This is a genomic window from Neobacillus novalis NBRC 102450 (assembly GCF_001591805.1).
GTDB classification, from domain to species: Bacteria; Bacillota; Bacilli; order Bacillales; family Cytobacillaceae; genus Neobacillus; species Neobacillus novalis.
Genome location: NZ_BCVP01000015.1, coordinates 114,496 through 280,384 on the forward strand (window position 1 = coordinate 114,496; position 165,889 = coordinate 280,384).

165 protein-coding genes, 1 pseudogene and 1 riboswitch (1 of these 167 cut by a window edge) are annotated in these 165,889 nt (G+C 38.8%); of the genes and pseudogenes, 133 read left to right on the top strand and 33 right to left on the bottom strand.

What is annotated here, in order from left to right; all coding sequences use genetic code 11:
- The 11 genes from sufC to yunB all read left to right on the top strand — a co-directional run.
- Positions 1–584: the 3' portion of a Fe-S cluster assembly ATPase SufC gene (gene sufC / locus BANVL01_RS12665; protein ID WP_066091476.1), read on the top strand. 202 nt of this gene lie to the left of the window's left edge; 584 of the gene's 786 nt are visible here — the last part of the coding sequence; the start codon falls outside the window, past its left edge; the stop codon is at positions 582–584.
- Between the two features lie 21 nt (positions 585–605).
- Positions 606–1,916 carry a Fe-S cluster assembly protein SufD gene (sufD, locus tag BANVL01_RS12670; protein WP_066091474.1) on the top strand — a complete coding sequence of 437 codons (1,311 nt, stop codon included), beginning with the start codon at positions 606–608 and terminating at the stop codon, positions 1,914–1,916.
- Complete coding sequence (locus tag BANVL01_RS12675; protein ID WP_066091473.1) at positions 1,916–3,145, top strand: cysteine desulfurase; 1,230 nt, start codon at positions 1,916–1,918, stop codon at positions 3,143–3,145. Before sufD ends, BANVL01_RS12675 begins: the two co-directional genes overlap by 1 nt.
- Complete coding sequence (sufU, locus tag BANVL01_RS12680; protein WP_066091471.1) at positions 3,135–3,572, top strand: Fe-S cluster assembly sulfur transfer protein SufU; 438 nt, start codon at positions 3,135–3,137, stop codon at positions 3,570–3,572. Before BANVL01_RS12675 ends, sufU begins: the two co-directional genes overlap by 11 nt.
- Positions 3,573–3,627: 55 nt before the next feature.
- Positions 3,628–5,025 carry a Fe-S cluster assembly protein SufB gene (gene sufB / locus BANVL01_RS12685; RefSeq protein WP_066091469.1) on the top strand — a complete coding sequence of 466 codons (1,398 nt, stop codon included), beginning with the start codon at positions 3,628–3,630 and terminating at the stop codon, positions 5,023–5,025.
- Positions 5,026–5,103: 78 nt separating this feature from the next.
- Positions 5,104–5,268, top strand: coding sequence for a hypothetical protein (locus tag BANVL01_RS27250; protein ID WP_156482275.1), 165 nt, complete (start codon positions 5,104–5,106; stop codon positions 5,266–5,268).
- 140 nt (positions 5,269–5,408) lie between these two features.
- Entirely contained in the window at positions 5,409–6,254 is an 846-nt protein-coding gene (locus tag BANVL01_RS12690; RefSeq protein ID WP_066091467.1) for a DUF72 domain-containing protein, read from the top strand.
- A gap of 53 nt (positions 6,255–6,307) precedes the next feature.
- The gene (locus BANVL01_RS12695; protein WP_066091466.1) at positions 6,308–7,129 is read left to right on the top strand and encodes a sulfite exporter TauE/SafE family protein; all 822 of its coding nucleotides are present in this window, start codon (positions 6,308–6,310) and stop codon (positions 7,127–7,129) included.
- 3 nt (positions 7,130–7,132) lie between these two features.
- Positions 7,133–8,485, top strand: coding sequence for a bifunctional metallophosphatase/5'-nucleotidase (locus tag BANVL01_RS12700; protein ID WP_066091464.1), 1,353 nt, complete (start codon positions 7,133–7,135; stop codon positions 8,483–8,485).
- A 61-nt stretch (positions 8,486–8,546) separates the two neighbouring features.
- Positions 8,547–8,849 (top strand): YunC family protein, encoded by a 303-nt coding sequence (locus BANVL01_RS12705; RefSeq protein ID WP_066091462.1) that lies wholly within the window; start codon positions 8,547–8,549, stop codon positions 8,847–8,849.
- 79 nt (positions 8,850–8,928) lie between these two features.
- The gene (yunB, locus tag BANVL01_RS12710; protein ID WP_342342329.1) at positions 8,929–9,708 is read left to right on the top strand and encodes a sporulation protein YunB; all 780 of its coding nucleotides are present in this window, start codon (positions 8,929–8,931) and stop codon (positions 9,706–9,708) included.
- Between the two features lie 25 nt (positions 9,709–9,733).
- On the opposite strand, the gene BANVL01_RS12715 is transcribed toward yunB, so the two are convergent.
- Positions 9,734–10,729 (bottom strand): M23 family metallopeptidase, encoded by a 996-nt coding sequence (locus BANVL01_RS12715; protein WP_425311841.1) that lies wholly within the window; start codon positions 10,727–10,729, stop codon positions 9,734–9,736.
- A 174-nt stretch (positions 10,730–10,903) separates the two neighbouring features.
- Between BANVL01_RS12715 and lipA the strand changes: the two genes are divergently transcribed.
- A complete protein-coding gene (lipA, locus tag BANVL01_RS12720) occupies positions 10,904–11,821 on the top strand; it encodes a lipoyl synthase (RefSeq protein WP_066091457.1) in 918 nt (305 codons plus the stop codon).
- A 112-nt stretch (positions 11,822–11,933) separates the two neighbouring features.
- On the opposite strand, the gene BANVL01_RS12725 is transcribed toward lipA, so the two are convergent.
- Complete coding sequence (locus tag BANVL01_RS12725) at positions 11,934–12,584, bottom strand: YhcN/YlaJ family sporulation lipoprotein (protein WP_235845561.1); 651 nt, start codon at positions 12,582–12,584, stop codon at positions 11,934–11,936.
- Positions 12,585–12,693: 109 nt separating this feature from the next.
- Between BANVL01_RS12725 and BANVL01_RS12730 the strand changes: the two genes are divergently transcribed.
- On the top strand, positions 12,694–12,969 hold the full coding sequence (locus BANVL01_RS12730; protein ID WP_024026591.1) for a YutD family protein: 276 nt from the start codon (positions 12,694–12,696) through the stop codon (positions 12,967–12,969).
- A gap of 38 nt (positions 12,970–13,007) precedes the next feature.
- Here the strand turns inward: BANVL01_RS12730 and BANVL01_RS12735 are convergent, their stop codons facing one another.
- Together BANVL01_RS12735 and BANVL01_RS12740 are read right to left on the bottom strand one after the other, a co-directional pair.
- Positions 13,008–13,292, bottom strand: a complete 285-nt coding sequence (locus BANVL01_RS12735; protein WP_066091453.1) for a cytosolic protein — start codon at positions 13,290–13,292, stop codon at positions 13,008–13,010.
- Positions 13,293–13,353: 61 nt separating this feature from the next.
- Positions 13,354–13,620 (bottom strand): DUF3055 domain-containing protein, encoded by a 267-nt coding sequence (locus BANVL01_RS12740; RefSeq protein ID WP_066091451.1) that lies wholly within the window; start codon positions 13,618–13,620, stop codon positions 13,354–13,356.
- Positions 13,621–13,781: 161 nt separating this feature from the next.
- Here BANVL01_RS12740 and BANVL01_RS28265 point away from each other — a divergent pair, with 161 nt between their 5' ends.
- Genes BANVL01_RS28265 through nucF form a run of 4 tightly spaced genes read left to right on the top strand, consistent with a single transcriptional unit; the run spans position 13,782 to position 15,873 of the window.
- Positions 13,782–14,246 (top strand): hypothetical protein, encoded by a 465-nt coding sequence (locus tag BANVL01_RS28265; RefSeq protein ID WP_066091449.1) that lies wholly within the window; start codon positions 13,782–13,784, stop codon positions 14,244–14,246.
- Complete coding sequence (locus tag BANVL01_RS28270) at positions 14,246–14,617, top strand: EAL domain-containing protein (protein WP_066091447.1); 372 nt, start codon at positions 14,246–14,248, stop codon at positions 14,615–14,617. The genes BANVL01_RS28265 and BANVL01_RS28270 overlap by 1 nt, the downstream gene beginning before the upstream one ends.
- An 18-nt stretch (positions 14,618–14,635) precedes the next feature.
- Positions 14,636–15,073, top strand: coding sequence for a DUF86 domain-containing protein (locus tag BANVL01_RS12755; protein ID WP_066091445.1), 438 nt, complete (start codon positions 14,636–14,638; stop codon positions 15,071–15,073).
- Between the two features lie 35 nt (positions 15,074–15,108).
- Positions 15,109–15,873: a 5' nucleotidase NucF gene (nucF, locus tag BANVL01_RS12760; protein ID WP_066091443.1), complete on the top strand. Its 765-nt coding sequence runs from the start codon at positions 15,109–15,111 to the stop codon at positions 15,871–15,873.
- Between the two features lie 39 nt (positions 15,874–15,912).
- On the opposite strand, the gene BANVL01_RS12765 is transcribed toward nucF, so the two are convergent.
- Entirely contained in the window at positions 15,913–16,425 is a 513-nt protein-coding gene (locus BANVL01_RS12765) for a phosphatidylglycerophosphatase A family protein (RefSeq protein ID WP_066091441.1), read from the bottom strand.
- Positions 16,426–16,596: 171 nt separating this feature from the next.
- Here BANVL01_RS12765 and yutH point away from each other — a divergent pair, with 171 nt between their 5' ends.
- Complete coding sequence (gene yutH, locus BANVL01_RS12770) at positions 16,597–17,610, top strand: spore coat putative kinase YutH (protein ID WP_066091439.1); 1,014 nt, start codon at positions 16,597–16,599, stop codon at positions 17,608–17,610.
- A 93-nt stretch (positions 17,611–17,703) separates the two neighbouring features.
- Positions 17,704–18,693, top strand: coding sequence for a 2-hydroxyacid dehydrogenase (locus BANVL01_RS12775; RefSeq protein WP_066091437.1), 990 nt, complete (start codon positions 17,704–17,706; stop codon positions 18,691–18,693).
- A gap of 47 nt (positions 18,694–18,740) precedes the next feature.
- Here the strand turns inward: BANVL01_RS12775 and BANVL01_RS12780 are convergent, their stop codons facing one another.
- Entirely contained in the window at positions 18,741–18,977 is a 237-nt protein-coding gene (locus BANVL01_RS12780; RefSeq protein ID WP_024028418.1) for a NifU family protein, read from the bottom strand.
- Positions 18,978–19,126: 149 nt separating this feature from the next.
- On the opposite strand from BANVL01_RS12780, the gene BANVL01_RS12785 reads away from it, so the two are divergent.
- A complete protein-coding gene (locus tag BANVL01_RS12785; protein WP_066091435.1) occupies positions 19,127–19,453 on the top strand; it encodes a YuzD family protein in 327 nt (108 codons plus the stop codon).
- Positions 19,454–19,515: 62 nt separating this feature from the next.
- On the opposite strand, the gene BANVL01_RS12790 is transcribed toward BANVL01_RS12785, so the two are convergent.
- Positions 19,516–20,583 carry an NAD(P)/FAD-dependent oxidoreductase gene (locus BANVL01_RS12790; protein ID WP_066091433.1) on the bottom strand — a complete coding sequence of 356 codons (1,068 nt, stop codon included), beginning with the start codon at positions 20,581–20,583 and terminating at the stop codon, positions 19,516–19,518.
- Between the two features lie 207 nt (positions 20,584–20,790).
- On the opposite strand from BANVL01_RS12790, the gene BANVL01_RS12795 reads away from it, so the two are divergent.
- Both BANVL01_RS12795 and erpA read left to right on the top strand, forming a co-directional pair.
- Entirely contained in the window at positions 20,791–21,030 is a 240-nt protein-coding gene (locus tag BANVL01_RS12795) for a YuzB family protein (protein WP_066091432.1), read from the top strand.
- A 168-nt stretch (positions 21,031–21,198) separates the two neighbouring features.
- Positions 21,199–21,564, top strand: coding sequence for an iron-sulfur cluster insertion protein ErpA (gene erpA / locus BANVL01_RS12800; protein ID WP_066091430.1), 366 nt, complete (start codon positions 21,199–21,201; stop codon positions 21,562–21,564).
- Between the two features lie 210 nt (positions 21,565–21,774).
- Here erpA and BANVL01_RS12805 read toward each other — a convergent pair whose 3' ends face one another.
- Positions 21,775–22,776, bottom strand: a complete 1,002-nt coding sequence (locus tag BANVL01_RS12805) for an NAD(P)/FAD-dependent oxidoreductase (RefSeq protein WP_066091427.1) — start codon at positions 22,774–22,776, stop codon at positions 21,775–21,777.
- Positions 22,777–23,229: 453 nt separating this feature from the next.
- Here BANVL01_RS12805 and BANVL01_RS12810 point away from each other — a divergent pair, with 453 nt between their 5' ends.
- From BANVL01_RS12810 to kapD, 9 genes are all read left to right on the top strand, one after another.
- The gene (locus tag BANVL01_RS12810; RefSeq protein WP_066091424.1) at positions 23,230–24,447 is read left to right on the top strand and encodes an NAD(P)/FAD-dependent oxidoreductase; all 1,218 of its coding nucleotides are present in this window, start codon (positions 23,230–23,232) and stop codon (positions 24,445–24,447) included.
- Positions 24,448–24,668: 221 nt separating this feature from the next.
- Positions 24,669–24,794 (top strand): YuiA family protein, encoded by a 126-nt coding sequence (locus BANVL01_RS27790; RefSeq protein WP_169803177.1) that lies wholly within the window; start codon positions 24,669–24,671, stop codon positions 24,792–24,794.
- 130 nt (positions 24,795–24,924) lie between these two features.
- Positions 24,925–25,248, top strand: coding sequence for a YuiB family protein (locus tag BANVL01_RS12815; RefSeq protein ID WP_066091421.1), 324 nt, complete (start codon positions 24,925–24,927; stop codon positions 25,246–25,248).
- Positions 25,249–25,367: 119 nt separating this feature from the next.
- Positions 25,368–25,976 (top strand): stationary phase survival protein SpsC, encoded by a 609-nt coding sequence (spsC, locus tag BANVL01_RS12820; protein ID WP_066091419.1) that lies wholly within the window; start codon positions 25,368–25,370, stop codon positions 25,974–25,976.
- 99 nt (positions 25,977–26,075) lie between these two features.
- Positions 26,076–26,459: a DUF309 domain-containing protein gene (locus tag BANVL01_RS12825; protein ID WP_066091417.1), complete on the top strand. Its 384-nt coding sequence runs from the start codon at positions 26,076–26,078 to the stop codon at positions 26,457–26,459.
- Between the two features lie 63 nt (positions 26,460–26,522).
- Positions 26,523–28,031 (top strand): leucyl aminopeptidase, encoded by a 1,509-nt coding sequence (locus BANVL01_RS12830; protein WP_066091415.1) that lies wholly within the window; start codon positions 26,523–26,525, stop codon positions 28,029–28,031.
- Between the two features lie 127 nt (positions 28,032–28,158).
- Positions 28,159–28,374: a hypothetical protein gene (locus BANVL01_RS12835; RefSeq protein ID WP_066091412.1), complete on the top strand. Its 216-nt coding sequence runs from the start codon at positions 28,159–28,161 to the stop codon at positions 28,372–28,374.
- Between the two features lie 124 nt (positions 28,375–28,498).
- Positions 28,499–28,882, top strand: coding sequence for a hotdog fold thioesterase (locus tag BANVL01_RS12840; protein ID WP_425311840.1), 384 nt, complete (start codon positions 28,499–28,501; stop codon positions 28,880–28,882).
- A gap of 191 nt (positions 28,883–29,073) precedes the next feature.
- Positions 29,074–29,700, top strand: a complete 627-nt coding sequence (gene kapD / locus BANVL01_RS12845; protein ID WP_066091409.1) for a 3'-5' exonuclease KapD — start codon at positions 29,074–29,076, stop codon at positions 29,698–29,700.
- A gap of 36 nt (positions 29,701–29,736) precedes the next feature.
- On the opposite strand, the gene kapB is transcribed toward kapD, so the two are convergent.
- Positions 29,737–30,120 carry a kinase-associated lipoprotein KapB gene (gene kapB / locus BANVL01_RS12850; RefSeq protein ID WP_066091406.1) on the bottom strand — a complete coding sequence of 128 codons (384 nt, stop codon included), beginning with the start codon at positions 30,118–30,120 and terminating at the stop codon, positions 29,737–29,739.
- 123 nt (positions 30,121–30,243) lie between these two features.
- Here kapB and BANVL01_RS12855 point away from each other — a divergent pair, with 123 nt between their 5' ends.
- The 7 genes from BANVL01_RS12855 to BANVL01_RS12885 all read left to right on the top strand — a co-directional run bounded on the left by BANVL01_RS12855 (position 30,244) and on the right by BANVL01_RS12885 (position 35,751).
- Complete coding sequence (locus BANVL01_RS12855; RefSeq protein ID WP_066091404.1) at positions 30,244–30,984, top strand: peptidylprolyl isomerase; 741 nt, start codon at positions 30,244–30,246, stop codon at positions 30,982–30,984.
- Positions 30,985–31,074: 90 nt separating this feature from the next.
- A complete protein-coding gene (locus tag BANVL01_RS12860; RefSeq protein WP_066091403.1) occupies positions 31,075–31,284 on the top strand; it encodes a hypothetical protein in 210 nt (69 codons plus the stop codon).
- 96 nt (positions 31,285–31,380) lie between these two features.
- Positions 31,381–31,938: a superoxide dismutase family protein gene (locus BANVL01_RS12865; protein ID WP_066091401.1), complete on the top strand. Its 558-nt coding sequence runs from the start codon at positions 31,381–31,383 to the stop codon at positions 31,936–31,938.
- A gap of 193 nt (positions 31,939–32,131) precedes the next feature.
- Positions 32,132–32,446, top strand: a complete 315-nt coding sequence (locus BANVL01_RS28695) for a hypothetical protein (protein ID WP_066091399.1) — start codon at positions 32,132–32,134, stop codon at positions 32,444–32,446.
- 138 nt (positions 32,447–32,584) lie between these two features.
- Positions 32,585–33,790: an alanyl-tRNA editing protein gene (locus tag BANVL01_RS12875; RefSeq protein WP_066091397.1), complete on the top strand. Its 1,206-nt coding sequence runs from the start codon at positions 32,585–32,587 to the stop codon at positions 33,788–33,790.
- A gap of 127 nt (positions 33,791–33,917) precedes the next feature.
- Complete coding sequence (gene gnd, locus BANVL01_RS12880) at positions 33,918–35,330, top strand: NADP-dependent phosphogluconate dehydrogenase (protein WP_066091395.1); 1,413 nt, start codon at positions 33,918–33,920, stop codon at positions 35,328–35,330.
- Between the two features lie 157 nt (positions 35,331–35,487).
- Positions 35,488–35,751 (top strand): DUF1871 family protein, encoded by a 264-nt coding sequence (locus BANVL01_RS12885; RefSeq protein ID WP_066091393.1) that lies wholly within the window; start codon positions 35,488–35,490, stop codon positions 35,749–35,751.
- A gap of 160 nt (positions 35,752–35,911) precedes the next feature.
- Here the strand turns inward: BANVL01_RS12885 and BANVL01_RS12890 are convergent, their stop codons facing one another.
- Positions 35,912–36,148 carry a helix-turn-helix domain-containing protein gene (locus BANVL01_RS12890; RefSeq protein ID WP_066091391.1) on the bottom strand — a complete coding sequence of 79 codons (237 nt, stop codon included), beginning with the start codon at positions 36,146–36,148 and terminating at the stop codon, positions 35,912–35,914.
- A gap of 430 nt (positions 36,149–36,578) precedes the next feature.
- Here BANVL01_RS12890 and yugI point away from each other — a divergent pair, with 430 nt between their 5' ends.
- The 5 genes from yugI (at position 36,579) to BANVL01_RS12915 (ending at position 42,528) form a co-directional block, all read left to right on the top strand.
- Positions 36,579–36,980 (top strand): S1 domain-containing post-transcriptional regulator GSP13, encoded by a 402-nt coding sequence (gene yugI, locus BANVL01_RS12895; protein ID WP_066091389.1) that lies wholly within the window; start codon positions 36,579–36,581, stop codon positions 36,978–36,980.
- Positions 36,981–37,130: 150 nt separating this feature from the next.
- Positions 37,131–38,330: an ornithine--oxo-acid transaminase gene (locus tag BANVL01_RS12900; protein ID WP_066091387.1), complete on the top strand. Its 1,200-nt coding sequence runs from the start codon at positions 37,131–37,133 to the stop codon at positions 38,328–38,330.
- Positions 38,331–38,351: 21 nt separating this feature from the next.
- Entirely contained in the window at positions 38,352–39,623 is a 1,272-nt protein-coding gene (locus tag BANVL01_RS12905; protein WP_066091384.1) for a Glu/Leu/Phe/Val family dehydrogenase, read from the top strand.
- 118 nt (positions 39,624–39,741) lie between these two features.
- On the top strand, positions 39,742–40,905 hold the full coding sequence (locus BANVL01_RS12910; protein ID WP_066091383.1) for an iron-containing alcohol dehydrogenase: 1,164 nt from the start codon (positions 39,742–39,744) through the stop codon (positions 40,903–40,905).
- Positions 40,906–41,181: 276 nt separating this feature from the next.
- A complete protein-coding gene (locus BANVL01_RS12915) occupies positions 41,182–42,528 on the top strand; it encodes a glucose-6-phosphate isomerase (RefSeq protein WP_066091381.1) in 1,347 nt (448 codons plus the stop codon).
- Positions 42,529–42,572: 44 nt separating this feature from the next.
- On the opposite strand, the gene BANVL01_RS12920 is transcribed toward BANVL01_RS12915, so the two are convergent.
- Positions 42,573–43,559 carry a potassium channel family protein gene (locus BANVL01_RS12920; protein WP_066091379.1) on the bottom strand — a complete coding sequence of 329 codons (987 nt, stop codon included), beginning with the start codon at positions 43,557–43,559 and terminating at the stop codon, positions 42,573–42,575.
- A gap of 198 nt (positions 43,560–43,757) precedes the next feature.
- On the opposite strand from BANVL01_RS12920, the gene BANVL01_RS26765 reads away from it, so the two are divergent.
- Positions 43,758–43,928, top strand: coding sequence for an aspartyl-phosphate phosphatase Spo0E family protein (locus BANVL01_RS26765; RefSeq protein ID WP_082804972.1), 171 nt, complete (start codon positions 43,758–43,760; stop codon positions 43,926–43,928).
- A 36-nt stretch (positions 43,929–43,964) separates the two neighbouring features.
- On the opposite strand, the gene BANVL01_RS12925 is transcribed toward BANVL01_RS26765, so the two are convergent.
- Complete coding sequence (locus tag BANVL01_RS12925; protein WP_066091376.1) at positions 43,965–44,558, bottom strand: winged helix-turn-helix domain-containing protein; 594 nt, start codon at positions 44,556–44,558, stop codon at positions 43,965–43,967.
- Between the two features lie 6 nt (positions 44,559–44,564).
- Positions 44,565–45,842: an MFS transporter gene (locus tag BANVL01_RS12930; protein ID WP_066096894.1), complete on the bottom strand. Its 1,278-nt coding sequence runs from the start codon at positions 45,840–45,842 to the stop codon at positions 44,565–44,567.
- Positions 45,843–46,049: 207 nt separating this feature from the next.
- On the opposite strand from BANVL01_RS12930, the gene BANVL01_RS12935 reads away from it, so the two are divergent.
- The 4 genes from BANVL01_RS12935 (at position 46,050) to BANVL01_RS12950 (ending at position 50,460) form a co-directional block, all read left to right on the top strand.
- Complete coding sequence (locus BANVL01_RS12935; protein WP_066091374.1) at positions 46,050–47,726, top strand: DUF6044 family protein; 1,677 nt, start codon at positions 46,050–46,052, stop codon at positions 47,724–47,726.
- A 22-nt stretch (positions 47,727–47,748) separates the two neighbouring features.
- Positions 47,749–48,780, top strand: coding sequence for a glycosyltransferase (locus BANVL01_RS12940; RefSeq protein WP_066091371.1), 1,032 nt, complete (start codon positions 47,749–47,751; stop codon positions 48,778–48,780).
- Positions 48,781–48,886: 106 nt separating this feature from the next.
- Positions 48,887–49,513: a LysE family transporter gene (locus BANVL01_RS12945; protein WP_066091369.1), complete on the top strand. Its 627-nt coding sequence runs from the start codon at positions 48,887–48,889 to the stop codon at positions 49,511–49,513.
- A gap of 188 nt (positions 49,514–49,701) precedes the next feature.
- Positions 49,702–50,460: a TraR/DksA C4-type zinc finger protein gene (locus tag BANVL01_RS12950; protein ID WP_066091368.1), complete on the top strand. Its 759-nt coding sequence runs from the start codon at positions 49,702–49,704 to the stop codon at positions 50,458–50,460.
- Between the two features lie 47 nt (positions 50,461–50,507).
- Here BANVL01_RS12950 and BANVL01_RS26770 read toward each other — a convergent pair whose 3' ends face one another.
- Positions 50,508–50,681 carry a YozQ family protein gene (locus BANVL01_RS26770; RefSeq protein ID WP_082804973.1) on the bottom strand — a complete coding sequence of 58 codons (174 nt, stop codon included), beginning with the start codon at positions 50,679–50,681 and terminating at the stop codon, positions 50,508–50,510.
- A gap of 87 nt (positions 50,682–50,768) precedes the next feature.
- Between BANVL01_RS26770 and BANVL01_RS27255 the strand changes: the two genes are divergently transcribed.
- The 6 genes from BANVL01_RS27255 to BANVL01_RS12970 all read left to right on the top strand — a co-directional run bounded on the left by BANVL01_RS27255 (position 50,769) and on the right by BANVL01_RS12970 (position 55,246).
- A complete protein-coding gene (locus BANVL01_RS27255; protein ID WP_156482276.1) occupies positions 50,769–50,906 on the top strand; it encodes a hypothetical protein in 138 nt (45 codons plus the stop codon).
- Positions 50,907–51,024: 118 nt separating this feature from the next.
- Positions 51,025–51,933, top strand: a complete 909-nt coding sequence (locus tag BANVL01_RS12955; RefSeq protein WP_066091366.1) for a cation diffusion facilitator family transporter — start codon at positions 51,025–51,027, stop codon at positions 51,931–51,933.
- Positions 51,934–52,145: 212 nt separating this feature from the next.
- Complete coding sequence (locus BANVL01_RS12960) at positions 52,146–53,084, top strand: magnesium transporter CorA family protein (RefSeq protein WP_066091365.1); 939 nt, start codon at positions 52,146–52,148, stop codon at positions 53,082–53,084.
- A gap of 270 nt (positions 53,085–53,354) precedes the next feature.
- Positions 53,355–54,590, top strand: a complete 1,236-nt coding sequence (locus BANVL01_RS12965; protein ID WP_066091363.1) for a helix-turn-helix domain-containing protein — start codon at positions 53,355–53,357, stop codon at positions 54,588–54,590.
- Positions 54,587–54,730, top strand: coding sequence for a hypothetical protein (locus BANVL01_RS27260; protein ID WP_156482277.1), 144 nt, complete (start codon positions 54,587–54,589; stop codon positions 54,728–54,730). Before BANVL01_RS12965 ends, BANVL01_RS27260 begins: the two co-directional genes overlap by 4 nt.
- A 120-nt stretch (positions 54,731–54,850) precedes the next feature.
- On the top strand, positions 54,851–55,246 hold the full coding sequence (locus tag BANVL01_RS12970; RefSeq protein WP_066091361.1) for a cytosolic protein: 396 nt from the start codon (positions 54,851–54,853) through the stop codon (positions 55,244–55,246).
- A 243-nt stretch (positions 55,247–55,489) separates the two neighbouring features.
- Here the strand turns inward: BANVL01_RS12970 and BANVL01_RS12975 are convergent, their stop codons facing one another.
- Complete coding sequence (locus BANVL01_RS12975) at positions 55,490–56,464, bottom strand: nuclease-related domain-containing protein (protein ID WP_066091358.1); 975 nt, start codon at positions 56,462–56,464, stop codon at positions 55,490–55,492.
- 75 nt (positions 56,465–56,539) lie between these two features.
- Here BANVL01_RS12975 and BANVL01_RS28595 point away from each other — a divergent pair, with 75 nt between their 5' ends.
- A complete protein-coding gene (locus BANVL01_RS28595; protein ID WP_268874937.1) occupies positions 56,540–56,662 on the top strand; it encodes a hypothetical protein in 123 nt (40 codons plus the stop codon).
- Between the two features lie 64 nt (positions 56,663–56,726).
- On the opposite strand, the gene BANVL01_RS12980 is transcribed toward BANVL01_RS28595, so the two are convergent.
- The 5 genes from BANVL01_RS12980 to BANVL01_RS13000 form a co-directional block, all read right to left on the bottom strand.
- Positions 56,727–58,238, bottom strand: a complete 1,512-nt coding sequence (locus BANVL01_RS12980; RefSeq protein ID WP_066091356.1) for an MDR family MFS transporter — start codon at positions 58,236–58,238, stop codon at positions 56,727–56,729.
- A gap of 178 nt (positions 58,239–58,416) precedes the next feature.
- A complete protein-coding gene (locus BANVL01_RS12985; protein WP_066091354.1) occupies positions 58,417–58,980 on the bottom strand; it encodes an NAD(P)/FAD-dependent oxidoreductase in 564 nt (187 codons plus the stop codon).
- Between the two features lie 36 nt (positions 58,981–59,016).
- Positions 59,017–59,286, bottom strand: a complete 270-nt coding sequence (gene brfA / locus BANVL01_RS12990; RefSeq protein WP_066091352.1) for a ribosome rescue factor BrfA — start codon at positions 59,284–59,286, stop codon at positions 59,017–59,019.
- A gap of 66 nt (positions 59,287–59,352) precedes the next feature.
- Positions 59,353–60,567 carry an MFS transporter gene (locus tag BANVL01_RS12995; protein WP_066091350.1) on the bottom strand — a complete coding sequence of 405 codons (1,215 nt, stop codon included), beginning with the start codon at positions 60,565–60,567 and terminating at the stop codon, positions 59,353–59,355.
- 15 nt (positions 60,568–60,582) lie between these two features.
- On the bottom strand, positions 60,583–60,996 hold the full coding sequence (locus tag BANVL01_RS13000) for a MarR family winged helix-turn-helix transcriptional regulator (protein ID WP_066091348.1): 414 nt from the start codon (positions 60,994–60,996) through the stop codon (positions 60,583–60,585).
- 103 nt (positions 60,997–61,099) lie between these two features.
- Between BANVL01_RS13000 and BANVL01_RS27265 the strand changes: the two genes are divergently transcribed.
- On the top strand, positions 61,100–61,237 hold the full coding sequence (locus BANVL01_RS27265; RefSeq protein ID WP_156482278.1) for a hypothetical protein: 138 nt from the start codon (positions 61,100–61,102) through the stop codon (positions 61,235–61,237).
- Positions 61,238–61,280: 43 nt separating this feature from the next.
- Here BANVL01_RS27265 and metH read toward each other — a convergent pair whose 3' ends face one another.
- From metH to BANVL01_RS13020, 4 genes are read right to left on the bottom strand one after another with little or no spacing between them, the layout of a single operon-like run.
- The gene (gene metH, locus BANVL01_RS13005; protein WP_066091346.1) at positions 61,281–64,730 is read right to left on the bottom strand and encodes a methionine synthase; all 3,450 of its coding nucleotides are present in this window, start codon (positions 64,728–64,730) and stop codon (positions 61,281–61,283) included.
- Positions 64,711–66,570: a bifunctional homocysteine S-methyltransferase/methylenetetrahydrofolate reductase gene (locus BANVL01_RS13010; RefSeq protein ID WP_066091344.1), complete on the bottom strand. Its 1,860-nt coding sequence runs from the start codon at positions 66,568–66,570 to the stop codon at positions 64,711–64,713. The genes metH and BANVL01_RS13010 overlap by 20 nt, the downstream gene beginning before the upstream one ends.
- Positions 66,567–67,760 (bottom strand): cystathionine beta-lyase, encoded by a 1,194-nt coding sequence (metC, locus tag BANVL01_RS13015; RefSeq protein WP_066091343.1) that lies wholly within the window; start codon positions 67,758–67,760, stop codon positions 66,567–66,569. The genes BANVL01_RS13010 and metC overlap by 4 nt, the downstream gene beginning before the upstream one ends.
- On the bottom strand, positions 67,760–68,872 hold the full coding sequence (locus BANVL01_RS13020; RefSeq protein ID WP_066091341.1) for a methionine biosynthesis PLP-dependent protein: 1,113 nt from the start codon (positions 68,870–68,872) through the stop codon (positions 67,760–67,762). The genes metC and BANVL01_RS13020 overlap by 1 nt, the downstream gene beginning before the upstream one ends.
- A gap of 113 nt (positions 68,873–68,985) precedes the next feature.
- Positions 68,986–69,103, bottom strand: a riboswitch (SAM riboswitch).
- A 466-nt stretch (positions 69,104–69,569) separates the two neighbouring features.
- Between BANVL01_RS13020 and BANVL01_RS13025 the strand changes: the two genes are divergently transcribed.
- The 47 genes and pseudogenes from BANVL01_RS13025 to BANVL01_RS13235 all read left to right on the top strand — a co-directional run bounded on the left by BANVL01_RS13025 (position 69,570) and on the right by BANVL01_RS13235 (position 120,117).
- On the top strand, positions 69,570–71,510 hold the full coding sequence (locus BANVL01_RS13025) for a lasso peptide isopeptide bond-forming cyclase (protein ID WP_066091338.1): 1,941 nt from the start codon (positions 69,570–69,572) through the stop codon (positions 71,508–71,510).
- Positions 71,511–71,524: 14 nt separating this feature from the next.
- Complete coding sequence (locus tag BANVL01_RS27270; RefSeq protein ID WP_156482279.1) at positions 71,525–71,656, top strand: paeninodin family lasso peptide; 132 nt, start codon at positions 71,525–71,527, stop codon at positions 71,654–71,656.
- A 186-nt stretch (positions 71,657–71,842) separates the two neighbouring features.
- Positions 71,843–72,772 carry a phosphoenolpyruvate carboxykinase (ATP) gene (locus BANVL01_RS13030; protein ID WP_066091336.1) on the top strand — a complete coding sequence of 310 codons (930 nt, stop codon included), beginning with the start codon at positions 71,843–71,845 and terminating at the stop codon, positions 72,770–72,772.
- Positions 72,773–72,775: 3 nt separating this feature from the next.
- Positions 72,776–73,075: a lasso peptide biosynthesis PqqD family chaperone gene (locus BANVL01_RS13035; RefSeq protein WP_066091333.1), complete on the top strand. Its 300-nt coding sequence runs from the start codon at positions 72,776–72,778 to the stop codon at positions 73,073–73,075.
- A 38-nt stretch (positions 73,076–73,113) separates the two neighbouring features.
- Positions 73,114–73,569: a lasso peptide biosynthesis B2 protein gene (locus BANVL01_RS13040; protein WP_066091331.1), complete on the top strand. Its 456-nt coding sequence runs from the start codon at positions 73,114–73,116 to the stop codon at positions 73,567–73,569.
- Between the two features lie 18 nt (positions 73,570–73,587).
- Complete coding sequence (locus BANVL01_RS13045; protein WP_066091329.1) at positions 73,588–74,775, top strand: nucleotidyltransferase domain-containing protein; 1,188 nt, start codon at positions 73,588–73,590, stop codon at positions 74,773–74,775.
- Positions 74,776–74,787: 12 nt separating this feature from the next.
- Entirely contained in the window at positions 74,788–76,587 is a 1,800-nt protein-coding gene (locus BANVL01_RS13050) for an ABC transporter ATP-binding protein (protein WP_066091328.1), read from the top strand.
- 229 nt (positions 76,588–76,816) lie between these two features.
- The gene (locus BANVL01_RS13055; RefSeq protein WP_066091326.1) at positions 76,817–77,560 is read left to right on the top strand and encodes a YveK family protein; all 744 of its coding nucleotides are present in this window, start codon (positions 76,817–76,819) and stop codon (positions 77,558–77,560) included.
- The gene (locus BANVL01_RS13060; protein WP_066091323.1) at positions 77,547–78,203 is read left to right on the top strand and encodes a CpsD/CapB family tyrosine-protein kinase; all 657 of its coding nucleotides are present in this window, start codon (positions 77,547–77,549) and stop codon (positions 78,201–78,203) included. The genes BANVL01_RS13055 and BANVL01_RS13060 overlap by 14 nt, the downstream gene beginning before the upstream one ends.
- A 312-nt stretch (positions 78,204–78,515) precedes the next feature.
- Positions 78,516–80,342, top strand: a complete 1,827-nt coding sequence (locus BANVL01_RS13065) for a polysaccharide biosynthesis protein (protein ID WP_066091320.1) — start codon at positions 78,516–78,518, stop codon at positions 80,340–80,342.
- Positions 80,343–80,354: 12 nt separating this feature from the next.
- Positions 80,355–80,441 (top strand): annotated as a pseudogene (locus tag BANVL01_RS27275) (UTP--glucose-1-phosphate uridylyltransferase); the annotation flags it as partial.
- Positions 80,442–80,472: 31 nt separating this feature from the next.
- Positions 80,473–81,624 (top strand): glycosyltransferase family 4 protein, encoded by a 1,152-nt coding sequence (locus BANVL01_RS13070; protein WP_066091318.1) that lies wholly within the window; start codon positions 80,473–80,475, stop codon positions 81,622–81,624.
- The gene (locus tag BANVL01_RS13075) at positions 81,609–82,718 is read left to right on the top strand and encodes a glycosyltransferase family 1 protein (protein WP_066091316.1); all 1,110 of its coding nucleotides are present in this window, start codon (positions 81,609–81,611) and stop codon (positions 82,716–82,718) included. The genes BANVL01_RS13070 and BANVL01_RS13075 overlap by 16 nt, the downstream gene beginning before the upstream one ends.
- 7 nt (positions 82,719–82,725) lie before the next feature.
- A complete protein-coding gene (locus BANVL01_RS13080) occupies positions 82,726–83,619 on the top strand; it encodes a glycosyltransferase family 2 protein (RefSeq protein ID WP_066091315.1) in 894 nt (297 codons plus the stop codon).
- Between the two features lie 51 nt (positions 83,620–83,670).
- Positions 83,671–84,741 (top strand): EpsG family protein, encoded by a 1,071-nt coding sequence (locus BANVL01_RS13085; protein ID WP_066091314.1) that lies wholly within the window; start codon positions 83,671–83,673, stop codon positions 84,739–84,741.
- Positions 84,742–84,810: 69 nt separating this feature from the next.
- Positions 84,811–85,902 carry a glycosyltransferase family 1 protein gene (locus BANVL01_RS13090; protein ID WP_066096891.1) on the top strand — a complete coding sequence of 364 codons (1,092 nt, stop codon included), beginning with the start codon at positions 84,811–84,813 and terminating at the stop codon, positions 85,900–85,902.
- A 69-nt stretch (positions 85,903–85,971) separates the two neighbouring features.
- Positions 85,972–87,168, top strand: coding sequence for a glycosyltransferase (locus BANVL01_RS13095; RefSeq protein ID WP_066091312.1), 1,197 nt, complete (start codon positions 85,972–85,974; stop codon positions 87,166–87,168).
- A gap of 37 nt (positions 87,169–87,205) precedes the next feature.
- The gene (locus tag BANVL01_RS27280) at positions 87,206–87,355 is read left to right on the top strand and encodes a hypothetical protein (RefSeq protein ID WP_156482281.1); all 150 of its coding nucleotides are present in this window, start codon (positions 87,206–87,208) and stop codon (positions 87,353–87,355) included.
- A 27-nt stretch (positions 87,356–87,382) separates the two neighbouring features.
- Positions 87,383–87,997 carry a sugar transferase gene (locus BANVL01_RS13100; RefSeq protein ID WP_066091311.1) on the top strand — a complete coding sequence of 205 codons (615 nt, stop codon included), beginning with the start codon at positions 87,383–87,385 and terminating at the stop codon, positions 87,995–87,997.
- Entirely contained in the window at positions 87,994–88,644 is a 651-nt protein-coding gene (locus BANVL01_RS13105; protein ID WP_066091308.1) for an acetyltransferase, read from the top strand. Before BANVL01_RS13100 ends, BANVL01_RS13105 begins: the two co-directional genes overlap by 4 nt.
- Positions 88,645–88,692: 48 nt before the next feature.
- Complete coding sequence (locus tag BANVL01_RS13110) at positions 88,693–89,826, top strand: DegT/DnrJ/EryC1/StrS family aminotransferase (protein ID WP_156482292.1); 1,134 nt, start codon at positions 88,693–88,695, stop codon at positions 89,824–89,826.
- Between the two features lie 44 nt (positions 89,827–89,870).
- Complete coding sequence (locus BANVL01_RS13115; protein ID WP_066091304.1) at positions 89,871–90,221, top strand: helix-turn-helix domain-containing protein; 351 nt, start codon at positions 89,871–89,873, stop codon at positions 90,219–90,221.
- Positions 90,222–90,307: 86 nt separating this feature from the next.
- The gene (locus BANVL01_RS13120; RefSeq protein WP_066091301.1) at positions 90,308–91,336 is read left to right on the top strand and encodes a glycosyltransferase family 2 protein; all 1,029 of its coding nucleotides are present in this window, start codon (positions 90,308–90,310) and stop codon (positions 91,334–91,336) included.
- 24 nt (positions 91,337–91,360) lie between these two features.
- Positions 91,361–92,593 carry a CDP-glycerol glycerophosphotransferase family protein gene (locus tag BANVL01_RS13125; RefSeq protein ID WP_218010662.1) on the top strand — a complete coding sequence of 411 codons (1,233 nt, stop codon included), beginning with the start codon at positions 91,361–91,363 and terminating at the stop codon, positions 92,591–92,593.
- Complete coding sequence (locus tag BANVL01_RS13130; protein WP_066091300.1) at positions 92,574–92,996, top strand: FAD synthase family protein; 423 nt, start codon at positions 92,574–92,576, stop codon at positions 92,994–92,996. Before BANVL01_RS13125 ends, BANVL01_RS13130 begins: the two co-directional genes overlap by 20 nt.
- 19 nt (positions 92,997–93,015) lie before the next feature.
- On the top strand, positions 93,016–93,987 hold the full coding sequence (locus tag BANVL01_RS13135) for a glycosyltransferase (RefSeq protein ID WP_066091298.1): 972 nt from the start codon (positions 93,016–93,018) through the stop codon (positions 93,985–93,987).
- Positions 93,988–94,028: 41 nt separating this feature from the next.
- A complete protein-coding gene (locus BANVL01_RS13140; RefSeq protein ID WP_066091297.1) occupies positions 94,029–95,219 on the top strand; it encodes a glycosyltransferase in 1,191 nt (396 codons plus the stop codon).
- Positions 95,220–95,235: 16 nt separating this feature from the next.
- Complete coding sequence (locus tag BANVL01_RS13145; RefSeq protein WP_066091295.1) at positions 95,236–96,429, top strand: glycosyltransferase; 1,194 nt, start codon at positions 95,236–95,238, stop codon at positions 96,427–96,429.
- 91 nt (positions 96,430–96,520) lie between these two features.
- Positions 96,521–97,690, top strand: a complete 1,170-nt coding sequence (locus BANVL01_RS13150) for a glycosyltransferase (RefSeq protein ID WP_235845566.1) — start codon at positions 96,521–96,523, stop codon at positions 97,688–97,690.
- A 15-nt stretch (positions 97,691–97,705) separates the two neighbouring features.
- A complete protein-coding gene (locus BANVL01_RS13155; RefSeq protein WP_066091292.1) occupies positions 97,706–98,668 on the top strand; it encodes a glycosyltransferase in 963 nt (320 codons plus the stop codon).
- 2 nt (positions 98,669–98,670) lie between these two features.
- The gene (locus BANVL01_RS13160) at positions 98,671–100,224 is read left to right on the top strand and encodes a lipopolysaccharide biosynthesis protein (protein ID WP_066091291.1); all 1,554 of its coding nucleotides are present in this window, start codon (positions 98,671–98,673) and stop codon (positions 100,222–100,224) included.
- Positions 100,225–100,335: 111 nt separating this feature from the next.
- The gene (locus BANVL01_RS13165; protein WP_082804978.1) at positions 100,336–101,514 is read left to right on the top strand and encodes a polysaccharide deacetylase family protein; all 1,179 of its coding nucleotides are present in this window, start codon (positions 100,336–100,338) and stop codon (positions 101,512–101,514) included.
- A gap of 699 nt (positions 101,515–102,213) precedes the next feature.
- Positions 102,214–103,311, top strand: a complete 1,098-nt coding sequence (locus BANVL01_RS13170) for an acyltransferase family protein (RefSeq protein ID WP_066091288.1) — start codon at positions 102,214–102,216, stop codon at positions 103,309–103,311.
- An 87-nt stretch (positions 103,312–103,398) separates the two neighbouring features.
- Positions 103,399–104,475 (top strand): acyltransferase family protein, encoded by a 1,077-nt coding sequence (locus BANVL01_RS13175; RefSeq protein WP_066091286.1) that lies wholly within the window; start codon positions 103,399–103,401, stop codon positions 104,473–104,475.
- A gap of 395 nt (positions 104,476–104,870) precedes the next feature.
- Positions 104,871–107,546, top strand: a complete 2,676-nt coding sequence (locus tag BANVL01_RS13180; protein ID WP_066091284.1) for a hypothetical protein — start codon at positions 104,871–104,873, stop codon at positions 107,544–107,546.
- Between the two features lie 266 nt (positions 107,547–107,812).
- Positions 107,813–108,529, top strand: a complete 717-nt coding sequence (locus BANVL01_RS13185) for a metallophosphoesterase family protein (RefSeq protein WP_066091282.1) — start codon at positions 107,813–107,815, stop codon at positions 108,527–108,529.
- 230 nt (positions 108,530–108,759) lie between these two features.
- Positions 108,760–109,026 (top strand): hypothetical protein, encoded by a 267-nt coding sequence (locus BANVL01_RS13190; RefSeq protein ID WP_066091280.1) that lies wholly within the window; start codon positions 108,760–108,762, stop codon positions 109,024–109,026.
- 79 nt (positions 109,027–109,105) lie between these two features.
- Complete coding sequence (locus tag BANVL01_RS13195; protein ID WP_066091278.1) at positions 109,106–109,891, top strand: hypothetical protein; 786 nt, start codon at positions 109,106–109,108, stop codon at positions 109,889–109,891.
- Positions 109,888–110,163, top strand: coding sequence for a PqqD family protein (locus tag BANVL01_RS13200; protein ID WP_235845562.1), 276 nt, complete (start codon positions 109,888–109,890; stop codon positions 110,161–110,163). Before BANVL01_RS13195 ends, BANVL01_RS13200 begins: the two co-directional genes overlap by 4 nt.
- A complete protein-coding gene (locus tag BANVL01_RS13205; protein WP_066091276.1) occupies positions 110,153–110,608 on the top strand; it encodes a signal peptidase I in 456 nt (151 codons plus the stop codon). Before BANVL01_RS13200 ends, BANVL01_RS13205 begins: the two co-directional genes overlap by 11 nt.
- Before the next feature lie 22 nt (positions 110,609–110,630).
- Entirely contained in the window at positions 110,631–112,439 is a 1,809-nt protein-coding gene (locus BANVL01_RS13210) for an ABC transporter ATP-binding protein (protein ID WP_066096888.1), read from the top strand.
- Positions 112,440–112,460: 21 nt separating this feature from the next.
- Complete coding sequence (locus BANVL01_RS13215; protein WP_066091274.1) at positions 112,461–113,573, top strand: nucleotidyltransferase family protein; 1,113 nt, start codon at positions 112,461–112,463, stop codon at positions 113,571–113,573.
- Between the two features lie 276 nt (positions 113,574–113,849).
- Positions 113,850–115,802: an asparagine synthase-related protein gene (locus tag BANVL01_RS13220; protein ID WP_066091272.1), complete on the top strand. Its 1,953-nt coding sequence runs from the start codon at positions 113,850–113,852 to the stop codon at positions 115,800–115,802.
- Positions 115,803–115,816: 14 nt separating this feature from the next.
- A complete protein-coding gene (locus BANVL01_RS28600) occupies positions 115,817–115,990 on the top strand; it encodes a paeninodin family lasso peptide (protein WP_156482283.1) in 174 nt (57 codons plus the stop codon).
- Positions 115,991–116,076: 86 nt separating this feature from the next.
- Complete coding sequence (locus tag BANVL01_RS13225; RefSeq protein WP_066091269.1) at positions 116,077–117,003, top strand: phosphoenolpyruvate carboxykinase (ATP); 927 nt, start codon at positions 116,077–116,079, stop codon at positions 117,001–117,003.
- 121 nt (positions 117,004–117,124) lie between these two features.
- Entirely contained in the window at positions 117,125–118,321 is a 1,197-nt protein-coding gene (locus tag BANVL01_RS13230; protein ID WP_066091268.1) for a nucleotidyltransferase domain-containing protein, read from the top strand.
- Entirely contained in the window at positions 118,321–120,117 is a 1,797-nt protein-coding gene (locus BANVL01_RS13235) for an ABC transporter ATP-binding protein (protein WP_066091267.1), read from the top strand. The genes BANVL01_RS13230 and BANVL01_RS13235 overlap by 1 nt, the downstream gene beginning before the upstream one ends.
- Positions 120,118–120,184: 67 nt before the next feature.
- On the opposite strand, the gene BANVL01_RS13240 is transcribed toward BANVL01_RS13235, so the two are convergent.
- Positions 120,185–120,889 (bottom strand): DUF421 domain-containing protein, encoded by a 705-nt coding sequence (locus tag BANVL01_RS13240; RefSeq protein ID WP_066091265.1) that lies wholly within the window; start codon positions 120,887–120,889, stop codon positions 120,185–120,187.
- 97 nt (positions 120,890–120,986) lie between these two features.
- A complete protein-coding gene (locus tag BANVL01_RS13245) occupies positions 120,987–122,042 on the bottom strand; it encodes a lactonase family protein (protein ID WP_066091263.1) in 1,056 nt (351 codons plus the stop codon).
- A 178-nt stretch (positions 122,043–122,220) separates the two neighbouring features.
- On the opposite strand from BANVL01_RS13245, the gene BANVL01_RS13250 reads away from it, so the two are divergent.
- The 3 genes from BANVL01_RS13250 (at position 122,221) to BANVL01_RS13260 (ending at position 125,013) form a co-directional block, all read left to right on the top strand.
- Positions 122,221–122,934 carry a DsbA family protein gene (locus BANVL01_RS13250; protein WP_066091261.1) on the top strand — a complete coding sequence of 238 codons (714 nt, stop codon included), beginning with the start codon at positions 122,221–122,223 and terminating at the stop codon, positions 122,932–122,934.
- Positions 122,927–123,355: a disulfide oxidoreductase gene (locus BANVL01_RS13255; RefSeq protein ID WP_066091259.1), complete on the top strand. Its 429-nt coding sequence runs from the start codon at positions 122,927–122,929 to the stop codon at positions 123,353–123,355. Before BANVL01_RS13250 ends, BANVL01_RS13255 begins: the two co-directional genes overlap by 8 nt.
- Before the next feature lie 74 nt (positions 123,356–123,429).
- Positions 123,430–125,013 (top strand): acetolactate synthase large subunit, encoded by a 1,584-nt coding sequence (locus tag BANVL01_RS13260; RefSeq protein ID WP_066091257.1) that lies wholly within the window; start codon positions 123,430–123,432, stop codon positions 125,011–125,013.
- A gap of 104 nt (positions 125,014–125,117) precedes the next feature.
- Here the strand turns inward: BANVL01_RS13260 and BANVL01_RS26775 are convergent, their stop codons facing one another.
- The 3 genes from BANVL01_RS26775 to BANVL01_RS13270 all read right to left on the bottom strand — a co-directional run bounded on the left by BANVL01_RS26775 (position 125,118) and on the right by BANVL01_RS13270 (position 128,049).
- Positions 125,118–125,213 (bottom strand): YjcZ family sporulation protein, encoded by a 96-nt coding sequence (locus tag BANVL01_RS26775; protein WP_156482284.1) that lies wholly within the window; start codon positions 125,211–125,213, stop codon positions 125,118–125,120.
- Positions 125,214–125,376: 163 nt separating this feature from the next.
- Positions 125,377–126,237, bottom strand: coding sequence for an alpha/beta hydrolase (locus BANVL01_RS13265; RefSeq protein WP_066091255.1), 861 nt, complete (start codon positions 126,235–126,237; stop codon positions 125,377–125,379).
- A 153-nt stretch (positions 126,238–126,390) separates the two neighbouring features.
- Positions 126,391–128,049, bottom strand: coding sequence for a PucR family transcriptional regulator (locus tag BANVL01_RS13270; RefSeq protein ID WP_066091253.1), 1,659 nt, complete (start codon positions 128,047–128,049; stop codon positions 126,391–126,393).
- 251 nt (positions 128,050–128,300) lie between these two features.
- Between BANVL01_RS13270 and BANVL01_RS13275 the strand changes: the two genes are divergently transcribed.
- The 18 genes from BANVL01_RS13275 (at position 128,301) to BANVL01_RS13360 (ending at position 149,953) form a co-directional block, all read left to right on the top strand.
- Positions 128,301–129,623 (top strand): uracil/xanthine transporter, encoded by a 1,323-nt coding sequence (locus BANVL01_RS13275; RefSeq protein ID WP_066091252.1) that lies wholly within the window; start codon positions 128,301–128,303, stop codon positions 129,621–129,623.
- Between the two features lie 4 nt (positions 129,624–129,627).
- Complete coding sequence (locus tag BANVL01_RS27795) at positions 129,628–129,810, top strand: hypothetical protein (protein WP_066091250.1); 183 nt, start codon at positions 129,628–129,630, stop codon at positions 129,808–129,810.
- Positions 129,811–129,971: 161 nt separating this feature from the next.
- On the top strand, positions 129,972–131,369 hold the full coding sequence (locus tag BANVL01_RS13285; protein ID WP_066091248.1) for an NCS1 family transporter: 1,398 nt from the start codon (positions 129,972–129,974) through the stop codon (positions 131,367–131,369).
- 310 nt (positions 131,370–131,679) lie between these two features.
- A complete protein-coding gene (gene allW, locus BANVL01_RS13290; protein ID WP_066091246.1) occupies positions 131,680–133,149 on the top strand; it encodes an allantoin permease in 1,470 nt (489 codons plus the stop codon).
- Positions 133,150–133,231: 82 nt separating this feature from the next.
- Complete coding sequence (gene allB, locus BANVL01_RS13295; protein ID WP_066091244.1) at positions 133,232–134,590, top strand: allantoinase AllB; 1,359 nt, start codon at positions 133,232–133,234, stop codon at positions 134,588–134,590.
- 136 nt (positions 134,591–134,726) lie between these two features.
- Positions 134,727–136,070 carry an allantoinase gene (locus BANVL01_RS13300; protein WP_066091242.1) on the top strand — a complete coding sequence of 448 codons (1,344 nt, stop codon included), beginning with the start codon at positions 134,727–134,729 and terminating at the stop codon, positions 136,068–136,070.
- A gap of 82 nt (positions 136,071–136,152) precedes the next feature.
- On the top strand, positions 136,153–137,832 hold the full coding sequence (locus tag BANVL01_RS13305) for a PucR family transcriptional regulator (RefSeq protein ID WP_066096884.1): 1,680 nt from the start codon (positions 136,153–136,155) through the stop codon (positions 137,830–137,832).
- A gap of 62 nt (positions 137,833–137,894) precedes the next feature.
- The gene (locus BANVL01_RS13310; protein ID WP_066091241.1) at positions 137,895–138,278 is read left to right on the top strand and encodes a RidA family protein; all 384 of its coding nucleotides are present in this window, start codon (positions 137,895–137,897) and stop codon (positions 138,276–138,278) included.
- A 179-nt stretch (positions 138,279–138,457) separates the two neighbouring features.
- A complete protein-coding gene (allC, locus tag BANVL01_RS13315; RefSeq protein ID WP_066091238.1) occupies positions 138,458–139,684 on the top strand; it encodes an allantoate deiminase in 1,227 nt (408 codons plus the stop codon).
- A gap of 34 nt (positions 139,685–139,718) precedes the next feature.
- On the top strand, positions 139,719–140,483 hold the full coding sequence (gene allE, locus BANVL01_RS13320; protein ID WP_024029526.1) for a (S)-ureidoglycine aminohydrolase: 765 nt from the start codon (positions 139,719–139,721) through the stop codon (positions 140,481–140,483).
- Positions 140,484–140,520: 37 nt separating this feature from the next.
- On the top strand, positions 140,521–141,570 hold the full coding sequence (gene allD, locus BANVL01_RS13325) for an ureidoglycolate dehydrogenase (RefSeq protein WP_066091236.1): 1,050 nt from the start codon (positions 140,521–140,523) through the stop codon (positions 141,568–141,570).
- 186 nt (positions 141,571–141,756) lie between these two features.
- Positions 141,757–142,806: an ureidoglycolate dehydrogenase gene (gene allD / locus BANVL01_RS13330; RefSeq protein ID WP_066091234.1), complete on the top strand. Its 1,050-nt coding sequence runs from the start codon at positions 141,757–141,759 to the stop codon at positions 142,804–142,806.
- Positions 142,807–143,041: 235 nt separating this feature from the next.
- Positions 143,042–144,790: an acyl-CoA synthetase FdrA gene (gene fdrA, locus BANVL01_RS13335; protein WP_066091233.1), complete on the top strand. Its 1,749-nt coding sequence runs from the start codon at positions 143,042–143,044 to the stop codon at positions 144,788–144,790.
- A gap of 53 nt (positions 144,791–144,843) precedes the next feature.
- Positions 144,844–146,124 (top strand): YlbE family protein, encoded by a 1,281-nt coding sequence (locus tag BANVL01_RS13340; protein ID WP_066091231.1) that lies wholly within the window; start codon positions 144,844–144,846, stop codon positions 146,122–146,124.
- Positions 146,125–147,024 carry an oxamate carbamoyltransferase subunit AllH family protein gene (locus BANVL01_RS13345; RefSeq protein WP_066091229.1) on the top strand — a complete coding sequence of 300 codons (900 nt, stop codon included), beginning with the start codon at positions 146,125–146,127 and terminating at the stop codon, positions 147,022–147,024. It abuts the gene before it with no gap.
- Positions 147,025–147,054: 30 nt separating this feature from the next.
- Entirely contained in the window at positions 147,055–148,017 is a 963-nt protein-coding gene (arcC, locus tag BANVL01_RS13350) for a carbamate kinase (protein WP_066091227.1), read from the top strand.
- 99 nt (positions 148,018–148,116) lie between these two features.
- Positions 148,117–149,259 (top strand): sensor histidine kinase, encoded by a 1,143-nt coding sequence (locus BANVL01_RS13355; RefSeq protein ID WP_066091226.1) that lies wholly within the window; start codon positions 148,117–148,119, stop codon positions 149,257–149,259.
- A complete protein-coding gene (locus BANVL01_RS13360) occupies positions 149,249–149,953 on the top strand; it encodes a response regulator transcription factor (protein ID WP_066091224.1) in 705 nt (234 codons plus the stop codon). Before BANVL01_RS13355 ends, BANVL01_RS13360 begins: the two co-directional genes overlap by 11 nt.
- A 77-nt stretch (positions 149,954–150,030) precedes the next feature.
- Here BANVL01_RS13360 and BANVL01_RS13365 read toward each other — a convergent pair whose 3' ends face one another.
- A complete protein-coding gene (locus BANVL01_RS13365) occupies positions 150,031–150,477 on the bottom strand; it encodes a Dps family protein (protein ID WP_066091223.1) in 447 nt (148 codons plus the stop codon).
- A gap of 353 nt (positions 150,478–150,830) precedes the next feature.
- On the opposite strand from BANVL01_RS13365, the gene BANVL01_RS13370 reads away from it, so the two are divergent.
- The 3 genes from BANVL01_RS13370 to BANVL01_RS13380 all read left to right on the top strand — a co-directional run bounded on the left by BANVL01_RS13370 (position 150,831) and on the right by BANVL01_RS13380 (position 154,681).
- Entirely contained in the window at positions 150,831–151,433 is a 603-nt protein-coding gene (locus BANVL01_RS13370) for a cell wall hydrolase (protein WP_066091221.1), read from the top strand.
- Positions 151,434–151,722: 289 nt separating this feature from the next.
- The gene (locus BANVL01_RS13375; protein WP_156482293.1) at positions 151,723–153,144 is read left to right on the top strand and encodes an NAD-dependent succinate-semialdehyde dehydrogenase; all 1,422 of its coding nucleotides are present in this window, start codon (positions 151,723–151,725) and stop codon (positions 153,142–153,144) included.
- A 412-nt stretch (positions 153,145–153,556) separates the two neighbouring features.
- Positions 153,557–154,681 (top strand): HAD family hydrolase, encoded by a 1,125-nt coding sequence (locus BANVL01_RS13380; protein WP_066091217.1) that lies wholly within the window; start codon positions 153,557–153,559, stop codon positions 154,679–154,681.
- A gap of 44 nt (positions 154,682–154,725) precedes the next feature.
- Here BANVL01_RS13380 and BANVL01_RS27800 read toward each other — a convergent pair whose 3' ends face one another.
- The 3 genes from BANVL01_RS27800 to BANVL01_RS13395 all read right to left on the bottom strand — a co-directional run bounded on the left by BANVL01_RS27800 (position 154,726) and on the right by BANVL01_RS13395 (position 157,905).
- Positions 154,726–155,028, bottom strand: coding sequence for a hypothetical protein (locus BANVL01_RS27800; RefSeq protein ID WP_066091216.1), 303 nt, complete (start codon positions 155,026–155,028; stop codon positions 154,726–154,728).
- A gap of 77 nt (positions 155,029–155,105) precedes the next feature.
- Positions 155,106–156,755 (bottom strand): phosphoglycerate dehydrogenase, encoded by a 1,650-nt coding sequence (gene serA, locus BANVL01_RS13390; RefSeq protein WP_066091215.1) that lies wholly within the window; start codon positions 156,753–156,755, stop codon positions 155,106–155,108.
- Entirely contained in the window at positions 156,748–157,905 is a 1,158-nt protein-coding gene (locus BANVL01_RS13395; RefSeq protein ID WP_066091213.1) for a pyridoxal-phosphate-dependent aminotransferase family protein, read from the bottom strand. The genes serA and BANVL01_RS13395 overlap by 8 nt, the downstream gene beginning before the upstream one ends.
- A gap of 793 nt (positions 157,906–158,698) precedes the next feature.
- On the opposite strand from BANVL01_RS13395, the gene BANVL01_RS13400 reads away from it, so the two are divergent.
- The 6 genes from BANVL01_RS13400 to BANVL01_RS13420 form a co-directional block, all read left to right on the top strand.
- Positions 158,699–159,994, top strand: coding sequence for a homoserine dehydrogenase (locus BANVL01_RS13400; RefSeq protein ID WP_156482286.1), 1,296 nt, complete (start codon positions 158,699–158,701; stop codon positions 159,992–159,994).
- Positions 159,991–161,052, top strand: a complete 1,062-nt coding sequence (gene thrC / locus BANVL01_RS13405) for a threonine synthase (RefSeq protein ID WP_066091209.1) — start codon at positions 159,991–159,993, stop codon at positions 161,050–161,052. Before BANVL01_RS13400 ends, thrC begins: the two co-directional genes overlap by 4 nt.
- Positions 161,049–161,960 carry a homoserine kinase gene (gene thrB, locus BANVL01_RS13410; RefSeq protein WP_066091207.1) on the top strand — a complete coding sequence of 304 codons (912 nt, stop codon included), beginning with the start codon at positions 161,049–161,051 and terminating at the stop codon, positions 161,958–161,960. The genes thrC and thrB overlap by 4 nt, the downstream gene beginning before the upstream one ends.
- Before the next feature lie 172 nt (positions 161,961–162,132).
- The gene (locus tag BANVL01_RS13415) at positions 162,133–165,366 is read left to right on the top strand and encodes a winged helix-turn-helix domain-containing protein (RefSeq protein ID WP_066091206.1); all 3,234 of its coding nucleotides are present in this window, start codon (positions 162,133–162,135) and stop codon (positions 165,364–165,366) included.
- Complete coding sequence (locus BANVL01_RS27805) at positions 165,353–165,550, top strand: hypothetical protein (protein WP_156487452.1); 198 nt, start codon at positions 165,353–165,355, stop codon at positions 165,548–165,550. The genes BANVL01_RS13415 and BANVL01_RS27805 overlap by 14 nt, the downstream gene beginning before the upstream one ends.
- 5 nt (positions 165,551–165,555) lie before the next feature.
- Positions 165,556–165,889: hypothetical protein (locus BANVL01_RS13420; protein WP_218010663.1), on the top strand; the 334-nt coding region annotated here is incomplete at its 3' end.

The window sequence follows — 165,889 nt, forward strand, 5'->3', positions numbered from 1 at the left end:
GGGAAAATGTTCTTGAAATGGAAGTAGATGAGCGTGCACGTGCAGGTCTATTTCTAGCGATGCAATATCCAAGTGAAATTAACGGTGTAACAAATGCCGACTTTTTACGTTCAGCACTTAATAGCCGCCTTGGTGAAGGAAATGAAATTTCATTGATGAAATTCATCCGTAAAATGGATAAGCAAATGGAATTCCTTGAAATGGATCTTGATATGGCGCAGCGCTATTTAAATGAAGGCTTTTCTGGCGGTGAGAAGAAGCGTAATGAAATTTTACAACTAATGATGCTTCAGCCGAAAATTGCTATTTTAGATGAAATTGACTCCGGCCTTGATATCGATGCCCTGAAGGTTGTTTCAAAGGGAATTAATGAAATGCGCGGCGAAGATTTCGGTTGTTTAATTATTACTCACTATCAACGACTTTTAGACTATATCACTCCTGACCATGTGCATGTAATGATGCAAGGCCGTATTGTAAAATCGGGCGGACCAGAGCTGGCACAACGCTTAGAAGCAGAAGGATATGACTGGATCAAGCACGAGCTAGGAATTGAAGATGAAACAGTTGGGCATGAAGCGTAAGAGAGTGTTAGGAGGATTATAATGACAACAGAAATAAAATTACCATTTGATAAGGACAATGTCCGCTCCTTTTCAAAAGAAATGAGCGAGCCTGCTTGGTTTGAAGAGTTTCGTCTAAAGGCATTTGAAAGCTTCGAACAGCTGCCAATGCCAAGACCTGACAAAACAAGGATTGATAAGTGGAATTTCACACAATTCACTCAACATACTGTAAATAGTACTGCTTATGCATCGCTTGCTGAATTGCCAGAAGAAGTAAAGGCATTAGTAGATATCGATGCTGAACATAAAAACTTATATATTCAACATAATCAAACGCCTGCCTTTATATCTTTGTCTGAAGAGCTAAAGAGCAAAGGGGTTATCTTTACAGACATTTTTACAGCTGCAAGAGAACACAGCGATCAATTGAAAAAGTATTATATGACACAAGCAATCAATGCTGACGAACATCGCCTTACTGCCCTAAACGCAGCATTAGTAAATGGCGGAGTTTTCCTATACATTCCGAAGAATGTGGAAATCGCAGAACCGATTCAAGCCGTTTATATACACGATGATGCAGAGGCCAACCTGTTTAACCATGTTATTGTCGTTGCGGAAGACAATAGCTCCGTCACTTATGTTGAAAATTACATCTCAACAATGGAAGTTTCAACTACAGTTGCTAATATTTTGGCAGAAGTGATCGTTAATGCTAATGCAAAGGTAACATTTGGTGCAGTTGATACCCTTGCAAAAGGAATCACCACCTATGTAAACCGCCGCGGTGTTGTTGGCAGAGACGGACGCATTGAATGGGCATTAGGTTTAATGAATGAAGGCAACACGATTTCAGAAAACACCACTAATTTAATTGGCGATGGCTCTTATGGAGATACTAAAACAGTTGTTGTCGGACGCGGTGAGCAAACGCAAAACTTTACGACGAAGATTGTTCACTTTGGGAAAAATAGCGAAGGTTATATTTTAAAGCATGGTGTCATGAAGGACAGTGCAACTTCCATTTTTAACGGCATCGGTAAAATTGAACACGGTGCATCCAAATCAAATGCAGAACAAGAATCTCGCGTCCTGATGCTTAGCGAAAAGGCACGCGGGGATGCAAATCCAGCCTTGTTAATTGATGAAGATGATGTAACGGCAGGTCATGCCGCTTCAGTCGGCCGGGTTGACAATGTTCAACTTTACTATTTAATGAGCCGCGGAATTCCTAAAAAAGAAGCAGAGCGTTTAGTGATCCATGGTTTCCTTGCCCCTGTTGTCAATCAGCTTCCGATTGAAGGAGTAAAGAAACAGTTAACTGAAGTGATTGAAAGGAAAGTACGCTAATGAATATCCAGGATATTCGTAAACAGTTTCCGATTTTAGATCAAGAGGTTAACGGTAGACCATTAGTATACTTGGATAGCTCTGCTACGTCACAAAAGCCGCTCCAAGTAATTGAGGCAATTGAAAAATATTATCGCGAAATCAATTCCAATGTCCACCGCGGTGTGCATACACTAGGAACAAGAGCGACAGATGCGTACGAGGGTGCACGGGAAAAGGTTCGTAAGTTTATCAATGCTAAATCAATTCAGGAAGTTATTTTTACAAGAGGAACGACAACATCCCTTAATACAGTGGCAGCAAGTTATGCGGCTGCGACTGTAAAAGAAGGCGATGAAATCGTTATTACCTATATGGAGCACCATAGTAATATTATTCCCTGGCAGCAAGTGGCCAGAAAGACTGGTGCCCAGCTGAAGTACATTCCGCTTCAAGCGGATGGCACCATTTCACTGGATGATGCGCGCGCGACAATCACTGCTAACACGAAGGTCGTGTCTGTTATGCAGGTATCGAACGTCCTTGGTGTCATCAATCCGGTAAAAGAAATTGCTGAAATTGCCCATCAAAACGGAGCGATTATGGTTGTTGATGCCGCCCAAAGTGCGCCGCATATGAAGATTGATGTTCAAGATTTAGACTGTGATTTCCTTGCTTTTTCAGGCCACAAAATGTGCGGCCCTACCGGTATTGGTGTCCTTTATGGAAAAAAACAGCTGCTTGAAAAAATGGAGCCGATTGAATTCGGCGGCGAAATGATTGATTTTGTCGAATTGTACGAGTCAACTTGGAAAGAGCTGCCGTGGAAATTTGAAGCCGGCACACCGATTATTGCCGGAGCAATCGGTCTTGGAGCTGCGATCGATTTTTTAAATGAAATAGGCTTAGACAATATTGCAGAGCATGAACATCGCCTTGCCGCTTACGCATTAGAAAAAATGGCGGCAGTGGAAGGCATGACGATTTACGGCCCGCTGGATGCAGCCAAGCGAGCAGGCCTTGTTACCTTCAATTTAACAGATGTTCATCCGCACGATGTGGCAACTGTTTTGGATGCGGAAGGAATTGCTGTCCGTGCCGGACATCATTGCGCCCAGCCGCTGATGAGATGGCTTAAAGCTTCAGCGACTGCTCGTGCAAGCTTTTACCTATACAACTCAGAAGATGATATTGATAAACTTGTTGAAGGACTTGTCAAAACGAAGGAGTATTTCAGCGATGTCTTCTAATTTAGATGCACTTTACCGAAGAGTAATTATGGACCATTACAAAAAACCTCGTAATCGCGGAGTTTTGGAGGATGGCAGTCATACGATTAATATGAATAACCCAACTTGCGGCGACCGGATTCAATTGAGTCTGAAGGTGGAAGATGGAATCGTGGTTGACGCCAAGCAGGAAGGCGAAGGCTGTTCGATTTCGATGTCCTCAGCATCGATGATGACACAAGCCATTAAGGGTAAGAAAGTAGAAGATGCTTTGGTGTTATCAAAGGTCTTTTCAGATATGATGCAAGGAAAAGAGATTGAGGAAGATCTCGATTTAGGCGATATCGAAGCACTTCAGGGTGTTTCCAAATTTCCAGCGCGCATCAAATGTGCCACATTAGCGTGGAAGGCGATGGAAAAGGGATTGAAGGAAGAGGAGCAAGAATAGAATGAAATAGGGCATTTTTAGGCCTTATTCGTTTAAGAAATGGAGGAACACGAAAATGGCGAAAAAGATGCCTGAAATCGGTGATTATAAATATGGTTTTGCCGATAAAGACGTTTCCATATTCCGATCTAAGCGTGGGTTGACAGCTGATATTGTTAAAGAAATTTCCAAGTTAAAGAACGAACCACAATGGATGTTAGACTTCCGCCTTAAATCACTCGAAATTTTTTATAGCAAACCAATGCCGCAATGGGGCGGCGACATGTCTTCATTAAACTTTGATGAAATTACTTATTATGTAAAACCATCTGAGAAATCTGAGAAGTCATGGGATGAAGTACCTGAGGAAATCAAAGCAACCTTTGATAAGCTTGGGATTCCAGAAGCTGAGCAAAAATACCTTGCAGGTGTATCTGCACAATATGAATCAGAAGTCGTTTACCACAACATGAAGGAAGACCTTGAAGCATTAGGAATCGTTTTTAAAGATACGGATTCTGCTTTAAAGGAAAATGAAGATATTTTCCGTGAACACTTTGGAAAAACAATTCCGCCAACAGACAACAAGTTTTCTGCATTGAATTCTGCTGTTTGGTCAGGCGGCTCGTTCATTTATGTACCGCCAGGCATTAAAGTAGATACGCCATTACAAGCGTATTTCCGGATTAACTCCGAAAATATGGGTCAATTTGAGCGGACCTTAATCATTGTCGATGAAGGCGCATCTGTTCATTATGTGGAAGGGTGTACCGCACCAGTCTATACAACCAACTCATTGCATAGTGCTGTTGTTGAAATTGTGATTAAAAAGGATGCTTATTGCCGTTATACAACGATTCAAAACTGGGCAAATAATGTCTTTAACCTTGTTACGAAGCGTGCTGTCTGTGAAGCAAATGCAACAATGGAATGGATCGATGGCAACATCGGTTCGAAGCTGACGATGAAGTATCCTGCCGTTATTTTAAAAGGTGAAGGTGCACGCGGAATGACACTATCAATCGCGATTGCCGGTAAAGGCCAACACCAGGATGCCGGCGCCAAAATGATTCATTTAGCGCCAAATACTTCGTCAACAATTGTCTCTAAATCGATTTCGAAGCATGGAGGAAAGGTAACCTATCGCGGAATGGTTCAATTCGGACGTAAAGCAGATGGTGCCCGCTCCAATATCGAGTGTGATACATTAATTATGGATAATCAGTCGACATCTGATACGATTCCATACAATGAAATCCTAAATGATAACATCTCGCTCGAGCATGAAGCGAAGGTTTCGAAGGTTTCTGAAGAGCAGCTTTTCTACTTGATGAGCCGTGGAATTTCTCAGCAGGAAGCGACCGAAATGATCGTTATGGGCTTTATCGAGCCGTTTACAAAAGAATTGCCAATGGAATATGCCGTTGAGATGAACCGTCTTATCAAGTTCGAAATGGAAGGGTCAATCGGCTAATATTTTTGAAAAATTTACCCGCTTGCCTCGTTGGCAGGCGGGTTTTTGTGTTGGAAATGAGTTTACTGGCGGAAAAAGGTGTTTTACTGGAGGAAAAGGGCGGTTTACTGGCGGAAAGGCGGGTTTACTGGCGGAAAGCAAGAGCCAACTGTCGCAAAGCAAGAGCCAACTGTCGCAAAGCAAGAGCCAACTGTCGCAAAGCAAGTGCCAACTGTCGTAGAGCAAGAGCCAACTGTCAAATAGCACCAAATTACTGCTGATAACTGTAATTTACTTGCGAGAATAGCATAGCTTATACTTTTCGAAGAAACCTACGCAAACTTAATAATCGAGTCCTTATTAAAAATTGGTTATGCTATTATTAATAAATGGAGGTGAGTTACTTGATTTATATCGGTGTGACAGGCTGGGGCGACCATGACAGCTTATATCCAGGTCAAATTTCCTCGAGAGATAAATTAAAGGAATATGCGGGACATTTTCCGATTGTCGAAGTGGATTCCGCTTTTTATGCGATTCAACCTACCCGAAATGCCGAAAAGTGGGTTAATGAAACGCCGGCAAGCTTCCAATTTGTCGTCAAAGCCTACCAAGGGATGACTGGGCATATGCGTGGCGAAATCCCTTTTGAAACCAAACAAGCCATGTTCAACGCCTTTAAAGAGTCACTGGTCCCATACATAGAAACCAATAAATTAGCCATGACCCTTTTCCAATTCCCGCCATGGTTTGACTGTAAACGGGAAAATGTCGAATACTTAAGATGGTGTAAGAGTGAAATGGCTGACCTACCATCCGCTCTCGAGTTCAGGCACCAATCGTGGTTCGCGCCACAATACCGTCAAAAAACACTAGAATTTATGCAAACAGAAAAATGGATTCATAGCATTTGCGATGAACCCCAATCAGGAGAGGGTTCGATTCCAACGATCCTGAAGACTACTAATCCCGATAAAGTCCTGGTAAGGTTTCACGGCCGTAATGTACATGGCTGGCAAAAGCGGAATGCCGAGAACTGGCGCGAGGTTCGTTATCTTTATCGCTATAATCAGCAAGAGTTAAAAGAATGGACAGATTCCATCCAAACATTAGCCAAGGAGTCGGCAGATGTTTATCTCCTCTTTAACAACAATTCTGGTGGGGATGCTGCAGACAATGCGAAGGAAATGATGAATCTTTTACATATAGAATATGACGATCTTGCCCCAAGGCAGCTAGGGTTATTTTAAAAATTCCTTCAACCACAAGGCAGATTAAAACAGACACTAGAAGGTGAAAACAAATGGAATGGATTATTTTAGTTTTAGTAGGGCTGGTCGCGAGCTCACTGGGTTCGTTGATTGGCATGGGGGGAGGAATCATTGTTGTTCCCTCCTTGCTGTACTTAGCCACATTATCAACATTTAGTCATCTAACACCGCAGGTAGTCGTAGGGACCTCACTGTTTACGATGATATTTACAGGTCTATCCTCAACGTTAGCCTATATGAAGCATAAGACAGTTGATTATAAAAGCGGTTTTATCTTTCTTATTGGAAGCGGCCCTGGGAGTATTCTTGGCGCGTGGGCAACGGAAAAATTAGATTTGCATTCCTTTAATATCTATTTCGGTCTTTTTATTCTTTTTGTCTCGCTTGTATTGGTCGTAAAGGATAAATTAAAACCGATTCCTTATCGAAAGGAAAAGGGAGTGGTTCGCAGCTTTACCGATAATGGCGGCAAAACCTTCGAATACGGTTTTAGTCCAATCATCGCCATTCTAATTTCCTTTGCTGTTGGATTTTTATCAGGAATCTTTGGGATTGGCGGCGGTTCTCTAATGGTTCCCACAATGATTTTGTTATTCTTTTTTCCACCACATGTGGCAACCGCAACCTCCATGTTCATGATATTACCAACTTCTATTCTAAGCTCCATTACCCATGTTGCCCTAGGTAATGTCAATTGGCTGTATGCACTAGCCCTTATACCTGGAGCATGGATTGGCGCAAAGGTTGGAGTTTTTCTAAATACAAAGCTAAAGAGCAAAACGATTGTCTTAATTATCAGAACCATCCTTGTTATTGTTGGGATTCGTTTAATATATCAAGGGATAGTAGGATAAACGATGGAAACTATCCATATCTATCATACAAACGATGTTCACAGTCACTTAGAAAATTGGCCGCGAATTCAACAGTATCTTCGCGAAAAAAAAGAGCTGCATCTCCAAACGGAAGAGGAAGTCTTTCTGTTTGATATTGGTGATTTTATTGACCGCTGGCACCCGTATACGGAAGCAACCAAAGGAAAAGGAAATATTCCCCTCTTAAATGAGTGTCAATATACGGCCGTCACGATTGGCAACAATGAGGGGGTAAATCTTCCCTATGAAGATTTGAATCACCTCTATGACGAAGCGCAATTTGATGTTCTAGCAGCAAACTTTTATAAAAAAAATGAAAAATACCCTGATTGGGTGAAACCCTATAAGATTTATCATACGAAAAAAGGAACAAGGGTTGGAGTGATTGGGCTCACCGTCCAATTTGCTCACCTTTATGACTTGCTTGGCTGGGAATTGACTGAGCCAATTTCTGAGCTAAAAAAATGGCTGCATGTATTGAAGGAAGAGGCAGATTTCATTATCTTGCTGTCCCATCTGGGTATTCACGATGATGAACGAATCGCTTTAGTATTCCCGGAAATCGATGTCATCTTAGGCGCACATACCCATCATATTCTTGAACAGGGAAAGCAGGTGGGCAGCACGCTCCTTGGGGCAGCAGGGAAGTATGGTTATTTTGTCGGGCATGTTACCGTTATCTTAGATGAGAAAAAAACCATTGTGAACCAAAACGCGCTTCTTTATGCCACAAAGGAGCTTCCCATCGTTCAAAATGAACAGGAACAAGTTGTTGCTTTTTTAAATAAAGGAAAAGAACTGTTAAACCAGAAAGTTACTACGTTGACCAAACCAATGCCGAATAATCTTTTCCAGGAAACAGAGCTCTCCCTTTTTCTGTGCAAGGCATTACGGGAATGGTGCAATGCTGATTGTGCAATAATAAATGCTGGTTTGCTTTTAGGCCCGTTAGCAGGCGATGTGACCGAATATGACCTGCTGACAATTTGCCCCCATCCAATCAATCCTTGTATTATCGAACTGACAGGCAAAGAGTTACAGGAGGTTTTACTTGAGACGATGGATGAAAGCTTGCACCATAAACATATAAAAGGTCTAGGGTTTAGAGGAACGCTCTTGGGGATATTCGTCTATGACCGCCTTAGCCTTCAGGGAAACACGATATATGTGAATGGCAAAGAATTAAATCATGAACAAACCTACACATTAGCCCTGCCGGATATGTTTACTTTTGGTCATTTTTTCAAAGAAGTGCTTCCAAGCAAGCAGAAAAAATACTTTCTGCCAGAATTTTTGCGCGATTTATTAAAATGGAAGTTACAGTTGGATATCTAGCCCATCACGGATTTTCCTTAGTTGTCATAATGTGATAGTGAGGAAAGGAGTGTGGGACCCTTTGATTGATCTTTCACCAATTGAAATTAATGGCCATACGTTTTTGGCTGTTTCTGTGTTACTTCCTAAAACCACCTTGCTCGCGGTGACAAGCGACAAGGGTTATATTATGTGCGGTGCTTTGGACGTGGGTTTATTAAATGAAAAATTAAAGGATCGCAAAATTATTGCCGGCCGTGCTGTCGGTGTAAGAACGATTGATCAGCTGCTAAATGCCCCGTTAGAGTCAGTGACCTTCGAGGCAGAGGAATTAGGAATTCACCAAGGAATGCTTGGCAAGGATGCCTTATTGAAGATGATGTAAAAGCTTGCATTGATGGCAGGCTTTTTTTATACGCTTTAGGCTAGTTCCCCTTTTCTTAGCATACATATAGCAAGAAGGGGTGATTTCTTTGGCAAAGTTTCGCCGACGGCTCAGGAAGCGGGGACCGCTGCCTTTCCGCTATGTCCTGCTGTTATCTTTTGTTTTTTTCCTTTTATCCACAGCTACTGGTTTGTGGCTCGTCAATAAAGGTATCGAGCCAGCGCTCATGGGATACGCTGAATCACAAACCCGAAAGATAGCTTCAATGGTTATAAATAAAGCAATCAGTAAAAAAGCAGTTGACTTTGGAGATGTGAATAATGTAATTGAACTAACTCCAGGGCCTGATGGAAGTGCACCAAGTGCTAATTTAAAAACAGAGGTTGTCAATCAGAAGTTATCTGAAATTACGAGTCAGATACAGAAGAACTTAACAGCAGTTGAAAAAGGGGATCTTTCCTCTTTAGAGTATGTAACCGATGTGGAAATTGAAACAAACGCTACAAAAAACTCAGATGGGATTGTTTGGTATGTCCCAATTGGTCGAGCAACCAATATTGCCTTGTTCGGTAATTTAGGTCCTAAGGTTCCAGTAAAATTTAATGCAATTGGCGATGTGCGTCCAGATGTAAAAATAGATCCTAAACCAATTGGGATTAATAATACATGGATTGATGTTTCTATTCATTTAGAAGTATCTGTTCAAATAATTACCCCTTTTGCTACAAAAATAACCAAACTGGATCAAAGCATTTTTGTTGGTGGAATGTTAGTACAGGGCCTAGTTCCACAATATTATAATGGAGGAAACGGCACTCCACCTTCTCTTCCACTTCCTAAAGATAAGTCAGGAAATTAACAAGGACTATCCATCAAGGACAGTCCTATTTCTTCTTACCAGTATTCGCCCGCTCAAACCGCTTCCATTTTGCTAAATGCGGGTAAGGGTCAAACGACCATTCTGTAATCCCATTGTCTTTATACATGCCATAATGCAAATGGGGCGGGAATTTTCCGGAGGTTCCCGGCGGGCCATAGCCCGAGCTTCCGACACCGCCAATAACCATCCCCGGCTCAACAATTTGCCCAACCTTCAAATCCTTCGCAAACCCGCTGAGATGGGCGAAATAATGATAGGTATTATTAATATCACGGATGCCAATCCTCCAGCCGCCGAACTTGTTCCAGCCCTTCATTTCGATAACGCCATAGTTGGTAGCACGTACAGGAACCCCGTAACCAGCAAAAATATCGGTCCCTTCATGAATCCTTCTTCCGCCCCACCCCCGGGCATCCCCCCAGGTACTACGGTAGCTGTGATTGCTTCGAATCGGAACAGGAAACACTTGCTTATCTAAATCAAGCCGGCCAAAATGCCGGTATACTTTTGCTTTTCCCGTAATGATTCTGACAGTTTTATCGCGGTGATAGTAATTCCATAACCCAATTTGAAGATTTTCAGCATCGACCCCGTATGAAAGAAGATAATGAGCAATGGCATATAAGACATCCTCGTCGCTTTTTAAGCTCGCTTTTCCATCCCCATCCCCATCAACACCCATTCCATTAAAAAATTGGAGGACTGCCGGGTTTTCTGCGGATGGGTTAGGATTGGTCAGGCCTGCCCATTGTTCAGGCCGGAAATAAATAGCAATAGTGCTTTCCGGTTTGGGCAAGTCGCGGCGGACAAGACGGATGCTTCTTTCGTATTGATCAATGGCTGCTAAATAATACCAAGGAATCTGTGTAATGGTTTCGACCTTCTTGTAAAGCTTCATTCTCTCTTGGTAGGGATCAAGTTCTTTAGCATGAGCATCCCTGACAGCAACTGTAGAGGTGAAGAATAAAAGGAAAGTTCCAATTATTAGAAAAGCCCGCAACAGGAATCCTCCTTCCGATTAATGTACATGATTAGTTTATGACTTCTTCGCTATTTCATTAAGGTTAATAAATGGTAATCGAAACCCAAAAGGTAGTCTGCTTGTCGTTCTATTTGCAGTATGTTAAAGTGATTCAGAAGAACTCATTTATTTATACATATTAGGGGTGTAACAATGAGCAAGAATGAAGAAATTTTACGAAAGCCTGACTGGTTAAAAATAAAACTAAATACTAATGCTTCTTATACTGGCTTAAAGAAAATGATGCGGGAAAAGAATCTTCATACCGTTTGTGAGGAAGCCCGCTGTCCGAATATTCATGAATGCTGGGCGGAAAGAAGAACAGCAACATTTATGATTCTTGGGGATACATGTACTCGTGCCTGCCGCTTTTGTGCGGTAAAAACAGGGCTGCCAACAGAACTAGACTTACAAGAGCCGGAAAGAGTCGCTGACTCCGTTCAATTAATGAATCTAAAGCATGTGGTGATTACCGCCGTAGCGCGTGATGATTTAAAGGACGGCGGGGCAGCTGTTTTTGCGGAAACGGTTCGGGCAATTCGCCGCAAAAATCCATTTACCAGTATTGAAGTTCTTCCCTCCGATATGGGCGGGAAGGAAGAAAATTTGCAGCTGTTGATGGATGCTAAACCTGATATCTTAAATCATAATATCGAGACGGTAAGAAGCTTGACGCCAAGAGTAAGGGCGCGTGCTACATACGATCGGTCTCTCGAGTTTCTCCGCCGGGCGAAAGAAATGCAGCCAAGCATTCCAACAAAATCCAGTTTGATGATTGGGCTTGGAGAAACAAAAGAGGAAATTATCGATGTCATGGACGATCTACGCGCGAATCATGTCAATATTATGACCATTGGTCAATATCTGCAGCCGACAAAGAGTCATCTTAAGGTTGTAAAGTACTACAGTCCTGATGAATTTAAGGAATTACAGCAAATTGCGATGAGTAAAGGCTTTAGTCATTGTGAGGCAGGACCATTGGTTCGTTCCTCTTATCATGCTGATGAACAAGTAAATGCCGCTGCCAAACATAAGCAATTATTAGGAGAACAAGACGCAAAGGAAGCATAAGCAGAAAAACAGCAGAAGATTCCATTCATTCAAATTGTTAAAAGAGTTCAGCCGGATAAAGGACTGAACTCTTTTGAATATCAGGCTGTAAGGCTGTAAACCCCGAGATATTTTATCGATTTGGTCTACTCTTATTATAATCATCTTGAGTCAGTCCATTTTCGTCTTCACTTGGATTCATTCGTTGTCCTTGTGGTGATTTTTTCATTTGTGCCACAAGTCCGGTGACCAAATTACGGGAATTTCGGCTTGTTGAATCTAGATTAGCGAGATTTTCCACATCACGCATTAACACCTTATTGTCTGTGACATATACATGGTAAAACCGTGGTACAACCGACATTGCTGTCTTCTTTACTTGGTCAGCTGTCATATTGCGGTCTTTTGAATCGGTATCATATGCAATTAAAACCTCTTGATCCGTAACAAGGGTTGCAACATCATTGACATTTGGAATATTGGTACTGTACTTGCTGATAATATTGGCAACCTGTTCACGATCGAGCGCTGCATAGTGGTTATTCGTTTTATTATCATTCATCAGCGGACTCTTTTGGTGACGGACAAAGCCATAATTGTTGCTAACATTCCGGACTCCACGGCTTGCGCCTTCATTGTAGAGTTCATGCCTTTTATTATTAACGTTAATGGTATTGCCACTTTCTTCATATACATCACGATTGGCCATATCCTTAGAGCATCCAGTTAAGGCTGTCATCGTACATAGTCCCATGATGATGACTATTTTCTTCAACTTAAACACCTCCTTTTATTAGAATAGCCAAAGTAAGGATTTTTTTTCTTAGTAAAAGATGGGGAATCGGTTATAATGGGTATTAGGAATTCGCTGGCAAAATGAGGTGGAAAAAAGCATGATTATTATTAACAACACAATGTATGAATTAGTGCAGGAATATCGAAATGGGTTTAATGAGGAAGCACTAAAGGCTAGGTTTAGTGATATTTTATCGAGATATGATTATATCGTCGGAGATTGGGGTTATGGTCAGCTCCGGTTAAAGGGCTTTTTTGATGACCAAAACCAAAAGGCAACATTTGATTCGAAAATTAGCACCCTAAATGAGTATTTTTATGAATACTGCAATTTCGGTTGTGCAAACTTTGTTTTGAAAAAAGTAAAGAAATAAAACGAAGGGAATCGGCCCCTTCGTTTTTTTATTCCCTTTTAATTATCATACGGGACTTGTTCGTCTGTATCCGGGTCATCATGTGTTGGATGTGCACCATCCATCTGGCGTGGTAAACCTTGATGCAATGATTTGAATTCATAATTGTAAGCACTATAGCGGCGCTGCCCTTCCTTCCAGGGAGTGCTTTTATTTTGAACAGCATTGTTAACTCTAAAGGTTGAACCATAGGGGCCTTCCGGAAACTCTTGTGCCGTTAAGAAATTTTGCTGCTTCTCAACATTAGACAATTCAGTATATTTACTCGAATCCTTTTCCTCCATGTTTTTCACACTCCTATACGTGTTAGTATGTCGTTAAGGGGTGAAAAACATAAGCGGATCATTAAACGATTTCCGTTAAGAAAGAGCGCAGTTCCGCTGCATCTGCTTCATTCAGCTGAAAAGCAAACTCTAAATATCCCTCTTCTTCCAAGTCATCGGGACCAATAATCGCAAACCGGCTTCCTTGCATATCAAGAACTAGCAGCTTTCCATAGTGGCGATTACTTTGAACAATCGCTAAATCAAAGCGCTGGTTTTCACCAACAAAGCTGATAAATCTTGTTTTTGTATCTTCTGTATCATCGTATAAGAAAAAACGTTCATTCATCAAAAGATCTCCTTTGTTAAATTGACATCTTCTATATAGTAACAAATTAAACTGTACGATGGGACTTTTAACAAATTTTCTTACTGAAAAACACGAAAGATGTCAAATTATGTTACAATATATCTAAGCATTTAAGTTGACTTTTGAGAGGGGTGAAAACCATGGTCCGTCGTTCCATAGAAAAAATCAAAACCATCATCAAATGGGGAAAAATTATCTTACCTCTTTCGTCAATACGCTTTTATCCTCCTCAATTTATTTTGCGAAACCCTGTCATCCAAGGAGTAACTGCTGCTATTAACGATGGACATGAAGTAGCTGTTATTGTCTTTAATTTAAAGAATATGAATGAATTGTCAGAACAGCTAAGTCAATCTCAGTACGCACTTTTAATCAAACAGATTAAAAAATATTTCCGCTTTGCTGTAGAGACAGAAATCGCTAAGCAGGATGTCATTACACTAAATGATTTTTACGGGGACGGTTTGACACTTTACATAAAGGTTGATGAGGCACGGCTTTGCTTATCGGAAATCGATACGATCATGAAAAAAATAATCAATCATGTTGAGCGGAATTTGCAAAAATATAATCCCACAATCCAGACCATATTTGTAACGGGATAGTGACCGAAAATGATTCGATTGATGGCTTAAAGAATTTCATTTATAATCTCAAAATGTTAAGATTAATGGGGTTCCGGATTGCCATGGATGATACGGGGGCAGGCTATTCTAGTTTAAGTATTATTAGTGAAATCATGCCTGATATCATAAAAATTGACCGCTCTGTGATTCAAAATATTGTTAAGAATTCAATTAAAGAATCGATGTTAAAAGGATTATTGTTAATCGCCAGAGAGGCTGGATCCTTAGTAGTTGCCGAAGGGATAGAAAATGAGGACGAGGCGTCAGTATTAACACGAAATAATGTTGATCTAGCACAAGGTTATTTCTATGCACGGCCATCCGTACTGATAAATAGTATCGCAACATAGAATGGAGGAAGCGGCACAATGTATTTTGTTGACAGGGAAATGATTGAATCAGCCTTACATTATTTAGAAAGACAAATCTCTCTTTTTAGAAACCAGGCAGATTGGACAACACCACTCGAACAAGCAGCGTTAGAACGCTTGAGCCAAATGATGATTGAGTCTGTTTTAGATGTTGGAAATGCGATGATAGACGGTTTTATCATGCGCGATCCCGGGAGCTATGAGGACATTATCGACATCTTGATTGATGAAAAGGTTGTTTCAGCGCAAACAGGGGATAGTTTAAAGCATATCATCCAATATCGGAAGAAACTTGTTCACGATTACATACATATCGACCATGGCGAGCTGCAGGAGCTCTTTTCAAGATATCTTCATGAATTAGTGACCTTTGCTGATAATGTTCGTGATTATCTTGCAAATGAATTAGGACCCGTTTCGGCGTTTAAAAACTAATTTTCATACTGTGGCTGCTGATTGGAGTGAATTTTTTGAAAAAATATAAGGGTTATTTGATTGATTTAGATGGTACGATGTATAAAGGAACAGAGCGGATTGAAGCTGCCTCTGATTTTGTTAAACAGCTTCGCAATAAAGGGATTCCTTACTTATTTGTGACGAATAATTCATCACGGACACCGGCACAGGTTGCTGAAAAGCTAGTCCGCTTTGATATTCCGGCAGAGGAAAAGCTTGTGTTTACGACAAGCCAGGCAACCGCTAATTACATTTATGAACGTAAACATGACGCATCTGTCTATTGTATTGGTGAAGAGGGGATACGAACGGCTCTAGCGGAAAAAGGATTGCAATTTGCCGGGGAGCATGCAGACTACGTTGTTACAGGGATTGACCGCTCGATCAGCTATGAAAAATTAGCCGTTGCCTGCTTGGCAGTCCGCAACGGGGCGACCTTTATTTCCACCAATGGCGACATTGCCATCCCGACGGAAAGAGGACTGCTGCCGGGGAATGGATCACTAACATCGGTTATTACCGTATCCACACAGACCAACCCGATTTTTATTGGCAAGCCAGAGTCCATTATAATGGAACAGGCCTTAAAGGTTCTAGGGACGGCAAAAGAAGAGACACTGATGGTCGGCGATTATTATGATACCGATATATTAGCAGGGATGAATGCGGGAATGGACACATTACTCGTTCATACAGGTGTAACGACAAAAGAATTGCTTGCCGGCTACGAGCGGATGCCGACTTATACGGTAGATTCATTAGACCAGTGGGAAATATAAGAAAAGGATGGGTGCAAAGTTACCCATCCTTTTTGCTGCTTACTTTTTCTCCTTCTCAGCTCTTGCTGCCCTGTGTGCCAGTCTGCTCGAGGCAGCAGCGGCGATGGCGCCGACAATATCATCTAAAAAGGTATGACATTCGCCAGTGGATTTATCATTTAAATGTGCTAGAATCCCAGGCTTTAGTTTATCGATGTAACCGTAATTGGTAAAGCCGATAGAGCCGTAAACATTTACAATCGAAAAGGCCAGGATTTCATCCACCCCGTAAAGGCTTTCATCGCTGCCGATAATCGATTGGAGCGGTTCTTCTAACATCCCTTTTTCAGCAAGCATATCAAGCTGGATTCCGGTGATGATCGCATTTTGTACCTCTCGCTTGGAAAGGACCCGTTCCACATTCGCCAAACAGTCCTCCATTTTTAAGTTTTCGTGATACTTTTCCTGCAAAAAGAAAACTAAATCGGCCATGTCCTGAACTTCAACGCCTCTTTCTTTCAGCCATCTGCGTGCAGTTTCTTCGGTTAGATCCACTTTTTTGTCATCAGCCATTTCTTCGATCACCTTTTCCTTGTATTTACACTATATATATACGCTATTTCAATCTCATATGCAATTTCTTCACGGTTAATCTTTTTCTAAAAAAGACGCCAAGAAACAAGTTTTTAAAATCTAATACATATACTTGAGATAGAAAAGGAATGAAGAAGAGGTGGGACCCTGATGCTTCAGAAAATGCTTGAAAATCAATACGGAATTACGGTAGAGGAATATGTAAAATTAGATCGTTTTGATGCACTAAGGGGAAACGGCTGGCTGTATTTAATTGCTAATCCGGCTGGAAGGGAAGAAGAAGAAATCGCCGAGCTTGGGAAAATGGCTGAGCATTTAAGAAATTATGGGGATCAAAATGTCCCGATCTTTTTGCCAACCAAGGAGGGGAATTTAATTGCGGAGTGGGAAAAAAATAAATATTGCGTGTTAGCGAATCGACAGACCGAAGAACAGCGAAAAATAAAATTAGGGCGGAAGCTCGCCAAATTCCATGAGCGCGGCAGGAGGGTGCCTTTTCAAATCGAAAGGTCTAGCAGGATTGGCCAATGGAAGGCCTTGTGGGAAAAACGGCTGGAGCAAATGGAAAAGGTTTGGAGCGGTCTCCTTTTTCAAACACCTGAAGATGAGTTTGAACGGATGTTTATCGATTCCTTTCCGTATTACCTGGGATTAACAGAGAATGCGATTCAATATCTAGTTGATACAGAGCTGGATGAAGAACCGTTAGAAACGGATGGCGGTACCGTTTGTCATGAGCGTTTTACAAAAAAAATATGGGGACCGTACAGTCATTATCTGATTAAAAATCCGTTTGATTGGGTATTTGATCACCGCAGCCGTGATTTAGCGGAATGGACGAGGGAGAGGTATTTTCGCAATATCCAGACCTACGATGTTGAATTAAAGCAATTCTTTGCGGAGTACCAAAGTATTGCCCCCTTGTCTTCCTTTTCATGGCGTTTATTATATTCACGATTAATCTTTCCCCTGCATTACTTCGATTGTATCGAAAGTTATTATATTACGCGTTCGGAGCAGGAAAAGAAGGTATTAGAAGAGCGCTTAAGTAAAATCTTACGACAATCAAGCGACTACGAAGGGTTTTTGACGGGATTCTTTCAAATGTCCGGGGCACCGGTAAAACGGCTCCATATCCCGCAGTTAGAATGGCTTTTTCGATAAAATGAGACGATTCAAGCTTAATAGCAGGAGTCAAAAATAAACTTATGGTAAAATTAATAAGATAAAGATGAAGAAGAAGGAAGTGTACGCAGCATGAAGCCTTACGTTTATATAACACGGAAGCTTCCAGATGAAGTAATTAAACCACTACTGCAAAACTTTAATGTTAATATGTGGGATCATGACGATGTTCCAGTTCCAAGAGACATCTTACTTTCTGAAGCCAAAAAAGCAGATGCCCTGTTGACAATGTTGTCTGATACCATTGATGAAGCAATTTTAACCGCGGGGAAAAATTTAAAGGTTGTTGCAAACCTTGCTGTTGGTTTTGATAATATCGATGTAAAAGCCGCGAGCAGGGAAGGGATTGCGGTTTGTAATACGCCTGATGTATTAACCGATACAACCGCCGATTTAACGTTCGGCTTGCTGATGGCGACGGCCCGAAGGGTTGTCGAAGCGGCAGAATTCGTGAAGGAAGACAAGTGGAAAAGCTGGAGCCCGTTATTATTGGCAGGCCATGATATTCACCATAAAACCCTTGGCATTGTGGGCATGGGGAAAATCGGTGAAACGGTGGCGAAGCGGGCCACAGGTTTTGAGATGGACATCCTGTACCATAACCGGACGAGAAAACCAGCAGCCGAGCAACAGCTTGGGGCAGTTTACATGTCGTTTGAAGAGCTTGTGGAAAAGGCGGACTATATTGTCTGTCTGACGCCGCTTACACCGGAAACAAAAAATATGTTTACTCGTGAAGTTTTTCAAAAAATGAAACAATCGGCTATTTTCATCAATGCTTCAAGAGGCCCAGTTGTCGATGAACAGGCCTTATATGAGGCATTAGTAGCAGGCGAAATTGCCGGGGCAGGGCTTGATGTTTTTGACAAAGAACCAATTGATGCCAGTCATCCGTTATTAAAGCTTTCTAATGTCGTCGCCCTGCCGCATATCGGCAGCGCTAGTGTTGAAACGAGAACCACAATGATGGGGCTTTGTATCGATAATATCGCGGCGGTCTTAAAAGGAACAGAGCCGAAGACGCTTGTGAATAAAGATTGGATGCCCTTAGTTAGAGCTTGAAAAATAATAAAAGCGATTGCCGTCATGGCAATCGCTTTTCGAATTCATTAGAAAACTTGCTCTACTTCGACAACACCAGGAACTTCTTCTAGAAGAGCTCTCTCGATACCTGCTTTTAATGTGATTGTTGAACTTGGGCAGGTTCCGCACGCACCCAATAAGCGGAGCTTAACAATGCCATCCTCTACATCTACTAATTCGCAATCCCCGCCATCGCGAAGAAGAAATGGACGCAATTTATCTAATACTTCTTGAACTTGCTCAAACATTTCTTGTTCTACCATGTTAATCGACTCCTTTCCTATCTATATTATAATGTCAACGGCCGTAAAAATCCATTCTCAGAAATTAGGAAGCCGTCCAATTTAATCATTTTCTTAGTTTTTACGTTTGAAATAAGATAAAATAAAAGAAAAACGTTAGGAATGGTCTTATGAATGTTCAGGAAGTGGAAATTGTTCTTTACGGGGCAGAAATGCTATGCCCGAGCTGCGTGAATTTACCTTCATCCAAAGAAACATATGAATGGCTGGAGGCGGCCATTGCCAGAAAGTTTCCGAGCCAGCCTTTTAAAATGACCTATGTTGATATTCATCAGCCTGCTGGCGAGAGTGATAAGGTTGATTTTGCTAAAAAAGTAATGGAAGAGGACATGTTTTATCCTGTTGTCGTCATTAAAGAAAAAGTCGTCGGCGAAGGCAATCCGCGTCTTAAAACTATCTTTGCAGAACTTGAGAAATATGGCTATAAAGCAATATAAGGCAATATAAAGCAATATAAAACAAAAAGCATTCCATTATTAGTTGGAATGCTTTTTTAAAATTACCCTTTATGAAATTTGTACATCCATAAAATACCGGATTTTAGTAAGCGGGCGACCCGTCCTGTAATCGGACGCTCTGCCATCATCCCAAATCCATGCTTTTTCCCAAGGGAACCTAGGATTCCCTTTAATTTGATTTGCGGGAAGGAGGCAGGAGGCGCTTCGCCTTTCCAGCGCCTCTTAAGGACTTCCACAATTTGCTCAGCCTGTCCCTCAGCCAATTGAGCACTTGGCGCATGTGGAAGACTTGCGCAGTCCCCAAGAATAAAAATATGTTCGTCATTAGGCAAATGATGGAGAGGAGAGATAACCATCCGTCCTGAGCGATCCTTCTCCCCTTCCATATCGCGGACAATTTTACTGGCTTGAATCCCTGCTGTCCAAACAATCACATTACAATCTATCGGTTGATCATGATTATATAGTTTATTTTCTTCCACTTTGGTGATATTAGAATTGTTGATAATCTCGACATTATTTCTTACAAACCAATTTTCAACATATTTACTTAAACGTTCCGGGAAGGAAGAAAGGATATGGTTTCCCCGATCAAATAATTTGATATTTAGGTCTTCACGGCTTTCACTTAATTCACTCGCTAACTCGACACCGCTTAAACCAGCCCCGACAATGCCCACTACTGAACCAGGTCCAAGATTGTTTAAGACTGAATAGGTGAGCCGGGATTTTTCTATACTTTGGATACTGTAAGTGAATTGTTCGGCACCAGGAACATCATGATAATTGTCCTCACAGCCAAGACCAATAATCAGGTCATCAAAGGAAACAGGCTCAGCATCTTTTAGAATAACCTTTCGATCCTTTGTATCGATGCCGGTTACCTCTCCATAGATCACATCTAATCGAGAATGTTCCGGAAAAGCAACCCGTATTTCTTTGTCAGAAATTGTCCCAGCGGCTAAGGCATAGTATTCAGTTTTTAAGCAGTGATATGGGACGCGGTCAATAAGTGTAATGGTTACGTTCTCTGGTAAGTGGTTGGGAAGAAGTTCGTTCAATATCTTCATCCCGCCGTATCCACCACCAAGAATGACAAGATTTTTCATTTTAAATTCCCCTTTGTTTATCCGGCTTTCAATATGTCTAAATAGTAATAGTATAATACCCCGTTTCTTTACCACATAAGAGTATATCTAAAGTGTGTCCAAATAACAACATTTTTCCCGCTATTCTTGACAAAGCCGACCTAACCATGGTAATTGACGAAGCTGGATAATTGGGGTAGGATATTTAGTTGTGGAGAGGTGAAAGCAATGTTTAAGCCCATCATTGAATTTTGTATAAGCAACTTGGCAAATGGTGCACAAAGGGCACTTGAAAAATTACAAAAAGATCCTAACTTGGATATAATTGAATATGGATGTCTCGGATATTGCGGGAAATGTGCTGTCACACTTTACGCTCTTGTGAATGGTGAAGTAGTTACCGGAAAAACAGCAGATGAACTCGTAGACAACATTTATGAATATCTGGAAGAGAATCCGATGTTTTAATAATAGCTGAAGCTCCTGGGCGCTGTGGCTAGATAAGTTAAGAAAAGGGAGCATCGCCGCTCCCTTTTTATATAGAGTTATCATATGTTAATAATAAGAATCTAATCAGTTGAGTCCTGAATACCAAGTGTATATACTATATTAAAGGCCTAAAAAGGGGGAGTCATGATGAGTAAAGATGTTGTTATTTTAACGGAAGCCGCGTCACTCCAAATAAAAGATATGATGAAGCATAATGAAGAAGAGGGCGCTCTTTTACGTGTCAGTGTAAAAGGCGGCGGATGCAGCGGATTATCCTATGGAATGGGCTTTGATCATGAGGTAAACGAAGATGACCTTCATTTCGAGCAGTATGGAGTTCAAGTTTTAGTCGATAAAGAGAGTGCATCAATTTTACAAGGCACGAAAATTGACTATAAGGAATCGATGATGGGCGGAGGCTTTACCATCGAAAATCCGAATGCCATCGCTTCCTGCGGCTGTGGTTCATCCTTCAAGACTGCTACGGCAGCAGGTACACCAGAGGAATGCTAATCAGAAAAGCGCAAGCGCCCTGGTCAGCGGCGTATGGCCTGGAGCGCTCCAACTGAGATAAAGGAAACACGGAGAGCTTCGCTGCCCGATGTTGACTTATCGTAGGGCGGAGAGCGAAGGGACTAGCCGCTAGGGCGCTGAAGCTGGACAGTTCTCAAAGTCGAAATTTATACTTTAAATAAAGGCGCCCAATTTGGACGCCTTTTACTATTATTTATCAAACATAGAGGAGCTGTGCAATGGTTGAACTTTTGCTTTTGGATCGATAAAGGATTTCGCGTTATTGACTGCTGTTGGCGCTTCACCAAAGCCGCAGGCAATTAATTTCACTTTACCATCATAGGTGCAAATATCTCCTGCTGCATAAATTCCCGGAGTATTCGTTTCCATTTTCGAATTCACGACAATCGAGTTCTTCTCGATTTCCAGACCCCATTCCTTGATTGGTCCAAGCGACGAAACAAAGCCGTAGTTACAAATAACAGCGTCGACATCAATCGTTTCTTGGCTTTCTCCGTTAACACTTCCAAGCACGACTTGTTTAATGCTGCCATTTCCATCACCAATCAATTCAGCAGGAACAAATGGAGTTTTTACATCCACTTTTGAATTATACAAGTTTTCAACACTATGTTCATGTGCACGGAATTTTTCTCTGCGGTGAACAATTGTTACCTTTTCGGCAATTGGCTCAAGCATTAAGGCCCAGTCAACCGCAGAATCCCCACCGCCAAAAACAACCACTTTTTGGCCGGCAAACTGATTTAAATCTTCAATAAAGTAGTAAAGATTTTTCTTCTCATATTGAACGGCACTTTCAAGCTCTAAGCGGCGCGGTTGGAAAGCTCCATTCCCAGCCGTAATAATAATTGTTTTTGAATAATGTACTTCTGAATTTGTCGTTAATTTAAAGGTTCCATCCTCTTGTTTTTCTAACTTTTCAACAGACTGCTCAAGAGCAATAGCTGGATCAAACTTAGCCATTTGTTCTTTTAAATTATTTATCAATTCTTGTGCGCGGATTTTTGGAAAGCCGGCAACATCATAAATGTATTTTTCCGGATAAAGCGCTGACAATTGACCGCCTAGCTGTGGCAAGCTTTCAATGATTTTCACTGAGGCTTGTCTCATTCCCCCGTAAAAGGCAGTAAATAGACCGGTAGGACCGCCACCGATGATGGTGATATCATAAACTTTTTGATTCTCTTGCACTCCGTATCCCCCCAATAGTAGTAACAAACTCCACTCACTATAATATCACAAAATAAAAAAATCCTCACATCTTTATAGGCAAATATTCATATTGGAAAAATATTTCACATAATGCCCCGGAACGTTACAAAATGTCAATGTTGGCAATATTCTTAAGTTAAATAATTTATATATATCACTTGAAAATAGCGGCAAAGTAGCATATGATGTAATGTGGATATATTGTTAACATTCTGTGACAAAAATAGAACATTTTCTTGAACGATATACGTATAATTCAATGACATCTCAGTCGTTCTCTGGATGTTTTACTATTTAGTAATTTTCTCTGAACCCATTCGTGAATTATCTCACATACAATTTTTTGCAGAGCAAAATAAAAATGGTCGTAGCAGTGGATGATAAGAAAAAGAGAATTTACTAAAAATAATAAAAAAGGTGGATGTGATCACTTTGAGAAAGCCAAAAATTGTTATTATCGGTGCTGGTTATGGCGGGCTTATGACCACAGTGCGATTGCAAAAGTTAATCGGTGTAAATGAAGCGGATATTGTGTTAATTAATAAAAATGATTATCATTACGAAACCACTTGGTTACATGAGGCATCAGCTGGTACTCTCCATCACGACAAGGTTCGCTATGATATTCGTGATGTGATTGACCGCAGTAAGGTTGATTTTGTTCAAGATACCGTGGTTGAGATTAATAAAGAAGCAAAAAAAGTCATTCTAGAAAAAGGTGAAGTCGAGTATGACTACCTTGTGATTGCCCTTGGCGGCGAATCGGAAACATTCGGTATCAAAGGGTTAAAGGAATACGCATTTGGAATCACGAACGTGAATTCTTCCCGTCAATTGCGTGAGCATATTGAATATCAATTTGCTACCTATAATATGGAAGAAGAGAAGAACGATAATCGTTTGGTCCTTGTTGTCGGCGGCGCCGGCTTTACAGGAATTGAATTCCTTGGCGAATTAACAAATAGAATCCCTGAATTATGTCATGAGTATGATGTCGATTATCATAAAGTGAAAATTATATGTGTTGAAGCAGCACCAACCGTCCTTCCTGGTTTCGATCCGGAATTAGTGAATTATGCGGTTTCCCAGCTTGAGCGTAAAGGCGTGGAATTCTTAATCGGAACAGCGATTAAAGAGGCTACTCCAGACAGTATCATTGTTGGAAAAGGTGAGGAAGAACCACGTGAAATTAAAGCTGGCACAGTTGTATGGGCAGCAGGGGTACGTGGTAACTCGATTATTGAAAAATCAGGATTTGAAGCAATGAGAGGCCGTGTTAAAGTACAGCTAGACCTCCGCGTTCCTGGATTTGACGATGTTTTCATTATTGGTGACAGTTCGCTTGTTATTAATGAAGAAATCAATCGCCCCTATCCTCCGACCGCTCAAATTGCGATGCAGCAAGGCGAGGTTGTTGCCCGCAATATCGCTGCGTTAATTCGTAATAAAACAGAGTTAGAGACGTTTACGTTTGATAATAAAGGTACGGTTTGCTCACTTGGAGAAGACGATGCTATCGGTGTTGTTTTTGGTAAAAAAATTACTGGAGCAAAAGCAGCATTCATGAAAAAGGTAGTCGATAATCGCTCACTATTCATGATTGGCGGCGCAGGTTTGGTATTGAAAAAAGGGAAATTTAAGATTTTTTAAGCTATGATTTTTGCAAAAAGGACGGGAGATTCCTAGTCCTTTTTGTTTATCTTAAAATGTTTTTTAAATTTTTCGAAAATTAGAGTAACACTTCGATATTGCAAGAAAACTTACTATGTATCCGCTTTCCTTCGTAAATTTGCGGATATTTAGCCCTTTTCTTTTTTCAAAATCCTTGGTATATTATCAGAATATTAAGATAAAACGAGGGGATGATGGAAATGAAAGTGCAGGGTTTAGATACAAAAAATTGTGATTACTGTTCGGGAACGGGCTATTTTCAATTGGTGCTTGGGGGATCAGAAACTTGTTCCTGCTGCGGGGGGACAGGAAAGAAGAAGGATTAATAAAAAAGCTATAAATGCTCCTTCGAAACGAATTCGAGGGGCTATTTTTTTGAAGACAAAAAGCAGTTAATATTGACTCCCCTTTCGACATTAAGTACACTATTTGTTGATGGATAAAGGGGGAATCTCAATGCAAATGAGCATTGTTGTCTTAATTATATCGATTGTCTTATTTTTTGTACTGTTTTTTGGAATTGGCTTTATCTTGAATATGCTGCTAAGAATGTCATGGGTTATGGCGATAGTTTATCCTATTGTTGCAATATTAATCGTAGATAAAGTAAGTTTTAGTGAATATTTTACAAACAGTAAAGCATCTTTTATTGAACTGGGGCAGCGGTTCAGCTCTTTAGGAACGGCCGATATTCTCATATTAGCTAGCGGATTTGCCGGAGCAATTGCAGCAGGCTTAACGATCAAGCTGTTACGAAAAAATGGCTATCAAATGTTTTAAGACTTTTTACCTTATTGGTAAGGAGTCTTTTTTTAACCCTGGGAAAAATTTCTTTCCTCCTTTTTTGAATAATTCCCTGCAGCTTGGGAATGAATATTTTGGGAGGAGTGAAAATTTCAATGAATCATTTTAAAAATTGGACAAAGCGGTTTGCGATGGCCTGCCTATTTATGATGGCATTATTCGCAACCTTCCAATCCATTTCTGGAGTCAATGCACAATTGCTCATTAGCCAAATAACAGCTCTTGTCTCGTCGACCAAAACGGTTTCCGGAACACAACCCTCATTGGAGGATTCGATTGATTGGTCTAAGTATCCTAAACATACGGTTACAGCTACGGGCTATACGGCGGGAATAGAATCTACTGGAAAAACCAAAGGTCATCCGGAATATGGGATCACCTATTCTGGTGTAAAAGTGAAGCGTGATTTATTTTCGACAGTAGCTGCAGATTTAACTGTTTTCCCGATCGGTACGATCCTCTTTATCCCCGGATACGGCTATGGAGTGGTTGCCGATAAAGGGGGGGCAATTAAGGGTGACAGGCTTGATCTTTATTATGAAACCGTTGCAGATGTATATAAAAAATGGGGTAAAAAACAGCTTGCCGTTTATGTTGTCGAAAAAGGTAACGGAAAACTATCAGAAGAAACTCTTAAAGCGTTAAATGAAGATAAAGCGATGCAGGTATTTCGTCAACAGTATATTAGCTCGGAAAAAAGATAAAAAACAGGTCGCTGGCCTGTTTTTTATTTGCCGATAGGAGCAATGAGGTCCAGTTTCCCTTAAAATAGAATGGAATCAGTGTGAGGGGAAGGGATGATCATGGATGAACAGTACCCAATCGAATACTATGAGTTTTTTGTCAGCTTTAATGAAGGGGACTACTATACGTGCCACGATTTATTGGAAGAAATGTGGATGACCGATAAAGATAATTTATTTTTAAAGGGACTTCTGCAAATGAGTGTGGCAATTTACCATTATGAGTATGGTAATGTCAAAGGGGCGAGATTGATGATGCAAACTGCCCATGACTATCTGCAGGCCTACCGCCCGAAGTTTTGGGGATTAGATTTAGAAAAGATCTATCCTTTTATTGAACAATGCCTAATCCTTTTTCCAAAACATATTGATCGTGTTGCATTTGAAGAGGTGGGAGACTTGCCAACGCTCCCTCATTTGCTGTTGTATATGGAAAATGATTAGAGAGTCGAAATAAATGGAACTTTTCGATATAATAAAACTTGAATATCACGGAGGTGAAGGGAAATGTTTGCTGTTAAAAAAGAATTTGAATTAGCAAATGTACATGAGGGATTGGTTATCGGTCTATTAGATAAACAGGAGAAATTTGCCGGAAACTTGGCAAAACTGGATGCCGAGTTTAACGGGCAGCTTACAGAGCTGGTGAAATCAGGGGATATTTCGGCAAAATTAAAAAGTATTAGCAAGGTACATAGCTTTGGTAAAATCGGTTCGAAACGCGTTTGGTTTGTCGGCCTTGGAAAAGAAAAGGAATTGACCTTTGAGAAGCTGAAAGAAGCGTTTGGTAAGGTGTTTAAGAACGTTACAGCCAATAAACTTGAGGAAACAGCCATTTATTTAGACTCCTTTATAACGGAAGAACTCGATGGTTTGGATGCCGCCCATGCCCTAAGTGAGGCTTTGGCGCTTGCGACCTATCAATTTGAAGGCTATAAGCAGAAATCGAATGAACCGGAGAAAAGGATTGAGCAACTCAACGTATATAGTGAATTGTTTGCCGAAGAGGATGTACAAGTGTCTCTTTCGGTTGGATATGCCTTTGGGAAGGCAGCGAATTCAGCTAGAACGCTTGTTAACACCCCAGGAAATTTGCTGACAGCGACAGATATGGCCAACTATGCAATGGAGCTGGGTGCTAAATATGATTTTGAGGTTGAAATTTTAGAGAAAGCTGAAATTGAAAAGCTTGGAATGGGTGCGTTCCTTGCAGTAAACCAAGGTTCCACCGAGCCCCCTAAGATGATTGTCCTGAAATATCAGGGAAAAGATGAATGGAAAGATGTCATCGGCTTAGTCGGAAAAGGAATCACCTTTGATACAGGCGGTTACTCGATTAAAACAAAAGCGGGAATTGTCGGGATGAAAACGGATATGGGCGGGGCTGCAGCCGTTCTTGGAGCGATGGAAATTATCGGTGAGACTCGACCTGAGCAAAATGTCGTTGCCGTTATTCCGTCTACCGACAATATGATCAGCGGGGGAGCATTTAAACCCGATGATGTCATCACATCGATGAGCGGGAAAACGATTGAAGTATTAAATACCGATGCCGAAGGGCGGCTTGTGTTAGCGGATGCGGTTACCTATGCGAAGCATCACGGGGCGGAATATTTAGTCGATGTGGCAACCTTAACAGGCGGCGTCATTACCGCACTCGGTCTGCATACAACTGGGGCGATGACCAACCATGAATCATTGTATGAACAGGTTTTGGAGGCTTCGATGGAAGCTGGCGAACAAATGTGGCTATTGCCCTTATTTGAAAGTGAAAAGGAGCGGGTTAGAAACAGCAAGGTGGCTGATTTAAATAACTCTCCTGGAAGCGAAGGCCATGCGCTTGTCGCTGGCGCATTTATTGGCGAATTTGCCGAGGGTACCCCGTGGGTTCATTTAGATATCGCCGGGACAGCTGTCACTTCAAAGGCCTATGATCTTGGTCCGGCGGGTGCGACAGGCGTCATGACCCGTACACTTGCCCTCTTTGTAGAGCGATTCGAACCAATTGAAAAATAATATCAAGACCTCTGGATAATTCCGGGGGTTTTTCATGTTCTTTTCTAAATGAATGCCCACTCAAACCTCCTTGCTCTCGCATATGAAATAGTGTAGGCAAGTTTCTTAGTTAAAGGAGGTAGGCTGCATGTATTATTATCGAAGCCCTTACCCGATGCAGGATCAGAGATTGTGGGCTTGGCCGCTTGCAGTTGGTGGACTTGGCTTTTTAGGCGGATTAATTGGCGGCGGATTAGCAGGCGGATTTGTAGCGAGCCGCCCATTTTATGGAGGCTATGGCTACCCTGGAATGGGGTATCCTGGTATGGGCTACCCGGGAATGGGTTACCCAGGATATTATTAATAACAAAGTTAAAAACAGCCCTTGTGGCTGTTTTTTTCTAATTTAGGGGGGAGTTAAAGGGAAAATCCAGTAAAAAGGAGAATAGATTATAAGTGAAAACAAACTACATAGTGGAGGGATGGAAATGATCGAAAACACATTAATTGAGGCTTTAGGTATTGAAATAACCCGTGTAGAAGCGGGAAAAGTGGTTGCGACGATGCCGGTGGATGGAAGAACGCGCCAGCCATTCGGTTTACTGCATGGCGGGGCATCGGTTGCCCTTGCTGAGACGGTTGCAAGCGTTGGCGCCTATGAATTGGTTAATAAAGAAACCGAAGCGGTTGCCGGGCTTGAGATCAACGCTAATCATGTCCGCCCAAAAACAGACGGGGTTGTTACAGCGGTTGGCACTGTGCTTCACCAAGGAAAATCGACAATGGTATGGGATATCAAAATTACCGATGAGACGGACCGCCTCATTTGTGTTTCACGCTGTACGATGGCCGTTATTCAATTGCGAAAGTAACTGTTAGCTCATAACGGGGTGGGGGAAAGAACCACCTCTTTTTTTTACTATTATTTAAAAATTTAAAAAATTCCTTTTAAATTCATGTTATAATTTAAGAAATAAAAAAATAGCTAAATAGCACAATTTTTTGTACAGGTTTCTTTATATAATGATGGTATAAAGAAGAGAAAAGTGAAGGTGGTGAAATGATGAAGGCAAGAAGGCAATATTTATTTATTGATTTTGAGTTTACGATGCCTGAACGAAATATTCGAATGAAGAATTTCTTTGCGGAAATAATCGAGGTCGGGATTGTTGCGGTTGTCGACGATCAGGTTACCGAGCAATTTTCATCCTTTGTTACTCCACGTAAATTTTCGAAACTATCAGAACGCTGTAAATCATTCTTACATATTTCGCAGCAGCAGGTTGACAAAGGGCTTTCGATTTATGAATTGATTAAAAAATTGGAAGAATTCAATAAAAATCATTATGAGACGTCCATTGTTACTTGGGGAAATATGGATATGAAGGTACTAAGGCATAATTGCTTAGAAGCGGGTATTGCTTTTCCATTTATCAACGCTAAAGAAATAGATTTATCAATGGAGTATAAACGGTTCTTTGGTGACCAAAATCAAACAGGCTTGTGGAAGGCTGTGCAGGAATATGGAAAAGAGGGGACAGGCAGACATCACCGGGCACTCGACGATGCTTTGACTACCTATAATATATTCAAACTCGTTGAAAAGGATAAACGCTATTTAGAAAAACCAGAACCAACAACGATTGGTGATCGAATAGATTTTTCCAAGCTATTAAATGAATTCGCATAAAAGGCCAAATCACTATACCTGATTTGGCCTTTTATGTTAATTAAATTTATAATCTTTCTCCAGTGTTTCAATTGCCTTTAAGCTCATTTCAGCCCATTGTGACGCAGTCTCTGCCAGTTCAGCTTTCATTTTTTCCACAGCCTTCTTTAAGGAATCCTGATAATCCGGGATTTCATCCTCAAAGTGTTTGACCATTTGTTTCGGAATATTGGCCTGTTCCCGAAAGCTGAGGGCACGTCTTTCATGAAAAATAAGCACATCTGCATCTTTAGGGCTGTGCAAATCGCCCTGCATTGGATGTTTAACGACCGCTAGGACTCTGACTAAATAATGCTGTGGGCGTACCTCCGTTATTTCTCCGATATATTTTCCCGTCTTATAAATTGCTGTGACAATGTCACCAACCGCAAATTCCGCCATTCAAACCACTCCTGCCAATTATTTTTTCTTCTATCTTCCATTTTATAATGAAATAGTCTAAATTAAAAACAAAGTGCAAAAAATTAAAACTTCGGTTAAAGTGGAAAAATGGAGGGATTATAAATGAGAAAGAAATGGCAAATACTATTTGCATTATTGACAATTGTTCTCGTCTTGGCAGCATGTGGGACAAGCTCGAAGAAAGAAGCGACAAAACCGAAAACTGCCGCGCCAAAAACAGAACAGAAGGAAGGGGACAATAAAGTGACAAATGAAGTCTATCCTCAGCTTTCCACAGAGGTAGCAGAAAATGAGAAACTCGTTGAAATGGAAACATCCATGGGTAACATTAAAATCAAATTATTCCCTGAATATGCACCAAAGGCTGTTGAGAACTTTGTGAAGCACAGTGAAGATGGCTACTATGATGGACTTATCTTTCATCGAGTCATTAAAGATTTCATGATTCAAGGCGGGGACCCGAATGGCAACGGCACGGGCGGTGAAAGCATTTGGGGAAAACCATTCGAAGACGAATTCTCAAGAAATCTTTATAATCTGCACGGCGCCTTGTCAATGGCCAATTCTGGTTCAAATACAAATGGAAGCCAGTTTTTCATCGTACAAAGCACCAGCCTTGATCCTTCTATGAAGTCACAAATGGAGCAGGCGGGATTCCCTAAGGAAATTATTGAAGCCTATGATAAGAACGGCGGAACCCCATGGCTTGACCACAAGCATACTGTTTTTGGCCAAGTGATTGAGGGAATGGATATCGTTGATAAGATTGCTGACACACCAGTAGGTGCCCAAGATAAACCGGAAAAAGATGTCATCATTAAAAAAATTAAAGTGTTAAAATAAACAAGGGGGCTCGGATTGATTCATTGGTAGGAAACGTTTTTTGTTGCTATAATTAGTTGAGCAGTTCTCTTAAAGAAAGGGAGAAGAAAAATGTTGCTACCATCCATACTTTCCTTGTTTCTATACTTTCCGGAAGATAAATCAGAATACATTCCAGCTCTCATTAGCTTTAGTATCTTTATGATTGCAGCAGTTTTTACAATGCGCTTCATCGTAAAACATTCAAAACGTGAGGCAGAAAAAGCTAAGGAATTTGAAGAACAATTAAAAAATCAAGAACATCCGCAAAAGAACAGTTAAATGCTGTTCTTTTTTTCTTCTCACAACCTCATTAGAATAGGTACAGGTGTGATAGTTCAAACTAAAGGCAAATTGTCTTTAGTGGAGGGAATACAGATGAAGAAAAGCTGGATGATGATTCCACTGCTTCTGCTAGCTGGTTGTATGGAAAAGAATGTGAAAAAGATTGATGTTGAAATGTTTAATGCCGTTGGTGATTCACTTGGGACGGTAGAACTGGCCGAACAGTCCAGCGGTATTAAGATGACGGTAAATTTGAAGGGGCTGCCTCCTGGCGAACATGCAATACATATTCATGAAAAGGGAAAATGCCTGGCACCAGATTTCAAGTCTGCCGGCAACCATTTTAACCCTGAAAAGAAGGAGCATGGACTTCTGCATCCTAAAGGTGCCCATGCAGGTGACTTGCCAAATTTAATTGTTGACGATGACGGCTCCGTTAAGGCGGATTTAATGGCACCCAATGTCACTTTGAAAGACGGAAAAAAATCCGTTTTAACAAAAGAGGGTACTTCAATTGTCGTAGACGAATCAAAGGATGACGGTATGACCCAGCCCGCAGGGGATTCAGGCAAGCGAATTGCCTGCGGTGAAATCTCCAAGGATAAGAATAAAGCAGGCAAACAGCGGAAAGCTCAAGATGAAAATAAATAGGAATGAATAGGCTGTCTCCAATGAGATAGTCTACTTTTTTATGAGAATAGAAAAAATAAACGGTGTCTAGAATGTTATTGGTTGCTGCCTATTTTTGTGAAAAATGAAAATATCTCTAAATACATGGGTAAAAATCTAAGCTTATCCCGCTAGGTGGACATACACTATCTTGAGACTTTTAGGAGGCGATATCATGACAGAAAGACAATTTCCAGGCGGATTCCAAGGACAATTTGGCCAACAAATGGGCTATCCCCAAATGACTGGCGGCTATCCACAAATGGGTGGGTTCCCGCAAACTGGTTATCCACAAACAGGTGGTTATCCGCACACAGGTTATCCTCATATGGGCGGTTACCCACAGTATGGGCAATACCAACATGGCGGCTATCCATATGGAATGGGCGGTTATCCACATACAGGTTTTCCTCAAGGAATGGGCGGTTTTCCACAAAGCGGCCAAGGGCAAATGACAATGCCATTTGGTCAGAGAAAAGAAAAGAAATAAATTGTACTTGTCAAACGAGCCTGTTTCTTCAACTGGAGATGCAGGTTTTAATTTTTTCCAACCGTTTCCTTGATTTATCTTACATTTTTCTTGAAAATAGACATTAAGACTAATGGAGATAATAGGAGTGCACAACCAATGGAAAACAAACTATATTATCAGGATGCTTACTTAACAAAATTCACAGCAAAGGTGGAAAAACAAGAAAAGGATCCGTCAGGAAAATGGTATGTGGTGTTAAATCAAACTGCCTTTTATCCGACTGGAGGCGGGCAACCCAACGATTTAGGTACAATCGAAAATACGAAGGTCGTAAATGTGGAAGAAATCGAAGGGGAAATTCGCCATTATCTTGAAGGGTCATTAACAGACACCAATATAGAAATAAGCGGCGTGCTTGATTGGCAGCGGCGCTTTGATCATATGCAGCAGCATGCCGGTCAGCATATCCTTTCGGCGGCGTTTGAACAAGTACTCGATTATAAGACAGTCAGTTTTCACTTAGGAGAAGAAATCGTAACGATTGATTTAGCGACCGAAGCATTATCTGAACAGGCAGTAAAGCAGGTAGAGGAACTCGCGAATCAAATCATTTTGGAAAACCGTCCGATTGAAACAAAATGGGTAACAGAAGAGGAGTTATCACACTATTCATTACGAAAAGAAACAAAGGTGAAAGACAATATCAGGCTTGTAATAATTCCTGACTTCGATTATAACGGCTGCGGCGGGACACACCCGAAGGCGACTGGCGAAGTTAGGGCCATTAAAATATTGGATTGGGAACGGCAAAGGAAAAACATCCGTGTCCAATTTGTCTGCGGCGAACGGGTCTTGACTCAGTTTGGCCAAAAACAAAAAGTGCTGCTTGAGCTAACGAAGCAGTTAAATGCCCCAGAATCAGGTATGATTCATGCTGTAAGCCGGCTAATTGAGCAGGGAAAGACATTGGAGAAGGAACTAGAGCATAACCAACAACAATTGCTTAAACTTGAAGCTAGAGATTTACTAGCTAAACAGGAGAACAAGCTTGTGAGTGAAGTGTTTCAAAACCGGACAATTCAAGCACTTCAGAAGCTAGCCCGAACCATCATCGCCGAAGATGAACAAACTTTGGTGTTCTTTGTTTCTGAAAATGAAAATCGTCTCCAGCTCGTTTGTGCACGTGGACAAGCCCGCTCGGAAAATATGAAATCATTACTTAGTGCAGCCCTTCCGCTAATAAATGGTAAGGGCGGCGGGAATGATGCTTTTGCTCAAGGCGGCGGTGAAGCATTAATGACGGGCCGGGAAATGATCGAACAATTGCTGGAACTAGAATTGAAGGAAACGCCGAGCAAATAACAGACCTTTTTCACCGGACTGTAACTATTTTTAATAAGGAATAGGTTCAACAAAGTGGAGTTTAATAAATTTTCATATATAATATAGCTAATTGAATTTTTTTAACACCTTGAAGGGATGAGTTAGAGTGGAAAAACAACAAGTAGGAGTCGTTGGTGTCGGAGTAATGGGAAGAAGTTTGGCCTTAAATTTTGAAAGCAAAGGCTTCCCGGTCTCGGTATACGACCTATCAGCAGAGAAAGTAAATGAAGTTTTAGAAAATAATAAAGGGAAAAAGTTAGTTGGAACGACAAATATTGTAGATTTTGTGCAATCGTTAGAAAGTCCGCGAAAAATTTTATTAATGGTGAATGCCGGCGTCATTACCGATAAAGCGATTGAATCCTTAGTGCCTCATTTGGATAAAGGCGATATCCTGATAGATGGCGGAAACAGTTTTTATCAAGATACAATCCGCAGAAATAAAGAACTCGCTGAAAAAGAAATTCTCTTTATCGGCGCTGGAGTTTCTGGTGGAGAAGAAGGGGCGCTGACAGGCCCGGCTATCATGCCAAGCGGGCAAAAGGAAGCGTATGATGCAGTCGGCCCGCTGTTAACAGCCATCTCTGCCAAGGTAAATGGAGATCCATGCTGTACATATATTGGTCCAAATGGGGCCGGGCACTATGTGAAAATGGTGCATAATGGCATTGAGTATAGTGATATGCAGTTAATTTGTGAGTCCTATCATTTAATGAGAGATCTGCTTGGTTTGTCTGTTGGAGAACTTCATGAAGTGTTTAAAGAATGGAATCAAGGAGAGCTTGACAGCTATTTAATTGAAATAACGGCCGATATTTTTACAAAAATAGATCCGGAAACGGGCAAGCCGTTGGTGGATGTTATTCTTGATACAGCCGGTCAAAAAGGGACTGGAAAATGGACAAGTCAAAGTTCACTTGATTTAGGTGTTCCGCTGTCGATTATTACAGAATCCGTTTTCTCCCGCTTTTTATCGGCGATGAAGGATGAGCGCGTCCGTGCAAGTAAGGTATTAAGGGGCCCGGCTGCGAATGAATTTGCCGGCAATAAGCAGGAGTTTATTGAGCTGATTCGGAAAACCTTGTACCTAAGTAAGATTATTTCTTATGCACAAGGCTTTGCCCAATTGAAAAAGGCTTCCGAAGAATACGATTGGAACTTGAAGCCGGGAGAAATTGCGATGATTTTCCGCGGCGGCTGTATTATCCGGGCAGCCTTCCTGCAGAATATTAAGGAAGCCTACGACCGTAATCCAGACTTAGACAATTTATTAATGGATTCCTATTTTCAAGCGATTGTTGCGGATTATCAGGATGCCGCAAGAGAAGTAGTAACCATTGCGATTAAAGCAGGCATACCTGTGCCTGGCCTCTCAAGCGCACTTGCTTATTATGACAGCTACCGCTCAGAGGTGCTGCCTGCCAACTTGCTCCAGGCCCAAAGAGACTATTTCGGGGCCCATACGTACCAAAGGGTGGATCGCGAAGGGGCTTTCCATACGGAATGGCTGGATAAATAATCGAAAAGACGAGCTAGTTAATAGCTCGTCTTTTTCCTTTCGGTCAATCTTCTCATTAAAAATCGTCATTCACCCACCACCAATTCAATTTTTATAGTTTCTCATCTTTATGATAAAATATTTTCATTCAATGTACCAATAATAGGAGCTAAAAAATATGAGAAAAGAAATTCTAACTAATTTGCAATATGTCGATGTTTTAAATGAATGGGATCCCTTTCAACTGAAAAATGGCAGCTATGAAACGGAAATTGCTGATGTGATTCAAGCGCTTCATGAACTGAATGATTGTGCAAAGCTGGCCAAGAGAATCCAAACCATTTACGAATTTTCATTTGAAAAACTGATTCCAATCCATGACTGCGTGAAAATTGCGGCTGAACTATTAGTCATCAAAGCAAACGAAACTTGTTCAATTTAATGCAAAAAAAGTGGACATGCCCATTCGGGCTGTCCACTTCAAAAAGGGGGGAATACTAGAAAGCATTATGTCATAAGCATTTCCAAATTTTTATCGTTCTATTCAAGAAAAAATAAAAAAAGCGGTACATTTTACCGCTTTTCAGCCATAGTGAATTTTTTTATACGTGGTCCGTAGAAGTGGATGGTGTATGAATCTGATTGAACTTTAATAACTCAGATGCAGGGATATCGAGAACAGTAGATAATTTCAGGATTGTCTGAGTGCTTGGAATTTGTTCCCCAGATTCATATTTCTCAATTGTATGTGTTCCCACTCTAACCTTTTGAGCCAGCTCCTGCTGGGTCATTTTTAGCATTTCACGGGAAGTTTTAATGGTGTGGCCGATTGAATTCATACTGGTCACCTCTCTTAGAAAGGATAGTTACTCACTATTAGTATATCATCAGATAGTTGGCTTTTTTTATTCCTTTTGTGAATAATTTGTTAAGAACCTCTGACAATTTTTCATATCCAATGGCTGTGTTAAAAGTGAATGTTGATTTCCGTTCCAGGCGCTTCGCTTTCCGCGGGGCGGGCGGTGAGCCTCCTCGGCGCTAAAGCGCCTGCGGGGTCTCACCTGTCCCGCTGATCCCGCAGGAGTCTCGCGCCTTCCACTCCAATCAACATTGTGATCAAAATCAACAATATTCTTTTACACAGCCTATCCATTAGGAGAGAACTTGTTTTGGATACGATAAGCTTTTTTGCTTAAAGCTATATATTGTGATATAATCTTTTAATGCGTATATAAGGGATTAATAATTCATTTACTTAGGAGTGTTTACATGACAGAAAAGATTGAAACAGGAAGTATATTAGCCGGTAAAGTTACAGGAATTCAACCATATGGTGCATTCGTTGCCTTAGATGAAAATACACAGGGTCTTGTGCATATTTCAGAAATCACGCACGGTTATGTGAAGGATATTAATGAACATCTTAAAGTGGGCGATGAAGTACAGGTAAAGGTATTATCAGTTGATGAAGGTGCAGGGAAAATTGGTCTTTCAATCCGGGCCACAGAAGAATCTCCTGTTCAACAAATAACAAAAGCAAAGAAGCCGCGCAAGCGCCAAGCAGCAGCGATTATCCCTGAGGCTGAAGGCCAGCAAGGATTTAATACATTAAAAGATAAGCTTCAAGAGTGGATTGACCAGTCACAGCGAGAAGATCTAATTAAAAAGTAATTTTTTTAAAAGCCTCGGCCCTGCAATTTATTGTAGTTTGGTCCAGGCTTTTTTTATTTTAAAAATAAAAAGGGTTCATTCTTTTTTCTGGCTCGGCTACAATAGAATGGTACATATAATTAAAAGGTGTGAAAGGGAGGGAAATCTAGTATGAGGGCAAAAGTAAACTCAAACGAATTGATTGAACAAACAGAGAAATATGGCGCAAATAATTATCATCCACTGCCAATTATTATCTCCCGTGCAGAAGGTGTCTGGGTGGAAGATCCAGAAGGAAACAAATATATGGATATGCTTAGTGCTTATTCTGCCGTAAACCAGGGCCACCGCCATCCGAAAATCATTCAAGCATTAAAGGATCAGGCAGATAAGGTAACGTTAACCTCACGTGCTTTCCACAATGACCAGCTCGGTCCATGGTATGAAAAGATTTGTCAATTAACGAAAAAAGAAATGGTCCTGCCAATGAACACAGGTGCGGAAGCGGTTGAGACGGCTGTTAAAGCTGCTCGGCGCTGGAGCTATGATGTAAAGGGTGTCGCCGAAGACCAAGCAGAGATTATAGCCTGTGTTGGCAATTTTCACGGCAGAACAATGACAGCGGTTTCGCTATCCTCTGATGATGAATATAAGCGCGGCTTTGGACCGATGCTTCCTGGGATTAAGCTGATCCCTTATGGTGATTTAGAGGCATTAAAAGCCGCAATTACGCCAAACACGGCAGCGTTTCTAATCGAACCAATTCAAGGAGAAGCGGGGATTGTGATTCCACCGGAAGGCTTTATCAAGGCAGCCTTTGATGTTTGTCAGGAAAATAATGTCCTCTTTATTGCTGATGAAATTCAAGCAGGCTTGGCACGGACGGGAAAAATGTTTGCTTGCGAGTGGGAGGGGATTGAGCCTGATATGTATATCCTCGGTAAAGCACTCGGCGGCGGCGTATTTCCTATCTCATGTGTCGTGGCCAATAAGGATATATTAGGCGTCTTTAATCCGGGATCACATGGTTCTACCTTCGGCGGAAACCCGATGGCTTGTGCTGTTTCGATTGCGTCTCTTGATGTGCTGGTGGATGAGAAACTCGCTGAAAGATCCTTAGAGCTTGGAGAGTATTTTATAAATAAATTAAAAGAGATTAACAATCCACGGATTAAGGATGTTCGCGGACGCGGATTGTTTATTGGTGTGGAACTGACAGAACCAGCGCGTAAATATTGTGAACAATTAAAAGACAATGGACTACTGTGTAAGGAAACACATGATACGGTCATTCGGTTTGCGCCGCCGCTTGTCATTAGTAAAGAAGAGTTGGATTGGGCGATTGAGCGGATTAACAAAGTATTAGGATGAAAAATAACTAGGGGTGCCAAAATGGGGACTACTGATGGAGATGGAAAGAAACAGGAGATGTTAAACCTTCTTACATCAACACAGATTGTTATTCATGATGCATTAAAAAAATCAGGCTACAACGAGGAGATGTATCACTTATTAGCAGAACCTATCCGGACAGTCAGTGTTAGGATTCCTGTCCGGATGGATGACGGCTCTACAAAAATCTTCAGCGGATTCAGGGCCCAGCATAATGATGCAGTTGGACCGACAATGGGCGGTGTCCGCTTTCATCCGCGGATAAATGTTGATGAGATAAAGGCGTTATCGATGTGGATGAGCCTAAAATGCGGCATCGCCGATTTACCCTTCGGGGGAGGAAAGGGCGGAATTATCTGTAACCCGCGCACCATGTCATTTGGTGAGCTTGAACGTTTAAGCCGCGGCTATGTCCGGTCTATCAGCCAAATTGTCGGCCAAGTTAAGGATATACCGGCACCGGATATGTATACAAATTCGCAGATTATGGCCTGGATGCTGGATGAATACAGCTCTCTCCGTCAATACGACTCCCCCGGCTTTATCACTGGGAAACCGCTCGTGCTTGGTGGCTCTGAGGGCCGTGAAAAAGCAGGTGCTAAGGGCGTAATCATTTGTATCGAAGAAGCGGCAAAAAGGCGTGGGATTCAATTGAAAGGCGCTCGTGTAATCATCCAAGGATTTGGAAATGCCGGAGGCTACATCGCTAAATTTCTCCATGATTCAGGAGTGATTATCGTCGGGATTTCCGATGTTTATGGGGCGATTTATCATCCAGATGGCTTGAATATAAATTATCTGCTCGACCGCCGTGACAGCTTTGGTACAGTGACGACACTGTTTGAGGGTGCAATTACGAACCAAGCATTGCTCGAGCACGACTGTGATATTTTGGTGCCGGCGGCTGTTTCAAACCAGATTACCGCCGAAAATGCAGGCAGCATCAAAGCCGGTATTGTAGTGGAAGCAGCGAATGGGCCGACGACGCTGGAAGCAACCAAGATTCTTACAGAACGCGGGATTTTGTTGGTTCCCGATGTGCTGGCCGGTGCGGGCGGCGTCACCGTTTCCTATTTTGAGTGGGTTCAAAATAACCAGGGATATTATTGGACGGAAGAGGAAGTAGCCGTGAAATTACGGGAAAGGCTCGTCAAATCATTCAATGATGTTTATGACCTTGCCGAAAGCCGCAATATCAGTATGCGGTTAGCTGCATATATGGTTGGGGTCAGAAAAATGGCAGAGGCCTCCCGTTTTCGAGGTTGGCTTTAATTGAAATCCTTGCATCCATTGATGCGGGGAATTTTTTTCGGAATAAATAGGAAATCATGATTTTTGCAAAACAACTTCGAATACATAATAATTAATAGTGAAAAGGATGGTGTTTATTTTGCAAAATTTCACTTTTTGGAATCCCACTAAATTGATTTTTGGAGAAGGCCAGCTCGAGCAATTGAAAAAAGAAGTTCCACTTTACGGAAAAAAGGTTTTGCTGGTTTATGGCGGCGGCAGTATTAAACGGAGCGGCCTTTATGATCAAGTTATCGCACTTTTAGGAGAAATTGGAGCCGAAGTGTTTGAACTAGCCGGGGTCGAGCCCAATCCGCGCATATCTACGGCCCGTAAAGGGGTGGGTATCTGTAAGCAAGAAGGAATTGAATTCCTTTTAGCCGTGGGCGGCGGAAGTGTCATCGATTGTACTAAATTAATCGCAGCAGGCGCCAAATATGACGGCGATGCCTGGGATTTAGTCGTTAAAAAAGCGTTCGCTCATGAGGCGCTGCCGTTTGGTACCGTGTTGACACTTGCGGCAACCGGTTCAGAAATGAATGCCGGCTCGGTGATTACGAATTGGGAAACAAATGAAAAATACGGCTGGGGTAGTGCTGTGACATTCCCGAAATTCTCTATTTTAGATCCAGTTAATACGTTCACAGTCCCTAGAAACCAAACGATTTATGGAATCGTCGATATGATGTCGCATGTGCTTGAACACTATTTTCATCTCGAGGAGAATACCGATTTTCAGGATCGTATGTGTGAATCATTGCTCACCACTGTGATCGAAACGGCACCCAAATTACTGGCGGACCTTGAAAACTATCAGCACCGGGCCACGATTCTTTACAGCGGCACGATGGCATTAAACGGGATTTTAAATATGGGGTATCGCGGCGATTGGGCAACCCATAACCTAGAACATGCGGTATCCGCAGTCTATGACATCCCGCATGGCGGCGGACTCGCGATTTTATTCCCGCACTGGATGGAGCATAACTTAAGCGTGAAGCCGGAACGCTTTCAGCAGCTTGCGGTTAGAGTGTTTGGTGTTGACCCTAAAGGGAAAAGTGCGGAAGAGGCGGGACGCGCGGGAATTAGCAAATTACGAGAATTCTGGAATAGCATTGAGGCACCAGCTCGGTTAGCGGACTATGATATTGATGACCAGAAGCTTGCGCTTATGGCCGATCGTGCAATGGCAAATGGCGAATTTGGTAATTTTGCGAAATTAAATCGTGAAGATGTTTTAGCGATTTACCGTGCTTCATTATAAGTGAGGACAGGCTCGGGCGTTTTGCTCGAGCCTTTTTATGTGTTTTGGCTTCCAAAAAATGTCTAAATAGCCAAAACCCTTCGAAAAATAGCCAAAACTCCTTCAAAAGTAGCCAAAACCCTTCGAAAAATAGCCAAAACTTTATTTTGTAAGGAAATCGGAGGCAATTGTGAAAAATTTGTCTAAAATGGGTTCGCTTACATAAGTGGACCTTCCTTGATATTCCGCCCGTCTTTCGATAAAGTGGTAGTGAAAATATATTTAGGAGGATCATACATGACACACTTGCGTTTTGATTACTCGAAAGCCCTCACTTTCTTTGGGGAACATGAACTTACATATTTAAGGGATGCTGTTAAAGTTGCCCATCATTCTTTGCATGAGCAAACAGGTGCAGGCAGCGACTTTTTAGGCTGGATTGGCCTGCCAACGAACTATGACAAGGAAGAATTCTCACGCATTCAAAAGTCGGCTGAAAAAATCAAAGCTGATTCCGATGTTCTCCTTGTGATTGGGATTGGCGGTTCCTATCTAGGGGCAAGAGCGGCGATTGAAATGCTGCAGCATAGCTTCTATAATGCCCTTCCGAAAGAAAAACGGAAAACGCCGCAAATCATTTTTGTCGGCAACAATATTAGCTCATCATATATGAGTGATGTAATCGACCTCCTTGATGGCAAGGATTTCTCCATCAACGTCATCTCTAAATCAGGGACGACAACAGAACCAGCGATTGCCTTCCGGATTTTCCGCAAACTCCTTGAGGAAAAATACGGCGTAGAGGAAGCGCGCAAACGAATTTATGCGACAACAGACAAAGCAAGGGGTGCCTTAAAAACATTAGCCAACGAAGAAGGCTACGAAACTTTTGTGATTGCTGACGATATCGGCGGACGTTACTCCGTTTTAACAGCAGTCGGATTACTGCCGATTGCTGCCAGCGGTGCAGACATTGAAAAAATGATGGCGGGTGCTGGCCAGGCCCAAGAAGACTTCGGTCATTCAGAGCTTGAAGACAACCTAGCCTACCAATACGCGGCGGTAAGAAATGCGCTATATAATAAAGGCAAAACCATCGAAATGCTGATTAACTATGAGCCTGGTCTGCAGTATTTTTCAGAATGGTGGAAGCAGCTGTTTGGTGAAAGCGAAGGCAAAGACCAGAAAGGTATTTTCCCAGCTTCAGCCAACTTCTCAACAGACCTTCATTCGCTTGGTCAATATGTTCAAGAAGGACGGCGCGATTTGTTTGAAACGATTATCAAGGTTGAAAAGCCCCGCCGTGAGCTGACGATTGAAGCAGTCGAGTCGGACTTAGATGGTCTCAATTATCTAGCCGGAAAATCGCTTGACTTTGTAAACAATAAAGCATTTGAAGGAACGATGCTTGCCCACACCGATGGCGGCGTGCCAAACCTCATTGTTACGATTCCAGCGATGGATGAATATACATTTGGCTACCTTGCCTACTTCTTCGAAAAAGCCTGTGCGATGAGCGGCTACCTGCTTGGTGTCAACCCATTCGATCAGCCAGGGGTTGAGGCCTATAAGGTTAATATGTTTGCGTTATTAGGGAAACCTGGGTTTGAAGAAAAGAAAGCAGAATTAGAAAAACGCTTGTAGAAAAACTAAAAAAGAGTGCTGATATGAAAATTATCAGTACTCTTTTATTTAAATATTAATAACTGGTCGTTTTCTTCAACTGTAAATGAATGAACAGGATTAAGTACGGTATCCTCTCCTCTCTTAATGCCAATTAGGAGGAAGCCCTGATTTAACAACCTCTGGCATACTTCCCCAAAACATTTTCCAATGTCCTTTTCCTCCGCCATAAAAGACGACAATTTGACTTCCTGTAACTGATGGACAACGTTTGATAACAGCCCGTCACCGTTAGAATGCAAACTGTTGACCATAAAGACACTCGTCAATTTATTTGATTGAATTACTTCATCCGCGCCGGCCCTTAATGCATTGACCACCTGCTCAGCCGTTAAAATTTCAACAATGCATTTAACTTGAGTGCATAAACCTTTAATCGTCAGCAGCGTTAAAATGCTATTCATGTCCGCCTGGAGTTCATCATTTCCCCGGTCGGCGGTGATCAGCACTTTCTCTGCGTGCTGAATATCGCTTTTGAGAATCGTTTCATCCACATGCCCTTTCCCCTGAATAAAATGAACAAATCTTGATTTAACCGGGTTTGCTTCAAGCGTTTCGTCAATCAAGACAATCATTTGCGGAATGCTAACGCTTGTCAGCTTATGAATTAACTCTCTCGATCGCTCGTTCCAGCCGATGATGATGATATGACCCGTTCCTTTAAAGGGGATTCTGCCTTCGGAAAAGGCATCTTGTTTGGTAACGGCAGCTGCTGCCAAGGTTCCAAAATAGGAGGAGACAATGCCGACTCCAAGTAAGATTAAGATTAGCGCCGTTAGCCTGCCTAGGAAAGAATGGGGAACATAATCGCCATAGCCCACCGTTGAAGCAGTAATAATTGCCCACCAAATGCCATCGAAAATTGAAGGGAAGGTATCAGGCTCTAAAAAATGAATGGAAATTCCAAATGTTAGAAATACTAGAAGTGCAATGAATAGAATGCGGACTAGGAGCGGCAATCGTAAGAAGCTTATATAAACTCTGTTTGGCACGACCGACACCTCTTTCTACTACTTATTATGGACAAAAAAGCCCAATCTGATAATTAAAAAATGGCATATTTTAACTAGGTCAATGTTCACAAAAAGTTCTAATCTTTTTCTAATAACTACTTGTTTTCAATTGTTAAACCTTATAAATTATGGTTAATAACATGTTTATAGTTACAATGAGGAAAGAGGGTTGCAGACATGGGTATTGGTTTGAACACACTTCTATCAACTATCGAAAAAACAAGGCTGGAAATGATTCATTTAGCCGATCTTTACGGTTATTCGAATTCAAAGGTTGTCCAATGCAGCCAGAAACTCGATTCCCTATTAAATGTTTATTATAAAAAGAATGAAAATCATTTATCATAGTAAAAAACCTTCCAATTTAGTTTGGAAGGTTTTTTGTTACTCCTCGTCCGTGTCATCGACCCGATAGCTCAACATAATATAGGCGTATTTAGATTTTTGATTTAGCTGTTCCTCGGTGAGGTTGGGCAGGCTTGATTCCTCAATGGTTTCCACCTGATGCGCTTGATCATGAATCGAGCGCATCATTCGATCGTGTGAGGTTTCCCATTCTCTGCCCGTCAAGGTCGGCAGGCTAATCATTAAATTCACTTGTTTATCAAAATCGGGCTTACCTTTTTTTAATTCTGATTGAAGAAGCCTCAGGCCGGGCTGGAGCAGTTTCATGATTTCCTCCATAACGGTGCCATGATGTTCCTTTAACAATGCCTCATCAAGCTCAAAACTATGGCCGGCAGCTTGTGTCCGCTTATAGTATTTTTCAATTAAATTCCCCTGCTGACGGGTTTCAACCAGCTCTAGCAGGCCTGCTTCCTCGAGCTTTTTAACGTGGTAGTATAACCTCGATGGCTTCTCATTCAATTCCTCGGCAATTTGACCGACGGTAACAGCTTCTTTGGCAATGTCCAAGATTCCTCTTTTTCTAACATCTAACATCATTTTGGCTATTTCAATATCATCGATTTTTTTCACAAATACTTACCCCCAAGTTTCATTAACAACCGGTTCTGCTGACTCAGGAACAGATTCGGTTTGCTGATTAGCAGACAGGCTTTTATAGCCCTTTAGGAAGGGCATGAATCCAGCGACGATGACAAGCAGGGCCCCCGATATCGCTGTTCCATACAATACGCCGATTTCTTTCGATAGCCATCCGCCAAACAAGATACCAATGATCGACGAGGTACTGGCTGTGATCCCCAGTAATGAGGAGCCCCTGCCTCTAAAGGCGGACGGAGTTATTTTTAAAAAGATGCTGCTTAACGGAACATTTAAAAAGGCATTTAGTACTCCTGTCATTATACTCCAAATATAGACAGGAAAGATGCCATAAAGTAATTGAAGCGTATCAAGCGGAATGATTACTACCATCAAAACCCCAATTGCGGCTGTACCCAGTAAAAAAATGGTACTTGGTTTCAATTTCTTAAGGGCATAGGGAGCGGCAAAACCAGCGCCGAAAATAACACCAACAGCTGAAGCCGCTTCAATAAAACCAAAATGAAAGGCGGAAACATGAAACTCATTGGTGAGGACGGCAATAAGATTGGTATTCAATATTCCGCAGACAAGGGTGATCGGCATCAGCAGGATGAGCAGGAATCGTAAGGCCGGCATCCCGATGACCTCTTTCACACCCGAGCCAATCGTGCTGAAGTATGATTCAGAAGATTGAGCAGCTGCCAATTTATTCTTACCAAGATTTCGTAACGAGAGAATGAACAAAGCTGAAACGGCAAAGGTCACAGAATCAATCGCAAAAATAAAATTGTAATTGTTGGTCATCATTAACAGCGCGCCAGCTGAAGGACCGATGATATCCATTGCCGCCCTTGTCGATTGTGACAGAGAAATCGCCTGCTGAATATGTTCTTCCCCAACAAGGTCAGGTATCGATGAAGAACGGGCCGGATCGAACAGGGCAGAACCAAGACCCTGGAAAGCAATTAAGATAATCAGCGCTACGGCAGAGTGGTGGAAGGGAATCATTAAGCAGACAATCCCCATCCGATAGAAATCGGCCCCGACCATTAGCCATTTTCGGTTGTATTTATCCGCTAACGGGCCTAGGAAGATACCAAAGAAAGCAGTTGGGAGAAGCTGAGCGAAAATGACCAGACCAATGGCTAGCGGGTCCTTCGTTAAGGTCGCGACTAAGTAGACAATCGCAATTCTTGTAAATCCATCCCCTAATTGTGAAACGATTTGCCCAAGCCAAAACCGCAGGTAATTCCGGTTTTTAAGAATTTTAAACATATTTACCATCCTCTCGATAAAATTAAATTCACCGTTAAAATTTATTTTAATGATTAAATTTATTTTAACAGGAGGTTTCATAAATGTAAATACTGGAAATCCCCTTTTTTAAAAAATACCTGATACCAAATAGTGTAAAAGGAATAATTTCCAGCCAAGAAGCAGACTTTATAACGGACATACACTTTTGAATAGGGGTGTAGAGATGTGGTTGTGGAGATAAAAAAAGAGCGGCGATACATTCTCTTCGCTTTCATTGTTCTAGCGGTCTATCTTTCTCCGCTATTTATTCTGCAGGAAAATGCCCATATCCGGGTTCATGATAATTTGGATTCAAACCTGGCGTGGTATAAGGTGTTGGCGCGAAGCGGGGAAATGTTTGGCGGCGTAAACGGGGTGATCCCGCAAATCATTAATGGACAGCTGTCGAGGAATGCCTTTGGGACCGAATACAGCATCATTGTCTGGTTGTATGCTCTCTTTCCGACAATGATTGCCTATGCCCTAAGCCAGACATTAACAAGAGTTGCCGCCTTTTTCGGCATGTATTTATTGTTAAAAAAACATCTGCTTCCAGGTGAGCAGTGGCTGCCCTTGCAAATAGGGAGTGCCCTTGCGTTTGCCTTAACACCATTTTGGCCTTCGGGAATGCTGAGTACATTAGGGATACCGCTCGCCCTTTGGGCATTTCTTAACATTCGGAATGATGGGGGAACCTGGAAGGATTATCTGGTACTAACCTTGCTGCCTCTATATGCAAGTATTGTTTTAGGCTTTTTCTTCTTTTTAAGTGCGATGGGGATTTTTTGGCTGACGGATTTTCTCCGGAGAAAGGGCTGGAATCTTCGCTTTTTGTTTTCGATTGCTTATATGTCATTTATTTTTATGATTGTGGAATATCGTTTAGTTTTTTCCTTTCTCTATAAGGGAGAGCCCAATAGCCGAGATGAGTATTTTCATGCCCAGCTTCCCTTTTGGCGCGCTGTTCGGCTTTTTTTCAAAAATTACCTGTTGGGGCACACCCATGTCATGACTGTTCATAGCTTAATTATCTTGCCTGTCACCTTATTTGCCATCTATTTGGTCTATTCGAAAAGGTTGTGGAAGCAGGAAAAGTGGTTTGTTTTTTTATTTGCCTTAAATCTTGTCTTGTCGCTCTGGTATGCCTTTTGGTTTTATGAGGGCTGGCTCCCGTTAACGAAAAAGTTTCATTTCATGGATACCTTTAATTTTGCCCGCTATCACTTTCTACGGCCGCTTGTGATCTATGTAAGCTTCGCTCTGGCATTAAAAATTATTTCACTACAAGGAATAAGCTGGGCGAAAACAGCAAAATGGGTTATGGTCATGCAAATTCTTTTTTTAGGGTTGTTTAATGACGAAATTATTTATCGGCAAAAGCCGACTGCCAAAGAGTTTTTCGCTGAGGAAATGTTCCATGAAATAAAGGAGCATATTGGCTTGAAGCAGGAAGAATATCGAATTGCCAGTATCGGTATTCACCCGGCGATTTCCCAGTATAACGGCTTTTACACACTGGATACCTACAATAATTTTTATCCATTAAGCTATAAACATCAATTTAGGAAAATTATTGAAAAGGAATTAGCGGAAAATAAAACCATTCGTAACTATTTCGATCAATGGGGCGGCCGCTGTTATATTTTCACAGCACAGCTTGGAAAGCGATATATGATCAAAAAGGATTCCAAACGCCATTTAAAAAATTTGCAATTGAATACAGATGTTTTTAAAGAAATGGGCGGCCGCTATATTTTTTCGGCGATTCCAATCGATAATGCCGCGGAAAATAGTATCAAGCTCGATAAGATATTCGAATCAAAAACGTCAGCCTGGAAAATTTACTTATATAAGACTTTATAGACATCGGGGGTTTTTAACTATTATGATGGAACCAGTCCTAACCATTGTTGTGCCATGCTATAACGAGGAAGAAGTATTACCGGAGACGATAAGTCAGCTTCAGCAGCTACTGAAAGAGCTGATTAATGATACGCTTGTGTCAAAACATAGCAAGATTCTGTTTGTTGACGATGGCAGTAAAGACCGGACATGGGAATTAATTTATAAAGAGGGGTTACGTAATGAATATGTCCGCGGATTAAAATTAGCAGGTAATGTCGGTCACCAGAACGCCTTACTCGCCGGGCTGTTTGCAGCCAAGGAGCTTTCGGATTGTGTCGTGTCTATTGATGCCGATTTGCAGGATGATATTCAGGTTATCCGCGAATTTATTTTGAAGTTCCGTGATGGCTGTGAAATTGTTTACGGTGTCCGGAAAGGCCGGGCGGCGGATACGTTCTTTAAACGGAGCACAGCACAGGGCTTTTATAAAATGATGAAAAACCTTGGTGTTAATCTTGTCTATAATCATGCTGATTTCAGGTTAATGAGCAAAAGGGCAGTCCAAGAGTTGGCAAAGTTTAATGAGGTTAACCTGTTCTTAAGAGGGATTGTTCCACTGCTTGGCTTTCGCTCAGATGTGGTTTATTATGATCGGTTAGAAAGACAAGCTGGACAAACGAAATATCCCTTAAAAAAAATGCTCGCCTTTGCCTTTGATGGAATTACCTCCTTTTCTGTTTCACCCATACGCTTTGTCTTAGTCATTGGACTAGTTTCTTTTATTATGAGCCTTGTCTTTGGCGGCTACTTTTTAACGCTGAAATTTTTAGGAAACACCGAGACAGGCTGGACGTCGCTGATTACTTCCATTTGGCTTATCGGCGGTCTCCAATTAATTGCAATTGGCTTGATTGGGGAATACGTCGGGAAAATTTATAAAGAGACAAAGCAGCGTCCCAAATACATTGTTGATATTGATTCCTTAAATTTGCCTGTGCCAAGGCGCCATTTGCTTCAGCAAACAGGGGAAAATGAGATGCTGGAAACAGGAATTTTGTCATCGAAAAGATAATTATGAGGAAAGAGTTTCTTTTTTGAAAAGGGAAGCTCTTTTTTATTGTCGTACAACTCCCCCTGCCCGAATAAATATGAGGAGACAGGCTTTGGGGGGAATTTGTTTGAACATTTTTTTAAGCTATATATTGTTAGGATTGTCACTGGCGGCACCGATTGGTCCGATTAATGCGGCGCAAATTGATCGGGGAATCAGACATGGCTTTATACACTCGTGGTTGATTGGTGTTGGGGCCGTTGTGGCTGATGGCGTGTATATGCTCGTTGTTTACATAGGGGTTGTTCAATTTCTGGAAACTGCATTTATGCAAACCTTTCTCTGGTTTTTTGGCTGTTTTGTTTTGATGTACACTGGGATTGAAACGTTTATGAACGCCGGGAAGATCCAATTAGAGTATACAAGAAGCAGGGAACCGCTGATAAAATCGTTTTTTTCCGGCTTCTTTATGTCAATCTCCAATCCATTAACGATTCTGTTTTGGTTAGGAATTTACGGCTCCGTGCTTGCGAAGACAGCTGCAACCTATGAAAGCAGCCAATTAATCCTCTACAGCAGCGCTATTTTTATTGGGCTTTTGTTATGGGATATTGCCATGGCCAGTGTGGCCAGTAGTTTTCGAAACTATTTAACCTCTCAATTACTCGTTGTCATTTCCTTCTTGTCCAGTCTTTCGTTGATTGGCTTTGGGATTTATTTCGGGTTCCAGGCCTTTAATAATCTATTTGGGTGAAAAAGCAAGCAAAGCTTCTTATTCAGTCTGCCTGGCAATTAAAAGATAGGTTTTTGGTGGAATTAAATTTTTGGTACATAATCAAAGGCGAAACAAATGAAAATAGAAAGGTACACTAAGAAAATGAAAAATAAAGGACGATATAGATTTTGGGACAAATGAACATTTTGATGAAAGGGGAGTAACACATGCTATCGACACAGCAGCTTGCTGAGTTACGGTTACAATTATTGCAGGAAAAGAGTGAAGTAGAAGAATATCTCAAACAAAACGATCACTTTGGATTAGAGCGAGGCCATGCGCATGAATCGGTGGGAGAGTTATCGAGCTATGATAACCACCCTGCAGATGAGGGAACCGAACTATATGAGCGTGAAAAAGATATTGCTTTAAATGAGCATTATCAAGCACAGCTGACAAATATCAAACGGGCCTTAGAGGCGATGGAAGAAGGCAGGTACGGTAAATGTGAGGTATGTGGAAAGGAGATTCCGGTAGAACGGCTGGAGGCGCTGCCGAATACCACCTTCTGTATGGAACATAGCCAGGACCAAGTCACTTCACACCAGCGTCCGGTTGAGGAAGAGGTGCTGGCACCGCCATTTGGTAAATTTGATATGGACGATAGAAAAGAAAATGTTAGCTTTGATGCTGAAGATTCCTGGCAAATTGTGGCTGCATGGGGCACATCTGATACCCCATCAGATTTAGCTTTTCCACAGGACGATTACAATGATATTTATTCTGAAGCTGATGAAAATATTGGCTACGTCGAGGACTATGAAAACTTTGTTGGTAATGACATGTATGGAAATGATATCAAGGTTTATCCCAATCCCCAGCATGAACATTATGAGGATGCCCTCGATGAAGAAGGAATTATGACTACTTTCGGCGATTTACCGGCCTATGAGCACGACCCGTATGTTGATGATGACAAACGATAATAAAAAGAGAAAACAGCTTTCGAGCGAGAGCTGTTTTCTCTAATTTACTACCCTTCAGAAGAATCATTGTCAGAACTAATATCGCCTTCCATGTACGAATCACTTACTTGTTCATGTGTGGTCGCTAGTCCAGAGGAAAGAGGATCATTTTTTTGATAATCGCTTGCTTGGTAGGTACGTCCGGCGATTTCGGTAGTTGCGTTCGAATTCTTTTTTTCCAAAATAAACACTCCTTTTTATTGGTGTTACATCGGTATTTTCTTCTTTTTTTTAAAATTTTACTCAAAAAAATAAAGGGGTTAAAGAAAATGAAACAAAAAGACAAATTTCCATCCCGCGAAGAATTAGATCAAGCCTTTCACTTCCTGCACGACCAAATTAACAAGATTTCCGTTGTCGAGGAAGTGGAAATGATTAAAAAAGACATAGACGGGTCTGAATTATAAAAACTGCTGGGTCAAGTTTGCCTGAGGCTAACTTATCTTGAAGCGGACAAAACTTTTTCTCTAGACCCATATAGGTCAGGTTTGTTATGATTTCTAGGTGGATTCTTAGGGGTGGATAATGATGGAAATGCGAGAAACGATAGCAAAAAAAGTAGCCTGGATAAGCGTAATTAGCAATCTTATTCTTACTTTAGGAAAAATAATCATTGGTAGGTATGGAAATAGTGACGCTGTGTTTGCAGACGGAATCCATTCGGCTGCAGATGTGTTTGCCTCTGTTATTGTATTGTTGGTGATAAAAATTTCTGATAAGCCAGCAGATAAAGAACATCCGTACGGCCATGGAAAGGCCGAGGTCATCGTTTCCGAAATTATCGGCATCTTGCTGCTGCTTGTGTCCATTTATGTAGCATATGAAGGGATCAGTGGTTTATTTCAAAAAGTGGAATCACCAAGCTTTTTGGCGATGTGGGTCGCGCTCTTTTCCTTTATTACCAAAATCATTTTATATCGAAGTTCATTACGAGTGGCTAAACAGAATCATAGCAAGGCGATTGAAGCGATTGCCTTTGATCATAAGGCAGATATCGTCGCATCGATTGCAGCCGCAATTGGAGTACTCATTTCGATTGTGGGAGAACGGCTCGATATCCATTTCCTGCTTTACGGGGATAAGGCTGCGAGTATTTTTGTCGCCTATTTAATTTTTAAAATTGCGAAAGAAATGTTAACAGAGGCATTTGATATCCTGCTCGAGCGTAATATAGACGGAGTGATCATTCAGGAATACATGGACATCATTTCCGAATTTCCTGAGGTAAAGCGAATTGATCGCATTCGCGCACGGGAACATGGCCATTATGTATTAGTGGATTTACGAATAGCCATCGACCACTTCAAAACAATCAAGCAGGGGCATGATTTGGCCAAATCAATTAAAAGGAAGCTTATGGAAAATAACGATAACATCAGGGAAGTATTAATTCATTTAAATCCCTATTTTCCTGAAGATCAACAAAATTCCTAAAAACATCTTTGAACTTTCAGGTATTACGGTTTATGATAGGGAAGGATATAAAAGTTAAAGGGAGTTGATATTTTTGAGTTATTCCGTTGACCCGGACCCCAAGAGGCGAGGGGAAGTCAATGTCTTTGAATGGATTGAATTGAATAGCAAGAATATCAACTCTAGAAAAGGTTATTGGCTTCCTCAAACAAAGTAAGTGAGGAGGTTTTCGTATGCTGGAAATATACAAAAGTACGGAAGAAAAGGTTTTAGAAAAAGTTGATGTGATTACAAAAGGCTGCTGGGTCAATATCTACGCTCCAACAGCAGAAGAAATTGCAAGGGTTTCAAATGATGCCCAGGTTGATATCGATATTATTAAAGATGCCCTCGATGATGAGGAACGTCCGAGAATTGAACGGGATGATGGCCGGGTCTATATCATCGTCGACTTCCCTTATATCATCCATGATGAAACAGGTTTTGCCGGTTATGAGACGATTCCAATTGGCATCATCCTAACTGATGAATGTATCATTACCGTTTCCTTAAAAGATTCACCGATATTAGAAGAATTCAGGAAAAATAGAGTGAAGGAGTTCTTTACCTTTAAAAAGACACGTTTTGCCCTGCAAATTCTTTTTGTCATTTCTTCTTATTATCTTCGTTACTTAAAACAAATTAACAAGAAAACCAATGAAATTGAACGAGTTGTTCACCAATCGTTAAAAAATAAAGAACTATTTGCCTTTCTAACTTTAGAAAAGAGCTTGGTTTATTTTACCACTTCATTAAAATCAAATAAGGTCGTCCTCGATAAAATTTTACGCTTCAGTTATTTAAAAATGTACGAAGAAGACAAGGACTTATTAGAAGACGTGATTATTGAAAAAACACAGGCAATTGAAATGGCGGAAACGTACCGCTCCATCTTGACGGGGATGATGAATGCCTTCGCATCGATCATTTCAAATAATCTAAACATTGTCATGAAATTTTTAACATCGATTACGATCATTTTGTCATTCCCAACGATGGTGTTCAGCCTTTTTGGAATGAATGTGGAATTACCTTTTCAAAATAATCCACACGGGTTTATTTTCACACTCATAATATGCGGCCTATTATCTACATTAGCAGCCATTATCTTTTGGAAAAAGAAATATTTCTAGATTACCAGCCTAAAAACCCGCCTCTTTTATAAAGGGGCGGTTTTCATATTATTGCAGCGGAAGTGCTTTATATATTTTTTTTAAAAAAAATCTAGCTAAATTTTAATAAACATAAAAATTTTCCCAAGTTTTTGATGCTATTAAATTGTAATCTTATCTACTATTACCGTTTAGATAAGTATTAAAATATGGAAAAATATTCTGAATAAATTGTAAATATTGAATCTATTATAGTAAAATGGTAAGAAAAGAAAGGGGCTGGGTGGCATTATGGAATTCGGTGCCCTGATTAAATTCTATCGAACGCAAAGAGGAATGACACAAACGGAGCTGGCAAAAGGAATATGCTCTGTTCCGCATTTAAGTAAGATTGAAAACAACTCAAAAGAAGCCAATGAGGCCACGGTTTCCCTTTTACTCAAGAGACTCGAAATTAGCCTGGAAGAGATGGAAGAAAAGGAAGAAACCATTCAACTGTTGTTAAAACAGCTCAGTGAACAGATTAATTATTACTTAAAAGACAAAGTAGACGAAGTTTATCAAGAGCTGCAGGATATGGAGCATATCATTCCATTTTCAAAATTTATTTATACGTACGAATTAACCAAATATAGGTATCTATTATTTAAGGGATTACGAGCGGAAGCAGAATTGCAAAGAGACTTATTATTCAAACAAAAGAAAAATTTTTCCCAACATGAAGAGTATTTATTTTTATACGCAAATGCTGTACTTTTAATAGTGAAGGGACAATACAAAGCCGCCGACGAAATACTTGATGCATTGTACAATGACCCAAGTAATGAAACGGCCAAGGCAGAATTTTTTTATTTTCGTGCCTTTGTAAAAAGTGCCCTTGAGCAATCAGGACATGCGATTCATTTTGGCAAGCTGGCATTGCAGATGTACATGAATGAGCACAACTTTTTTCGCATTCTTCACTCCCTTATCCTCTTAGGAATTAACTACACCTACGCCAATATTTATGAAGAAGCAGAAGAATGCTTCGGGCATTTGATCCGCAACGCAGATATCCTGAAACAAGAGAAGCTATTGCCGCAGATTTATCATAATATGGGTTACTTGAAAAATAAAAAGAAAAATACAAAGGAAGCCTTGCACTATTATGAAAAAAGCTTGGCACTAAATCCACAAAAGGATACGCATTATCTTGTAACACTGTATTCGATTGCAGAAATCAAATATGCTCTCCAGGATAAATCCAAAGCGAAAGAGTACTTTCAAATAGTCTTTTCTTTAGCTAAGGATCTTAATAATAAGAAATATCGCCTATTAGCTGAATTTTATTTATTACACATTGTTGCTGCTGAAAAGGCATTTAAATACCTTGAATCAAAAGTTATACCATATCTTGAAGCGACCAATGAGCACCATAACGATCTGAACCGTTTTTACAAAATGATTTCTGATTTCTATTCGCAGCAGGGAAGGTATCTGGAATCAGTAAATTATTTAAATAAAATACATGAGGAGGAAACGCAATGAAAAAAGCGGTAATTCTATTATTTTCACTTTCCTTACTAGTCTTTTTATCTTCGTCAAATGGTGCTGATAGTTCAAAAGCATCAGCTGATGTTGCACAAACTTCCACAATAGCAGACCATCCAATCCTTCCGCCAATTTGATCTAGTCCCCCTGATTTATCAGGGGGATTTTTTTTGCTTGAAAGAATGAAATCCACGTGAAAAAGGGTATCCTACCAATATGTGTTTAAAAATTTCGGACAAAGACTAAAGGAGGATACCATGAAATCATTTGTTGTTGGTTTTCATCAAGAAGATAATGTTGATAGCATGCAGATTCAAAAACTAAATCAAGAGGAATTTGAAAAGGCAACAGCAGGCGGTACAAGGCATTTATTTGAGCTTGACACAAACATTGGCTTTTTTGTTTTTTTCGATGCTGCAGATATTGATGGGGATCTCTCATATATGGTACTGCAATATGAAGAGGAAAATGAAGAACCTGTTGCCTGCTACTCGTTCCAGCTGAAGGACTTTTACGAATTCATGGCGCTTTTCTTAAATGATTTGGAATTTAATGAAGAAACGGACGAAGAGGAAGAAGAATACGGCCCAATTCATCATCTGGCGCATCTATTGTTCCATATTGTTGAGGAGGGGAAGGATCTTGAGGTCTAGATAGTGGGGAAATTTTGCGAAAAACTGCTCGATTTTCGGAAAAATGATTAAGATTTTAAAAAAAGATAAAGGACGCAGATTGATGCGTCCTTTTTGTGATTAATTACGAGCTTTTTACTGTTTATTACCATTTTTGACGTATTTGCGCCCGTCTTTTTCGGGTTACTCGCGAATTTGAGGGAATTACTCGCGAATTTTGGCAATTTACTCGCGAATTTCAGCTATTTACTCGCGAATTAAGATTTAAGAAGGAACTTTCTTCGGAAAGTAGCACCGGTCTTTATATTTTCCTATGTAATCCAAATTTGCAGACAGCAATAATCTTCTTGCGATATGGATAGAACTTAAATGAGCAAATTCCCGAAACTGCTGATTGGTTATTGTCGTACCAAATAGCAGAAAGTAATCCTTCAATGCGTCCAAATGCGCATCTTTTGAAAAAGTATCGCATGAAGGACAGTACCAATTTTGATTTTTTCGAATAAGGGAATGATTAGAGTTTGTAGGACAGTGAACACCCGTTAAAAGGTCCGGTCTCTGAATACCGTATTTTTTCAAAATATAACTTGTCGGCACGGTATTCATTTTCACTAGGAGGCGGCAAAGCTTACGGAGGTCTTTGACAGTAAGAAGCGGATTCGAATATTGTTTTTCCAAAAGCTCCATTTTGTTTAAGAAGACATCTGCCTTACATACTCGCGGTTTCACTTTGTGGGCTTTGTTCCCAGTTACGACATAGGAAGCATACCCATTACTAATAACCACTAGATATTCAACAGGAACTGAAGGGAAATGATGTTTTGCAAGAAGTTTCTTTATGTATTTCTGATGTCTTTCTCCCTGTGCAATAGGATAAGGGTATCCTTTTTCTTTCCCATTATGAATTTGAATCAGTTGTTCATTTTCAGTATCAAAAATTAACTTACCAGCAAAATGTTTTACATCAATCGCTAGGGCGAATTCTGAAGACAGGAGAAGTGTATCTATTTGGCAGTTATAGTCTCCATCAGGAAGGTTTAAATCATGGAGGATCATGTATTTCTCGTTGGGCAGTTCTCGATAATAGTAATCAAGCGATTTCTCCCCCTGGTATCCAGCTTGCCGCCTACCATGCTCTTCTAAAATCTGCTGATATTTTTGATGACTTAGTGGAAGTCGCCGAAGTAAGGCTTCCAAAATAAGCAATAATAACGGTTTTGTCCTTTCTTTAATAACCAAATTAATCTCTCCTTTCATTGTACAAGTAACTTCTCTTGAAAAATCTAAAAATCCTGCTGAATTTTGGTGATTTTTGTGACAAATATAATAACTTATTTTCCAATCGGCGAATTTCAGTATTCAATCGGCGAATATGCGGTTCCAATCAGCGAATTTATGCAGTCTATCGGCGAATATTTGTATTCTATCAGCGAATGAAAATTACCGATTAAATTCACTCCCCAAAATAAAAACAAGCACCTCATTCAAGGTGCTTGTTTCATCAGTTCTTTCCAGGTTGCTTATTCACTTCTACCCGGGATTTCCCCATGAAGAAAATCGTCACTGCTGCAAGTGCAATCGGAATCAATGCTACCATGAATGTATGGGTAATTGAATCCGACATCGCATGAACAATTTTAGATAAAATAAAGTCAGGAATCTCTGCACGCTTACTGGGTTGAAAAATTTCACGCGGATCGCCCATTTTAAAATTACCTGCACCCTGCATACCGGCAAATGCTGCTTTCAATTTATCCTGTAATATATTACCCTGAATCGTACCAAATATCGTTATGCCAAGTGTCATCCCAAACGAACGCAGGAATGAGTTGGTAGAGTTTGCGGTGCCGCGATATTGCGGCTCCAAATTATGAATCGATGCAGTCGGCAATAACGAAAAGGAAAAACCAACTCCGAATCCGACTAGAATCATATAAATCGTCAATAGATAGCGGGCAGTATCAACCGTCATACTGCCAAGGAAAAACATCCCCAGCACGTAGGAAACAATCGAAATCAACATCAGGTTTCGGTATGAAGTTTTCGTTAAGAAGATCCCGCCAACAGAACTTCCTGCAACAGAGCCCAGCATCATCGGTGTCAAAATTAAGCCGGCATTTTTGGCGGTGCCGCCGTATACTCCTTGAACGAAAATCGGAATAAACACGGTTAAAATAATAAATGTACCACCATAAAGAAAAGCTAGAATTTGCGAGGTCGCAAACAGCCTTCTCTTAAAAAGCCAAAGCGGTAAAATAGGTTCTTCCGCCTTTAATTCAGCAATGAAAAAGGCTACGAAAAAGACAAGAAAGCTTGAAAATAGGCTGACAATTTGAATCGATTTCCAAGCATATTCTTTACCGCCCAGCTCGAGGGCAAACATTAAACTAACAACAGAAATAACAAGTGTAATGGCCCCAATCCAGTCAATTTTTTGCTTGGAGTGGCTAAGAGACTCATGATAAAAACGACTGATTAAAATAAGTGAAATAATTCCAATCGGAACATTTACATAGAAAATCCAATGCCAGCTAATATAATCCGTAATGTAGGCCCCTAATAGTGGTCCTAATACACTGGATGCCCCGAATACAGCTCCCAGCAGGCCGGTCATCTTTCCGCGCTTTTCCGGCGGAAAAATGTCAAACACAATCGTAAAGGCGATTGGCATAAGTGCACCGCCGCCAATCCCCTGAATTGCCCGGTAAATACTTAACTGAATAATACTTTGGGCAATGCCACATAAAGCGGAGCCAACGAGGAAAACGATTAATCCAAAGATAAAAAAGCGTTTTCGGCCGTACATATCTGAGAGCTTCCCGAAAATCGGCATCCCCGCCATAACGGCCACCATATAGGCTGAAGTTACCCAGATAAACTTGTCAAAGCCGCCAAGGTCGGAAACGATGGTACCCATCGCTGTTGCGACTATCGTATTATCCATGGCCGACATTAAAATCGCCAAGAGGATACCGGCAACAACGGGCTTAAGATTACTGTCTTTTTTAATCATAAATTGTCTCCTTAGTAGATTATGTAATAATAGTACTGGAAAAATAAGTCCAATATTCCTCACTTATATTTTCAAAAAATGGTAATAAAGATAATGCAATTTTAAAAGGAAGGAGGAACCTTGTCAACGAAAAAAAAAAGAGACCCTTTTTTGAGTCTCCTTCAATGTTATTCAAGTATTATTTTTTCAAAATATCGTGGTCAACATATCGTTCGCCGTTTAGCTCGCTAATTAGGTTAATGGCAACCTTTGCACCGTCACCGGCTGTAATAATCGTGTGCATGCTAACACCGGCGATGGTTCCGGCAGCCCAGATGCCCTCAATATTTGTTTTTCCAGCCGCATCGACATCAAGAATCGTTTTAACTCTTGGTTCTGTCCCTGGCTTAGTGGTTAGGCCGATTTTTTCAGCAAGATCAGCCATCATTCCCGTTGCGATAATGACATGACTGGCCTCAAATTCTGATTGATCGGTTTCTACTTTAAAACCATTGTCAGATTTAGTTACGTTTGTAACTGTCGCAACAACTATTTCTGCACCAAATTTACGTGCTTGTTGTTTACCCGTTTCTACAAGGTCTTGGCCGCTGATTTCTGCGATACCATAATGATTTTCAATCCATGCTCTCTTGGTAACGCTCTTGTCATTATCAATGACCAATGTTTTCTTCCCAGCTTTTGCTGTAAATAAAGCAGCACTTGCACCAGTAGGACCAGCTCCAATGATTGCTACATCATACATCTCCAAAACCTCCGTATTAATTAATTTTTAACAATATTATCCTATCTCAACGAAAGTAGAATGTAAAATAAACTGCTTATTTTGAGATTTTGGGAAAGCAAAATTGCTTTGAAATAAAAAAGAACCATCATTTCCGTCCGCGGATTGATGGTTCTTGTGTTTAAACTGGTATAGATGATCCTTTTTTGTCTTCGTTGTTCGTTCTCGCATGTCTGTAAAAACAAACGGACTCCTTTTTACTACCGGATTCATTTGTCCTTCACGGGTCAGTTTTTCACGTAATTTCTTTGCTCTGGATTTCGCCATTATTAACACTCCTCCTAATTAGTTCAAACCATTATATAACAATTGAAGGAGGATTGTAAAAATATTTTATATTTCTTGCACTCTAGATGATTGTTGTGTTTCCAGTTTTGCTGATGCATTTTTCTTTTTCGTATGAAGGAAGTAAAAAAGAACCACTCCAATCAGGACATAGAAGGAGCAATAGAAGTATAAAGAGCTATAGTCCATTTTTGCAGCAATCAAGCCGACTAAAAACGAGCCCAAAGCAATTCCAATGTCATAGATGGATAAAAAGGTCGCTGTCGCAAGCCCTCGTTTTCGAGGTGCAGCATCTTGAATCGCGATCGTTTGGAAAGTCGGAAACAGCGTTCCCCAGCCCAATCCAATCAATCCAGCAGACAGAAGAAATGTGACAACAGAGCCGCTTTGGCTTAAAATAAACATCCCAAATGCAAAAAGCACTAGGCATGGATAGGAAATCACGTTTGGCCCAAACTGATCGAGCCATTTGCCGGTAAATGGTCTTGAAAGTAACAGAACGATCGCATAGACGACAAAGAATAGACTTGAAACACTTGCCAAGTGAATTTCATTTGCATAGATCGATACAAAGGAAAGAAGGGCAGAATAGACGATAGCTAGGAAGCTGCCCACTACTGCAATCGGAACGGCAGAAGCTTCGAAAAGGTTACGGAATGAGAAGGATGAAAGGACTTCGATTTGATTAGGCTGCTCAGTTTTTGTAAGTTTCACACTTAAGCCGGTAATCAAGGAAGCAATCGCGACAATGACACTTAGAATAAAAAGAATTTTCGCGCCCCACTGTTGAATAGCCAACAATCCGACAAATGGACCCATGACCATCGCCATATTCGTCGACATGACAAAGTAGCCCATTCCTTCGCCCCTTCGTGCTGCGGGAATGAGATCGGCGACGATAGTACCTACCGCAGTTGTCGCCATACCAAACCCAATACCGTGTAATAGACGAACCACGAGAAAACCGGTAATAGTTTTTGGGAAAAAGTAAAAAAGTGAAGCGGCCGCGAAAATAATAAGCGCCGTTAACAGGACCTTTTTATTCCCGGCCCGTTCCATCCATTGTCCAGCAAGTGGACGTGAGACGATGGCAGATAATAAAAATACCGTAGTCATGAGACCTGCTTGTGAAGCACTGCTATGTAATTCATCCAACGCATAGGATGGAAGTGTGACAAGCAGGATATAAAAAGTCAAAAATAGAAAAAAGTTACTTAAAGAAACACTGATAAAATCCTTTGTCCAAAGTTTAGGTTTATTCATTAGATGCACTCCTTTTTATAGAAGCTGGTGTAACCAGCTTTTTTGTAATTTGGAAAGCTCCTCCTGTGATGCTGATGGGAAATGTTTAAGTAATCCTTGGTTGACTTTATTCACAGCATTTTCCCATTCCGGATAAAGCTTTAAAGCTTCTTGAGTTAATTGAACATGTTTCTCGCGTTTATCTATGCCTGGAACTTGTTTTACATATCCTTGTTTGACAAGCCGCTGGATGGTACGGGTCATTGGCGGTGCTTCGACAAATAGGTAATCACAAAGTTCCTTTTGGGTAAGTGAGCCCCTTTTATTTAGAACAAAGATTACGGCCCACTGGGCATTAAATAATCCAAATGGTTTCAAAGCTTCATTAAGTTTATTGGTAAGCTGTCGTGAAAGCTGATGAAGCGTATGGAATAATTCGTGGCTATACATTAGGGATTGATTTCACTCCAATAATACAAATTAATTACCTAGGTAACTATATTCCTTTTTATATTAATTGTCAAGGAATGTTCACAATATGGAGTGTAATTGGATGGTTTTTGCGGGAAGAACCAGTTTAGTGGAATCATTACGAAGTTTGGCGGAATTAATTGAAAAGTTGGCGGAATCGAGCAGTGTTTTGGCGCAAAATCCCATCCAAGTTGGCGGAATCCCCGAAATAAAACAATAATTCCGCGGATGCCAGCCTAACTCCGCGGAATTAATTCAAAATCTTATCTCAACACATTAAAATACCTTGCCTCAGGATGGGCAAACACCATTGCCGAAACCGACGCTTCCGGTTCCATCATACAACCGTCAGTTAACTGCACACCGATATCTTCTGGCCGAAGCAATTTGAACAATTTCTTTTGATCTTCTAAATCCGGACAAGCCGGATAGCCAAATGAAAATCGCTGGCCTTGATAATGAGCGGCAAACCGATCCTGCATCGTAAAATCAAGCGGATCCGGGAATCCCCAGCGGTCGCGCATCTGTCGGTGAATTAACTCCGCGAAGCCTTCTGCAGTCTCCAAAGCCAGAGATTGAAGAGCATGACATTCAAGGAAACGTCCGTCTGCCTTCAATTGGTCGGCTTTTTCGCGAATTCCTCTCCCGGCTGTCACGTTGAAAAAGCCAACATAATCGATAACGCCGCTGTCAACTGATTTTACAAAATCAGCTAAACAAAGATGCGGTGCGGATCCCTGACGCGGGAAATCAAATGTTTCAATAATATTGACCAGATTTTCCGGGTCATAAATAATTACCTTGTTCCCATCCGATTGTGCTGGGAAAAATCGATAAACAGCCGCAGGAGTAATCCAGTTGTTCGAACTGGCATCTGCAAGTAATTGATCAACCACATTTTTTACCTTTAAAGCCTTTTCGTCCTTCTCAGCAATCAATTTTGCAATTTTTCCCTTCACGCCAAGATGGTGCCCGAGCAGCATTTGCATATTGATATACGGTTCAATATGGGACAGAGAATAGGATTTTAGAATATGTCTTTTCGTATCCATTGGCGTAAAGACCGGTACTTCGGTTGAAACGGAAGGCTTTACTTTCACAGCGACAGACGATTCAGACCGGCTTGGTAATTCAATCGGAACGGTTATTGCGGCCAGCTTTTCTTGTTTTTCATCAAGCAGCTTTTGATGTTCCTCAGGTGACCCCAGCTGATTGGCAAGCGACAGTCCAGTCATCGCATCCTTCGCATAAAGAACAAGCCCTTCGTATTCTTTGGCAATTTTCGTATCCGTAAATTTCCGGGAAAGGGCAGCGCCGCCGACTAAAATCGGCAATGAGATTCCTGCTTCCTTCATATCCTGAGCGGTTAACACCATCTGCTGCGCCGATTTCACCAGCAGACCAGATAGCCCAACAAAATCCGGTTTTTCCTCACGAATTGCTTGAACCAGCTCGGTAGGAGTAACCTTAATTCCTAAATCATGAACATCGTAGCCATTATTGCTAAGAATAATGTCAACTAAGTTTTTCCCGATATCATGAACATCGCCTTTGACGGTTGCTAAAATGACTTTTCCCTTAGAAGCGGAGACATCGCCTTTCTCCATATGCGGCTCTAAATGAGAAACTGCCGCTTTCATTACCTCAGCACTTTGCAATACTTCAGCAACAATTAACTGGTTATCATTAAAAAGACGGCCAACCTCTTTCATTCCATCCATTAATGGTCCATTAATAATATCCAGCGGGGCGGGATAGGTTTCAAGGGCCAAATCTAAATCTGGCAGCAGGCCTTCTTTCGTACCTTCGACCACATAGTAGGCGAGGCGCTCTTCTAAGCTCATATTTGGTATGGTCACCTTCGATTCCTTCTTTTTGCCGCGATAAAATTCAGTAAAGGTCGCGAGCGTCTCATCTGTTGTATCAAAAAGCAGCGATTCAGCCAATTGAACTTCTTCCTTGGAAATCGAAGCAAACCGCTCCAGTTTTTCCGTATTAACAATCGCATAATCAAGTCCGGCAAGGGTGCAGTGGTACAGATACACGGAGTTGAGAATTTCTCTGCCAACAGGCGGAAGCCCAAAGGATACATTACTTACACCGAGAATCGTCTGTACGCCCGGAAGCTGCTCTTTGATTAACCTGATACCTTCAACCGTTGCTTTAGCAGAGCCGATATATTGGGCATCACCCGTGCCAACTGGAAAAACAAGCGGGTCAAAAATTAAATCCTGTGGTTTAAGGCCGTATTTATTCACTAACAGGTCATGGGAACGTTTAGCAATTGCCAGTTTCCGCTCGGCCGTAACGCCCATTCCATCTTCATCGATGGTCCCAACGACGACAGCAGCACCATAGCGGTGAATTAAAGGTACAACTGCTTCAAACCGCTCTTCCCCGTCCTCAAGGTTTATCGAATTAATAATCGCCTTTCCTTGCGAATATTTAAGAGCCCGTTCAATGACTTTTTCATCTGTTGAATCAATCACCAAGGGTACTTTAATTTTCTTAACCACTTCTTTAATGAAGTTTTCCATATCAACGATTTCCTCACGGTCCGGATCTGCGAGGCAAAGGTCAATCACATGTGCCCCGCCTTTTACCTGTGCCCGGGCAATTTCCGCTGCTTCTTCAAATTTACCTTCCGTGATTAACCGTTTAAATTTACGCGAACCAATCACATTCGTCCGTTCCCCAACCAAAATTGGACGGAGTGTCGGGTCATCATAAACGAATGGTTCAATGCCCGAAACCATATGAACATTGGATTGCAGCACTTCCCTCGGCTGATAATTCTTCATCGCCTCAGCAATCGCCCGAATATGGTCAGGTGTTGTCCCGCAGCAGCCGCCAACAATATTCAGCCAGCCATGAGCGGCAAAGTCAGACAGCTTTTTCGCCAGTGTTTCTGGTGTTTCATGATAGTGGCCCTCTTCATCTGGCAATCCGGCATTCGGATAACAGCTGACTGCAACAGAGGCAAGACCTGCAAGTGACCGGACATGATCCTGCATAAATTCAGGACCAGTTGCGCAGTTCAACCCAACAGCAACCGGATTCATATGCTCAACCGAAATATAAAATGATTCAATCGTTTGTCCCGCAAGTGTCGTCCCCATTGGCTCGATGGTTCCAGAAATAAACAGCGGCAATGTTTTGCCTGTTTTTCCAAAAGCCCTTTGTATCCCGACAAAGCCTGCTTTCACATTTAGCATGTCTTGGCTCGTTTCCAGCAGGAGCAAATCAACCCCGCCGTCAATTAAGCCGATTGCCTGTTCCTCGTAAGAAGCCGCAAGGACATCAAAGGTTGTACCACCGGTCACACTTAATGTTTTCGTCGTCGGGCCCATCGAGCCGGCCACATACCGGGGCCACTCATCGGTAGAAGCCTTTACTGCTTCCCTGACAGCAATCATTGCGGCAATTTTATTAAGCTCATATGCTTTAAATCCCAGCTCATAGTCATCAAGGACAATGCTCGTTGCTCCGAACGTATTCGTTTCAATAATATCAGCACCAGCCTCCAAGTATTCGCGGTGAATACCTGCAATAACAGAAGGAGCGGTTAAATTCAAATTTTCGTTACAGCCTTCATACAGCTCACCGCCAAAATCTTCAGCAGAAAGATTGGCTTGTTGAATCATCGTTCCCATTGCCCCGTCCATGACGAGGATGCGTTTTTTTAGCTGCTCATTAAATGGTGTTTTCGGCATAGATGCTCCCCCTCAATTCTGCTGCACGCTGCCGGGCATAGACAGCCAGCTCAGCAGTCAGTTCATAGCGTAAAAATGGTGTAATTAAATAAATCCCGTTAAATAAATCTAGTGCCGCATCAATTAATGATTTGGTAATATCAATTCCTACCCGGACTGCTTGCAGCGGGTTATCATTTAGCAGAGCCATCCGCTCCCGAATCGAATCGGCAATTTTAATTCCAGGCACTTCATTATGAAGGAACTCAGCATTCTTACTATTTAAAAGCGGCATTAAGCCAATATAGATAGGTGCCTCAAGATGCTTTGTATGTTCATAGACTTCCATTAACTTTTCTTCAGAAAAAATGGGCTGAGAGATAAAGTAATCAGCCCCGAAATGAACCTTTTTCTCTAGTCGCTTCACTGCTTTCTCTAATGAGCGGACATTCGGGTTAAAGGCGGCGGCAATGCTAAAATCAGTCTTTTGCCCGAGATCTTTTCCGGAAAAAGACAACCCTTCATTCAGCTGCTTAATCATTTGAATCAGCTCAAACGAGGAAACATCGTAAACAGATGATGCACCTGGAAAATCGCCAACCCGAGCAGGATCACCGGTAATCGCTAGAACATCATTCAGCCCAAGTGTGTGCAGCCCCATTAAATGCGATTGCAGTCCAATGATATTACGGTCGCGGCAGGCAATATGGATCAGCGGCCGCATCCCTAATTCCTGTTTTACTAAATATCCCAATGATTCATTTGAAATCCTCACAGTCGCAAGCGAATTATCCGCAAGTGTTATCGAATCAATTCCTGCTTCTTTTAAAGCTTTTGCCCCTTCGAAAAACTTCGTCGTATCCAGCTTCCTTGGTGGATCTAGTTCTACAATCACCGATGGCCGCTCTTTGACAATTTCCTGAAGGGGAGCGAACTCCCTTTTTACAGCAGAAGGTTCGACGACAATCTTCTTTGGTTTTAATTTTACTACCTTTTCAGTAACCGGAACATTATTCTTTAATTCTGAAGCAAACGCCCTGATGTGCTCAGGCGTTGTGCCGCAGCAGCCTCCGAGAAGACGGACGCCTTGAGTCCTAAAACTTTGTGCAGATTGGCGGAAATAATCGGCATCTCCTTCATAATGAAACTTCCCGTCCGTGTAAGCTGGCAGACTCGCATTAGGATAGGCGGAGAGAAAGGCATGCTTCGGAAGTTCAATCTGCTCAAGTGCCAGCAGCATATGGTGCGGTCCAAGCCGGCAATTGAGTCCAATGACATCGGCTCCTAGACCTTCAAGTCGCGTTAATGCCTCGTTAACCGGCGTTTGATTTTGCAAAATTCCAGGCTCTTGAAGTGAGACCTGAGCAATTATCGGCAGCTTCGTTTCCTTCCGGGCAATCGTAAGAATCGTTTCAAGCTCTTCAAGGTCGTAAAAGGTTTCCAGTAACAACCCATCGACCCCTTCGAGCAAAAGACAATATAATTGTTCACGGAAGCTGCGCTTTAATTCCTCGAGGGAAACAGAATCAGGTTTAACACCGCGATTCCCGCCAATCGTTCCAAGTACATAGGCATTATTTTGGGCCGCCTTTTTTGCGTTACGGACCGCGGCACTGTTCATTTCCTTTACATAGTCCTCGAGACCATAGCGCTGAAGCTTTAAATAATTGGCCGCATACGTATTGGTTTGAATAACGTCTGCACCGGCATCAATATACGCCTTATGGATATTTTGGATTTGCCTGGGCTGAGAAAGATTCAGTTCTTCGAAGCAACAGTCCGTACCGTACGAATAAAGAAGAGTCCCCATCGCACCGTCGCCAATTAAAATCTGATTTTGTAATTTTTCTAAAAAGCTCATTGTAATTCTCCTTGCTGTAAAACCAATTGTTTTTCACAAACAAATTCAAGTGCCTGGGAAAAATCCTTAATAAGATCATCAGCATTTTCGAGCCCAACCGATAAACGAATTAGACTGTTTTTTATTCCGCGCTTTTCTCGTTCTGCTTGTGGCATTGCTGCATGCGACATTTTAGCTGGATACGATAAAATCGACTCCACCGCGCCAAGGCTGACAGCAAAGACCGGTATATTTACGTTAGCAAGAAAGGTTCGAAGTGCATCTTCGTCAGCCAATTCAAAGGATAGGACAGCTCCCGGACCACCAGCTTGATCTTTTTGAATTTGATATTGTGGATGGCTGACAAGGCCGGGATAATAAACTTTTTCTACAAGCGGATGAGCATCTAAAAATTCTGCTAGTTTCAAAGCTGATTTTTGCGATTGTTCCAAGCGAACGTGAAGTGTCTTTATCCCTCTTAAAACAAGCCAGGCATCTTGAACTCCAAGGATGGCCCCGAACCCATTTTGCAAGAAGCCTAATCGTTTAGCCAACTCTTCGTCCTTCACGACGGCAAGTCCTGCTACCACGTCACTATGCCCTGATAGAAATTTAGTCGCACTATGGAGGACTACATCAACTCCTAAAGCCAACGGTTTTTGCAGGGCAGGGGTGAGGAAGGTATTATCGAGATACGTGATCGCATCGATTTCCTTCGCTAACTCACAAATGGCTCTAATGTCCGTGACTTTCATTAATGGGTTAGAGGGTGTCTCCATGTAAATGGCTTTTGTATTTGGTTGAATCGCCTGCTTTACTTCAGCTAAATCTGTCATATCGACAAATGTATGGTCAATTCCTAAGCGGGGTAGCACTTGTGTAACCAACCGGAACGTTCCGCCATAAACATCTTCGGTAATGACAATATGGTCTCCTGCGGAAAGCAGGAGGAATGCCGTGGAAATCGCAGCCATACCTGAAGAAAAAGCAAATCCTTTTAACCCGTCCTCGAGTTCCGCAATCACGTCTTCAAGTGCTTCCCTTGTCGGATTTAAACTGCGGCCATAATCGTACTTGCCAAACTGATCGAAATCAGATTGGTGGAAGGTAGATGCATGTTGGATTGGTACACTTACAGCCCCTGTAGTTGGATCGACTTTATGCTGATTATGAAGGAGTTTTGTTTGAAAGCTATATTCAACGCGAGCCATTAGGCAATCACTCCTTCTGTAATTTTAGCTAAAGCTTGCTCTAAATCTTGGATTAAATCGCCGGCATCTTCAATTCCAACTGAAAAACGTAATAAACAATTGTCTACACCTTGCTGCAGGCGAATTTCTTCAGGAATGTCGGCATGGGTTTGCGTTGCCGGATAGGTAATTAAACTCTCCGTGCCGCCAAGGCTTTCTGCAAAGGTAATCAAAACTATATTTTGAAGGAATGGATTAACCCACGCTTCTTCCTGTAATCGGAAGGACACCATTCCTCCCTTACCAGGGTAGAGAACATCTGCAACACTTTCATGGTTCGAAAGGTATTCAACAATTGCTTTTGCATTTTTCTCATGGCGTTCCATCCGAAGCGCTAACGTTTTCATTCCGCGCATTAACACCCAAGCATCAAACGGACTTAGCACACCGCCGGCACCGTTATGATGAAGGGCTAATCCTTCACAAATGTCTTTTCCCTTGGCAACGATAAGGCCCGCCAGCACATCATTATGGCCTCCTAAATACTTAGTCGCGCTATGAATGACAATATCGGCTCCTAGCAGGATTGGCTGCTGCAATAATGGAGTATAAAATGTGTTGTCAACAATCAGTAACGCACCGTGTCTCTTAGCAATTTCTGAGATTGCGGCAATATCTGCTTGCTGCATAAGGGGATTTGTCGGAGTCTCCAGAAAGATGGCTTTTGTTGAAGGAGTAATACAACGTTCGACCTCTTCCGGACAACACGTATTTACATATTGCGTTTTTAAGCCCCATTTCTTAAATCCTTGTTCTAACAAGCGATAGGTGCCGCCATATAAATCTTCGCTCACTAACCATTCATCACCAGATTGGAACAATGAAAGCACCGTGAAAATGGCCGCCATACCAGAACTGCAGGCAAATCCTTGGTCACCGTGTTCTAAATCAGCAATTGCCTTTTCAAGAATTTGTCTTGTGGGGTTTCCGGTACGAATATAGTCAAAGCCGGTCGATTGCCCAATTCCTGCGTGCCGGTAAGCCGTTGAAAAATAAATTGGCGGATTCACTGTTCCAGTCACTGTTTCACTGCGATTTCCAATTTGAGCTAGTTTTGTTTCAATTTTGTACATGATGCACTCTCCTTTAATGATGAGAATGGCCAACTGCGAGAGCTTCCGCTTTTCCAATAAAAAAAGCCTTCTATAAGAAGAAGGCTTTTGTAAATACTACAAAAAAGTCATTCTTCTTATCTCGCAAATTAGCAAACTAATTTGCAGGACTTAGCACCTTTTCAATGGATGAAACCATTGATGGTTGCTGAGGCGTCGCAGGGCCATTCCCTCAACCTCTCTTGATAAGAAATCAATTATTTAGATTATTTATAAAATTTACTACAGATTGGAGGGGGTGTCAACTGGTTTTTAGGTTTTTTTATCCAATGATGGAGGTAAATAACGGAATTTAAAATACTACTTGTTACCTAGAAAATTGTTGACACTGGTTGAAATAGGTGTTATTTTTAGTATACAATTCGTTCTTAATAAAGAATTGGATTGAAAACCCAATTTTAAAAAAGGTTCCACTTTCTTCCCAAAGGGATTGGAAAAGAGGCTGTATAGGAACAAGGAAATTTAAATAGCATTGAGATAGTGATTATTTGTGAAAGAAGAATCCCTATCCTTAAACATGCTCTGGGTGTTCTATTTATAGAACTACACAAATAGAGAAAAATTATAGGTACTCCTATCATTTATTCCTAGTTTATGAATATAAATTTAATAATGACCTTTTACATACAGATAAATTAAAGCTTGCCAGGAGGAAAAGATGAGCGCTATTGCCGGTATTTATCACATAAACAATGAACCTATTAACCTAGAACATGGTAAGCGGATGATGAAGGATTTGGAGAAGTATCCTGCCGATGATGTTCAAACTTGGCATAGTGAGAAAGTCCTTCTTGGCTGCCATGCACAGTGGATTACTCCAGAATCTAAAGGAGAAAAGCTGCCTTATTATGATCATGAAAGGCAGCTAGCCATTACCGCCGATGCCATAATCGATAACCGTGAGGAATTATTTGAAAAATTACAGGTTAAAAAGTCCCGTCAAAAAACTATGTCCGACAGTGAATTGATATTACTTTCCTATTATAAATGGGGGGAAGATGCTCCTAAGTATTTAGTAGGGGATTTTGCTTTCATGATATGGGATGAAAGAAAACAGAAACTTTTTGGTGCTAGGGATTTTTCAGGGGCACGTACCCTTTATTTTTATCGTTATAAACAGCGATTTGTATTTTGTACGGTAATCCATCCATTACTATCATTATCTGATGTTGAGAAGGAACTTAATGAACAGTGGCTCGCGGAATACTTAGTGTTAGAAGGAACAATTGATGCGGTAAATACTTCAATTACACCCTATAAAAAAATTGAACAACTACCTCCATCTCATAGCATATCGGTCGTTGGAGATAAAATCACGTTTACAAGATATTGTGAATTAACACCTGGAAAACAATTAAAACTGAAATCAGATGAAGAATATGTTGAAGCCTTTCAGGAAGTTTTTCAAAAGGCAGTAACCTCGAGATTACGTACCCATCTCAATGTCGGTGCCCAGCTGAGTGGGGGCTTGGATTCTGGTGCGGTTGTGAGCTTTGCTGCAAAAGCTTTGAAGGAAAATAATAAAAGCCTACATACCTTTAGTTACATCCCCCCAAAAGACTTTGTGGATTTTACACCCAAACAATTATTGGCTGATGAAAGGCCATTTATTAAATCAACTGTACAACACGTTGGGGGAATAAATGATTACTACTTGGATTTCGATGGAAGGAATTCATATTCTGAAATCGACAATTTACTAGAAGTTTTGGAGATGCCATACAAGTTTTTTGAGAACTCCTTTTGGTTAAAGGGGATGTTTGAGAAAGCCAATGAGGAAGAAGTGGGGGTATTATTAAACGGCGATCGAGGGAATTTCAGTATCTCTTGGGGATACGCCATGGATTACTATTCAATCCTTTTAAAGAGGCTGAAGTGGTTCCGACTTTATCAAGAATTAGATCAATATAGTAAAAAGGTAGGTGGGCCAAGATTACGCAGGTTGCCGGATATTGCTAGATTGGGATTTCCGGTTATTGATAAGATCCTTCAGCAAGGTACAACTTATAAGCTTCCTACAATAATTAACCCAGAATTTGCAAAGAACATTGATATTTATAACAAACTAAAAGAATATGGCATAGAAAAATCTGGGTGGTTTCCTACATCAACAATATATATGGAAAGAAAAAGGCATTTTGAAAATTTGTTTATCTGGAATGCAGGAAATACATTTGCTGCGAAACTATCGTTACGTTTCTCATTATCAAAACGTGATCCAACAAATGATATACGCGTTGTCCGTTTTTGCTTATCTCTTCCAGAAAATCAATACGTCCAAAATGGAATGGATCGCGCACTTATCAGAAGGTCCACAGAAAAGTTTTTACCCGACAATGTTAGGTTAAACCAAAGAATTCGGGGGGTCCAAGGAGCTGATTGGGTTCATAGAATGACTCCGTATTGGAATGCATTTAGAGATGAGCTAAATAAACTAATTGCAGATAAAAATGCATTAAAATTTTTAGATGGTCAAGTCCTAAAGAGAGCTTTAGTAAAGGTTGATGAAGGACCAAGGTCGGAATATGCCACTGATCCAGAATATAAAATATTAATGCGCAGTTTAATTGTATATCGATTTATAAATAATTTTGCTTGAAAGGGGGTGAGTAAATGAAAAAAGAATGGAAGAAACCTGAATTACAAGTACTCGATGTTAGAATGACAATGCTTGGAAGTGCTGGAGAATTTACTGATGCAACTTTTCCCGAAAACACACCTAAAGGCAAGTTAACTTTCTGTTAACAATATAAAGAAAAGGTAAGGACAAAGTTAATTAGTGATTTTGTTCAACCATTTAATCTGCCAGGGTGCCCTACATAAGGAACCTTGTAGATTCAGTTTTTTTATAGAAATACACATGTTAAAAGCCCTTATTGGTAAAGAGGTAAGGGCTTTTAACATAACCATTGAAATTTTGGAGTGAATAGAATGATAGAAACTGAAAAAAAAGTGGTTTATAAGGCCTTTGGTTTTTCTGTCATAAGTGAAATTCCATTACCTGAATTACTCCATGTTGAGAATATAGGAGATTCAATCGATATTGAAGTGAAAATAGAAGATTTAACAAAAAAATGGTTTGAATTATCGGATGAGCAAAATGCATTTGTTATTAAAGAAAATTTAGTTATGTTTCAAGTGCCTAATATTGCAACGTTTTCTATCGAAGAAGGAAAAAAAATAGCTGTTTCTCTCCTGAGGGAAAATGATGAAGATGTGATAAGACTTTATATTCTTGGTACCTGTATGGGTGCAATTTTAATGCAAAGGAAAATATTACCTTTACATGGAAGTGCCGTTGCTATTGATGGAAAAGCATATGCGTTTGTGGGGAATTCTGGAGCTGGGAAGTCTACAACGGCATCCGCACTCTTAAATCACGGATATCAACTACTAAGTGATGATGTTATAGCGATATCGCTTTCACTTGATGGGTCCATTCCATTTGTAACTCCATCATATCCACAGCAAAAGCTTTGGCAAGATAGTCTAACTATTCTAGGAATGGAATCTAATGATTATCGGCCAATATATGGCAGGGAAGATAAGTATTGTATACCTGTGTCATCCAAATTTTTATCTGCACAAATTCCGCTTGCGGGAGTGTTTGAACTAAAAAAGACAGAGAATAAAGAGTTTAAAATTTGTCCAATCAATAGCTTAGAACGATTTTATACACTTTACCGCAATACTTATCAAAATTGTTTTATTCAAAATTTAGGGTTAATGGATTGGCACTTTAATACAACAGCAAAAATAATCGATAAGATAGATATTTACCAAATACACCGTCCTGTTTCTGGAGCAAGTTCCACTCAAATAGTTTCTCAAATATTAAAAACAATTAGCAAAGGGGAATAGGCAATGATTAAAAGTGGAAATATCTCATTAGGTCATTCCGTAAAACAAATCAAAGGAAATATTGTTAGTAATATGGGTGGAGAAAAAGTAATGCTAAGTGTTAAAAACGGGAAGTACTATAATTTAGGTGAAATTGGCGGGGAAATTTGGGATTTAATTGAGGAAGAGATTTCAGTTAATCAATTGGTGGCAAAATTAATGTCAAATTTTGTTGTTACTAAGACCGAATGTGAGAAAGAAGTTATTACCTTTTTAGAGCTTTTATTGGATGAGAGTTTAATCGAAATTAAGGATAGCTTATAATTAAGCAACCTAAATTTAAAATAAGTAGGGAGCATCTAATGAAAGTGTTGAGAATGATAAAGATTTTTTGGTTATTAGATATGAATATTAAACTACTTTTAGTAGAAGCATTTATTCTTCTTGGCTGGGCACGTCTTCTAAAAAGTATGTCTTTTTCAAAAGTTGCTCCTTCTTTAGGTGAGCACATGAATGAAACAACCTTAAATTTAGATGAATCCAAAAAACAGCTTCTTAAGAATGTTTCTGAAGCAGTTAATATAATGAGTCGTTATACATTTTGGGAAAGTATGTGTCTTGTTAAGGCTATTGCTGCGATGAAAATGTTGGAAAGACGCCAGGTGGAAAGTACTATATACTTAGGGACTGCAAAAGATGAGACTGGAAAATTGATTGCTCACGCATGGCTGCGCAGTGGCCCGTTTTATATAACTGGTGGAGAAGTTATGGATCAATTTGTTATTGTTAGCAAATTTGCCAAAAAAATACGTTGTTAAAAATTAAAGGAGACGGCCATGGATAACAATTTCAGTCTCAATGTTTCTCAAATCCCTATAGAATTAAAGCTGATTATGGAAATCTTAAAAATGGAAGATGTTGAACATAATCAAGTGGATATAAAGGAATGGCTTAAAGATATAAATTGGGAGTTATTTCTTGAATTAACCATGCATCATCGGGCCTATCCATTATTAAATAAAAAATTAAAAAAGATGGATGAAAATTTGATTCCCCCATATGTCATTCAGACAATTAGCCAAAAATATATGATGAATACATATCAAATGCTTCATTTTAGCGCTGAAATGGAACAAGTATGTAAATTATTTGATAACGAAAAAATACGGCTCCTTTTCTTAAAAGGTCCAGTACTGGGGGAAGATCTCTATGGCGATGTTTCCCTTCGAACATCTGGAGATTTAGATTTTCTTATTTCAATAAATGACTTAGAAAAGGCAGAAACACTCCTTTCAAATCAAGGATATGTGAAAGATGACTATATCCAAACAGTATTGAATGACTGGAAATGGAGACATCATCATGTAACTTACTTCCATTCGCAAAAGAAAATTAAACTTGAAATACATTGGAGATTAAATCCGGGACCAGGGAAGGAACCAAGCTTTAATGACTTGTGGGAGCGGAAAAGAATTTGCTCATTAACAAGTTATCCTGTCTATTATTTGGGGAGAGAGGATTTATTTTTATTTCTTGTTTCTCACGGTGCACGGCATGGTTGGTCTCGCCTCCGTTGGTTATTAGATATAAATCAACTCGCAAGACAAGAGATTAATTGGGGATCACTCTTAAAATTAATGAAAAAGTACCAGTATTTTCATGTTGGGGGCCAGGCGCTTTTTCTAGCTTCACAATTATTAAGCACTCCTGTGACAAAAGAAATGAAAATATTCATCGAAGGTAATCGTCCAAAAAGATTAGCTCAGGCGGCCATCTTTTATCTAGAAAAAATGGTAAATCTTCATAATGATCCTGTGCCCAACGAAATAGCTAGATACCACAAAAGTCATTTATTTTTCTTGATGTCAAGGAAGCAAAGGTTTTTCTTCATTATGAGTTTCTTGTATCCATATCCTGAAGACGCTCAAACATTACCTTTACCAAATCACCTGCACTTTTTATATTTTCTGTTACGCCCCTTATTATGGGCTTGGAGGAAGACCAAGTACCATGCTCTTTCATAGGAGGAAATGAGTATGAAATATGTTTTCTATTTTATGAAGCGTTTATATTCCTTATCAGGCCGAATTCTTTATTTTAACCTAATAGGCATGGTTTTGATAAGTTTATTTGAAGGAGTTGGTATTTTATTATTAATTCCGTTGATAAATCTTAGTGGGATAATAGATGTAAATTCTAAATCTACCCCTACCATATCGTGGTTGTCTGCATTTTTCAATGACTTCCCTAAAACATTGAGTTTATTTTTCATCTTAGGTGCATATATTTTGTTAATCATTACCCAAAGCTTTTTCCAAAGAAAACAAACAATCTTAAATATGAAAATTCAACAAGGTTTTATCCGTTATTTACGAGAGGATCTATATAAGTCCTTACTACAAGCAAATTGGGCGTTCTTCCTAAAAAAAAGAAAGTCAGATATTATTAATTTAATGACAAATGAAATAATGCTTGTAAGTGCTGGAACAAGTATGTTCCTTCAATTCCTAACCTCTATTGTATTTACATTGATTCAATTAGGGATTGCATTTTGGTTATCGCCACAATTAACTTTATTTGTACTATTATTTGGGATAGCTATTATCTTTTTTTCCAGGAAATTTATTAATAAGAATAATAAATTAGGAAAAGAAACCTTCGAACTTTCTCAATCGTATATTGCTGGTATTACAGACCAGTTTAATGGTATTAAAGACATTAAAAGTAATATGTTAGAAAAATCCCATTTAAAGTGGTTTAGGGAATTAAGTATAAACATGGAGGAAAATAGAATAAGTTTAGTTAAATTGAATACAATTTCTCAGTTTGTCTACAAAATAGTTTCAGCGTTTTTAATTGCAATTTTCATGTTTTTATCAATAAAAATGTTACAAGCCCAACCAGCACAGTTAATGCTGATTATTGTAATTTTTTCGAGGTTATGGCCACGGTTTAGCGGGATACAGTCTAATTTGGAGCAATTAGGATCAATTATTCCTTCCTTTAAAGCATTAATTGAATTGCAAAATCAGTGTTATGAGTCTAAGGAATTAAATGAAAAAGAACTCTACCTTGTAAAACCAATCGTATTAAAGGATGGATTGGAGTGTAGAAACGTCAGCTTCCGATATAATCTTGACGAACCTACGTACGCAGTACAAGATATAAATTTACAAATTCCAGCCAATCGTATGACAGCTTTTGTCGGTCGATCTGGAGCGGGAAAAAGTACATTAATAGATCTAATAATGGGGCTCAATCATCCGGAGAAAGGTCAAGTCTTAATCGATGGGAACATTCTCACAAGCGAAAATTTATTATCGTTGAGGCGGTCAATCAGCTATGTACCTCAGGATCCATTTTTATTTAATGCTACAATCCGAGAGAATTTGTTGATTATTGATCAAAATGCAAATGAGGAGCAAATTTGGGAAGCATTAGAGTTTGCGGCGGCAGCTGATTTTGTCAGAAAGTTACCGGATGGCCTGGATACTCTCATTGGTGATAGGGGGATAAGGCTTTCTGGAGGGGAACGGCAGAGACTTGTTCTAGCCCGAGCCATTCTACGTAAACCGTCAATCCTTGTTTTAGATGAAGCAACTAGCGCCTTAGATACGGAAAATGAATCTAAAATCCAAGAGGCAATAGAAAGACTAAAAGGAACAATGACAATTATTGTCATCGCACATCGTTTGTCTACCATCCGTAATGCAGACCAAGTAATTGTTTTAGATCAAGGGGAGATCATCCAACAAGGTCAATTTAATCAACTTGCTAGTGAAAAAAGGGGGGTATTTAGTAGTTTACTTAGAAAACAAATTGGGATCAGTGTTTGATGGTTTATTAATATTATCCTTACAGTATTTTCAAATAATTAGAAAAATTCCGTTGACTCGTTCTATATAAAGAACTATAATGATGGTTATAAAGTCTTATTTGTAGTAGAATAGTTATAGGAATTAAAAAAGTATAAAGAGTAAAATAAACAGAAATTATCCCTTTTTATCAAGAAGTTCTTTATTAAGAACAGATAAGGGCTATATGTCTTACAAAAAAGGTGGTTAAATGAATAATTTTGATCAATTTAACAATACGGAGAAAAAAAGGCCAAAGGAAATAAATTTAAAAGAATTATTTCAAGTTATTAAAAGACGGTTTTGGATAATTGCGATAGTTACCATGTTTGCCGGTATTGTCGGGGGACTGCAGAGTCAAACCAAGACTATTCCGCTGTATCAATCTTCATCAAGAATCGTAATTGGTGCAAATGAAGAATTAAGAAAAACCCTTCAGGTAATCATTAGAGACTCAATCATTTTAGACAAAGTGATAAAAGAACTAGATCTTAATAGATCGGCTGAAGTATTGGCTGGTCAAATAAGTGTTGCTAGTGTCGAGGGGTCCCAGGTTGTAAGTATTAGTGTTATAGATATGGATCCTATTTTCGCGGCAACACTAGCAGATAAGACAGCCGAGGTATTTAAGGATGAATTACCAAAGATATTCGGTCCAGAATATAACTTTATACGGTTATTGTCGGGGGCTAAAGTAAGCCCAGTACCTATCAATCAAAGTAACAATAATAAGTTATATATCGCGATTGTCGGTGGTTTAATTGTTGGAATTGGTTTGGCATTTTTATTAGAGTCATTCGATGATAGGATTCGTTCCACCCGTGAAATCGAATTATTGCTTGGGGTACGTGTATTAGGAAGGGTGTCAAAAGTAAGCAAAAGAAGTGTTAAAAAGAAAACTAATATTATGCAGCTTGATTATCATCTAAGGGGTGAGAATATTGGTAATAAATAAGCGCAAATCTTTGTCAGATAACAAAAAAAGGACAATTGTTACCTACACTCATCCAGAATCAAAGATCTCGGAGCAATTTCGGACAATTCAAGCAAACATTAAATTTTCGATGATGGAAGAAAAAAGTCGAATCTTTTTAATTACATCGCCTAGTGATGGTGAAGGTAAGTCAACTATTGCGGCTAATCTGGCAGTATCAATGGCACAACAGAAAGAGAAGGTTTTATTAATTGATGCAAATATAAGGAAACCTGCTTTGCATTCCTTTTTTAAGAAATCTAATTCAGTGGGTCTAACAGATGTACTTACTGGGAAAGTATCTTTCTATGAGGCTATTCAACATACAGAAATCGTAAGGCTAGATCTCTTAGTAAGTGGGCTTATCCAGTATAATCCAGTCGAATTATTGAGTTCTCATATGATGCAGGAACTTCTGAAAACAGCATCGAAATCATATGCTGCAATATTAATAGATACAAATGCACTTTTAGAGGTAACAGATACCAAATTATTGGCAAATCAATGTGATGGGGTTATATTGGTCATCAAAAACGGTAAAACAAAATTTGAGAAAGCGGCTGAAGCAAAAAAAGTGTTAGAATTTGCAAAGGCAAATTTGGTTGGGGTTGTAATGAATAAATAGGAATTCATAACGAGAAGTTGAAAAGGGAAAAATTTTTATCACTTATGTTCGTTATTAAGAAAATTTTGTTCCTTTAAGAATGAAAAACTGATTCTGGTGATGTCTCCTTACCGTTATCGATGGAGGTACTCGGTCATGCTGTGGGTCTTTTGACCTTAGACGCTAGTCGTCGAAAGTATGATGTGAGGACGGGTTAGATGCCCAAGTTAAATAAAAATGTTAATTATGTGTTCTTTACGAAGTTAACATAATTAACATTTTTATTTTAAACAGATTTTATTCATAAAAGTCCTTTAATAAAGGGGGGATAGTATGACCTATCGACAGAGATTATCATTATTTATTGTTATAGATTCATGTATTGTCTTAACGGCCATTTTCTTCAGTCGTTTCCTAGTCAATGGAACTTTTCATGTGATTACTTTTCCAATCGTATTAAGCTCAATGGTTATTTTACTAAGTCATTATTTACTTTCATTCAAATTCCATCTATACAAAAAAGCCTGGGAATACGCCAGTATTGGAGAGTTAATAAGTATTTTAAAGGTTATCACAATCTCCATCCTCATTGCAGCTGTTGTACAGCAGCTCATCGCTCGAGAAGTACAGTTTCGTTTACTGACCGTAACGTGGTTACTCGATATGTCTTTTATCGGCGGTTCCCGGTTTTGTTGGAGAATGTATCGGGATTCATACCTCAATAAAATCGGTAACAAAAAGAGAACGCTTATTGTTGGAGCGGGGTCTGCGGGAATGATGGTAGCAAGACAACTTCTAAAAAATAACGAGGCTGATTTACTGCCAGTTGGTTTTATCGATGATGATGATAAAAAGCATAAACTTGATATTTTAGGATTATCCGTCATTGGTGGAATTAACCAGATTGAAGCTGCAGTCGTTGCTTTAGGAATTAAGAATATTGTCATTGCTATCCCGTCACTTAGCAAAAAGGAATTAAATATGATTTTTCAAGAATGTGCAAAGACAAGTGCAAAAACACAAATTCTTCCCATGCTTGAGGATCTGATGACGGGAAAAGTATCTGTTAAACAATTCCGGGATGTACAGGTAGAGGATCTACTGGGTAGGGAGCAAGTAGAGTTAGATATTAATAGTATTGCCGAAAATATCACAAATAAAGTTGTATTAGTTACTGGAGCTGGGGGTTCAATTGGTTCAGAAATTTGCCGGCAAATTTCTAAGTTTAATCCTAGTCGCTTAATCTTACTTGGTCACGGCGAAAATAGCATTTATTCGATTGAGATGGAATTAAAGGAAACCTTTAAGAATACAGATATTGAATTTATTCCAGTGATTGCTGATTTGCAGGATGCAAAGAAAATGATGCTTGTTATGAGTACATATCTACCTGATGCAGTCTATCACGCAGCTGCTCATAAGCACGTTCCACTAATGGAGGCAAATCCTGAGGAAGCTGTGAAAAATAACATAATTGGAACAATGAATGCAGCAAAGGCAGCAAGTTGGAATGGGGTCGAAACGTTTGTAATGATTTCAACTGATAAAGCAGTGAATCCTACGAGTGTAATGGGTGCAACCAAAAGGCTTGCAGAAATGATTATTCAGTATATGGACAGTGAGAGTGAGACTAAATTTGTTGTTGTTCGGTTTGGGAATGTTCTAGGAAGCAGAGGCAGTGTCATCCCTTTGTTTAAAAGACAAATTGAAAGTGGAGGACCTGTCACGGTAACTCATCCTAATATGGTTCGTTACTTTATGACCATCCCGGAAGCATCGCGGTTAGTACTTCAAGCTGGCTCACTTGCGAAAGGTGGGGAAATATTTATTTTAGATATGGGCGACCCCGTGAAAATTGTTGATTTAGCCAAGAATTTAATAAAACTTTCAGGAAGCTCCATTGATGAGATTGGGATTGAATTTACCGGAATGAGACCAGGAGAAAAGCTTTTTGAAGAGTTATTAAAAGAAGATGAAGTTCATGAAGAGCAAATTTATCCAAAAATATATATTGGGAAAACTTCTGAACTATTAATACAAGAAATAGAAGAAGTGATCTCATCATACTCAAAGCTTGATAAAGAGGAAATTAGGAAAAGATTGATTACCCTTGCTAACTATAAAGTAGTTCCAAAACAAAAGTTATCAGTTTCCGTATAGAGGAGTGTAAGAATGAAAATTAAAAAAGCAATTATACCTGCTGCGGGGCTGGGAACAAGATTTCTTCCCCCAACAAAGGCAATGCCAAAAGAGCTAATTAAGGAAATTTAAATAAGGTGGGAGGATTGAAATGCATAAAAAGGCGCTTTTTTGTGCAACTGTCGATTATCATTTCAAAGCCTTTCATTTGCCATATTTGAAGTGGTTTAAGGAGCAGGGATGGGAAGTGCATGTTGCAGCATGTGGTGACATGAAACTTCCGTATGTGGACAGAAAATATAATATCCCAATTCAAAGATCACCTCTTAACAACAAAAATATAGTTGCATATAAAGAGCTTAAATCAATAATCGATGAAAATCAGTATAAAATTATCCATTGCCACACTCCGACGGGGGGAGTTCTTACCAGGCTAGCGGCAAGAGAGGCAAGAAAAAATGGAACAAAGGTCTTATATACAGCCCATGGGTTCCATTTTTGTAAAGGTGGCCCAGTTAGAAATTGGTTGCTATATTATCCAATTGAAAGATATCTTGCTAGGTTTACGGATTGCCTGATTACAATCAATCAAGAGGATTATATCATTGCAAAGAATCATCGGTTTAAAGCGAAAGAAATTGAACATATACATGGCGTTGGGGTGGATACAGACTTTTACAAACCAGTTGAAGAAACAGATAAATCCCTTTTAAGGAAAGAACATGGATATTATATTCATGATTTTTTATTGTTTTACGCTGCGGAATTCAATAAGAATAAAAACCAAAAGTTATTGATTGAATCATTAGCCTTAATTAAGGATGAGGTACCAAATGCAAAGCTATTACTTGCTGGGGTGGGACCTTTACAACAGGAATGCCAAGAACTTTCCCTTAGATTAGGTGTCGCTGAAATGGTTGACTTCCTTGGATATCGGAATGATATTGATATCTTACTAAAAATGAGTGATATAGCTGTTGCCTCAAGTCTTAGAGAGGGACTCCCCGTAAATATTATGGAAGCAATGGCATGTGGGTTACCCATTATAGCTAATGATAATAGGGGGCATAAAGAACTAATTGAAAATAGCAAAAACGGCTGGTTAATAAGGAATAATTCAGAGGATTTCTCAAAACAAATTAAAACTCTAGCCAATAATAGAGAACTTAAAACTAAATTTGGGATTGAAGGACGGAACATGATACTAGCTAGATTTTGTATACAAAAGGTTCTTGAAGAAAAGAGCCGTATTTATAGAAATCATATGGGTGAAATGGAGGAAGTAATTTGGGCAATCCATTAAGGATATTACATGTGGTTGTCAATATGAACCGTGGTGGTGCAGAAACCTTAATCATGAATCTGTATCGGAATATAGATAGATCAAGGGTTCAATTTGATTTCTTAACATGTAAAGAGGGGGTATTCGATACAGAGATAGTTAAACTGGGTGGTATAGTTCACAGAATCCCATATATCTCAGAAGTTGGACACTTTAAATATGTTAAAGAACTAAATAAATTTTTTACAATAAATAATCATTATAAAGTTGTTCATTCACACATGGATAAGATGACCGGTTTAGTTCTCCGCGAAGCTAAAAAAGCAGGTATACCTATCCGCATATCACATAGCCATAATACTAGTAGTGAGGGAGGGCTGGCTTCAAAAGTATATAAATGGTACGCGGGGAAGTTTATCCTTCCAAATACAACAAATTTTTTTGCATGCTCAAATTATGCTGCTGAGTGGTTGTTTAAGAACAGATCACACGCTGCCAGAATCTTAAAGAATGGAATTGAATGTGATAAATTTGTATTTTCTCAAGGGGTTAGAGAAGAGGTAAGAAAGGAACTAGAGCTAGATAAAAATGTATTCATTCTAGGGCACGTGGGTAGATTTGCTCATCAGAAAAATCATGGATTTCTTATTAATACTTTTGCTGAATATCACAAAATAAATCAAGATTCCGTTTTGATTTTAGTTGGAGATGGGCCGCTGCGTTTAGAAATTGAGAAACAGGTTGTAGAGTCAAATTTAAAAGATAAGGTAATATTTATGGGGATTCGAAGTGACATCCAGCGTTTACTGCAAGCATTTGACGTTTTTGTATTTCCTTCTTTACATGAAGGATTACCTGTTTCATTAATTGAGGCCCAAGGCGCCGGATTACCATGTATAATATCTGATAATATATCTCATGAAGTTGAAATTGGAAGTGATTTAGTTGAATTTATTCCTTTATCAGATAAAAGTTTGTGGGTCGAAAAAATCAAGGGAATATCATCTACAAATTTAAGGAGAAGAGATTTTACAAATACAATAGCAAAACAGGGGTATGACATAAGGGAAACAGCGGGAAATATAGAAGACTTTTACTTAGGTATATCGGGGTGACTTTTAAATGAAATTATTGACCGTATTTACTCCGACCTATAATCGAGCATATTGTCTTAATGCGTGTTATCAAAGCCTTCTTCGTCAAACGTGTAAAGATTTTGTATGGTTAATAATTGATGACGGGTCGACTGATAAAACAAGAGAATTAGTAAATAGCTGGATTAAGGAGAACCGGATTGAAATCAACTATCATTGGCAAGAAAACCAGGGGATGCATGGTGCACATAATACCGCCTATGAACTTATTAATACAGAACTAAATGTTTGTATTGACTCTGATGACTACATGCCTGAACATGCCGTTGAAAAGATTAAAATGTTTTGGAAAAGGTACGGCAGTGACAAGGTGAGTGGAATAATTGGTCTGGACTCTTATACTGATAAGAGCATCATCGGTACTGATTTACCTAAAGGTCTTCAAAGTTCTACATTGTATGATCTATATTACAAATATGGTGTAACAGGTGATAAAAAGCTTGTTTATCGAACCCAACTCACCAAGCAGCATCCATACCCTATATTTGAGAACGAAAAATATGTAGGCTTGGCCTATAAATACTATATGCTTGACATGGAATATGAATTGCTCTTATTGAATGAAGTGCTTTGTTGTGTTGAGTATCTTCCTGATGGTTCTTCATTAAATATGTTTAATCAGTATCGTAAGAATCCCAGGGGATTTGCTTTCTACCGTAAAGAGCTTATGAAGTTACCATTTACTAGTTTCTCATTTAAGTTTAGGCAGGCCATACATTATGTTTCAAGTAGTCTAATGATTAAGAATTGGAGACTTTTAAGCGAGACACCAGGTAAAATGCTAACACTTTTGGCCATTCCATTCGGCATTTTTTTATACTTTTATATTGCTACAAAAACAAGCCAGCCTGAATCAGGTTAAACTTTACTGAAAACGATTATTAAACTAAGAATTACGGAAGGAACTATAATTATGACCATTCTATGGATCAATCTTGCCATAGTTTTTGTTTTGTCATTGTTTTCAAGATACTTCTCAGTTTCCACAGTGGGATTGCCCACTTCAGTTCCAATAAAACCAAATAAATTATTAGCTTTTGGTGCAATGATCTCTTTGGTACTAGTTGCAGGTCTTAGGTCTAATATCGGGGATACTTATTTTTATAAGCATATATTTGAAACAAATGATTTCACTTGGGAATATGTCAATTCGCAAAAAGATATTGGTTTTGGGATCATGCAAATGATTTTAAAAATGTATTCCAATGACCCTCAAATCTTAATTTTTACAACTGCTATTATTACAAATATACTTATCGTTCTTGTTTTGTACAAATACTCGCGTTTGTTTGAATTAAGCACGTATGTTTATATTACAGGCGGGTTATTTTTAGTTTCCATGAATGGTATGAGGCAATGCCTTGCAGCTGCGATAGTGTTTACTGCAACCAAATATTTAATAAACGGCAATTGGTTTAAATATATTTTAATTGTACTTTTTGCCTCTACCTTTCATGAAAGTGCTTTGGTTCTAATCCCAATTTATTTTATGGTTAGATTTAAAGCATGGTCAAAAGCAACGTTTATTCTCTTATCCTTCTCAGTAGTTATTGTTATAGGATTTGATAAATTTTCAGGTATATTATTTTCAGCTATCCAAGATACGCAATATGGTCACTATCAGAGTTTTGATGAAGGTGGAGCAAGTTTTATGAGGGTTGCAGTAAATGGTGTCCCCCTTATAATCGCCTATCTTGGGAGGGATAAGCTTAGGAAAATATTCCCTGAGAGTGACTATATAGTAAATATGGCAATAATCGGATTAGTCTTTATGATTGTTTCCACACAAAATTGGATTTTTGCAAGGTTCTCAATTTATTTCGGTTTATATGAACTTATTCTTATTTCATGGATTATAAAGTTATTTAATGAGAAGGATCAAAGGTTCATCTATTATGCACTTTTGATATGTTATTTTTTATTTTATTATTTCGAAAGTGTTATTTCTTTAAATATCATTTATAAAAGTAATTATTTATTATAGAAATTTTCAGTATGGGGGGTGAATACATTGGAAAATACACCTAATCGAATATTACATATTGTTAGCTCAATGGAACGCGGTGGGGCAGAAACCCTAATCATGAATATTTATAGGAATTTGGATCGATCAAAAATTCAATTTGACTTTATATCACATTCAGGTAAACAAGGAGATTATGAAAAGGAAATTTTGGAGCTGGGGGGAAGAATATTCAAAGTTCCCAGTTTAGGGCGACTTGGTCCAATCGCTTATATAAAAGAATTAGTAAAAATTATGTCAGCAAATTCTTTTATTGCTGTTCATTCTCATACAGACTTTCAAAGTGGTTTTCCTGCTTTAGCAGCAAAAATAAGCGGGATTAAAAAGAGAATTTGTCATTCCCATAGTACCAATTGGAATAGGGGAAATCGATATTCTGAAAAATTGATGTTAAAAATCCTTCGAACAATAATTAAATTTTCTGCAACACATTATTGTAGCTGCAGCAAAGAAGCAGCGGAGTTTCTCTTTGGAAAGAAGATGCTTAATAAAGGAATAGTGAGTATTCTTAAAAATGGTATTAATATCACCCAATTTTCCGGTATAGACACAAACTTTAAAGAAAGTGTTTTCGATGAGTTGGAACTCCCAAGAAATTCGAAGATTTTAGGTCATGTAGGGCGGTTCTCGGATTCAAAGAATCATATGTTTATCTTAAAAGTTTTAAAGAAATTAGCAGAGGAAGACAATTGTTTTGTGGCCCTATTAATAGGTGACGGTCCCCTAAAAGACAGTATTGAAAAAGAAGCACAAAGGCTAGGAATTTTAAATAACCTAAGGCTCTTAGGGGTAAGAGAGGATATCCCCAGATTAATGAAAGCCTTTGATGTATTCCTATTTCCTTCACAATTTGAAGGTTTTGGTATTGTAGCATTGGAGGCCCAATGTGCGGGAACTCCATGTGTCATTTCCGATGCAGTGCCAAAAACGACAGATATGGGATTAGGATTAACATCATATGTCAGTCTTGATGAGAGGATAGAAATTTGGTGTTCGGAAGTTAAAGCAGCCTTAAATAAGGAAAGACCCGATAGTAAGTTAATTAACCAAGAGATATCCCAAAGAGGCTATAATATTGAAAATAACCTCTATAATTGGATTGATTTATATGGTGCTAGCTGACGGAGGAAAACGCATTGTAAGCCAGGATAAAACGTAACATAATAATTTGTTATTGGCGAGGAAATTTATATGAAAAAAACAATACTAATTACATCCTTTGACTTGGCTATAGGTGGTGTAGAAAGAAGTTTAATAGGGTTATTAAGTCAAATTGATTACACAAAATATGATGTAGATTTAATGTTATTTAAACATGAAGGAGAATTCCTCCCATTCTTGCCAACCGGTCCTAAATTATTACCAGAACTACCTTCCTACACAACCTTTAGAATGCCAATTGCCCAAATAGCAAAAGAAGGACATTTTCCTATTGCTATTTCGAGAATCATTGCGAAATATATCGGATCGTTTCACGGAAAAATGAAAAATATTGATGAACCGGGCTACCTGGTTATTCAATATGGTTGGGAGATGGCTAATCGCTATTTGCCAAAATTATATAAAGAGTATGATGTGGCCATAGGTTTTCTATGGCCACATCATTTTGTAGCCGAAAAGGTAAAAGCAAAAAGAAGGATAGGATGGATACATACAGATTATTCCAATATCCATTTGAACAGGAAACTAGAAACAAAGATGTGGGATAAATTAGATAATATCGTTGCTGTGTCGGAGGAATGTTCAAACACTTTCATAAATATATTTCCGGACCAAGAACAAAAGACAATGGTGATAGAAAATATTTTATCTCCCGCATTTATCAGGAAACAAGCAGATGAAAACCAACCTGAAGAAATTAAAAAGACTCCTGGGAAAACGATTCTATTAACAGTTGGTCGCTTTTCCCATGCAAAAGGGTTGGATTATGCAATAAAGGCATGTAAAGAATTGGTGAATGCTGGTTACGATGTTGAGTGGTATGTAGTTGGATATGGTCCCCTTGAAGCTGACTTAAGAGAAATCATCAACCAATTAGACTTGTCAAATAGGTTCTTTCTGATAGGTAAAAAGACAAATCCATATCCATACATTAAAGCATGTGATATCTATGTACAGCCATCAAGATATGAAGGCAAGGCGGTTACGATTAGAGAAGCCCAAATATTAGGGAAGCCTGTTGTTATCACAAATTTCCCAACAGCTAAAAGCCAAGCATCTGATGGAGTTGATGCTTTAATAACCACTCAAGATGTTACTGGTATTGCGAAGGGAATTGAAAATTTAATAAACGATGATAATCTGCGGAATAAGCTAATAGCAAATGTTCTATCAAAGGATTATGGGAACGAAAGCGAAATTGAAAAGTTATATAACCTAATAGGTTAGGAATATTGAACCTATGTATATTTATTAGGGTAGAAAAATGGATGCTTCAAAATTATTAGCTCAACAAAAATTTCAGCAAATATTAATTCAAACAATTGCGAGTTCTCAGGATAATTTAAATATTAGAGTCATAGAATTAATAGAGGTAATTAAACAACAAATTATTTCAGAAAAAAGTCAAGTGTAAACTTAGAATTGTAGGGGATGGCTTGTATTGAAGCGAATGTTTGATCTCTCAGTATCATTGGTTTTGTTAGTGGGTCTTTCTCCCATCTTTATTATTATTGCTTTGTTGGTAAAGTTAAAATTAGGATCGCCAATCCTATTCAGACAGCTGCGCCCTGGATTAGGGGGAAAACCATTTTACCTTTATAAACTTAGAACAATGACAAATGAAAAAGATCATAAAGGCCAGTTACTACCCGACTATGAAAGGCTGACCCACTTTGGTCAGTTTCTAAGAAAATATAGTTTAGATGAATACCCACAATTAATTAATGTGATCAAGGGGGATATCAGTTTAGTTGGACCAAGGCCATTGTTGATGGAGTATCTTCCGTTATATACAAAAGAGCAATCAATAAGACATGATGTTAGACCTGGCATAACCGGTTGGGCACAAGTAAATGGAAGGAATGCGATATCGTGGGAAGAGAAATTTGAATTAGATGTTTGGTATGTAAACAATCGATCCTTCTTCCTTGATACGAAAATTCTATTTTTAACAGTCTTCAAAGTAGCGACTTCTGAGGGAATAAATCAGCCAGGAAAGGCTACAATGGAATGCTTTAAAGGGTCGAGTTCCACTGTGAGAGGGGGACATGGATGAAAATTGTAGTGATTGGACGTGGAGGTCACAGTAAAGTAATCGCTGATATGATTTTATCGGACAAAGAAAATGAAATTGTCGGTTTTTTAGATGATAAATACGATGATGTAGGACTGGTTGAGAATGTCTATTGTGGTCCAATTTCCACTGCTATACATTTGCTTGAACATTCCCGAGACTTAAAATTTGTCATTGCGATTGGGGATAATAAGGTTCGCCAATCCATTGTTCGGAAATTAAATATTCCTGATAAGAATTATATTTCTGTCATTCATAAATCGGCTGTTATTAGTCCTAGTGCCAAGATTGGCCATGGTACAGTTGTCATGCCTCATGCGGTCATAAATGCAGATACAAGAATCGGTGTTCATTCAATAGTAAACACAGCCTCAGTGATTGAACATGATAGTGTAGTTGGGGAATTTTGCCATGTGTGCCCAGGAACCACTTTAACAGGAACTGTTCAACTAGGTAAAGGAAGCTATGTTGGCGCAGGGGCGACAATTATCCCAAACGCTAAGATTGGTGACTGGGCCATTATTGGTGCAGGGGCAACGGTCATAACGGATATACCCTCCCATTGTACAGCTGTTGGTATTCCTGCCAAGATTAAAAAAGTTAATCCCGTGATGGAAGAGGTGAATTAATTGATAAATACAACATATAAAAAGAGGGTTTTTCTTTCATCGCCACATATGAGCGGGGATGAGCTAAGGTATATAAAGGAAGCCTTTGACACCAATTGGATAGCACCGCTCGGACCGAATGTTGATGAATTTGAAAAAGAAATAGCCGAATATGTAGGAGCCAATGAAGCTGTTGCCGTAAGTTCAGGAACTGCAGCGATTCATTTGGCTCTTTCTTTATTAAATGTAAAAAAGGGTGACAAAGTTTTTTGTTCAAGCCTCACCTTTATTGCAAGTGCCAATCCGATTATTTATCAGGGAGCGGAGCCAGTATTTATCGATTCCGAGCCAGTTACATGGAATATGTCTCCCGATGCTTTAGAAAAGGCATTTAAAGATGCATCGGATGAAGGAAATCTACCGAAAGCAGTCATCGTTGTGAACCTGTATGGGCAAAGTGCAAAAATGGATGAGATAACTTCCATTTGTGATCATTACAATGTTCCAATGATTGAAGATGCTGCCGAATCCATTGGTTCTACATATAAAGGAAAAGCAAGCGGAACATTTGGCCAGTTTGGTATTTATTCATTTAATGGTAACAAGATTATCACAACTTCTAGTGGCGGTATGCTTATTTCGAACGATACGGGTGCATTAAAAAAAGCCCGCTTTTTGGCCACTCAAGCCCGGGATCCGGCGCCGCATTATCAACATAGCAATATTGGATTTAATTATCGAATGAGCAATATCCTTGCTGGGGTTGGAAGAGCTCAATTAAGGGTTTTAGATGAACGTGTGAAAGCAAGAAGAAATATTTTTAACAGATATTATCAGGAATTAGCTAATCTACCGGGATTTTACTTCATGCCTGAACTAGAAAATACCTTTTCCAATCGTTGGCTGACAGCCCTCACTATAAATGAAGAAGAGGCAGGTGTTTCAGTTGGGGAATTGTTAAAGGCCTTAACCGAAGAAAATATTGAAGCACGGCCTGTTTGGAAGCCGCTTCATATGCAGCCTATTTTTCAAGGGGTTAAATATTATCCACATGGTGAAAACGAGAATATCTCCGAATATCTATTTATAAATGGGATATGTTTACCCTCAGGATCTAATTTGAATGAAGATGACCAAACAAGAATTATTAATTGTATTAAAGATACGGTATCTATAGGGAATGAAAGAAAGAGATATGTTTAATTATCGTGCATGAAATTTTAGAAGACAAAAACGGGGTATGTCTAATGATAGGAAGAAATATATATGAAATTCGAATGAAAAAAGGTTTCACATTATCAGAGCTTGCAGAACGCGCTGGGATTTCAAAGTCCTACCTAAGTAATATTGAGCGAAACTTAAACCAGAATCCCTCCATTCAAGTCATTAGAAAGATTGCCCAGGTTTTGGATGTTGATCTAAAGATTCTGATAAAAACAGGGCCAAATGATGAAGAGCAACAATTACCAGATAAAGAGTGGATTGATTTAGCAAATGAATTTAAAAAATCAGGGATTGAAAAGAATCAAATCCAAGAATTTAAACAATTAATTGAATTTATTAAGTGGCAGAATCAAAATATGGATACAAAAAAATAAGTACTTTTGAGGTTTTATGCTTTCCGGATCTGGCCGACTTCACCATTTCCTTTCTATTTAAAATAATGAAGGTAGGCGGATGCTAATTGAATCAAAAAGTAAGTGTGGTTGTTCCGATATATAAGGTTGAACAATATCTTGCAAGATGTGTAGAAAGTATTTTGGAACAAACATATACGAATTTAGAAGTTATTCTTGTGAATGATGGATCCCCTGATAATTGTGGAACCATCGCAGAAAGCTATGCAATATCCGATAATCGGGTCAAAGTATTCCATAAGGAAAACGGAGGATTATCTGATGCTAGAAATCATGGTATGCAGTATGTAACAGGAGAATATACTATTTTTGTTGACAGTGATGATTGGTTAGAGAGAAGTATGATAGAGGAACTTGTCAAAATAAGTAGTGAATATGAAGCAGAAGTAGTGCAATCAGCATTTTATTATGCCTACAATGATCACCTGTTATTTGACAATAGGGTTTATAACCAGAAGGCTTCTCCGGTAGTATTGGATAATAAATTATTAATGTATGAACTTGTAAGAAACAACGTAGTCAAAAATTTTGCCTGGGGCAAGCTCTATAAAACTAAGCTAATCAAAGACATTCCTTTTAAAAAAGGTGTTTTATTCGAAGATGTATTTTGGGCCCATCAAGTTATGCGGAGCGTGCAAACGTTTGTTTGTTTAAATACCCCCTATTATTTTTACTTGCAAAGAGATGATAGCATTGTAGCAACCTATTCTCCAAGGAACTTGGATATTCTTAAGGGATTAAAAGAAAGACATCGTTTTATTGAAAAGTACTACGTAAATCTAACGAATGAATCATATAAGACACTTTTAAAAACCAATTTAATCCATTACAACCTTCTTTTAAGGAACAGGAAAAAAGATTATAAAGGGTTGTATCGGAAAGAAATATACGAGTATATCAAGGGGAATTTTACAGAAATTAAAAAAGCAGCGGAAGATGATGAACTCCTAAAAAAACAACTTATACTGTTTATAATTCATCCGTATTTAAACGTCTTTTTTCTGATTCTTCAAAAGGTATTAAGAAAAGTAAAAATTCTACCTCAACCGATTGGTCTGGAACGAATTGATTTTTAAGGTGACATTATTAGTCATATTCTTATGGTACTCCTGGTAAAAGGGGTGCCTTTTTTACTACACGGGGGCGAAAGATACTTGGTCAAACACTTTGCAGCACTTTTCATGATTTATCTATTCAACTGTCTGCCCATTAAGAAAAACAAAATATTTCTATTTAGTTACTATGGAAGCCAATATGGGTGTAATCCTAAATACATTTCGGAATATATTCTCTACAATTATCCTAAAGATACATTCGATGTGGTTTGGGCTTTCAATGATCTTACTGGTAAAGCACATTTTAGCGGTTTTCGAAAAGTAAAGATAATGACTCTTAGGTATTTTTATGAATTATGTACATCTAAAGTTGTGATTACCAATTTTAGAACAACCGATTTATATGTAAAGAGGAAAAATCAGTATTATATTCAGACTTGGCATAGTTCTTTACGTTTAAAACAAATAGAAAAGGATGCGGAAGAATCACTTCCACAAACCTATATTAATATGGCCAAAAAGGATTCATTAAAGTGTGATTTATTATTATCGGGGTGTGAATATAGCTCAGAAGTTTTTAAAAGATCATTCTGGTACCAGAGGGAAATTTTTGAATATGGTACTCCCAGAAATGATTTGCTTTTCAGCGATAATTCATTATTAAAAAAGAAAGTTCTAAAGGAATTGAATATAGAGGATCATCAAAAAATCGTTCTGTATGCTCCAACATTTAGGAAAGACAATAATAATTTAGAAATCTATAACTTAGAGTATTCTAATATTAATAAACGGTTGAGAAATAAATTTGGTGGGGAGTGGACCTTTTTAGTCAAATTACATCCGCACCTAATATCCAAGTCAAGTGAATTGATCTTTGATGACAACGTAATTGATGTAACTTCGTATGATGATATTCAAGAACTACTATGTATTGCTGATATTTTAATTACCGATTATTCATCACTAATGTTTGACTATTCTATCACTCAACGACCGTGTTTCTTGTATGTACCAGATCTAATCGAATATATAAAAAAGGATAGAAATTTATATTTTGATGTAAAGGAACTACCTTTTATTAGTGCCGAAAGCACACAAGAATTATTGGATAAAATAGAGTACTTTGATAAAGAAATTTACCTTAAAGACGTATCCGATTTTATTAAACAAGTAGGGTCATTTGAAAAAGGAAAGGCCAGTGAGCACCTGCTCAAGCATATAGAGAAGGTTTGCTTTAACGCGGATAGGAGGAAAAGTTATGAAAGAAAAGCAATATAAAATCGGTTATACAACCGGAGTATTTGATTTATTTCATGTTGGGCATCTCAATATATTAAAACGCGCAAAAGAACAATGTGAATATCTTATTGTTGGAGTAAGTACGGATGAATTAGTAATGGATTATAAGGGGAAATTTCCAGTTATACCACACCATGAAAGAATGGAAATAGTTAAGGGGATAAAATATGTTGACAAGGTTGTTCCCCAAACCAATAGGGATAAATTTTTAGCCTGGGAATCTTTAAAGTTTGACGTTTTGTTTGTCGGTGATGATTGGAAAGGAAGCCCACTTTTCAATGAATTAGAAAAGAAATTTAATCATGTTGGGGCGAATATTATTTATTTTCCTTACACCGAGGGAGTTTCATCAACCATTGTAAAGCAGAAAATTACATTATAAGGACGGAAAGAGGAACAAGATGAAACCTGTAATTAGTATTATCGTACCTGTTTATAATGTTGAACCGTTTATCGAGGATTGCTTGAACAGTATTCTTGCTCAGAGTTTTTCCAACCTTGAGGTTATTCTTGTTAATGATGGTTCAACCGATAAAAGTGGAGATATTTGTCATGAATATGAAAAATTGGACAGAAGAGTGAAAGTGATTAATCAGGAATATGGCGGTGTAAGCGCAGCAAGAAATGCTGGCGTGAAGGTTGCGCAAGGGGTTTTTATTGGTTTTGTAGATGGCGATGATCGTATTGATAAAGATATGTATACAAAGCTTTATTGTCTATGCGAGGAAACAAATAGTGATATTTCCATTTGTAAATTAGGTAGAGAAATTAATGGAGAACTGATTAACGAGGAGGAAGAGGTTTTTATAAAGGAAATGGATAATACCGAAGCAATGAGGGAGCTTTTCAAAGGAGATTTATATAGGTTTTCGCTATGCAATAAACTATTCAAAAGGAAATGTTTTGAAAACATACAATTCCCAGAAGGAAGAATTCATGAGGATTTATCGACGACTTATCGACTTATTGCAAATGCAGATAAAGCTGTATATACCAATTATATTGGGTATATATATGTTAAACGGGAGAATAGTATATTAACCTCAAAGTTTAACCAAAAAAGGTTAGATGCTTTTATTGGATGGGATGAAATATTATTATTTATGAATGAAAAATATCCCAAGCTATCAAAGGAGTATATTTCTTGTTTCGTATATGGGTGTGTCGATAATATTTATTACATTTTGAACCAAGTTACAGACAAGGAAGCTAGTAGGAAATATTTAAAAAAGATACAACAAAGTGCTATGACCTATCAAAGGGCCATCATAAAAAATGAAATATTATCGAAAAAATACAAATACATAATGACATTACTATATTATAATGTTGGCTTATTGCTATTATCTAATAACATCAAAAGATATTTATAGTCAGTAAATCAAAAATAGAAAGAGTGAGTGACTCGAAAGTTATGAAAAAAAACCTATTATTTGTAATTGATTCATTAAACTGTGCAGGAGCGGAAAAAAGCTTAGTCACATTATTATCACTTTTGGATTACTCCAAGTACACCGTAGACCTAATGCTATTCGGTCACGGTGGAGAGCTTGAGGAATTAGTTCCGAAAGAGGTAAATATTTTAAAACCGCTAAAGTATACAGAATTTGCGGCTTTGAGTATGAAACAAGCAATTACTTACTCTGTAAGTCATATTAACTTTAAGATGTTCTCCTCCAGGATGAAGTACTCGTTGGGAATCCGTAAGAAAAAATTTAGTAATCCACAGAAAGCCAGAATCTTTTGGCAAAGTGTTTCAAATGTTATTGAAAATAATCCTAAGGCATATGATATAGCTATTAGTTATGCGCAGGGAATTCCTACTTTCTATGTAGCAGACAAGGTAGAAGCAAGGAAAAAATATGCTTGGGTGAACACAAGTTTTAGGTTGGAAGGACAGGAAAAGCTTTTTCAAAAAAAAATTTATGATCAATATGACAAAATAGTAGCTGTTTCTGAGTCAGCGAGAGAAATATTATTGGAAACATTTCCATACTATTCAAACAAGATAAATGTGATTTTTGATATTAATAATCCTGATTCTATTTATAAGATGGCTAGTATTGGGGATAGTTATGAGGATCAATATAAAGGAATGCGTATACTTACAATTGGCAGATTAGCTAAAGGAAAGGGATACGATATTGCCCTTGAAGCATGTAAAAAACTTAAAGAAAGAGGACTAAAATTTAAATGGTATGCGTTGGGGAAAGGTCCACTGAAAAAGGAAATAGAAGAATATATAAAGGTAAATGACTTGTCTGAACATTTTATCTTGTTAGGGGTTAAGTCAAATCCTTACCCATATATAAAAAATGCTGATTTGTATGTACAGACTTCGAGGTTTGAGGGGTTCGGACTAGCGATTGCAGAGGCACGAATGCTTAATATTCCAGTCGTCACTACAAGGTTTGATGCAGTTTACAATCAAATGGTTGATGGGAAAAATGGTTTAGTGGTTGATATGAGCTCAGATGCCGTTTGTGATGGGATATTAAAAATGATCTCTGATCATGAATTAAGGGATAGTGTTATCGAATACCTACATTCTGAGAAGAAAGGAAATGTTGAGGAAATAGATAAGGTTTATCAATTAATTGGATAAAGAAAGTGAGAAATAAATGAAAAAAAAGCTATTATTTATGTTGATCAATATGAATGTAGGTGGGACGGAGAAAGCATTACTGAACATGCTATCAGAAATCCCTTCAAAGGAATATGACATCACCCTTTTAATGTTGGAAGAATACGGCGGATTTTTAAATTTGTTACCTAAGGATATTCATGTTGAATATTTACCGGAATATTTCAAGATGAAAAATATATTAAATCAGCCACTCCACATCGTTGCTTTAAACTTTCTTAGAAGGGGGAGATTCGTTAAAGCCTTTACTATAATTTTGCTTCACTTAATTTCAAAAATTACGAAAGAAAGAAGCATTATATTTAAATATGCCTTAAAAGATTATCAAGATAACAAAGCGGAATATGATGTTGCAATAGCTTATGCAGGCCCCATGGACTTCATAAGCTATTTTGTTATAAACAAGATTAAAGCTAAAAAGAAAGTCCAATGGATCCATTTTGATGTTACTAGGATTGGATTTAATAAAAAATTTGCCGAGAAAATTTATAAAAAATTCGATAAGCTCTATGTAGTTTCAAATGAGGGCAGGAAAAAGTTAATTAATTATTTGCCGAATCTTAACGACAAGGTCGATACCTTTTTCAATTTGATATCACCAAGTTCGATAGTGAAGATGGCTAATGATGGGGTTGGGTTTGAGGATCATTTTAAAGGGTTAAGAATATTAACAGTAGGTCGACTAACTAAAGAGAAGGGGCAGGATTTAACAATCCCCGTATTAGCAAAATTAAAAGAAGATGGGTACAAAGTTAGGTGGTATTGCATTGGTGATGGGCGAGACAAAGAAGATTATGAAAAATTAGTAGAAGAATACAATGTAAAAAAAGACTTCAAATTCCTAGGAGCTAACCCTAATCCATATCCTTTTATGAAACAGTGTGATCTATATGTGCAGCCATCACGACATGAAGGTTATTGTATTACATTAACAGAAGCAAAATGCTTTGATAAGCCGATAATTAGTACAAATTTTACAGGGGCTAGTGAACAAATTATTCATAATCATACTGGATTAATTATAAATTTTGATGCACAAGAAATGTATTTAGCTATTAAACGATTGTTAGATGATGAAAACCTAAGGAGAAATTTAGAAGGAAATTCACGAAATAACAAAATAAACACAACAACTGAAATTCAAAAACTTTTTAATATTGTTCCAAATTAAAGTCTCAAGTTTTGATTACAAAAGAAACTTGAGACTTTTCTTTTGTAATCAAAACTTTGTGGAAGATAGGGAGGAAATAACATTGAAAAAGGTGCTTTTTATGCTCAGCAGTATGAACATTGGCGGTGTAGAAAAGTCATTTCTTTCCCTATTAACCGAGATACCTAAAGAAAAATATGATATTACCCTTTTGCTGCTGGAAAAGAAAGGTGGATTTTTGGAGTATATCCCCGATTGGGTCAAAGTTGAGGAGGCTTCATGGTTTCATTCAGTGAAGCCGGTTATCATGCAGCCGCCACAACAAACCATAAAAGATTATGTGAAGAATAAACAATACTTAAAAGTGCCAGGATTTATTTTTTCATATTACATCTCAAAATATTTAAATAACAGGCATTTTTATTATAAGCAAATTTTTAAAAGCATACCTCCACATGAAAATACATATGATGTAGCTATTTCATACCAAGGGTCAACCGATATCATTGATTATTATATAGCCCATAAAGTTAAAGCACCTAAAAAAATATCATGGGTCCATTTTGATATTTCAAAACATCAGGTTAATAAAAGGTTATATACAAAATTGTACAAGAGATTCAATCAAATATATGTAGTTTCTAAAGAAGCAAAGCGGCGTTTAATAGAGCAAATTCCGACGGCAAAAATTAAGGCAGAGACTTTTATGAATATAGTACCAGCTAATCTGATAAATGAAATGGCAAAAGAAACAATCAAATTTGATGAAACATACAAAGGTATAAAAATTGTTACAGTTGGAAGGCTTTCAAAGGAAAAAGGCCAGGATATGGCAATTAAAGTTTTATCCAGACTAAGAAAAGCTGGCTATGATGTGAGATGGTACTGTATTGGTGATGGAAACAATAGAAAGGAGTATGAAAGACTAATTAGGGATTATGGCTTAAAGAATGACTTTTGGTTATTAGGGTCCACACCTAATCCTTATCCTTTTATATCAAATGCAGATATTTATGTCCAAACATCGAGACATGAGGGATACTGTCTAACACTTGCAGAGGCTAAATGTTTGCTAAAACCAATCATAACGACAAACTTCACAGGTGCATATGAGCAAGTTAAGGATGGATACAATGGATTCATTGTTGATTGTAGTGAGGATGAATTATATAAGAAGTTAAAATACCTTATTGAAAATCCTTTACAAAGAAAAATATTTATTGAGAATCTAAAAACCAATGATGTAAATTCAACTTTTAAAACACAAAAGCTGTCAATATAGAAAGGAACTTTGAATATGAATCCCAAAATTAGTATTATTGTGCCCGTATATAAAGTAGAGCCCTATATACGAAAATGTGTTGATTCGATATTAGCACAAACATTAACAGATTTTGAACTAATCCTTGTAGATGACGGGTCACCAGATAATAGTGGGGAAATTTGTGATGAATATGCAAGTATAGATAGTCGAGTTGTCGTAATACATAAAGAAAATGGAGGGCAGTCAACGGCAAGAAATGCTGCACTTGATATTGCAAAAGGAGACTATATAGGATTTGTTGATAGTGATGATTGGATTGAAGCAGATATGTATGAATTGCTTTATGATATGTGCATAAAAAATAATTGTGATATCGCAAATTGCACGAGTACAATCTATTTTAAAAATAGAACTGTAAAAAATGGAACACATTCTTTAACATTACACAGTAGAAAGGAAGCAATGAGGGTGATGTTAGAAGGTAAATTATATGATGAAGTAGTATGGACAAAGTTGATTAAACGTAGTTTGCTGGAAAACATCAGATTTCCAGTGGGTGTAATCTATGAAGATACAGCATTTACTTATAAAGTCATTCATAATGCTACCCGGATATGCTGCGTGGGGGCACCAAAATATCATTATATAAAACGTGATGAGAGTACGATGGATCGGGCTATAAAGAACTTAAGAATTGATGCTGTATTAATATATGAAGAGATGTATAAATTTATTGAAAGGAATTATCCGGAATTACAAACGCTAGTTACATTAAAACTAGCGAATAGTGCAATGGTCATTTTAAACTTGATTTCATTTAACTCTAAATTTTCAAAGTATAAAACCGAATACCTTAAAGTCGCAAGCATATTAAATAGATATTTTAGTAAAACCATAAGACTTGAAGAATATCCAAGTTCTGTAAAAATGTTATTAACAGCAACGAAAGTTCAGCCATTACTTTACAAACTATTAATTAATTTGAAGAAGGAATAATAATGAGAACAAATCATTCAATAAAAAATATTTCCATAAGCATACTTTCTCAAGTAGTTATTATTTTACTAGGCTTTTTATCTAGAAAGATTTTCTTAGACAGCCTTGGAGCGGATTATTTAGGTATTAACGGGTTATTAACTAATGTTTTGTCAATTATGGCGTTGGTAGAAGGCGGAATAGGAATAAGTATTGTTTATAACTTGTATAAACCATTGGCGGAGGATGACCGAAACAAAATAATCGCCTTAGTCCAGTTATATAAAAAGGCTTATGGAATATTAGCTATTATTATATTAGTTATCAGTATTATTTTATATCCATTATTAGGACATTTAATGAAAGATGGAAGTTCGATATCGCAGCTTTCGATCATTTACTTTTTATTTGTAGCAAAGAATATGATTTCTTATTTAAATGCTCACAAGTGGTCCTTAATAAATGCAGATCAAAGAGGCTATGTACTAGCTCGAACCAACCTAATTATTCAAGTAGCAACTACCATAGCCAGGATTATCATCTTACTAGTAACAAAAAATTATATCTTTTACTTAGTAATAGAACTTTTCTTTTACTTACTTCAAAATATTATTAATGGAAGAATTGTTAATAATCGATATCCTTATATAAAAACAAAAATTAAACACAAAATCGATAATAATATAAAAGAGAACTTAGTAAAAAACGTCAAGGCAATGTTTTTACATAATATTGGTGGCTATTTAGTTTTTGGGACAGATAATATTCTTATTTCGGCCTTTATAAGTATCGCAACAGTAGGTATCTATTCAAATTATACAATGATAACACAGCAATTATCAGCTTTAGTTAGCCCGATATTAGGCGGTATTGGAGCCAGTGTGGGAAATCTAATTGCAACGGAAAGTAAAGAGAAAAATTATTCAATTTTTAAAGTGTCTTATTTAGTGAATTTTTGGATATATTCATTTTGTGTGATTTTTTTATTTAACTTGCTAGAACCTTTTATTAGCTGGTGGCTTGGAAAACAATATTTATTGGATAATTTAACCTTTACCTTTATTTTAGTGAATTTCTATTTAGACGGAATGAGATCAGCAATTTCAACATTTAAAAATAAAGCAGGGTTATTTGTACAAGATAAATATGCGCCATTAATTGAGGGAGGAATTAATTTAATTGCATCATTAATTTTGGTTAAAGTTTATGGGTTAACCGGGATTTTTATTGGAACAACCATAAGCACTATAGCGACAGTATTGTGGACCCAGCCATGTATAGTTTATAAACATGTTTTTAAGAAATCAGTATCCACTTATTTTATTAAATATGGGTATTATTTTGGTTTAACGATTTTGGCATGCTTTGTCACAACAAGCATTTGTAATGCTCTCTCTATAGGAGATACTTTTATTTCCTTAGTAATAAGAGGGATAATTTGCCTAATTGTTCCGAACCTATTGTATTTTGTACTTTTTAATAAAACAGAGGAATTTAAATATATCAAAAATACTTTAAATAATGTGATATATGGGATAAAACAAAAGAAACTTACAAGAAATCAAGTAGGTGTTTAATAAGAAATTAAAAGGAATGGGATGGCTTTTTAGCCATCCCATTTTTTCGCCATACTATATCAAAATTGGATCACTATTCCATTAGGATATTACGGAGGAATCATAGTGGGAATGAAGATAGATCTAAAAATATTCAAGTCATTTATGGAACTATATTACAATTGGCGGTATTGGGGAAATCTATATAAAAGTATGAAGAGGCATAGTCAATTTAATAATACAAATAAGGAACTATCCCTCTCGTATATAAATAAACCTGGAATTGCATTTTCCTTTGATGACAGTTATAGAATTAATGATTGGTACCAATATGGAAAGGATTTGTTTGGCTATTACGATGTTAAAGTAACTTTTAATATTAACGCAATTCACCATTTTGAGGGCAAAAGAAAGCATACACAAGAAGAGATAGATAAATTATTAGAATTGCAATCAAGTGGTCATGAAATTGCACACCATGGTTATAAACATAGAAAAGCTACGGATTACTCCAATGAATTTGGTTTAAATAAGTGGGTCGAAGATGAGATAGTATCTTTATTTAATTGGATGGAGAATCAATCCCATTCAATTACAAAGGAAAAGTTTAAAAAACCGGTATCTTTCGCTTTTCCACACTTTGTCTATAACTTTGACAATATAAAGGAACTCATACCGAGGCATTTCAAAATTGCTCGTGGCCATATGATCAAAGATAATTTAACTTCATTTAATCATACTGGATTTGCCCCATCTATTTGTTTAGACGCTTTTTACTCCTCCAATTTATATTTTGTTAAAAAGATGATGAAAATTGCTAAGAAATCAGGAAGAAACCTAATCATCACAAGTCATTCTATATTACCTAAAGAAATAGATTGGGCTGATTTTGGGTGGGGAGAGGAGTCAATAAAATCTGGTACATGGAGAACAACACCTACAACAATACAAGCGATTATCGATGCTGCAAGAAAAAGTGATTTGGAATTTTATACAACTTCAGAGGTTGCTGGAGTAGCCACTTTTATTGATCCTAATTTTGAGAAATATGTTAGAAAGCTGATTTCAAATCCTTCAGCGGAATGGATACCAATTTCTGAACTGTGTTTAATAAAAGAAATGGATTTAAGCAACAAGGGAATCTCCAATTTAGATGGAATACAATACTTTATAAATTTAGAGAAACTTAATTTAAATAATAATAAAATTACTGATTTCAGACTTTTAGAAAAACTACCAAAACTAAAGGGTTTAAATTCTGATAATAATCCCGTAAAAAGTGTGCCGAGAAAAAGATTAAGTGGAGTTTGAAGATTTGTTCATATTAAATAGAAACTTAGTTAACGGTTAAAACTAAATTTTTCACTTTTGTAAAGGGACTAAGAAAAGAAGAAGAAGGCTTCAAAGGATAATTTTAAAAAGGGAACATGTTTCATCTACTTAATTAATAGAATTGAGTAAACTTCCAAGTTAAGAGGAGGAAAAACTATTTAAGGAAAAAAACAATCCTTATACCTGCATACAACGAGGAGGAGGTACTTTATAAACCTTATGATTGATTATTAATTGTCATAGATTTGAATCCTTACTACAACTTTGAATTACTATTTGTTAAGACGGAAGTATAAAAGGCATTGATATTATTAAATCTTTAGCTAAAGTTGATAAAGGGATTTCTTATATAAACCTTTCGCATAATTTGGAGAAGGAAACAGCCATGTTAGCTTGACTGGATTATATTAGAGAAGATACATTGGTTATTATTGATGCAGTTCTCCATGACCTAGCGAAGATTTATATTTAATTTTGTGGAGTCATTAATTATATTTTAGGGATTGTGGAGACAATTGACGATTAATTGAATAACCCATACCTAGGAGCAAAAAGTATCTATTTCGTTTACATTTATTGACCCAATATTGAAATATAAGTATGAAGAATAACAAAGAATCCTTCTAAGCGCAGGGGTGCCCTTATAAAATTTATAATATATTTAAGTGAGTGTGAAAAATGAATGAAGTATCTCTTAATACAATAAAGAATGATAGTAAAGCTTCTAGAATCTTAGACTTGATTAGGTTTTTGGCTTCACTAGTAGTATTTTTATTTCATTTCTATATCCCGCTGCCCGGTTATCAAGTAGTAATGATCTTTTTCGTTCTTAGTGGTTACTTTATTTCTTCAAGTGTTCTGAAAGCAATAAATGATAATAAGTGGAGTTGGTTTAATTACTTTCTAAATAGGTTAATTAGGCTCTGGATTGTTCTATTACCAAGCCTGATTTTGACATTCCTTTGGGCAAAGGTACAATTTAGTATTTTCGGGGAATCGAAAATTTCTAATTATTTAAGTTGGAAAATATTTTTTGGTAATTTATTTTTTCTTCAGGGTATTTCTGTACCTGTGTATGGTCTTAATGGTCCGTTATGGAGTTTAAGTTACGAGTTTTGGTACTATATTATATTTCCATGTTTAGTTCTTATAATTTATTCTCGCAAAAAAAGCATGAAGGTTTTTTATGCAGTAATAGTAATTATTATTTTGGCCTTTATTGGTTTAAAAATGAATGAATATTTTTTAGTATGGTTATTGGGTGCCATAATTCCTTTTGTAAAACCAATGAGGTTCAAAATAAATGTTATAAACCATTTAACTATTTTTCTTAGTGCAATATTGGTTTTAATTTCAATGAAGGCATATGCGGTTTTTGTAAATCATCCAAATTTGCAAATACTGCCGGATCTTTGTATAGGAATAGCATTTAGTTTCTTTCTCTACTTTGTTATTTCATTTTTTAATAATACCTCAGGAAAAAGTAAAATGAATATTCCTAAATATTTAGCAGCATTTTCGTATACCCTTTATCTTACACATTATCCTTTGGCCCATTTTATACTTACTTGGAGGGCTTCTAAGTATTGGACATATAGTGGGATAGAGTCTTATGTTATTAAAATAATGGTTATGGTTGTAGTGATATTGTACGCATGGTTACTAGGATTACTTACCGAGAAACATACAGAAAAGGTTAGAAAACTCCTCTTTGGCTTATTTAAGTCAATACCTATAAAAAGGAAAAAGTCCATAATCATTAATAAATATCTATAAGTACCGATAATTTGAATTTAGTTTAATTAGAGACTCTTTTGCTTTTATCTATTGAGCTAATTAATTGAAGAGAAAGAGGTAAGGTTAATGGAGTTTACAAAAAACGATATGAAAATAACAAAAGGAGTAGCGATATTATTTATGCTGCTCCTTCATCTTTTTTGTAGAAAAGAAGTTAATGGGTTGTATGACACGTTTCCGATAATCAATGGAGTTCCATTGATGTATTATATTGGATTGTTTGGTGATGCATGTGTGCCAATGTTTTGTTTTGCAAGTGGATATGGTTTATTTGTAAGTATCAATAAGGAAAAGGGTTCAATCATTAAGAAAAATCTTACAAGGATTTTCAAATTGCTCATTAACTTTTGGATTATATTAGTCCTTTTTGTAGCAATTGGGTTTCTTGCTGGAAAAGCTGAAATCCTTCCAGGGAGCCCAAGTAAGTTTTTTCTTAACTTTTTTGTGTTATCCAATTCTTATAATGGTGCATGGTGGTTTTTGCAGACATATATCATACTCGTATTTCTTGCTCCTCCACTTTTTCAGGTAATTAAGAAATATAATTCTATTCTTTTAGTATTGATTTCTGGTTTTATCTATGTAGTAACTTATATTCAACGCATAAAGCATGTTTTAGACCTTGGTGATAACTCTGCTTTGAATATGATTGTTAATGCTAGTGTATTGGTTGGTACTTCGCAGCTTCCATTTATTATTGGGGCTATTTTTGCAAAGGATAAGCTCTATTCAAAGATCTATAATAAGGCAAATAGTTTTTCTATGAAAAATGCGCTTTGTCTTTTGGGAATATTGCTTCTGGTTATTATCCATGCCTTTTATGAATCTATGATCATTGCTCCTATAACGGGAATTGCATTTATATGTCTTTTTAATCTAATGGATAAAAAAGAAGGCTTTAAAAAGATACTAGATTATGTTGGTAATCATTCCACAAATATTTGGCTAACACATATGTTCTTTTACATGACAATCTTTCCAAAGCTTACCTTTGCACTTAAATACCCAATACTTATTTTTTGTTGGTTAATCATATTATGTCTGATTTCCTCTTACCTAATTAACGCTATTTATAAACCAATAATACGAAGTATTGATAAAAAGAAATTCCTTTTAAACAACGTTAAAAGGGCAGTTGGTTAAAAGGCTGGTATTGCATTGGACTTTATATTAGCTAAGGATTATTGGATTACTAAAAAGGGTGGGGACAATGGGATATACTAATAAGTTTAATAGGGATACCATTCCCAATCTACTTTACAAGCGCGCTAAATATTCTTCACGTGATATTGCTTACTCTTGAAAGGCAATCAACGCAATACTTCTTATTATATTGTAGCTATTTAGTATTGTAAAATTAGAGCATCAGGTTTTCAGAATCTGATTAGCTAAATTCTAATAATTAATAATAGTATAGATAATGATTGATTTGAATGAATACAAAAAGGGCATAGTCAATAGTTATTAAGACTATGCACTTTCACTTGTTTTCGAATATGTATAAAGGGAGTGAATAAAAAAGAAAATGAGGCGATAAATTGAGTATAAATACCACTGCATATGTCCTTGAATTAGATGTATGGGGCGTATCCAATACGGTTACTGATTTTAATAATAAAACATTGTCTACGGCTAATTCCAACGGAATAAATAATGCGTTAACATGGGCATCTCAACAAGGATATACTGAATTCATGTTCCCTTTAGGAACGTATTTAATTGACGAAACCAATCCAATACAACCAAAGAGTTTTATGACCCTTAATTTAAATGGCTCCACCTTAAGAATTCGAAATAATGGACTAGCCCATTATTCTGTTATTTGTTACAAACAGAATCAGGTCTTCTCTAGGGTTACAAATGGAATAATACAAGGTGACAGATACAATCATAATTATACTACTCCTGGTGAGGCATCTACTCATGAATGGGGTATGGGTGTTTTTTTTCCAAATACAACAGACCCAACTAAAGACGAGGGTACTAATACACTATTTATCACAATTGATAATATAGAATTTTTAGACCTAACAGGTGATGGCGTATCCTTATTTTCTAATCAAGGAATGGTATATGCTACTACAACACCAACAAAATCTTATGCTATCACATTTGAATCAGGGTCTATTAGCACTACTGATGGTAGTCTAAAAGCAGATTCATCCAAAATTCGTTCTAATATATTTCTAGACCTTACTAATACCCAAATAGTTAAATGGAAAACTTTTGGTATCTACGGAGATGTTAGTTACCAATCTGTAGGCTCCGAGATTGATGGTACCCTTCCATTTGATATTATTTTTTATAATACTAATGGCACTTTTAATTCCTCCCTAACAAATATTGACTTCTTCGATGAAATCCCGTTACCTGCTGGTGCAACCAGTGCAAAAATAGTATTACATCAATCAAATGTCCCTTCATCTTCAGGAAACGGTCTGACTTTAAGGTGTATGACAATACCTAAATTTACATTTATAGAGAAGTGCCACATACATCATACGCGAAGATTAGGTATCGCACTACAAGGTGCTAAATTTGTCTGGGTTAGAAATAATGATATTCACCATATAAGTGGTACAGCACCGCAAGCTGCCTTAGATGTGGAGGATAACTATGCATTAAACCAAAACCTATGGATTGAGGATAACTTCTTACATGATAGTATATTGCAGCTAATTTTTGTAAAGGGCAAAAACTTTCATATAAGGAATAATAAAATAGAAAGAGGTATTGGAATCACTGGGTACCCTGGTGTTAAAAAGCTCTTTATAGAAGGAAACTACCTTAAAGATACAAGTGCCCAAATAAATGGTGAATGTATAATAAGTAATAATCAGATACACAGATCAAATATAGGTATAGGTAATGGTACAGCCGAACCAGCAATCGTAGATAATAATATTTTTACGAATGCCTCATTAAATGTTTCTCGACCAAAAGCCTATTGTGTATCTGTATCTAACTGTAGATTTACTGTTGATTCAGATTATAGTACCGCTATTACAGGTGCAGGTTTTGGTGCGGGAACATTCCCGCAAACAATGACAAACTGTACTTTTGAAGGGTATTTATCATCATCTAGCTTAATATTCGATGGGGATGTTAATGCTACTGAAGGATGGACATACAGTAATGTATTGTTTCTTAATACTAAAAAACCAAACAACAATGGTAGTATTAAAATACCAAACGGTACTTATATTGGATGTGGATTTAATAATACTGGTAACTTGGTAACTTATAAAAATGTAGAATTTATAGGGTGTACATTCACATGGGATTCTTATAATCTTTTTAGCTTCTCTGGTTCTAATAATGAATTAGCAAGGTATATCAATTGTACCTTTAAAGGCGGGACAAGCAGTGCCTTTTATTTCTCAGCCTTAACAAATGGAAGAATTGAGTTAATAAATAATTATTTCGAGTATCCTAATGCTACATCTACCTCTCTGGGCGTTATCGATGGATTCTGGAGCAATGTCACTGGGGGAACACTCTTGCTTGATGGCAATAGATTCAAATCAAATTTAGCTATGAAAGCAGTTAACGCACCGAGTATAACCTCTGATGCATTCCTAATAATAGTAAAAAATAATACATTGGATGGAAACACAACATATGTAGTTGATCAAACTCAAATGCAATACTTCTCGAACAACACTATTAATGACGTAATAGATCCGTATGATTGGGCGACTGTAGTTCCTTCTAAGGGTTTCTACAAATTAGGAAAACAAATTAGGAATACTAACATGTTAACTTCAGGATATATGGGTTGGGTATGTGCCAAAGAAGGGTTTTTGGATATCTACAGTAGTTGGAGCGCTTCAACCAATTATAACTGGAATACTAGAATAACAGTAAATGGCTATGTCTATTATTGTACAAACCGACTTGGGGGCAAATCTTCTAAAACAGCGCCAACTTTCCCGACATCGCCATTGAATACGGTAGTTAGCGACACGAAAGGTATGACTGGCTGGACATTCAAGAGTTATGCTGTCGGTGATATTATCTTACCAACATCATCAGATGGGACATATTACTATGAATCCACTACTGCAGGAACTTCCGGTACAACGGAACCTGTTTGGGGTGGGAAGGACAATGTTACGGACGGGGCTGTAGTTTGGACAAAAAGATTAACTGTAGTATGGAAATTAATAGGTCCAGCGGGTGCAATATTTAAACAGTACGGGCCAATTATGTAACAATTGGGTAAAAATCCCCAATTGGTCTTCTTTCAAGCATCCTAATTAAAAGGGTGCTTTTTATTTTGTCATAGAAGGAAATGAGATTGAATTGCAGACCATATTCATATACATAGTAATCAATCAGATAACAAAATTTAAAATTGCCCATAACATTTGATAAATAGGAAAATTAAGGATACCTTAAAATATGTAGGGCAAGAATTTTTGTTATACAGTTTCAGAAAGGAATCAAAAAATTCAATTTAATAAGGGGGAGTTTTAATATGAGGATTGCATTTATTTCCGATATACATGGCAATGCAACCGCTCTCGATGCTGTATTAGGAGACATTAACCAAAGAAATGTAGAAAAGGTTTTTGTTCTTGGTGATCTATGTTTTAGGGGACCAGAACCGCAGCGTTCTTTGGAACTTGTTAAATCTTTAAATACGGAGGTTATTAAAGGAAATGCTGATGAGTGGATTGTCCGTGGTATAAAAGAGGGACAGGTACCAGATAGTGCCCTTGAAATGATGAGTAAAGAGCGCGATTGGGCATTGTCGCAGTTAGATGAAGGTAATCTTGAATACCTAAAGAACCTACCAACCGAATTAAAGCTGGAATATGGAAAAATAAAAATTCATGCTTACCACGCGACACCACATAGTTTATTTGAAGTCGTTACCCCATATGAAAGTGATCAACTAATAGCTGAGAAGATGATGGGCAGTGAAGCGGATATTTACATATACGCCCACATTCATAAGCCATATATAAGGTACATTAATGGTAAATGTATTATCAATATTGGAAGTGTAGGATTGCCGTTTGATGGCTTGGCCAAATCATCTTACGCATTACTTGAAATCCAAGAAGAAAGTTTTCAAACATCCATTGTAAGGGTTGCTTACGATGTAAATAAAGTAATTAAACAATTTACTGAGTCGGATTATCCGAATTCAGAGCAAATGAAAAAAATATTAGATAATGCAGGGATATAGAGTGAGAAGGCATCCGCCTTCTCTATATTTTTATTCGAATGATTAGTTTTTCAATGGGGGCGGTGGATTTTGGCGAATGATTGTTCTTTAAAGAGAATGACATTTGGATTATAATTTTTAGATAGAGGTATAATTTACTGTGTTATTCGTGAAACTTCTTTTTATAAATCGGATTTTTTTAGCCATTTCGTTCTATATAGTGAACAACGAGTGAGTAAGGGGGTGAAGAATTGATTTTAGAAAAGGTTTATTCCAGACCAATTGTTTTAAGCCATCAACCTATCCGCTTTGAAACTGCCCAAAGTTGGAATCCTGGTAAAGGAAACCATGATCATCCTGGTACTGGAAATGATGGCATTAACTTTCCACCAAATCCAAATCCTGTTCCTTGTGGCGCGGGAAACCCTGGTAATGGAAACGGAAATGGGAATGGGAATGGGAATGGGAATGGGAACAGTGGTGGAATAGGCCAGTGTAACCCTAAAGTTAAACCTTAATTTCTTTGAAGCGGGGAAGACCAATGGAAATATATTTATTGGCTTCCCTACTCAACGACTTTTCCTTTAGGAGGCCAATATGAAAGAAATTAAAACCAAAATTGGCGACCATTACATTCATATAGGTTGTGGGCCAAAAAATCTAATGAAGGTAATTGAGAGAAATCTTCAATCTTTCATCTATGCAGATAACCAGCATCCTGATTTAGTTATTAAAATTGAAGATGGCTATGGCGTTGGCTTCAAAGATTACGAAGTAGAAATTATCAAGGATCAAAACCAAATCTCTTTCCAAAGAGCAGATTACTTAATAAAGGTTGATTCAGAGTATAAGACCGCCAAGATATCTGTAAACGATGAACTTGCTCTTAAGCATGCATTAATGAATTTATTCAGTTCCTTCATTGTTTATCATAATTGGGGTCTGTTGATTCATTCCTCATGTGCAATCGAACAAGAAAAGGCACATTTATTTGCGGGACAATCGGGGGCAGGAAAATCAACAGCAGCACGACTTTCATATCCACGCAAGCTCCTGTCGGATGAGGCGACACTTCTAAAAATTACCGGAGAAGAGGTTACCATCTTTAATTCTCCGTTCCGCAGCGAATTGGAAGCAGACTATTTTAAAGGAAATGTTTCGCTAGCGAGTATTCAAATTCTTTACCAGGCACTTCAGAATAAGAGAGCTAAGTTAGAAAAATCTAATGCTCTTCTTAATTTAATGGATAAAGTATTTTTCTGGCCTCATAGTCAGGAAGAAACAAAAAGAATTTTAAGGTTAATGACCTTACTGGTGAAAAAGGTACCTGTTTATGAACTCCATTTTCAAAAGAATAATTCATTTTGGGAGTTAATATCATGATGACTCAATATATACAAAAAGGACATTATGAAGCAACAGAGCTTGATGGCGAATGGATTATCTTAAATACCGACCAATATACCATCACCAAATTAAATGATGTAGGCGGACATTGCTGGTCATTACTTAACGAAATGCAAACAGCCGCTTCCCTTACAAAATCCTTGTTAGTGAAGTTTTCAACAATTGAAAATGAGCATCAGGTAAAAAAGGATATTGAAGACTTTTTAGCCAATCTCGTTCAGTGTGGGTTGATTGAATATGTTGATTGATCATAACACTTTTACACTGCTCAAAAGTGCAATTAAAAAGCATGGCTGGCTGGAGCTGCCTGCTTACGGAAATAGTATGTTTCCTTTTATTGAGCAAGGGAATTTGTGCAGGTTTGCCCCGTGTGAACCTTTCCAATTAAAAAAGGGAGACGTCATCTTGTTCTATTCGCAGGCAGGTCAATTAATTGCTCATCGCTTTGTCAAGATTAAAAGAATAGATATTCAACTGTTATTTCTATTAAAGGGTGATACGAACCTTTGCTTCGATCAGCCTATTGGTGAAGATCGTATTCTTGGGAAATTAGACAGCATTCAAAAGCAACATAAAAAAGTTACCTCAGATCATTTTATCGCCTATATATGGGGGAAAGTTATCCTTACCTTTCCTGCCTTTTCAGTTATTCTGAGGAAATATCTTAATCGAAAATTAAAAGTACAATATTAATCAATCATGGAGTGTCCATATGATGAAGGAACGGATTAAATCGCTAATGAAACCATATGTTTTCATGAAAGATCTTCGCAGGGTCTTTTCCTTTGTATTGCCTTTTATCATGAGACGTTGGAAGGCATATATGGTCATTCTTCTATTATTAGGCGTGGACATCTGCTTAACGATTGCTTTTGCCAAGTTTTATGGTGATATTACGGATACCGCTATTCATGGCGGCTATCAACAGATTTTAGCATTCATACCATATGGAGCATTAATCATACTAATAAATATCGCCTCAAGTTTTTCTTATACATACTTTAATACGATTGCAACGAATGCGGTGAAAATGGATATCCAAAACCACTTTTTTCACCATATATTGAGATTGCCGGCAGCTGATGCATCTAATCTTCACTCAGGTGAATTAATGTCCCACTTTTCCAATGATATTCATGGCGTTGATGGTGTGATTGGAAGTAATCTAATCAGTCTTTTTAGACTACCAATCATTTATATTGTTGTATTTGTTTATTTGGTCAAAATCAACTTGACATTATGTTTGGTCAGTCTCATTATCGCACCAATCGCGGCATTATCTGGTGTTGTATTTAGATTATTGCTTCGGAAAAATGTTAGACGTATACACCATGTGGTAGGGAAAATTAATAGTCTCTTAAATGAGACCTTTCACGGATTTAATGTTATTCGCTCTTTTACCCTTGAAAAAAAACAATATAAAAAGTTTGTTAATCAAAATCAAGAATTACTTCAATTAGAGCTGAAAAATGTAAAGCTTCAGAGTTGGTATAATACGGGCGGTCAGATTATAGGTTCTATCACCTTGGTTTTAAACCTGTCTATTGGGGCCCTTTTTGTTTCAAAAGGGATGATCACTGTTGGAGCGTTGTTAACCTTTCTTAACTTAGTTAATCATTTATTTTATCCGATAACAGGAATGGCCAGCCTGTGGGCTGGATTTCAACGTTCTGTTGCTGCGCTTGAAAGAGTACTAAATGTATTGGAAAAACCTGCTGATTTTCAGGAGCTGCCTTCCTTTTCGCCATCGCGTGCCTTTGTAGACTCCATTACGTTTCAAAACGTTACTTTTAGCTATGTGGAAAATAAAAAGGTGTTAGAACAATTCAATTTAACGATTCCCGCTGGAAAAGTGGTGGCACTTGTCGGTCCAAGTGGAGCTGGAAAAAGTACCTTGTTAAACCTATTACAAGGGTTTTATAAGCCTCAAATGGGAGAAATAAAAATTGCGGGTAAGCCGATTCATGAGTATTCGGCTTCTGAATTAAGAAGCTCTATAGCCCATGTTCCCCAAGAAACATTTCTATTTGCTGGAACAATACGGGAAAACTTAATGATTGCCCGCCCACATGTAACAGGGAAGGAAATGGTCGAGGCAGCGATAAATGCTAATATTCATGGCTTTATTCTATCTATGCCAAAAGGCTATGACACAGAGATTGGCGAAAATGGAATAAAGCTTTCTGGTGGTCAGAAACAAAGAATGGCCATTGCTAGAGCAATATTAAAAGATGCCCCTATACTTTTACTAGACGAGGCTACATCTGCATTAGATGGTGAAACCGAATACCGTGTAAAAAAGGCACTTGATGAATTGATGAAGGGCAGAACCACGATTGTGATTGCCCACCGATTATCCACCATTCAAAATGCTGATGTGATTATGGTGATGAATAATGGACGAATAGTTCAAAGCGGAACACATGAGGAGTTAATCCGGCAAACTGGATTATATAAAAAGCTTAATATAACATCCTTTCATCCAAAAAGAGCCCGGGCGTTGTCTTTGGTTTCAAAATCGTAATTGGTGGTGGGTACCTTGAGTATGGAGTTAGTCAAAGCATTATATGATCCACAGTCTGCATTACCTAATGATAAAAAGTACTATGAAAATGCCATTCTAGGTATAGAACTTGATGGAATCTCATCTCAGGTTTATTTTTTATTAAAGGAGCAGGGAAGACTTGATCAAACCCCTTCCTTTTTCCAAGCTCGCCTTAAAGAAACCTATGAAAAAGGATTATATCAAAACCTTTTTATTAAAAATCAGATGAATCTAATTTTAAAAGAGTTTGAGGACGAAAGGCTAGACGTCATTGCCCTAAAAGGGGTTAATTTTGCGGAAAAATATTTTGGACATATCGGAGCAAGAATTACATCAGATATCGATTTATTAATCAGATTGGAAGACCTAGAGAAAGCTATTGATATTGCTAAATCATTAGGATTTTTATTGGAAAAGGAAGTAATCCCCGGTTATTTTCATTGTAGTCTTAGTAAGGAATTACCACATTCCAAAATCCCCTTAGTAGTCGAATTGCATTGGAGCTTGATTAAAGAGCATACATCTAAGTTTTCTGCTGAGGATATTTGGAATAAGTCCACATTAGTTGGACAATTTTCTTATATTAAAGAATTGTCCCCTCAGCATACTTTTTACATGATTCTCCTTCATGGCTGGAGACATAATTTAGATTCACTAAAATACTTTTTAGACATCATTCAAGTTATTTACCAAATGGATGATGAACACGATTATGAAATTCTTTTAAAATTAGCAAAGTCACACCAAACATTAAAAAGAATAACAAGAACATTATCGATTGTTTATCAGCAATTTCCCTATTTAGATCATGTGAAAAAGTTTCCGAATAAAAGGGCAACTATTTCTTGGGAGTTCAGCTCTTCTAAAGGATTAAAGCAATTAATTAAATTTATTGATTATAAATTCTTTAGCTTTGATATGGCTAAACATAGCCTTATAGAGCTTTTTCGTTGGATTTGGCCATCAAAAATGGATGCATATTCGCAATCGGGCGAAGATTATCAAGGACCTTCAGTTTTCAAGTTATACCCACTTTTATACAAGAAGAGATTTACTAAATTAATAGAGGCTCGTCGTCTTAAAAGTTTGAGAAGTGGCAATCGTGAAGAATAAAGACTTTTTGAAATGCGAAAAAGTTGTGCTTTTTGGACGGCTTTGTACTAGCTAAAAAGTTTTTGAAACCTTGATTGACACAATAAGAGAATGATGGTACATTCTAACTATAAATTGTTCTTAATAACGTATATTAATGGTGGATAATAGGTAAATAAACCTAGGTTATTTAAGCGATTTTCCAAATGCTTGTTTGTTTTTTTGTGTATATGTTCTATATATGGAACATTGTTAAAAATACTAAGGTTTAATTAAGACTGGATAGTAGGTGGGAAAATGAGTGCAATAGCCGGAATTTGCCATTTTTATGAAGAAACATTAAATCCTGTACAAACCAGTAACTTAATGAAGGCATTCCAGCGATATCCCGCTGATAATGTTCATACGTGGAATAAAAATAATATCTTTCTTGGCTGCCATGCACAGTGGATTACTCCAGAATCAATCGGAGAACCATTGCCGTACTATGATTATGAAAAAAAGCTAGCAATTACAGCGGATGCCATTATCGATAATAGAGATGAATTGTTTGATAGATTACAAGTGGAACGAACATTTAGAAAAACAATTCCAGATAGTCAACTAATTTTACTAGCATATTATAGATGGGGAGAAGAAGTTCCCAAGCATTTAATCGGTGATTTTGCCTTTATGATTTGGGATGAGAAAAAGCAGAAGCTCTTTGGAGCTAGAGACTTTTCGGGAGCGCGGACGCTTTATTTTTATCATGATCAAAGTCGCTTTGCTTTTTCGACAACAATCGAACCATTATTCACATTACCGTATATCGAAAAAAACATTAATGAAGAGTGGTTAGCTGAATTCCTTGCGATACCAGGAATGGTGGAGGCAGTTGATACACAATCAACAGCTTATAAGAACATTCATCAAATTCCTCCATCACACAGTGTTACTGTTGAGGATGGCAGGGTGGCTCTTTTAAGATATTCCACTATACAAGTGGGAGAAAAGATAAAACTCAACTCAAATGGAGAGTATGAGGAAGCATTTAGGGAAGTGTTCAATGAGGCAGTAACCTCTAGACTCCGAACTCATGGGAAAGTGGGTTCCCATTTAAGTGGCGGGTTGGATTCCGGAACTGTTGTTAGTCTTGCAGCTAAAGCACTTCAAAAAGAGAATAAGCAATTACATACTTTTAGTTATGTACCGGAAGAAAGTTTTACAGACTGGACCCCTAAATATTATATACCTGATGAAAGAACTTTTATTAAAGAAACTGTAAACCATGTAGGGAATATTAACGACCACTATTTGAGCTTCGAAGGGAAGAGTCCTTTAACGGATGTAGATGACTTCCTTGACTTAATGGAGATGCCATATAAATTTTTTGAAAATATATTTTGGTTAAAGGGAATAAGCGAAGAAGCACATAATCAAGGAATCAAAATACTCTTAAACGGGGCAAGGGGTAACCATTCCATCTCGTGGGGGTCTTGGAATTTATCTATGGATTATTACGCATCTTTGTTCAAAAAGTTAAAGTGGATTTGCTTGAATCATGAATTAAATCAATACTGTATAAATAATAAAACAGGAAAATCAGTCATGCTCCCAATTATAGCAAAGAGGGCATTTCCACTAATAACTAAGATATTCACAAATAATCATCAAATTGATTATCAGTTCCCGTCTTTGATCAACCCTGCATTCGCCCAAAAGACGAAAGTATTTAATAAGCTTCAGGAATATGGTGTCAATTCATCCGGAATGCTCGGCAAGAATCTTAATGAACATAGAAAAAATCACTATAATCATTTATTTGTTTGGAATAAAAGTGGAACGGCTACAACAAAATTATCGTTACGTTATTCTTTGTGGGATCGTGACCCAACAAATGATATTCGAGTCATCCGTTTTTGTTTAGCCTTGCCAGAAGAACAATTTGTGCAAGGTGGGATGGAACGATCGTTTATCCGCAGAGCAACTAAAGGCATTCTGCCTGACAAAGTTAGACTTAATCACCATATCCGTGGTGTTCAAGGAGCAGATACAATCCATCGTATGAGTTCAAATTGGAAACTTTTTATGGACGAAATTGATCAGCTTTGTACAGATCCTATTACTTTAGAATTTTTCGATATAAAAGTGTTAAAAGATTCCGTCGAAAAATTAGGGAAAGAGCCTCGCCCGGAATTTGTATGGGCGGATGAATTTAAAGTATTGACACGAAGTCTTATCGTTTATCGGTTCATAAAGAACCTTAATTGAAGGGAGGTGATTAAATGAAAAAGCAATGGAAAATGCCAACGTTAGAAGTACTTGATATTAGTATGACGATGAACGGACCGGGGAACGCAAATGCTGATTGTTTTGATGTATCCGAAGGGAAGCATGAAAACCATCCAGGTAGGTCAAATGCTAGTTGTTTACATCCTGATGATAAGTTAGGAAGTTAATTCTAGTTCTTATCTTTTCTATACTTAACCCTTATACCTATCTTCCATTTGAGATGTGGGTATAAGGGACATATCACGGAGGGACCATGTTAAATACTCTTGAAAAAGTTGTTAATAATGCTTTTGGTTTATATCTAACGAGTGAGATTCCATTACCTGAGTTAACAAAGAGAGACGAACAAAAGGATTTTATCGATGTTGAAATAACGATTGGGGATTTAACTTCAGATTGGGCTTTAACAGGAGCATCTATTAAGGAAATATTTGTGAAAGAAAACTTAGTCATGTTTCAGATACAGGACACGGCTATCTTTTCAATAACTGAAGGAAAAAGCATAGTCGTTTCACCATTGGCAGGTTTTGGTGAAGATGAAGCCCGCCTGTACATACTCGGTACGTGCATGGGGGCAATCCTATTACAGCGGAAAATCCTTCCATTACATGGAAGTGCAATCGTTATAGATGGGAAGGCCTATGGGTTTGTAGGGGATTCGGGTGCTGGTAAATCAACCCTCGCTTCTGCGTTCATAAAAAGTGGATATCAATTACTAACGGATGATGTGATTTCCGTTACACTTTCAAAAGATGATATTCCTTTAGTGACACCATCCTATCCACAACAGAAGCTTTGGCAAGAAAGTTTAAATGAGTTTGGGATGGAAAACCATCAATATCGGCCGCTTCTTGACCGAGAAACGAAATACGCCGTTCCAGTTCCGTCTCATTTTACTGCAGAGCCTATCCCCCTTGCAGGTATTTTTGAATTAGTAAAAATAACAAATGAAGAGATAAAAATCCTTCCAATTCAAGGGCTTGAACGACTCCAAACCTTGTTTCATCATACGTACCGCAACTTTATGATCGCACCTTCCGGATTAATGGAATGGCACTTTAACACAATGGCCCGTTTTGTAAATAAAATAGATATATTTCAACTTCGTCGTCCTATTTCCCGTTTCACGGCTCATGACCTACCAACATTGATATTAAATACATTAGAAAGCAGGAATTAAATCATCTTAACACTAAAATACTTTAACTATTCTAGATAATCATTCTATGTAAAGGGAAATGATTTTAGTCACGTTGAAATTGCTTTAAATTTTCACTAATAAAATGATTTAGGAGATAGCTATGGATAATAAACTTTGTCTTGATGTCGCGGATCTACCCATGGAGTTAAGGCTTTTACTCAAAATCATAAAAGAGGATAATAGCGGCATCCAGCTTGAACATGTAGATGAGGCTGCAGACATCGATTGGAATCTATTTCTTGACCTATCCATGCATCATCGAATCTATCCTTCAATCTATCCCAAATTGAAAATGCTAGATGTAAAATGGATTCCTGAAAATGTTATGAATATCCTTGGTCAACAATATAAACGAAATACATTTCATATGCTTCATTTAAGTGCTGAAATGGAGAAAATTAGTCAATTATTTTCAGATAGCAAGATGCGACTCCTTAATTTAAAAGGGCCAGTGCTTGCTTCAGACCTTTATGGTGATCTTTCTCTACGTACTTGTGGAGATTTAGATGTCCTAGTTCCGATTCAGGATTTGGATAGAGCGGATCAGCTTCTTTTAAACGAAGGTTATGTAAAGGATGATTATATCCAAACAATCCTTGGTGACTGGAAATGGAGGCACCATCATGTAACCTATTATCATTCACAAAAGCAAATCAAGATTGAAATACATTGGCGTTTAAACCCAGGCCCAGGGAAGGAACCCCGCTTTGATGAATTATGGGAACGTAAAAGAAGAAGCTCACTTACAAATTCCCCTGTTTACTATTTAGGTAGAGAGGATTTATTTTTATTTCTAGTTTCACATGGTGCACGTCATGGATGGTCACGCCTTCGTTGGTTGACAGACATTGACAAAATCTTAAAACAAAAAATCGATTGGGATCAATTGAAAAAAATATTAAGGAAATACCAGTACTACCATTTAGGGGGGCAGGCGCTTTTTTTATCTTCACAGCTATTAAATTCTAAGTTGGCAGAAGAGAGTAAGTCGTTAGTTTCAGGACATCGGCCGAAACGGTTAGCACAAGAGGCAATATTTTATTTTGAAGAAATGGTCAATTTACATACAATTCCTGTTCCTACTAATGTAGCAGTTTATCACAAACGCCATTTATTCTCATTAATGTCATTACCGCAAAAGATTTCTTTTATTCTAAGCACTTTGTACCCCTTTCCTCAGGATGCGGAGACATTACCTTTACCAAAAAGTATTCATTTCTTATATTTTCCGTTACGCCCTATTTTGTGTATTTGGAGAAAAATGAGGAAGCAGGAATTGCGTAGGAGGATATCCTAATGAAGGAAGTATTTTACTTTGTAAAAAAATTGCACTCATATTCGGGAAAAGTACTTTATCTCAATCTCCTTGGAATGATTATCATGAGTTTACTAGAGGGAGTTGGGATCCTATTTTTAATTCCAATGATAAGCATGAGTAATATTGTTAATATAGAAACTGGGGGTATACCTTTCTTAGGCTTTTTTGATTTCCTTCAAGATATACCCAATAAATTTGGTTTACCGATTATTTTAGGGATTTATATTTTGCTGGTCATTGGTCAAAACATATTGCAACGCCAAATATCCATTAAAAATACTATTATTCAACACGGCTTTTTTCGCCAATTGCGTATTGAGACGTATGAAGCGTTGATTCATGCTAATTGGGACTTTTTTATTAAAAAGAGAAAATCGGATCTTCTTAATTTTATGACTTCTGAAATAGCTACTGCTAGCGCCGGAACAAATTCGTTTTTACAATTTATTGCCTCCCTAATTTTCACATTGATACAAATTGGAATGGCATTTTTGCTTTCTCCTAATATAACAATCTTCGTATTAATTAGCGGGCTGTTGCTTATTTTCTTTTCTCGTAAATACCTGAAAAGATCAATTGCGTTAGGCGGGAAAAATTATGAATCCGGAAAGAACTATCTAGCAGGAATAACCGACCAGATAAATGGGATTAAAGATATTAAGAGCAATACACTTGAGGAGTCACGAATGGGCTGGTTCCGGGATGTAACTCAAAAGATGCAGAATGAACAAGTTGAATATTCAAGAATGAGTACTAAATCTCAATTGTTTTACAAGGTTGCATCAGCTATTTTAATTGGTATCTTTATATTAATTGCTATGAATATGTTCCATGCTCAGGGTGGACAACTAATATTGATCATCCTTATTTTTTCAAGACTATGGCCTAGGGTTGCTGGTATCCAAGCTTCTATGGAACAAATAGCCATGAGGATTCCATCCTATAAAGCTGTAATCGCTTTACAAATTGAATGTAAGCATGCTAGAGAGTTCCGTGATGAGGATGCACATGGAAAGAAACCTCTACAAATTAGAAAAGGGATTGAATGTAAGAAAGTCTTTTTTCGTTATAACAAAAACTTAATGACTTATGCGTTACATGATATAAACCTTTTTATCCCATCTAATCAAATGACAGCAGTGGTAGGGCGGTCTGGTGCTGGGAAGAGTACATTAATTGATTTATTAATGGGCCTTAATAAACCGGAGGAAGGGCAAGTGCTGCTGGATGGAACACCGCTTTCAAGTACCAATCTTCTATCTTTAAGACGTGCAATAAGTTATGTTCCGCAGGATCCCTTTTTATTCAATGAGAGTATCAGAGAAAATCTATTAATTATGGAGCCGAATGCCAATGAGGAGCAAATTTGGGATGCATTAGAATTTTCCTCTGCTGCAGAGTTTGTAAAAAGGCTACCTAATGGCCTTGATACAATGATTGGTGACCGAGGAATTAGACTCTCTGGGGGTGAACGGCAGCGACTCGTATTAGCACGAGCCATACTCCGAAATCCATCAATTCTTGTTTTGGATGAGGCAACAAGCTCTTTGGATACCGAAAATGAAGCGAAAATACAGGAAGCATTAGAAAGATTAAAAGGTAGAATGACGATTATTGTTATAGCACATCGATTATCTACAATCAGGAATGCTGACCAAGTTATAGTGTTAGAGCAAGGTGAAATTATTCAAAATGGGGAATTTCTTCAACTTGCAAATGAAAAAAGAAGCATGTTCAATAAGCTACTTAGTAACCAAATGGAGGCTACACAATGAAAACACTCATTTAATGTGAGTGTTTTCCACTTAAAAGGAATTTCCTTAAATCCATCCATTAAGAAAATTATTTATATAAGAACACATTCAAATTCTTTTTCCCATCAATTGTGCAAAGCAAAACATTACCAACCTCTACCTGGTGAATAGTCTTAAGCGTGTTAACCAGCAACCCTTCCGTTACGTTTAATTGCTGCAACGCTGAATAATCAATTTTCCCTTCTTTTATTATCGTCTGGGGAAGGTCAAAAGGCTCCGTTTTTAAGTTATAGATTGACGGTGTAACCGCCTCATACTGTGAATCCAAAAAGATGGAAATTTTCCCGTCGGACTCCCACATGGCCAAGGCTACTTTTTTTACGTCCGCTATTTTTTCTTTTCGTAACTCCGCTAATAATGTATCTATCGAGATTCTTGCCTTTTTCAGTCCTTTATAACTAATTTCCCCCTCCTTAATAAGTGAAATGGGCGATGATTCAATGATGTTTCTTAGCTGGGGCCATTTTAAGTTTAAGAATATCCCAATCAAATACAGAATAATGATGACAATCGTAGAGATTACTGAACCCTTTAATCCGATTCTATGGTCTGACAGTGGATGGGCAATGATGTTTCCGATCATTAAAGCCATAATAAAATCAAGTAATCTTAATTGAGAAATCGCACGAGAACCCATAACTTTGACCGCAAAGAGCAAAAAGATAAACGTGACTACAGATCTTAAAATCCACTCAACTGCTGAAAGTGCTTCTTGGCCATGGAAAAAATCCAATGAGGACACATCCTTTAATGATTAACGTCCTATTTAGTATTCTCATGGGCTCTGATATTTTACGCTCAAAAATAAAAAAGCTGATTAGAAATTCTAATCAGCTCAAAACGTGTAAAAACTTCACACAAACTGGATATGGCACCGCAATATCAGACTGAATAAGGGTTAATTTTCCCGTACCCTCATCCCGCGAAAATAACACAAGATTGCCCGATTCCTGATTGGAAGCTACAATGAATTTCTCTGATGGATCTAGTGCAAAATCCCTCGGCCAATCCCCTTCAGTAGAGGTATGCTCAATAAAGCTAAGCTCACCCGATTCTTGATTGACACTAAACACAGCAATACTATTATGCCCCCGATTTCCCGCATAAACAAAGCGTCCATCGGAAGAAATATGAATCGCACTGCCTTGGTTATTTTCGGTAAAATTCGCCGGCAATGTGGAAATATATTGTATCTCGGAGAAATGGCCATTTTCTGAGTGATAGTTTAAAACTATTACTTCAGAACTAAACTCTGTCATGAGATAAGCAAATTTTCCATTTGGATGGAAGGCGAGATGGCGCGGGCCGCTGCCAGCCTTTAAAGGCAGCAATTTGACCTTTTCAAGCGAACTGTCATCATGAACGGCATAGGTAATAAGGGCATCGATGCCTAAGTCTACAACGGCTAGATATTTTTCATCCGGGGTAAGGCCCGCATAGTGGGTATGAGGTTTTTCCTGCCTGGAATCAGGCCCTCGTCCTTCATGTTTGATCACTGAAGCATCAGGTTGTATTCTGCCATTCCCTTGGCTAATCAAGTGGGAGACGACTTCACCTTTATGGTAATTTGCACTGAATACATAGCGGTTTTTGCTGTCGACACTGACATGACATGGAGAAGAGCCCGCGAGTACTTGGCTGTTAATTGCGGATAATCCACTGCCTTCATTTATGGCAAAAGCAGCTATTCCCCCAGCTTCACCTTCTTTAGCTACAGAATAAAGGTATTGATTGTCTTTGCTAATGGTTAAGTAGGTGGGATTCTCCAATTCGCCTGCTACTTGGATATTTTCGATTTTTTTATCGTCAGTATTTAAGGTGAAGGAATAGATCCCTCTACTTTCACCTTTTGTATAGGTTCCAATATAACCATTATATTTTGCCATTATCTATGCACCTCGACTATCAATATTAGAATACATCTTTATCATAACCCATAATTATTAATAACCTAAACAGGAAGTCTTTTTTGTTTGCATTATTAAGTAAGATAGGTAATATTAAAACTAGCTGGGAACACAACCTATCTATATTTTTCGTTATTTTATTTAAAGGAGTTTGATTATGGCAAATAACAAAAAAAGCAATAAAAATCAGCAGCCATCCTCAGCAAAATTTGTTTTCTGGATGGTTGGAATCGTTGTTGTATTTATACTTGGATTTATTTTTTTAGGCAATCATACAAAACCTGATGAGAAGGCAAAAACGAAGGAAACGATTGATTATAGTAATCAGCCGTTCCTTGGTGACGAGTCCGCACCAGTCTCGATTATTGAGTTTGGCGATTATAAATGCCCAAACTGCAAACAATTTTCCGAAGGTATCGTGCCAATTATTCAACAAGAGCTGGTTGATAGCGGGAAGGCAAAGTTTTATTTTATGAATGATTCTTTTATTAATATTGATTCCATTCGTTCTGCAAAATTTGCGGAATCAGTCTTTCAAGAACTAGGAAACGAAACGTTTTGGAAATTCCATGATAAACTTTTTGCTAAGCAGCCAAAGGATCCAAATGCAGAAAAAATGGATGTTTTTACAGAAAAATTCTTGGCTGATACGTTGAAGGAACTCGTAAGTGACGATGAGGCTAAAAAGGTTGTAGAAAATTTCCAGGCCAAAAAGTCAGATAAAGCATGGGAAAAGGATATGGAATACGCTAAAAAACTAGGGGTTACTGGAACACCGACGCTTTTCGTTAATGGCAAGATGTTCACTGGATCAATCGATGACTTAATTAACATGGTAGAAAAGGCGGCAAAGGGGAAAAAGAATGAATAAACCCTTGCTGCTCTCCTGGATAGCTGCCATCTTAGCAACACTTGGCAGCTTATATTTCAGTGAAGTTCAACATTTTATTCCCTGTACACTTTGCTGGTACCAGCGGATTTTCATGTATCCGTTAGTCATAATTCTCGGAACAGCGGTTTATCGCAATGATAAAGGAATCTATAAATATGCACTGCCATTGTCAATCGTGGGCATGCTCATTTCCGGCTATCACACTTTATTACAAAAAGTTCCCTACATCCAGCAGTTTGAGATGTGTACTGAAGGGGTGCCCTGCTCAAAGGATTACATAAACTGGCTGGGCTTTATCACGATTCCTTTGTTAGCATTTATTGCTTTTACGATTATTTCTGTAAGCCTAGTAATTTTATCTAGAGGCAAAAACGAAGAAGAGACTATCCGCCAAAGGTAGTCTCTTCTTTTTGTTATACCCGCAGTTCATTCAGCAAACAATAAGGACAATAAATAACTTTATTGGAGGCAGCAATGAAAGCATCAGATGTAGTAGTAAATTGTTTAGAAAACGAAGGTGTCAAATATGTTTTTGGGATAATCGGAAAGGAAGTCATAGATTTAGCTGATTCGTTGTCCAAATCTGAAAAAATTAAATACATTCCCGTGCGCCATGAGCAAGGGGCAGCCTTCATGGCCGATGTTTACGGCCGAATCTCGGGGAAACCAGGTGTCTGCTTGGCAACACTTGGACCAGGGGCAACAAACCTTTTGACGGGTGTCGCAAGTGCAAATTTGGACCATTCACCAGTAGTGGCCATAACGGGGCAAACCGGCTTAGAAAAGCAGCATAAAAATACCCACCAGTATATAGATATCCAAAGGGTTTATGAACCTGTTACGAAATGGTCAGTACAAGTTAAAGCGGCAGATAGGATTCCTGAAATCATCAGAAAGTCTTTTCGAATAGCGACTGAAGAAAAACCTGGGGCCGTTGTGATTGAACTGCCGGAAAATATTGCAATGGAGAATGTGACCACGAAGCCGTTAGCTGTTACATGCCTGCCCAAAAGTGTGCCAGCGGCCGAATCACTCAAGCAGGCAGCCCAACTGCTTAACGCAAGTAATCGCCCCTTTATCATTGTAGGAAATGAAATCATCCGCCAGGATGCCGCTAATGAGGTCCAAATGATTATTGAACAGCTAGGCTCCCCAGTGGCACAAAGCTTTATGGCTAAAGGAATTTTAGCAAAAGGGAATCCGCAAAATTTTTATACCTTTGGTTTTACTGAAAAGGATTATGTCCTCCGCGGTTTTGAGGAAGCTGATTTACTTGTGGTGATTGGTTTTGACATGATCGAAAAGCTTCCATCGGAATGGAACAAGAAAAAGGTCCCAGTCATTCATATATCCGCTTCAGCAGCAGATGTGGATGAATACTATCCCGTAAAGGCAGAGTTAATAGGGAATTTGAAAGTGCAGCTGCCACTATTTCTTTCAAATGGGATCCACTTTAAGCGATGGCTGCCATCAGGTGACTTGAAAGCCCGGATAGAAGAATCTTATTCAATCATTGAACAAGCTGGCGGCAATTCTTCATTAACCATTGAAGCTATTTTGCATGCAGTTGAAAGGGTCCAAACTAAAGAAACCATCGTCATATCTGACGTGGGCTCACATAAAGTTTCAATTGCGAGGACTTACCAACCCGTTCAAGCGAACCAGCTGATTATCTCCAATGGATTAGCTTCGATGGGCATCGCTATCCCGGGGGCAATTGGCGCCAAATTAGCTGCCCCTGAAAAAACGATTATCTGTATTACTGGGGATGGCGGAGCATTGATGAACTTTTCTGAACTAGAGACAGCCAAACGGCTGGGGGTGTCCTTTGTCATTGTTCTATTGAATAATTCGATGTTGAAGCTTGAAGTGGATACAATGGAGAAAAAGTTTGCCGATAGCTTTGGTGTTACGTTTTCTAATCCGGATTTCATTCAATTGGCTGAGGGTTATGGGGTTAGAGGGAAGAGGGTAATTAACATCTTAGAGTTTGAGGGGGTGTTAACAGAAGCAGTGAATGCGAATAATGAAGTTGTACTGATAGATGTCATCATGTAAAAAGCATAGTTTTCTCTAATCATCACAAAAGAGCGGTTATCCAAAAAAGGCAGCCGCTCTTTTGTGTCCCAAAACTATGGTGCTGATTTAAAGTTAATCATTCATTAGTACATAAAAGCTGTACCAACAATGATTAATAAAATAAACAACACAACAATTAACGCAAAACCGTTGTTGTGTCTTTCGTGATGCTCAGACATAGAAATCACCACCCCCATTAAATAATTTCATTTTATGCATGATTATTTGATTTGAAAGGGACAAGTGTTTATTATCTGATTTTTTAGTCATAAATTGCCTTATTGTGTGTGAAATTCAAAGAAAGAAAAGCCCGCCAATCTCTGTTGGCAGGCTTCTTTCCTGTTATTCGAAATGTCCTTTTAAAAAGGTAATTACTTCATCAAAGGCTTTTTGGACAATGGGGTTCTGCCAATCTTCGTCGAAGACATGCTTGCCGTTTGGAATCGTAATTAAGCTGCTTTCTACTCCGACTTTGGTTAATGCCTCGGACATTAGCACCGACTGTTCATATGGGACATCTTCATCCATTGTCCCGTGCAAAAGAAGTGTAGGTGGAAAATCGGCACTAGTAAAGTTTATCGGGCAAAACTGGGAAAGCTGTTCCTTATTTAGACCGCCGCTTATTTCCTCAATCCATACACCATTTTGTCTGGCATACATATAGATGGCATAACGTTTTTGAATCGGACCGACGGTAATAATTTCGTTTGAAACGAGCATTTTTGCAAGTTCCTTGGGAACAGTTGTCATGTTTTGATAGTGGGGGCTTGGTTTCATTGCCCAATCGCCGGTGATATCACCATACCCATAAAATGAGACAATTGCCTTGGGCTTTTTCTTGAAAGTTCCTGATAATAGGGCAAGGTAGCCGCCTGCTGAGCCTCCAATTACTGCTATTTTTTCTGCGTCATATTCAAATTCCTTGACACCTTCGTTTTCAAGCCATAAAAGGGCATCAGCAATATCCGCTTTTATATCGGGAAGCTTGGACTCAGGAGCAAGCCGATAATCGATGGAGAATACATTAAAACCAGCATGAAGATAAAGTTCAATCTGTTCGGCTTTCATATCTTCCCTTGATCCCCAGAATAGGCCGCCGCCGTGAATATAAACGATGACAGGACTGAGCTTTTGAGCAACAGGATAAAAATCTCCCTTAATTTCATAATTATCTTCTTTTTTATAAATGATTGTTGTTTTCATCTTGATGCTTCACACTCTTTCATTAAAGTAATTTCAACTCGTTATTATATTATAATAAAAAAAGTAGTATTATTTGCTAAAAAGATTAATTCAATTTGTCCATTTAGGACAATGACTGAAATTATTCACTGCTAGGCTTTTCATTTAAAAAGGTTAAATCCCACCTGTTTTTGTGAAAATCGGGCGCATTAGTAATGCCATTCTCAAATGCAATGAGTTTTGCGGTTCATGAACTAAATACCCTAATATACCTTCACATTTAGCGATTCGATATTTAACCGTATTCCGGTGAATAAATAATTTTTTGGATGTAATCGTGATCTCACAATTATTTTCCAAAAAGACAATTAATGTATTAATTAAATCTTCCTCATCCTTTGTTTTGGGATACGCGAGCGACCTCAATGTGTTTTCATAAAAGTTCTTTAAGTTTTCCTTTGGAATTAAATGAATGAGTTCGATTAATTGTTTGGTTTCGTAAAGGTTGATAAATTTCCTTTGGTATAATTCCTCGCCTTGTTTCCAAGCATCCACAGCTTCAGAATAGGTGATCGGAATATAGGTCACATCGTTGACAAAGTTCCCAACCCCAAAGGAAAGCGAGACTTTTAATGTGTTATATGCCTCCTCTTGGAACGCCTCTAGTTCTTTCTTAATGGAAGTTAGGAGGCAATCGTTTGTCATTTGGATGATACTGACAAAAAACCTGTTCTTTATAAAAAGAATACTTTCCTTATTAATTTTGATTATTGATTTTTTAAATAACTCATATAAAAAATCGTATGACCGATTCCTCGTCATGAGATCACTTTGTAGGAAGGTATCCTGCTTCTCCCCATCAATCTGAAATACAATACAAAGGTATTTTGCTTTTTCAATTAACCCGTGCTGTTTGCCACGATAAATAATCTCTTCTTTTAAGTCTATGTTCCCTTCAACGAGCGAGCCGAAAAAGTTGTTTTCTAATAAACGGCTGCTTTCACGGATTGCTTCGTTCTTTAATAAGGTGAAGGAAATCACGGTTGATGCCTGCTCAATCGCTAATTGCGATGACGGATAGGGTAATTTTTCTGCGTTAAAGATGATAAGCAGGCTTGGATATGGATGCATCGTTTTTACCTGAACTATATTAAGTGAAATGGAGGAATTGGTAGAGTTAGGATGATCAATTGTAATCATACTTTTTTCGCTATAGTTTTCAATATTCTTTTTAAAAAGAGACTCCACGTGTTCTTTCATATTTTTCATGTTTTCCTTATGAAAATGCTGGGAAAATGAAACAATATCACCTAGAGGGCTAAGTAACAGGACAGGATTTTTTAAAAAATAGCCAAGATTTTCAATTAGGGATTGAAGATTATAGCCTTTGATCATCATATCGGTAAATTTTTTATGAATATGGATAGCATAGAATAACTCCTCGATTTTGTTATTCCATAAAAAACTTAACAATTGATGGGCAACATTTCCTAAAGTAAGAGAGGGGGGAATGACGATAATCGGAAATTCTAATGAATTGGCTAAATCCACCACCTCTTTAGGGATTACATCAATGAATCTTTTTAGTTTTATGGCTATGCCGGCACAGGGATGCTTACTCATTTGCGAAATGAACTTCCCGAGTGCAAGCGGATCATCTTTAAATGCAAAACCCGTTGTCAATAACAGAGAGTTCTCAGCTAAAAAATTTATCACGTCCGGTGTTTCGGAAACCTCGATTGATTCGACCACTCGTTTTAGTCCCGCATGCCCGGCAATGACTTCTGCGTCTTGAAAGACATCGACAATAAATAAATCCTCAACTATTTTCATTTGGTACCTCCAACTAGCTAATCCTTTACTTTTTTATTATTATCTATATTAGACAAAAATACTATATAAAATTATGAGTAATGACTAATGATTTAGTTTGTTTTTTCTAGTATATTTAGTTCTAATGGGTTTTTTATCTGGTACGGAATTTTTTTAACTTATTTGTTGGTTAGTTAAAAATTAGGAAGAACTGAATCCAAATAGATCTTAATTGTTGGGATAAAATAAGAGAGAAATGGAGGGAAAAAGTGATGAATCAAAAGTCATCATCTACGATGTTTTTTGCCGGCTTACAATGGCTGTTTTTTATGTTTGCAAATACAGTAGTCATCCCGTTAACCATTGGGGATGCGTTCGATTTATCCTCCATGGAAGTCGCAAGTGCACTTCAAAGGTCATTTATTTTCACAGGCGTGGCTTGTGTTCTTCAGGCAGTAATTGGACATAGATATCCACTGATGGAAGGGCAATCTGGATTATGGTGGGGAGCGCTCTTAAGCATTAGTGCATCCGCATCTTCAGCAGGGTTAACTGCCAGTGAAATGGGTGGTGGTCTAGCAGTTGGTATCATCCTTTCCGGGGTTCTTGTTACGATACTTGGTGCTCTTGGAATGGGGAATGTGTTAAAACGTTTGTTTACACCTGTTGTCATGAGTACAGTGTTATTTTTGTTAGGTGCACAGTTGGTTGGAATTTTTACAAAAGGAATGCTGGGATTGGCAACTGGGGATCAAATTCACTTGCCGACAGCGGCTTTGTCGATTTTCTTAGTCATTCTTGTGGTTTGGATTAATGTAAAGGGACCTGGAGTCATTCGAAATTTTTCAATTCTGATTGGTATTGTTACAGGCTGGATTATTTATGTGATTTTCTTCCCGGCTCAGTCAGTTGAAGTCGTTACATCAACGAAGATTTTCAATGTTTTTCCTTGGGGGAAACCAACCTTTAATCTCAGTCTTATTATATTTGCTGTCATCACTGGATTAGTGAATACAACCAATACCATATCCGCTATTAAAGGGTTTGAACCTATGGTTAATGCCTCGACTACAAATAATCAGTACCGCAAATCATTTGTGTTAACAGGTTTAAATTCAGTTGTTTCAGGAGCGTTCGGAATGGTTCCTTATGCACCATATGTGTCGTCGCTAGGGTTTTTACAATCAACACTCATATTTCAAACTCTGCCAATGATCATTGGTGCGGTTATGTTTATGGTGCTTGGTTTAGTTCCAGCGCTTAGTCATCTCTTTTCAACATTACCAGTAAGTGTAGGAAACGCCGTCTTATTTGTTGCATATTTACAGCTATTTAGCGGGGCTATTTCGAATTTAAAAGGAATTACCTTTACCTCAAAGAGTATTTATCGGATTGCTGCTCCAGTTTTATTGGGGATTGCGATTATGAATATTCCTGCTGATATGTTTGGATCCATCCCAATGGTTGTCAGACCACTTGTAAGCAGCGGTTTATTAATTGGAATTATTCTAGCTATACTGCTTGAAAATACCATTAATTGGTCAAAGTTGGATCAGGTCAAAAAAAGTATGGTAAAAGAGGAAAAAGTTAGTTAAATAAATGAATATACAAGATACAAAAAAGCCACAGTTTTTTGGGACTGTGGCTTTTTTTTGTTCATTTTATCTAAAAAAATTAGAAAAGGATTGTTTACAATTGCCAATGACAAGTTTTTTGCAAACGGTTAAAATCAATTTATCAAATCAAGTTAAAAAAAGATTAAAAAGTGTGACGTTGATATAAAATAAAAATAATAATTTTTACAAAAAAGTTTAAAGAAACACTTTCCGCCTTCGTTTAACTTGATCATAACTACAAAATACCACATCTAGAATGGGAGAAATTCTTGGACAAGGCTCAAAAACAAGAATATTCCGTACACAAAGAATAGGGGGAAAGTTTATATGTCTACACATTCTGAAACTTTTGCTTCAAATGAGATAGATATGCAACATGAAGCAGGCTTGGATGACTCACTAAAACCGAAAACCAAAGAGGGTAGAACGGTTAATCCATTATCCTATATGTTTATGTGGATTGGAGACGGTGTTAATTTAGGGAATATGACTCTTGGGGCTAGCGTCATTGTAGCGGGAGTTGCAACACTTAACTTGTGGCAGACCATTGCGGCCGCGATTGTTGCGATCGCTATCATTTCAACCATCTTTGCCTTGAATGATAGGCTTGGCTACAGAGAAGGGATTCCATATGTTGTTCAGCTAAGAATGTCCTTTGGGATAAAAGGAACCGTAATATCGTCACTTTTACGTGGTATACCAGCCATCGTTTGGTATGGTATTCAAAGCTGGATTGGTGGTACCGCTTTAAATGAAATTATGAAGATTGTTACAAATGGTTCATTTGATAGTATTGTTATTTGTTTTATCGCCCTACAGTTAGTACAAATTGTTTTATCAACGTTTGGTTTCCATGCAGTTAAATGGGTAGAAACACTTGCATCTGTTGTGATTATGCTAGCACTTATTTATGTGTTTGGAATTCTTTTAACATCCCATAGTGCCGACATTGCAAAGAATTGGGTGCATGCAAAAGGTTCATGGGGCTTACCATTCTTTGGAATGATCATGGTCTTTTTAGGAAACTATGCTGGTATTTTTGTTAGTGCAGCGGACTATTCCAGAGAGCTTAAAGCTGGTTTGAGTGATTCAAAGCGTGGGTCATTATATTTTGCGCCTATCACTGTAGCGTATGGTTTTGTCATTATCATTGGAACCATGCTTGCATCAGCAACGGGTATCACGAACCCTGCAAAAGCAATTCCAGTTGTAATCGATAATCCATTTATTTCTTTAGGTGTGTCTGCATTTATTGTCATCGGGGTTATTGCAACAAATATGGTTGCCAACATTATTCCACCGGCTTACGTTATTACATTACTGACAAAATTAAAATATAAAATGTCTGTCATTATCACAGGATTACTTGCATTGGGTGCATTTCCTTGGTTGCTTGTTCAGGAGTCGTCTGCAAAAGGTCTAAATATGTTCATTCTTGTCTATTCCGCATTCTTGGGACCTGTTGTTGCGATTTTATTAATCGATTATTATGTATTAAGAAAGCAAAAAGTAAATGTTGCAGAATTGTATAAGGAAGATGGTTCATTTGCTGGATATAATCCAAGTGGGCTGCTTGCTATGTTTATTGGTGCTGCCGCAGCCTTTATCGAAGTAGACCTAGCGTGGATTATTGGACTAGTCGTTGCAGGAGTTTCCTATTTCCTTCTATCTAAATATGCCTTTAAAGATTCGAAATTTAAAAAAGGTACAATCTTTGAAAAATAAAAAAATTTATTTAGAATTAGGAAAAAGCCGCATTTTTCACTTGAAATATGCGGCTTTTTGTTATTTTCTTGTTTATATTGGCTAAATGTTTCGATATGAATTATATAAAAGTAACAATGACAAAACAAATGGGGAGGGTTAGAATACAAAGTGTTTCAAGTTAAAAAAAAATTAAAAAGTGTTACATAATATAAAAATAGTATAACGCATATCTGTAGATTGTGGCCTTATATTAGGGAATACTTTCCTCTTTTAATTTGATTGATTAGGAAGACAGTAAACGTATATCTTTTTTTTGGAGGGAATAATATTGGGACAAAATAATCCTGCATCGAACCAGGAGGTAAGTTTCAGCAAAGATTTAATGCCGACGGGGCAGGAAGATAGAAAATGGAAAGTTGGAAATTATTTTTCCCTTTGGATGGGGGCTGTCCATAACGTTCCATCCTATTTGACAATCGGTGGCTTTTTTGCACTCGGTTTATCAATTGGTCAAGTTTTTTGGACAATCATGATAGCGGCGGTGATTCTTGGAGTGATCCTTGTGTTAGGCGGTCATGCGGGTGCAAAATTTGGTGTACCGACCTCAATGCTTTTAAGAACCTCATTTGGTCAAAGGGGTGCAATGGTACCCGGAATCATTAGAGGTGTTATAGCTGCTATTATGTGGTTTGGGTTCCAAACTTATGCAGGAAGTCTTGCAGTTACCATCTTGATTGGTGAATTTTGGCCAGCTTTCTTAAATCTAGGTGGCGGTTGGAACTTTTTTGGATTGCATTTACCAGGATTAATTTCTTTCCTTCTATTTTGGAGTATAAATATTTTGTTTGTTTATGGAGGAATGGGTGTCCTTGGAAAATTTACAAACATTCTTTCTCCAATCATCTATATCGTATTTGGTGGAATGGCAATCTGGGCTGTTAAGTTAGCCGGTGGTATCACTCCAATCCTTCATTATACTGCTAAAGGGATTGAGGGAAATAGCGTTCTTGTTTTTATAGCATGTGTAAGTGCTCTCTTGGCAACATGGGCTTCCCTTGCTGTAAGCGTTTCAGACTTTACACGAGAGGCAAGGAGCCAAAAGGATCAAACGATTGGACAAATTGCAGGAGTCATTCTAACGTATTTATTATTTGCTTTTGCCAGTATCGCTGTTATTGTGGGTTCTGAAATTGCGTTTGGAACACCGATTTGGAATGTACTTGATGTCGTGGATAAATTTGATAGTAAATTTGCAATTGCTGTCTCCGTCATTACCATTTGTTTAACAACACTATCTGTTAATATTACGGGAAATATTATCCCTGCGGGTTACCAATTAGCGACCCTTTTCCCGAAAAAACTGACCTTTAAAACAGGGGCATTTATTGCTGCCGTGGCAGGAATACTCATTATGCCATGGAAGCTGATGGAAAACCCAACGAGTATATTTACTTTCTTAGGGGTTATGGGCGGTTTACTTAGCCCGGTACTAGGAATCATGCTTGCTCACTATTTCGTTATTGCGAAAAAGGAAATTAATATGAAGGATTTGTACAGCGCAAATGGCATGTATAAATACCGAAACGGCTTTAATATACCAGCATTAGTCACGACCGCAATTGCAGGGGTTATAAGTTTAATTGGACAATTCGTCCCAGTCTTTAAACCTCTTTATGATATGTCGTTTTTCACAGGTACAATCACAGCTTTTATTCTTTATATTTTATTTGTCAAAAAAGGGATGTCTACAATAAATATAACAGGCCATTCAGAAGACGGGCTGAAAGAGATTTCCTGAATTCTCAAGTGTTTTAAAGCGGTGACTGGTAAGACTAGTTATTGTTTAAATATAAATTCAATCTTTTCAGGGAGGAAATATTATGAAATACGATTTAATTATTAAAGGTGGAAACGTGGTATTCCATGATGGTGTTCGTAAAGCCGATATTGGGGTTAAAGACGAAAAAATTTCATGCATTGCCGATTCAATTACTGAAGATGCGAAAGAAATTATTGATGCAAACGGGCAATATGTTATGCCGGGAATGGTTGATACACATGTTCACATCAGCGAACCAGGCCGTACTGAATGGGAAGGCTTTGAAACAGGCTCAAAAGCAATGGCGGCAGGCGGTACAACAAGCTATGTAGAAATGCCGCTTAATGCGCTGCCGGCCACAATTAATAAAGAGGCCCTGGACCTTAAACTTGAAGCTGCTGTTCATCAAAACTATGTAGATTATGCTTTCTATGGCGGGCTTGTACCGGAAAATCTAGATAAACTGCAAGAATTGGCTGATGCAGGTGTTCTTGCTTTCAAATGCTTCTTATCTGATATCACAAGCGATATTCCAGGAGATTTCACCAATGTGGATGATTACACCTTGTATAAAGGTATGCAAAAATTAGCCGAATTTGATCAGATACTATGTATCCATGCCGAAAACGCATCGGTTACCTCTGGGCTTTCAAAAGAATTTGCTAGAGAAGGCAAAAATTCGGGTGTAGAATATGCAGAATCACGCCCGATCGTTACAGAAGTGGAAGCTGTCAGTCGTGCGATTCTTTTTGCTAAAGACACTGGCTGTAAGTTGCATCTTGTACATATTAGTACCTCGGAGGCAATTCAGACCATCTTAAAAGCGCGTGCTGAAGGTGTCGATGTAACTGTTGAATCATGCCCGCACTATTTTGCCATGACTGCTGAACAGGTTGATGAGATTGGACCAAGAGCAAAATGTCAGCCACCTATTAGAAAAGCGGAAGATCAAGCAAAATTATGGGACGAGCTTCTGAGCGGCAATATCGATTGGCTAACTTCCGACCATTCGCCATGTACCGAGGATTTAAAACAAGGAAATCTTTGGGAAGCATGGGGCGGAATTAGCGGCGTCCAAAATAATGTCGATTTAATGTTTGATTTGGCTGTAAAACAACGTGGCTTAGCTGTGGAAAAGTTTGTTGATTTAATTGCTTCCAACCCTGCTAAACGTTTTAACCTGCCTAATAAAGGCGAAATTGCAGTTTCAAAAGATGCAGATATTATTTTGGTAGATCCTAACCAATCATATGTGGTCAAACGTGAAGACCTTTACTACAAAAATAAACACAGTGCCTATGAAGGCAGAAAAATTGACTGCCGGGTAACGAAAACAATCGTTCGTGGAAATGTTGTGTTCGACTTGGAAAAAGGTATTGTTGGGAATCCGATTGGAAAACTAATGTCTGCACAAAAATAACGGCAAACTGTATTAGTGTAACAGATGTTGTTATAGGACAATCATATTGATTCTAAAATTATCATATTTTCTGAATAATTACAATGGGATAATAAAAACATTTTGCATTTTTAAATTAAAAGGGAGAGTAACTGCCATGAATAATTACGATTTAATTATTAGAAACGGTAATATTGTAACTGCTGATTCGGTTGTTAAAGGGGATATTGCAGTTCAGGCGGGGAAAATTGCAGAAGTGTCAGTCAACAAGGCGATCGAGGCAAAGGCTGAAAAAGAAATTAATGCGGAAGGTCTACATGTATTCCCAGGCTTAATTGATTCACATGTTCACTTTAACGAGCCGGGAAGAACAGAATGGGAAGGACTAGAAACAGGCAGCAGAAGTCTAGCTGCAGGTGGAGTAACAACATTCTTTGATATGCCGTTAAACAGTACACCGCCAACCATTAATAAAGAAAATCTTGAATTAAAACGTACACTTTCTGAGCAAAAATCGATTGTTAATCCGCGCTTCTGGGGCGGACTTGTTCCGGAAAACATTGAAAACTTAAAAGAACTTCATGAAAATGGAGTAATCGGTTTTAAAGCGTTCATGTCTCCTAGCGGAATTGCTGATTTTAACAATGTTGACGACGAAACTATTTTTAAAGGGATGACGGAGATTGCATCACTTGGTTCTCTTTTAGCAGTTCATGCTGAAAGCACAGTCATTTGTGATCAGCTTGCACAAAAAAAACAAAGCGAAGGAAAAACATCTGCGCGTGATTTTGTGGAATCAAGACCAATCATCTCTGAGATAGAGGCAGTTAGAAGAATTATCTCTTATGCGGAAGCAACAGGATGTAAATTACACATTGTCCATGCCAGCAGCCGGAAGGTTGTCGAAGTAATTGAAGAGGCAAAACGTCGGGGTGTCGATATTACAGTCGAAACTTGCCCGCACTACCTTTCTTTAACCGTTAAGGATTTAGAAGAAAAAGGCGGAATAGCAAAATGCTGCCCTCCGTTACGTGATGAAGATGAACTTGAAGATTTATGGGTTGCTGTAGCGAACGGCGAAATTGATGTGATTGGGTCTGACCATTCACCAGCACCTGCCTCTATGAAAGAAATTGAAGGAAACTTCTTCGAAGGCTGGGGCGGCATTTCCGGTGCTCAATCTACCTTAAATATTTTGTTGACTGAAGGGTATTTTAAACGGAATCTTCCATTAGAAAAAATCGCTGCCTTAACAGCTGCAAACCCAGCAAAATTATTTGGTCTTACAAATAAAGGAACAATTGCTGTTGACTTCGATGCAGATTTAACTCTTGTCAACTTGAATGAAAGCTTTGAACTTAAAAATGAAGATTTATTCTATCGTCATCAACATTCACCATATGTAGGTATGACCTTTAAAGGAAATGTCAAAACAACGATTGTCAATGGGGAAGTTGTTTTTGAAAACGGGCGTATCACAAAAGAGTTAATTATTTCTTAATGATTACAATGATAAAAGGGCTTAGAGTTTTTCTCTTAGCCCTTTTCACCTATTTATTGATGGAGAAAGGTTGGAGCAGCTTATGGAATTCAGAGTAAAAGATTTGCTCCAAATTGTGTCTCTTAAAGATGCTGTAGTACTAAGCGGGCACAACTATTTAAACAAAGTAATTAAAGGCGCCACGATTATGGAAGCCCCCGACATTACTGACTGGTTGAAGGGCGGGGAATTAATTTTAACAAGTCTCTATCCTATACGTTCTTTTGATAAAGAGGAGCAACAGCAGTTTATTTCTCGTCTGGCGGAAAAAGGGGTAAGTGCACTGGTTATTAAAAATCACCGCTTTGTGACAGAAATTCCGGAGTCGATTGTAAGTGCCGGGGAAAAATTCAAGCTGCCGATTATCCAGCTTCCAAAAGAAATTCCTTATGTTGATGTTATGTATCCGGTTATGGGCGAAATCATGAATAATCAAGTAAAGAAACTCCAGTATTACAAGGAAATTCATGACCGTTTTACTGCATTATCGTTAGCGGATGAGGGGCCTGATAAAATAATCGCTACGTTAGAGTTGTTAATTGGAAATCCAGTTGCCCTATTTGACCGGAATTTCCATTGTATTTCATCTACGCTACCCTCTCTGGCGATGTTTGAGATTGTTGAAAAAATCCCTTATTACAATCAAACAGAAGAAATAAAATTCCCGCATTTTCGGCAAATTGTCAAATATCCAGAGCTGGCAGGCCAAAAGGGATATCAAATTGTCGTTCCAATTGAAACGATTAACCACATTAAAACATATCTGTTAATCGGAGAAACGAATAAACCTCTAGAAGAACTTGACTTTATCGCTGTTGAAAATGCAGCGACAGCTTTATCACTTGAATTAGTAAAACAATTCGCGGTAGCAGAGGTGGATAAGAAATTTAAAAATGATTTAATCAGCGAAATAATTGAGGGGAAATACCAATCCAAGACATTGCTTTACCAAAATGCGAATTTAGTGGGTTGGAATTTAGAAGGATCCTTTGCAGTTGTTTTGTTCAAGATCATCAAAAATAATGAAACACTTTCATCAAGGTTAAAAAATAAACGGGGATTAACCAACCAGCATGAGCCAATAGTATATGAAATTATTCACCGATATTTGCCAAATGGGATTATTGGGAACAAAAGCAGCCTGGTTATTGTGTTATGGAAAATAGAGGGGAAAAATGAAAGTGAATTGAAGTGGATGTCGAGTATTAAAGAAACAGCAAAAGGCATCCAAGATTTAATGAAAAATCAAATAGGAGATTTCGTGGTACAGGTAGGGATAGGAAGCCTCGCTCATAGTATAGATGAAATTCCAATAAGTTATCAAAAATCCCAGGATGCTTTGGAACTGGGGGAGATTTTGAAAGGAAAAGAAGCCATTACGGCATTTTCCGAACTAGGGATATTTAGACTCCTTTGCCAATTTGATGATCCGACCCTTTTAAAACCTTTTATTCCGTCTTCACTTCAAAAACTACTTCATTACTCGCAAGCAAATAAGAATGATTTGCTGGAAACATTAAAAACCTTTTTAGAGTGTAATCAAAATGCTACGAAAGCGTCCCAAGTTTTATTTATACACCATAAAACGGCTGTTTATCGGTTAGAAAGGATAAAAGAGATTACCGGGATGAATTTTGAAGACCCAGAGGAAATGTTATCCGTTCGAGTTGGTTTGAAGATAGTAGATCTTCTTGAACGAGAAAATAAAACACATTTGAATTGATTTTATTTCTAATTTCTTTATACTTGTACATTAACCTTATGAGATAGAATGGGGGAATCTATATGACTAGAAAAGCTTACACTGCAAAAAATACCGTCGCTTCCGGACCGTATTCACATGCGGTTGACGCAGGTGAATTTATTTTTTTATCGGGTCAAACAGCAATGAACACAGTCGGAGCCGAAAAAATGACGGGCGATATTGGTGCACAGACCAAGCAATGTTTTACTAATTTATTCGAGGTGTTAGAAGCAGGAAACCTTACCCCTGATGATGTAGTAAAAGTAAATGTGTATCTGACAGACATGAAGAATTTCACAGCGATGAATGAGGTTTATAAAACATTCTTTGCGGATCCGTATCCTGCTAGAACTTGCGTCGCTGTTTTAGCGCTGCCGCTTGGTGCAGAGGTAGAAATTGAATTAATTGCTAAGAGATCCAACTAAATGTAGTTAAAAAGGAGTGAGCAGCGGCTTGCTCTTTTTTATTTATCCGTTTTGGACAAAAAATCAAATCATCTTTATCCACTAGTCATAATGATATTTTGACTGAAAATGCTTACACTAAGAGAGGAAAGAAAAAGAAATTTATATCTCTGTAAATATGTTTTTTGGGGGTAGATGCAATGGATGATTTACAAAAAGAAGTAGTTGATAGACTTGAGTGGCTGGGTGAATTTGGAAAGGATCCGGCTGGCGGAGTTTCACGTCTTCTATATTCAAAAGAGTGGACCCAAGCACAGCACGCATTAAATGGCTGGATTGAAGAAGAAGGCCTTGAAGCCGGCTTTGATGAAATTGGCAATTTATTTGGGACGTTAAAAGGAAAAAATACGAATGAGACAGTTCTTACTGGTTCACACGTTGATACCGTAAAAAATGGTGGCCTATATGATGGCGCGTATGGTGTAGTTGCTGGAATATTGGCATTAAAATATTTAAAGCAAAAATACGGACAGCCACTACGTAACATTGAGGTAGTTTCCATGGCAGAAGAAGAGGGCAGCCGATTCCCTTATGCTTTTTGGGGCTCTAAAAACATCGTAGGCACGGCTCGGCGCGAAGATGTTGAGAACATTAAAGATTTTGATGGTATCCCATTTGTTGAAGCAATGAAAGAATCAGGCTTTAATTTCAGGGATGAATCAAAAGCACCGCGCAATGATTTAAAAGCATTTGTTGAGCTTCATGTTGAACAAGGCAGTGTCTTAGAAACGGAAAAAATACCAGTAGCTGTTGTCAACAATATCGTCGGCCAAAGACGATTTACTGTTGAAGTAAACGGTGAAGCAAACCATGCTGGTACAACGCCAATGGGATATCGAAAAGACGCACTCTACGCTGCAAGCCAAATGGTTTTTGAAATGATTACAATGGCCAGAGAAGTGGGAGACCCCCTTGTTACTACAGTTGGTAAGATTGAAGCACAGCCGAATATCGTGAATGTGGTGCCAGGAAAAGCGATTTTCACTATTGATGTCCGCCACACGGATAAAGAGGCACTCATATCGTTTACCAATCAGTTAACGGAACGAATAAATGAAATTTCAAAAGAGCATGGTGTTGAAACAACCACCGATATGTGGATGGATGCTGACCCAGTTCCAATGGATACAACAGTAGTGGAATTGATTGAGAATCAATGTAAAGAAAACAGTTTGAATTATAAGGTAATGCACAGTGGTGCAGGGCATGACTCGCAAATTTTTGCCCCATTCGTACCTACGGCCATGCTATTTGTGCCTAGTCACAAAGGAATCAGCCATAACCCGGCCGAATATACAGAGCCTTCAGATTTAGCAGAAGGCGTAAAGGGTCTTATAGGTGCCCTATATGAATTAGGATACAAATAATATCTAAAAAAACATTATAGAGGAGATAGAAACTATGGGTTATCCAAAAGATTTACTTTCAAGCAGATCAATTATTAAACACGGATTATACGCTTTAATCGCACCTGAAGGTTTGGTAAATAATGTTGTCCCAGGATTTGAGAATTGCTCAATGTCCATTCTAGGTTCACCAAAGCTTGGTGCAAGCTTTGTTGACTACATCATTACCATGCACGAAGGCGGAAAGAATAGCGAAGGTTTCTGCGGTCAAGAAGATGTAGAATCATTTGTCTATGTACTTGAGGGAAAAGTGAAAGCAACAGCAGGCGAAGAGGAGCATGTTCTTGAAGGCAGCGGCTATTTATATTGCCCGCCTGGAGTAAAAATGTATTTAGAAAACCTTGAAGCTGGTGACTCACGTCTATTCCTTTATAAGCAAAAATATAAACCGCTTGAAGGACGCAAGCCATGGGTTGTTTCCGGACATGCAAATCAAATCGAATTCAGAGATTATGATGACATGCACAATGTTCATATTAAAGACCTATTGCCAGCAGATCTTGATTTCGATATGAATTTCCATATTTTATCGTTTGACCCTGCAGCAAGCCATCCGTTTATCGAAACTCACGTTCAAGAACATGGAGCGTATTTACTGTCTGGTGAAGGTATGTACAATCTTGATAACGAATGGATTCCAGTTAAAAAAGGTGATTACATCTTTATGGGGCCTTATGTTCATCAAGCAGCTTATGCAGTTGGCAGAGAGCCATTAGCATACGTTTACTCTAAAGATTGCAACAGAGACGCATCATTATAATTTACAACAAGTTTTTTACTAAAAAGTAGGTGCCTAAATGAGAGTTACAAAAGAAAAATTAACAGATCTAATCAAAACGAAGCTTCAAAAGGCGGGTCTTAAAGAGGAACATGCTGAAATAGCAGCAGATGTTCTTGTATTTGCTGATGAACGAGGTATTCATTCACACGGGGCAATGCGTGTGGAGTACTATGCAGAAAGAATTGCAAAGGGCGGAATAAATACAAATCCTGACTTTAAGTTTGAAAAAACAGGCCCTTGTACGGCAGTCTTTCATGCTGATGGCGGCAATGGACATGCCGCTGCGAAACTGGCAATGGCTGAAGCCATCAATATGGCAAAAGAAAATGGAGTAGCAATCGTTGGGGTGAGAGATATGTCCCATAGCGGTGCAATCTCTTATTTTACCCATCAAGCAGCAGAAGCAGATTTAATTGGATTTTCTGTTTGCCAATCCGATCCGATGGTGGTCCCATTTGGCGGGGCAGAGCCTTATTATGGTACCAACCCAATTGCCTTTGCTGCGCCAAGTAGTGATGGAAGAAAGATTACATTAGATATGGCGACTACGGTTCAAGCATGGGGGAAAATCCTTCATGCAAGATCAAAAAATGAGTCTATTCCCGATACATGGGCAGTGGATGAAAAGGGAGAACCAACCACAGATCCCCTTAAAGTAAGTGCGCTATTGCCAATATCCGGACCTAAGGGTTATGGCCTGGGCATGATGGTTGATGTATTATCTGGAATTCTTCTAGGACTTCCTTTTGGAAACAAGGTTTCTTCCATGTATGAGAATTTATCCGAATATCGTAAATTGGGTCAACTTCATATTGTGATTAACCCAGCATTCTTTACGGGTCTAATGGATTTCAAGCAAAATATTTCTAATACGATGGAAGATCTAAATCAGATTAAACCTGCAACAGGCTTTTCAAAAGTCCTTTATCCTGGGCAAAATAATGATGTAGTCATAGCAGAATACAAGGAAAAAGGGATTGAAATCGTTGATGATATTTATGAATATTTAATCTCTGATACCATCCATAACAATCAATATGATCACAAAAACCCATTTGCTGAATAGAAAAGCGCATGCGCACTGGTCAGCGGCGTATGGCCTGGAGCGCTCCAACTGAGATAAAGGAAACACGGAGAGCTTCGCTGCCCGATGTTGACTTATCGTAGGGCGGAGAGCGAAGGACACTAGCCGCTAGGGCGCTGGAGCTAGACAATTCTCAATGTCGAAAACCTACTAAAGAGGTGTTTAGGGATGAGGGTAACAAAAGAGCAATTAAAGGATTTAATTGTCACAAAGCTTCATAAAGCAGGTTTAACAGTGGATCATGCTGGTATTGTAGCGGATGTACTTGTTCATGCTGATGCACGAGGATATCACTCCCATGGGGCAATGCGGGTAGAATATTACGCTGAAAGAATTGCAAAGGGTGGTACAACTCATAATCCTAATTTTGAGTTTACGAAAACAGGCCCATGCACAGCGATTTTCGACGGTGATAATGGAGCCGGTCAAGTTGTGGCCAAATTAGGGATGGACGAAGCGATTAAAATGGCTAAGGAAAATGGAGTTGCTATTGTAGGTATGAGACGCTTGGGACATAGTGGTGCCCTATCATACTTTGTACAACAAGCTGCTGATAAAGACTTGGTTGCGATTTCCCTTTGTCAATCTGACCCAATGGCAGTACCATTTGGTGGAGCTGAGCCTTATTATGGTACGAACCCTATTGCATTTGCGGCTCCTGGAAAGAATGGAAAACATATTATTATCGATATGGCAACAACCGTTCAGGCATGGGGGAAAATTCTTGATGCCAGATCCAAAAACAAACCAATTGCTGAAGGCTGGGCTGTAGACAGCAATGGCGAAAATACAACAGATCCATTTAAAGTCAATGCGTTGTTACCAATCGCTGGTCCAAAAGGATACGGGCTAATGATGATGGTTGACGTATTATCCGGAATCCTGTTAGGCGTGCCATTCGGAAATAAGGTAAGTTCGATGTATCATGATTTAACTGAAGGTAGAAATCTTGGTCAGCTGCATATTGTCATTGATCCAGAGCGTTTTGCAGGAATTAATGCCTTTAAAGAAAGTGTTGCTCAAACAATGAAAGATCTGAATGATATTAAGCCAGCTACAGGATTTGATAAAGTTTACTATCCTGGACAAAGAAGTGCAGATAGAGAAAATAAATCAGAAGTAGACGGTATTGAAATCGTCGATCATATTTATGAATATTTAACGTCAGACGTTGTTCACAACAATGCTTATGATAATAAAAGCCCTTTTGCAAAATAATCATAAATAATCTCTATTAAAAGGGCGGCTTCCATTTTTAGTCGCTCTTTTAAATCCGCAAAAGAGTGAAAATTCATAAGAATATAACAAAAATTGTTTTTACGAATTTTTAATGTATAGGTATTGTTTTTTATTACATTGCAAGGGGAAAAAACTTACCATTACAGAGGAACAAATGATTTAAATTACCGCTTATTATGAAAGCGAAAAATAAATTAAAGAGGTGCATTCATTAATGCTTTATACGATTATCAAAGAGAATTCCTACCAGGATTCAGTTAACCTGATGCTTCTCACCAATAAAATTTCCACTATGGACGGAATTAACAAGGTACAAATCATGATGGGAACTCCGGCCAATAAAGATATCTTCAAAACTGCAGGTCTCCACACTGAAGAGCTTGAAAAAGCTGCTGCTAATGATATGTGTATCGTTGTTGATACAGACTCAGAAGACAAAATTCAAGAAGTTCTTGATGAGGTTGATCAATATTTAAACAATCAAGCAATTGCAGGAAGTAAGGAAGAATTCGAAACAGTACGTACATGGGATAAGGCACTTAAAGCTTTACCAAATGCAAATATTGCACTTATTTCTACTCCAGGTCAATATGCGGCTGAAGAAGCTGAGAAAGCACTTGACAATGACATGCATGTCTTAATCTTTAGTGATAACGTGTCAATCGAAGATGAGCGCCGTATTAAAGAAAAGGCGCATGAAAAAGGCCTACTTGTTATGGGTCCAGACTGTGGTACTGAAATTGTCTCCGGTGTACCGCTTGCATTTGCAAACGTTGTAAAGCAAGGGAATATTGGTATTGTTGGGGCTTCCGGAACTGGTATTCAGGAAGTTTCAGTTCAAATCGACCGTCTTGGCGGCGGTGTTACACATGCGATTGGAACAGGTGGACGTGACCTTTCTGATAAAATTGGTGCGATTACGATGTTAGATGCAATCAAAGGGTTAGCAAACCATAACAAAACAGAAGTCATCACACTTATTTCTAAGCCGCCTGCAAAAGAAGTACGCGATGAAGTTGTTCAATTACTTCAAAGCGTTTCAAAACCAGTTGTTGCTATTTTCCTTGGCGAGGAGCCGCATGCACATGAAGGAAATATGTACTATGCGAACACCCTTGAAGAAACAGCTGCAATCTCTGTAGACCTTGCAAAAGGAAATGCGGTGAAAGCAAACTACTATCAGTACAACCTTGAAGTACCGGCAGTAGACTTAAAGCCTGAACAAAAAACAATCAAAGGTCTTTATTCTGGTGGTACCCTTGGATATGAAGCGGCTACATTAATCAGCAGAGGTCTTGGACTTGGAAAAAGCGAACATCATGAGGATGGTTATCTATTAAAGGCAAATGGCTTTGAAGTAGCTGACCTAGGTGATGATATTTATACACAAGGTAAACCACACCCAATGATTGACCCTAATACAAGAATTGAATTCTTCCAAAAAGCAGCGCAGGATGAGCAAACAGCGATTATCCTATTCGATGTTGTTCTTGGTTACGGTTCACATGAAGATATGGCAGGCGCGTTACTACCTGGTATCGAAAAAATCCAAAAAGCGGCACAGGAAAACGGCAGAAATATTTACTTTGTTGCGACTGTATGTGGAACAGATCAAGATCCGCAAAACATTCAAGAACAAAAAGCAAAGCTTGAAAAAGCTGGGATTATCCTAAGAGACAGTAATAACCAAGCAATTCGTACAGCTTTAGCGATGCTTGATATCAAGGTTGAAGAAGCAGATAAAGAAGTTGTTCCTGCAAAAGGTGAGGCTGCAAAAACTGAAATTACCGTTTCTTCAGCAATTGAAAAATTCCTGAACGAAAAGCCAAGCGTGATTAACGTAGGTCTAAAGAAATTCACAGAATCTATTACAGCTAACGGCGGCAGAGCTGTTCAATTCGACTGGCGTCCAGTAGCCGGTGGTAATGAAAGAATGCGCAAAGTCTTAAGCGTCCTTCGCTAAACCAAAGGCTAAACGAATTTGCACTAACATTGAATTTTCAGGAGGAAAGCATAATGTACGGACAATATAAAACAATTGATGAAGCAAATAGAGCGGTAATCGATCAGGTTGTATCCAGCTCACCATTTTTAGTGGATGTTGTTCCAGCTAAATCTGTGATTAAAGAATTAAATGGAAAAGTATTACTTCATGCAGGACCACCTATCAAATGGGAAAACATGACTAGCCCGATGCAAGGATCTTGTGTAGGAGCGACCCTTTTTGAAGGTTGGGCAGCAAACGCTGACGAAGCATTTGCAATGCTTAAGAATGGCGAAATAGAATTCATTCCATGTCACCATGTTGATGCGGTCGGCCCAATGGGTGGAATCACATCTGGAAGCATGCCTGTTCTTGTTGTAGAAAATCGTAGCGGCGAAAATCGCGCATATTGCACAATGAATGAAGGAATTGGTGCAGTTCTTCGTTTCGGTGCCTATTCTCAGGAAGTAATAAACCGCCTTGGATGGTTTAGAGATGTACTAGGTCCTGTAATTTCTAAAGCACTTAAAGTAAAAGGCGACGGCTTAAACGTGAACGTTGCGATGGCAAAAGCAATTACAATGGGAGATGAGTTCCACCAACGTAATATTGCTGGATCACTTATTTTCCTAAAAGATATTGCTCCATACATTATCCAAACAGATGCAACTGATAAAGATAAGCAAGATGTTATAAAATTCTTAGCTGATACAGACCAATTCTTCTTGAACATTGCGATGGCAACGACGAAAGCAGTAATGGACACAGCTAGAACGATTCAACATGGTACAGTTGTAACAGCAATGTGCCGTAACGGTTACGAATTTGGTATCCGTATTGCTGGTATGGGTGATCAATGGTTTACAGCACCTGTTAATACACCACAAGGTCTATTCTTTACAGGATATGATCAAGACATGGCTTGCCCTGACATGGGTGACAGTGCAATCACTGAAACATTCGGTGTAGGTGGTTTTGCAATGATCGCTGCTCCTGGTGTTACACGTTTCGTAGGTGCTGGCGGTATGGACGATGCAGTTAAAACAAGTAATGAAATGATGGAAATTTGTATCGATCATAACTCAAACTTCTCCATTCCAACTTGGGATTTCAAAGGTTCTTGCCTAGGAATCGATGCAAGAAAAGTTGTTGAAACTGGAATTGAACCAGTAATCAACACTGGTATTGCTCATAAAGAAGCAGGAGTTGGCCAAATCGGTGCAGGTACTGTTCGTGCTCCATTAGCCTGCTTCGAAAAAGCTATTGATGCTTATGCAGTTAAACTTGGTTTAATTGAACCAGCAGCAGAATAAATGAACAAGAGTACTCTTTTTGGAGAGGAATATAGTGATCTAATTCCTCTCCTTCTTTCTAAACAGGGAAATGGTAAGGTTCATAGTATTTTTAAAAATGGCTTTAATATTAAAATGGATGACTCTCTCGTTTTTATTGGCAATAAAAAAAACGGGCTGCTTCCATTTGGGATTCATCTTCTAGAAGAAGACACTTTAAGGGCCGTTTCAGTCGTGAATAACGGAGAAACCGTTTTCTGGAATCCGAGAACGAATTCTTTGGAATTTTCAAGCCTTTCAATCAGCCTAGAAAAGGGTCACCGTTTTAAAAATGAGTTAACCTCTTTAAAAAACAACCGCGTCTTCGAAATCAGTTTTGAAAAACTTCGCTCGCAGTTTAGCACAATGGAAGAATTAACGGGGTTGGATATCAATATCAATCAATTTTTACAAAGGTTTAATGATGTCGGCGAAAAGAAGTGGTTCGCACCTGAATCCTATTTGGTTATGCTGATTGAAGTGGTAATGTCGAGTGACCATTATCTAATTGAGAAAACTCTTAGGTTTTTCCTTGGCAGGGGAAAAGGCCTGACCCCATCAGGTGACGACATGATTGTCGGGATACTAGCTTTTGATGCCACTTCCCATTTTATTTCTTCACTTTTTTACCAACAGCTTTCAGAGCTTCTGGAGAGTGAACCAATTACAACGGATGTGAGCAGGGAATACTTACGGTATGCGATTCGGCATGAATTTGGCTCAACCGTTACCGAGTTGGTGAATTTACTTGCCAGTGGTGATGATTCTACCTTCAATAAGGCCTTTCAGAACTTGCTTGAAGTCGGCCACAGTTCGGGATTGGATACATTATTCGGTATTCTTATCGGGATGCTGGCCTTTAAAAACCCAAATGAACAATAAAATTATATTACAACATTGGAGAGATGCTACATGAGTAAAATTGTCCTAGCTATCGGCGGCAATGCAATTATTAAAGAAGGACAAAAGGGTTCCATTGAAGAACAGCAAACAAATATTAATGAAAGCTGTGAACCTGTACTCGGCTTAATCGAACAGGGACACACTGTTGTTATCACTCATGGCAATGGCCCGCAAGTTGGCAATACGTTAATTAAAACTAAAATGGCTGAATCTGTCGTTCCAGCATATCCTTTAGATGTGTGTGATGCGGAAACTCAAGGTAACTTGGGTTATTTAATCCAGCAGGCATTTAGAAATAAAATGGTTGAGCGTAATATTAATAAAACAGTTGCAACCGTTGTTACACAAGCAATTGTTTCTAAAGATGATCCCGCTTTTGAAACTCCTACTAAACCAATTGGACCATTTTATTCTAAGGAAGAAATGGAAGAAATACTTAAAACTGAAAAGCTAACTTTTATCGAAGACAGCGGTAGAGGATACAGGCGTGTCGTGGCTTCTCCAAAGCCAATCAAAATTGTTGAAAAAGAAGCAATTGAAGCGCTGCTTGAGAAGGACATTACCGTTATTACTGCTGGTGGCGGCGGAATTCCTGTTATCGAAAATAACGGTATGCTTAAAGGTACGGAAGCTGTTATCGATAAAGACTTTGCAAGTGCACTGCTTGCTGCTGAAATCAATGCAGACTATTTATTTATCTTAACAGGTGTGGAACAAGTTGCCATTCATTTTGGCACACCACAGCAACAAAATTTATTAGAAATGACAGCTGATGATGCACTACGCTATATGGATGAAGGTCATTTTCCAAAGGGAAGTATGGGGCCGAAAATTGAGGCAGCTGTTTTATTCCTGCAAAAAGGCGGAAAGAACGTTATCATTACATCGATTGATAAACTTCAGGATGCTCTTCAAGGAAAAACTGGAACACGTATCGTAATGCAAAGTGAAACAGCAGTAACAAATAACTAAACTACTATTTTAGCCCCTGTATGTAAAAAGCATATAGGGGTTTTTAATAATAATGGTCGTCGGAGAGTGAACTTTTTAAGAATGGGGTGAAACCATTTAATGAAGGAGTCAGAAGTACAATTTGCAATGATGAATAAAGGAAAATTCAATTTTGAGGAAGATAAGGACCAGCATGCGCGGCTGAATGCTGTATTAAAAAGTATGTCTGAAGGAATTATCCTAGTTGATAACAATAAAAATATTGTTTACCAAAATGAATTTGTTACTAGTCATCTTTTTCGCGGAATTGGGTCAGATAGCCTTAGAACAGAAGTAGATTTAATTGCTTTCATCCAAAAGGTAAGTGTTTCGAAAAATAATAAAGTGGATGAGTTATTACAATCAGAGGATATAACATTAAAACTGACGCTTGAGTTTGAGAATCAGCTAAAATATATTATGTTGAACAAATTTAGTGTGTATTCTGAAACAGGCTTTATTGGTAATGGCTATTTGCTTCGTGACATTACGAAAGAGGAAGAGATTGACCAGCTAAAGAGCAATTTAATTACGATTGCCAGCCATGAATTTAAGACACCGATTACGAGCATCCGCGGCAGCGTGGAAACACTAATGAGGCAGGATGCGGACTGGGAAGAAGACTTCAAAGTGGAGCTTTTACAGGGAATCCATGAAGATATTTTGCATCTGCAGGATTTAATTTCTGTCTGGTTCGATATCAAGAAAATCGAAATGGGAACCATGTCTTTAAATAAGGGTTATTTTCCTATTTCACAGTTGATTTCCAATACCTTAGATCAGCTGCCCCGCGAAATAGGTAATAAGGTTCGGTATGACCAAAGTAATAGTTCACAGATTCCATTGCTTTATGGTGATAAAAAGCGTCTTCAACAAGTACTGCTAAATTTAATTATGAACGGACTTGTGCACAATGACTTACCTGAGAAACAGGTTTTATTAACTGTGGAGGCCGGGCCTCATGATGTATTTATTCATGTTAAGGATAACGGAATTGGGATTTCAAAGGAACTTTGCAAAAAAATCTTTGATCGTTTCTATAGGGTCGACAATTCACCGCAGCGGAAAACGGGAGGAACGGGCCTCGGTCTATCGATTTGCCTTGGATTAATGAAAGAGCATAATGGTGATATACTAGTCGAAAGTGAACCCGGAAAGGGAAGTATTTTTACGATGAAGCTCCCGATTAACGAGGAAGACCTAGGAGGTATTTATGAATCATAAAATTGCAATCGTAGATGACGAACCAAAAATTGTCCGATTCATAAAGGCGAATTTACTTTCTCTTGGATATAAAGTAGCAACGTTTTCAGATGGTGAACAGTTTCTTGATCATTTTGATCTGCATGAACTTGATTTAGTACTGCTTGATGTTATGATGCCGAACATGGATGGGTTCACGGTTCTTGAAAGACTGCGGAAATTTTCAAACGTTCCGGTCATTATCTTAACAGCACGCAGTAATTCTAACGATTTGGTGGAAGGCTTTGAACTTGGGGCCGATGATTATTTAACTAAGCCATTTTCGCTTGAAGAATTATTTGCCAGAGTGAAAGCCGTTTTACGTAGGTCCTCCCATTTGGAGCAGACAGTTCATGAGGATAAGAAGATTACTATTGGCAGGATTCATATAAATCTTGCACAAAAACGTGTGTTTGTGGATGAAAAAGAAATGCGCTTTACCAATACGGAATATTTGATTTTAGAGCATCTTACCATTCATGCCGACAAAATTGTCAGTCATGAACAAATTCTCGTGTCAGTTTGGGGAGCTGAGTACCGAGATGAAGTGGAGTACCTGCGTGTAGCGATAGCAAGAATTCGGAAAAAGCTGAAGGATGCTGGCTGCAAGGATATATCTAAAATTATTCGTACCTATCCTGGTATTGGATACTCCCTTTTAACAACGGAAAGGTAAACAAGACGGTGCCGTCGTCTTGTTTACCTTTTTTTTGTTTAGGAAACTATAGATTTATTTCTGCATGAAACTAAAACTTAAATGGCTTTTCCAAGAAATGCTGTGAGCATCCATACATGCTTTTCTAATCCGGAATGAATCGCGAGCAGCATATCTCCTGTTGTTTCATCATTCATATTAGCAGCAATGCTCATTCCTTCCTTTAATTCGCCAATGATAATGGAGAAATCATTGATAACGGATTGAACCATTTCATCAGCTGATTCCGCACCTAACGCTTCTTGAAGAGATGAACCTTCAAGGCATTCCTTCATGGTCGCCACAGGTTTGCCGCCGATTGCCAGCAAGCGTTCTGCTAATTCATCGACATGTAAACCAGCCTCGTTATAAAATTCCTCAAATTTAACGTGCAGTGTGAAGAACTGAGCGCCTTTCACATACCAATGGTAGTTATGTAACTTCATATACATAAGAGACCAGTTGGCAATTTGCTTGTTAAGTACACTTACTAATGCATTTTCCATAAATAAAATCCTCCTTCAATTTGTCCTCCTTATATTATTCCAAAGATTTAGCTGAAATTCTGTATGAAATGGGGGAATTTGTTGTCAATTTGGTGAAGATTTCGATGTAGCTGTCGCTTATTTTTATTACACCCATGAAACACAATGTAATAATTGTACCTTAACTATCCACGTGTGTAACTTTTAGGAAAAAAGCAACAAATGGTTATTACTACCAATTGATAGGGAAATGCCTTCATGATGGGCGCTAGTTTAGTTGATTTATACTTACCATTTTTTGGGCGATGAATAAGAGTGTTACAACTGATAGCCTTAGTAGTAGGAAAACAAGATAACAAATTGGAGGTAATAAAATGAATAAACTTAAAAAACTAGTGATTGCAACGGGGTTAATCCTATCAATGTCAGCATTAACGTTAAACGGAACGACTGAAGCAGCAACGACTACTCATAAGGTGAAATCAGGTGAGACGTATTGGAAAATTGCTTCCAAATTCGGTGTTCCAGTTAATAGTTTAATGAAAGCAAACAATGCAGCTAGCAGTGCACTTAATATTGGTCAAAATCTAGTAATCCCAAATTCTACTGTTACTTCAGCAGAAAAAGACTTGATGGCACGTCTTGTCCATGCTGAGGCTAAAGGCGAACCATATGCAGGGAAAGTAGCAGTTGCTACCGTCATTCTTAACCGTGTAGCAAGTAAAGATTTTCCGAATACGATAAACGGTGTTATCTATGAAAAGTCTAACGGCTATTATGCTTTTACACCCGTTCAAAATGGCGCGATTAACCAGCCGGCTGATGCCGCGTCGAAACAAGCGGTAAATGAAGCATTGGCATTTAAAGGCCAAGGCAACGGCTCATTATTCTTCTTTAATCCAAAAACAGCCGTAAGTAAATGGATTTTTTCTCGTGAAGTAACGGTAACAATCGGAAACCACCGTTTCGCGAAATAATACTATTAGCATGCCAAGAAAATAAAAATTTACACAAAAAAGCAGTGAAATCCTAGCCTACGGATTTTACTGCTTTTTTTATTTTTAAAAATTTAAAAAATTCCGAACGAAGTGGTAGAATAAGGTAGATAGGATTTTAGGGGGAGGGAATGGATAAAGTGGTCAGCACCCTTAAAATAGGTCTTAGAACAAGTACTAGAATAAACGGGACATTATTTAAGTATGTATTTATAAAGGGGGGAAAGAGAATAACATGGACATTGTAAAGAAGAACTACCAAATCTATCCGATGTATCTAAACGGTGAGTGGATTGGAAATGATTATGAAGTATTTACCGAAGTCATCAATCCGGCAACAAAGAAAGTCGTCGGTGCTGTGCCGACAGGTGGTGCATATGAGGCGGAACAGGCAGTTGACGCCGCTCATAAGGCCTTCAAAATCTGGTCGAAAAAAACAGCCGACGAGCGCTATCAACTTCTCATGAAGTGGTACCATTTAATAGAAGAAAGCAAGCATGAAATTGCTCGGATTATGACGATTGAGCAAGGGAAGCCATTAAAGGAGGCACTAGGAGAGGTCCAGTATGCGAATGGCTTTATTTCCTGGTATGCAGAAGAAGGCAAACGGATTTACGGGGAAACGATTCCGGCTTCTCACCCGAATAAGAGAATTTTAGTACGGAAGGAACCAGTCGGGGTTATTGCGGCCATAACACCATGGAACTTCCCGGCGGCAATGATCGCAAGGAAGGTAGCTCCTGCGCTTGCTGCCGGGTGTACCGCCGTTGTAAAACCGGCAAACCAAACACCGCTTACGGCCTTGAAAATGGTTGAGCTTGCCCATGAGGCTGGAATTCCCGCCGGTGTGTTAAACGTGATTACCGGAAGATCATCAGAAATTGGCGAGGTGTGGCTGAAGGATCCACGGGTGACGAAGATTACCTTTACAGGTTCAACAGAGGTTGGAAAAACATTGATGCGCGGTGCAGCCGAAAATGTAAAAAAGGTATCACTAGAGCTGGGCGGGAATGCCCCGTTTATCGTGATGGATGATGCCAATTTAGCAAGTGCCGCTGTTGGGCTCGTTCAATCAAAATTCCGCAACGCAGGTCAAACCTGTATTTGTACAAATCGGGTTTACGTCCAAGAAGGGGTAGTCGAGCCATTTATTAAACTGTTCCAAGCAGAATTAGAAAAGCTTAAGGTAGGTAATGGGCTGGAAGAGGATACGGATATCGGTCCATTAATTGATAAGGCTGCCTATAAAAAGGTAGACGGCCTTGTTAAAGATGCCGTGAAAAAGGGTGGAAAAGTAACTTACAGCGGCCTTAAGCCTGCTGATGCAAACGGCTATTTCTATGCCCCAACGATTTTAACTGATATTCACGATGAAATGGAATGTATGAAGGATGAAATCTTTGGCCCGCTTGCTCCCATAGCAACCTTTAAAACAGAAGAGGAGGTCATTGAACGGGCGAACGATTCTTGTTACGGGCTTGCTGCCTACGTGTATACGGAAAATTTAAGTCGTTCTTTTAGAATCACAGAGCAGCTGGAGTATGGAATCATTGGCTTGAATGATGCCCTTCCATCAGTCGTTCAAGCACCATTCGGCGGCTATAAAGAGAGCGGCCTCGGCCGTGAAGGCGGACATTACGGAATCGAAGAGTTTTTAGAAGTGAAATATATCTCGATTGGATTAGATCTTTGAAAACTTATCCTTTCGAGAGGCGGTAAACCAAACAAATTGTGAACTTGAATCACGAGAACTAAATAAAGCCGTTCCGTTGAAGTGACCCCCTTGAGTTGGACTAATAAATCCAGCTTAGGGGGTTTTTTATCGTAATTAAAATGGATGTGTCATTTGTACCCCAAATATATGGTAAGCATTTCTGAAATTTTTGTCGTTTTACCCAGTTATATCCATTAAATGTCGTGAGTTTCGTAAAATGTGTAGTAAGTTGCTAAAAATATGTCGTAAATGCCTAAATATATGTCATTAATGCCACCAATTTGGTCGTAAGTAATGATAAATCTGCTTTTCAAACAAATATACTTCAATTAGATTGTCCTACTGTGTTACGATAACGTATAAAAGCAGACTAGGAAAGAGGGGATGGACGATGATTAAGACAATTTTGTTTGACGTAGATGGAGTACTTTTAAGCGAAGAGCATTATTTTGATGCATCTGCCTTAACGGTTTGGGAGCTGCTGAATAGCTGTAATTACTTAGCATTAGCACCTGAAAAGTTTAAGACGGACCATAATGAAGCCGAAATTAAGGCTATAAGGGAACAGGTATTTGAGGGGGACAAAGTTCTCAAATTATTAAAATCGCGCGGCTTAAACGCCAACTGGGACATGATCTACCTATCATTCAGTCATCAACTAATCCACCTCCTATCGCAAATTGAGGATACTGAATTTGAAAAAATTAACAAATGGTGTCAGGCACCAATAAATCGTGAAACATTATTAGAGATTGGCAGGGTGTTGAGTAATTATCCGGTAAAGATGGATTTTAGTTTGTTTGTGGCGGATTTTGAGCGCTCACAGGCGATGAAGCAGGAATTGCTGGGGTATTTGAATGAGCTTGCACGAGAGAAGCTTGGGGTGGAAACAGCTATCTTCTTAAAGGGGGAGCTGTGGTCCATTTGTGAACATGTTTCACAGGAGTGGTATGTTGGCGATGAAAATGTCCTTGCTTCCACTGGAAGACCTTCTGTACAGACAGGTAAAAATGGTTTCCTAGCAAACGAAACAACATTAGCTCCGAGGGAGGAGATCGATGAGCTATTTCAAATTCTAACTAGCGCTGGATTCACGATTGGAATCGGAACAGGCCGGCCGGCTCTTGAAACGATTCAGCCTTTTCGGCATTTAGATTGGTTGAAGCATTTTGATGAGAATAGGATCGTGACCGCTGATGAGGTGTTGGAAGCGGAAAAGGGGCTTCCTGAATGGAAATCCTTATCGAAGCCGCATCCGTATACCTACATAATGGGTCTTAAAGGTAAAAAGGCATCCGTGAAGGAATGCCTAGATACCGTGCTTCCAATTGAAAACGGTGATGAGGTTCTTGTTGTCGGCGACTCTTTGGCCGACCTACTAGCAGCGAGACAAATGGGTTGTAAGTTTGCCGCTGTATTAACAGGCCTGTCTGGAAAAGATGCGCGAAGTGAATTTGAACAATATGAGGCGGATTATATTCTTGATTCCGTGCTTGATTTGAAAGGTATTTTATAAAAAAAGGACAGTTTGATTTTTTTAGCCACCTTGAAAGTGATTATTTACGGAAAAATTCCATCAATTCGATAATAATCGGCGTTTATTGAGGAATTTAGGCGTTCTATCAGCGGGAATTCGAAGTTTATCAATGAATCTTCAAGTTCAATGAGCGAATTTTCCCGTTCAATGGGCGAATTTTCAGGTTCAATGAGCGAATTTACGGGTTCAACGAGCGAATCATAAAATCGTGGAATATCATCGAACTTTCTGAGCGAATCCAAGCACTCTATCGGCGAATTTTCAGGTTCAATCGGCGAATTCAAGCATTCTATCAGCGAATTTTCAGGTTCAATCGGCGAATTCAAGCATTCTATCAGCGAATCATAATTACCGCGCTACCTACTGGAAAAAGAAGAGGGATCGCAATCCCTCTTTCCACTGACTAAATACTTTCCACTATTTCAAACTCCGGCTCCACACGCCCAGGTTCAAACGTATCCACATTTGTTAACTCCAATAAATGTGCTTCATCTAGCCCATCAATTAACGTTAGTTCACCGATGACATCCGCGCCCATGGTTTTATCGAGTGTTAATACCATGATGGCCTCACCGCCAACCTCGGTCCGCCCTACCTGCATCGTACCAATATTTATTCCATAATCGCCTAACAACGATCCAACCTTGCCAATCATCCCCGGTACATCGCGGTGCTTTATATATAACAGGTATTTTTCCGGTTTCACATCAATTCGGTACTGGTTAATTTTTAAAATTCGCGCGCCGTAACCATTTAAGACAGTTGCACCAATCCGTGCTGTTTCCAGACCATTAGAGACACAAAGCTCCATATAATTTGCAAAACCTTTATTCGTAGCATTTTTCGCAACATTATAGGAAACTCCCTGCTCTTTCAAGAGATGAAGCACATTAATCAGATTGACAGAATCACTTAAATGATAGGATAGTACGCCTTTCAACAGCGTACGTGTAAGCAATTCCGTATCCTCATCAATTAAATCGCCATAATAATTGATTTCAATTTTAGCAGGGGCCTGCTTGTTTAATAACTGAATCACGAGCTGCCCCATTTGGTCTCCAAGCAGTAAATAGGGCTGGAGCTTTGCCTGAGTTTCCCCGGACATTTGCGGCATATTGACCGCATTCTGAATCGACTGTGTTTCAAAAATCTCGATAATTTCAGCACTTACCTCTTGAGCGACTTTTTCCTGTGCCTCAATTGTTGAAGCTCCAAGATGCGGCGTCACAATGATATTTGGGTTTTGCAGTAATTCTACATCTGCAACCGGTTCTTTTTCAAAAACATCGAGTGCGGCCCCTGCTACATGCCCAGACTTAATTGCTCTAACTAACGCTTTCTCGTCAATCACACCGCCGCGGGCACAATTGACAAAACGGACACCTTTTTTCGTTTTTCGCAAATAATCATCATTCACAAGTCCACGTGTATCATTGGTCAGCGGCGTATGAATCGTAATAAAATCGGATTCCGCAGCGATTAAATCAAGACTTGCTTTTGTGAACCCCAATTTTTTCGCCCGCTCCTCCGTTAAGTATGGGTCAAACCCTAATATGTTCATGCCGAAGCTCTTAGCCCGTTTCGCAACCTCAGTGCCAATCTTCCCCATTCCGATGACACCGAGCGTTTTTTTATACAGCTCCACACCCTTGAAAGAATTGCGGTCCCATTCACCAGCTGCCGTTTTTTGATGGGCTTGAGGAATTTTTCGTGCTAATGACAGCATCATTGCTAAAGTATGCTCGGTAGCAGCAATCGTATTAGCTCCGGGTGCATTAATAACGATGATCCCTTTGCGGGTTGCCGCATTGACATCGATATTATCGACACCAACACCGGCACGGGCAATAACACGGAGTCGGCCAGCAGTTTCAAGCAGTTCCACGGTTACCTTTGTTTGACTTCTTACGATCAGGGCGTCGTAATCGCCAATAATGTTTTTCAACTCTGCAACAGGAAGAGTTGGCTGCCGTTCAACAATAAAATGTGGATGTTCAATTAAACTGACCAATCCTGTATGGCTAATTCCGTCGGTTACCAGTACTTTATACATGTTCCATCCAAACCTCCTCAGCTCTTTTCACCGCAATACCTAACACATCTTTTCCTTCTAAAAATTTCAAGGTCATTTCAATGCTTCCTAATACTTTTATGACATCAAACGGCGTACAATACCCCATATGGCCGATTCGGAAAATTTCACCCTTCAATTTCTTTTGACCGCCGCCAACTGTAATCGCAAATTTATCTTTAAGCAATTTTTTTATTTGTTTAGATGGTTCATCAATTGTTCTAACAGCTGTAACAGTCGGTGATGCATCTTCATCAGATGTTAATAGCGGTATTTCAATCGCCTTTAAGCCTTCCCGAACCATCTCTTTTAAAAGCAAATGCCGTTTAATTACATTTTCAAAGCCTTCTTCTTCTAACATGCGGCAAACCTCTTGGGCACCGTAAATGAGTGACACGGCAGGTGTAAATGGGGTAGATTTGTCAGTTTCATAGGATGCTAGATAGCGGTTTAAATCGAGATAAAACCGTTTCGCCTTACAGTTGCGAATCACTTCTCTGGCCGTATCATTCATCGCAACGAACGCTAATCCTGGGGGAAGCATGAGCGCTTTTTGTGAGCCGGAAACAAGAATATCGATATTCCATCCCTTCATATCTACAGGAACAGCGCCGATACAGCTTACACCATCAACAATATAAAGGGCATTGGTTACTTTCTTAACAACCTCACCTAAATCTTTTATCGGATTAAGAACCCCTGTTGACGTTTCACAATAGGTAGCAAAAACTGCTTTTATCTCTTTTGGAATCGACTGCAAAAATTCCTCCAGCTGCTCAGGTTTACACGCCGCCCCCCATTCAATATTTAAGCGGTGAACATTAGCGCCAAAGGTTTCGCAAATCGAAGCAAACCGGTCTCCGAAAGCCCCGGCAACCACCACCACTATCTCATCATTTTCTTCAATCACATTAGCGGCCGCTGCTTCTAATGCGGAAGTGCCGCTACCAGCGAGAACGGTAACAGGATTTTCCGAACCAAACACAGGCATAAGGCGGGTTGCAACATCTTCAAGTAATGTAGGGAATTCTTGGCTGCGGTGGGCAATCATTGGCTGATTCATCGCCGCTTTCACACGATCAGGAATCGGCGTTGGACCAGGGGCGAATAAGTATTGCTGATCAAGTAACATCGAAAACATCCTTTCAAATTTTTGTTTGGCATTAGTGCCGAAGAACCTTGGAACTTTTACTCTTAAAATAAAAAACGTCCCTCATAACAGGCAGAATAATCCTGTTATGAGGGACGTGAATAAACGCGTGGTGCCACCCTCTTTTGCCGCAAGAAAAATACATGCAGCCTTAAGAAAATAACGGTTTTAACCGGGCTAGCCTACTTCAAGCTTTCAGCTGCCAGTTCAGAAGGGCTGGGCTGTATGCAATCAGAATCTATATCTCTGAACTCTGATTACTGTCTGGCTTCAGCGCCCAGCGACTAGTGTACTTCGCGTTCCTCCCTACGATAAGTCAACATCGAATCGCTAACGCTCTTCGTGTTTCCTTTATCTCAGTCGGATCGCTCCAGTCCATACGTCGCTAAACGGGCGCTTCCGCTTTTCTTTAAGAAATTGCACCGGTTCGCAGCAGCCACCGGCTCTCTGAAGCATTTTCTTAATGCCGTCTTCATCATCACTTTTCATCCATATCATAACCCAAGTTGATTGAAATTTCAAAAATTAACTAAATATAGGGACTATTCTACAACGATACCTTCAGTATTGTAAAGGGATAAAGCAGAAAAATTTTCATTTTAAAAAGTGAAAATATCTACATCAAAATAGTATTCCAGCTATGACACGATAGTAAGCGATTACATAGTAATTAAAGAAAACAAAGCTATTGTAAAAATATTCAGAGAATCATATAATGTCTACAACAGAAAAACATTTGTGCGTCACAGGTGGACAAATGCAGGAGGGGAAACGAGTGAAAGCCATCTCAATTGGGTTATTAGGTTTAGGCACAGTTGGTTCAGGGGTTGTCAAAATTATCAAAAATCACCAGGATAAATTAATCCACCAAGTGGGTTGTCCGGTTGTCATCAAAAAAATCCTTGTTCAGGATTTACATAAGGATAGACCGGTTGAAATCGAAACTGGACTATTAACATCAAACGCCGACGAAATTCTGCGTGATAAAGAAATAGATGTGGTTATCGAGGTAATGGGCGGAGTAGAGGAAACAAAAGACTATTTGATCAGTGCCCTCCGGCAAGGAAAGCATGTAGTAACTGCGAATAAGGATTTGATGGCCCTGCACGGTTCAGAGCTGTTAACGGTTGCTTCCGAACATGGCTGTGACCTTTTTTATGAAGCAAGTGTGGCCGGAGGTATTCCTATCTTACGAGGCCTTGTTGATGGGCTTGCATCCGATCGAATCACTCAAATGATGGGAATTGTAAATGGAACAACGAATTATATCTTAACGAAAATGAGTGATGAAGGCCGCTCCTATGATGAAGTCCTTAAAGAAGCCCAGGATCTTGGGTTTGCCGAAGCTGACCCAACTTCAGATGTCGAAGGTTTAGATGCCGCCCGCAAAATGACGATACTGGCGACATTAGGTTTTTCGATGCACATTGATTTAGATGACGTGAAGGTATGCGGTATTTCCAGCATTACGGAAGAGGATTTACGGTATGGAAAACAATTAGGCTATACCATGAAACTAATTGGCTATGCTCATCGTGAAGGTGAAAAAGTCGAGGTAAGTGTCGCACCTACCTTTTTGTCTAATAATCATCCGCTTGCCTCTGTGCAAAACGAATACAACGCTGTTTACGTCTATGGTGAGGCAGTCGGAGAAACGATGTTTTATGGTCCTGGCGCCGGAAGCCTGCCGACAGCAACAGCAGTTGTTTCCGACCTTGTAGGCGTTATGAAAAACTTAAGATTAGGTGTAAATGGCCGCAGCGCCGTCACACCGCAATATCCAAAGCTGTTAAAGGACAATGAAGAACAGTTCTCAAAATATTTCTTGCGGATTCACGTACAGGATGAGGTTGGCGTTTTTGCGGATATTACCGCCATTTTTGCAAAATACGGCGTAAGCTTTGAAAAAATACTTCAGCTGCCAATTAAGAAAAATGAAACATCGGAAATCGTCTTAGTTACGCACAAAGCTTCGCTCACCAATTACGATAAAATTTTACTAGAGTTATATGATTTAAAGGCAGTAAAGGAAGTAAAAAGTGCGTATAGAGTGGTGAGGAAATCGTTATGAGATGGCCGGGATTACTAGAAGCTTATAAAGAGTATTTACCAATCAACAATCAGACTCCAAAACTTACATTGAATGAAGGAAATACCCCGTTAATAAAGCTCGAACGACTGTCTCGAGAATGGGATGTCAAGCTTTATGTGAAAATGGAAGGGGCGAATCCGACTGGTTCCTTTAAAGACCGGGGAATGGTCATGGCTGTTGCCAAGGCAGTGGAAGAAGGCAGTAAAACGGTCATCTGTGCCTCAACTGGGAACACTTCTGCTGCCGCTGCTGCCTACGCGGCGCGGGCAGGCTTAAACTGTATCATCGTCATTCCTGAAGGAAAAATTGCCCTCGGCAAACTTGCCCAGGCGATGATGTATGGGGCGGAAATCATCTCAATTGAAGGAAATTTTGACCAAGCGCTGAAGATGGTGCGAAATATTAGTGGGGAGGAACCAATTACACTCGTCAATTCCGTGAATCCATTCAGGTTAGAAGGGCAAAAAACAGCGGCCTTTGAGGTATGCGATCAGCTTGGTGATGCTCCAGATATTTTAGCGATTCCAGTTGGGAACGCCGGAAATATCAGTGCTTATTGGAAAGGATTTAAAGAATACGCCAATAAAAAGGAGACTGGCTTACCGCGGATGTTTGGTTTTGAGGCTGCAGGTGCCGCCGCACTTGTTCATAACCGTGTCTTTGAAAACCCAGAAACGATTGCCACAGCGATTCGAATCGGAAACCCGGCAAGTTGGGATTTAGCTATATCCGCTGTTCAGGAATCCAATGGTCTTTTTGATGAAGTCAGTGACGAAGAAATTGTCGCTGCCTATAAAAAGTTAGCCACCTCTGAAGGTGTTTTTGCTGAACCGGCTTCTTGTGCCTCCATCGCAGGTGTTTATAAAAGTATCCAAACTGGAAAAATTGATAAAGGAACGAAGATTGTAGCAGTACTTACCGGGAATGGCTTGAAGGACCCGGATACGGCGATAGAAAGCAGTCTCGTTAAGCCGGTCCGATTGCCAAATGATGAAAGGGCAGTGACCGAACATATTCGAGGAGTTGTCCGTGGATGACTCTAAAAGACCGTTTTGTTATCAAAGTACCTGCGAGTACGGCAAATCTTGGGCCGGGCTTTGATTCGATTGGACTTGCCCTTGATTTGTATTTAACTTTGGAAGTGGAGAAAAATGATAAGTGGGAATGTTTTTCTTTAAGTGAGGAACTGAAGGATCTTCCAACTAATGAGGAGCATTTTATCTGCCAGGTTGCGATTAAGACAGCAGCAACCTATTCCGTTGAATTACCCCCGTGTAAAATTAACATCAACAGTGATATCCCGTTAGCACGAGGGCTTGGTTCAAGTGCAGCCGCGATTATCGCCGGGATTGAGCTTGCAGACGTTGTTGGCGGCTTAAGTTTAACCAAGGAGGAAAAGCTCCTCCTTGCTACCAAGATGGAGGGCCATCCAGATAATGTGGGTGCCTCTCTCTATGGTGGACTAGTGGTTGGGTGTTATCAGCAAAACGAAGTGGATATGCTGTCATTCACGAATCTTCCTATAGAGATAGTTGTAGTCATTCCGCAAGAAATTCTATTGACGAAGGAATCACGAGACGTTTTGCCAGCTGCCTATTCTCGTCGTGATGCTGTCCAAGCTTCGTCTACTGCTAATCTTATGATCGCAGCCCTATTAAGTCAAAACTGGTCTCTGGCAGGAAAAATGATGGAACAAGACATTTTCCACCAGCCTTACCGAAAACCGCTGATTCACTCCTTTCATGATATTGAAAAAACAGCTAAATCCAATGGTGCTTTCGGAGTGGCCTTGAGTGGTGCCGGACCGACCGTTATTTGCTTTACCGAAAAAGGAAATGGAAGGCAGCTGTCACTAGATTTACAAGCCGTTTTTCTGGAAATGACTGTGAAACCTCTCCATATCGATTATTTTGGAAGCAAGGTAAAAGTAGTTGAAGTTTATTAATCGAGAAAAGGGCAGCCACTGGCCGCCCTTTTTCTATTGACCAGCTCCAGGAAGAACGTTCCATATTTCTTGGAAAATATCGCCTATTTGTTTTCTCCAAACTCGTATACATATCGCTTTTTTATGATAAAATAATGTAAATATTGTGAAAATGGAGAGGGGGGATTAAGAATTGAAACTGCCGATTATTCAAACAAAGCTGCGGATTCCAGCCGTGAAGGAGGACTTTATCAGAAGAGCACAGCTTACCCGGAAACTAAAGAAGATTCCGGATTATCCGCTGACAATCATTCATTCTGGAGCAGGCTATGGAAAAAGTACGGCACTTGCCCTCTTTATGAGGGACGAAAAAATCCCGGGCTGCTGGTACTCCATTTCGTCGATGGATGATGACATCCTTCCTTTTCTCTCCTATATTATCCATTCCATCCGCCCTGTTCTACCTGATTTCGGCGAGGAATTAACTGCCTATATTGACACGATGGACCGTTATATCCGCGATGAGGAATTGAGTGTATTATCTTCCCTTTTTATCAATGAAATCCTCGCAATCAATTCCGAGATTACCTTGATTCTGGATGACTTTCATCAAATAGAACATTCTTATACAATTAACAACTGGATGGAAAAATTGCTTGAACACATCCCCGCCAATTTACATATTGTCCTTTCGAGCCGCAGCCGCCCGGGCTGGAAGTATCTGACGAAGATGAAGGTTTGTGGTCAGTTATTAGAAATTTCAAGAGAAGACTTAGTCCTTACGATAGAAGAAATGGAGCTGCTGTTAACCGATCTTTATCGATTAGAAGTCGAGCCCGAGCATTTACAAACGATTTACGAGATGACAGAGGGCTGGGTTATCGCCTTATGCATGATTGCCCAGCAAATCCCGCTAAAAAAGGACATTACTGAGCTTTTTGAGCATTCCTCAAACTCACTTCAAGATTTTTTTCAGTATTTAGTGATGGAGGTTTTTTCAAAACAGCCGCCAATGATCCAGCAGTTCCTTGAACAAACGTCGATTTTTGAAGAAATCGAGGAAGAAATCTGTGATGAAGTCATTGGCCTTCATGGAGCCTCGGGATTGCTTGAGCAATTGAAAGACCGGAATTTATTTATCCAAAAGGTTGGGATGAAGCAATATCGTTATCATGCCTTATTTAAAGACTTTCTTGAAAATATTTTTCAAAAAAATAACCCGAATCATTATGCGGTTCTCCACGAAAAATGTGCCCGTTTTTATGAAAAAAGACAATTGTGGGAGGAGGCCCTTCATCATTATAAAAAAATCAATCACTATCAAGCGATTGCTTCCATCTTACAAGAGAACGGCTTAAGGCTGCTTGAAAGTGGAAAATTGGCGAGCCTGCATGATCAATTAACGATTCTTCCAGAAGCGGAGATGGAATCGTACTACCTTCTTTGGTATTTAAAAGCGGAAATTCATCGCTACCGTTCCCAATACCAAGAGGCAGAGGATTATTATGAAAAGGCCTTTATTGGTGCAGAAAAAAAGCAAGACGCCCTTGGAATGAGTATGGCACTGGAAGGGAAAGCGAAGATTTATTTAGATACGATTCAGCCGCATCATGCCGAAAAGCTTTTATATGAGGCGATTGCCTACAGGGAAAAATGTCAGAGTTCGGATGAAGAAAGAGGTAAACTCTATCAATTGCTATCTGAGAATCTGCTAAACTTAGGAAAAGCATCAGAGGCTGAAAAATGGATTCAAAAAACAAAAGCAGTTCATTATGATGGAAATTTAGAAGCAAGATTGTATTTAAGAACCGGCCGATTTAAGGAAGCCAAGAAAGTCCTTTACAAAGAAGAGTTGAATGGAACGATCGTTACCTCGCTGCCGCAGGCCCATCGTGAAACCGATTTATTACTTTCCTTAATCGAAGCCTTTACTGGCGAGGGAGTAAAAGCGAAAGAGCTTGCCCAGCAGGCCATTCAACAAGGAATAGGCAGTAAAGCCCCATTTGTCGAGGCGTGCGGCTGGATCCGTATGGGTCATGCTGTGCAGATTTTAAATAAATATGAAACTCATTTAGCCGAAAACTGCTATCAAACAGCGTTAGAAATCATGGACCAGCTGGGTGTCGATAGAGGAAAGGCCGAGCCGTTAATGGGACTTTGTATTTTATACGGAACAAGGGGAGAACTGGAACGGGCATTGGAGGCGGGAAAGAATGCACTTCAAGAGACAGAAAAGGTTCATGACGTTTGGCTGTCAGCCTTAATCACGCTTTGCATGGGGATTACCTGCATTTATAATGAACGGCTGCCGATGGCGTTTGAATACTTGGAAAAAACGGATTCCCTATTCCAGCAGTGCAAGGATTCCTTTGGTCAAATGCTCAGCAAGTTTTGGTTGTCATATCTTTTTTATCTTGAGAAAAAGCAAGACTTATATAATCATACAATCGATGAATTTTTAACACTTGTGCAAATTCATGAATACGAATTCTTTTTTCATAAAAGATCCGTATTTAGCCCAAGGGATTTACAAGTGTTTGTGCCATTATTACTTGAGTGTATGAAAGCGGAAATCCAAACTCCATTTGTCACGAAAACCTTACAGAATCTCGGGGTTAGCACATTTGACGCCCATCCCGGGTATTCGATTCGCGTTCAAACATTTGGTCAATTTCGGCTTTGGCTTGGTGAGAAAGAGGTTGGAGAAAAGGAATGGCAAAGAGAAAAGGCGAAGGAATTATTTCAGTTATTCATTACCACAAATGAGCAAATCGCCAAAGATGAAATGATACAAATCCTTTGGCCCTATCAAGATAAAAAAAGTGCTGACCGTGATTTCAAAGTGGCCTTAAATAGTCTTCTGCAAGTAATAGAACCAATGAGGAAAGCGAGAGCAGCCCCGTTTTTCATCATTCGAGACGGAATGTTCTATGGGTTAAATCCGCATGCCATGATTGAAGTGGATACAACACATTTTCAGGCGCTTATTCAAGACGGCTTAAATGAAAGGGATAACGAAAAGATTATTTATTTCCTTGAAAGAGGATTGAGCCTTTATCAAGGCGACTATTTGCCTGACCGCCGTTATGACGATTGGTGTATCAGTAAAAGGGAGAGCCTGCTCGTTTATTTTTTACGTGGTGCTGAGAAAATGGCGCAATTAATGGTTCGCCGCGAAAACTACGAAGCGGCTATTTACTGGTGTGAAAAAATTCTTGAACGCGACCGCACATGGGAAGAAGCCTATCGCTTACTAATGTACTGTTACTATCGAAAAAACAATCGTCCCCAAGCGATGAAATGGTATCAAAAATGTACAGAGGTGTTAGAGGAAGAACTGGGCGTAACCCCATTAGAACCGACAAAACATATGTACCATATGATTATTGAATCAGAGAACATTTTAAATCCGATTGAGCAGCCTTAGAAATGAGAAAAGATTTACTTACCTAGAAGATGCCCTTGGACCTGTTGCTAAGGAAGTAGCTGAAGGAACGCCGTCTTATAGTGTGAAGTTCGAAGGGCCACAAATTAACATAGGGCTTGGAACAGGAAAAGCATTAGATATATTTAATAATAATATTATTGAATACAATCTTATAAGAAGGTGATAAGAATGAATAATCAAGAAAGAGAATTAATTGAGAACCACATGTTTAAATCTATAACCAAGGAAAAATTGTTAAAAGGCTTTAATGTTGAAATTGAATTGATGCCAAAATATTTTAATGAACTATTACATGTTGCATATAATGAAAAGAATGCAGATGATCTGGAGTTATTAATACATCTTGGGTTTGTATTTGAGTCATTTTTAAAGGATTCTGTTGATATTTTATGTAAACTTTTAGAAGAAACATGGCATATACAACACGAAAATATTGCCAGTGCTTTCCAATGGCTAGAGTCTCCTGGAGCTATTGAATCTCTATACAAAGCGGCATTAACCA

Excerpts from the sequence above, each read along its gene's own strand:
- sufD (WP_066091474.1), top strand. The coding sequence starts at position 606 with ATGACAACAGAAATAAAATTACCATTTGATAAGGACAATGTCCGCTCC.
- BANVL01_RS12675 (WP_066091473.1), top strand. The coding sequence starts at position 1,916 with ATGAATATCCAGGATATTCGTAAACAGTTTCCGATTTTAGATCAAGAG.
- sufU (WP_066091471.1), top strand. The coding sequence starts at position 3,135 with ATGTCTTCTAATTTAGATGCACTTTACCGAAGAGTAATTATGGACCAT.
- sufB (WP_066091469.1), top strand. The coding sequence starts at position 3,628 with ATGGCGAAAAAGATGCCTGAAATCGGTGATTATAAATATGGTTTTGCC.
- BANVL01_RS12695 (WP_066091466.1), top strand. The coding sequence starts at position 6,308 with ATGGAATGGATTATTTTAGTTTTAGTAGGGCTGGTCGCGAGCTCACTG.
- BANVL01_RS12700 (WP_066091464.1), top strand. The coding sequence starts at position 7,133 with ATGGAAACTATCCATATCTATCATACAAACGATGTTCACAGTCACTTA.
- lipA (WP_066091457.1), top strand. The coding sequence starts at position 10,904 with ATGAGCAAGAATGAAGAAATTTTACGAAAGCCTGACTGGTTAAAAATA.
- BANVL01_RS12730 (WP_024026591.1), top strand. The coding sequence starts at position 12,694 with ATGATTATTATTAACAACACAATGTATGAATTAGTGCAGGAATATCGA.
- BANVL01_RS12735 (WP_066091453.1), bottom strand. The coding sequence starts at position 13,292 with ATGGAGGAAAAGGATTCGAGTAAATATACTGAATTGTCTAATGTTGAG.
- BANVL01_RS12740 (WP_066091451.1), bottom strand. The coding sequence starts at position 13,620 with ATGAATGAACGTTTTTTCTTATACGATGATACAGAAGATACAAAAACA.
- BANVL01_RS28265 (WP_066091449.1), top strand. The coding sequence starts at position 13,782 with ATGGTCCGTCGTTCCATAGAAAAAATCAAAACCATCATCAAATGGGGA.
- BANVL01_RS12755 (WP_066091445.1), top strand. The coding sequence starts at position 14,636 with ATGTATTTTGTTGACAGGGAAATGATTGAATCAGCCTTACATTATTTA.
- BANVL01_RS12765 (WP_066091441.1), bottom strand. The coding sequence starts at position 16,425 with ATGGCTGATGACAAAAAAGTGGATCTAACCGAAGAAACTGCACGCAGA.
- yutH (WP_066091439.1), top strand. The coding sequence starts at position 16,597 with ATGCTTCAGAAAATGCTTGAAAATCAATACGGAATTACGGTAGAGGAA.
- BANVL01_RS12775 (WP_066091437.1), top strand. The coding sequence starts at position 17,704 with ATGAAGCCTTACGTTTATATAACACGGAAGCTTCCAGATGAAGTAATT.
- BANVL01_RS12780 (WP_024028418.1), bottom strand. The coding sequence starts at position 18,977 with ATGGTAGAACAAGAAATGTTTGAGCAAGTTCAAGAAGTATTAGATAAA.
- BANVL01_RS12785 (WP_066091435.1), top strand. The coding sequence starts at position 19,127 with ATGAATGTTCAGGAAGTGGAAATTGTTCTTTACGGGGCAGAAATGCTA.
- BANVL01_RS12790 (WP_066091433.1), bottom strand. The coding sequence starts at position 20,583 with ATGAAAAATCTTGTCATTCTTGGTGGTGGATACGGCGGGATGAAGATA.
- BANVL01_RS12795 (WP_066091432.1), top strand. The coding sequence starts at position 20,791 with ATGTTTAAGCCCATCATTGAATTTTGTATAAGCAACTTGGCAAATGGT.
- erpA (WP_066091430.1), top strand. The coding sequence starts at position 21,199 with ATGAGTAAAGATGTTGTTATTTTAACGGAAGCCGCGTCACTCCAAATA.
- BANVL01_RS27790 (WP_169803177.1), top strand. The coding sequence starts at position 24,669 with ATGAAAGTGCAGGGTTTAGATACAAAAAATTGTGATTACTGTTCGGGA.
- BANVL01_RS12815 (WP_066091421.1), top strand. The coding sequence starts at position 24,925 with ATGCAAATGAGCATTGTTGTCTTAATTATATCGATTGTCTTATTTTTT.
- spsC (WP_066091419.1), top strand. The coding sequence starts at position 25,368 with ATGAATCATTTTAAAAATTGGACAAAGCGGTTTGCGATGGCCTGCCTA.
- BANVL01_RS12825 (WP_066091417.1), top strand. The coding sequence starts at position 26,076 with ATGGATGAACAGTACCCAATCGAATACTATGAGTTTTTTGTCAGCTTT.
- BANVL01_RS12830 (WP_066091415.1), top strand. The coding sequence starts at position 26,523 with ATGTTTGCTGTTAAAAAAGAATTTGAATTAGCAAATGTACATGAGGGA.
- BANVL01_RS12835 (WP_066091412.1), top strand. The coding sequence starts at position 28,159 with ATGTATTATTATCGAAGCCCTTACCCGATGCAGGATCAGAGATTGTGG.
- BANVL01_RS12840 (WP_425311840.1), top strand. The coding sequence starts at position 28,499 with ATGATCGAAAACACATTAATTGAGGCTTTAGGTATTGAAATAACCCGT.
- kapD (WP_066091409.1), top strand. The coding sequence starts at position 29,074 with ATGAAGGCAAGAAGGCAATATTTATTTATTGATTTTGAGTTTACGATG.
- kapB (WP_066091406.1), bottom strand. The coding sequence starts at position 30,120 with ATGGCGGAATTTGCGGTTGGTGACATTGTCACAGCAATTTATAAGACG.
- BANVL01_RS12855 (WP_066091404.1), top strand. The coding sequence starts at position 30,244 with ATGAGAAAGAAATGGCAAATACTATTTGCATTATTGACAATTGTTCTC.
- BANVL01_RS12860 (WP_066091403.1), top strand. The coding sequence starts at position 31,075 with ATGTTGCTACCATCCATACTTTCCTTGTTTCTATACTTTCCGGAAGAT.
- BANVL01_RS12865 (WP_066091401.1), top strand. The coding sequence starts at position 31,381 with ATGAAGAAAAGCTGGATGATGATTCCACTGCTTCTGCTAGCTGGTTGT.
- BANVL01_RS28695 (WP_066091399.1), top strand. The coding sequence starts at position 32,132 with ATGACAGAAAGACAATTTCCAGGCGGATTCCAAGGACAATTTGGCCAA.
- BANVL01_RS12875 (WP_066091397.1), top strand. The coding sequence starts at position 32,585 with ATGGAAAACAAACTATATTATCAGGATGCTTACTTAACAAAATTCACA.
- BANVL01_RS12885 (WP_066091393.1), top strand. The coding sequence starts at position 35,488 with ATGAGAAAAGAAATTCTAACTAATTTGCAATATGTCGATGTTTTAAAT.
- BANVL01_RS12890 (WP_066091391.1), bottom strand. The coding sequence starts at position 36,148 with ATGAATTCAATCGGCCACACCATTAAAACTTCCCGTGAAATGCTAAAA.
- yugI (WP_066091389.1), top strand. The coding sequence starts at position 36,579 with ATGACAGAAAAGATTGAAACAGGAAGTATATTAGCCGGTAAAGTTACA.
- BANVL01_RS12900 (WP_066091387.1), top strand. The coding sequence starts at position 37,131 with ATGAGGGCAAAAGTAAACTCAAACGAATTGATTGAACAAACAGAGAAA.
- BANVL01_RS12905 (WP_066091384.1), top strand. The coding sequence starts at position 38,352 with ATGGGGACTACTGATGGAGATGGAAAGAAACAGGAGATGTTAAACCTT.
- BANVL01_RS12915 (WP_066091381.1), top strand. The coding sequence starts at position 41,182 with ATGACACACTTGCGTTTTGATTACTCGAAAGCCCTCACTTTCTTTGGG.
- BANVL01_RS26765 (WP_082804972.1), top strand. The coding sequence starts at position 43,758 with ATGGGTATTGGTTTGAACACACTTCTATCAACTATCGAAAAAACAAGG.
- BANVL01_RS12930 (WP_066096894.1), bottom strand. The coding sequence starts at position 45,842 with ATGTTTAAAATTCTTAAAAACCGGAATTACCTGCGGTTTTGGCTTGGG.
- BANVL01_RS12940 (WP_066091371.1), top strand. The coding sequence starts at position 47,749 with ATGATGGAACCAGTCCTAACCATTGTTGTGCCATGCTATAACGAGGAA.
- BANVL01_RS12950 (WP_066091368.1), top strand. The coding sequence starts at position 49,702 with ATGCTATCGACACAGCAGCTTGCTGAGTTACGGTTACAATTATTGCAG.
- BANVL01_RS27255 (WP_156482276.1), top strand. The coding sequence starts at position 50,769 with ATGAAACAAAAAGACAAATTTCCATCCCGCGAAGAATTAGATCAAGCC.
- BANVL01_RS12955 (WP_066091366.1), top strand. The coding sequence starts at position 51,025 with ATGATGGAAATGCGAGAAACGATAGCAAAAAAAGTAGCCTGGATAAGC.
- BANVL01_RS12960 (WP_066091365.1), top strand. The coding sequence starts at position 52,146 with ATGCTGGAAATATACAAAAGTACGGAAGAAAAGGTTTTAGAAAAAGTT.
- BANVL01_RS12965 (WP_066091363.1), top strand. The coding sequence starts at position 53,355 with ATGGAATTCGGTGCCCTGATTAAATTCTATCGAACGCAAAGAGGAATG.
- BANVL01_RS27260 (WP_156482277.1), top strand. The coding sequence starts at position 54,587 with ATGAAAAAAGCGGTAATTCTATTATTTTCACTTTCCTTACTAGTCTTT.
- BANVL01_RS12970 (WP_066091361.1), top strand. The coding sequence starts at position 54,851 with ATGAAATCATTTGTTGTTGGTTTTCATCAAGAAGATAATGTTGATAGC.
- BANVL01_RS12980 (WP_066091356.1), bottom strand. The coding sequence starts at position 58,238 with ATGATTAAAAAAGACAGTAATCTTAAGCCCGTTGTTGCCGGTATCCTC.
- BANVL01_RS12985 (WP_066091354.1), bottom strand. The coding sequence starts at position 58,980 with ATGTATGATGTAGCAATCATTGGAGCTGGTCCTACTGGTGCAAGTGCT.
- brfA (WP_066091352.1), bottom strand. The coding sequence starts at position 59,286 with ATGGCGAAATCCAGAGCAAAGAAATTACGTGAAAAACTGACCCGTGAA.
- BANVL01_RS12995 (WP_066091350.1), bottom strand. The coding sequence starts at position 60,567 with ATGAATAAACCTAAACTTTGGACAAAGGATTTTATCAGTGTTTCTTTA.
- BANVL01_RS13000 (WP_066091348.1), bottom strand. The coding sequence starts at position 60,996 with ATGTATAGCCACGAATTATTCCATACGCTTCATCAGCTTTCACGACAG.
- BANVL01_RS27265 (WP_156482278.1), top strand. The coding sequence starts at position 61,100 with ATGGTTTTTGCGGGAAGAACCAGTTTAGTGGAATCATTACGAAGTTTG.
- metH (WP_066091346.1), bottom strand. The coding sequence starts at position 64,730 with ATGCCGAAAACACCATTTAATGAGCAGCTAAAAAAACGCATCCTCGTC.
- BANVL01_RS13010 (WP_066091344.1), bottom strand. The coding sequence starts at position 66,570 with ATGAGCTTTTTAGAAAAATTACAAAATCAGATTTTAATTGGCGACGGT.
- metC (WP_066091343.1), bottom strand. The coding sequence starts at position 67,760 with ATGGCTCGCGTTGAATATAGCTTTCAAACAAAACTCCTTCATAATCAG.
- BANVL01_RS13020 (WP_066091341.1), bottom strand. The coding sequence starts at position 68,872 with ATGTACAAAATTGAAACAAAACTAGCTCAAATTGGAAATCGCAGTGAA.
- BANVL01_RS13025 (WP_066091338.1), top strand. The coding sequence starts at position 69,570 with ATGAGCGCTATTGCCGGTATTTATCACATAAACAATGAACCTATTAAC.
- BANVL01_RS27270 (WP_156482279.1), top strand. The coding sequence starts at position 71,525 with ATGAAAAAAGAATGGAAGAAACCTGAATTACAAGTACTCGATGTTAGA.
- BANVL01_RS13030 (WP_066091336.1), top strand. The coding sequence starts at position 71,843 with ATGATAGAAACTGAAAAAAAAGTGGTTTATAAGGCCTTTGGTTTTTCT.
- BANVL01_RS13035 (WP_066091333.1), top strand. The coding sequence starts at position 72,776 with ATGATTAAAAGTGGAAATATCTCATTAGGTCATTCCGTAAAACAAATC.
- BANVL01_RS13040 (WP_066091331.1), top strand. The coding sequence starts at position 73,114 with ATGAAAGTGTTGAGAATGATAAAGATTTTTTGGTTATTAGATATGAAT.
- BANVL01_RS13045 (WP_066091329.1), top strand. The coding sequence starts at position 73,588 with ATGGATAACAATTTCAGTCTCAATGTTTCTCAAATCCCTATAGAATTA.
- BANVL01_RS13050 (WP_066091328.1), top strand. The coding sequence starts at position 74,788 with ATGAAATATGTTTTCTATTTTATGAAGCGTTTATATTCCTTATCAGGC.
- BANVL01_RS13055 (WP_066091326.1), top strand. The coding sequence starts at position 76,817 with ATGAATAATTTTGATCAATTTAACAATACGGAGAAAAAAAGGCCAAAG.
- BANVL01_RS13065 (WP_066091320.1), top strand. The coding sequence starts at position 78,516 with ATGACCTATCGACAGAGATTATCATTATTTATTGTTATAGATTCATGT.
- BANVL01_RS13070 (WP_066091318.1), top strand. The coding sequence starts at position 80,473 with ATGCATAAAAAGGCGCTTTTTTGTGCAACTGTCGATTATCATTTCAAA.
- BANVL01_RS13080 (WP_066091315.1), top strand. The coding sequence starts at position 82,726 with ATGAAATTATTGACCGTATTTACTCCGACCTATAATCGAGCATATTGT.
- BANVL01_RS13085 (WP_066091314.1), top strand. The coding sequence starts at position 83,671 with ATGACCATTCTATGGATCAATCTTGCCATAGTTTTTGTTTTGTCATTG.
- BANVL01_RS13090 (WP_066096891.1), top strand. The coding sequence starts at position 84,811 with ATGGAACGCGGTGGGGCAGAAACCCTAATCATGAATATTTATAGGAAT.
- BANVL01_RS13095 (WP_066091312.1), top strand. The coding sequence starts at position 85,972 with ATGAAAAAAACAATACTAATTACATCCTTTGACTTGGCTATAGGTGGT.
- BANVL01_RS27280 (WP_156482281.1), top strand. The coding sequence starts at position 87,206 with ATGGATGCTTCAAAATTATTAGCTCAACAAAAATTTCAGCAAATATTA.
- BANVL01_RS13105 (WP_066091308.1), top strand. The coding sequence starts at position 87,994 with ATGAAAATTGTAGTGATTGGACGTGGAGGTCACAGTAAAGTAATCGCT.
- BANVL01_RS13110 (WP_156482292.1), top strand. The coding sequence starts at position 88,693 with ATGAGCGGGGATGAGCTAAGGTATATAAAGGAAGCCTTTGACACCAAT.
- BANVL01_RS13115 (WP_066091304.1), top strand. The coding sequence starts at position 89,871 with ATGATAGGAAGAAATATATATGAAATTCGAATGAAAAAAGGTTTCACA.
- BANVL01_RS13125 (WP_218010662.1), top strand. The coding sequence starts at position 91,361 with ATGGTACTCCTGGTAAAAGGGGTGCCTTTTTTACTACACGGGGGCGAA.
- BANVL01_RS13130 (WP_066091300.1), top strand. The coding sequence starts at position 92,574 with ATGAAAGAAAAGCAATATAAAATCGGTTATACAACCGGAGTATTTGAT.
- BANVL01_RS13135 (WP_066091298.1), top strand. The coding sequence starts at position 93,016 with ATGAAACCTGTAATTAGTATTATCGTACCTGTTTATAATGTTGAACCG.
- BANVL01_RS13140 (WP_066091297.1), top strand. The coding sequence starts at position 94,029 with ATGAAAAAAAACCTATTATTTGTAATTGATTCATTAAACTGTGCAGGA.
- BANVL01_RS13145 (WP_066091295.1), top strand. The coding sequence starts at position 95,236 with ATGAAAAAAAAGCTATTATTTATGTTGATCAATATGAATGTAGGTGGG.
- BANVL01_RS13155 (WP_066091292.1), top strand. The coding sequence starts at position 97,706 with ATGAATCCCAAAATTAGTATTATTGTGCCCGTATATAAAGTAGAGCCC.
- BANVL01_RS13160 (WP_066091291.1), top strand. The coding sequence starts at position 98,671 with ATGAGAACAAATCATTCAATAAAAAATATTTCCATAAGCATACTTTCT.
- BANVL01_RS13165 (WP_082804978.1), top strand. The coding sequence starts at position 100,336 with ATGAAGATAGATCTAAAAATATTCAAGTCATTTATGGAACTATATTAC.
- BANVL01_RS13170 (WP_066091288.1), top strand. The coding sequence starts at position 102,214 with ATGAATGAAGTATCTCTTAATACAATAAAGAATGATAGTAAAGCTTCT.
- BANVL01_RS13175 (WP_066091286.1), top strand. The coding sequence starts at position 103,399 with ATGGAGTTTACAAAAAACGATATGAAAATAACAAAAGGAGTAGCGATA.
- BANVL01_RS13185 (WP_066091282.1), top strand. The coding sequence starts at position 107,813 with ATGAGGATTGCATTTATTTCCGATATACATGGCAATGCAACCGCTCTC.
- BANVL01_RS13195 (WP_066091278.1), top strand. The coding sequence starts at position 109,106 with ATGAAAGAAATTAAAACCAAAATTGGCGACCATTACATTCATATAGGT.
- BANVL01_RS13200 (WP_235845562.1), top strand. The coding sequence starts at position 109,888 with ATGATGACTCAATATATACAAAAAGGACATTATGAAGCAACAGAGCTT.
- BANVL01_RS13205 (WP_066091276.1), top strand. The coding sequence starts at position 110,153 with ATGTTGATTGATCATAACACTTTTACACTGCTCAAAAGTGCAATTAAA.
- BANVL01_RS13210 (WP_066096888.1), top strand. The coding sequence starts at position 110,631 with ATGAAGGAACGGATTAAATCGCTAATGAAACCATATGTTTTCATGAAA.
- BANVL01_RS13215 (WP_066091274.1), top strand. The coding sequence starts at position 112,461 with ATGGAGTTAGTCAAAGCATTATATGATCCACAGTCTGCATTACCTAAT.
- BANVL01_RS13220 (WP_066091272.1), top strand. The coding sequence starts at position 113,850 with ATGAGTGCAATAGCCGGAATTTGCCATTTTTATGAAGAAACATTAAAT.
- BANVL01_RS28600 (WP_156482283.1), top strand. The coding sequence starts at position 115,817 with ATGAAAAAGCAATGGAAAATGCCAACGTTAGAAGTACTTGATATTAGT.
- BANVL01_RS13225 (WP_066091269.1), top strand. The coding sequence starts at position 116,077 with ATGTTAAATACTCTTGAAAAAGTTGTTAATAATGCTTTTGGTTTATAT.
- BANVL01_RS13230 (WP_066091268.1), top strand. The coding sequence starts at position 117,125 with ATGGATAATAAACTTTGTCTTGATGTCGCGGATCTACCCATGGAGTTA.
- BANVL01_RS13235 (WP_066091267.1), top strand. The coding sequence starts at position 118,321 with ATGAAGGAAGTATTTTACTTTGTAAAAAAATTGCACTCATATTCGGGA.
- BANVL01_RS13245 (WP_066091263.1), bottom strand. The coding sequence starts at position 122,042 with ATGGCAAAATATAATGGTTATATTGGAACCTATACAAAAGGTGAAAGT.
- BANVL01_RS13250 (WP_066091261.1), top strand. The coding sequence starts at position 122,221 with ATGGCAAATAACAAAAAAAGCAATAAAAATCAGCAGCCATCCTCAGCA.
- BANVL01_RS13255 (WP_066091259.1), top strand. The coding sequence starts at position 122,927 with ATGAATAAACCCTTGCTGCTCTCCTGGATAGCTGCCATCTTAGCAACA.
- BANVL01_RS13260 (WP_066091257.1), top strand. The coding sequence starts at position 123,430 with ATGAAAGCATCAGATGTAGTAGTAAATTGTTTAGAAAACGAAGGTGTC.
- BANVL01_RS26775 (WP_156482284.1), bottom strand. The coding sequence starts at position 125,213 with ATGTCTGAGCATCACGAAAGACACAACAACGGTTTTGCGTTAATTGTT.
- BANVL01_RS13265 (WP_066091255.1), bottom strand. The coding sequence starts at position 126,237 with ATGAAAACAACAATCATTTATAAAAAAGAAGATAATTATGAAATTAAG.
- BANVL01_RS13270 (WP_066091253.1), bottom strand. The coding sequence starts at position 128,049 with ATGAAAATAGTTGAGGATTTATTTATTGTCGATGTCTTTCAAGACGCA.
- BANVL01_RS13275 (WP_066091252.1), top strand. The coding sequence starts at position 128,301 with ATGAATCAAAAGTCATCATCTACGATGTTTTTTGCCGGCTTACAATGG.
- BANVL01_RS27795 (WP_066091250.1), top strand. The coding sequence starts at position 129,628 with ATGAATATACAAGATACAAAAAAGCCACAGTTTTTTGGGACTGTGGCT.
- BANVL01_RS13285 (WP_066091248.1), top strand. The coding sequence starts at position 129,972 with ATGTCTACACATTCTGAAACTTTTGCTTCAAATGAGATAGATATGCAA.
- allB (WP_066091244.1), top strand. The coding sequence starts at position 133,232 with ATGAAATACGATTTAATTATTAAAGGTGGAAACGTGGTATTCCATGAT.
- BANVL01_RS13300 (WP_066091242.1), top strand. The coding sequence starts at position 134,727 with ATGAATAATTACGATTTAATTATTAGAAACGGTAATATTGTAACTGCT.
- BANVL01_RS13305 (WP_066096884.1), top strand. The coding sequence starts at position 136,153 with ATGGAATTCAGAGTAAAAGATTTGCTCCAAATTGTGTCTCTTAAAGAT.
- BANVL01_RS13310 (WP_066091241.1), top strand. The coding sequence starts at position 137,895 with ATGACTAGAAAAGCTTACACTGCAAAAAATACCGTCGCTTCCGGACCG.
- allC (WP_066091238.1), top strand. The coding sequence starts at position 138,458 with ATGGATGATTTACAAAAAGAAGTAGTTGATAGACTTGAGTGGCTGGGT.
- allE (WP_024029526.1), top strand. The coding sequence starts at position 139,719 with ATGGGTTATCCAAAAGATTTACTTTCAAGCAGATCAATTATTAAACAC.
- allD (WP_066091236.1), top strand. The coding sequence starts at position 140,521 with ATGAGAGTTACAAAAGAAAAATTAACAGATCTAATCAAAACGAAGCTT.
- allD (WP_066091234.1), top strand. The coding sequence starts at position 141,757 with ATGAGGGTAACAAAAGAGCAATTAAAGGATTTAATTGTCACAAAGCTT.
- fdrA (WP_066091233.1), top strand. The coding sequence starts at position 143,042 with ATGCTTTATACGATTATCAAAGAGAATTCCTACCAGGATTCAGTTAAC.
- BANVL01_RS13340 (WP_066091231.1), top strand. The coding sequence starts at position 144,844 with ATGTACGGACAATATAAAACAATTGATGAAGCAAATAGAGCGGTAATC.
- BANVL01_RS13345 (WP_066091229.1), top strand. The coding sequence starts at position 146,125 with ATGAACAAGAGTACTCTTTTTGGAGAGGAATATAGTGATCTAATTCCT.
- arcC (WP_066091227.1), top strand. The coding sequence starts at position 147,055 with ATGAGTAAAATTGTCCTAGCTATCGGCGGCAATGCAATTATTAAAGAA.
- BANVL01_RS13355 (WP_066091226.1), top strand. The coding sequence starts at position 148,117 with ATGAAGGAGTCAGAAGTACAATTTGCAATGATGAATAAAGGAAAATTC.
- BANVL01_RS13360 (WP_066091224.1), top strand. The coding sequence starts at position 149,249 with ATGAATCATAAAATTGCAATCGTAGATGACGAACCAAAAATTGTCCGA.
- BANVL01_RS13365 (WP_066091223.1), bottom strand. The coding sequence starts at position 150,477 with ATGGAAAATGCATTAGTAAGTGTACTTAACAAGCAAATTGCCAACTGG.
- BANVL01_RS13370 (WP_066091221.1), top strand. The coding sequence starts at position 150,831 with ATGAATAAACTTAAAAAACTAGTGATTGCAACGGGGTTAATCCTATCA.
- BANVL01_RS13375 (WP_156482293.1), top strand. The coding sequence starts at position 151,723 with ATGTATCTAAACGGTGAGTGGATTGGAAATGATTATGAAGTATTTACC.
- BANVL01_RS13380 (WP_066091217.1), top strand. The coding sequence starts at position 153,557 with ATGATTAAGACAATTTTGTTTGACGTAGATGGAGTACTTTTAAGCGAA.
- serA (WP_066091215.1), bottom strand. The coding sequence starts at position 156,755 with ATGTATAAAGTACTGGTAACCGACGGAATTAGCCATACAGGATTGGTC.
- BANVL01_RS13395 (WP_066091213.1), bottom strand. The coding sequence starts at position 157,905 with ATGTTACTTGATCAGCAATACTTATTCGCCCCTGGTCCAACGCCGATT.
- thrC (WP_066091209.1), top strand. The coding sequence starts at position 159,991 with ATGAGATGGCCGGGATTACTAGAAGCTTATAAAGAGTATTTACCAATC.
- thrB (WP_066091207.1), top strand. The coding sequence starts at position 161,049 with ATGACTCTAAAAGACCGTTTTGTTATCAAAGTACCTGCGAGTACGGCA.